The sequence below is a fragment of the Vibrio casei genome, assembly GCF_002218025.2.
Taxonomy (GTDB): Bacteria; Pseudomonadota; Gammaproteobacteria; order Enterobacterales; family Vibrionaceae; genus Vibrio; species Vibrio casei.
The window spans coordinates 1,095,756-1,326,441 of record NZ_AP018680.1 but is presented as its reverse complement, the minus strand read 5'-3'; the positions used below and the strand labels follow the sequence as shown (position 1 = coordinate 1,326,441).

General features: G+C 39.8%; 209 protein-coding genes, 4 tRNA genes and 6 pseudogenes (2 of these 219 only partly in view). 94 read left to right on the top strand and 125 right to left on the bottom strand.

Annotation, left to right across the window (positions count from 1 at the left end; translation table 11 throughout):
* The 6 genes and pseudogenes from VCASEI_RS06380 to VCASEI_RS06355 form a co-directional block, all read right to left on the bottom strand.
* Positions 1–289, bottom strand: partial view of a response regulator transcription factor gene (locus VCASEI_RS06380; RefSeq protein ID WP_086958294.1) — the beginning only. 353 nt of this gene lie to the left of the window's left edge; 289 of the gene's 642 nt are visible here — the first part of the coding sequence; the start codon lies at positions 287–289; the stop codon falls past the left edge of the window.
* Positions 290–342: 53 nt separating this feature from the next.
* A complete protein-coding gene (locus tag VCASEI_RS06375) occupies positions 343–1,728 on the bottom strand; it encodes a cache domain-containing protein (RefSeq protein WP_086958292.1) in 1,386 nt (461 codons plus the stop codon).
* A 163-nt stretch (positions 1,729–1,891) separates the two neighbouring features.
* Positions 1,892–3,184, bottom strand: coding sequence for a TRAP transporter large permease (locus VCASEI_RS06370; RefSeq protein ID WP_086958290.1), 1,293 nt, complete (start codon positions 3,182–3,184; stop codon positions 1,892–1,894).
* Positions 3,181–3,744: a TRAP transporter small permease subunit gene (locus VCASEI_RS06365; protein ID WP_086958288.1), complete on the bottom strand. Its 564-nt coding sequence runs from the start codon at positions 3,742–3,744 to the stop codon at positions 3,181–3,183. Before VCASEI_RS06365 ends, VCASEI_RS06370 begins: the two co-directional genes overlap by 4 nt.
* A 144-nt stretch (positions 3,745–3,888) precedes the next feature.
* A pseudogene (locus VCASEI_RS06360) lies at positions 3,889–4,902 on the bottom strand (TRAP transporter substrate-binding protein); the annotation flags it as partial.
* Between the two features lie 462 nt (positions 4,903–5,364).
* A complete protein-coding gene (locus VCASEI_RS06355) occupies positions 5,365–5,769 on the bottom strand; it encodes a MarR family transcriptional regulator (protein ID WP_086958284.1) in 405 nt (134 codons plus the stop codon).
* Between the two features lie 310 nt (positions 5,770–6,079).
* Between VCASEI_RS06355 and VCASEI_RS06350 the strand changes: the two genes are divergently transcribed.
* The gene (locus VCASEI_RS06350) at positions 6,080–6,763 is read left to right on the top strand and encodes a DUF2982 domain-containing protein (protein ID WP_086958282.1); all 684 of its coding nucleotides are present in this window, start codon (positions 6,080–6,082) and stop codon (positions 6,761–6,763) included.
* 4 nt (positions 6,764–6,767) lie between these two features.
* On the opposite strand, the gene VCASEI_RS06345 is transcribed toward VCASEI_RS06350, so the two are convergent.
* From VCASEI_RS06345 to gyrA, 7 genes are all read right to left on the bottom strand, one after another.
* The gene (locus tag VCASEI_RS06345; protein WP_086958280.1) at positions 6,768–7,421 is read right to left on the bottom strand and encodes an MBL fold metallo-hydrolase; all 654 of its coding nucleotides are present in this window, start codon (positions 7,419–7,421) and stop codon (positions 6,768–6,770) included.
* Positions 7,422–7,543: 122 nt separating this feature from the next.
* On the bottom strand, positions 7,544–8,695 hold the full coding sequence (locus VCASEI_RS06340) for a DUF1513 domain-containing protein (protein WP_089110933.1): 1,152 nt from the start codon (positions 8,693–8,695) through the stop codon (positions 7,544–7,546).
* Positions 8,685–9,746, bottom strand: a complete 1,062-nt coding sequence (locus tag VCASEI_RS06335) for an imelysin family protein (protein ID WP_226983377.1) — start codon at positions 9,744–9,746, stop codon at positions 8,685–8,687. Before VCASEI_RS06335 ends, VCASEI_RS06340 begins: the two co-directional genes overlap by 11 nt.
* Positions 9,747–9,767: 21 nt before the next feature.
* Positions 9,768–11,168, bottom strand: coding sequence for a di-heme oxidoreductase family protein (locus tag VCASEI_RS06330; protein ID WP_089110932.1), 1,401 nt, complete (start codon positions 11,166–11,168; stop codon positions 9,768–9,770).
* A 51-nt stretch (positions 11,169–11,219) separates the two neighbouring features.
* Positions 11,220–12,491 (bottom strand): imelysin family protein, encoded by a 1,272-nt coding sequence (locus tag VCASEI_RS06325; protein WP_226983378.1) that lies wholly within the window; start codon positions 12,489–12,491, stop codon positions 11,220–11,222.
* Between the two features lie 233 nt (positions 12,492–12,724).
* Positions 12,725–13,327: a GTP cyclohydrolase II gene (locus VCASEI_RS06320; RefSeq protein WP_086958274.1), complete on the bottom strand. Its 603-nt coding sequence runs from the start codon at positions 13,325–13,327 to the stop codon at positions 12,725–12,727.
* 316 nt (positions 13,328–13,643) lie between these two features.
* Positions 13,644–16,286: a DNA topoisomerase (ATP-hydrolyzing) subunit A gene (gene gyrA, locus VCASEI_RS06315; protein ID WP_086958272.1), complete on the bottom strand. Its 2,643-nt coding sequence runs from the start codon at positions 16,284–16,286 to the stop codon at positions 13,644–13,646.
* Between the two features lie 307 nt (positions 16,287–16,593).
* Here gyrA and ubiG point away from each other — a divergent pair, with 307 nt between their 5' ends.
* The 4 genes from ubiG (at position 16,594) to yfaE (ending at position 21,644) form a co-directional block, all read left to right on the top strand.
* Positions 16,594–17,307 (top strand): bifunctional 2-polyprenyl-6-hydroxyphenol methylase/3-demethylubiquinol 3-O-methyltransferase UbiG, encoded by a 714-nt coding sequence (gene ubiG, locus VCASEI_RS06310; protein ID WP_086958270.1) that lies wholly within the window; start codon positions 16,594–16,596, stop codon positions 17,305–17,307.
* A gap of 467 nt (positions 17,308–17,774) precedes the next feature.
* On the top strand, positions 17,775–20,066 hold the full coding sequence (gene nrdA, locus VCASEI_RS06305) for a class 1a ribonucleoside-diphosphate reductase subunit alpha (RefSeq protein WP_086958269.1): 2,292 nt from the start codon (positions 17,775–17,777) through the stop codon (positions 20,064–20,066).
* Positions 20,067–20,213: 147 nt separating this feature from the next.
* A complete protein-coding gene (gene nrdB / locus VCASEI_RS06300) occupies positions 20,214–21,347 on the top strand; it encodes a class Ia ribonucleoside-diphosphate reductase subunit beta (RefSeq protein WP_086958267.1) in 1,134 nt (377 codons plus the stop codon).
* A gap of 15 nt (positions 21,348–21,362) precedes the next feature.
* Positions 21,363–21,644: a class I ribonucleotide reductase maintenance protein YfaE gene (yfaE, locus tag VCASEI_RS06295; protein ID WP_086958265.1), complete on the top strand. Its 282-nt coding sequence runs from the start codon at positions 21,363–21,365 to the stop codon at positions 21,642–21,644.
* Positions 21,645–21,759: 115 nt separating this feature from the next.
* Here the strand turns inward: yfaE and VCASEI_RS06290 are convergent, their stop codons facing one another.
* The 3 genes from VCASEI_RS06290 to VCASEI_RS06280 form a co-directional block, all read right to left on the bottom strand.
* Complete coding sequence (locus VCASEI_RS06290; RefSeq protein WP_086958263.1) at positions 21,760–22,515, bottom strand: DUF481 domain-containing protein; 756 nt, start codon at positions 22,513–22,515, stop codon at positions 21,760–21,762.
* A gap of 158 nt (positions 22,516–22,673) precedes the next feature.
* Positions 22,674–22,955 (bottom strand): hypothetical protein, encoded by a 282-nt coding sequence (locus VCASEI_RS06285; RefSeq protein WP_086958261.1) that lies wholly within the window; start codon positions 22,953–22,955, stop codon positions 22,674–22,676.
* On the bottom strand, positions 22,942–24,159 hold the full coding sequence (locus tag VCASEI_RS06280; RefSeq protein ID WP_089110931.1) for a CinA family nicotinamide mononucleotide deamidase-related protein: 1,218 nt from the start codon (positions 24,157–24,159) through the stop codon (positions 22,942–22,944). The genes VCASEI_RS06285 and VCASEI_RS06280 overlap by 14 nt, the downstream gene beginning before the upstream one ends.
* A gap of 170 nt (positions 24,160–24,329) precedes the next feature.
* Here VCASEI_RS06280 and VCASEI_RS06275 point away from each other — a divergent pair, with 170 nt between their 5' ends.
* Both VCASEI_RS06275 and VCASEI_RS06270 read left to right on the top strand, forming a co-directional pair.
* Entirely contained in the window at positions 24,330–25,235 is a 906-nt protein-coding gene (locus VCASEI_RS06275; protein ID WP_238321394.1) for a DUF3943 domain-containing protein, read from the top strand.
* 218 nt (positions 25,236–25,453) lie between these two features.
* Positions 25,454–25,975, top strand: coding sequence for an ACT domain-containing protein (locus VCASEI_RS06270; protein ID WP_086958258.1), 522 nt, complete (start codon positions 25,454–25,456; stop codon positions 25,973–25,975).
* Position 25,976: 1 nt separating this feature from the next.
* Here VCASEI_RS06270 and VCASEI_RS06265 read toward each other — a convergent pair whose 3' ends face one another.
* The 12 genes from VCASEI_RS06265 to uvrY form a co-directional block, all read right to left on the bottom strand.
* Positions 25,977–26,312 (bottom strand): hypothetical protein, encoded by a 336-nt coding sequence (locus VCASEI_RS06265; RefSeq protein ID WP_086958255.1) that lies wholly within the window; start codon positions 26,310–26,312, stop codon positions 25,977–25,979.
* Positions 26,313–26,424: 112 nt separating this feature from the next.
* The gene (gene nspC / locus VCASEI_RS06260; RefSeq protein ID WP_086958254.1) at positions 26,425–27,555 is read right to left on the bottom strand and encodes a carboxynorspermidine decarboxylase; all 1,131 of its coding nucleotides are present in this window, start codon (positions 27,553–27,555) and stop codon (positions 26,425–26,427) included.
* An 87-nt stretch (positions 27,556–27,642) separates the two neighbouring features.
* On the bottom strand, positions 27,643–28,887 hold the full coding sequence (locus VCASEI_RS06255; protein WP_086958251.1) for a carboxynorspermidine synthase: 1,245 nt from the start codon (positions 28,885–28,887) through the stop codon (positions 27,643–27,645).
* Between the two features lie 159 nt (positions 28,888–29,046).
* Positions 29,047–31,977, bottom strand: coding sequence for a pyridoxal phosphate-dependent class III aminotransferase (locus tag VCASEI_RS06250; protein WP_089110930.1), 2,931 nt, complete (start codon positions 31,975–31,977; stop codon positions 29,047–29,049).
* Between the two features lie 651 nt (positions 31,978–32,628).
* Entirely contained in the window at positions 32,629–34,443 is a 1,815-nt protein-coding gene (locus VCASEI_RS06245; RefSeq protein WP_089110929.1) for an AMP-dependent synthetase/ligase, read from the bottom strand.
* A gap of 287 nt (positions 34,444–34,730) precedes the next feature.
* Positions 34,731–34,806, bottom strand: a tRNA-Gly gene (locus tag VCASEI_RS06240).
* A 30-nt stretch (positions 34,807–34,836) separates the two neighbouring features.
* Positions 34,837–34,923, bottom strand: a tRNA-Leu gene (locus VCASEI_RS06235).
* 93 nt (positions 34,924–35,016) lie between these two features.
* Positions 35,017–35,092 (bottom strand) — tRNA-Gly (locus VCASEI_RS06230).
* A 21-nt stretch (positions 35,093–35,113) separates the two neighbouring features.
* Positions 35,114–35,187 (bottom strand) — tRNA-Cys (locus tag VCASEI_RS06225).
* Positions 35,188–35,639: 452 nt separating this feature from the next.
* Positions 35,640–36,197 (bottom strand): CDP-diacylglycerol--glycerol-3-phosphate 3-phosphatidyltransferase, encoded by a 558-nt coding sequence (gene pgsA, locus VCASEI_RS06215; protein ID WP_086958243.1) that lies wholly within the window; start codon positions 36,195–36,197, stop codon positions 35,640–35,642.
* Positions 36,198–36,242: 45 nt separating this feature from the next.
* Complete coding sequence (gene uvrC, locus VCASEI_RS06210) at positions 36,243–38,090, bottom strand: excinuclease ABC subunit UvrC (protein ID WP_089110947.1); 1,848 nt, start codon at positions 38,088–38,090, stop codon at positions 36,243–36,245.
* Positions 38,091–38,104: 14 nt separating this feature from the next.
* On the bottom strand, positions 38,105–38,749 hold the full coding sequence (uvrY, locus tag VCASEI_RS06205; protein ID WP_089110928.1) for a UvrY/SirA/GacA family response regulator transcription factor: 645 nt from the start codon (positions 38,747–38,749) through the stop codon (positions 38,105–38,107).
* 397 nt (positions 38,750–39,146) lie between these two features.
* On the opposite strand from uvrY, the gene VCASEI_RS06200 reads away from it, so the two are divergent.
* The 3 genes from VCASEI_RS06200 to VCASEI_RS06190 all read left to right on the top strand — a co-directional run bounded on the left by VCASEI_RS06200 (position 39,147) and on the right by VCASEI_RS06190 (position 42,662).
* Positions 39,147–41,537 carry a DNA polymerase II gene (locus VCASEI_RS06200; RefSeq protein ID WP_089110927.1) on the top strand — a complete coding sequence of 797 codons (2,391 nt, stop codon included), beginning with the start codon at positions 39,147–39,149 and terminating at the stop codon, positions 41,535–41,537.
* A gap of 140 nt (positions 41,538–41,677) precedes the next feature.
* Complete coding sequence (gene efpL, locus VCASEI_RS06195) at positions 41,678–42,247, top strand: elongation factor P-like protein EfpL (RefSeq protein WP_086958238.1); 570 nt, start codon at positions 41,678–41,680, stop codon at positions 42,245–42,247.
* Between the two features lie 94 nt (positions 42,248–42,341).
* Positions 42,342–42,662, top strand: coding sequence for an HI1450 family dsDNA-mimic protein (locus VCASEI_RS06190; protein WP_086958236.1), 321 nt, complete (start codon positions 42,342–42,344; stop codon positions 42,660–42,662).
* An 89-nt stretch (positions 42,663–42,751) separates the two neighbouring features.
* On the opposite strand, the gene rluB is transcribed toward VCASEI_RS06190, so the two are convergent.
* The 3 genes from rluB to rnm all read right to left on the bottom strand — a co-directional run bounded on the left by rluB (position 42,752) and on the right by rnm (position 45,583).
* Positions 42,752–43,762 carry a 23S rRNA pseudouridine(2605) synthase RluB gene (gene rluB, locus VCASEI_RS06185; protein ID WP_086958234.1) on the bottom strand — a complete coding sequence of 337 codons (1,011 nt, stop codon included), beginning with the start codon at positions 43,760–43,762 and terminating at the stop codon, positions 42,752–42,754.
* 214 nt (positions 43,763–43,976) lie between these two features.
* Complete coding sequence (locus VCASEI_RS06180; RefSeq protein ID WP_086958232.1) at positions 43,977–44,597, bottom strand: L-threonylcarbamoyladenylate synthase; 621 nt, start codon at positions 44,595–44,597, stop codon at positions 43,977–43,979.
* Positions 44,598–44,698: 101 nt separating this feature from the next.
* A complete protein-coding gene (gene rnm / locus VCASEI_RS06175; protein WP_086958230.1) occupies positions 44,699–45,583 on the bottom strand; it encodes an RNase RNM in 885 nt (294 codons plus the stop codon).
* A gap of 183 nt (positions 45,584–45,766) precedes the next feature.
* Between rnm and VCASEI_RS19420 the strand changes: the two genes are divergently transcribed.
* The 11 genes from VCASEI_RS19420 (at position 45,767) to gspS2 (ending at position 55,080) form a co-directional block, all read left to right on the top strand.
* The gene (locus VCASEI_RS19420; protein ID WP_162621031.1) at positions 45,767–45,934 is read left to right on the top strand and encodes a hypothetical protein; all 168 of its coding nucleotides are present in this window, start codon (positions 45,767–45,769) and stop codon (positions 45,932–45,934) included.
* A 282-nt stretch (positions 45,935–46,216) separates the two neighbouring features.
* Positions 46,217–47,854 (top strand): anthranilate synthase component 1, encoded by a 1,638-nt coding sequence (locus VCASEI_RS06170; RefSeq protein ID WP_086958228.1) that lies wholly within the window; start codon positions 46,217–46,219, stop codon positions 47,852–47,854.
* A 10-nt stretch (positions 47,855–47,864) separates the two neighbouring features.
* A complete protein-coding gene (locus VCASEI_RS06165; protein WP_086958226.1) occupies positions 47,865–48,446 on the top strand; it encodes an aminodeoxychorismate/anthranilate synthase component II in 582 nt (193 codons plus the stop codon).
* Positions 48,447–48,493: 47 nt separating this feature from the next.
* Positions 48,494–49,492: an anthranilate phosphoribosyltransferase gene (gene trpD, locus VCASEI_RS06160; RefSeq protein WP_086958224.1), complete on the top strand. Its 999-nt coding sequence runs from the start codon at positions 48,494–48,496 to the stop codon at positions 49,490–49,492.
* Between the two features lie 48 nt (positions 49,493–49,540).
* Positions 49,541–50,944: a bifunctional indole-3-glycerol-phosphate synthase TrpC/phosphoribosylanthranilate isomerase TrpF gene (gene trpCF, locus VCASEI_RS06155; protein WP_086958221.1), complete on the top strand. Its 1,404-nt coding sequence runs from the start codon at positions 49,541–49,543 to the stop codon at positions 50,942–50,944.
* A 70-nt stretch (positions 50,945–51,014) separates the two neighbouring features.
* A complete protein-coding gene (gene trpB / locus VCASEI_RS06150; protein ID WP_086958219.1) occupies positions 51,015–52,205 on the top strand; it encodes a tryptophan synthase subunit beta in 1,191 nt (396 codons plus the stop codon).
* Entirely contained in the window at positions 52,205–53,038 is an 834-nt protein-coding gene (gene trpA / locus VCASEI_RS06145; protein ID WP_089110926.1) for a tryptophan synthase subunit alpha, read from the top strand. The genes trpB and trpA overlap by 1 nt, the downstream gene beginning before the upstream one ends.
* A gap of 173 nt (positions 53,039–53,211) precedes the next feature.
* Entirely contained in the window at positions 53,212–53,751 is a 540-nt protein-coding gene (locus tag VCASEI_RS06140) for a septation protein A (RefSeq protein ID WP_086958215.1), read from the top strand.
* A gap of 101 nt (positions 53,752–53,852) precedes the next feature.
* Positions 53,853–54,251, top strand: a complete 399-nt coding sequence (yciA, locus tag VCASEI_RS06135; protein ID WP_086958213.1) for an acyl-CoA thioester hydrolase YciA — start codon at positions 53,853–53,855, stop codon at positions 54,249–54,251.
* Between the two features lie 138 nt (positions 54,252–54,389).
* Positions 54,390–54,689 carry a YciI family protein gene (locus tag VCASEI_RS06130; protein ID WP_086958211.1) on the top strand — a complete coding sequence of 100 codons (300 nt, stop codon included), beginning with the start codon at positions 54,390–54,392 and terminating at the stop codon, positions 54,687–54,689.
* A 7-nt stretch (positions 54,690–54,696) separates the two neighbouring features.
* Positions 54,697–55,080, top strand: coding sequence for a type II secretion system pilot lipoprotein GspS-beta (gene gspS2, locus VCASEI_RS06125; protein WP_162621030.1), 384 nt, complete (start codon positions 54,697–54,699; stop codon positions 55,078–55,080).
* A gap of 163 nt (positions 55,081–55,243) precedes the next feature.
* Here the strand turns inward: gspS2 and VCASEI_RS06120 are convergent, their stop codons facing one another.
* The 4 genes from VCASEI_RS06120 to VCASEI_RS06105 form a co-directional block, all read right to left on the bottom strand.
* Complete coding sequence (locus VCASEI_RS06120) at positions 55,244–55,453, bottom strand: hypothetical protein (RefSeq protein ID WP_086958207.1); 210 nt, start codon at positions 55,451–55,453, stop codon at positions 55,244–55,246.
* 225 nt (positions 55,454–55,678) lie between these two features.
* A complete protein-coding gene (locus VCASEI_RS06115) occupies positions 55,679–56,617 on the bottom strand; it encodes a class I SAM-dependent methyltransferase (RefSeq protein ID WP_086958205.1) in 939 nt (312 codons plus the stop codon).
* A gap of 25 nt (positions 56,618–56,642) precedes the next feature.
* Positions 56,643–57,350: a TIGR01621 family pseudouridine synthase gene (locus tag VCASEI_RS06110; RefSeq protein WP_086958203.1), complete on the bottom strand. Its 708-nt coding sequence runs from the start codon at positions 57,348–57,350 to the stop codon at positions 56,643–56,645.
* Between the two features lie 164 nt (positions 57,351–57,514).
* Positions 57,515–58,855, bottom strand: a complete 1,341-nt coding sequence (locus VCASEI_RS06105) for a sodium-dependent transporter (RefSeq protein ID WP_086958201.1) — start codon at positions 58,853–58,855, stop codon at positions 57,515–57,517.
* A 421-nt stretch (positions 58,856–59,276) separates the two neighbouring features.
* Between VCASEI_RS06105 and cls the strand changes: the two genes are divergently transcribed.
* A complete protein-coding gene (cls, locus tag VCASEI_RS06100) occupies positions 59,277–60,731 on the top strand; it encodes a cardiolipin synthase (protein WP_089110925.1) in 1,455 nt (484 codons plus the stop codon).
* A 57-nt stretch (positions 60,732–60,788) separates the two neighbouring features.
* Positions 60,789–61,979 (top strand): cystathionine beta-lyase, encoded by a 1,191-nt coding sequence (locus tag VCASEI_RS06095; protein WP_086958197.1) that lies wholly within the window; start codon positions 60,789–60,791, stop codon positions 61,977–61,979.
* Between the two features lie 149 nt (positions 61,980–62,128).
* Here the strand turns inward: VCASEI_RS06095 and VCASEI_RS06090 are convergent, their stop codons facing one another.
* The 7 genes from VCASEI_RS06090 to pspA form a co-directional block, all read right to left on the bottom strand.
* Positions 62,129–62,935, bottom strand: coding sequence for a siderophore-interacting protein (locus VCASEI_RS06090; protein ID WP_086958195.1), 807 nt, complete (start codon positions 62,933–62,935; stop codon positions 62,129–62,131).
* A complete protein-coding gene (locus VCASEI_RS06085; RefSeq protein ID WP_089110924.1) occupies positions 62,932–63,672 on the bottom strand; it encodes a recombinase family protein in 741 nt (246 codons plus the stop codon). The genes VCASEI_RS06090 and VCASEI_RS06085 overlap by 4 nt, the downstream gene beginning before the upstream one ends.
* Positions 63,673–63,882: 210 nt before the next feature.
* A complete protein-coding gene (locus tag VCASEI_RS06080; RefSeq protein ID WP_086958192.1) occupies positions 63,883–65,931 on the bottom strand; it encodes a BCCT family transporter in 2,049 nt (682 codons plus the stop codon).
* A 280-nt stretch (positions 65,932–66,211) separates the two neighbouring features.
* On the bottom strand, positions 66,212–66,805 hold the full coding sequence (locus VCASEI_RS06075) for a DNA-3-methyladenine glycosylase I (RefSeq protein WP_086958189.1): 594 nt from the start codon (positions 66,803–66,805) through the stop codon (positions 66,212–66,214).
* Positions 66,806–66,909: 104 nt separating this feature from the next.
* Positions 66,910–67,299 carry an envelope stress response membrane protein PspC gene (pspC, locus tag VCASEI_RS06070; protein ID WP_086958515.1) on the bottom strand — a complete coding sequence of 130 codons (390 nt, stop codon included), beginning with the start codon at positions 67,297–67,299 and terminating at the stop codon, positions 66,910–66,912.
* A gap of 4 nt (positions 67,300–67,303) precedes the next feature.
* Positions 67,304–67,534 carry an envelope stress response membrane protein PspB gene (gene pspB, locus VCASEI_RS06065; RefSeq protein WP_086958188.1) on the bottom strand — a complete coding sequence of 77 codons (231 nt, stop codon included), beginning with the start codon at positions 67,532–67,534 and terminating at the stop codon, positions 67,304–67,306.
* A gap of 95 nt (positions 67,535–67,629) precedes the next feature.
* Positions 67,630–68,295, bottom strand: coding sequence for a phage shock protein PspA (gene pspA / locus VCASEI_RS06060; RefSeq protein WP_086958187.1), 666 nt, complete (start codon positions 68,293–68,295; stop codon positions 67,630–67,632).
* Between the two features lie 186 nt (positions 68,296–68,481).
* Here pspA and pspF point away from each other — a divergent pair, with 186 nt between their 5' ends.
* From pspF to VCASEI_RS06030, 6 genes are all read left to right on the top strand, one after another.
* Positions 68,482–69,486: a phage shock protein operon transcriptional activator gene (gene pspF / locus VCASEI_RS06055; protein ID WP_089110923.1), complete on the top strand. Its 1,005-nt coding sequence runs from the start codon at positions 68,482–68,484 to the stop codon at positions 69,484–69,486.
* A 71-nt stretch (positions 69,487–69,557) separates the two neighbouring features.
* Complete coding sequence (locus VCASEI_RS06050) at positions 69,558–71,180, top strand: ABC transporter substrate-binding protein (RefSeq protein WP_170924538.1); 1,623 nt, start codon at positions 69,558–69,560, stop codon at positions 71,178–71,180.
* Positions 71,180–72,142, top strand: coding sequence for an ABC transporter permease (locus tag VCASEI_RS06045; RefSeq protein WP_086958182.1), 963 nt, complete (start codon positions 71,180–71,182; stop codon positions 72,140–72,142). Before VCASEI_RS06050 ends, VCASEI_RS06045 begins: the two co-directional genes overlap by 1 nt.
* Positions 72,129–73,016 carry an ABC transporter permease subunit gene (locus VCASEI_RS06040; protein ID WP_086958180.1) on the top strand — a complete coding sequence of 296 codons (888 nt, stop codon included), beginning with the start codon at positions 72,129–72,131 and terminating at the stop codon, positions 73,014–73,016. Before VCASEI_RS06045 ends, VCASEI_RS06040 begins: the two co-directional genes overlap by 14 nt.
* Positions 73,016–74,047 carry a peptide ABC transporter ATP-binding protein gene (locus VCASEI_RS06035; protein ID WP_086958178.1) on the top strand — a complete coding sequence of 344 codons (1,032 nt, stop codon included), beginning with the start codon at positions 73,016–73,018 and terminating at the stop codon, positions 74,045–74,047. Before VCASEI_RS06040 ends, VCASEI_RS06035 begins: the two co-directional genes overlap by 1 nt.
* A complete protein-coding gene (locus VCASEI_RS06030) occupies positions 74,044–74,832 on the top strand; it encodes a peptide ABC transporter ATP-binding protein (RefSeq protein WP_089110922.1) in 789 nt (262 codons plus the stop codon). The genes VCASEI_RS06035 and VCASEI_RS06030 overlap by 4 nt, the downstream gene beginning before the upstream one ends.
* Before the next feature lie 86 nt (positions 74,833–74,918).
* Here VCASEI_RS06030 and VCASEI_RS06025 read toward each other — a convergent pair whose 3' ends face one another.
* The 4 genes from VCASEI_RS06025 to VCASEI_RS06010 all read right to left on the bottom strand — a co-directional run bounded on the left by VCASEI_RS06025 (position 74,919) and on the right by VCASEI_RS06010 (position 78,444).
* On the bottom strand, positions 74,919–75,392 hold the full coding sequence (locus VCASEI_RS06025; RefSeq protein WP_089110921.1) for a response regulator: 474 nt from the start codon (positions 75,390–75,392) through the stop codon (positions 74,919–74,921).
* Positions 75,393–75,413: 21 nt separating this feature from the next.
* Positions 75,414–76,829, bottom strand: coding sequence for an SLC13 family permease (locus VCASEI_RS06020; RefSeq protein WP_089110920.1), 1,416 nt, complete (start codon positions 76,827–76,829; stop codon positions 75,414–75,416).
* Positions 76,830–77,060: 231 nt separating this feature from the next.
* A complete protein-coding gene (locus VCASEI_RS06015; RefSeq protein WP_086958170.1) occupies positions 77,061–77,450 on the bottom strand; it encodes a DUF2750 domain-containing protein in 390 nt (129 codons plus the stop codon).
* An 88-nt stretch (positions 77,451–77,538) separates the two neighbouring features.
* The gene (locus tag VCASEI_RS06010) at positions 77,539–78,444 is read right to left on the bottom strand and encodes a manganese-dependent inorganic pyrophosphatase (protein WP_086958168.1); all 906 of its coding nucleotides are present in this window, start codon (positions 78,442–78,444) and stop codon (positions 77,539–77,541) included.
* A 333-nt stretch (positions 78,445–78,777) separates the two neighbouring features.
* On the opposite strand from VCASEI_RS06010, the gene VCASEI_RS06005 reads away from it, so the two are divergent.
* Together VCASEI_RS06005 and VCASEI_RS06000 are read left to right on the top strand one after the other, a co-directional pair.
* On the top strand, positions 78,778–79,017 hold the full coding sequence (locus VCASEI_RS06005; RefSeq protein ID WP_086958166.1) for a TIGR02647 family protein: 240 nt from the start codon (positions 78,778–78,780) through the stop codon (positions 79,015–79,017).
* 242 nt (positions 79,018–79,259) lie between these two features.
* Positions 79,260–79,919, top strand: coding sequence for an NAD(P)H-dependent oxidoreductase (locus VCASEI_RS06000; RefSeq protein WP_086958164.1), 660 nt, complete (start codon positions 79,260–79,262; stop codon positions 79,917–79,919).
* A gap of 109 nt (positions 79,920–80,028) precedes the next feature.
* On the opposite strand, the gene VCASEI_RS05995 is transcribed toward VCASEI_RS06000, so the two are convergent.
* From VCASEI_RS05995 to cmoM, 5 genes are all read right to left on the bottom strand, one after another.
* Positions 80,029–80,247, bottom strand: a complete 219-nt coding sequence (locus VCASEI_RS05995; protein WP_086958162.1) for a DUF6500 family protein — start codon at positions 80,245–80,247, stop codon at positions 80,029–80,031.
* A 175-nt stretch (positions 80,248–80,422) separates the two neighbouring features.
* The gene (mukB, locus tag VCASEI_RS05990; RefSeq protein WP_086958513.1) at positions 80,423–84,883 is read right to left on the bottom strand and encodes a chromosome partition protein MukB; all 4,461 of its coding nucleotides are present in this window, start codon (positions 84,881–84,883) and stop codon (positions 80,423–80,425) included.
* Positions 84,884–84,897: 14 nt separating this feature from the next.
* Positions 84,898–85,626, bottom strand: a complete 729-nt coding sequence (mukE, locus tag VCASEI_RS05985) for a chromosome partition protein MukE (protein WP_226983389.1) — start codon at positions 85,624–85,626, stop codon at positions 84,898–84,900.
* 76 nt (positions 85,627–85,702) lie between these two features.
* On the bottom strand, positions 85,703–87,070 hold the full coding sequence (gene mukF / locus VCASEI_RS05980; RefSeq protein WP_086958159.1) for a chromosome partition protein MukF: 1,368 nt from the start codon (positions 87,068–87,070) through the stop codon (positions 85,703–85,705).
* Between the two features lie 57 nt (positions 87,071–87,127).
* Entirely contained in the window at positions 87,128–87,919 is a 792-nt protein-coding gene (gene cmoM, locus VCASEI_RS05975; RefSeq protein ID WP_086958157.1) for a tRNA uridine 5-oxyacetic acid(34) methyltransferase CmoM, read from the bottom strand.
* Positions 87,920–88,031: 112 nt separating this feature from the next.
* Between cmoM and elyC the strand changes: the two genes are divergently transcribed.
* The 7 genes from elyC to VCASEI_RS05940 all read left to right on the top strand — a co-directional run bounded on the left by elyC (position 88,032) and on the right by VCASEI_RS05940 (position 94,720).
* Positions 88,032–88,832 (top strand): envelope biogenesis factor ElyC, encoded by an 801-nt coding sequence (gene elyC / locus VCASEI_RS05970; RefSeq protein ID WP_086958154.1) that lies wholly within the window; start codon positions 88,032–88,034, stop codon positions 88,830–88,832.
* Positions 88,833–89,060: 228 nt separating this feature from the next.
* Positions 89,061–90,065, top strand: coding sequence for an HTH-type transcriptional repressor PurR (gene purR, locus VCASEI_RS05965; protein ID WP_086958152.1), 1,005 nt, complete (start codon positions 89,061–89,063; stop codon positions 90,063–90,065).
* 199 nt (positions 90,066–90,264) lie between these two features.
* On the top strand, positions 90,265–91,422 hold the full coding sequence (locus VCASEI_RS05960; protein WP_086958150.1) for an ABC transporter substrate-binding protein: 1,158 nt from the start codon (positions 90,265–90,267) through the stop codon (positions 91,420–91,422).
* A 35-nt stretch (positions 91,423–91,457) separates the two neighbouring features.
* Positions 91,458–93,116, top strand: a complete 1,659-nt coding sequence (locus VCASEI_RS05955; protein WP_089110919.1) for an ABC transporter permease — start codon at positions 91,458–91,460, stop codon at positions 93,114–93,116.
* Positions 93,116–93,775: an ATP-binding cassette domain-containing protein gene (locus tag VCASEI_RS05950; protein ID WP_086958146.1), complete on the top strand. Its 660-nt coding sequence runs from the start codon at positions 93,116–93,118 to the stop codon at positions 93,773–93,775. The genes VCASEI_RS05955 and VCASEI_RS05950 overlap by 1 nt, the downstream gene beginning before the upstream one ends.
* Positions 93,765–94,406 (top strand): CDP-alcohol phosphatidyltransferase family protein, encoded by a 642-nt coding sequence (locus VCASEI_RS05945; protein WP_086958144.1) that lies wholly within the window; start codon positions 93,765–93,767, stop codon positions 94,404–94,406. Before VCASEI_RS05950 ends, VCASEI_RS05945 begins: the two co-directional genes overlap by 11 nt.
* Complete coding sequence (locus VCASEI_RS05940) at positions 94,403–94,720, top strand: putative signal transducing protein (RefSeq protein WP_086958142.1); 318 nt, start codon at positions 94,403–94,405, stop codon at positions 94,718–94,720. The genes VCASEI_RS05945 and VCASEI_RS05940 overlap by 4 nt, the downstream gene beginning before the upstream one ends.
* Before the next feature lie 30 nt (positions 94,721–94,750).
* Here VCASEI_RS05940 and VCASEI_RS05935 read toward each other — a convergent pair whose 3' ends face one another.
* On the bottom strand, positions 94,751–95,548 hold the full coding sequence (locus VCASEI_RS05935; protein WP_086958140.1) for an alpha/beta fold hydrolase: 798 nt from the start codon (positions 95,546–95,548) through the stop codon (positions 94,751–94,753).
* Positions 95,549–95,762: 214 nt separating this feature from the next.
* On the opposite strand from VCASEI_RS05935, the gene VCASEI_RS05930 reads away from it, so the two are divergent.
* Positions 95,763–96,179 (top strand): VOC family protein, encoded by a 417-nt coding sequence (locus tag VCASEI_RS05930; protein ID WP_086958138.1) that lies wholly within the window; start codon positions 95,763–95,765, stop codon positions 96,177–96,179.
* A gap of 61 nt (positions 96,180–96,240) precedes the next feature.
* Here VCASEI_RS05930 and pyrF read toward each other — a convergent pair whose 3' ends face one another.
* From pyrF to aroA, 7 genes are all read right to left on the bottom strand, one after another.
* Positions 96,241–96,936 (bottom strand): orotidine-5'-phosphate decarboxylase, encoded by a 696-nt coding sequence (gene pyrF, locus VCASEI_RS05925; RefSeq protein ID WP_086958136.1) that lies wholly within the window; start codon positions 96,934–96,936, stop codon positions 96,241–96,243.
* A 112-nt stretch (positions 96,937–97,048) separates the two neighbouring features.
* Entirely contained in the window at positions 97,049–98,218 is a 1,170-nt protein-coding gene (gene lapB / locus VCASEI_RS05920) for a lipopolysaccharide assembly protein LapB (protein WP_086958134.1), read from the bottom strand.
* Between the two features lie 12 nt (positions 98,219–98,230).
* Positions 98,231–98,524, bottom strand: coding sequence for a LapA family protein (locus VCASEI_RS05915; protein ID WP_086958510.1), 294 nt, complete (start codon positions 98,522–98,524; stop codon positions 98,231–98,233).
* A gap of 183 nt (positions 98,525–98,707) precedes the next feature.
* On the bottom strand, positions 98,708–98,992 hold the full coding sequence (gene ihfB, locus VCASEI_RS05910; protein WP_086958132.1) for an integration host factor subunit beta: 285 nt from the start codon (positions 98,990–98,992) through the stop codon (positions 98,708–98,710).
* A gap of 71 nt (positions 98,993–99,063) precedes the next feature.
* Positions 99,064–100,734 carry a 30S ribosomal protein S1 gene (rpsA, locus tag VCASEI_RS05905; protein ID WP_086958130.1) on the bottom strand — a complete coding sequence of 557 codons (1,671 nt, stop codon included), beginning with the start codon at positions 100,732–100,734 and terminating at the stop codon, positions 99,064–99,066.
* A 165-nt stretch (positions 100,735–100,899) separates the two neighbouring features.
* Positions 100,900–101,580, bottom strand: a complete 681-nt coding sequence (cmk, locus tag VCASEI_RS05900; RefSeq protein ID WP_086958128.1) for a (d)CMP kinase — start codon at positions 101,578–101,580, stop codon at positions 100,900–100,902.
* Between the two features lie 242 nt (positions 101,581–101,822).
* Positions 101,823–103,106 (bottom strand): 3-phosphoshikimate 1-carboxyvinyltransferase, encoded by a 1,284-nt coding sequence (aroA, locus tag VCASEI_RS05895; RefSeq protein ID WP_086958127.1) that lies wholly within the window; start codon positions 103,104–103,106, stop codon positions 101,823–101,825.
* Positions 103,107–103,271: 165 nt separating this feature from the next.
* Between aroA and aat the strand changes: the two genes are divergently transcribed.
* The 3 genes from aat (at position 103,272) to infA (ending at position 105,005) form a co-directional block, all read left to right on the top strand.
* Complete coding sequence (gene aat / locus VCASEI_RS05890; RefSeq protein ID WP_086958125.1) at positions 103,272–103,973, top strand: leucyl/phenylalanyl-tRNA--protein transferase; 702 nt, start codon at positions 103,272–103,274, stop codon at positions 103,971–103,973.
* A 4-nt stretch (positions 103,974–103,977) separates the two neighbouring features.
* Entirely contained in the window at positions 103,978–104,670 is a 693-nt protein-coding gene (locus tag VCASEI_RS05885; RefSeq protein WP_086958123.1) for an arginyltransferase, read from the top strand.
* Positions 104,671–104,786: 116 nt separating this feature from the next.
* Positions 104,787–105,005, top strand: a complete 219-nt coding sequence (infA, locus tag VCASEI_RS05880; protein ID WP_001040192.1) for a translation initiation factor IF-1 — start codon at positions 104,787–104,789, stop codon at positions 105,003–105,005.
* Between the two features lie 181 nt (positions 105,006–105,186).
* On the opposite strand, the gene clpA is transcribed toward infA, so the two are convergent.
* Positions 105,187–107,448, bottom strand: a complete 2,262-nt coding sequence (gene clpA / locus VCASEI_RS05875; protein ID WP_089110918.1) for an ATP-dependent Clp protease ATP-binding subunit ClpA — start codon at positions 107,446–107,448, stop codon at positions 105,187–105,189.
* Positions 107,449–107,542: 94 nt separating this feature from the next.
* Complete coding sequence (gene clpS / locus VCASEI_RS05870) at positions 107,543–107,863, bottom strand: ATP-dependent Clp protease adapter ClpS (protein ID WP_089110917.1); 321 nt, start codon at positions 107,861–107,863, stop codon at positions 107,543–107,545.
* A 350-nt stretch (positions 107,864–108,213) separates the two neighbouring features.
* On the opposite strand from clpS, the gene cspD reads away from it, so the two are divergent.
* Positions 108,214–108,435: a cold shock domain-containing protein CspD gene (gene cspD / locus VCASEI_RS05865; protein WP_017024039.1), complete on the top strand. Its 222-nt coding sequence runs from the start codon at positions 108,214–108,216 to the stop codon at positions 108,433–108,435.
* A 195-nt stretch (positions 108,436–108,630) separates the two neighbouring features.
* Here the strand turns inward: cspD and VCASEI_RS05860 are convergent, their stop codons facing one another.
* Entirely contained in the window at positions 108,631–110,880 is a 2,250-nt protein-coding gene (locus VCASEI_RS05860; RefSeq protein WP_089110916.1) for an NADP-dependent isocitrate dehydrogenase, read from the bottom strand.
* A gap of 293 nt (positions 110,881–111,173) precedes the next feature.
* Here VCASEI_RS05860 and VCASEI_RS05855 point away from each other — a divergent pair, with 293 nt between their 5' ends.
* From VCASEI_RS05855 to xthA, 6 genes are all read left to right on the top strand, one after another.
* On the top strand, positions 111,174–111,893 hold the full coding sequence (locus VCASEI_RS05855; RefSeq protein ID WP_089110915.1) for an rRNA large subunit pseudouridine synthase E: 720 nt from the start codon (positions 111,174–111,176) through the stop codon (positions 111,891–111,893).
* 121 nt (positions 111,894–112,014) lie between these two features.
* Entirely contained in the window at positions 112,015–113,172 is a 1,158-nt protein-coding gene (mnmA, locus tag VCASEI_RS05850) for a tRNA 2-thiouridine(34) synthase MnmA (protein ID WP_089110914.1), read from the top strand.
* 97 nt (positions 113,173–113,269) lie between these two features.
* The gene (gene hflD, locus VCASEI_RS05845; RefSeq protein WP_086958113.1) at positions 113,270–113,887 is read left to right on the top strand and encodes a high frequency lysogenization protein HflD; all 618 of its coding nucleotides are present in this window, start codon (positions 113,270–113,272) and stop codon (positions 113,885–113,887) included.
* Positions 113,888–113,959: 72 nt separating this feature from the next.
* Positions 113,960–115,333: an adenylosuccinate lyase gene (gene purB / locus VCASEI_RS05840; protein WP_089110913.1), complete on the top strand. Its 1,374-nt coding sequence runs from the start codon at positions 113,960–113,962 to the stop codon at positions 115,331–115,333.
* 212 nt (positions 115,334–115,545) lie between these two features.
* Positions 115,546–116,706, top strand: coding sequence for a ribosomal protein uL16 3-hydroxylase (locus VCASEI_RS05835; RefSeq protein WP_086958109.1), 1,161 nt, complete (start codon positions 115,546–115,548; stop codon positions 116,704–116,706).
* 95 nt (positions 116,707–116,801) lie between these two features.
* Positions 116,802–117,608 (top strand): exodeoxyribonuclease III, encoded by an 807-nt coding sequence (xthA, locus tag VCASEI_RS05830; RefSeq protein ID WP_086958107.1) that lies wholly within the window; start codon positions 116,802–116,804, stop codon positions 117,606–117,608.
* 97 nt (positions 117,609–117,705) lie between these two features.
* On the opposite strand, the gene VCASEI_RS05825 is transcribed toward xthA, so the two are convergent.
* From VCASEI_RS05825 to VCASEI_RS05810, 4 genes are all read right to left on the bottom strand, one after another.
* On the bottom strand, positions 117,706–118,383 hold the full coding sequence (locus tag VCASEI_RS05825) for an ABC transporter permease (protein ID WP_086958105.1): 678 nt from the start codon (positions 118,381–118,383) through the stop codon (positions 117,706–117,708).
* Positions 118,384–118,385: 2 nt separating this feature from the next.
* Positions 118,386–119,129: an ABC transporter permease gene (locus tag VCASEI_RS05820; protein ID WP_086958104.1), complete on the bottom strand. Its 744-nt coding sequence runs from the start codon at positions 119,127–119,129 to the stop codon at positions 118,386–118,388.
* Positions 119,130–119,196: 67 nt separating this feature from the next.
* Positions 119,197–119,967, bottom strand: a complete 771-nt coding sequence (locus VCASEI_RS05815; RefSeq protein ID WP_086958102.1) for an ABC transporter substrate-binding protein — start codon at positions 119,965–119,967, stop codon at positions 119,197–119,199.
* A 145-nt stretch (positions 119,968–120,112) separates the two neighbouring features.
* Positions 120,113–120,883, bottom strand: a complete 771-nt coding sequence (locus tag VCASEI_RS05810; RefSeq protein WP_086958100.1) for an ABC transporter ATP-binding protein — start codon at positions 120,881–120,883, stop codon at positions 120,113–120,115.
* A 641-nt stretch (positions 120,884–121,524) separates the two neighbouring features.
* On the opposite strand from VCASEI_RS05810, the gene pflB reads away from it, so the two are divergent.
* The 9 genes from pflB (at position 121,525) to rplY (ending at position 132,732) form a co-directional block, all read left to right on the top strand.
* Entirely contained in the window at positions 121,525–123,801 is a 2,277-nt protein-coding gene (pflB, locus tag VCASEI_RS05805; RefSeq protein ID WP_086958098.1) for a formate C-acetyltransferase, read from the top strand.
* A gap of 197 nt (positions 123,802–123,998) precedes the next feature.
* Positions 123,999–125,789: a DEAD/DEAH box helicase gene (locus VCASEI_RS05800; RefSeq protein ID WP_089110912.1), complete on the top strand. Its 1,791-nt coding sequence runs from the start codon at positions 123,999–124,001 to the stop codon at positions 125,787–125,789.
* 280 nt (positions 125,790–126,069) lie between these two features.
* On the top strand, positions 126,070–127,083 hold the full coding sequence (locus tag VCASEI_RS05795; RefSeq protein WP_086959747.1) for a TRAP transporter substrate-binding protein: 1,014 nt from the start codon (positions 126,070–126,072) through the stop codon (positions 127,081–127,083).
* 77 nt (positions 127,084–127,160) lie between these two features.
* A complete protein-coding gene (locus tag VCASEI_RS05790) occupies positions 127,161–127,712 on the top strand; it encodes a TRAP transporter small permease subunit (RefSeq protein WP_086959748.1) in 552 nt (183 codons plus the stop codon).
* The gene (locus tag VCASEI_RS05785; protein ID WP_089110911.1) at positions 127,705–129,027 is read left to right on the top strand and encodes a TRAP transporter large permease; all 1,323 of its coding nucleotides are present in this window, start codon (positions 127,705–127,707) and stop codon (positions 129,025–129,027) included. The genes VCASEI_RS05790 and VCASEI_RS05785 overlap by 8 nt, the downstream gene beginning before the upstream one ends.
* 95 nt (positions 129,028–129,122) lie before the next feature.
* Entirely contained in the window at positions 129,123–129,614 is a 492-nt protein-coding gene (locus tag VCASEI_RS05780) for a gluconokinase (RefSeq protein WP_086959780.1), read from the top strand.
* A gap of 16 nt (positions 129,615–129,630) precedes the next feature.
* Positions 129,631–131,145 carry an NADP-dependent phosphogluconate dehydrogenase gene (gene gndA / locus VCASEI_RS05775; protein ID WP_086959750.1) on the top strand — a complete coding sequence of 505 codons (1,515 nt, stop codon included), beginning with the start codon at positions 129,631–129,633 and terminating at the stop codon, positions 131,143–131,145.
* A gap of 143 nt (positions 131,146–131,288) precedes the next feature.
* A complete protein-coding gene (gntR, locus tag VCASEI_RS05770; RefSeq protein WP_086959751.1) occupies positions 131,289–132,290 on the top strand; it encodes a gluconate operon transcriptional repressor GntR in 1,002 nt (333 codons plus the stop codon).
* Between the two features lie 163 nt (positions 132,291–132,453).
* Entirely contained in the window at positions 132,454–132,732 is a 279-nt protein-coding gene (gene rplY / locus VCASEI_RS05765; RefSeq protein ID WP_086959752.1) for a 50S ribosomal protein L25, read from the top strand.
* A gap of 357 nt (positions 132,733–133,089) precedes the next feature.
* Here rplY and VCASEI_RS05760 read toward each other — a convergent pair whose 3' ends face one another.
* From VCASEI_RS05760 to VCASEI_RS05710, 10 genes and pseudogenes are all read right to left on the bottom strand, one after another.
* A complete protein-coding gene (locus VCASEI_RS05760; RefSeq protein ID WP_162621028.1) occupies positions 133,090–133,536 on the bottom strand; it encodes a PTS sugar transporter subunit IIA in 447 nt (148 codons plus the stop codon).
* Positions 133,533–134,549: pseudogene (locus VCASEI_RS05755) on the bottom strand (PTS ascorbate transporter subunit IIC); the annotation flags it as partial. The gene VCASEI_RS05760 and the pseudogene VCASEI_RS05755, both read right to left, overlap by 4 nt.
* Positions 134,545–136,088, bottom strand: a protein-coding gene (locus VCASEI_RS19540; RefSeq protein ID WP_110957763.1) for an IS3 family transposase whose coding sequence is annotated in 2 segments (ribosomal slippage) — positions 134,545–135,623 and positions 135,623–136,088 — 1,545 coding nt in all. Because the reading frame shifts where the segments join, the coding sequence is not laid out codon by codon here. The pseudogene VCASEI_RS05755 and the gene VCASEI_RS19540, both read right to left, overlap by 5 nt.
* A 58-nt stretch (positions 136,089–136,146) precedes the next feature.
* Positions 136,147–136,437, bottom strand: a pseudogene (locus VCASEI_RS05740) (PTS transporter subunit IIC); the annotation flags it as partial.
* Positions 136,438–136,448: 11 nt separating this feature from the next.
* On the bottom strand, positions 136,449–136,718 hold the full coding sequence (locus VCASEI_RS05735; protein ID WP_086959755.1) for a PTS sugar transporter subunit IIB: 270 nt from the start codon (positions 136,716–136,718) through the stop codon (positions 136,449–136,451).
* Positions 136,719–136,956: 238 nt separating this feature from the next.
* Entirely contained in the window at positions 136,957–137,442 is a 486-nt protein-coding gene (locus tag VCASEI_RS05730) for a hypothetical protein (protein ID WP_086959756.1), read from the bottom strand.
* 321 nt (positions 137,443–137,763) lie between these two features.
* Positions 137,764–138,459 (bottom strand): arsenical resistance protein ArsH, encoded by a 696-nt coding sequence (arsH, locus tag VCASEI_RS05725; RefSeq protein WP_086959757.1) that lies wholly within the window; start codon positions 138,457–138,459, stop codon positions 137,764–137,766.
* Positions 138,460–138,476: 17 nt separating this feature from the next.
* Positions 138,477–138,905, bottom strand: coding sequence for a glutaredoxin-dependent arsenate reductase (gene arsC, locus VCASEI_RS05720; RefSeq protein ID WP_086959758.1), 429 nt, complete (start codon positions 138,903–138,905; stop codon positions 138,477–138,479).
* A gap of 58 nt (positions 138,906–138,963) precedes the next feature.
* Positions 138,964–140,013 carry an ACR3 family arsenite efflux transporter gene (arsB, locus tag VCASEI_RS05715; RefSeq protein WP_089110992.1) on the bottom strand — a complete coding sequence of 350 codons (1,050 nt, stop codon included), beginning with the start codon at positions 140,011–140,013 and terminating at the stop codon, positions 138,964–138,966.
* A 163-nt stretch (positions 140,014–140,176) separates the two neighbouring features.
* Complete coding sequence (locus tag VCASEI_RS05710) at positions 140,177–140,518, bottom strand: ArsR/SmtB family transcription factor (RefSeq protein ID WP_086959760.1); 342 nt, start codon at positions 140,516–140,518, stop codon at positions 140,177–140,179.
* Positions 140,519–140,739: 221 nt separating this feature from the next.
* Between VCASEI_RS05710 and VCASEI_RS05705 the strand changes: the two genes are divergently transcribed.
* The gene (locus VCASEI_RS05705) at positions 140,740–140,949 is read left to right on the top strand and encodes a hypothetical protein (protein WP_086959761.1); all 210 of its coding nucleotides are present in this window, start codon (positions 140,740–140,742) and stop codon (positions 140,947–140,949) included.
* A gap of 145 nt (positions 140,950–141,094) precedes the next feature.
* Here VCASEI_RS05705 and VCASEI_RS05700 read toward each other — a convergent pair whose 3' ends face one another.
* Complete coding sequence (locus tag VCASEI_RS05700; RefSeq protein ID WP_089110991.1) at positions 141,095–141,352, bottom strand: DUF1289 domain-containing protein; 258 nt, start codon at positions 141,350–141,352, stop codon at positions 141,095–141,097.
* A 210-nt stretch (positions 141,353–141,562) separates the two neighbouring features.
* Here VCASEI_RS05700 and VCASEI_RS05695 point away from each other — a divergent pair, with 210 nt between their 5' ends.
* The 6 genes from VCASEI_RS05695 to VCASEI_RS05670 all read left to right on the top strand — a co-directional run bounded on the left by VCASEI_RS05695 (position 141,563) and on the right by VCASEI_RS05670 (position 148,952).
* Complete coding sequence (locus tag VCASEI_RS05695; RefSeq protein WP_170924558.1) at positions 141,563–142,012, top strand: META domain-containing protein; 450 nt, start codon at positions 141,563–141,565, stop codon at positions 142,010–142,012.
* A gap of 444 nt (positions 142,013–142,456) precedes the next feature.
* Positions 142,457–143,197 (top strand): pyruvate formate lyase 1-activating protein, encoded by a 741-nt coding sequence (pflA, locus tag VCASEI_RS05690; protein WP_086959764.1) that lies wholly within the window; start codon positions 142,457–142,459, stop codon positions 143,195–143,197.
* Positions 143,198–143,262: 65 nt separating this feature from the next.
* Positions 143,263–143,763 carry a YfbU family protein gene (locus VCASEI_RS05685; RefSeq protein WP_086959765.1) on the top strand — a complete coding sequence of 167 codons (501 nt, stop codon included), beginning with the start codon at positions 143,263–143,265 and terminating at the stop codon, positions 143,761–143,763.
* Positions 143,764–144,001: 238 nt separating this feature from the next.
* Positions 144,002–145,936 (top strand): PrkA family serine protein kinase, encoded by a 1,935-nt coding sequence (locus VCASEI_RS05680; protein ID WP_086959766.1) that lies wholly within the window; start codon positions 144,002–144,004, stop codon positions 145,934–145,936.
* A gap of 133 nt (positions 145,937–146,069) precedes the next feature.
* On the top strand, positions 146,070–147,341 hold the full coding sequence (locus VCASEI_RS05675) for a YeaH/YhbH family protein (RefSeq protein WP_086959767.1): 1,272 nt from the start codon (positions 146,070–146,072) through the stop codon (positions 147,339–147,341).
* A gap of 48 nt (positions 147,342–147,389) precedes the next feature.
* Positions 147,390–148,952, top strand: a complete 1,563-nt coding sequence (locus VCASEI_RS05670) for a SpoVR family protein (protein ID WP_086959768.1) — start codon at positions 147,390–147,392, stop codon at positions 148,950–148,952.
* 39 nt (positions 148,953–148,991) lie between these two features.
* Here VCASEI_RS05670 and VCASEI_RS05665 read toward each other — a convergent pair whose 3' ends face one another.
* From VCASEI_RS05665 to VCASEI_RS05635, 7 genes are all read right to left on the bottom strand, one after another.
* Entirely contained in the window at positions 148,992–149,462 is a 471-nt protein-coding gene (locus VCASEI_RS05665) for a GNAT family N-acetyltransferase (protein ID WP_226983388.1), read from the bottom strand.
* A gap of 124 nt (positions 149,463–149,586) precedes the next feature.
* The gene (locus VCASEI_RS05660; RefSeq protein WP_086959769.1) at positions 149,587–149,802 is read right to left on the bottom strand and encodes a TIGR02450 family Trp-rich protein; all 216 of its coding nucleotides are present in this window, start codon (positions 149,800–149,802) and stop codon (positions 149,587–149,589) included.
* 65 nt (positions 149,803–149,867) lie between these two features.
* Entirely contained in the window at positions 149,868–150,179 is a 312-nt protein-coding gene (locus tag VCASEI_RS05655; RefSeq protein ID WP_086959770.1) for a DUF4144 family protein, read from the bottom strand.
* A gap of 129 nt (positions 150,180–150,308) precedes the next feature.
* The gene (locus VCASEI_RS05650; protein WP_086959771.1) at positions 150,309–150,881 is read right to left on the bottom strand and encodes an NAD(P)H-dependent oxidoreductase; all 573 of its coding nucleotides are present in this window, start codon (positions 150,879–150,881) and stop codon (positions 150,309–150,311) included.
* Between the two features lie 61 nt (positions 150,882–150,942).
* Entirely contained in the window at positions 150,943–151,296 is a 354-nt protein-coding gene (locus tag VCASEI_RS05645) for a MerR family transcriptional regulator (RefSeq protein WP_086959772.1), read from the bottom strand.
* 126 nt (positions 151,297–151,422) lie between these two features.
* Positions 151,423–151,734, bottom strand: a complete 312-nt coding sequence (locus VCASEI_RS05640) for a cupin domain-containing protein (protein ID WP_089110990.1) — start codon at positions 151,732–151,734, stop codon at positions 151,423–151,425.
* Positions 151,735–151,835: 101 nt separating this feature from the next.
* Positions 151,836–152,744 (bottom strand): LysR family transcriptional regulator, encoded by a 909-nt coding sequence (locus tag VCASEI_RS05635; protein WP_086959774.1) that lies wholly within the window; start codon positions 152,742–152,744, stop codon positions 151,836–151,838.
* Positions 152,745–152,845: 101 nt separating this feature from the next.
* On the opposite strand from VCASEI_RS05635, the gene VCASEI_RS05630 reads away from it, so the two are divergent.
* Entirely contained in the window at positions 152,846–153,730 is an 885-nt protein-coding gene (locus VCASEI_RS05630; RefSeq protein ID WP_162621027.1) for an NmrA family NAD(P)-binding protein, read from the top strand.
* A gap of 647 nt (positions 153,731–154,377) precedes the next feature.
* On the opposite strand, the gene VCASEI_RS05625 is transcribed toward VCASEI_RS05630, so the two are convergent.
* The 4 genes from VCASEI_RS05625 to VCASEI_RS05610 all read right to left on the bottom strand — a co-directional run bounded on the left by VCASEI_RS05625 (position 154,378) and on the right by VCASEI_RS05610 (position 157,712).
* A protein-coding gene (locus VCASEI_RS05625; RefSeq protein WP_110957763.1) for an IS3 family transposase occupies positions 154,378–155,921 on the bottom strand; the annotation gives its coding sequence in 2 pieces (ribosomal slippage) (positions 154,378–155,456 and positions 155,456–155,921; 1,545 coding nt in all).
* A 47-nt stretch (positions 155,922–155,968) separates the two neighbouring features.
* Positions 155,969–156,289 carry a GFA family protein gene (locus VCASEI_RS05620; protein WP_110957784.1) on the bottom strand — a complete coding sequence of 107 codons (321 nt, stop codon included), beginning with the start codon at positions 156,287–156,289 and terminating at the stop codon, positions 155,969–155,971.
* 161 nt (positions 156,290–156,450) lie between these two features.
* Positions 156,451–156,966, bottom strand: coding sequence for a ClbS/DfsB family four-helix bundle protein (locus VCASEI_RS05615; protein WP_170924560.1), 516 nt, complete (start codon positions 156,964–156,966; stop codon positions 156,451–156,453).
* 107 nt (positions 156,967–157,073) lie between these two features.
* Positions 157,074–157,712: a LysE family translocator gene (locus VCASEI_RS05610; protein WP_086959778.1), complete on the bottom strand. Its 639-nt coding sequence runs from the start codon at positions 157,710–157,712 to the stop codon at positions 157,074–157,076.
* Between the two features lie 111 nt (positions 157,713–157,823).
* Here VCASEI_RS05610 and VCASEI_RS05605 point away from each other — a divergent pair.
* Positions 157,824–158,974, top strand: a protein-coding gene (locus VCASEI_RS05605) for an IS3 family transposase (protein WP_110957783.1) whose coding sequence is annotated in 2 segments (ribosomal slippage) — positions 157,824–158,067 and positions 158,067–158,974 — 1,152 coding nt in all. Because the reading frame shifts where the segments join, the coding sequence is not laid out codon by codon here.
* 129 nt (positions 158,975–159,103) lie between these two features.
* A pseudogene (locus VCASEI_RS05600) lies at positions 159,104–160,253 on the top strand (IS110 family RNA-guided transposase).
* Positions 160,254–160,616: 363 nt separating this feature from the next.
* Here VCASEI_RS05600 and VCASEI_RS05595 read toward each other — a convergent pair.
* Positions 160,617–162,230, bottom strand: coding sequence for a tetratricopeptide repeat protein (locus VCASEI_RS05595; RefSeq protein ID WP_197709577.1), 1,614 nt, complete (start codon positions 162,228–162,230; stop codon positions 160,617–160,619).
* Between the two features lie 360 nt (positions 162,231–162,590).
* Between VCASEI_RS05595 and VCASEI_RS05585 the strand changes: the two genes are divergently transcribed.
* From VCASEI_RS05585 to VCASEI_RS05575, 3 genes and pseudogenes are all read left to right on the top strand, one after another.
* Positions 162,591–164,134, top strand: a protein-coding gene (locus tag VCASEI_RS05585) for an IS3 family transposase (protein ID WP_110957763.1) whose coding sequence is annotated in 2 segments (ribosomal slippage) — positions 162,591–163,056 and positions 163,056–164,134 — 1,545 coding nt in all. Because the reading frame shifts where the segments join, the coding sequence is not laid out codon by codon here.
* Between the two features lie 36 nt (positions 164,135–164,170).
* Positions 164,171–164,986, top strand: a pseudogene (locus VCASEI_RS05580) (site-specific integrase); the annotation flags it as partial.
* Positions 164,983–166,035, top strand: a complete 1,053-nt coding sequence (locus VCASEI_RS05575) for an IS91 family transposase (protein ID WP_110957782.1) — start codon at positions 164,983–164,985, stop codon at positions 166,033–166,035. The pseudogene VCASEI_RS05580 and the gene VCASEI_RS05575, both read left to right, overlap by 4 nt.
* A 251-nt stretch (positions 166,036–166,286) precedes the next feature.
* On the opposite strand, the gene VCASEI_RS05570 is transcribed toward VCASEI_RS05575, so the two are convergent.
* The gene (locus tag VCASEI_RS05570; RefSeq protein WP_086959265.1) at positions 166,287–166,643 is read right to left on the bottom strand and encodes a hypothetical protein; all 357 of its coding nucleotides are present in this window, start codon (positions 166,641–166,643) and stop codon (positions 166,287–166,289) included.
* A 236-nt stretch (positions 166,644–166,879) separates the two neighbouring features.
* Here VCASEI_RS05570 and VCASEI_RS05565 point away from each other — a divergent pair, with 236 nt between their 5' ends.
* The gene (locus tag VCASEI_RS05565) at positions 166,880–167,845 is read left to right on the top strand and encodes an integron integrase (RefSeq protein ID WP_089110891.1); all 966 of its coding nucleotides are present in this window, start codon (positions 166,880–166,882) and stop codon (positions 167,843–167,845) included.
* Positions 167,846–167,961: 116 nt separating this feature from the next.
* On the opposite strand, the gene kdsB is transcribed toward VCASEI_RS05565, so the two are convergent.
* The 5 genes from kdsB to VCASEI_RS05540 are packed head-to-tail and all read right to left on the bottom strand — an operon-like array spanning position 167,962 to position 173,949.
* Positions 167,962–168,711, bottom strand: coding sequence for a 3-deoxy-manno-octulosonate cytidylyltransferase (kdsB, locus tag VCASEI_RS05560; protein ID WP_086959259.1), 750 nt, complete (start codon positions 168,709–168,711; stop codon positions 167,962–167,964).
* A complete protein-coding gene (locus tag VCASEI_RS05555) occupies positions 168,711–168,890 on the bottom strand; it encodes a Trm112 family protein (protein ID WP_086959257.1) in 180 nt (59 codons plus the stop codon). The genes kdsB and VCASEI_RS05555 overlap by 1 nt, the downstream gene beginning before the upstream one ends.
* Positions 168,871–169,878 (bottom strand): tetraacyldisaccharide 4'-kinase, encoded by a 1,008-nt coding sequence (lpxK, locus tag VCASEI_RS05550; protein ID WP_089110890.1) that lies wholly within the window; start codon positions 169,876–169,878, stop codon positions 168,871–168,873. Before lpxK ends, VCASEI_RS05555 begins: the two co-directional genes overlap by 20 nt.
* A gap of 36 nt (positions 169,879–169,914) precedes the next feature.
* A complete protein-coding gene (msbA, locus tag VCASEI_RS05545; protein ID WP_089110889.1) occupies positions 169,915–171,681 on the bottom strand; it encodes a lipid A ABC transporter ATP-binding protein/permease MsbA in 1,767 nt (588 codons plus the stop codon).
* Between the two features lie 30 nt (positions 171,682–171,711).
* A complete protein-coding gene (locus VCASEI_RS05540) occupies positions 171,712–173,949 on the bottom strand; it encodes a DNA internalization-related competence protein ComEC/Rec2 (protein WP_162621026.1) in 2,238 nt (745 codons plus the stop codon).
* Positions 173,950–174,030: 81 nt separating this feature from the next.
* Here VCASEI_RS05540 and VCASEI_RS05535 point away from each other — a divergent pair, with 81 nt between their 5' ends.
* Complete coding sequence (locus tag VCASEI_RS05535; protein WP_089110887.1) at positions 174,031–174,540, top strand: DUF2062 domain-containing protein; 510 nt, start codon at positions 174,031–174,033, stop codon at positions 174,538–174,540.
* 229 nt (positions 174,541–174,769) lie between these two features.
* Here VCASEI_RS05535 and lolE read toward each other — a convergent pair whose 3' ends face one another.
* From lolE to lolC, 3 genes are all read right to left on the bottom strand, one after another.
* Positions 174,770–176,017 (bottom strand): lipoprotein-releasing ABC transporter permease subunit LolE, encoded by a 1,248-nt coding sequence (gene lolE, locus VCASEI_RS05530; protein ID WP_089110886.1) that lies wholly within the window; start codon positions 176,015–176,017, stop codon positions 174,770–174,772.
* A 2-nt stretch (positions 176,018–176,019) separates the two neighbouring features.
* Positions 176,020–176,733, bottom strand: coding sequence for a lipoprotein-releasing ABC transporter ATP-binding protein LolD (gene lolD / locus VCASEI_RS05525; RefSeq protein WP_089110885.1), 714 nt, complete (start codon positions 176,731–176,733; stop codon positions 176,020–176,022).
* Between the two features lie 93 nt (positions 176,734–176,826).
* A complete protein-coding gene (gene lolC, locus VCASEI_RS05520; RefSeq protein ID WP_089110884.1) occupies positions 176,827–178,050 on the bottom strand; it encodes a lipoprotein-releasing ABC transporter permease subunit LolC in 1,224 nt (407 codons plus the stop codon).
* A 228-nt stretch (positions 178,051–178,278) separates the two neighbouring features.
* Here lolC and mfd point away from each other — a divergent pair, with 228 nt between their 5' ends.
* The 3 genes from mfd (at position 178,279) to VCASEI_RS05505 (ending at position 183,270) form a co-directional block, all read left to right on the top strand.
* Entirely contained in the window at positions 178,279–181,773 is a 3,495-nt protein-coding gene (gene mfd / locus VCASEI_RS05515) for a transcription-repair coupling factor (RefSeq protein ID WP_089110883.1), read from the top strand.
* Between the two features lie 132 nt (positions 181,774–181,905).
* Complete coding sequence (locus tag VCASEI_RS05510) at positions 181,906–182,652, top strand: peptidoglycan binding protein CsiV (protein ID WP_086959240.1); 747 nt, start codon at positions 181,906–181,908, stop codon at positions 182,650–182,652.
* A 72-nt stretch (positions 182,653–182,724) separates the two neighbouring features.
* Positions 182,725–183,270: a GNAT family N-acetyltransferase gene (locus VCASEI_RS05505; protein ID WP_086959271.1), complete on the top strand. Its 546-nt coding sequence runs from the start codon at positions 182,725–182,727 to the stop codon at positions 183,268–183,270.
* Positions 183,271–183,372: 102 nt separating this feature from the next.
* On the opposite strand, the gene VCASEI_RS05500 is transcribed toward VCASEI_RS05505, so the two are convergent.
* The 8 genes from VCASEI_RS05500 to VCASEI_RS05465 all read right to left on the bottom strand — a co-directional run bounded on the left by VCASEI_RS05500 (position 183,373) and on the right by VCASEI_RS05465 (position 190,791).
* A complete protein-coding gene (locus VCASEI_RS05500; RefSeq protein WP_086959238.1) occupies positions 183,373–184,662 on the bottom strand; it encodes an NAD(P)/FAD-dependent oxidoreductase in 1,290 nt (429 codons plus the stop codon).
* A gap of 325 nt (positions 184,663–184,987) precedes the next feature.
* A complete protein-coding gene (gene ycfP / locus VCASEI_RS05495) occupies positions 184,988–185,527 on the bottom strand; it encodes an alpha/beta hydrolase YcfP (protein ID WP_086959236.1) in 540 nt (179 codons plus the stop codon).
* A gap of 135 nt (positions 185,528–185,662) precedes the next feature.
* The gene (locus VCASEI_RS05490) at positions 185,663–186,562 is read right to left on the bottom strand and encodes a phosphotransferase (protein ID WP_089110882.1); all 900 of its coding nucleotides are present in this window, start codon (positions 186,560–186,562) and stop codon (positions 185,663–185,665) included.
* 6 nt (positions 186,563–186,568) lie between these two features.
* The gene (gene lpoB, locus VCASEI_RS05485; RefSeq protein WP_086959232.1) at positions 186,569–187,153 is read right to left on the bottom strand and encodes a penicillin-binding protein activator LpoB; all 585 of its coding nucleotides are present in this window, start codon (positions 187,151–187,153) and stop codon (positions 186,569–186,571) included.
* Positions 187,154–187,165: 12 nt separating this feature from the next.
* Positions 187,166–187,555: a YcfL family protein gene (locus VCASEI_RS05480; RefSeq protein ID WP_089110881.1), complete on the bottom strand. Its 390-nt coding sequence runs from the start codon at positions 187,553–187,555 to the stop codon at positions 187,166–187,168.
* Positions 187,552–188,949, bottom strand: a complete 1,398-nt coding sequence (locus VCASEI_RS05475; protein ID WP_089110893.1) for a COG3014 family protein — start codon at positions 188,947–188,949, stop codon at positions 187,552–187,554. Before VCASEI_RS05475 ends, VCASEI_RS05480 begins: the two co-directional genes overlap by 4 nt.
* Before the next feature lie 95 nt (positions 188,950–189,044).
* Entirely contained in the window at positions 189,045–189,395 is a 351-nt protein-coding gene (gene hinT / locus VCASEI_RS05470) for a purine nucleoside phosphoramidase (RefSeq protein WP_086959228.1), read from the bottom strand.
* A 245-nt stretch (positions 189,396–189,640) separates the two neighbouring features.
* Positions 189,641–190,791 (bottom strand): IS3 family transposase gene (locus VCASEI_RS05465; protein ID WP_110957751.1). Its coding sequence is split into 2 segments (ribosomal slippage): positions 189,641–190,548 and positions 190,548–190,791, totalling 1,152 coding nucleotides; the frame shifts between segments, so codons are not numbered across the junction.
* 245 nt (positions 190,792–191,036) lie between these two features.
* On the opposite strand from VCASEI_RS05465, the gene VCASEI_RS05460 reads away from it, so the two are divergent.
* Entirely contained in the window at positions 191,037–192,197 is a 1,161-nt protein-coding gene (locus tag VCASEI_RS05460) for a DUF1887 family protein (protein ID WP_089110895.1), read from the top strand.
* A 217-nt stretch (positions 192,198–192,414) separates the two neighbouring features.
* Here the strand turns inward: VCASEI_RS05460 and udp are convergent, their stop codons facing one another.
* From udp to VCASEI_RS05445, 3 genes are all read right to left on the bottom strand, one after another.
* Complete coding sequence (udp, locus tag VCASEI_RS05455) at positions 192,415–193,185, bottom strand: uridine phosphorylase (protein ID WP_086959224.1); 771 nt, start codon at positions 193,183–193,185, stop codon at positions 192,415–192,417.
* A 374-nt stretch (positions 193,186–193,559) separates the two neighbouring features.
* Positions 193,560–193,976 carry a CBS domain-containing protein gene (locus VCASEI_RS05450; RefSeq protein WP_086959222.1) on the bottom strand — a complete coding sequence of 139 codons (417 nt, stop codon included), beginning with the start codon at positions 193,974–193,976 and terminating at the stop codon, positions 193,560–193,562.
* A gap of 202 nt (positions 193,977–194,178) precedes the next feature.
* On the bottom strand, positions 194,179–195,726 hold the full coding sequence (locus VCASEI_RS05445) for a bifunctional GNAT family N-acetyltransferase/carbon-nitrogen hydrolase family protein (RefSeq protein ID WP_089110896.1): 1,548 nt from the start codon (positions 195,724–195,726) through the stop codon (positions 194,179–194,181).
* Positions 195,727–195,932: 206 nt separating this feature from the next.
* Between VCASEI_RS05445 and VCASEI_RS05440 the strand changes: the two genes are divergently transcribed.
* The 7 genes from VCASEI_RS05440 to yddG all read left to right on the top strand — a co-directional run bounded on the left by VCASEI_RS05440 (position 195,933) and on the right by yddG (position 202,668).
* Positions 195,933–197,117, top strand: coding sequence for a sugar efflux transporter (locus tag VCASEI_RS05440; protein WP_086959218.1), 1,185 nt, complete (start codon positions 195,933–195,935; stop codon positions 197,115–197,117).
* 212 nt (positions 197,118–197,329) lie between these two features.
* Positions 197,330–198,172, top strand: a complete 843-nt coding sequence (locus tag VCASEI_RS05435; protein WP_086959216.1) for a patatin-like phospholipase family protein — start codon at positions 197,330–197,332, stop codon at positions 198,170–198,172.
* Between the two features lie 79 nt (positions 198,173–198,251).
* Positions 198,252–199,187, top strand: coding sequence for an EamA family transporter (locus VCASEI_RS05430; protein WP_162621025.1), 936 nt, complete (start codon positions 198,252–198,254; stop codon positions 199,185–199,187).
* A gap of 120 nt (positions 199,188–199,307) precedes the next feature.
* Entirely contained in the window at positions 199,308–199,739 is a 432-nt protein-coding gene (locus VCASEI_RS05425; RefSeq protein WP_086959213.1) for an acyl-CoA thioesterase, read from the top strand.
* Positions 199,740–199,925: 186 nt separating this feature from the next.
* Positions 199,926–200,876: an SPFH domain-containing protein gene (locus VCASEI_RS05420; protein ID WP_089110897.1), complete on the top strand. Its 951-nt coding sequence runs from the start codon at positions 199,926–199,928 to the stop codon at positions 200,874–200,876.
* A 4-nt stretch (positions 200,877–200,880) separates the two neighbouring features.
* Positions 200,881–201,339, top strand: a complete 459-nt coding sequence (locus VCASEI_RS05415) for an NfeD family protein (protein ID WP_086959209.1) — start codon at positions 200,881–200,883, stop codon at positions 201,337–201,339.
* Positions 201,340–201,747: 408 nt separating this feature from the next.
* On the top strand, positions 201,748–202,668 hold the full coding sequence (gene yddG / locus VCASEI_RS05410; RefSeq protein ID WP_089110898.1) for an aromatic amino acid DMT transporter YddG: 921 nt from the start codon (positions 201,748–201,750) through the stop codon (positions 202,666–202,668).
* Positions 202,669–202,699: 31 nt separating this feature from the next.
* On the opposite strand, the gene VCASEI_RS05405 is transcribed toward yddG, so the two are convergent.
* Entirely contained in the window at positions 202,700–203,587 is an 888-nt protein-coding gene (locus VCASEI_RS05405) for a LysR family transcriptional regulator (protein ID WP_089110899.1), read from the bottom strand.
* A 166-nt stretch (positions 203,588–203,753) separates the two neighbouring features.
* On the opposite strand from VCASEI_RS05405, the gene VCASEI_RS05400 reads away from it, so the two are divergent.
* Positions 203,754–204,338 (top strand): NAD(P)H-dependent oxidoreductase, encoded by a 585-nt coding sequence (locus VCASEI_RS05400; RefSeq protein WP_086959204.1) that lies wholly within the window; start codon positions 203,754–203,756, stop codon positions 204,336–204,338.
* A 211-nt stretch (positions 204,339–204,549) separates the two neighbouring features.
* Here VCASEI_RS05400 and VCASEI_RS19635 read toward each other — a convergent pair.
* Positions 204,550–204,716: pseudogene (locus VCASEI_RS19635) on the bottom strand (coniferyl-aldehyde dehydrogenase); the annotation flags it as partial.
* An 896-nt stretch (positions 204,717–205,612) separates the two neighbouring features.
* On the opposite strand from VCASEI_RS19635, the gene VCASEI_RS05385 reads away from it, so the two are divergent.
* The 6 genes from VCASEI_RS05385 to VCASEI_RS05365 all read left to right on the top strand — a co-directional run bounded on the left by VCASEI_RS05385 (position 205,613) and on the right by VCASEI_RS05365 (position 208,589).
* Positions 205,613–205,819, top strand: a complete 207-nt coding sequence (locus VCASEI_RS05385) for a hypothetical protein (RefSeq protein ID WP_089110900.1) — start codon at positions 205,613–205,615, stop codon at positions 205,817–205,819.
* A complete protein-coding gene (locus VCASEI_RS05380; RefSeq protein WP_089110901.1) occupies positions 205,803–206,111 on the top strand; it encodes a hypothetical protein in 309 nt (102 codons plus the stop codon). Before VCASEI_RS05385 ends, VCASEI_RS05380 begins: the two co-directional genes overlap by 17 nt.
* Positions 206,108–206,554, top strand: coding sequence for a hypothetical protein (locus VCASEI_RS05375; protein ID WP_089110902.1), 447 nt, complete (start codon positions 206,108–206,110; stop codon positions 206,552–206,554). Before VCASEI_RS05380 ends, VCASEI_RS05375 begins: the two co-directional genes overlap by 4 nt.
* Complete coding sequence (locus VCASEI_RS19415; protein WP_162621024.1) at positions 206,551–206,691, top strand: hypothetical protein; 141 nt, start codon at positions 206,551–206,553, stop codon at positions 206,689–206,691. The genes VCASEI_RS05375 and VCASEI_RS19415 overlap by 4 nt, the downstream gene beginning before the upstream one ends.
* Positions 206,664–207,914, top strand: a complete 1,251-nt coding sequence (locus VCASEI_RS05370) for a primase-helicase family protein (protein ID WP_089110903.1) — start codon at positions 206,664–206,666, stop codon at positions 207,912–207,914. The genes VCASEI_RS19415 and VCASEI_RS05370 overlap by 28 nt, the downstream gene beginning before the upstream one ends.
* A gap of 219 nt (positions 207,915–208,133) precedes the next feature.
* Positions 208,134–208,589 carry a hypothetical protein gene (locus VCASEI_RS05365; protein WP_089110904.1) on the top strand — a complete coding sequence of 152 codons (456 nt, stop codon included), beginning with the start codon at positions 208,134–208,136 and terminating at the stop codon, positions 208,587–208,589.
* Positions 208,590–208,606: 17 nt separating this feature from the next.
* Here VCASEI_RS05365 and VCASEI_RS05360 read toward each other — a convergent pair whose 3' ends face one another.
* Together VCASEI_RS05360 and VCASEI_RS05355 are read right to left on the bottom strand one after the other, a co-directional pair.
* Positions 208,607–208,846, bottom strand: a complete 240-nt coding sequence (locus tag VCASEI_RS05360) for a hypothetical protein (RefSeq protein ID WP_089110905.1) — start codon at positions 208,844–208,846, stop codon at positions 208,607–208,609.
* 7 nt (positions 208,847–208,853) lie between these two features.
* Positions 208,854–209,528, bottom strand: a complete 675-nt coding sequence (locus VCASEI_RS05355) for a hypothetical protein (RefSeq protein ID WP_089110906.1) — start codon at positions 209,526–209,528, stop codon at positions 208,854–208,856.
* 365 nt (positions 209,529–209,893) lie between these two features.
* Here VCASEI_RS05355 and VCASEI_RS05350 point away from each other — a divergent pair, with 365 nt between their 5' ends.
* The gene (locus VCASEI_RS05350; RefSeq protein ID WP_089110907.1) at positions 209,894–210,451 is read left to right on the top strand and encodes a recombinase family protein; all 558 of its coding nucleotides are present in this window, start codon (positions 209,894–209,896) and stop codon (positions 210,449–210,451) included.
* Between the two features lie 73 nt (positions 210,452–210,524).
* Here VCASEI_RS05350 and VCASEI_RS05345 read toward each other — a convergent pair whose 3' ends face one another.
* A complete protein-coding gene (locus tag VCASEI_RS05345; protein WP_089110908.1) occupies positions 210,525–211,205 on the bottom strand; it encodes a hypothetical protein in 681 nt (226 codons plus the stop codon).
* 66 nt (positions 211,206–211,271) lie between these two features.
* Positions 211,272–212,339, bottom strand: a complete 1,068-nt coding sequence (locus VCASEI_RS05340; protein WP_089110909.1) for a hypothetical protein — start codon at positions 212,337–212,339, stop codon at positions 211,272–211,274.
* Positions 212,340–213,009: 670 nt separating this feature from the next.
* Here VCASEI_RS05340 and VCASEI_RS05330 point away from each other — a divergent pair.
* Positions 213,010–214,553, top strand: a protein-coding gene (locus tag VCASEI_RS05330; protein WP_110957763.1) for an IS3 family transposase whose coding sequence is annotated in 2 segments (ribosomal slippage) — positions 213,010–213,475 and positions 213,475–214,553 — 1,545 coding nt in all. Because the reading frame shifts where the segments join, the coding sequence is not laid out codon by codon here.
* Here the strand turns inward: VCASEI_RS05330 and VCASEI_RS05325 are convergent.
* The 9 genes from VCASEI_RS05325 to VCASEI_RS05285 all read right to left on the bottom strand — a co-directional run bounded on the left by VCASEI_RS05325 (position 214,512) and on the right by VCASEI_RS05285 (position 229,825).
* The gene (locus tag VCASEI_RS05325; RefSeq protein ID WP_089110802.1) at positions 214,512–216,149 is read right to left on the bottom strand and encodes a site-specific integrase; all 1,638 of its coding nucleotides are present in this window, start codon (positions 216,147–216,149) and stop codon (positions 214,512–214,514) included. The genes VCASEI_RS05330 and VCASEI_RS05325 overlap by 42 nt on opposite strands.
* A gap of 412 nt (positions 216,150–216,561) precedes the next feature.
* Positions 216,562–217,020, bottom strand: coding sequence for a GNAT family N-acetyltransferase (locus VCASEI_RS05320; protein WP_089110803.1), 459 nt, complete (start codon positions 217,018–217,020; stop codon positions 216,562–216,564).
* Positions 217,017–217,379 (bottom strand): GNAT family N-acetyltransferase, encoded by a 363-nt coding sequence (locus VCASEI_RS05315; protein ID WP_238321392.1) that lies wholly within the window; start codon positions 217,377–217,379, stop codon positions 217,017–217,019. The genes VCASEI_RS05320 and VCASEI_RS05315 overlap by 4 nt, the downstream gene beginning before the upstream one ends.
* 372 nt (positions 217,380–217,751) lie before the next feature.
* Positions 217,752–221,027 carry a type I restriction endonuclease subunit R gene (locus VCASEI_RS05310; protein ID WP_089110804.1) on the bottom strand — a complete coding sequence of 1,092 codons (3,276 nt, stop codon included), beginning with the start codon at positions 221,025–221,027 and terminating at the stop codon, positions 217,752–217,754.
* A 200-nt stretch (positions 221,028–221,227) separates the two neighbouring features.
* Positions 221,228–222,643 carry a tetratricopeptide repeat protein gene (locus tag VCASEI_RS05305; protein ID WP_089110805.1) on the bottom strand — a complete coding sequence of 472 codons (1,416 nt, stop codon included), beginning with the start codon at positions 222,641–222,643 and terminating at the stop codon, positions 221,228–221,230.
* Positions 222,633–225,374: an NERD domain-containing protein/DEAD/DEAH box helicase gene (locus VCASEI_RS05300; protein ID WP_089110806.1), complete on the bottom strand. Its 2,742-nt coding sequence runs from the start codon at positions 225,372–225,374 to the stop codon at positions 222,633–222,635. The genes VCASEI_RS05305 and VCASEI_RS05300 overlap by 11 nt, the downstream gene beginning before the upstream one ends.
* A 249-nt stretch (positions 225,375–225,623) precedes the next feature.
* A complete protein-coding gene (locus tag VCASEI_RS05295; RefSeq protein ID WP_089110807.1) occupies positions 225,624–226,895 on the bottom strand; it encodes a synaptonemal complex protein 1 in 1,272 nt (423 codons plus the stop codon).
* Positions 226,888–228,132 carry a restriction endonuclease subunit S gene (locus VCASEI_RS05290; RefSeq protein ID WP_089110808.1) on the bottom strand — a complete coding sequence of 415 codons (1,245 nt, stop codon included), beginning with the start codon at positions 228,130–228,132 and terminating at the stop codon, positions 226,888–226,890. Before VCASEI_RS05290 ends, VCASEI_RS05295 begins: the two co-directional genes overlap by 8 nt.
* Complete coding sequence (locus VCASEI_RS05285) at positions 228,122–229,825, bottom strand: type I restriction-modification system subunit M (RefSeq protein WP_089110809.1); 1,704 nt, start codon at positions 229,823–229,825, stop codon at positions 228,122–228,124. The genes VCASEI_RS05290 and VCASEI_RS05285 overlap by 11 nt, the downstream gene beginning before the upstream one ends.
* A gap of 109 nt (positions 229,826–229,934) precedes the next feature.
* Here VCASEI_RS05285 and VCASEI_RS05280 point away from each other — a divergent pair, with 109 nt between their 5' ends.
* Positions 229,935–230,531: a tyrosine-type recombinase/integrase gene (locus VCASEI_RS05280; RefSeq protein ID WP_089110810.1), complete on the top strand. Its 597-nt coding sequence runs from the start codon at positions 229,935–229,937 to the stop codon at positions 230,529–230,531.
* Between the two features lie 79 nt (positions 230,532–230,610).
* Here VCASEI_RS05280 and drt2 read toward each other — a convergent pair whose 3' ends face one another.
* Positions 230,611–230,686: the final stretch of an antiviral reverse transcriptase Drt2 gene (drt2, locus tag VCASEI_RS05275; RefSeq protein WP_089110811.1), read on the bottom strand. Its footprint extends 1,235 nt past the window's final position; only the last 76 of its 1,311 coding nucleotides appear in the window; its start codon lies beyond the right edge, outside the window; its stop codon occupies positions 230,611–230,613.

Genomic DNA, 230,686 nt, shown 5'->3' with positions numbered 1-230,686 from the left:
TCACTTTCATAATGTACTCTCGGTTATCGTGCATAGTCAAAATAAGTACTTTCACATTCGGGAACTGTGCTTTTATTTCAGCCGTTGCTTCTAGTCCTGAGCAATGAGGCATACTAATATCCATTAAAACCACATCCGGCCTACTTATTCGCACAGATTCTATCGCTTCAATACCATTACTTGCGGTATCCACAACATCAATATCACTTTCTAATTCTAATCTAGCAACAAAACCATCTAATACTACCTGATGGTCATCCACCACTAAAATTTTTATTTTATTGTCCATCGACGATCAAGCCTCCACTGCTGTTCATTTATATACCATTCAATAGCAATGATTTACCCATGCTGTAAAATTTTTGCGGATTGAATTTTCAACTCCAATAGAACGGTAATTTCAGTCCCTATACCGCGTTCACTATTCATATCAAAATCACCACCAATAAACTCAACACGCTCACGCATATTACGTAACCCGATGCCTTTCTTTTTAATTAAATCACTGGATTGAAAACCGACACCATCATCACGCACAATTAATTGAATCGTATCTTTTAATCGCTGCAAACGAATATCTACATTTGAGGCATAAGCGTGCTTTTCGATATTCGTCAAAGATTCTTGCACCACTCGATAAAGCGTGGTGCTAATTTCATTATCAATACTGACTTTGCCTAATTGAATATCTCTATAAATAGGAAGTTGAGCATGCTCAGAAAAGTCATCTAATAATGAATTAAGGGCGGCCTCTAAACCTAAATCATCAAGCACGCTCGGGCGTAAATTATGTGAAATTCTACGAACTTCCAATATCGCCGTTTGAAGAGAAGCCTCCGCTTTATGGATTAACGTTAACGTTTTGCTATCAACGCCCATTTTTTGTTGCACGGTATGAGACAGAATATCCAAATGACATTTACTCGAAACCAACAGTTGATTAATGCCATCATGCAACTCACGGGCAAGATGCTTTTTCTCATCTTCTTGAAACAAAACGGTTCGATTTACTAACTCTCTTAAACTTTTATCGGCCAATTTATGTTCATGAAAGTTAATTGCTAAGGTAAGAACGATAATAACGGCAACCGTTACTCCGAGTAACGCACCGACTGAAAAAAACGTTGTTTCTATATTTTTATTAATTGTAGTGGTGAGTTGTTGAACTTGTTTTTCAATATCATCAATATAGAGACCTGTGCCTAACATCCATTCCCATTTTTCCAACCAAGCAGCATAACTCAACTTTTCTTCCATCTTTCCTGTACTGGGCTGTTGCCATAAGTATTGATGAAAGCCCCCACCGGTTTGAGCTTCAAACAATAAGGCTTGGATTAAAAAGTTACCATTATTATCTTGTAAGTTAATCAGGTTGGTACCAATCAATTCCGGTTGAGTCGGATGGACTAAGTTGACCCCATTTTTATCGTAAACAAAGAAATAACCATCTTGACCATAACGTAAATTGGTGAGAATTTGTTTCACTTGTCGCTTAGCCGATTGATCGTCAGTACTAGACCTTGCATAAACGTGATTGATAGCAGCCATAGCTAACTGAAGATTATCTTGTAATGCGCGCTCGCGTGACTCCAGCAATTTAGCACGGAAAGTTTCAATTTCCTTCTGACCCAATGACTTGGTTTGATGAACAAAAATCCAGCTAATACTGGCAGTAACGCATAGCAAGGGGATAAGCGTAAGAAGAAATAACTTTGCTTTTAATGGCATTCCATTTGCCTAATTTCATTCCAAATATATGGTTGATAATAGCAACTTCCAAATTGAATCGAGAATAAACAAAAAGAAACCCCGCGATTGCTCACAAAACAATTCACAGGGTTGGGCGTTAGCATCCATTTTTAAATGGTAATACACATTTAAAACCGGAAGTTTAAAACGCAGACATACCATAAAACTCAGGTACTAATAACAAGGAAATTAATACGGCTATTTGAATCAGAATAAATGGGAACACTCCCTTATAAATATCCCGAGTAGTAATACCATTAGGCGCAACTCCTTTCAGGTAAAATAAGCTAAAACCAAATGGGGGCGTCAAGAATGACGTTTGCAGATTCATTGCAATTAAAATACCAAACCACATCATATTAATACCCATCAATTCCGCAACAGGGACTAGAATTGGCACGATAATAAAACAGATTTCAATAAAATCGATGAAAAAGCCCAATACTAAGATAACCAGCATAGTAACAATCAGGAAGCCCCATTTATCGCCCGGTAAAGAGGTCATCCATTCTTCAACTAAGTAATCCCCTCCCGTATAAACAAATGCCATCGAAAAGGCCGTTGCACCAAGTAAAATAGCAAAAACCATTGCGGTGACCTTTACTGTTTCCTGAGCACTTTCATACAACATCTCCCAGCTAAATTGTCGATATAACAGAGCCAACACAATTGAACCTGCGCCACCAAGTGCTGCCGATTCAGTCGGCGTTGCAATACCGGCAAAAATAGAACCTAAAACGACGATAATCAATAATAAAGGCGGAATCACCGCAAACAATGCTTTGCGAACTTCTTCCTTACGTGAAATGTTATCTTCACGTGTCATGCATTGTGCTTCTTCAGGGTTTATTCTGGCGTAAATCAAAATATAAATCACATAGGCTACAACTAAAACTAACCCAGGCCAGATCGCCGCGTGAAATAAATCTCCAACCGGAACACCCAACACATCTCCCAGTAGGATCAAAACAATTGAAGGTGGGATAATTTGGCCTAAAGTACCAGATGCGCAAATGGTTCCACAAGCCAGTCCTTTATTGTAGTTATACTTCATCATCACGGGCAAAGAAATAAGCCCCATGGCGACAACAGATGCTCCTACAACGCCAGTTGAAGCCGCAAGTAACACCCCAACTAAAACCGTAGAAATGGCAATACCACCTCGAATACCTCCAAATAAGCGTGCCATTGATTCTAATAACTGTTCCGCCAATTTGGTTTTTTGTAATACTAAGCCCATGAATACAAATAACGGTACCGCCATTAATACCGTATTTTGCATAATTGATTGGATGCGATAAGGCATGAAGGCAAACATCTCAGGTCCTTCAGCCCATAGGCCAAAAATAAGAGCAATACCACCAAAAGTAAATGCAACTGGAAAGCCAATGAGTAATGCAAATAAAGCAACAATGAACATCACTATTCCAATCATGATAACTCTCCTTGCCCATTGTTCGCTTTATTTTCTTGGCCCAACTCGGGGTGCAAAGGATTCATCAAACGATTAATCGAATTGAGAAGTAGGCTAATACCACTGATCGCCATGAAGAAAAAAGAAATAGATATCAAGGATTTAATTACCCAACGATGAGGAAGCCCTCCTGGGTCACCTGACATTTCACCAAGTTCATAGGATTCTTGAGCAAAAAAAATCCCATACCATGCTACTAATAAACAAAATGGCATTAAGAAAAACAAGACACCTAAAATATTAATGATGGCACGACTACGAACCGATAAACTTTCATAAATAACATCTACTCGAACATGACCACTGGTTCGTATAGCGTACGGTACACCTAGTAAAAAAACGATAGAAAATAGATGCCATTCCATTTCTTGCATACCAATAGATACATCATTAAAGGCATAACGCATAACAACGTCATAAACAACATTGATCATTAATAAGATAAACAACACGCTGGCTACCCAACCAAGCAAGTCACCAAAACGATTAAATCCCTTTTCTATTTTTATCAATAGGCTCATTTCTCTCTACTCCTTGAGACGATCCTTTTATGTCCAACACTCGTTAAGCTTTACATTTATCACCATTTCGATCATAAAAAACCGTAAAGCCAACGTTTTCAATGGTACAAAGGCTTTACGGTTTATCGTTATCATCGCGAGAAATTACTTAGCTTCGTTATCCAAATAAGCTTTCGTTGAAATATCGGTCCAAGCACGAACCTGTTTTAAATAAGCGGCTTGCGACGCTTGAATTTCTTTTGCCAAAGGATCTTGTGCGGCGTGTTCTTTCAATAGCTTGTCATTTGCAGCGCGTAGTGCATCCATGACTTCTGGTGGGAAATTTTTTACTTTAACATTTGGGTATTCCGTTTTAATCGATACCCAGTTTTTGCCACTTTCATGCACAGCTTGCACATACATATCATAAGCCGCCGTTTTCATGGAAATTCGTAGAATCTCTTGTAAATCAGCAGGTAGTTTTTCCCATACTTTTTTATTCACCAGAAATTGCAGTTCCGACCCAGGCTCATGCCAACCGGTATAATAGTAAGGAGCAATCTTATGAAAGCCCATACGTAGATCTAATGATGGGCCGACCCACTCTAATGCATCAATAGTTCGGCGCTCTAATGCGGTATATAATTCACCAGGGGCTATATTGGTGGGTTTCGCGCCAACTTCTGCCATGACTTCACCTGCAAATCCCGGAATACGCATTTTCAAACCTTTAAGATCATCAATGGTATTAATTTCTTTTTGAAACCAGCCTCCCATTTGAAACTCAGTATTACCACCAGGAAATGACATTAAGTTATGTGGGCTATAAACTTTCTCCATTAATTCCATCCCACCGCCGTAATAAAACCAAGCATATTGTTCAGCAGGCAACATACCAAAAGGCATCGAAGTGAAATATAAAGTGTTGGGTACTTTGCCTTTCCAGTAATAAGAGCCTGAATGTCCCATATCATATTGACCAGATTTCACCATATCAAACACACCGAGTGGCGCTTTGTGTTTGTTAGCGGAATCAATTCGAATTTGCAAACGACCATTGGACATTTCATTCGCCATCTTCGCCATGTTCTTTGTCGCATCACCAAAAATTGGAAAATTAGGCCCCCAAGTTTCAGCAAGCTTTAGGCGATAGACTTTTTCAGCAGCAAAAGCTTGAGTGGAAAACATTACTCCTGTTGCTACAACAACAAGCAAGGTTTTTTTCAACGCACTCTTCGTTATCCTTTCAATTACACTCATTGTAACGTCCTTTGTTATTATAAAAATGCAATCAAAGGTTAAGAGAGTTTCTTTGTTTTCAAATCAGGACAATTACGTAACAAAAATAAAGAAAAATGGATGTCCTATAGTGAAAAAGAGCCAATTAACTACGTATTTATACTTAATGTTAAAATAATAATATTTATTATCAATTATTTATTTACAACTTTAATTTTACCAGTACGTATTTTTATCTAAGTATCATCCTAAGCATTAATGATCTCTAATTTAACAAATTGCGACCTTAGTCAGCTTATCTTTGTCAACTTTATTCTCTTTTATAAAAGAAAACCCCTCACTTTGATGAAAGTGAGGGGTTTTCTTTAATAGCGTCGGACTAAAGTTTCAATCCACCAGCGATTAAACTAGTTTATAGATGACTTTATTTCCTGCCGTTTCTTTAACAACAAGATTTTCTTCAACGAGTTTTTTCAAGCCGCCTGTCGCCCAAGCGGCTGCTTTTGAATCTTCTTGTCCCGCTTCAAGGCCTATATTTTTAGGGCTAATACCATCAGAATTTACAGCGACGATATCTAATACTTGTTGCTGCTTCGGTGTTAGTTTTACATCTTTTGAGGCTTCTACTGCAGCTTCAACAGCAGCGGTGGCAACTTTTTCAACTTTAGCCGCAACTGTTTTCGTTTTTGTTACGACTTTTTCGGCTTTAGGCTTAACCGTTTTTACTGTTTTTTCAGTGGTTGCTTTAGTCGCTTTTATTGTTTTTTTAAGTTTAAGTTGTATGTTGCGCTTATGAGCAAGTCTCATAGAAGTTCTCCACAAATCACTATATTTAGTGTGGTAAAAAAATGTTGAACGGAGTTATAACAAAAATAAAATCAAATTCACAGCACTTGATTAAAAAACAAACTAATTTGTCAATATTTTATTTAAATGAGCTTAAAAACATCGATCATCTGCAACTTGGACTCCTATATCTCAATCATTGTTACTGACATACACAAATTGTTCTTTTTTATGTCATATTTACTTCCATACTAAACTTAAATACATTTAGATAGCTGCACTATAACTGTAGCACAGCATATTCATACCACACTTTAATCTTAGAGGTAGAATGCAGACCACACACCTTTTTCAACCACAGCCTCATATTCCTTTATGGTTAAAATATACGGTTTGGGCCGCTATATTAATCATTAGCTTTATAATTGAAAATTTAACCAACCTTAAAGTTGCTTCACTATTTTTTGTTTCCATATTGCTAATATTATTTGCTCTCGGGCAATACGTGTATGGGCAAAATTTAGGTTTCACCTTCACCGAAACACACTTTCAACAGCACTTATTCAAAGGGGGTTGGGTTTTACATTGGACGAATATGAAAAGAATAGATGAATGTAAATATGATTTTCAGGGTTGGTGTACTCCTATCCCATGGATTGGTATTGAAATTAAAGATTACCAAAGCTGTATTGAACGTATGAGCCCGAAGATCATTACCCAAATTCTTCTTCACCAACGCAGTTTATTGCTTCTGGGTCTGAAACAGCATGGCAGGCAACGTGAATTTGAAGATCATGTCATGAAAGATCCCCCTTACCTTTTACCCAGCGGAAAACGCTTATTAGGTTTACAAGCAATGTTAGCCCATAGAATGGCAATACAAAAAGAGCTGTGGGGATTTGATTTATTTATAGCGGAAGGTGATTTAATTAAACCGAAAGAAGAATTTATTGGAATGGCTCGCCGCTATCTTGCCGCCAGCCATTCCAATCAAAAAATAACTACGAAAGGTTAAGCCCCTAGTACAAAGGCATTTCGTCAGCAACGAATGGGTTGGTTTTACGTTCCTGTCCAAACGTTGATTCTGGCCCATGCCCTGGAATAAAACGTACATCATTCCCTAAAGGCCACAACTTATTTTTTATGCTGTTAATCAGGGTTTGATAATCCCCTTTAGGGAAATCAGTACGACCAATAGCACCATTAAATAGCACATCCCCAACGAATGCGATTTGAGCAGATTCGCTGTATAAAATAACATGCCCAGGAGTATGACCTGGAGTGTGGATAACTTGAAGGACTTCTTTACCAAATACGATGCTATCACCCTCTTGTAGCCACTGTGTTGGCTCAAATGGATCGATTGGGGGGAATCCAAACATCTGGCTTTGATTCATTAAACCTTGCAACCAAAATGCATCATCAATATGTGGGCCAATAACGGGTACATTCATTGCAGTTTTTAATTCAGGCGTTCCTCCAACATGATCAAGATGACCATGAGTTAAAACAATTTTTTCCAATTCAACACCCAGTGTATTGATAATAGCGATTAAATGATTCACTTCACCTCCGGGATCGACAATCACCCCCTTCATGGTTTGATCGCACCAGACAATAGAGCAATTTTGTTGAAAAGGAGTAACAGGAATAGATTGATATTGAAGGCTCATAGACTAACTCATCGAAATTAATGACCAAACATGTTCGACATTATGTCTATCGAACCATTTTATAGCCAAACTATGCCAGTTAAGGCATGAATTAACAAGTTAGCAGCATCGCTCAAGTTAAGCTAAAGAGGGATCGCATTCCAGTGATTATCCCAACGTACGGTCGAATTATGTCTTTGAATAGCATCGAAAGGTGATCGGTTAACCACTTCGCCAGAACCTGAACTAACAAAAAAATGACCTTGATGAGCGACCACGCCAGAGGCATCAGGTAATGGATTCAGCTCTAATAATTTATTCTTCGAAATAGACCAAATACCATAACAATTTCCCGGAGGAGAGGTAGTAAGTACATAATCATCGACCACTGCAATACTCGCAATATAATGCTTAAACATTGCCCACTCTTCTGGTTCAGCATTTAACGGCATTAATTCCTCGTCACCTCTTTGCATGGCAATTAAAGAAGGGTAATCATCAGGTTCACCTCGATATTGCTGTCCACATAAAATTAAATCATGTTGATCGTAACCTAAATGCCGAATACTTAGCCTTTTATCTTCCAATCCAACTTGGCTTGTTATATTACCGCTTATATCAAGACGAGTTAGCGATGGCCGCATGGTGTCGAGGTTTAACGGCTCACGACCATTGGTATGAACACCGCCAACACCAACAGCATAACTACCATTATTTAAACGAATAATTTCATGAGGACCAATTCCTATTCCGTGCCATTCATCGATTTTTTTATAGTTGTCAGACACATCATAGACACCAATCAACCCTTGGCTGGTTTCTTTCACCCCTTGTGTTGCCAATAAATACCGACCATCAAGGCTAAACACGCCATGACCATAAAAATGTCGATTAGGTTCAGCTTGTATTAATTGCTTTATATCCCCAGTTTTATAATCAAATACCTGAAAATAACTACCGGGACGACGAGCAAACGCCACAGCATCTGAAAACCCCATACGGCTCAATTGGCTAATTGCAACACCATGCGCTCTTTCAGGCAGTGGGATCCTAAAAAGTGGATGGCCTTGCCAGTCAGCGACTACGCTATGAAATTGCTTATTGAAACCGACAGAGTTCCCAATTAAAGTGCCACGATTATATTGGTTGTTCTTCTGATACAACCAACTCAGTCCTCCTAATACAGCGGCTCCGCTGCCAATCGCTGCCAGCGACAGTAATTTTCGTCGTTTAGCATCAAATAATGGGTCTTGTTTTTTTACGCTGACCTTATAAGGCACAAGTTTAATCCCCATCCGTTGAGTTAAAGCCAACAACGATACCAAGCTCTACTGCGACTTCATCATGTATTAAATACTTAAGACGCTCGAGTTTGTTGTATTGAACCAGTGCTTGTTTATAACCTTCTTTGGTTTGCAGCATCTCAAACAAGCTCGTTTCTCTTGGCCAAGTGCTAATCGTAAGATCAAATTGAGCCAGCAACCGGTTCGCAAGATCCATATTTTCATGTTGCCTTAATTGGGCATCTAAGCCATTTCCTTTGGCAAGATAGAGCTTACGAAGCGCCTCTACATTCACTTTCATTAACATGAGAGACTGCTTAGAACGCCAAGCTTCTGAAAAATAAGGTCGTGGATGAGCAATTTTTGCTAATGGTCGGCTCATCTTTTGTAATAAAAAATCCAACTGGTTCATTAACAAACCAAAATATTCCGCTTGCCATTGCTGATCATCGTAGGATGCCCAAGGGTTGACTTGCCATTGCTGATCAATAATTGCCGCATTGTGCTCTACGTTCTCACTAACCGCTAAAACTAACGGACAAGAAGATTTATCACCTTTAGAAAACTCAGATTGAGCGTCAAATAATAACCACTCCAAACCACCTACCCCCTGAACCGTCACACTCTGTTCTGCGATAGATTTTGAATTCCACAACGCTTTATCTTGTAAAATCTGTTCCATCTTTCTGCCGGTAATGTTTTTCTTATCTGGCCAAAATTGTATATTCCAACCTAATGAGACTGCTTCTTTAGGACCTTTTGCTTGCCCCTGCAATGGCATCCAGGCCTTTATAGAGTCAAGCCACGCTGATTGTACTTGATCAAGTGACATCGTGGATTTAGCTTGGCAATATTGAGAAATCATTATATGTAGATTTTTCGCTGACGATAAAAACTGAAGCGAAAACTGCTTTTCTAGTTGGTATACTTGTTGTTGTCCATTTGAAGCAACAATACCTTTATAGGTCGAGTCCGTTGAAGAGGCGTAGTAAACAGCGCCGCTCAACACTCCAACAGAGATAACCGCTGCTATTATTTTAAACATAGGGGTTATTTTGAACATAAGAACTCCAGGAAATGATTTTCATAACGAATTTAAAAAAGAAATTAATGCCATGCGATCTGGTTTACTTAAATTCAAAACTTTATTTTTAGACATTTCAGCTTCACCACCATGCCATAAAACCGCTTCCATTAAATTTCTGGCGCGACCATCATGCAAAAAGTAAGTGTGTCCATTCACTTCTTCGGTATATCCGATACCCCATAACGGCGGTGTGCGCCATTCATTTCCGTTAGCCAAAAACTCTGGGCGACCATCAGCTAAGCCTTCACCCATATCATGTAGAAGCATGTCAGAATAAGGATGAATCGTTTGCTCTGATAACGCTGGTAATTCATCTCGCTTCGTTGTTTTAAGCTCCGGGACATGGCATGAGGCGCACCCAATCTCATCAAATAAAATTTGTCCACGTTGCACTTCGGGGTTGCCAGTATTTCTTCGAATAGGTACGGCTAAGTGTTGTGAGTAGAATTCAACAAAGTTTAATATTTTATTACTCACTTCAACGCCGTCATCATCTTGGCTGTTTCCATTAGGCCGTTCTGAACATATGGTTTGTCTTGGTGAGCAATTTTCGATCGGAAATAGAGTGCTAGTGATACCCAAATCACCATTAAAAGCCGCAGCATCTTGCTGAATAAGTGTCGGTTGTCCCGCTTTCCATCCGAAGCGTCCAATGGTGGTTGAGTGAGTCTGAACATTCCAAACTTCATTCAGCCTGCCCGTGATACCTTGGTTTTCTTGTTTCTGCTGCCTCGCTAATTTTTTTAGGGTTTCAACCGAAACGGATTCCAATAATCCCAACCCTATCATTGGTGGAGCAATACGCGCAGACAACATAGTATCTGGATGTAGTTCACCGTAAGCTAAGTCATGCAATATCAACTTAGGCTTTCTTAATTCAACTTTTTCACCATCGCTAAAATTCACATAAAATTTAGTGTACTCAACGGTTATTTTTCCTTCAGGCTTCGCATTAGGAATCGCGAAATCTTCCAGTTGATCACCATAAGTTGGCTCAGGAATAACACCCGTCACTATTAATTGTTTTTTTTGCGCTTGGGTTAGCGCAGGAATACTCATCCTGACAAGCATTGAAACGGCTTGGTTTTCCCCCTCTTCTGGTGGGTGACCTCGCCCATCTTTAATGTGACAGTTTTGACAACCGTTGGTATTAAATAGTGGGCCTAATCCATCTCGTGCATCGGTTGTTGATGGTGCTTGAACCCATGGGTTACGAAAAAAACTGTTACCCACACTGAAATCCAAACGTTTTGTTATTGGTAAATTATTTGATGGCATAGAATAGGCGTTACCACCTTGCTTATTCGTACTGGTATCACCACCAGACTTTATACCATAAGCCATTGAAGTTGTAGGAAGAGTGAAACAAAAAAGGGCAATAAGAAAAGAAAGTTTCATGGTACATCCTGTAAGGGCTCATAATACGAGCCCTTTTCCATTTTCTAAAGATTAAAATTCATGATCGGCATTGTCTGGGCTTAAGCTCGTTATACCAATGACGCTTGCTGCTTTTTCAATAGCTTCCGTTTGCTTGACTAAAGACTGAATAGCCGCGTTTACTAAGTCATTACCCGCTTTATTATTTGCTGCAATAAGTTGATCAAAATGTTGATTATTTTTTTCAGCTGAATCAACTAAGGTGTAAACTTGTTTACGTGTTTTATCAAACTGAACGGCAATTTGTTTTGCCTCTTCGGCATTTTTATCTGCTACTAAATCTTTAATACTTGCGCCTTTTACAACGGAACCATCAACTCGGGTGTAACTGCCATTAAAAACATTATAAATGCCTTGTTCATTATAAAAATGAGAGTTATGGGTGTTGTCCGAGAAGCAATCATGCTCATCTTCGGTTGAATTAGCTTCCAATGCTACTTTCATGCGCTCACCAGCAAGCTCACCTAAAGAAAGCGATCCCATACCAAACATCATCTTACGAATGCCATCTTGAGCAGGTTGTTTTAATAGTTCGGTACGGTAATTGTCTTTAATCTCAGATGACCACTGCCCCTTCATCCATTCTAAATCTTGTACCAATAAGGCTGCTGCGGCTTCAAGGTATTGTGCCCGGCGATCACAGTGACCATTTGTACACTCCTTGCCTATTACATAATCCGTATATGGACGTTCTCCTGCTCCAGCTTGTGTCCCATGTAAGTCTTGCCCCCATAATAAAAATTCGATGGCATGATATCCAGTCGCAACATTCGCTTCTGAACCAGCAAGTTCATTTAAATTAGCAAGTAATTCAGGAGTGATCTTAGATGCATCAATTTTATTAGCACCAACTTGAATGGACGAGTTAGCAATAATATTGGCTTGTGCACCTTCATTTCCCAACTCAAAATGGTAACCTTTGGCAACATAATCAATTAACCCCTCATCAAGTGGCCACGCATTTAATTGTCCTTCCCAATCATCAACGATTGCGTTACCAAAACGGAAAGTTTCAGATTGTTGATAGGGTACACGCGATGCTAACCAAGCTTCACGAGCTTGATCTAAAGTTTGTTTTGACGGGGTTTTCACAAGCGCATTGACAGATAACTGTAGTTTTTTCGCAGTAATATAAGCATCATCGAAAACGGCGTAAGCAATATCCGTATAATTTTCAACAACATTTTTTTGATCTACTGCTGCTATAGCTGAATGGCTGCTCATTAATAAAGCAGATGTAATAATATAAGATGCTCTAATTTTTAACATGTTTTCTTTAAACATAAGTCTTCCCTGAAACAAATACGGATGATAGTGAAAATTATTATCATTTGATGTAGTTTTTGAATCATACTTAGTTACAGAAAATTTACAACTGTGACATATAAAAACATTGACTAATACTTTAATAGATTAAATAGTAGCTCCATAAATAACAAGACATAAAAAAACCTCAATATAATAATTGAGGTTTAATATCATATAATTAGATGACTATTTCTCGTTTGAGAATTCGTTTATTTTTCGAATTTAAGCCTGTGTTTACCATGTGACGCTTTTGCTTTTAAATAGCTTTCATTGCCAAGCTTAATATGAACATGAGTTGGAATCACTTCCTCTAATTCAATACCGAACTCTTGCAGCTCTTTCATTTTTTTAGGATTGTTAGTAATAAGCTTTATTTTCATTACGTCTAACGCTTTTAGCATCTCAGCGGCTTCTGAAAAATCACGTAAATCATCACCAAAACCCAGATGGTTATTGGCTTCATAGGTATTCATACCTTCACTTTGAAGGCGATATGCATCAATTTTATTATACAGACCAATGCCACGTCCTTCCTGTCGTAAATACAACAAAATACCGCCATGTTGGCCCATCTTTATAATAGTTTCATCCAATTGCTCACCACAATCACAACGAGATGAATGAAAGACATCACCGGTTAAGCATTCAGAGTGCATACGAACTAGTGGAGCATGATCTGATTTATCGGCAGATTGAAAAATGATTGCAACGTGCTCTTTATCCGTCTTGAGGCCATGAAAAGATAAAATTTCCGCATCAATATCACTTTTAGAGCCGACCTTAAAATCCACTCTGGCACGAACTTCAGCCATATTATTCTCACTTCTTATTATTTTATTCGTCATCGCGATTGATATGACTCCCCTCCTCACTAATGACACCTAAAAAGTGTGGGATAAGTCACGTTAAAAATCAATTTTGTTATAATATAACATTAAATAGAGTAATCAAGAAAAACTGCGACGAGAAATATAGTACAACAGATTATCAACCTATATTACCACTTTCATTCGGTATATAAGAAAAGATATTCTGATTTTAAACGATTAATGATCGTTGAATACAAAAAAACCGGAAGCCTAAAGCTTCCGGTTCAGTATCATAAATCACTAGCCTTAAGGCTTATGCTTAGTCTTCATCGTTCGAGTCAGTTTCATCGTTTTCAGGCGATACATCGTTTTCAGACTCAGTCGCATCCATATTTTCGGTGTTTAATTCACCATCAATAAGGATCTCATCATCTTCAACTTCTTCAATCCGTTGTAAACCAACTACTTTCTCACCTTCTGAAGTACGAATCAGCGTGACACCTTGAGTGTTACGGCCAACTTGGCTAACTTCAGAAACACGAGTACGAACCAAAGTGCCAGCATTCGTGATCATCATGAACTCATCCGCGCCCAGCGCCTGAACGGCACCAACCACTTGTCCATTACGCTCAGAAACCTTAATCGATACCACACCTTTTGTGCCACGACCTTTAGTTGGGTATTCAGTAATAACTGTACGCTTACCATAACCATTTTCAGTTACCGTTAGAACGTCACCGCCATCATTAACTGGCACAATAAGTGAAACCACTTGATCGCCTTCGGCTAAACGAATACCGCGAACACCAGAAGCAGTACGTCCCATCGCACGGACATGCTCTTCACTAAAGCGAACCACTTTACCCTCTTTCGAGAACAGCATGATTTCATCAGAGCCCGACGTAATATCAACCCCAATAAGTGAATCATCGTCACGTAAGTTAACAGCAATCAAACCATTAGCACGGACATTAGCAAAGCTAGAAAGTGAGGTTTTCTTAACGGTACCATCACCGGTTGCCATAAAGATAAACTTATCATCAGAGAATTCATCAACACGCAAAATAGCGGTAATACGTTCATTTTCTTCTAATGGAAGAATATTCACAATTGGTTTACCACGTGCATTACGGCTAGCAAACGGCAATTGATACGTTTTCAAGCGATACGTTTTACCACGAGTAGAGAAGCACAAAATATTATCGTGAGTATTTGCAACTAATAAACGTTCGATGAAATCTTCATCTTTCATCTTAGTCGCACTCTTACCTTTACCACCTCGACGTTGTGCTTCGTAATCGCTTAGAATTTGGTATTTAACGTAACCTTCATGAGAAAGCGTAACGACTACATCTTCTTGTGCAATCAATTCTTCCATATCGATATCATGCACAGCGGCAGTGATTTCGGTACGACGAGCGTCCCCAAAACCTTCTCGAACGGCTTCTAATTCTTCACGAATCACTTCCATCAAGCGTTCTGTACTTGAAAGGATATGAATCAATTCTGCAATTTCATCAAGTAATGCTTTATATTCGTCTAGAATCTTCTCGTGTTCTAAACCAGTTAAACGATGTAGACGTAATTCAAGAATCGCTTGTGCTTGTTGCTCAGTCAGGAAATACAAGCCATCGCGGATGCCGTACTCATCTTCTAACCAATCAGGGCGAGCAGCATCCGTTCCAGCACGCTCAAGCATTCCAGCTACATCACCAAGCGCCCAACCACGAGAAACTAAACCAAGTTTTGCTTCTGCAGGTGTTGGAGCGGCTTTAATCAATTCAATGATGTCGTCAATGTTAGAAAGCGCTAGCGCTAATGCTTCAAGAATATGAGCACGATCACGAGCTTTACGTAATTCAAAGATAGTACGACGAGTCACAACTTCACGGCGGTGGTCCACAAAGCACTTCAACATTTCTTTCAAGTTGAACAGCTTCGGCTGGCCATTATCTAGCGCAACCATGTTAATGCCGAAAGTCGTTTGAAGTTGTGTTTGAGCGTAAAGGTTGTTCAGAACCACTTCACCAACCGCATCACGCTTACATTCAATAACAATACGCATACCGTCTTTATCAGACTCATCACGTAGAGCACTAATGCCTTCCACTTTTTTATCTTTCACTAACTCTGCAATTTTTTCAATCACACGAGCTTTGTTTACTTGATATGGAATCTCGGTCACAACGATAGTTTCGCGACCATTTGCTTCAACATCAATGTGAGCTTTAGAACGCATATAAACTTTACCGCGCCCTGTTTTATAAGCATCGATGATACCTTTACGACCACTGATAAGTGCTGCTGTCGGAAAGTCAGGTCCAGGGATGTATTCCATTAATTCATCAATGGTCACATCTTCATTATTGATATAAGCCAAGCAACCATCGAGTACTTCACCCAAGTTATGCGGTGGAATGTTTGTTGCCATACCAACGGCGATGCCCGAAGCACCGTTAACCAAAAGGTTAGGAATTTTAGTTGGAAGCACCGCAGGGATCTGTTCAGTGCCATCGTAGTTATCGACGTAATCTACGGTTTCTTTTTCAAGGTCGGCAAGAAGTTCGTGTGCAATTTTAGACATGCGAACTTCGGTGTAACGCATTGCTGCGGCAGAATCACCATCAATCGAACCGAAGTTACCTTGTCCATCAACAAGCATATAACGAAGTGAGAATGGCTGAGCCATACGTACAATAGTGTCATAAACCGCACTATCACCATGTGGGTGATATTTACCGATTACGTCACCAACCACACGGGCTGATTTTTTATAGGCCTTATTCCAATCGTTACCAAGAACGTTCATCGCAAATAAAACACGGCGGTGAACCGGCTTCAAACCATCACGAACATCTGGAAGTGCACGACCCACGATGACAGACATCGCATAATCAAGATATGAACTTTTCAGCTCATCTTCAATGTTTACTGGCGTAATTTGTTTAGCTAAATCGCTCATAGAGCCATTATCCCTCTATTCTTTTTGATCGCGTGATTTCAGTAAAAGCTGTAAAATAGCTTTAAAATAGCGATACGCACAAGGTGTAAAAATATAACACAAAAATCTACAACTCGGCATCTATTTCATGGGGGTTTTAATCACTTGATGCCAAGTTCACGCTTTAACTGTAGAAAAATTGAACTAGATTCAGTTTTATGCATTTTTTCAATCACTTTTCATCAAGAGTTGAAGAAAGTCGTCATTTTCTTGAGCCATTGTTTCCTGTTATAATATCAGTTGGTTAATTACTCAAAGAATGATCAAAATGACGACTAAACAAAATGTTGATCCTGCTGAAATCAAAAAATTTGAAGATATGGCTTCTCGTTGGTGGGATTTGAATGGTGAATTCAAACCATTACATCAAATTAACCCTCTGCGTCTTAACTTCGTTTTAGACAAAGCTAACGGCCTCTTTGGTAAAACAATCCTCGATGTTGGTTGTGGTGGTGGCATTCTGGCAGAAAGTATGGCAAAAGAAGGCGCTACAGTCACAGGTCTTGATATGGGTAAAGAGCCCTTAGAAGTGGCAAGGCTGCATGCTTTGGAAGCCGGTGTCTCTCTTTCTTATATACAAAGTACTATCGAAGATCATGCCCAACAGAACCCACAAACTTACGATGTCGTCACCTGCATGGAAATGCTTGAGCACGTTCCAGATCCTTTGTCTGTTATTCAAGCCTGCGCAAAATTAGTAAAACCTGGCGGACATGTATTTTTTTCCACGCTAAATCGAAATATAAAATCTTATCTATTTGCTATTGTTGGCGCTGAACAAATAATGAAAATCGTTCCTAAAGGAACGCATGAACACGCTAAGTTCATCAAACCATCAGAACTATTAAAAATGGTTGATCATACTCCACTTCAAGAACAAGCAATGACTGGTTTGAAATATAATCCTCTTACTGACGGTTATTCTTTAGGCCAAAATGTTGATGTTAACTATATTGTTCATACTCAACTTACCAATAAGTAATCATGGACTACTTTTAAAGCAATAAATAAACTTAATAGCGTAGGAATTTTCTCCTGCGCTTTTTACATCTTTGCAACCAAAAAATGTGCTTGATCGCTCATTATTAAATCATTCATTTTTGTGATCATTTCACAGTAAAGATCAAGATAAATATTTTTTTGATCGAATAGAAAAACAACACTTTCAAATTAAGAAAAAGCTTGCTTCAAGTAATACCTATTTGTAAAGGTTAGTGGCTACTTACAGAAAATTTTCTATCCCAATGTTATCCACAAGAGATAACATTTTCGTAACTTGAAAACTGCACCTTTTCGCACTATCTTGTAACTCATCTGTTGGGATAACCCAATATGTAGTGTTTCTACCTCTCTGCCAGGGTAGAGCGAGATCACCAATTAAGCTTGCCAATAACCACAACTATTCAGTTTTGCAGCTTGTTATAATTTTAGTTAGGGAACTCAAGTCGAATGAACGAACAATTGACAGTCACTAAGCGTGGCGGGTGCAAAGAAACGATTGATCTTGAAAAGATCCACAGAGTGATCACCTGGGCTGCGGAAGGCCTAGAAAATGTTTCCGTTTCTCAAGTCGAATTAAAAGCTCACATTCAATTTTATGATGGGATAACGACATCGGATATCCATGAAACCATCATAAAATCTGCAGCAGACCTTATTTCAGAGCAAACCCCTGATTATCAATATTTAGCTGCTCGATTAGCAGTATTCCATCTTCGTAAAAAAGCTTATGGTCAATTTGAACCACCAAAGTTGTTTGATCATGTATCAAAATTGGTCGATATGGGAAAATATGATAAGCATCTATTAGAAGATTACACGACTGAAGAATTCCAAATCATTGATAATATGATTGATCATAATCGTGATATGAACTTCTCGTATGCCGCTGTCAAACAATTGGAAGGTAAGTACTTCGTCCAGAATCGTGTTACCAAAGAAATTTACGAAAGTGCACAATTTTTATACATTTTGGTTGCCGCTTGCCTATTTGCTAAATACCCACAAGAAACGCGTTTAGATTATATTAAGCGTTTCTATGATGCGGTCTCTACTTTTAAGATCTCACTGCCAACACCAATCATGGCTGGTGTACGTACCCCTACCCGTCAATTCAGCTCATGTGTATTGATTGAATGTGGTGATAGCCTTGATTCTATCAATGCAACAGCAAGTGCGATTGTGCGTTATGTCTCTCAACGCGCAGGGATCGGTATCAACGCAGGTCGCATTCGTGCACTAGGCTCGGAAATTCGTAATGGTGAAGCATTCCACACGGGCTGTATCCCATTTTATAAATATTTCCAGACCGCGGTGAAGTGTTGTTCTCAAGGTGGTGTGCGTGGTGGTGCTGCGACAATGTTCTACCCACTTTGGCATGGTGAAGTTCAATCTCTACTTGTATTGAAGAATAACCGTGGTGTCGAAGAGAACCGAGTTCGCCATATGGATTATGGTGTTCAGTTAAACAAACTAATGTACTCGCGCTTAATTAAAGGCAGCCATATAAGCTTATTTTCACCTTCTGATGTTCCTGGCCTTTATGATGCTTTCTTTGAAGATCAAGATAAATTTGAAGAATTGTATGTGAAATATGAAGCCGATAACTCAATCAAACGTGAAACGGTGAAAGCGGTCGACTTATTCTCACTGCTTATGCAAGAACGTGCTTCAACTGGCCGCATCTACATTCAGAACGTCGATCATTGTAATACGCACAGCCCATTTGATCCTAGTGTGGCACCAGTTCGTCAATCTAATTTATGTTTAGAAATTGCGCTTCCAACAAAACCATTAAGTAATGTTGATGACGACGAAGGTGAAATTGCTCTGTGTACCCTTTCAGCCTTTAACCTTGGTGAAATTAAATCTTTAAACGATTTTAAAGAACTTTCCGATTTAGTCGTTCGCGCTTTAGATGCTTTATTAGATTATCAAGATTACCCTCTACCAGCGGCTCGCAAAGCAACAATGAACCGTCGTACTCTTGGTGTTGGTGTGATCAACTACGCTTATTACCTTGCGAAAAATGGCGTAAAATATTCTGATGGTAGCGCTAATGGCCTTACTCATCGCACCTTTGAAGCTATTCAATATTACTTACTAAAAGCATCAGTAGAATTAGCGAAAGAGAAAGGAGCTTGTCCTTCTTTCAACGAGACAACTTACGCTAAAGGTATTTTGCCAATTGATTCTTATAAGAAAGATTTAGATTCGATCTGTCATGAGCCTCTTCATCTTGATTGGGAAACATTACGTAGCGAAATCACCACTCATGGTCTACGCAACTCGACGTTAACGGCGCTAATGCCATCTGAAACGTCTTCACAGATTTCAAATGCAACAAACGGCATAGAGCCACCGCGTGGCTTTGTATCCGTAAAAGCCTCAAAAGATGGGATTTTGAAACAAGTGGTACCTGAATACCAAGCGCTGAAAAACCAGTACGAATTACTGTGGAAAATCCCATCAAATACAGGTTACTTGCAACTTGTGGGTATCATGCAAAAGTTCGTTGACCAGTCTATTTCGGCTAACACTAACTACGACCCTAGTGTGCAACCTAATGGTAAAGTACCAATGAAATTGTTGTTGCAAGACCTACTGACTGCTTACAAATATGGTTTGAAAACTTTGTACTACCATAACACTCGTGACGGTGCTAGCGATGACCAGAACGACTCAGGTGTGGTTATTGAACAAGAAGATGACGACTGTGCAGGCGGTGCTTGTAAGATCTAATCATTTTTCATGACATTAAGTAGCCTGCTTTCATTGCAGGCTACTTTCATTAAAAATTACCATCAATGGTAAAAATACATGTCGCTTACCATAACCAAATAAGTGACGCATGAGTGGTGAGGATCGCCGTTCATTTAAGAGGTTAACATGGCTTACAGTATCTTTAATCAGAATAAAAACGATCAACTAAAAGAACCTATGTTTTTAGGTCAGTCCGTCAATGTTGCTCGTTACGACCAACAAAAATTCGAGATCTTCGAAAAATTAATCGAAAAGCAACTTTCATTTTTTTGGCGTCCAGAAGAAGTGGACGTATCAAGTGACCGAATTGATTACAACAAGCTACCTGAGCATGAAAAGCATATTTTCATCAGTAATTTAAAATATCAGACATTACTTGATTCGATTCAAGGTCGTAGCCCGAACGTAGCCCTTCTTCCGTTAGTTTCTTTACCTGAATTGGAAACGTGGATTGAAACATGGTCTTTCTCTGAAACTATCCATTCTCGTTCTTATACTCATATCATTCGTAATATTGTCAATAATCCAAGTGTTGTATTTGACGATATTGTTGAAAATGAGCACATTGTTAAGCGTGCAAAAGATATTGCACATTATTATGATGAGCTGATCCGTCTAACAAACGATTACCACCGCTACGGTGAAGGCTCACATATACTCAATGGTGAAACGGTTACTGTTAATCTACATGAACTAAAAAAACAGTTGTACTTATGCTTGATGTCAGTCAATGCGTTAGAAGCCATTCGTTTTTACGTCAGCTTTGCTTGTTCATTTGCTTTTGCAGAGCGTGAATTAATGGAAGGTAACGCAAAAATTATTAAACTAATCGCTCGTGATGAAGCTCTCCATCTTACTGGTACGCAGCACATGCTTAACATTTTGCGTAATGGGCAAGATGATTTTGCTTTTGTTCAAATCGCTGAGGAATGCAAACAAGAATGCTTCGATCTCTTTAAACAAGCAGCTGAACAAGAAAAAGAATGGGCAGAATACCTATTTAAAGACGGCTCAATGATTGGCTTAAACAAAGATATTCTTTGTCAGTATGTTGAGTACATCACCAATATTCGTATGCAAGCGGTTGGACTTGGCATGGCATACCCTGCTGCAACCAGCAATCCAATTCCTTGGATTAATGCATGGCTATCTTCAGATAACGTTCAAGTTGCCCCACAAGAAGCTGAAATCAGTTCATACTTAGTTGGTCAAATTGACAACGAGATTGACTCTGATGACTTTGGTGATTTTGAGCTTTAACGGGCTTTATAAAATATGAAAAAAGTGCAAATCAATCACATAACACAACTCACTACTAGCGCTTCTAACACTTTGTTAGAAGCAATGGAGCAAGCAGGTCTAGAGCCCGAATTTCAATGTCGAGATGGTCATTGTGGTGCCTGTAAATGCGAATTGTTATCCGGCGAAGTGGAATATGTAGGTTTTGCACTTGCATCTATGCACCCGAAAGAAATTTTACCTTGTATATGCAAAGCTAAATCGGATGTGATATTAAATAATGTGCGCTATCAACAACCCGTCAAAAAACACGCGTAGATAATCTTTAGATATCACATTAAGAAAAAGCGCCAAATCCTACAAGATTTGGCGCTTTTTACATAGTGAATAACTTTGGCAGCTATCGCGTATTAAGACTTTATTATTCCTACCATTAAAAATCGTAGCTAATGCTCACAGTGGTATAGACTTCATCATTACTTTTATTTGAAGCTACATCCGTATTATAGATATATTGAGCATCCAAAACTAAAGCTACATCCCCTACTAATTTATTACTTAAATTCGCACCAAAAGTATACGTTGTATTTGATTCACCGTAATCGACATCCGCATCTCCGCCCACTGAGAGGCTATCTGTCAATTGTGTTTTACCATTAATGAAAGCATTAGCAATCACATCTTCGCTAACTTTATTTGGTGCATCAACATCATTCGGCTGTCTTTTATTGTAACGATAACCTGGACCGCCACCAATATTCAGTTGCGTTGTCTTCGTTTTAATCAGTGCTTTTTCTATACCAGCTGTCACTGAATACACTTCTCGATAAGTTTCAAACTGATCATGAACATATTCATTATCAATAAATGCATTGTAGCTTTCAGCTATTTGATAAGACAACTTATACCCTAATGAGTACTTATTTGTTCCATCATCTTCAGAGTCAGACGATTTCGTATAATAAGTACTGGCTTTAAAATCATTCGTCCACTTAGCTTTTTCATATTTTAGCCATGCTCCAGAATTCAATGATGTTGAACTAGTCGATGCATTAGAATAAATAAAACCAAGTTTCGCCCCACCACTAAATTCACCGCTATCATTAGGTGTGATAGTATCATCAGCAGCGTAAACAGAAGAAGTAACAAGCAAAATGGGTAACGCTGGAATCAATGTTGATAATTTCATAACAATCTCACTTTAAATTATCAACGAACATTATGAAAAACTCCCACCCCATTTGTCATGTCAATGTCATGAAAGACACCAAAATAGAACAAGTGAGCAAATACTCAACATGAAAAGCTTAGTATTTATAAGGTGTTATACATCATAATATATACGCACTATAAAGGTATGACACCATCTAGCTCCACAACGCTCATCGAATCCGAACGTTCAATGATCTTTAAAAGAACCGATTGAATCACTTCGTCTTCTCTAATCTCATTTTCACACTTGAATCTTTGTACTTGAAGCTCTTCATTTTCATCTTGTAAATAACTAATAGTGACTTCTGTCGCCATATTTTTATCGCGCCCAAAATAGGTGATCGTCACCAAAGGATAACCTTTGAAGCCATTTTTTACTTTTTTTGCAATGCGCTTTTTAGCTTTATCTACATTCATCAGTTTTCTCAATAGTGGATAATGTTTCAAAATGTCCAAATTCGATACTAGGCGATTCGCCATTCATATGTCGCCTTAGCATATCCAATAAAACGGTGGCAATTAATACTTGCTGAGCTTTAATCGGATAGTCACGCTTAAACATAATATTTTGTGCGTAGTTTCCAAGTTGACTGCTTAATGCTAAACCAATACTGCCATCTTCTAGTTTAAAGTTCGCTAAACAGGCATGAGACTGAGTCTCTAAGCGGTACTCGTTATTCAATAAAATAGCATCGCTTAACTCAGCCAACGGTTCAGCTTGATTATCCACAACACTCTGTACAAATGACTGCTGAGACCTTTCGGATTGATACATCTGTCGAGCGACTTCACCACCGGTTACTTGCTCAAGTATCGATAGCTGCCATTGTTTATTCGTTAACCCTTCACCAATAACATCGATCAATGGTTGATTAATACCTAAAACATAATTTTTTAATCGTTCTGTGATGGCTGTTAAAACCATCTCAATATTTGAATCCGAGTGTGGGCTAAATACTTTCACTTCTATAAATGGCATGTATGAACGGTAACCTAAGCTGAATGCTTCAGGAATATCAAGAGAAGACAAAGCATCTGCAATACCAGACTCCCCGAGCCCAAAAGTATAAATTTTATTGCACACTAAGCGTTTCACGTTTGGAAAACATAATTTTAATTTCGGTAGAATTTCATCTCTTACCATCTTTTTAAATTCAAATGGTACGCCTGGGGTAAACATAACCATGGCGCCATTTAATTCAATGCTAAAACCACAAGCCGTGCCTACAGGATTATCAATAACGCTTGCACCTTCAGGTAGCATTGCTTGCTTAATATTGCTGTCAGCCATTGGTCTGTTAATTCGAGAAAAGTATTCCGTAATGGTATCTAACCAATGTTGACTCAACTTCAACTCAACTCCAGCTGCTTGAGCTGCTGCTAACGCACTTAAATCATCACTCGTAGGGCCTAGACCACCATTAACAATAACCACATCATTACGTTCACTTAATGAAATGATTTCATCTCTCAATTCGTCTAATTGATCACCAATGGTGCTTCGATAATTTAATGCAAAACCGTGCTCAAAAAACACTTCAGACAGCCAAGAAGCATTGGTATCCACAATGTCACCGTGTAATACCTCCTCGCCTGTACTCAACATTGATATCTTGACCATAAATTAACCTCCCTACGTATCGTATTGATAAACTAAATACCTTACCCTTATTAATATAAGAATGTCATAGAACATCGATTTTTTTTTAAGTACTAGTTTATAATAAGTAATTCATTTAAAAACGAATAAAAACGCCTAACTATCTACCTCGAAAGATAAGGAAACCTTGTGTGAATAAATCTGCCTTATTAACATTAATGGCGAGTATTCCTACCGTTGCATTAGCAACACCTTCTTCCTACGATTCTGTCTTTCAATATGATCAACTAACTTATCAAGTGAGTTGCGCAACTAATATTGCAAACGAAACTTACTGTCAGCCACCAAAACCAAATAAAGAATTCTCACTTAATCTTAATGCAAACCCGCTATTCGATAACAACAGCATACCACGCTATTTACAGACTTCCGATGAAAGAGATTGGGAATACCTATTAGATCAAACCTACACTATTTTAGGTTTGAGCGTTGCAACGGTTGGTTTAATGACATTACTACCAGAAAGCGTGACGAAATGGGACAGTGAGCAACGTTCCTTAAGTGGCTTAGGCAATAAGTGGAAAGAAAACGTATCCGAAGGCCCCGTTTGGGATGAAGATGCTCATTACTTAAATTACGTTATGCATCCCTATTTTGGCGGGGTTTATTATACCGTAGCCCGTCATTCTGGTTTTAATGAATTCGATTCTTTTCTTTACTCATTCACTATGTCGACTTTTTTCTGGGAGTATGGCGTCGAAGCCTTTGCAGAAGTGCCGTCTTGGCAGGATTTATTCATCACTCCTTTTTTCGGGGCAATGGTTGGGGAAGGCATGTATAAAATGGAACATTACTTAATCACGGAAATGGACAGTGAAATTTTTGGTTCCACTACATTAGGCGTGATTAGCTTATTCTTTCTAAATCCTGTTGGTCATATTCACCATTGGGTTACCGACTCATGGGGAGCAGATGCAGAGGCTAGTTTCAATACAACACCTTGGTTTGGCAATAAAAACGCAGCCAATTTTGCATTAAGCTCCGGTGCACCATTAGACTCTCAATTTGTGTCACTCAATTTGTCTTTACACTTTTAATTATTTCAATAAAAGTCGTTTTAATACTATTGCTACAAACTAAATATATGAAAAAAATTGAGGCTATCATGATGCTTTTTTGAAGTTGCTATATACACTAATAAAGAAACACACTAAATAAAAAATCCAGAAAGATATAAAATCACCTTAGAAGATTCTACGGAATGTTTAGATAACTGAATAATGTGGGCTGTCTTCTTATTTTCGAGGATATACTTATGACTGACACGACTGTTTTTATTGTCAACTTTTCAGGTGAGGCACAACCTTCTGTTTTGAAACAATTGGCACTGGCCAGTCATCAAAGCGGAGCTCGTTGGTTAGTCAGTAAAATAAACTATCTTGATAAGCAAGTTGCCGGCCTTATCAAAATTGAATGCCCTTCAAACCAAGTCGACAGCATTCAGAGAGCATTCTCATCAGAACCTAACCTAAATGCGCACTTTGCTATTGCTACATCAATACAGCATCCTGAAGACGATATCTATGATTTACGCTTTGATTCTAACGAGCATTCAGGCATCCTGAGTGAAATTACTCACACTCTTGAAAAAGAGCGAGCTCAAATATTAAGCATACATAGTCATCGAGTCTTTTTAGCAGGGAAGTCTGGCATTCAAGAAGGAATGTTCACCTCTCGCCTCAGTATTCAGCTCCCATCGGATACCAATATTCAAGATATTATTTCAGAATTACAAGCTATCAGTGTTGGCACTAGAGTGATCAACGAAACCGATTAAATTAATTCCCTAAAGCTGAGAGATCAAAAATAACATCGCCACTTTCTGACAACTTTAAAGTAACCTTATTCTTTTCAGTGCCAGCAATATCAGTATTTGTACAACCACTAAAAACGAACCAATCATATTGATAGACTAGTGAATAGCGATTATCAGTAAGATAGTTCACTTCTAAGATCTCAATCCCCTTTTCATTTAACGCTCGATGATCAATGTGATCCATATTAGGAATTAAGCTATATTCAAATTCAGATTGATGTTCAATTAAAAATTTTTTCAATGTTTTCGCTTGATTTTCACCATGTCCGTCTTGCCTATTTTCTTTGAGATACCGCATTCCATATTCCTTTGTTTATATTATTTGTGGTTCACAAGCTTAATAGACACAAAAAAGCGGCTAAAACTTTCATTCTAACCGCTTATTATTCAATTATTTTACTACTGATTGACTAATGTACCGACCATTGTGACAAAGATCGCTTGAAATCATCATAGCCAAATTCGTTCAGCTTTTGAATATCGTCATTAGAGCGTTTGTAATACACGCTTGGCATTTTTAACCCATTAAACCAATTTAACTTCACCATGGTATAACCTGCACTATCAATAATATGCAAACGTTGTCCAATTTCTAAAGGCTTATCAAATTTCGCCACGCAAAATTGATCCCCGGCAAGGCAAGAACACGAACCGATCACATACTCAAACTCACCATTTTCTGTGGCTTCACCAATGGTGGCAGGTTCATTGTATATCAAAGTATCAAGGCGATGCGCTTCAGTGGCAGAGTCCACAATCGCTGTTTTCATGCCGTTTTCAACCACATCAACCACCGTCACCACTAGATCAGCGGTTTTGGTAATGATGGCTTCGCCCGGCTCTAAATAGAGTTGAACACCATGTTTCTCACTAAACTGCTTTAAGGCTTGTGCGAGTTTTTCAACCTCATAACCCGGCCAAGTAAAAAACACCCCACCGCCTAAACTTACCCAATCTAGCTTATCGAGATAAGTGCCGAAACGTTGTGAAATACTGTCTAGTAAAGAGATAAAGTCGTCGGCAGATTTATTCTCACAGTTCATGTGAAACATCACACCATCAAGAGAATCAAATAGTTCCGCATTTAATTGATCTTCTTGAACCCCTAAACGTGAGAATTGACGAGCGGGATCCGCTAAGTCTTGCCCTGCACGGCTCACACCGGGATTTAAACGCACGCCAATTGATGCCTTACCTTCCACTAAATGACGATGGGCATCAAGTTGACTTAATGAATTGAAAATCATCTTATCACACATACCGACGACTGATTTTACATCGTCTTCGCTGTAACCCACACTATAAGCGTGTGTTTCTTTACCAAAGGTTTCGTAACCAAGCTTAACTTCATAAGGGCCGCTACTCGTTGTGCCATCTAAATAAGGCTTAATAACGTCAAATACGCCCCAAGTCGAGAAACATTTAAGGGCGAGTACCAGCTTTACACCGCTTAATTCTTTGAGTTTTTTAGCAATTTCAAGATTATGGATCAGCTTATCTTCATCAATCATGAAATAAGGGGTTGGGAGATTGTTTTGCATAGAAAGTTCTCAATCAATAAGGAGTGATAAACAAACAGCCATGAGATAGTCACATGGCTGTTTTTTCAATAGATAATTCGGTAACGTTTATTTTAAGATATTAATCTTAGGCTGACCCGGCTCTAGTTCTTGAACATGCCAATCAAGACCTATTTTTGGCATCGTCTCTAAGAACATATCAGGATCAAGTTGTTCCATGTTAAACACGCCCGCTTGATTCCAACTACCATTAAAGTATTGTAATGCTGCAGTAATAGCAGGAACTCCCGTGGTATAAGCAATCGCTTGGTGCTCAACATCTTGGTAAGCCACTTCGTGATCCGCATTATTATAAATAAATACACTACGAGCTTTGCCATCTTTTGTGCCTTGCACCCAAGTACCAATACAGGTTTTCCCCGTATAGCCCGGAGCTAAAGAGGTTGGATCAGGCAATAACGCTTTTAATACTTTTAATGGTTCAACCACAGTACCATCTTGCAAGGTAACAGGATCTGGGCTTAGCAAGCCTATATCTTTCATGCAGTTGAAGTAGTTTAAATAAGTATCCCCAAAACCCATCCAGAATTCGATGCGCTTAGCTGGAATGAACTCCTGCATTGAACGAACTTCATCATGCGCCATTGAGTACACTTTAAACTCACCACAATTCGGAAAATCAAATTCAAGCATACGAGTGTGACAAGCCACTTGTTTCCACTCACCATTTTCCCAATAAAAAGAATCCCCTTGGATTTCTAACATATTAGTTTCTGGGTCAAAGTTGGTCGCAAACTTCTTACCGTGATCGCCAGCATTCACATCCATTACATCAATGGTGTCAATTTCATCAAATAAGTGTTTCACCGCGTAAGCGGCAAAGACACTCACCACACCAGGATCAAAACCTGCGCCTAAAATGCCGGTAATACCCGCTTGTGCAAATTTTTCACGAAATGCCCATTGTGGATCGTATGCTTCTGGCACTTGTTGGCCTTCACTGCATAAATCGACCGCAACGGATGTATCAAGGTAAGACACTTTTGTTTGGTAACACGCCTCCATAATGGTGACGTTAACCCAAGGAGGACCAGCATTAATAACCAAGTCAGGTTTTACTTCATTAATTAATGCGACTAAAGAGGCAACATCGTCAGCATCTACAAATCGAGCTTCTAATTTTTTAGAGGAATCTTTTAAGTTGTTCTTTCCCTTAATTGACTCAATAATTTTCTCGCACTTGCCTATCGTACGAGAGGCTAAAGTAATATCACCAAGAACATCATTATTTTGAGCCGCTTTATGAGCAACAACCCAACCAACACCACCAGCACCAATTTGTAAAATAGACATTTTTTATGCACCTTCCTTCTTAATGTTTAGACTTCACTATTGCAAACCTAAATAGTGAAAATATGTATTTTATTGGATATCAATCCTGAATAATCCAAAGTTAATATTTAAATAAAAATTTACGCCCTACCATCATTCAATAGTAAGGCGTAATAATAACTAACGTAATGAACCTTCGCTGGTTAACACTTGCGCTAATTCATTTATCTCATTGAGCAGTTTTTCAAAATCAGACAATTTGAGACATGGATTCAAAATCGTAAACTTCAATGCTGCTTTACCATCCACCGTAGTTTCACCTAATACGGCAATACCACGAATTAACGCTTCAATGCGGATCTTACGGTTAAGAGCATCTTGCGCTTCTACAGTCAAATTTGCATTACTGTAACGCATCAATACGGTAGATAATGCTGGTGGCGCCAGTAGTTCAAATGCGGCATTGTTTGCCACTAATTGAGCGACCTGTTGAGTCTGTTCAATTAAATGATCGTACATGTCACCAAGCGCTTGTGTACCCACACTTTGCATGGTCATAAATACTTTGAGTGCATCAAAACGACGTGTGGTTGCCATTGATTTGTCGACTAAGTTTGGCAGTTCATCGGTTTCACGGTTTAGGTAATCCGCGTGATGCAATAAGTATTTAAAGTTCGCTTTGTCTTTTAGCAATACTGCGCCACAGCTAATTGGTTGATAAAACAGCTTATGGAAATCAACACTGATTGATTGAGCACGCTCAATACCCGCTAAGCGGTTTTTATGACTACTTAGAATTAACGCGCCACCGTAAGCACCATCAACGTGGAACCAAATATCATGAGCCAATGCTAAATCAGCTAAAGTATTTAAATCATCAATCGCACCATGATCGGTCGTACCGGCAGTACCTACCATTGCAAATGGAATTAAACCTTCTGCTTTTAATTGGTTTAAGACTTCCGCCATCGCATCTGTGTTAATCGTGCCATCATTATGAGTATCAACACAGACAACAGCAGCTTCACCTAGCCCCATTAAAGACGCGGTTTTTTGGACGGTAAAGTGTGATTTTTTAGAACATACAATGCGCAATTTGTCGGCGTACTCAGGCAAGCCTAACTTTTGAATTGAATGTTGGCTTAATTTATCGGCAATCCAGTCACGAGCAAGTAACAACCCCATTTGGTTACTTTGCGTTCCAACACTGGTGAACACGCCATCGGCTTTATCGCCTAATTCATATTTCGCACATAACCAATCCGATACTCTCTGCTCAACATAAGTCGCCGCAGAGGCTTGATCCCATGAATCCATTGATTGATTCAAAGAAGCAATCATCGCTTCTGCCGCAATCGCAGGGACTAATGGCGGCGTGTGCAAATGCGCAATGCAATTTGGGTGCTGAACAAAAATAGAGTTCTTCGCCACCAAGTTGGTGGTGCTGTTGATCACCTGCTGTAAATCACTGTTGCTTGAATCTAAATTCACTGCTTCAATTTGCGCTTTGAGCAATTGTGGATCTATACCTGAATAAGGCTTATCCACGGCTTCAAATACCGCTTTCATAGCTTGAGTGGTTTGATTCATAGCTTGCTCAAAGCTATCCGCACCTTTAGCACCTGTTTGAATAAAGTACTGTTGCCAATCTTGATGCTCACATTTTTCGTCTAACTGTTGAGGACTTTCAGGATCAATACCACCACCGGCCGCAATAATCGCCGCTTTCAATGTTTTTAATGCAAAATCAATTTGTTCAAAACTAATGATGATCGGTGGCAAGAAACGTAATACCGAACCATCACGCCCACCCTTTTCAATCATCAAACCACGTTCGAGTGATGCACGTTGAATTTTTAACGTTAATTCAGAAGCAGGAATACGTTCGCCAAATTTGTTTAGCTCACCGTTTGGGGTAACCACTTCAGCCCCTAACATTAATCCTTTACCACGAACTTCCGCGATACAGCCAACTTCACGTTGGATTTTTTCTAACCCTTCACGTAGGTATTGACCTGCGGCTTTAGCGTGTTCGACTAAATTATCACGTTGGATGATTTCAAGCGCCTTCGCACCAGATACCATCGCCAATTGGTTCCCACGGAAAGTACCGGTATGCTCACCAGGCTTCCAAGTATCAATGTCTTTATTAAACACAAGAATCGACATGGGTAATCCCCCGCCAATCGCCTTGGACAAACACAGAATATCAGGTGAAATACCCGATTCTTCAAAAGCAAAATTATGTCCAGTTTTACCGACACCGCATTGAATTTCATCAAAAATCAGTAAAATGCCATGCTCTTGAGTAATACGGCGCAACTCACGTAGCCAGAAAGCTGGTGCAGGAATAACACCACCCTCGCCTTGAACCGGTTCAACAATGATAGCCGCTGGCTTTTGAATGCCACTTTCATCATCATTTAGCATACGTTCAATGTAACGAATACTTTGCTTCGCGCCTGCATCTCCACCAATACCAAATGGGCAGCGTAGGCTATATGGAAAAGGCATAAAATGAACATCGGACATTAAACCAGTACGACGCGCTTTCGTGCCAAGGTTCCCCATCATGCCCATCGTGCCGTTAGTCATGCCATGATAAGCACCACGAAATGCCACCATGGTATTGCGACCTGTAGTTTGCTTTGCCAGTTTTATTGCCGCTTCTACTGCATCTGCGCCAGAAGGACCGCAGAATTGAATCACTGAATTTTTAGCGAAATCCTGAGGTAAAAAAGCTTTAACTTGCTTTATGAAGCGGTCTTTTGCTGGCGTAGTAATATCCAATGTTTGATACGGCAAACCCGAATCAAGCTGCTCTTTCAAGGCTTGATTAATTTCAGGATGGTTATAGCCAAGAACCAAAGTCCCGGCGCCCGCTAAACAATCTAAAAATAACTGGCCACGGGTATCTTCAACTAAAGCGCCATAAGCACGTTTAATTGCAATCGGTAAGCGACGTGGATAAGAACGAACCGCAGATTCATGCTGTTCTTGATCAAGTAAAACTTGGTCAAGTTCAAGCCCGTACACACCATCAACATAAGGGATATTGGTGGTGAATGGTGTGTGAGCATTGTTAAGCTCAAAATCAAAAGCAGTGGTCATTAAGGAAACCCTTCAAAACGGTATAGACAACAAATATGGGCTGAACGCCAGCCAACCTACTCCGATAAACTCTTTCACAAGATATAAATTGGAGAAACTAAACACAGCCTTTGTTACTTAAGCTATAAACTTAAGCATAATTAAAGGCATGAAATGCAAGAGCAATTCAGTAAGTTAAAGGTTGGAATTCAAGGTTCGGTTATATTTGAAGTACGACGATTTAACGGAGCACCACTATAACAAGTAAGGCTCGTAATATTGGTCCACTCCATCGCACGTAAAAAAGTCACGATTGAGCGGTTAAGATGTGTAAAGCTGATTTTTAAAATCTGGGTTAATGTATTCAATGTTGGGCTTCCTATAACAATGCGTAAATTGTGTCGCATCGGTTCCCGTCTACTGATAACGCGATGTTAGCAGTACCTACTCATACGTAATGGCACAATCAGCCTGAATGTCCTTACGCGTATCCCCCTAAGGTAAAACTTTGAGCCTTGAGATTGGAGCGGAAAATACCACGAAAATTATTTAAAACGCAATAAATTTTAAAGGGGTAAATAAAATTAATTATTTACCCCTTTACGATATATTTGTAATCAACTGTTTATATTAGACTTATTTTGATAAATAGCGTCTAATATTTCTACCGAATCAAGCCATTTTTTTTGTGTACATCGCTTGTATTTCTTTTGCATAAGTTTCGTAGATTTTTTTCCGACGTAATTTAAGCGTTGGTGTAATTAGCCCTTCTTCTATTGAAAATGCGGTAGGCAACAACGTAAATTTTTTAATTTTTTCAAATCCAGCTAATTCTTGTTGTAAATCTTTTAATCGCTGCTCAAAATGCTCAACAACATGACTATGACGAAGTAATTCTAGGGGTGATTCATATCGAATACCTTTTTCTTTTGCCCAAGAATCTAGTGCTTCAAAAGCCGGTACAATCAATGCTGTTACATAGTTTCTCGCATCGGCGACAATAGCAACTTGCTCGATAAAGGGGCAACAAGCTACTTTGCCTTCCACACGTTGTGGAGCAATATATTTACCGTTCGAAGTTTTCATCAATTCTTTAATACGATCGGTAATATATAAATTGCCATTATCGTCAAACTCGCCCGCATCGCCTGTTTTTAGCCACCCTTTACTAAAACTTGCGGCAGTGTCTGCTGGTCGATTGTAATAACCTCGCATAACGGTATCCCCACGGATAAGAATTTCATTATCAAGTCCCAGTTTTACCTCCATACCAGACAGAGGCTGACCATTCGATCCAGTCACCCGGTTAGTTATGGTATTACACGTTACCGTAGCGGTAGTTTCTGTCATGCCATATCCACATAACACGGGTATATCTATTGCATGAAAAAAACTAGCCACATTGGCTTCTAATGCTGCTCCGCCACATGGCATAAATTTTAATTGGCCACCTAGTGCATTCTGCAATTTTCTAAAAACAAGTTTATCCGCTACTCGATATTGCAATACCAACCATAAAGAGTTTTTTCTTCGGTCTTGAGATACTTCAAATTTCTGAGTACCCACATTGATTGCCCAAGAGAAAATAGTTTGTTTGAGCTTACTTCCTTTTGATGCTTGCTCTTGAATAGCACTGTAAACCTTTTCTAAAAACCGAGGGACAACACACAACGTACTTGGCTTGCATGCACTGATCGCTTGCTTAATTCGATTAGTATCTTGTAAATACACATTCTTTCCGCCGCGACTTAACACATAAAATGTCCAACTACGTTCAAACACATGACTCAAAGGTAAAAATGCTAAGGATATATCTTGGTCAGTAAAATCTAAGATTTTATCATGCTGGGAAATCGTTGAAGCGAAATTACGATAATCTAGCATGACACCTTTAGGATCTCCTGTCGTACCAGAGGTATAAATAAGCGTCACTAAATCATCTAAATTTGTATTCAATAAACGTTGTTCAAATTCCGCCATCACCGATGTATCAATAGCTAAGCCATCACCTAGAAGCGTATCTAAGTGAAAATGCTGTTCTTCCACTTTTAACTCAACAGCTCTATCAAAGACAACAATAGTTTTAATCTCAGGTACAAGATTTTGTAAATCACATGCCATTTTATATTGCTGTGCATCATCCACAAATAAAATCTTCACACTGGAATTTTCAAGAATAAATTTTGCCTGTTCTAAAGTCGTAGTTGGGTAAAGGGGAACAACAATTAAACGTGCTTTTAACGCAGCAAGATCAGCACAAGTCCACTGCGGGCAGTTTTGAGATAAAATTGCGCACTTACCTTGCACCTCAAGGCCGATTTGAATAAGAAACCTTGATAATTTATTGGTTTTTTCTTCGAGTTGCTTCCATGAAACCGTATTCCATGGTGATTGCATGTCAAAGCCTTCTAAAGCAACCATTTCTGGCTTCTTCTCGCTTTGCTGTTGTAATAATCTAATGATATGGAAAGAATCAAGGGAAGACATTATGTTTTATCCATTTGAGCGTACAGATGTTACGTTTTGAGCGGATATTACCCTAAACGTAAAGAATAACGAAACACTTGTAAGCTAAATGAACGAGTAAATTGCAACTATTTGTGTTAAATCAATAAATTAAAATTTAGGTTTCCTAAATAGCACAAAGTATACAACGCTATTACCTTTATACATTTAGACCTTACGTCACTTTTCATAAAGGTAATAAGTTGAGACTGACTTCTTCAAACCATAAAAAGTAAAAAGCCCTAACATTTCTGTTAGGGCTTTCAATTTGGAGCGACACACGAGGCTCGAACTCGTGACCTCAACCTTGGCAAGGTTGCGCTCTACCAGCTGAGCTAGTGTCGCGTTGCTGCACTAAATACAGACTTTAATAGATGGTGCCCCGGGCCGGACTTGAACCGGCACAGCGCGAACGCCGAGGGATTTTAAATCCCTTGTGTCTACCAATTCCACCACCAGGGCACGCAATTCTTTATTGCGATGCACCTAACCGAAAAGTTAGAACACCATCTAATACTGAATTATTCTTTTTCGAAAATTCAATATTACAAATTTTGGAGCGACACACGAGGCTCGAACTCGTGACCTCAACCTTGGCAAGGTTGCGCTCTACCAGCTGAGCTAGTGTCGCAAGTGTATTTACAAGATAATTTGGAGGCGCCTCCCGGAGTCGAACCGAGGTCCACGGATTTGCAATCCGCTGCATAGCCACTCTGCCAAGGCGCCTTACCTTGAAGAAAAAATTAATACTGCCGTAGATATTGCATTAAGTTCCTCTTGAGTACGGGATGGCATTTTACGGATTCAGCATGGTACGTCAACATTATTTTTTAATTTTTAATTTGTTTGGATGCTTTATAGACAAAAATCGTTATATTGGTCAATTTTCTAACAAAAATAACCAATTGAAAGGTGGAAAGCGCCCAATAACGATGCGTTCTAATCCATTAGAAAATGAATTTAGGCAAACTAAATCACTCTTTAAAACGCCGATGTAAACAAGATAAACGATAAAAACACACTGTTGATATAAAAATCACTCAGCCCTAGACATTTACAACACTGATCAAGTAATTAATACGATTGGTATTAGTCATTCATAAACCCAAAAAACTCAACCTTATTAAAACAAAAAAGCCTTACAAAAATGCAAGGCTCTCATCACTCAAACTAGATAATTATTCATCTTGTCCAGCCAGCAAATCACCCTTTGCCGCTTTTAAATACTGATACATTGACCAGTAAGTCAGAGCTGTCGCTATATATAAAGCGGCGTATCCCATCCATACCATCCAATCATCGTAACGCCAGATCAATACCCATAGTGCAAACATTTGCGAAAGTGTTTTCCATTTTCCAATCCAAGAAACAGCGACACTTGCACGTTTCCCAATTTCAGCCATCCACTCACGTAATGCGGAAATAATAATCTCTCGTGCAATCATAGTTGCTGCCGGAATCGTTATCCAAAGTGAATGATAATGCTCTGTGATCAAAATTAAAGCGACAGCCACCATTACTTTATCTGCAACTGGATCCAAAAAAGCACCAAACCGAGTTGTCTGACCAAGCTTACGAGCGAGGACACCATCAAGCCAATCGGTGAAACCTGCTACCCAAAAAACCATTGCGGCAGCAAAAGGAGCCCAAGCATAAGGCAAATAGAAAATAACAACGAAAACGGGGATTAGCGCGAGTCGAAGTAAAGTTAACATATTAGGTATTGTAAATCGCATAATTACGTCTCTTGGAGAGTGCGGCTTAATGTTGCGTTAAAACGGCTAGGGTTTCAATGCTTCATGAATGATTTCTGCCAAAGATTTACTGATACTAGGTACTTTGGCTATTTCTTCTACAGTTGCTCGTTTCAGTTCTTGAATCCCGCCCATATATTTCAATAATGCTTGACGACGCTTTGGCCCAACACCTTCAATCCCTTCCAAAGAGCTCGTACGACGTGTTTTACCCCGTTTTGCTCGATGTCCCGCAATGGCGTGGTTATGACTCTCATCACGTATATGTTGAATCAAATGTAATGCAGGAGCATCACTAGGAAGATTAAATTCCTCACCCGTCACTTTAATCAGTGTTTCCAAACCTGGCTTACGTATGACGCCTTTCGCGATACCAATTAACTCGGGTTGCTTGGGCCACGCTTGCCAATATTTTTGAATTATCTCATAAGCCCTGTTGAGCTGTCCTTTACCTCCGTCAATAAATATGACATCAGGGATTTTTTCAGCACACTGCTCATCAGTATATTGTTGTTTAGAATAACGTCTATCAAGTACTTGCCCCATGGCCGCATAATCATCACCTCCAGTAATCCCCTCAATATTGTAGCGGCGATATTCTTGTTTTATTGGTCCTTCACGGTTAAAAACAACGCAAGATGCTATAGTACTTTCTCCCATCGTATGACTAATATCAAAGCATTCCATTCGTTCAATACGAGGCATACCAAGTTCAAGCTCCAACTCTTTAACTCTTTGGTTTACTGTCATTTTATGACTAATTTTCGCCGTAAGAGCACTACGAGCATTGGTATTCGCAAGTTTTAAATATCGTCCACGCATACCTCTTGGACTAACATGAAAAATCACTTTTCTACCCGCCATTTGGACTAAAGCTTCTTGCAAGGGGGTTTCGTCTTCAAATAAATCAGCATTATAAGTAATTCGAGACGGTATACTGGATGCTTCATTATGGCTTAAATAATACTGGTTTAAGAAGCTCGAGAATACTTCATGATCATCGGTATTATTGGGTATTTTAGGAAAATGACTACGACTGCCTAACACCTTCCCTTGACGTATCATCAATAAGTGAATGCACGCCAATCCATTTTCTTTTGCAAAACCAATAACATCCATATCTTCTGCACTGTCATCGGATACCGATTGTTGCTCTTGAACGCGGCGAATAGCTTGTATTTGGTCACGATACTTTGCCGCCTTTTCAAACTGAAGCGCTTTACTGGCCGTTTCCATTTTAACAATTAATGCATTAAGTACTTGAACATCTTTACCTTGCAGAAAGAGCCGCACATAATTTATGTTTTCTTCATATTCTTCATCACTCACTAATCCTTTTACACAAGGCCCTGAGCAACGTTCGATTTGATACATAAGACAAGGTCGAGTTCGGTTAGAGTATACACTGTCTTCACATTGTCTTACTGGAATGATTTTCTGTAATAAATGAAGTGTTTCTCGTACCGCGCCTGCTTCTGGGTATGGGCCAAAATACTCTCCTTTACGTTTCTTAGCACCACGGTGATAGGCCAAACGCGGATGTTTATGTTTAGTGATAAGTATGTAAGGGTAAGATTTATCATCACGCAGTAAAACATTGTATTTAGGGAGGTACTGCTTAATGTAATTATGTTCAAGGATTAATGCTTCTGTCTCTGTATGAGTAACCGTAACATCAATTTTAGAAATATGACTAACGAGCGCTTTCGTTTTTTCGTTATCTACATTTTTACGAAAATAGCTAGAAAGGCGTTTATTCAGGTTTTTAGCTTTACCAACATAAATAATATCAGCCTCGGCGTTATACATACGATAAACACCGGGCTGTTCTGACACTGTTGATAAAAATGCAGCAGAATCAAAGGCTGTCGTTATAGAACGAGAAGACACTATAATGTCTCTGTACTGATCATACCGTAGCGAATCGCAAGATGCGTAAGTTCAACATCACCATTTATATCCAATTTACTGAATAAACGGTAACGATAACTGTTCACTGTTTTAGGGCTTAAATTTAGCTGTTCGGAAATATCCGTTACTTTTTGCCCCTTAGTAATCATCAACATAATTTGTAATTCACGTTCAGATAACTCCTTAAATGGGTTATCTGATGTTGCAGAAAACTGGCTTAATGCCATTTGTTGTGCAATCTCTGGTGAGATATATCGCTGACCACTGTGGACCATACGGATAGCATTAACCATTTCATCAGGCGCAGCACCTTTAGTTAAATAACCAGAAGCTCCTGCTTGCATCACTTTAGTTGGGAAAGGATTTTCAGTATGAATAGTTAATACTATGATTTTGATGTCTGGATTGAATCTTAATATTTTTTTGGTTGCTTCCAAGCCACCAATTCCAGGCATATTCATATCCATTAAAATAACATCCGCGTGATTACCACGGCACCATTTTACAGAATTTTCACCACTGTCAGCTTCCCCTACTACTTTCATTCCACGGACGTCTTCAATAATACGTCGAATCCCTGTGCGAACCAGTTCGTGATCATCTACAAGGAAAACATTTATCACACTTGTATCTCCACACTTGAATTATCGCTAAATCAACATAACTTGCTGATCGCTTTATTCTATCTTAATAAAACGATAAAAATGACTGTTAATAGTAATAATTGTGAAACTCTCACTATTGTTACCCACCTTGTATACCGAATCTACCTAATAACTAGGTTCATCATTTACATCTAAAAAAACCAATTCTTTGTTAATAATTAATGCCTTAACAGCATTATTGATGGTTTCGATAATAATGCAAGACTTGAATTGCTCTAACTGATCACTTTTTTGTATTTAATTTCCTTCCTTGCACAAATTCAGTGTAAATCATTCGTTCATTGACTTCTTTGTTTATTTGAAAGCTATTTTGTTATCATAAACCCAGATCTGATTAAGTGGACGACTGAATTTCATGAACCTCCAAACTGGTTTCGTACTAACTCGACAAGCTCGTGATTTGTCTCCTTATTCACCCCAACAAACAACTCAAATAGAAATATGGGTAAAAACAGACACAGGTCCCGTACAACTACTTGTTGATGGTGAGCGTCCTGTTTTCTTTATTTCTCATGATGATCACCAACATGCAATAGACATATTAAAACGGAATCAGCTGTCTGTTGAGCTAAAGCCTGTTGATTTAGCCAACTTTGAACAGCAACCCATGATCGCTTGTTACGCGAGTGGGATAAAAGTCTTACAGCAAGCAAAAATAGCCTTTAATCAAAGTGCGATCACAACCTATGAAGACGATATTCGCCTTGCCGACCGATACTTAATGGAAAGGTTTATCCGTGGTGGTGTTCAATTCTATGGAAACACCACCTCTTATCCTCAATATCAAAAAATTACTCATGTGAAGTGCAAAACGGCTGACTACAAACCCACTCTACATATTGTTTCTCTGGATATTGAATGTTCAGAGAAAGGGGTTCTTTATTCTGTGGGTTTAGATTCTGAACTTGATCGGCGGGTGATTATGATCGGCCCAAATCCAAATGCCAATATCACTCCCTCGCTACACATTCAGTGGGTAGACAATGAACTCGCATTACTTAAAGCGCTGATGCATTGGTTTCAGCAGTTTGATCCAGACATCATTATTGGTTGGAATGTGATCGATTTTGACTTTCGGTTGCTGGCTAAGCGCGCAGAATGGCATAAATTACCCTTTAAAATTGGCCGCGGTGGTCAAAATTTATTTTTTAGGCAGTCAAACACGACGCAACAAGGCTTTGTTTCTATTCCCGGACGCGTGGTATTAGATGGTATTGATACTTTAAAAACCGCCACTTATCACTTTCCTTCATGGGCATTAGAATCGGTATCACAAGAGTTACTCGGTGAAGGTAAAATCATACATGATCCCTTTAACCGCATGGATGAAATCAATCGTCAATTTCGCGAAGACAAACTTGCCCTCGCCACGTATAACTTACAAGACTGCCGTTTGGTCACACAAATTTTCAAGAAAACACACTTATTGGAATTTGCGATTGAACGTTCACGCTTAACTGGTGTTGAATTAGATAGAGTTGGCGGCTCGGTTGCCGCTTTTACTAACCTTTATCTCCCCCAACTTCATCGAGCAGGTTATGTTGCCCCCAATCTCCATTCAGAAAATTGGTTCGCCAGCCCCGGTGGCTATGTGATGGATTCTAATCCTGGTCTTTATCACTCGGTATTAGTACTGGATTTTAAATCTCTGTACCCTTCCATTATCCGCACTTTTCTTATTGATCCTATGGGATTAGTGGAAGGATTAAAGCTAGACGTAGGGGCAGCAGAAAACCAATCGGTTGAAGGGTTTCGTGGAGGGCAATTTCATCGCTCTAAGCACTTTTTACCTAAAATGATTGAAGAGTTATGGGCCGCTCGTGATAGTGCAAAAAAGAATAACGAAGCGGCGTTTTCTCAAGCAATTAAAATCATCATGAATTCATTTTATGGGGTACTTGGCTCTTCCGGGTGCCGTTTCTTTGATACCCGTTTAGCCTCTTCTATCACTATGCGTGGGCATGAAATTATGAAGCAGACCCGAATACTGATAGAAGATAAAGGTTACCAAGTGATTTATGGCGATACCGATTCATTGTTTGTATCCTTGATCACGCCTCATTCACCGAATGAAGCCGATAAGATTGGCCAACAACTGATCAAGGAAATGAATCTTTGGTGGCAAGAACACATTAAAGACACCTACGGTTTAACTTCAACCTTAGAGCTTGAATACGAAACCCATTATCAACGCTTTTTGATGCCCACCATTCGCGGCTCTGAAACAGGATCCAAAAAGCGCTATTGCGGGTTAATCAATACCAATGGAATTGAAAAAATGGTGTTTAAAGGGCTAGAAAGTGCTCGTACAGACTGGACACCACTCTCTCATCATTTTCAACATGATTTGTATGCCATGATTTTTCACGATAAAGATCCTCAGTCTTATATACAACAATATGTTGAAGACACGTTATCAGGTAAATATGACCATGATTTGGTGTATCAAAAACGACTCCGTCGCAAATTAAATGAATACCAGAAGAACATTCCTCCTCAAGTAAGAGCGGCGAAATTAGCAGATGAGAAAAATGCACGTTTAGGCCGTCCATTGCAATATCAGAACAAAGGCCGAATTGAATACCTATTTACTCTCAATGGGCCAGAACCTAAAGATTACTTAGAAAGCCAAATAGACTACCAACATTACATCGATAAACAAATTAAGCCCGTAGCCGATGCTATTTTGCCGTTTATTGGACTCGATTTTGAATCGATCATCGCACCGCAAATCGGTTTGTTTTAAGCGATCATTTATTTCATCGTTTTCTTTGAGTATTGGACTAATTATTTTGGTATTCAGGAAAGATCGTGATATTTTCTCGCTGATAACAGTAAACAAAAAATAGAGCCTCTGTGCTCCTTGATTAATATTCAGGAAAGATCATGCCAAAAGCTAGTGATATTAAAAAAAATGCCGTTGTTGAACTCAATGGCCGTGTTTTCTCCGTACGTGAAATAAGTAAATTAACACCAAGTGGTCGCGCTGGTGCAAGCCTTTATCGTATGCGTATGTATGATGTTGCAACAGGAGCCAAATCGGATGAAAGCTTCAAAGCCGATGAAATTCTTACACTTGCTGATTTTAGTCGCCACAGCGTAATGTTCTCTTACATTGATGGTAATGAATATGTGTTCATGGATAATGAAGATTACACACCTTATCATTTCAATAAAGAAACCATTGCAGATGAAATTTTATTCTTCAATGAAGACACTCAAGGTTTAAGCGTTGTGATTGTGAATGGTGCGCCAGTTGCTATTGAACTACCATCAAGCGTTGAACTAAACATTGTAGAAACATCACCGTCAATTAAAGGTGCTTCTGCAAGCGCTCGTACCAAACCGGCAACATTGTCGACTGGCCTTGTTGTACAAGTTCCTGAATATATTGCTGGTGGTGAAAAAATTAAAGTTAACGTTGTAGAGCGTAAGTTCATGAGCCGTGCTGACTAAACGTCTATTGGCTGAACGAAACAATTCAAAACTAAACTAATGAAGTAAACTCTAAATAAACAAAAATACATCCGATAAAGTACATAAGGTAATAATGACTGATTTAATTTCTTACGATGACGTAATCGAAGTGGGCTATGACATTTTTTTGGAAATGGCTCCTGATAATCTAGAAGCGGTTGACGTGATTTTATTCACGGCTCAATTTGAAGACCGAGGAGCGGCAGAAGTCGTTGAAACAGGTGATGATTGGGTAGAACACGTTGGATTTGATGTCGATAAAGACGTTTATGCAGAAGTGAAAATTGGCCTAGTCAATGAAGCCGATGATACTTTAGATGATGTGTTTGCTCGTATGTTGATTAGCCGAGACCCTGATAACAAGTTTTGTCACATTTTGTGGAAGCGTGATTAATCTTTATCAAATCATCGCTTAAAAAAATGCCTCATCTATGATGAGGCATTTTTATTAAAAACTCTTTTTTTTCAAATAAGCGATCATAATTACTGACGTGTTCTTGTTTTACCAGCGGTTGAAGAAGGTTTACGACGATTCGCCGGTTTTCCTTGGCGTCCACCAACCGATTCACCATTATTCACTTTATTTGTCGTTGTGCCTTTCGTCGCCACATTACCACGAGTTGCACTGCGCCCACGGCCTTTAGGCGTAGAACTGCGTTCTTCATGACGTTTTACTGCACGACGGATTTTTTGACCACGCGAACGATCACGCTTGCGAGAATGCATATCGGGATCAATCAAGGTTTCGCTTTCTGGCTTTAACTCAACCATTTCACGTAGGTAATTTACTTCTTTTAATTCAAGCTCAACCCAGCCACCTCGTGGTAAGCCTTTTTCAAGGAAGATGTCACCATAACGAACACGTTTTAAACGGCTAACCGTCACACCTTGTGATTCCCATAAACGACGAACTTCACGGTTACGTCCTTCGGTGATCATCACATAGAAAGTATGATTCATACCTTCGCCGCCCGCATAAACGACATCTTCAAAACGCGCCATGCCATCTTCTAGCTCAACGCCTTTTGTGACATTACGAACCATATCTTCGGTTACTTCACCAAAAACACGCACCAAGTACTCACGTTCAACTTGACGGCTTGGGTGCATTAAACGGTTCGCTAATTCACCATCAGTCGTAAATAGTAGTAAGCCACCAGTGTTGGCGTCTAAACGGCCAACAGACACCCAACGTGAACCTTTAATTTTTGGTAAGCGATCAAAAACGGTGCGGCGTCCCTCAGGGTCATGACGTGTACATAACTCCCCTTCAGGTTTATTATATGCCAACACACGGCAAATCACTTCCTCAGAATCTTTTACTGATACTTTGTGACCGTCAATTCGAACGATGGCATTATCATCTTCTAATCGATCGCCAAGCTTGGCCACTTGTCCATTAACGCTCACGCGGCCAGTTTGAATCATCGTCTCTAATTCACGACGAGAACCATTGCCCGCACGGGCTAAAATCTTCTGTAACTTTTCGCTCATTTATTTACCTATTATTCGTCGACTTCACAGCCGTCTTCATTGTTAAATACTCATATAAAACAATAAATTAAAATTATTTACGTTTCTTCATCTTAAATACAATCAAGAAAGTCAACAAAGTATACACTAGTTCCCTAAATAGCTGAATGATTAAAACAACAAAGCCCCACAACCAAATGCAGGGCTTCTCTCGTTTTTGAATCATCACGAACACTTACTCAAATGGTGTCGGATCGCCTACACCGCGACGAACTACCACCATTTCATCCTCACTAAAATCAATCACCGTAGTAGGTTGCTCCCCTAAAAATCCACCATTCATGATTAAATCAACCGAGTGCTCAAGCTTATCTCGTATGTCTTCAGGATCGGATTCAGCGTAATCATTTCCAGGTAAAATTAATGTCGTCGACATTAAGGGTTCACCTAAGGCTTCTAACAAATCAAGCGCAATTTTGTTATCAGGAACACGAATACCAATGGTTTTTCTCTTAGCATTCATCAAACGTCTCGGGACTTCTTTTGTACCTTTGAAAATAAAAGTATAAGCACCCGGCGTATTATTTTTAAGTAAACGGAAAGCGGTATTATCAATACGTGCATACAAAGAAAGTTCCGATAAATCGCGGCACAATAATGTAAAATTATGCTTATCATCAATTTTACGAATACGACAAATACGTTCTAATGCATTTTTATTTTCAAGCTGGCAACCTAATGCATACCCTGAATCTGTTGGGTAAACAATCACCCCACCATTACGAATAATGGCAACAGCTTGATTAATCAAACGAGCTTGAGGATTTTCTGGATGTAAATAAAAGAACTGGCTCATTTATACTCCTAATTGAGAGAATAACCAAAACAGCGAAAATATGAGTCGGCTGTTTTAACATTGATTAGCTTTAACATTGATTAGCTTTAACATTAACTAGCTTATTGCGTATCGACATGAGAGACGTTACCGCCATTGATTTGCAAATGCGCGATCTGTTGCCAGTCTTTCCATACTGGTTCAACACCAGCAGGTAACCATAAATTACGACCCAGCTCCATCCACGGAGATGGGTAATGAAAATCTGAACCTTGGGAGGCTAATAATTTGTACTCTATCGCGTAGTCGGCCAAGTTTCTTCGTTCTTGAGGGGCTTGCTGAGGCTGTGCCACTTCCATTGCATCCCCACCTGCCTCAACGAATGCAGCAATTAAACGCTTCAACCACTTAGCTGTCAATTGATAACGACCTGGGTGTGCCAAAACTGCCATACCTCCAGCAGCATGTATGGCACTAATTGCCTCTTCCATCGAGCACCATGCTGGTGGAACATATCCCGGATTATTACGAGTAAGGAATTTCTTAAAAACCAACTGAAAGGTTTTAGCATACCCATTATCGACAAGCCATTTGGCAAAATGTGCACGCGTAATCGATGCCTCACCGGCAATCGCTTTCACTTCGTCTAATACACCAGGCCTTGTATGTTTCTCTAGTCGTTCAGCCATTAATTCAGAACGAACGATACGACGTTGCTTTTGATCTGCGATTAAAGAAGCCAATTGCGTATTTTCAATATCAATATTTAAGCCAACAATATGAATATCTTTATTCTGCCATACCGTTGAAACCTCAATACCACTAATAAGATGCAAAGGTAGATTATTGGTCTGGATGTATTGTAATGCTCTAGGAATCGCATCAACACAATCATGATCCGTGATTGCCAAAACATCGAGATTAAATTCCACGGCTCGCTGTAATAATTGTTCCGCAGTAAAACGCCCATCAGAACAAGTGGTATGGCTGTGTAAATCTATTCTCATAAATATTCATTACCTAACGAAAACCTTACGCATTTGAAATCGTCACTTTAGGCGACAACTTCAATTACTTTCGGTATAAAAAACAATTAAAAAATCAAACAAAAAACTTGACTTTACACTCCCGTACTAGTTAACTAGTTCAAAGAAAATTTGAAGCCAACATAAATGTGTAAGGAGTATTAAATGTCAGAATCCCTGTCCATGTTACAAGATAATAACATTATTCCTAATGACACTGTACCGCATTCTACTTCTTCAATTGGAGGAGTGTATGGTGTTATAGCGATTATCACGACTTCAAAACTCAATTGTTGGCGTACTTGTCTATATACCTTAAATCCAATGGGCTAAACATTATCGCTGACCTATCCATCAGTAAAATTAAAAATACTAGCCCGCCTTAAATGCGGGCTTTTTAATGCAACATTGTTAGTCATAAATAGCTATTGAACATTATTCAAACAATTAAAATGCTTTTACCTTTGTGCATACGCTAAGACATCTAAAAAATGCATTGGGCATCATTAAAGTTTATGTAATTATCAAAAAATTAATGTGATGATGAAAAATTAACGATATCAAGCGGCCTGTAAAAGAAAATGGGATTAGAATCAAAAACTTAAAGGGAGTCTTATGAATAAGGCAGCAAAGATTCATCAAGATAATATTAGCCACAAGCACCCAATTGAGCTATTTCAAATAGCAACACCTTACTTGGAAGATCCAACCCAAGTATTCAATTCACTGTGCGTCAATGAGAACTCACTTGAAACACAAAATAGTCTGTTATTAGAAAGTGCAGAAATCACTTCTAAAGAAAACCTCAAAAGCCTGTTACTCATTGATGCGGCTGTACGTATTGAATGCCGCGGACATCAAGTCACAATGACAGCGAAAACACTGAACGGACAAAACTTACTGCAAGCGGTAAAATCTAATGTCACCAACGATGTTTTAGTTAACGTAACGGATCGCACGTTAACCCTACAGTTTGAGCCTCTAAGTGATGAAATCGATGAAGATTCACGTTTACGCCAATCTTCAAGCTTTGATGCATTACGTGTAGTTCAACATAGCTTCGATTTAGAGCAATTGAAAGACGTCTCAGGTATCAATGAAAAGTTCGCGATTTTTATTGGTGGCTTATTTGCTTACGACCTAGTCGCTAACTTTGAAAATCTTGGTCCAGCAAACAGTATTGATCATTGCCCTGACTATGTGTTTTATGTTGCAGAAACCCTAATGGTATTTGATCACCAAACCAAACAATGCCATGTACAGGCAAGCGCATTCAATAGCACAAATACGATTAATGCCAAACTGCAGCAACGTTTATCTTCTATTGCCGAACATTGCACCGATGTTGCACCATTACCACAAGCAACTGAAGTCGACGACATGCGCGTCCAGACCAACATCAATGATAACGATTTTTGCCAAATTGTTCGTGATTTAAAAGAATTTGTAGTGAAAGGCGATGTTTTCCAAGTTGTGCCATCTCGTCGCTTTACATTGCCATGCCCCTCACCTTTAGCGGCTTACAAAGCCTTAAAACAAAGTAATCCTAGCCCATACATGTTTTATATGAAAGATGAGCTATTTACACTATTTGGCGCCTCACCTGAAAGTGCATTGAAATATGATGCCGACAACGAGCAAATTGAAATCTACCCCATCGCAGGCACACGTCGTCGCGGTAAAAATACAGATGGTTCAATCAACTTTGATTTAGATAGTCGTATTGAGTTGGAACTTCGCAACGATAAGAAAGAAAATGCCGAGCATATGATGTTAGTTGATTTAGCGCGTAACGATGTTGCCCGTATTGCCACAGCAGGATCTCGTCATGTTGCCGATTTATTAAAAGTTGACCGTTATAGTCATGTTATGCATTTAGTGTCTCGTGTTGTCGGTGAATTACGCCATGACTTGGATGCTCTACACGCATACCAAGCATGCATGAATATGGGAACGTTAACGGGCGCACCTAAAATTCGCGCAATGCAACTGATCCGCGATGTTGAACAACAACGCCGCGGCACTTATGGCGGCGCTGTTGGTTATTTAACAGGTGAAGGCGACCTCGATACCTGTATCGTAATTCGTTCTGCTTATGTAGAAAATGGCATAGCGCATGTTCAAGCGGGTGCTGGCGTTGTATTTGATTCAGACCCTCAATCCGAAGCAGATGAGACTCGTGGCAAGGCCCAAGCATGTATTAGTGCTATTCAATTGGCTCATCAAATTCGTTCTGCTCACAACCAAGGCTAAGGTGAACATCATGGCTAATATTATATTCGTCGATAACTTTGACTCTTTCACCTACAACCTTGTTGATCAATTTCGCAGCTTAGGCCATAACGTCACCATTTATCGTAACCATATTGCAGCAGAAACAATTGAAAAAGCTGTTCGTCAACTCGAAAACCCGATCGTTGTACTGTCACCGGGTCCTGGAGAACCATCTAAAGCTGGTTGTATGCCCGAGCTCATTCAACGCTTGAAAGGCCACATTCCCATGATTGGTATTTGCTTAGGCCACCAAGCCATTGTTGAAGCGTACGGGGGTAAAGTAGCTGGAGCCGGGGAAATCATACATGGGAAAGTATCCATGATGGTGCATGGTAACCACCCAACTTACCAACATTTACCTTCACCATTTGCTATCGCTCGTTACCACTCTTTAGTCGCTACAAGAGTGAGCGATACATTAACGATCACGGCTGAAGTCGATGGATTGGTCATGTCGGTTGTTGAAGAAAATCACAAAGTATGCGGATTCCAATTTCATCCTGAATCCATCATGACCACATACGGAGCGACTTTACTTGAAAACACCATTAATTGGGCGTTAGAGAAATAAACAGAATAAGTGCAAAAGCCAAAAAATTAGAATTTAAGGATAATAGTATGCAACACATCATGGATAAGCTGTACGAACAGCAAGACTTAACCAAACCAGAAAGCCACCAGTTATTTGATAGCATTATCAAAGGTGACATGAACCCTATTTTACTCGGCGCCGCACTAACGGCATTAAAAATTAAAGGTGAAACGCCAGATGAAATCGCAGGTGCAGCTGAAGCACTTCTTGCCAATGCTTCACCGTTTCCAAGCATTGATTACGACTTTGCCGATATCGTCGGTACCGGTGGCGATGGTTCAAATACCATTAATATCTCGACCACCGCAGCATTTGTAGCCGCAGCTTGCGGTGTGAAAATAGCCAAACACGGCAACCGTGGTGTTTCCAGCAAATCAGGATCATCGGACTTACTAGATTCTTTTGGTATTAACTTATCCATGAGCCCTGAAGACACCAAAAAAGCCGTCGATGACATTGGCGTCGCTTTTCTATTTGCCCCGCAGTATCACGGGGGAGTTCGCCATGCTATGCCCGTGCGACAAGCCATGAAAACTCGTACTATTTTTAATTTACTAGGCCCTCTCATTAATCCAGCGAGGCCAACCATCGAATTAATGGGAGTCTATGATGAATCATTGGTTCACCCTATTGCCCAAACAATGGCCAAAATGGGCTTAAAGCGGGCGGCGGTTGTTCATGGTAGTGGTTTAGATGAAGTAGCCATCCATGGTTCAACATTGGTCAATGAGATTATCAATGGTGAAATTAAAGAATACATATTAACGCCTGAAGATTTTGGGGTAAAAACCCACCCACTCGATGCAATTAAAGGTGGCGATCCAGAAGAAAACCGTGCCATTATCACTAAAATACTTAATGGTGAAGGAACGGAAGCTCAAGTTTCCGCAGTGGCGGTTAATGTTGCATTACTGCTCCGTTTATTTGGTCAAGACGATTTAAAAGCCAATACCCAACAAGCCATTGAAGCCATGAATTCAGGCAAAGCCTACCAGCTTGTGACTCAGTTAGCAGCTCGTGGCTAACCCTTGTGCTTACTCAGCTTTAGCTATAAAGAATTTTAGGAGAGAAACGTGGAAACTGTACTAGCGAAAATTGTTGCCGATAAGCGCATTTGGGTTGCAGCGCGAAAAATGCAACAACCGCTTGAAAGCTTTAAAAATGAATTAACGCCAAGCGATCGCAATTTCTACCAAGCATTAAATACGGGAAAAACTGAGTTTATTTTAGAGTGTAAGAAAGCGTCGCCTTCTAAAGGACTAATCCGTGATGATTTTGATTTGGACTACATTGCGTCAGTTTATGCCAAGCATGCGAGTGCCATTTCAGTATTAACCGACGAAAAATATTTCCAAGGGAATTATAACTTTCTACCTCAGGTCCGTAATCATGTTACGCAACCGGTGCTCTGCAAAGACTTCATGATAGATGAATATCAAATTTATCTCGCTCGCCATTACCAAGCGGATGCTATTTTATTAATGTTATCGATTCTAAATGATGAAGAGTATCGCCACCTTGCTGAAGTAGCAACGAGCCTTAACCTTGGTTATTTAACCGAAGTCAGTAACGAAGAAGAGTTAGAACGCGCTATCGCTTTAAAAGCGCCGATTGTTGGAATCAACAATCGCAATTTACGCGACTTATCAATCACTTTAGAGCGTACGAAAGAACTAGCACCTCGCCTACCAAAGGGAACCATTGTTATTTCGGAATCAGGTATCCACAATCATCAGCAAGTCAAAGAGTTATCAAAATTTGCCAATGGATTTTTAATTGGCAGTTCATTAATGTCTGAAGATAACCTTGAAATTGCTGTTCGCCGAGTATTACTTGGTGAAAATAAAGTATGTGGCCTTACCCATCCTGATGATGCCAACCTTGTTTACCAAGCGGGTAGTGTTTATGGTGGTCTTATTTTCGCGAAAGGTTCAAAACGCCGTATTGATATTGAAAGTGCACGTTTAATCATGAGTGGTGCTCCTCTTCATTATGTTGGTGTTTTCCAAAACCAACCTATGGATGAGGTGGCTCAAACAGCCAATCAACTAGGATTAGCCGCCGTACAATTGCATGGAGCCGAGAGCCAAGCTGATGTCACTAAACTTCGCACCTTACTACCCAAAAGTGTCAAAATTTGGAAAGCGTATGGCGTAAACGACACACTTCCCTCGTTACTTGAAAAGCATGTCGATAAACATTTATTGGATGCGCAAGTTGGAAGTCAATCAGGAGGAACTGGAATGAGTTTTGATTGGGCACTATTAGGAGAATATTCAAACAACGGGACTGGCAACACTTCAACCAGCCACCGTAAAAACATTATGATTGCTGGCGGCTTATCACCAAATAATGTTGAAGAAGCGGGTCAACTTGGCTGTATTGGTTTGGATTTCAACTCTGGCGTTGAAATTGAACCGGGCAAAAAAGACCCACAAAAACTACAAGCAGCATTTACTGCATTAAGAAATTATTAAGTCACCGATTCACTTATTGATAAAAAGTTGTTAATAACTCGCTCGTTGACAGTTAAAAGGATTATATTTTATGGCTAAGTTAGATGCCTATTTTGGTGAGTATGGTGGTCAGTATGTACCACAAATTTTAGTTCCAGCGCTAGATCAGTTAGAACAAGCCTTCATTGATGCGCAAGAAGATCCTGAGTTCCAAGCAGAATTCATGGGTTTACTGCAAGAATATGCCGGTCGTCCAACCGCTTTAACCCTTTGTCGTAATATGACAAAAGGTACAAAAACGAAACTGTATCTAAAACGTGAAGATCTACTTCACGGTGGCGCACACAAAACCAACCAAGTGCTTGGGCAAGCATTACTTGCTAAACGTATGGGTAAGAAAGAGATCATTGCTGAAACAGGCGCTGGCCAACATGGTGTTGCAACCGCACTTGCTTGTGCTCTACTTGATTTAAAGTGCCGTGTTTACATGGGGGCAAAAGATGTTGAACGTCAAAGCCCGAACGTCTTCCGTATGAAACTAATGGGCGCAGAAGTCATCCCTGTACATTCTGGCTCTGCCACCTTAAAAGATGCTTGTAATGAAGCGTTGCGTGACTGGTCTGCCACTTACGAAGACGCACACTACCTTCTTGGTACTGCTGCAGGCCCTCACCCATTCCCAACAATTGTACGTGAATTCCAACGTATTATTGGGGAAGAGACGAAAAATCAAATTCTGGCTCGTGAAGGTCGTCTCCCTGATTCTATTATTGCTTGTGTCGGCGGTGGTTCAAATGCTATCGGTATTTTTGCAGACTTCATTCCCGATGAAGAGGTCGCATTGATTGGCGTAGAGCCAGCAGGGCTAGGTATTGATACCGACCAACATGGCGCACCACTCAAACACGGTAAAACAGGTATTTTCTTCGGAATGAAATCGCCCTTAATGCAAGATAAGCATGGACAAGTTGAGGAGTCTTATTCGGTATCTGCCGGCTTAGATTTCCCATCAGTTGGGCCGCAACATGCTCACCTAAACGCCACAGGCCGTGCGCAATATGTTTCTATTACGGACGATGAAGCTTTAGATGCCTTCCAGAACCTAGCCTCACATGAAGGTATTATTCCAGCTTTAGAATCATCACATGCCTTAGCTTACGCTCTTAAAATGGCCTATGACGATCCAGAAAAAGAGCAATTACTGGTGGTTAACCTATCAGGGCGTGGCGATAAAGACATCTTTACCGTCCATAAGTTACTTGAAGAAAGAGGAGCGTTGTAATGCCGGATAATCAATTAAAAGATGGCGCTAATCGCTACGAAACTCTGTTTACTGACCTAAACGCAAAAAGTGAAGGCGCCTTCGTTCCTTTTGTCACGATTGGCGATCCTAACCCGACTCTATCTTTAGATATTATGCGCACCTTAGTGAAAGCAGGAGCAGATGCATTAGAGTTAGGACTTCCCTTTTCCGACCCACTGGCCGATGGCCCTACAATTCAAGGCGCCAACATCCGTGCACTAGATTCAGGTACGACACCAGATATATGCTTTGATTTGATCAGCCAAATTCGAGCTGAATACCCACAGTTGCCAATCGGCTTATTGGTGTACGCTAACTTAGTATTTGCTCGTGGCATTGATGATTTTTACGCTCGTTGCCAAAAATCAGGGGTCGATTCGGTACTTATCGCGGATGTCCCTACAGGAGAAAGTACACCTTTTAACCAATCCGCAAAAGCACATGGGGTTCATCCTATTTTTATCGCACCGCCAACTGCCAATAATGAGACTCTCAGTAATGTTGCTCGATTAGGTGGTGGATACACTTACTTACTCTCTCGTTCTGGCGTAACGGGTGCAGAAACCAAAGCAAACATGCCTGTTCATGCTTTACTTGATCGCCTAAATCAATACAATGCTCCACCGGCATTATTAGGTTTTGGAATCTCAGAACCAAGCCAAGTAGCGGAAGCTATTCACGCTGGTGCCGCAGGTGCTATTTCTGGCTCAGCCGTGGTCAAGATTATTGAAAACCATCAATCTCAACCAGAAGTTATGCTAGAAAAATTGCATGACTTTGTACATGCGATGAAAGAAGCAACACAAAAGTAGGCATTTCATGCTGAATTACATATTAAGGGACGATTATCGTCCCTTTTTTGTAGCAAAGTATCTCTAAACGGTTTTCATTCTGGTTTAAATGGTTAGACTTAACTTTTTATTGATATCCCAATACCATTTTTTTTTGTGAAGATATCCATCATTAACAACGGTAAAACTACAACATGAAGCAAATTATTGATTTTATCCCACTGGTCATTTTCTTTTTCCTTTATAAAAGCTATGACATCTATGTCGCAACCGGTGCGTTAATTGTAGCAACCGCCATCCAAGTCACTGTAACTTATTTCCTTTATAAAAAAGTTGAGAAAATGCAAATTATCACCTTTGCGATGGTCGCAATTTTTGGTGGCATGACTCTTTTCTTTCATGATGATAATTTCATAAAATGGAAAGTCACTATCATTTATGCACTTTTCTCTATTGGGCTATTAGTGTCTGATTTCATGGGAAAACCTGTCATCAAAGGGATGTTAAGTAAAGAACTCACCCTTCCTGAATTTGTTTGGAAACGTATCAATATTGCATGGGTTATTTTCTTTGCTCTTTGTGCAGCTATCAATATCTATGTGGCTTACAATCTACCGTTAGATGTGTGGGTTAACTTTAAAGTATTTGGTTTATTAATTGCCACTTTTGCATTCACTCTTTTAAGCGGTGTTTATATCTACAAATACATGCCAAAAGAAAACAAAGAAAAATAAATTGAACATTATCTCGCCATTCAACTGGTGAGACATTCTATTATGAGTCCATTACTGTCATAATTTATTTCAGTAATGGATTTTTTTATTTAGGATAGCTTATGAGCTCACACATTGAAGCCCCTCGTGGGTCAATGATTCTCCGCACTCTCGCCATGCCGGCAGACACCAATGCTAATGGTGATATCTTTGGTGGATGGATCATGTCCCAACTCGATTTAGCGGGAGCGATTCTCGCCAAAGAGATTTCCAATAGCCGTGTCGTCACGGTATCGGTTTCAAGTATTACTTTTAAGCAACCAGTCAAAGTCGGTGATGTTGTTTGTTGTTATGGCGAATGCATCAAAATTGGCCGTACATCAATGTCTATTTCTTTAGAAGTTTGGGTTAAATCAGTTAGTATGGATGGCGTGGGCGAGAAGAATAAAGTATGTGAGGCCACGTTTAACTATGTTGCTATCGACAGTGAAGGCCTACCTAGACCTGTAAAATCAAACTAACCGTTTACAGAATGTAGTGTGCTCTATAACGCATAATATGGTTACCTTTAAAGCATTTATAGCGAAAAGGTAGCCATCGTTTTTTCAGCAGCGTATATTACTTTTTATCAGAGATTCATACATAAAGGATTATTTACCATGTGGTACGTTATTTTTTCTCAAGATGTAGAAAACTCACTTGAAAAGCGCATGAGCGTTCGTGAAAAACACTTAGCACGTTTACATGCACTACAAGATGAAGGGCGTTTAATGGTTGCAGGACCAATGCCAGCAATTGATTCAGAAAACCCGGGTGAGGCTGGATTCACAGGTTCAACAGTAATTGCACAATTTAACTCTTTAGAAGAAGCTAAAGCTTGGGCAGACCAAGATCCTTATATTGCAGCGGGTGTATACGAGAATGTTATTGTTAAACCCTTTAAGAAAGTTCTTCCATAGGACATTTATGAAATTTAAAACTCCCATTTTGGCATTCATTACCTCAACAATCTTACTCGGGTGTGCAAGCCATGATGAAGTGGCTATGATGGCCGACCATCGTGCGAGCGTTATCGAATCTGGATTACCCTACAAACTTGGTCCTCTTAATGTCATGAGCGCTAAATCCGATGGCCACATGGTTAACCTTCTCATGATTTATAATAGTTCCGGCACTATTTCGCCTGAAAAGTTAGTCAATGCCAGTACAACTGTTTACTGTAAAGATAATGAAGTAAGAGCAATTCTAAACAAAGGCGTGACTTATCATCTAATGGTGCGCAGTGAGCGAGGAAAGATGCTCGTTGAAGAATTCATTAATGAAGAGACTTGCTCAAAATTTGACGATTAAACAGAACTTCATATTCACTCTGTTATCATCAAAAATCACAAAATAAAAAACGGCCTGTTAAGTATGAAATAACAGGCCGTTTTTTTATTTATCTTATTTAAAATTTAGTCTTAAAATATCAACCGAACTCACTGACCGATCAGGATATTAGTATCATTGATATTTATATATCATGCGTAAAATCTACCAACATCGGTACTACATACGTCCAAAATGCATAACCGCCGGCCACAATCAATACAATCCAAAACACAAAACCAAACAGTTTTGATATGACTTGACGGTTAAATGGATCTGGCTCTCCACACCCTGGACACGATACCGCCCTTTTAGATATTTGCTTTTCACATGTTGGACACGATACTAATGGCATAGTTTATCTTCCTTTAATTTGAATAGCCTGTAACGTATATAAATATATAACATACAAAAACTTCCAATGAAAATTAAAATATTAATGACTATCAGTAAATTACAGCGACATTTCTAATTATCGAGTTAATAGTTTTAACCCAATCACGCATTCAAAAATTACGGTCAGTATATTTTTGTCGATACCGATCCCGAACTACAAACCAACTCCGGATTATTTTTTGTATCAACGTAATTCAAATACTAATGCCTTTAAACTCGCTTGCTCATCAATATCAGCAAACTCTTCGGGGTTATCCAAGCGTTCGATAAATATAAGTTCTGGCGCCTCTTCATTCATAGAAATGGTTAAAAAATCTGGACTAACCGCTGGTGAATTCACACACGCCAAGACTTCACCACCTTCACTTAATAAACTAGGCAAACGACGCAGAATTTTTTTATAGTCCTTCGTTAAGGCAAAACTTCCCTTTTGGAAAGAAGGTGGATCAATCACAATCAAGTCATAAGGACCAAACTTAGTAATTTTCCCCCAAGAACGGAAAATATCATGCCCCATAAACGTCACGGTTGATAAATCATGATCATTTAGCCTATGATTATCACGGCCACGACTGAGTGCCCCTCTTGCCATATCAACGTTAACAACGCTTTTGGCACCACCAGCAATCGCAGCAACAGAAAACCCACAAGTATAAGAGAACAAATTCAATATATTCTTATTTTTGGCACGTTTTTTTATCCACTGGCGTCCATGACGCATATCGAGAAAAATACCCATATTCTGGTTCTTACCTAAAACAAGTTGGTATTTTAAGTCGTCTTCAACACCAATCACTTCCTCTGCAATATCACCAGTAATAATATCGAATGGAGCGCCATACTCATAACGATGCTGAAGCCCTATACCTTTACCAGAAGCTTGAGACCAGACCTCTTCATATGAAAAGTCCACCAATTGTTGTTTAAGCGTATCTAAAAAAGCATCATCAACAGGCTTAAATAACGTCACAATCAAATTTTCAGCAACCCAATCAACGGTAATCTGCTCTAAACCAGGCCATTTTTGTCCACGGCCATGAAATAAACGACGCATTTCACTTTGATATTCAGGTAATGTTTTTCGAAGGTGTTGGAACAATAATGGTAGTTCACTGATTAACATAATGAGATCACTTTTATAATAAATGTTATTTGATGGTTGGCCACGTTAAACTAAAAGGAGAGGACCAATAATCAATGGCCTTTTTGACACTTTTACTTCTCCATTTTTCACCCATACTAGAAAACGTATTTGGATCGCAAATAAATTCAAAATCATTATTCGCATATTGAAAAGACAAAGCAAAAGCATGTAGATAACCGCGGTCAGCAAGGCTACTCGGAGTGTAAATATCATCGCCAACAATCGATGAGCCAATCGAATTTAAAGCCACTCTTATTTGGTGAGTCTTTCCCGTATGAGGCTTGCATAAAAAAACTCGTTGGCCTTCTTCGCCCGCCATCGAAAAAAATTGGGTTTTGGCTGGGTTATTAAGTGATTTAAGTAGCTTCCAACTAGAACGACGTGAACGTTCCATATCACCACAAACTAAGCCTTGCTTCTTCTTCGGCTTTTTTACACCAATGGCTAAATAAAATTTACTTACCAGTCGTTGTGAAAATAATTGCGATAATTCGCTTGCCGCTTGTTGATGTTTAGCAAGCAGTAAAAGGCCCGATGTCATTTTATCCAAACGATGTACTAAATAGAGTTTTTGTGCGCTCAATAATGAATCACTAAGTACTTTGGTTAACTCTATCAATAATGATGTTTCTCCATCATCTTTATGCACACTGACATTAGGATGTTTGTTGATCACAACAAAATTAGCATCTTGATAAATAATATCGAACATTAAGGTCCACTGTATTGTCTCTCCAAAGCGTCACTTTAATTGGAGAATATAAAACTAAAAAATTAGCTGTACAGTATACCGTGTATTGCGTCGCCTTGCTTCAAGCAAACGTAAAAAAGCCCCGTATAAACGAGGCTCTATGTATACCCATCAAGGATTATAAGTTAAATCGTCGCCCAAAATACCAAGCCCATAAGAATTGGGCATACATAGCGCAGATAATTTGGCCATACTTTCCAAAAAAAGCTATTGTCGATGTCAGGGTTACCTTGACGAATTTCCTCTAACAACTTAGCTCTATTCCAAACCCAGCCAGCACAAATTGCCCACACTAATCCTAAAACAGGTTGTAGATATACCGTTGAAACCGTGATGAAAAAACCAAACAGAGTAGCAAAGTTATAAACAATCAAGGTAACCAACGCTAGAGCAAGCCCACCAATCCACCATACGGCTAAAGAACGTTTATTACCAAGCTCTTCAATAGCACAAGATACTGGTACCTCTAGCATAGAAATAGAAGACGTGAGCGCGGCTATCAACATCAATGCAAAAAATAAAATGCTAACGGCGATACCAGTAGTTCCCATACTATCGAACATCGCAGGAAGTACGGTAAAAACTAACGTATCGGAGTTCAGTAGCTGACCCGCTTCATCGTAAATTTGCACACCGTGTTTTTGCGCCACAAACATGGCGGGTAAAATTAATAAGCCCGCCCCAAATGCTATCCCAGTATCAATCGCGGCCACTTGAGCAGCCGTTTTCGGTATGTTGACATCTTTTGGTAAATACGAACCGTAAACCATCATAACGGTGACACCCAATGACAATGAAAAGAATGCTTGCCCCATCGCCCCTATAACCAAATCTGGACTGAAATGCGAAAAATCAGGGACAAGATACATTTTGAGCCCTTCAATAGCACCATCTTGCATCATGATATAAAAAATCATAATGACAAACAAACCAACGAGAAGTGGCATTAAACGTGAAGACCAACGCTCTATACCATCAGTCACTCCTTTCATAACAACTTTCATCGTTAATGCAATAAATACGAAGGCTAAAAACAGATTACGCTCAGTACTAAAGCTTTCTAACCAATGTGCTGTAGAATGCAAGCCTATCAAATCTAAAATAGGGCTGACTAAATAACCAACGAGCCATCCGGCAATGATCGAATAAAAACTTAAAATCATTAGAGCCGTGAGTAAACCTAAAAGCCCAAAAGCGACTGGGATTTTGCTCGATTTTGGCCAAATACTGGCTATCGAACGTAGTGGATTAGCTTGTCCATAACGACCTATGGTCAATTCGGCTATCAACATAGGCAGTGCAAGAACAACCACCATTGCTAAATAAACAAATAAAAAAACCGCACCACCATTACTGGCCGCTTGTGTTGGGAAACCCCAAACATTTCCTAAACCAACAGCAGAACCTGCTGCTGCCATGATGAAACCCAATTTAGAGCTGAATTGAGCTCTTGAAGCTGAAGCCATAATATTTTCCGAACCTAGTATTGCAGAGACCTACCTGCATTTATGTACACCCAAAACACCACTGTAAACTTTTAATTACATAGTGACTCCTGGGTATTTTTAATTTAGGGTTGCAAGTAAAGCAGCTTATGTGGTGGATTTAAAGCTAAACCGACATAAAAGTTAGACTTAGCCAGTTTCATGGTTATAAATCAAACAAAAAATCACTGAGAAAGAATATTGGTTCATAATTGCGTGACATTTTTAGCATCACCCTAATCATCAATTCATTCCGTCATTCTACTCTATCAATAGCAGATGACAGAGGTTCATCAGCTTTCGTGTATGCACCTCTCTTAATACTTACACATTTATTATTCAAAACTGCGCACGTTCAGTGTTAGTATCAAAGCTTATCGGGTTGATGATTTCAAAGGAATAAATGGAAAAGCTCTATCAAATTCTCGCTTTAGCTGGCGTCATTGGTTACTGGTTGTTGGTTGCCTCTGTCACTATTCGTGTTGTGATTAAACGACGTGCAGTGAGTGTTTCTCTTGCTTGGCTAATGATCATCTATATCATTCCATTTGTTGGAGTATTGTTATATTTCTTATTTGGTGAGCTTAATCTTGGACGCAAACGTGCTGAACGCTCACAAAAAATGTTTAAGCCTTATGGTGAATGGTTTACTCAATTGCATGAATGCCAAGCTCATCAACCAACATTACTGAATATTCAACTCTCACAAATTCATGATTTGTGCAGTAATCGTACCGCTATTCCTGCCTTATGCGGTAATACCCTTTCTTTACAAGATACCCCTGAAAAAATTCTGCGTTCCATCATCGACGACATCGAAAGTGCAAAAGATAATATCCGTATTGAATTTTATATTTGGCAAAATGGCGGTTTGGTTGATGCCGTAAACAGTGCCTTAATACAAGCTGCAAAACGTGGTGTGAACATTCAAATATTGATCGATTCAGCCGGAAGTCCTAAATTTTTCCGGAGTCATTGGTATGGATTAATGAAAGAGTCTGGCATTAAGATAATACAAGCACTCGAAGTGAATGCGTTTCGTATGTTTTTCCGCCGATTAGATTTACGCTTGCATCGAAAAATCATCACGATAGATGACGAAGTCGCCTACACCGGATCAATGAATATGGTTGACCCTCTGTATTTCAAGCAAGATTCTGGCGTAGGTCAATGGATCGATATTATGGTGCGTGTCACCGGCCCAACAGTTAATATATTAGCTGCCATCCATGCTTGGGATTGGGAGGTGGAAACCGGTGAACGTAACTTACCAAGTTTTCCTCTTTGTAGTATTGAACCCAATGGTGCATTACATCCGATTCAAGTGGTTCCATCTGGGCCGGGAATGCCGGAGAACCTTATTCAACAAGTCCTCACATTAGCCATTAATCAAGCAAAAGAATCCGTACGAATCACAACGCCCTATTTTGTCCCGAGCGATAATTTGCTTCAAGTATTAAAAATGACCGCTCAACGTGGTGTTCTTGTTGAATTAATCATCCCTAGAAAAAATGACTCCTTATTGGTGAATTGGGCGTCTAAATCATTTTTTAGCGAGCTCCTTGATGCTGGTGTCAGAATCTACCAATTTGATGGCGGACTTCTTCATACCAAATCTGTCGTTATCGATCAGCAATATTGTTTAATTGGTAGCGTAAACCTAGATATGCGAAGCTTATGGCTTAATTTTGAATTAACCCTAGCCGTCGATGATAAGGAGTTCACCAAAGAGCTTTATTGGGTTCAAGACCGATATTTATCTCAATCTATTTCAATATCACCAAGCGAATGGGAGCAACGAAATTTTACTCATCGTATGTTAGAACGTGGATTTTATTTATTTAATCCGTTGCTCTAAATCTCAACTTTAGCTTCATTATCGAGTGATGGAGTACGACAGAAATAAGGATGTAGAATGTCAAAAAAATTTGAAACCACATTGATCACCGCCGGACGTAATAAAAAATGGACTCATGGCGTTGTGAACCCACCCGTACAACGTGCTTCTACTATTGTATTTGATACCGTTGCTGAAAAAAATGCTGCCACGATGAAGCGCCAGGGGCACACTTTATTTTACGGTCGCCGTGGTACTGAAACCCATTTTGCCTTCCAAGAAGCAATGGTCGAAATTGAAGGGGGTGCAGGTTGCGCCCTTTATCCTTGTGGCGCTGCAGCGATTACAAATTCAATCTTGTCTTTCGTTGAGCATGGCGATCACGTTTTAATGGTTGATAGCTGCTATGAGCCAACCCGTGATTTCTGCAATATCATTCTCAAAAAAATGGGGATTGAAACCACGTATTACGAACCAAGTATCGGTGAAGGGATTCGCGATCTCATTCGTCCAAATACTAAGATTCTATTTACTGAATCTCCGGGTTCTTACACCATGGAAGTGCAAGATGTACCAACATTATCTCGCATTGCACATGAACACGATATCATTGTGATGCTCGACAATACTTGGGCCGCTGGCGTGAACTTTTCACCCTTTGAGCACGGTGTCGATATTTCAATTCAAGCAGCCACTAAATACATCGTTGGTCACTCAGATGTCATGCTAGGCACTGCAGTTGCCAATGAAAAATACTGGCCTCAATTACGTGAGCAAAGTTACTTACTTGGTCAATGCGTCTCTCCGGATGATGCTTATACTGGTTTACGCGGTCTACGCACACTCAGCGTTCGCCTAAAGCAACATGAACAAAACAGCTTAGCAATTGCAAAATGGCTTGAAACTCGTCCTGAAGTAGACCATGTCCGCCACCCAGCATTACCATCGTGCCCAGGGCATGAGTTTTTTTTACGTGATTTCACCGGCTCAAATGGCTTATTTTCCTTCGTAATGAAAACCAGTAATAAGCACGCTACAACAGCATTACTTGATACCGTTCATCATTTCAGTATGGGGTATTCTTGGGGTGGGTATGAAAGTCTAATTCTTGCTAATGAGCCACGCAGTTTCGATACGATGCGTACTGTTTCTAACCCTAATTTTGAAGGGACACTAGTTCGACTCCATATTGGTTTAGAAAATGTCGATGATTTAATCGCTGATTTAGAGCGTGGCTTTGAAGCGTATAATGCCACATTGAATGGATAACGAAAAAACGCTTTATCTTATAATAAATCAGCGAGTGTTAAACTCGCTGTTTTATTATTGTTTAGCTTTGCTCAACAATTGTAAAAAGTTATTCATCAAAAAACCAAATCGAAGCGAACAACACTAATATTGTCGGTATAAAATGCCTTTTAAAAGGCTTCACTATCTGCGTCTTCTCGCTTAATGATTTTATGCCCATCTTCTGTCACACCTTGTTTCCAGTAACTACTGAAGTAACTTTTACTTCGTTGTATGGCATCGTTATCATTAAAGTAAGTACGAATCGCTTTCATCGCAGTAAACTCACACGCACACCAAATAGCTACATCTTGGCGATCAATAACCAAATTAGTAACCGCTTCAGCCAGTTGCATTGGCACATTACCAAACACAGTATGCAATGTCATACCATCGGGTAAAGTCCAATTTGGCAAATCTTTTTGTGACGTTATTTGCACAAACACGTCGCCAACGGCCTCTTTATCTAACATTGCAATTTTAGCGCTCACTGCGGGAATAGCAGTCATGTCAGCAATTAAGATGCACCGGTTCGCATTAAAATCAATATTTTGACTATTACCGGGGCCACCAATGTATATAAGATCTCCTACTGATGCTTGCGTAGCCCAAGAAATGGCATATCCACCACTTTCCCTATCAATATTAGAGCAAAGCTCAGCATTCACTTCATGTTTAACAAAATCGACACTAATTTCACCTTTATCAATATTTAATTCACTAATCGTATAAGTCCTCATAACAGGACGTTCGCCTTCTGCCATGTTACTTATATCAGTGTGTCCATCTGGGTGAAACATTAATTTAATGTAGCCGCCAAGATCGGTAGTCTGTAATTCTTTAAGGTCGTCACCTTGTAAAACAATACGCTGCATATTCGGAGTAAGTGATAACGTTGCGATCACAGCAGCACTTTTCAGTTTACGATTCGGCTTCATTTACATTCCTTATATTTTTTACTTGCTTCTAGAGCAGAAATTTTTCGCGTAACTTGTTCAAGTTCAGTCTGTCGAATGTGATGAGTATGGCGGTCATGTCTTCTATCTCTTTTACGATGGGAGATCTCCATGCTGCTTATTTCTGCTTTACGCTGTAACTTCGATTTCACACGTTTCACTGTCGAAATACTGGATCCCGTTTCATCGGCTATTGCTTGCAAAGTGCGATCAGTTAAAAGTAATTTGGCAATACTTTTATGAAGCTCATGGTTTGCACGCCTTCCACGGAATTTATCGTCCCACTCCCCTTTATTGTCTTTCAATTTACGACGACCAAGTTCTGCCGCCATTAAACGCTGAAAAGTTTCAATTTCTTCATAACCTTTAATTAAACGTAAAAGCGCATCCGTTTGATCATCATTTGGTTTAAAACAAAGATTTTGATGGTGAGTTTTAACGGTAATACCTTTAGATAATAAGTCGGTAATCACATCATAAGCGAGCTTGAAGCCCAGCCCAAAATCAGTCATCCACCAAATAAGCAATGTATCTCCAGTATTGATCTGTGAGATAGCCAATTGAAACTGAGGCCTTTCGTCCAAAGGCACATGGCCTCTTACTCCCTTTTCAATAAATAATAATTTTTGAGTTATATTTTTCATCGCCTCAATACGATGATCTATATCTTCTATTTTAGGTGAAACCCGTAGATACCCGATAACTTTAGGATGTGGCATGAAAACTCCTTCCCCTTCAACACTAGCTCATTTGGTGTTTAGCTCAAATAATGATGAGCCAGAGTGGCTCACAAGTCAACATCAAACACCAAATGAGCCATTATGATTTCTTTAAATCTAAAAAAACCCCACTATCTCTAGTGAGGCTTATTCTCGTAAATACTTAAAAACAACAAGCGAGTTTTCATCGCGAGTTGATAGATATCGTTTTTATGTATCCGATTTTTCAGGCAGCGCATCATCGTCGTGTTCTTCCATATTCCAAGGAAGAATACCCGGAGAAATATGCACAAAATGCAAATAACGTTCGAACTGATTCAAAATGTCATTGATAATGTCTTGAGGCTCATAGTTGTAAACATCATAAGCTTGACCACCACGACGTAAAAAAACCTCAGCACGATAATAATATTCGTCTTGCAGTTCATCACCATCTTCATTAGCCGCAAACTCTGGTATTTCATAAGCACGCAAACGAATTTCGTAGATGAACTCAACTTGCCCTTCTTTATAAACTTCAAAATGAGCGCGGCATTGTTCTTCATCAAAAGTCACCTCAGCTTCCCAATCTTGAGCTTCCAATTCTTCTTCCACTTTACGCATACTATTTAATGCCGTAATACGAATAAAGTTATCAACAGAATCACGTGATGGGAAATCGACTAAATTGGCTAAACGCTTCTTCCACAAGCCTTTCCCTGTAGGACTAGTCGATTGCTGCATTTGTCTATATTGCTGTTGGCTATCTTCATGATGCCCTTCAATACGCAATGCTTTGATCATACCTACCATCGCAATAAGCATGATAATCGCAAATGGTAAAGCACTGACAACACTCGCGGTCTGTAAAGCACCTAAACCACCAGCTAATAACAGCACTGAAGCGACAACCCCTTCTGTTGCTACCCAGAAAGTACGTTGCCAAATTGGCGTTTCTTGTACCCCACCAGAGGCTAAAGAGTCGATAACCAATGAGCCTGAATCGGATGACGTCACAAAGAAAGTAATAATTAAAATAACCGTAATAAACGAAATAATCGATGTCATAGGCAGACGTTCAAACAATTTGAACAAAGCAATAGCATTATTATTTTGAACTTCTTGAATGATATGGTGATAACCATCGGTCATGATCATATGTAACGCCGTATCACCAAACACTGAAAACCAAAGGAAAGTGAAGATCGTTGGTACGACCATAACACCCACTACGAACTGGCGAATAGTTCTCCCACGGCTAATTTTTGCAATAAACAAACCAACAAACGGTGCCCATGCAATAGTCCAACCAAAGATGAACAGTGTCCAGTTACCAATCCAATCGCTTGATACGTATGCTTGTAGATTAAAGGTACGCTCAACAATGTTACTTAAATAGCTACCTGTATTTTGCATAAAGGTGTTTAAGATAAACAGAGTTGGACCGGCGATAAACACAAATATCATCAATAAAAGAGCAAGTGCGATATTCAGTAGAGATAAGTTTTTCACCCCTTTATCCATACCTGCTAATACTGAAACCAACGCACATAAAGTGATCAAGGTAATCGCAATAATTTGTACGGTGCTATTAATTGGAATTTCAGGCCATAAATAATTTAAGCCAGTGTTGATTTGTGTTACCGATAAACCTAGCGTGGTGGCAATACCAAACAAAGTCCCGAGAATCGCAAAAGTATCAACAGTATGACCAATTGGACCATGAATTTTATCGCCAATTAGAGGATAAAGTGTCGAGCGCATAGAAAGTGGTAAACCATGGCGAAAAGCGAAGTAAGCAAGTGACAGCCCCACTAAACCATAAATCGCCCAAATGTGAAAACCCCAGTGAAAAAACGCAATTTGCATCGCTTGACGAGCAGCATCGATAGTTTCTGGTGTTGCGGTTGGCGGTGATGCGTAATGCAATACTGGCTCGGCCACACCGAAGAAAAGCAATGCGATACCATAACCTGCAGAAAATAACATCGCGAACCACTCTACGAAGCTATATTCTGGCTCAGAGTGATCGGGACCGAGTTTTATCTCGCCCCATTTACTGATCGCGACCGTTACGATAAAGACCAAAAAAATGGCAACCGCAAGCATATAAAACCAACCAAAATTAGTAGTAACATCGGCAAGCAAGTCAGAAAAGAAAATGCCGGCTCGCTCAGGGTTAGATATAGTTCCAATCACTACTAAAGCAATAACAATAACGGCGGGAATAAAAACGGGAATTAAAACCGTTGAAGCCGGTTTATCCGATTTAACATCCATGTATTTCTCCTATTTTATAAAAACATTTATCATTTATGAAACACATACTTGAACTTCCGCTCTACAGAAGATCAACGATAGAATATAGAACCAAGAACATGTTCAGAGTACAAACATACGCCCCAATTATCCATCTTATTTACAAGGTTTTTACCAATACCGAAAACCGACTGGTCAGCTTTCAATCAAACATGCTAAGCTGATGCAACCAATCATAAGCAAGAGGAATAACGTCTATACAAACAATGTCTTGAATAAATAGATTGGTAATATTCTAAACTTACATTTGTACCGTCGATACCTGACATTTTTGGTAGCACGGACAATCAATAACATGATCATTCACCATACCGGTCGCCTGCATAAAAGCATAACAAATCGTCTCCCCCATGAATTTAAAACCATTTTTTTTTAAAAATTTACTCATGGCTTTCGACTGTTCTGTAACCGCCGGAACTTGAGACATATCAGTCCATGCATTTTGAATCGGCTTTCCATCAACAAATTGCCATAATGCTGCGCTTAGTGAACCGTATTCTTTTTGCAAAACTTGTGCCGCTCTCGCATTTGAAAACACCGAGGCAATTTTTCCTTTGTGCTTAACTACATCATACGTCTCAATAATATTAGCAACATGACTTTCATCGTATCGAGCAAGCACCTCAATATCAAAATGTTCAAACGCAGCGGTGTAACCAGCCCGTTTATTTAGAATCGTTCGCCAACTTAATCCTGCTTGCGCACCTTCAAGACAAATGAACTCAAACAGTACCCTATCATCAAAAACAGGCATGCCCCACTCAAGATCGTGATATTCACGTTCGTTGTCATGCTTCATAGCCCAGCCACAGGTCGTATCGGTTTGCGTATTCATTAAATTAATGATCCTTATCGCCATCTAAATATAAAAATGCCCCTGACAGCATAGCTGAACCAGGGGCAGATATAATACCAAATGAATCAATATTTCATTTAGAATTACAATTGATTAAACGCTTTATTCACTTTATAAGCATCGGACGTGACATACGCTTCCATGTTACGAATTTTTGACTCTAGTGATTCATACTCTTTATTAAGCTCTTTTAATAATTCAGAGGGAATCTGCCCTTTCTGCCAAGGTTTACTTTTAATCGTGTGGTCAAAATCAAGTTCATCTTCTGCGTCCAACGACTCCGGGCGTTTGTCCAGCATTAGCCATAAACCAACGTAAGCAAACAAAACCAAAATACCACCACCGAGCAAGAAAGCAGAAACGACAATAATACGTACCCACCAAACTTCCATACCAAAATAACGGCCAAGGCCGGCGCAAACACCTGCTATCTTGCCATTTTTTGGTTCTCGATAAAGTGCACTTTTATCCATGCCTTTAGCCATGATTACGTCTCCAGTTTGGAGCCTCTACATCTAAGATTTTTTCTAATGTTTTGACTCGTTGCTGAACACTCTCAGCGCGTTCTGCCAATGTTTTTAGTTGTTCAAGCTCTTCTCTTGATAATCCACTCGATACTTTACGCTTACTACGGTAATGCAAAAGAAGCCATAACGGCGCGACAAAAATTAAAAATACAACTAACGGAGTCACGAATAAAGCACTCATGAACCACTCCTCTCTCTTATTGGGACGCTAATGCCACCCTTTTATTTTTTACCATTAAATATTGTCTTTTATAAAAAGAACCACGTAATGATGCATTATTTATCTTGTAAGCTTTTTTTCAGCTTTTCTAATTCTTTTTCAATTTCATCATCGGCTTGTAAATCGGCAAACTCTTGATTCAAATCTTTACCTTTTGCACCTAAATCGTAGCTATCGGCTTCCGCTTCTAGCTCATCAATCTTACGCTCGTATTGCTCAAATTTAGATAATGCTTCTTCTGTTTTGCCTGTATGAAGTTGTTTTTTAATATCTCGACGATGACCTGCTGCTTGTTTACGCATCACAATCGATTTTTGCTTAGCACGTGTTTCAATGATTTTAATTTCAAGCTTACCAATTTCACCCGCTAACTTTTCAACAGATTCCGTCAGTAGTGTTTTTTCGTTGCGAAGATCTTTTAAATTATCTTCCATCTTTTGTTTTTCAATTAAAGCGGCGCGAGCTAAATCTTCACGCTCCTTTTGAATCGCCAATGCTGCTTTGGATTTCCACTCTTCAACTTGTTCTTCAACAAATTGAATACGGCGTGTGAGCTCTTTATCATCAGCCAATGCTTTAGCTGAATGCGTACGAACTTCAACTAGCGTATCTTCCATTTCTTGGATGATCAGGCGAATCATTTTTTCTGGATCTTCAGCTTTATCAAGTAATGAGCTGATATTTGAATTAACGATATCAGTAAAACGTGAAAAAATCCCCATGGTCGACTCCTTTTCAATTAACAATTAGGTTAGTGGATATAATTAACAACTATCACTACAGGAATCATGCCAACTTTTAATCATTTGAAAATAAAAGAAAAAATATTAAACCAACAATCTCCACTTGCAATAAGTGAGCACTTTGACTAATCATTGGTAAATCTAACCAATTTTAGGATCGATAACATGAAAGCTCAGAATATCATTGGTCAATCCGCGACTTTTCTTACTGCGCTCGATAAAACGTCCCAACTTGCCGGAATTGAACGTCCAGTATTAATTGTTGGTGAACGAGGTACCGGCAAAGAGCTTATTGCCCAACGCTTACACTACTTGTCCAAACGTTGGCAATCTCCATTAGTCAGCTTAAATTGTTCGACATTAAGTGAAGGTTTAATTGATTCTGAATTGTTCGGTCATGAATCTGGATCGTTTACTGGCTCAAAAGGACAGCATAAAGGCAGATTTGAACGGGCGGAAAATGGTTCGTTATTCTTAGATGAACTGGCCACGGCTCCTTTATCGGTACAAGAAAAGCTTTTAAGAGTTATTGAGTACGGAGAATATGAACGCGTTGGTGGGCAAAAAACATTGCATGCTAATGTACGTTTGATTTGTGCCACCAACGCCAATCTTCCTGAACTGACCGAACAAGGTACTTTTCGGGCCGATTTACTTGATCGTTTAGCATTTGATGTGATTCAACTCCCCCCTCTAAGAGAGCGAATTGAAGACATATTATTACTCGCCGAACACTATGCGATTCAAATGTGCCAAGAGCTTGGATTTCCATTATTTTCGGGATTCAGCACACAGGCAAGAAAATCATTGCTGAATTACCCGTGGCCTGGCAATGTCCGTGAATTAAAAAATGTCGTTGAACGTGCCGTTTATCAGCATGGTGAACAAACAACACCTATTATTCATATTGTCTTCAATCCATTTAAAAAAGGTGACGCCGTCACCAATCCAAAAAAAGAAATTGAATTCAAAGATACCCAAATCAAAGTATCACTTCCTATAAACTACAAACAATGGCAAACCGAACAAGACACGTATTTACTGACTAAAAGTTTGAAACAGGCCAAATACAACCAACGAAATGCGGCTAAGCTTCTCGGTTTAAGCTACCATCAATTTAGAGGCATGTTGCGTAAATACAATATGATTGGCAACGAAAGCCAAAGTTAGTACTAATAGATCAAGGCAAACATTATCTGCTTGCCTAGCATTGTTATTTCCATCCACTGAGTATGTTTAAGATGCCTACTTTTCTTCGCTACGTTTTCATTCTTACTTTTGCCATTTTCGGGTTAACGGCATGTGATAACATGCCAAAAGATAATCAAGTTCGCCAACATGGTTTTATCTATTGTGCAGACACTTACCCTAATTTTTTTAACCCTCAATTATCGGATGGTAATAAAAGTATTAAAGCGATTGCACCTCAACTGTTTAATTCTTTACTCGCACTGGATCCCCAAACGTTACAACCTATTCCCCAACTCGCCACTCAATGGGTCAGCAACCCTAACAACACAATTTATACCTTTACACTAAAAGATAACGTGATGTTTCAATCAACCGCTTGGTTTCTACCGACCCGACCTTTCAATGCCGATGATGTTGTCTTTAGCTTCAAGCGTATTATTGACTCAAATAACCCTTTTCATTATGTCAATGGTGCACATTATCCTTGGTTTCAAAGTATTGGTTTTTCTAAACTCGTTAAAGATGTCGTTGCAGTAGACGATAGACATGTCACTTTTACTCTTAACTATCCTGATAATACTTTTCTTTCCAATATTGCAACTATTTTTGCCTCGATTCACTCAGCAGAATATGCCGAGTATTTAATTTCTATTGGAAAAAAGTCCAATATGGATCAATTCCCTATCGGAACTGGCCCATTTAAAATGCTGGACACTGAGAATAATGATTTAATACGCTTGGTTCGCCATGCCAAATATTGGAATGGTGAGGCAAAAATGGAACAAGTAGTATTTGATTTTGCTAATCGTGGTACAGGAACCCTAGCTAAATTACTAAGAAATGAATGTGATGTCATGACCGACCCCATTACGAGCCAATTAACCGTTCTTGATAAAGCCGAAAATATTCGTACCAATACCAATCAAGCAATGAATGTTGCTTTTATCGCCATCAATACTCAACATTTTGCTTTAAATAACATAAAGGTAAGGAAAGCACTCAGCTTCGCGGTCAATCGAAAAAACATTTTAGAATCGGTTTATTATGGAAAAGGCCAGGTTGCAACTTCATTATTACCCTCCGAATCGTGGGCTTATCAAGACAATAGCAAACAAATTCGTTATGATCGTGCTTACGCAAAGGCTTTATTAAAACAAGCGGGTTATGAAACAGGATTACATCTAACTTTGTGGGTTCCTCTCACTGCGCAATCTTTTAATCCCAACCCACATAAAACCGCAGAACTCATTCAATCAGACTTTGCTGATATTGGCATAACACTCAATATTATGACGGAAGAAAATGTGAAACGCCGAGTATTAACAACACAACCAAATACCGATTTAGTATTGACAGGTTGGTCAGCTAATACCGGTGAACCAGACAGTTTACTGCGCCCACTGCTTTCATGTGAGGCTCAACAAGCAGGATTAAATATTTCAATGTGGTGTAACCCTGATTTCGATTTTTTATTAATGCTGGCACGTGAAAGTGATCAAAAACGACATCGTATGAATTTATATCACCAAGCTCAAACCATGTTAACGCAAGCTTTACCCATTATTCCTATTGCACATGGTGTACAATATCAAGTTCACCACAGTTCGCTCAGTGGATTTGCCTTAAACCCTTTTAATTCGGGTAGTTTCGAACATGTTGTAAGGGAAAAATAATGCTGGTTTATACTCTGCGTCGAATAAATTTATTCATAATCACTTTGTTAATACTCACATTGATTGGCTATAGCATCCTGCGCTTAGACCCTCTTTCTCCATGGGCTATTCAAGATTTTTTTCAAGGTTGGACGACCTATTTAGGCCAATTATCCCAAATGAATTTAGGGGTAAATTTGTATGGTATTCCAGTCATCGATGAAATCAAAATGGTTTTTCCTGCCACTTTAGAGTTATGCTTTTTTGCCATGATTTTTTCATTGATGGTAGGCATCCCTATTGGGACATTAGCAGGTATGCGCCAAGGTAAAGTGCTCGATACAATTATTTCTTTTAGCTCAATGGTCGGTTATTCAATCCCTATTTTTTGGATTGCATTAATGATGATCATGTTTTTTTCCTTAAATTTAGGTTACACGCCCGTTTCAGGACGCCATGATTTATTATTTGATGTGCCTTATATAACCGGCTTTGCTGTAATCGATGCTTTTTTGACAAATGATCCATTACGGATGCAGTTAATACAAAATGTTTTAATGCACTTAGTATTACCTTGTTTAGTGTTAGCGTTAGCACCAACCACCGAAGTAATTCGGCTCATGCGCTCATCTGTCGCGGAAGTCAGGAAGCAAAACTACATTCGGGCAGCACGAATTCGAGGGCTATCAACTTACGAAATTGTTTTCCAACACGTACTTCGCAATGCTATCCCCCCAATAATACCAAAAGTAGGTGTGCAACTTTCTAGCATGCTGACTTATGCCATCATCACTGAATCTATTTTTAATTGGCCAGGTATTGGTCGTTGGTTACTGGAAGCATTAGCCGACAAAGATTACGTCTCCATTCAAGCCGGAGTTATGGCCGTAGCAACCTTTGTCCTCCTAGCCAACATCTTATCTGATCTCATTGGTGCGATGGTTAACCCTTTAGTAAGGAAGCAGTGGTATGCTGTCAAATAATATTTATCAAGAAGACCGCATTCCGGGTCAATTCGAACGTTTCTGGCGCAGTTACCGTTCAAACAGCCTTGCTATGTTTGGATTATGGTGCTTTGTACTTTTAAGCTTAATCACCATCACAGCCCCTTTCTTAGTTGCTCATGATCCATTAATGCAAACTAAAAATTTGTTACAACCACCATCTTGGAGCCATCAAGGCAGCGTTCAGTATTTTTTAGGGACTGACGATATTGGACGCGATATTTTGTCTCGCCTTCTGATGGGAGCTCAACTGACTTTTGGATCCGGCATGGTTATAATGTTAATCGCCACATTGATCGGTTGTACTATCGGTATCTTTGCTGGTATGACAAAAGGCCTGCTATCAAGTACCCTCAATCACTTACTTGATACTGTCATGTCAATTCCATCATTATTACTGGCCATTATCTTTGTCGCATTTTTTGGTTCTGGTGAATTCACCATTCTTTTAGCTATTTGCTTAGCCCTTATTCCTCGTTTTATTCGCTCCGTTTACTTAGCTGTCAATGCTGAAGTTGAAAAAGATTACAACATCGCTGCTCGCTTAGACGGTGCAAATAACTTCCACCTTTTATGGAGCTCTATTTTACCAAATATTGCGACCGTCATTGCAGCAGAAATGACCATGGCAGCATCCATTGCAATTTTAGACATTAGCGCATTGGGCTTTTTAGGGCTTGGCGCACAAGCGCCATCTCCTGAATGGGGAACCATGTTAGGCGATTCCGTTGACTTGATTTATCTTGCTCCGTGGACGGTAACATTACCCGGTTTATTCATTATGTTTTCGGTGATCATCATCAACTTAGTTGGTGAAGGCGTTCGCCAAGCGTTAAACGCAGGAATTGAATAATGCCTTTACTTGATATTAGAAACCTCACTATTGAAATTGAAACTCCGCACGGAACAGTGAAAGCGGTTGACCGAATGAGCATCACACTGAATGAAGGTGAAATTCGTGGTTTAGTGGGTGAGTCTGGCTCAGGGAAAAGCCTTGTAGCCAAAGCCATTGTTGGGCTAACCAAAGATACATGGAAAGTCTCTGCTGACCGGATGCGTTTAGGTAATATCGATTTACTTCAATTAACCGTCAAAGAAAGACGACGAGTCATTGCTCGTGATATTGCGGTTATTTTCCAAGAACCCTCTAGCTGCTTAGACCCTTCAGAAGAGATTGGTCATCAATTACGAGAGTCTATCCCTTCGTCATCCTTTGAAGGGAAATGGTGGCAACGTTGGCATTGGCGTCATAAATTAGCCAAGGCACTCTTACATAAAGTAGGCATTAAGGATCACCGCCAAGTCATGGGCAGTTATCCTTACGAGCTCACCGATGGACAATGTCAAAAAATCATGATTGCAATGGCCATTGCTTCCAAGCCTAAGGTCCTCATCGCCGATGAACCAACCAATGATTTAGACCCTATTACACAATCTCAAATTTTGCGTTTATTGAGCCGAATGAATCAAGTCAACAACACTACAATTATGCTAATCGGGCACGATTTAACCACGATTACTCAATGGGCAACACGAATTACCGTCATGTATTGCGGTCAATCCGTTGAATCGGCTAGTACCAAACATATTTTAAATGAGCCTAAACACCCTTATACGGTCGCACTATTGCATGCTATGCCCGACTTTAACGAATGGATTCCACATAAAAGCCGACTGCCTTCACTGCCAGGCTCAATTCCACCTCTTCAGCATTTACCTATTGGTTGTCGCTTAGGGCCACGCTGTCCATATGCACAAACAAAATGTGTGCATGTTCCTGAGCGTAAACGAATTAAAACTCATAAATTTAGCTGCCATTTTCCGCTTAATATGGAAAAGCGAACAACACTAGAGAAAAAAGTGAAAGTGGAGAAACCGATATGAGTGCATTATTAGAAGTAATTGGATTATCCAAAAATTTTGTAACTCGTTCTGGCTTATTAAAAAAGCGTGTCCATGAAGCCGTAAAACCAATTTCATTTACACTCGATGCAGGACAAACTCTGGGCATCATCGGACAAAATGGCTCAGGGAAATCAACATTAGCTAAAATGCTTACGGGTGTAGTTGAGCCAAGCCAAGGCAAAATATTTGTCAATGGCGAACAATTAATGAACAAGGATTATTCAACTCGTTGTAAGCTGATTCGAATGATTTTCCAAGACCCTAATACTTCGTTAAATCCACGTATTCAGATTGGCCGTATTTTAGAAGAACCACTAAAACGTAATACACAAATGTCACCAGAAGCGCGTATCTGGCGTGTCAAAGAAACGCTCATTCGTGTCGGCCTGTTACCTGAACATGCTTATTTCTACCCTCAAATGCTAGCAACTGGTCAAAAACAACGTGTTTGTTTAGCCCGAGCGTTAGTATTACAACCTTCTGTTATTGTGGCAGATGAAGCACTAAATGGTTTAGATATGGCAATGCGTTCGCAAATCATTAACTTATTTTTAGAGCTTCAAGAGGAAATGGGAGTTTCTTTTGTGTATGTATCTCAGCATATTGGTGTCATAAAACACATTACCGATAAAGTGATTGTTATGCACGATGGTGAAGTGGTTGAATCAGGCGAAACTCAGCAAGTCATTGCTCACCCTCAGCACTCCATCAGCCAACGTCTAATTGAAAATCACTTCAACAAAACACCTAGCCACATTAAATAACTGGCAGTTGGTTGGATAACGATAAACCATATTTTAATCATTGTTGATATCTGTTTTACTTCGATACCTAGGAGTAAAGCAGATAATTAATACAAATACTTCAATACCATATCAGAATCTAACTTATCGCGTAATGGCATGTAATCTAGCCCTTTTTCAAACACGTATTCCGTCACTAATATTCTGACTTCATTTACCAATGCTTCCTCATCCCAAGGTTTAACAAAGAAACGATCAACATGAGCCTTATTAATTGCATCCAACAATACCTTCATAGTTGGGTTATTCGTCAACATAAGGGTTTTAGTGTGACGAAAACGCCTATCTGAGCTTAGCCAAACCAGTAAATCAATCCCATGTTTACCCGGCATATTTTGATCAGAAATGACCACACTGACAAACTCCCCTTTTCGATCAAGCTTTTCTAACCAAGCTTGTGCTTCATCAGCATTAAAACATTGCTTCACTTTAATCCAATCAGAGAAGATTGAAAGATCATGCAGCAATTTGAACACAACCTCAGGTTTGTCATCGACACAGACAATGTTTAATCCATCCATAATATTATTCCCTATTCATCCTTACCAAGTATTAAGCATATTTAATAGTGCCACAAGCACAAAACTGAGAGCCACACCAGCAATACCAACAATCACACCAACTTTAGCCATATGGCGTGTTTCTATATGCCCAGTCGCATGAGCTAACGCATTCGGGGGGGTACTAATCGGTAATGCCATGCCAAGTGAAGCGGCAAAGGTGACGACTAGAATCAGAGTAGTCTGCCCACCCAGCGGAGCAAGGTTAGTCATCGACACACCCAAAGCCGCCATAATAGGCATTAATAAATTTGCAGTTGCTGTGTTTGACATAAAATTTGCCATTAACAAACTCAGCACTGCCGCGCCAATCAATACAATATAAGGTGAAAAATCACCAAATGGAATGCTGTAAACTATCAAAGCAGCAAGACCACTTTTATCTAACGCCAATCCTAAAGCAATACCACCAGAGACCAACCACAACACATCCCATGATATTTTTTTTAAATCATCTTTAGTAATAATACCCGTCATCAGAAACACCGTTACAGGGATCAAAGCAATGGTATAAGAATTCATACCGTGAGTGTTGCCCATTAACCACAATAAAATTGTTACACCAAACGTAATATAAACAATGATGGCTTTTGAAGTTTTTAAAAATTCTCCTTGAATATCGAGTGTGATCTTTTTTTGATTTGCAGGAAAGAGGTACCCAATTAACAGCCACGACAATGCCATTAAGACAATGACAAATGGAACTCCAAAGGCCATCCACTCACCAAAAGAAATACTCGACGTGCCTTGTAAATATTTTAGCGCTATCGCATTAGGAGGAGTTCCTATCGGCGTACCAATTCCACCAATATTAGCAGCTAATGGGATACACAAAGCAAAAGCAGTACGGCTTGGATCGTTTGGTTTAAGTAGCACCATCACAGGCGCTAAAATCGAAAGCATCATGGCTGTCGTTGCAGTATTAGACATAAACATTGAAAACATTGCGGTAATCAGCATCAAACCTAACATCATATTTTTAGGTTTATCACCAAAAGGCTTTAAAAATACCCTAGCAAGGTTTACATCTAAACGGTATTTGGTCGCCGCCATAGCTAAGAAAAAACCACCCAAAAACAACATAATAATAGGGTTAGCAAATGTTGCCATGATGTCCGTATGGTTTAAGACTTCACCATACAAAGCGGTTGATTCTTGAGATCGAAATACAATAAAAGACTTATCTGATATCAACAACAACTCAAAACTGATAATGGCGACAGAAGTCGCATAAATTGGGATAGGCTCTAAGATCCAACTCAGCGCAGCAAACAAAAAAATGGCGGCGACACGTTGCTGAATAATCGTCATGCCATCAAATGGGAAGACAGATAAAGGCATCAAAAGCACAATAAGTGGAACAATAATAGGAAAGAAGTATCGGGAATATTGGGGCATATAAATGAGCTCTTATTAAAGTACACGCTCATTATTCTCGTATCACCTTTGCATCATATAGAGGTAGATCAATAAAACTTATCCTATTTCTTCAATGTTTTTAAGTTTGTGAATAAACGCATATTCTCTACTAAGATATGACGGTTGTTTCCTTCCCCAAGATATTTATCTCCCCCAAAAACTGACAAGGCCCTCATAGTAAAATGAGAGCCTAAAAAGCAAAAAATTCAATTAACGTTTTTGAGCTTGTTTTTTTAATTCAAAATCAAACTCATCAGGAAATACAATTACACCTTCTTGATCAGCATTTGGAAATACGACAACAGAAAGGTCATCTTCTTCTAGTCCATGACTCCAACGACTATGCCACTTATTTAACGAAATAGCTTCAGGTTTACATTCTTCCCATTCACCATTTGCCCATGCCTGAGCAAACTCTTTATTAGGCCATACTGGAACACAATCTTCGTCCTCCGTATTAAGCATCACGCATCCATCAGCATCAGTTAAGATCCAAATTTCACGATTCTCAACAACTTCTTTGACACAATATTGGAAACGCTTTTCTGCATCATACTGGTTAATGGTTTCAATTGTTGCTGTATCTAATGCTTGAGACATAAGCCACCTCAGCTTTTTAAGTAGATTGAAGTAATAAAAAAGGCGAGTCACTTCTCGCCTTTCTGATCATTTTATAATAATGGCAGGATTAAGCCAGCTCGCCTTGCAACCACGGCCAACCTTGCTTTTTGCGGCTTAACGTATTTTGCATGATTAATGATCCATCTTGAAGGTGTTTTTCAAGCTTGCTTGACCACTCACCTTTAAACAACAATTCTGTCGTACTGGTTGTGATATCTGTCAACATCAAGGCAGCAAAAGCTAAGCCATCTTCTTGACAACGACGCTCAAGGTCCGTGTTCAAATCATCAATCATGCCATCCACCTGCTCCATTGTTGCAAGCTCAACTTGACCAACAACAACATCACGACCATTGAATGGATAAGCTTTTAAATCTTTCTCAACCAGTTGGGCTGCGGTAAGACCTACAATATCGGTTTTCGCAATCAATAAGTTTTTAATGAATTCGTCTAGGTTTTCAATACCTGCGATTTCGGCTAACTCTTTTACTGCAGCTTCATCTTTTGGCGTACAAGTTGGAGAAGCAAAGCCAACGGTGTCAGACAAAATCGCTGACATCATAAGAATCGCATATGGCTTCTCGATTTTTGTTTCTTCCATTTTAAATAGATTAAACAAAATCGTACAAGTACAACCAACAGGCCAGATCCAAGCTTCCAGTGGATTCACTGTCATCACATCACCTAGACGGTGGTGATCGACGATACCCACAATTTCTGCATCAGCGATATCATCTGGTGCTTGAGAAACATCAGTGTAATCCACTAACCAGATTTTTTGTCCTGCAACACCGGTACACATCTCTGGCTGCTCGACACCGGCTTGCTCAAGAATGTATTGGGTTTCACGGTTTAATTCGCCTTGACGAACTGGCTTCGCTTCAAGACCACGTGCTTTTAAAAGCTCAGTGGCAACCAATGCACTACAAATGCTATCACTATCTGGGTTTTTGTGACCGACTACTTGGATCATGTACTTTCCTATCTACGACATTTAATCATCGCTCATCACCGCTTTATCACGAGGAAAACAACAATATTACAACTAAGGATAATTTTGCTCGCTACTTTACCTTATTTAAAAAATTTGTCATGGGTCACTGCAAATTATTTGCTTTCATCTTGATGATATCAGTTTAAATCACGCTTAGAGCTGACGTAAACGTCGGCAAAAAACCTAATCGATTTCATTATATGAACCTAGATCAAGTTACCGCGAATTATCTTTGCATTTAAAACGATTCTTCTTGCTAAAAGTAAGCACACAGCACTAATGTATCAATAAGATCAAATGTAAGGATTAATTATGAAATATACAGCTGAACATGTTGCAGAGCTTAACTTATTACTACAATTTGACCCCACTAGCATGCAGACTGGTATCAAAGTTCACAATGATGCGGCACCTGAACTACAGCAGGCAGCAAAAAGCCTTTTTGATAAAAATCTATGTACCCTTCCTGATGGTGGATACTTAACGGATGAAGGCATTACTGTTTCTGAGTATGCCATAAAACTACTTCATGTTTTATCCTCTAAAAAATAAGATTTCTTTCACTTCGTTTTAATAAAAGCCCTCACTAATAAGAGGGTTTTTATATGAACAGTATAAATTAACCCCAGTCTACATAACCCCATTATCAATTTTAAAAAGAAAGTAATTCAAAAATAAGGCGCTTTATCCAAGATAATCTTTTATTTAAAATGCGTTTATCTGTTCGGTGTCTCATCACCTCATTGGAATTGAACACTTAACTCAAACCTGTAGATTATTTTGGAAAATCAGCAATGTCTCATCAAATTATTGACGATTTAAATACCCGTTACACCGTTAAAAAATACGATTCAAAAAAACGGATTTCCGCACAAGATATGGAAGTGATCTTAGAAGCACTTCGCCTATCAGCGTCTTCAATAAACTCTCAACCTTGGAAGTTTATTGTGATTGAGAGCGATGAAGCCAAAGAACGCTTCCACCGCACTTTTGCTAACAAATACCAGTTCAACCAACCACACGCCACACAAGCCTCTCACATTATTCTGTTTGCCAATCATCCTAAATTTACCAAAGATGATTATCGTAGAGTCGTAGATGCCGAAGTGGCATCTGGTCATTTGCCAGCAGAAAACTATGACAACATGTTAAACGGTGCATTTGGTTTCGCAGAAACTAATACTGATGAAACAGGCTTTAATGGAAATTGGACCAAAGCACAAACTTATATTGCATTAGGAAACACTCTTCATACCCTTGCTCGTATGGGAATTGGATCGACATCAATGGAAGGGGTCGACTCTGAAATGATTACGGAAATCTTTGGTCATGAACTTAATGGCTACGTCTGTGACTTCGCCCTTGCCATCGGTTATTCACTTGAAAATGAAGACTATAATTTTGGGAAACCAAAAGCTCGTTTAGCAAAGGAAGATGTGATTGTCGTGCTATAAATAAAACCATTAACCATTAATTATAGAGCCATGTATACCTATATGAATTGAATATATCTTCACGTGACTTAGGTATACATGGCTTTTTTATGTCTCTTTAGCTTGCAAATCACTGACCCGCTTTCACCATTTCAATGATCTTTTTTGCCTTTTCAAAATGATCGAGCTTATGTTGCTGAATCCACCACGTTGCCACTTCCATTAATAGATCGGGATTATCATTCTTATTAGCAAAAAAAGCATAAAAAGAAACGCCTACATTTTCACCCTTTTGTTCTATTTTTTTCGTACAAATTTTAATGACTTTATCGCGAAGTGAAGATCTCATATTGCTCCTTTATCATCTTCATATTAAACGTCAAACAAAATTACACCATGAACTATTTTACCTTACTAAGGTATTTAGTACTCTGTCAAAAGAGATTATAACGTTCAAAAAATCACATACAAAAACGCCTCAAAGATCTGAGGCGTTATACGTTTAAATCATTTCTTATGATGTATTATTCAACGATTTCTAATCTTTCACTTTCATCCGTTTCTGCTTTTGGTGTATTCCCAAAGCCACGTAAGCCAACTACGTGTACGTGTTCGTGATCTTTAAACACTTTACGTACCAGTTTGTAGGTAGTGCCTTTTTCAGGGCTGATGTTTTCCGGTGCAGCAATTAATAATTGCATGTCTAGGCGGTCACATAGCTCGAATAAGGTGTTGATGGATTTGGTATCCAAACGTGCGGCTTCATCTAAGAAAAGTAGACGACACGGCACAATATCTTTACTGCGCAGACGGCGTGATTCTTCTTCCCAACTTTGGATAACCATCAACAAAATTGACTGACCAGTACCAATCGCTTCACCGGTTGATAGCGCGCCAGATTCAGCTTGTAGCCAACCTTCTGAACCACGGTTCACTTCAATGCTCAACTCTAAGTAGTTACGGTAATCTAGTAACTCTTCACCAAGAATTTGCGGTGAACGCTGACCCATATCGATATGTGGGTTCACACGTTGGAACAGTTTCGCCATCGCTTCTGAGAAGGTTAAGCGCGGGTTATCGAACAAGTCTTGATGTTGCTCTTGCTGCTCAGCCAAGCCAGCTAATAGCGTTTCATGGCTTTCACGGATACCAACATTTAAGCGCACGCCACGTACCTGACCAAAGGCAATATTCGACAAGCCTTGGTTTAGCATACGAATGCGGTTTTGCTCACGTTGAATCGTCTTCTTGATGATATTCGCCACTGAACCAGAGCTAATTGCCAGACGGTTTTCACGTTGCGTTAGCTCTTCGGTTAGACGAGCCAGCTCTACTTCCATTTCTTCAATAGCTTCAACTGGGTCACTGGTGTGAATAATATCCTGACGAATACGCTCACGTAGATGCTGGTAAACCGCGATGTAGAACAATACTTTTCCTTCAGGGCGAGCATTATCTTCTGAGCCGCGTAGTGCATCACGTAGGGTTTCATTGTTGGCAACCGCTAAGCGCAAGGCACCGAGAGATTTATCCGACATTGAACGCAGTTCGTTATCCGAAAGGTAGGCTAATTCACGACGATGCAAGCGACGCTCAACATCATTTAAACGTGCTAAACGTAGCACCGAGCACCAACCTGCTTTGGCGTTCACCACAAACTTGCGTAAGTCTTTGTACTCTTTTTCGATTTTCTTAACGCGCTTGGTTAGCGTCTTCATTTCCATATCAGTCGCAGTAAGAGTACGTTCAAATTCGCTCTTACGTTGACGAGATAAATGTAGACGCTCATACAATTCGTTTTTACGTGTTTCTGCACGCTCTACTGCGCCGATATCTGGCGTTACACCATAGTCTTGCAGCTCTTGTTTAAACTCTTGTACGGTTTCCAATTTAGCTTGATGCGACGATTTCAAAGAAGCCAATAATTGGTTGTATTGGTTCATTTGGCCTTGCGCTTGTTTCAAGCCTTCACGGCTACGTACTTTAGCCTGTTCTGCTTGCTCAAGTTTACGTTTTAACTGCTCGCTTAATTCGCTACTTTGATCCAGTAGAGAAACCGAATCTGAGTAAGCAAAGTAATGACGACGCTCATGCAAATCAGCCAAAGCAAACAGTTGAGTTTTCAACGTTTGTAGGTTTTGATCGGCTTGCTGATATTGTGCTTGCAGCGCATCAAATTGCTCAGGATCCGCTTCTAGGGCAGACAGCATGTTCGACAACTTCTCTGCCGCTTTACCATGCTGTTGAGCGAATGATTTATATTGAGATAGTTGCTCAAGCTTGTCGTTAACTTCTTCTAAACGCTCGGCTAGGCTTTCATCTTCAATGAGATGCACCACGTTAGCCAGTTTATCTAACTGAGCTAGCGCCTGCTTGGCCGTTTGCATTTGGCTGCGTTGCTGCTGGTCTTTTTCATCCAGTGACGCCAATTGACGAACCACTTGATTTAAACCATCACGCACTTCCGCCAGTTGCTGTTCTGGGTCGTCGTTAAACGCAATATGAATGTGTTTAGATACGAACTCGTTATAGCTTTGGTATAGACGTTGTAGCTTCTGTGAATCAAACGCCGCTTTGGCATACTCTTCCGCCACTTGTTCACGCTCAGCACGTAACAACTCTAAACGTTGCTCACGGGCGGCACGGCCAAATAGTGGAATCGAAGGCAAACGAGAATAACGTAGCTGACGGTCGTTTAGTTGAACGCATACCGCGCCATCTAGTTCGTCGGCGTTGAAAGTACTGTCGTCAAACGCATCCACATCGCCTTCAATGATGTAAAGATCTTCTGGGCAATCATCTAAATCCACCAGCTTTTCTTTAATGCCATCAAGGTCAGATACGACAATTGCATGACGAGATGGACCGTACATCGCACTGAAAAATGGTGCATCTTCAATGGTGATGTCATCGTAAATTTCGGATAACAACACGCCGCCTAGACTATCCGCTAAGCCTTTTAAACGAGGGTCATTTGAGCCTGATGGTGACGCTAGACGCTCAATATCGCTATCTAATTCATCACGACGAGCGGACAAACGCTCTTTCGCCATGGATTGTTGTTTATCTTGCTCAAGCACTTGCTGCATTTGTGCCATCACCGCGTGGCCATCGGTTAGCTCAGCTTCGGTTTGTGATTGCAGTTTTTCTAGTGCTTCACTGGCTGCAATCCAGGCTGGTGCTTGCTTTTGCAGAACTTGAATTTTCGCTTCAGCATCTTGCTGAGCATGGCGTAAATCACCACGTAAATCGCGCAGTTCTTCTTGCTCACCGGCGAGTACATCAAGTTGCTCTAGGTGACGCTCACGTTCTTGCTCTAATACCATTTCATCATCAAGACGAACTTGGTGTTGAGATTGGTATTGTTCAACTAGCTCAGACGCTTGACGCTGCTCATTTAGGCTACGCTCTAGGTCACGCTGCTGGGCGCGCCATTGTGATTCATTTTGTAGCCATTGCTGAGCTTGTTGAGATTTTTGTACCGCCACTTTTGCATGTGACAGAGCTTCAGTACGAGCCACATCACCAACAATACTGTTCACTAATGCTAACGCTTGCTCAAACTGCTCTGCTGCGGCAGATGACATGTCTAGCTTGTGTTTTAGCGACAATAGCGCAGAAGTATTGTCTGACTCTTGTTGCTTCAATTCAGTCAATTGAGCCTGAGCATTCTCCGCGGTTAGGTTGTCGTTATCTGTCAGCTGTTGTGCTTTTTCTAACGCTTGAACGGCTTGTTGATATTGCAACGCGCGAGTTTGTTGTACATCTAATGCTTGTTGGTAATCGGCGAGTTGCGATTTCAAGCTATCCACTTCTTGTTCAGAAACTTCAGCTTGTTCTTCGGCAATGGCAACTTGCTCTGCCGCTTCTTCCACTACCATGATTTGTTCTTCTAAGCGCTCACTTAGCTCTTCCAAATCTTCTTGGTAGCGTTCAATTTTTTCTTGCTGACGAATCGCCGTTTGCACCAATTGCAAATGATCGGCAGCGGCTTGATGGTCTTGCTCTAAGCCAGACTCTTGATCAATTAATTGCTCAAGTTCCGCTTGAACTTGCGTCATCAATTGCATTTGAGAAGTTAGCGTACTGCTCGATTGATTCAATTCACTGCGCAGTGCTAACGCTTGATCTAGCTTAATACGACGGTCATTGGCATGGCGCATGTAGTCTGCTGCCACGTAGTTAGTCGATTCAGTAATTAAATGCTTAAACAAGTCACGGTCGGCTTGCGTAGTTTTAATGGCTTCTAGCGTCATGCGGTTTTCACGCAACGCCGATTCCATATCTTGGAAGGCTTTCTTCACTCCACCATTTTGTGGCAATAAGTAGTCACGTAATGAACGAGTGATCGCACTTGAGATACCACCATACAAAGATGCTTCGATTAAGCGATAGAACTTAGAACGGTCACCGGTGTTGCGTAGTTTCTTAGGCAGTACGCCCATTTCAAACATCACGCTGTGGTAATCGGCCACTGATGAAAAGGCTTTAATTTGTACGCCTTCATATTCCGCTACTTTGTCTTTTAGCTCGTTGTATGTACGAACGCGAGCTTGGCCGTTTTCTAGGCTTTCAATTAAGACATCGGTCGGTTTGACATTGCTTGGTAGACCTTGAATAAGAATCGGTTTGATATCCACTTTCTTATCACGACCTGCCACTTGTTGCAGTTTTACCGTAAACAACAAGCGTTGATGACGTGAATTGACAACATCAAGCACCGAGTAACAAGTACCCGGCTGTAGTTTACCGAATAGGCCTTTATCACGAGAGGCTTGTGAACTCCCCGCCTCGGTAGTGTTACGGAAATGCAGTAAGCTTTGGTCTGGAATCAATGCCGTGATGAAAGCCGCCATGGTAGTCGACTTACCCGCACCGTTACCGCCAGAAAGTGTGGTCACTAACCCATCAATATCAAAAGTACGAGCAAAGAAGCCGTTCCAGTTGATCATGGTTAGCGATTGATATTTACCTCTTTCGATCATGTTATTTTGCGTGATCATAGGTCACCTGCTTTCTGTTCTTGTTCTTCTTGTTCAGCCAAATCTTCTGATTGTTCGTCTGAAGCATCTTGCTTATCTTGAGTATCATTCGCTTTATTTGGGTCAACGGCTTCAGGATCAAGCACCGCTTCACCATCACGAATCAAGCGTAGTTGCGCTTCGCGAACATCGTCACCGACACGTACATCAGCACCAAAACGGAAGACGGCTCCACTGATTCTAAACTTCTCATCATCACCGACTGGCAATACCATACCGATACGACGTAGCCGACGCAGCGAAGTACGCACTTTTTCAAACAGCTTTTCTTTATCCAAATCCGAACCGGTTGCGCGGTTAGTCACCAAACGCATCAGTTTCTTTTCATCAGCAAGGTTGATTAGCTCTTCGTATAGTTCTTGATTAGTGAAGATTCCTTCATGGGCGAGACGCTCTGGGCTTAAATACAAAAAGCACAAGATTTTACCCACCAGCATATCAAGTTCCGATAACACGCTGCGGCCAATGAATGAGGTTGAACGTGGACGTAGGTAGAAGAAGCCTTCTGGCGCACGAACCAATTCTGCATTATAACGCTGATAGAAAGCGCCAAGATCACCGTCAAAATCACTTAAAAAAGCGTAGTTATCCATATCATCACTTGAGATATGGCGGCCCGCACGCAATTGGCTGTCAAGCGCGGGGAATAATGGGTTAGATAGAGCTTTCACCAATTGTTCTGGCATGTAAGCATCTTGAGAGTTGTCGGTCTCTTGTGAATAGCTGGTATTTTGAGACAGATCGGCGCTGTGCGCCTCGTAATTAGTATTGATCGATGACATTCGCTTGTACCTTTGCTCCAAAATCGTTGATCGCTTTCCAGTCGGGTTGTATGGCTTGATAATCCGATTCGGAATACCCCATTCTTACCGCTTGGTCGATCACCATTCTGGCTAAGTCAAAATGTTGCGCATGAGAATGCTGCGCAAGGTAATCTTGTAACACCGCGCCCAAATCAATCGGTCGCCCTGTTTCTTTATGCTGTTGTAGCATTTCAGCAACACGTTCGCTTAATGCATCATCAACAACGGTTAATTCTTCATATTCTACATCTGTGGGTACTTGTCCGGTAACTTCATCGTCACGCAGCAACATCGCTTCATCACGCATATCACGCAAACGCTCTGCATCTGAATAAATAAGGTACCAAGGCGCATCAAAGTAATCGGTTACCGATTGTCGTAACCGTTGGCTGAAGGCACGATTTTGGTCCATATCAATGGCAGTACGAATAAATTTATGAACATGGCGGTCATAGCCAATCCACAAATCGATGGCTTGCTGACCCCAGCTAATAATACGGTCGAGCTTAGTTTGCAGTGTGAATAAAATCGCATCTATAAAATCAAGCCCTTCTTGCCCATAAACCATTTGTTGTATATCAAGCAACTGAGTTTGCAGCTCATCACCAGCAGCTTGCAAAGTATCTTGTAACTCATTCAAAGTACTTGAAGTTTCCGTTAATAAGCTTTCACAGCTACTGATGGCTTCACGCCAATCTTGATTTAGTAACTGAGCAATCTGTTCTTTAATTTCAATTTGCTGATCGTCCATCACCCTTTGGTTCAGATCGATTCGGTCAAAAATTTCGCTTACTGAATATTTCAATACACCATAAACATGTTTCTGCCATTGTGATGTATCGGTGGCTTGCTGGGCGGCTTCAACGGCTTTAGACATTTCATCTGCCACCATCGAAAGCTGAATAGATAATTTCAACTTTGAGAATTCACGGTGACGTACATAATAATCAGTGATCGCAATGCCAAGAGGCGACATGCGATAAATGCTTGCACCTTCATTTAACTCACTAACAAAACGACTGATAAGCCGCTGAGAAACGAGTTCATTAATCGCGTTATTAGCACGAAATACGGAGGCTTCACCGGTATCTTCAAATAATCGAGTAACGATCTTAAAGGCGTCTTGTAATTCGCCTTCACCAAGCTCTTCATCAAATTTTTCATTGCTTAATACCGCAACGGCAATCAAAAAGGCTAAACGCTCACTTGAGAGGTTCAAGGTGAAATTATTTTGTTTAACCCAGCTAACCACTTCATCAATTGGCTGTTCACCAATCGGTTCTTCAACTATTGGTTCTTCAACTAAGGATTGAGTTATTTCACTCATTATTCGTCCTGTTACTTTTATAATGACTTTATGCTCTGACGTTATTTAGGCATAAGTTTAAATATTCGTATGCGGCTTCTGTGCCCAGACATGTATGTAACGACCTAACGAAAGATAAGGTTCGGTACGACATAATTGTTGTTCTAGCGCCATCACGTCGTCGGCATCATAATCGCCCATGTATTGCTGATTTCCAATGTAGTCGTTGAAACATCGAATACCAGATTTCCCACAGATTTGAAAGCCTTCCCTTTCTATCCATTGATAAACATCATCAGGAAGTAAACCTTGTTGAGGTTGTAATTTAAACCGTTTTCTGTGTGGCATTCCTTGTAAAACATGTGGGATATTACCACAAGTCACATTCTTCAAAACTAGGCCATGGTGATTATAAAACATCACGGAAGCAATACCGCCTGGCTTGAGTTTATTTAACACACATTTTAAAACCGCTTGTGGATCGTCTAACCATTCCATGACGGCATGAAATAAGGCTAAATCAACCGGTTCATTAAACTTTTGGTCTAAATGTTGTATCGATGAATGGATAAAACAAAACTGGTCACTTAACCCTTGTTGCTCAACACCTTGCTTAGCAAGTTCCAACATTTCACGAGACAGATCGCAGAATACAATTTGATGGCCACATTGTGCTAACTTCTGAGACATTTGACCTAAACCACCACCTGCATCTAATATCGTCAAAGCGGAAGATTGAGTATCAAACATTAAGAGTGCTTGCTTTAAATCTTGCCAAACAATGGTCTGACGAATATCACCTTTATCAGAACCATAAATGTTTTTGGCGAATTTATGCGCAATATCATCGAAATTTCGGTCTTGTTTCATCGCTTTTCGTTTAAGATAACTAAATTTTGCGTGTATTCTGTCACAGCAAATACAGGAATAAAGCAATTACTACGTTTTATTTACTAAATGATGAATTTTCGGACTATATAGAATGTTTGAGCTAAAAAAAATATTGTCATCTTTATTAATGCCCTTACCGGCCTTATTGATCATTGGATTCATTGGCCTTTTTCTTATCATGTTTACCTATAAGCGTGGTACAGGTTGTGTGTTTATGTTTATTTCATTAATGGGTATTTTCCTTTTTTCGTTTCAACCTGTTACTACCCCATTATTAAAAGCGACAGAGCGGACCTACAAAGCATTTCTTCCCGTGGACGGTACCATTGATTATGTAATGGTACTTGGCAGCGGCCATACCGTGGATGACGATATGCCCCCAACCTCAGAGCTTTCACGAACAGGGTTAATGCGGCTCACTGAAGGTATCCGTATTTTACGTATGTACCCTGGTGCCAAATTGATTTTATCAGGCTACGCAGCAGGATCCTCTGTCAGTAATGCTCGCATGATGGCAACGGTTGCGGTATCACTCGGCGTAACAAAATCCGATATTGTCTTATTAGAGAGCGCAAAAGATACATGGGAAGAAGCAAGACAAGCAGTTGGATTTGTTGGTTCAAAGAGGCTCGTTCTAGTGACTTCAGCAAGCCATATGCAACGAGCAATGACAGAATTTAAAAGTGCCGGTTTGGATCCCATTCCCGCACCAACCAATTACCTCGCCTTTGATAACATTAATGAAGCATGGGATCGTTTCACTCCTCAAGCTAAATATCTAGAACAAAGCGAACGATTCTGGCATGAACAACTTGGTCGCTGGTGGCTTTCTATTCGCAATACTTTAGTGACTGAACCGGTAACCACAGAGCCGACCACTACATTAGAATAATAGTTTCAGTATCTCCTTTCTTAAAACCTAGAAAGCAATCGTTGGCGTCGACGATTGCTTTCATCGATAAAAGTACGCCATTTGATTGTCAGCACTGTCTTTTAAGACTAAAATCAGTGGTTAAATAATATGAAATTATCCTAAGTCGCTCATAAAAGGCGACTTTTATCTTTTTAGTCGCTTGTTCTATTACAAGATTCAGTAACATCCGCACAAGGGAAACTCACTATGGCTACAATTAAAGATGTCGCACGCATTGCTGGAGTCTCAACCACAACCGTGTCTCATGTCATCAATAAGACTCGTTTTGTTGCAGAAACAACGCAAGAAAAAGTCATGGCGGCCGTTAAACAACTTAATTACGCCCCAAGTGCGGTGGCTCGTAGCTTAAAATGTAATACCACCAGCACGATTGGGATGTTAGTTACGCAATCAACCAATCCATTCTTTGCAGAAGTGGTCGATGGCGTAGAAAGCTATTGCTATCGTCAAGGCTATACTCTCATTTTGTGTAATACCGGTGGTTTAGTCGACAAACAACGCGATTATATCCGTATGCTTGCAGGAAAACGTGTCGATGGATTATTGGTAATGTGTTCCGATCTTGATGAAGAACTACGCGAAATGCTAGATGGTCATCCAGACATCCCCAAGGTGGTTATGGATTGGGGGCCTGAGACATCGAAAGCCGATAAAATTGTTGATAACTCCGAAGCCGGTGGTTACCTAGCAACCCGCTATTTGCTCGACCATGGTCATACCGATATTGCGTGCTTAAGTGGTCATTTTGAGAAAATGGCATGTAAAGAACGTATCGCCGGTTGTAAACGTGCTTTAGCTGAAGAAGATTTATCGTTACCTGAAGAATGGTTATTAGAAGGTAATTTTGAATGTGATACAGCGGTCATCGCAGCGGATAAAATTCTGGCTATGGAAAAAAGACCAACGGCAGTTTTCTGTTTCAATGATATTATGGCGCTCGGCCTAATGAGTCGATTACAAGAAAAAGGAATCAATATTCCAGAAGACATTTCCGTCATTGGTTATGACAACATTGATCTATCGGCTTACTTTTCACCACCATTAACCACGATTCACCAACCTAAGCGTCGTTTAGGTAAGAATGCTGTCGAAATTCTTCTAGAACGAATCAAAGATAAAGACCATGCGAAGCAAGTATTTGAAATGTTTCCTGAAATTCTTGAACGTTCAACGGTAAAAACATTAAAATAACAGACAACAATAATAAGCATGACTAAACTATAAAACCAGCGCCTGTCGCTGGTTTTTATTTACTAAAATACCCATTGAGCCGGATAGCTCTTACCCTCATAGATGGCATTTTTAAGGCGCTAATTTATTAGAAATAATGAAATTTTTTTCCTTTTAGTTCTGTCTTCTATTACAACATGTACCATTACATAGGATTTGTATGAAACATTTTTTGCTTAGCTGTGCGTTAACACTCTCCACAACTTTACCTTTTATGTCTCACGCCGACACGTTATCGGATTGGCAATCTATTGAAGTAAAAGCGAAAGGACAAGATGTGTATTTAAATGCCTGGGGAGGAAGCCAAGAAATTAATGATTATCTTCGCTGGGCAAGCTCGCAAGTTAAGCAACGCTATGGGATTACACTTCATCATGTAAAAGTCAGTGACATTGCGGAAACCACAACCCGCCTTTTAGCCGAAAAAGCGGCGAATAAAAATAGTAATGGCAGTGTCGATGTCGTCTGGATCAATGGTGAAAATTTCAAATCCATGAAGCATAACCAATTACTCTTCGGGCCTTTTGTCGACGCTCTTCCGAACTGGGAGAAAGTTGATCAATCACTCCCTGTCACGACAGATTTTGCAGAGCCGACCAACGGCTTAGAAGCGCCTTGGGGTGTGGGCCAATTGGTGTATATCTATGACACAAAAAAGCTGCCATCGCCTCCTATGTCCGCCCTTGCTTTACTTACTTATGCCAAAGCGCATCCTGGACGAATTACCTATCCAAAACCACCTCAATTTCATGGCACCAGTTTTTTAAAAGCATTATTAATCGAGTTAACCAATCATGATCCCGCGCTTGCCAAACCCGTTGATCCTAAAACATTCACCAGCACGACTCAGCCACTTTGGGATTACTTAGATGCTTTGCAGCCTTTAACATGGCAAAAAGGTAAACATTTTCCGACTAGCCAACCAGAGCTTGTTCAACTTTTAGATGATAATCAAATCGATATTGCTCTAACATTTAACCCTAATGAAGTGTTTTCTGCGCAAGCCAGCGGTAAATTAGCAAAAACGACGACGACATACGCTTGGAAAAGTGGCGCTTTATCCAATATTCACTTCTTAGCTATTCCATGGAATGCTAATGCAAAAGAAGGGGCAATGGTGGCAATTAATTTCTTACTTAGTCCAGAAGCTCAATCTAAAAAAGGGGATATTAACATTTGGGGCGATCCCTCTATTTTACAAACCGCTTACTTAACTGGCAGCGCTAAAAATACCAAGCTTTTTCCTTCAGTTGCCGAACCCCATCCTAGTTGGCAAACTGCACTTGAACAAGCTTGGCTTAAGCGTTATAGCCGATAGATGTTAATCAGTCATCATCGATGGATAAAAGCTTGATGCTTCGGCTGAGTTATTTAATCGTGTTACTCATTGGAGTATTCCCTCTTATACCCGGTTTTTTTGGTATGATCGCCCCTGCGCTCGGTTATATACCGCCTCTTGGGCTTTTCAATATCAGCCTTGATGCCTTTTATTCTGTTTTTAGCTGGCCGGGCGTTCTGCACTCCATCAAGCAAACTCTATTTATTGCGATTTCGAGTTCTTTACTCGCTTCGATAATGACATTTTCTATTATTCAAGCTTATTGGGGGACTCGACACTGGGTGAGGGTTGAGAAATCTTTATCTCCACTCCTCGCTTTACCCCATGTTGCTTTCGCGGTTGGGTTCCTATTTTTATTTTCCGATACAGGTTGGATTGCACGCCTTATTCATTTGGTTTTTAGTCACACGCTTTTTGATGGTTTTTTTTCATTACAAGATACCGTTGGAATTGGTTTAACCTTTGCATTAGCAATTAAGGAAACACCTTTTTTACTGTTAATGAGCATGCCGATTTTACATAACCTTAAAGTCTCTGAAACGTTACAGGTAAGTCAAAGTTTAGGTTATTCTTTACATCAATCTTGGTGGAAAATTTTATTTCCCCAATGGTGGAAACACATGCGCTTTCCTTTATTTGCTATTATCGCTTACTCAGGCTCAGTGGTAGATGTCAGCTTAATATTAGGCCCTACTCACCCACCAACTTTCTCTGTATTAGTTTGGCAATGGTTTAACGAACCAGACTTAAGCCAGCTTCCTCGCGCTGCTGCAGGTGCTTTTGTTCTCTTCTTTTTATGTTCATTACTGATTGCATTAATATGGATGCTGGAACGAACTTTCTTAGGTTTTTACCGTTCTTGGATGCTCTCTGGTCGACATAGCCATATTGTAATTAAGCCGTATTTCTTTCTCTTACTCGCAGCCATAAGTTTAGCTACGCTACCTATTATTATTATTTGGACGTTTGCTCAACGGTGGCAATTTCCAAATATGCTACCGACTAACTGGAGCTTACGGTTTTGGCAAAGTGAGTGGTTTTATATTCAAGAAACGATTATAACCAGTATTAGTATTGCCCTTTTCAGTAGTTTTATTGCTCTGGTACTTGCCATAATCGCTCATGAATATCGTCACAAATTTAGCATTGCTTTACCTATGTACATCATTGCTTTACCAATCCTTATTCCACAACTTTCATTATTGTTTGGCATGCAAATAACCAGCTTATGGGTAGGACAAGATCATTACTTAACATGGGTGGTTTGGTCACATGTCTTTTTTGCCTTCCCTTATATATACCTCAGCCTAGATGGTCCCTGGAAAAGTTACCCTATTCGCTTATCACAAACCGCTACCAGTTTAGGTCTATCACCGATAATGACTTGGTTTAAAATTAAAGTGCGCACCTTATCCGGTGCTATATTATTTGCTTGGGCAATGGGGATAAGTGTGAGCTTAGCACTATACCTACCAACTATTATGTTAGGCGCTGGTCGCATCACTACGCTCACTACAGAAGCCGTTGCATTATCAAGCGGTCATGATCGACGTGTGGTTGCATTATATGCATTGTGGCAAGCCATTTTACCATTTGTGTTCTTCAGTGTTGCGTTGTTCACAAACCGATTGTTACAACGAAGAACAAACCTTACACCCTTGGGGATTAAGTAATGAGCTTACAACTACAATCATTGTCAATTCATCATAAGCATCAAGGGCCACTTATCGAAGGCGTCAATATGCTAATAAAGCCAGGCGAGATTCTGACATTGATGGGGCCAAGTGGTTGTGGTAAATCAACCTTATTAAGCACAATTGCAGGCCACTTATCTGATGATTTTTTACTAGAAGGTAAGATTGTACTCAATCAACAATCAATTGAAACAACGCTCCCTCATCAACGTCAGATCGGCATTTTATTTCAAGATGACCTTCTTTTTCCACATTTGAATGTGTGGGAAAATATCGCTATAGGATTGCCGAATGAAATAAAAGGTAAAGAACGAAAGCAACATGTAATCAAGTGTCTGAAGCAGGTGAACCTTGATAAGCTAGCTTGCTCTATGCCACACCAAATATCAGGGGGTCAACGCGCACGTGTAAGCTTATTACGAATGCTGCAAGCAAAACCTAAAGCCGTATTATTGGACGAACCATTTAACAAATTAGATATGAATTTAAGAGTGGCTTTTCGCCGTTGGGTATTCACACAACTAAAACAAGCACAAGTTCCCACCTTAATGGTGACACATGATGAAATGGATGCCCCAGAAGATGGTACTCTTATTCATTGGGATAACCTAAAAGAGGAAAGTCTTAATGCTCGATAGATACATGATCCCCATTATTAAAACACCGTTAAATTTTACGGCAAAAATCTGTATTAACAATGACATTTCAGCGGATAAAGTCACATGGTGCAGCTTTTTACTCGGACTATGTGCTTTACCAAGTTTATGGTTAGAGCAATATACCTTGGCTCTGACTTTCATTATATTAAACCGAATTGGCGACGGATTAGATGGGGCTATTGCACGCCTTACCTCTCCTTCTGATGCTGGTGGATTTTTAGATATCACTCTGGATTTTTTATTTTATGCTCTGATCCCATTTGGTTTTATTTTAGCCAACCCAGATCAAAATGCCGTGTGGGGTGCTCTTTTAATCATTTCTTTTGTCGGAACAGGTAGCAGCTTTCTCGCTTTTGCTTCTATTGCTGCAAAACAAAAAATTGAAAACCCCGTTTATAGAAATAAATCCTTGTACTATATGTCCGGCGTTGCAGAGGGCACAGAGACTATCGCTATCTTTATTGCTTTTTGTATATGGCCACAACACTTCCCTATCTTGGCCGCTATTTTTGCTTTAATTTGTTTTTTCACAGCTGGAAACCGCATATGGGCTGGTTATCAAACCATACAACAATCGGAAGTGAACTCTTTTAAGGATACCGAAGAATGAAAATATTTAGTGCTCATGATCCAATAGAAGCCCATATTGTTCGTGGCTTACTTGAAAGCCAAAATATTCATGCAGAAGTTCACTCTGATAATATCTTCAGTCTAAAAGGTGAGATCCCAATGACAAACGATACTGATCCTTATGTCTGGCTTGTCAACGATCGATTTGAAAAACAAGCTAAAGACATTATCACTGAGTATGAAAATAGAAAAGATGATGAACTACCTAACTGGATATGTAATCAATGTAATGAATCCGTCGAAGCCACATTTGCGGTATGTTGGAACTGTGGAAATAGTGACCATAAGCAATAAATGACGAGATCCACAGTAAATCAATTAAGGTTATTTACTGTGTTTCTGAATAAACTTAATTGAATAATTATTAAATTCTTGAGGACGCTCTACATTACAAACATGACCGCAATTCGGGATCTCTAATAACCAACTACTTCTATGTTTAGAAACCATTTCTTTTACAGGATGAATAAACATGTAGTCCAACTCGCCCATTAAATAAAGTGTAGGAATAGCAATTTCACGTTCTCTGAAGTATTTCATCATTGGATTCACATCAGCCGCTAATTTAAACCAACGCTTAAATTCTTTCTGACACAATTTTTTAGCTTCATGAATGAATAAATGCCGAGATTCTTTCTGACTACGTTGAGGCATAACAACGTACGCAAATAATTTATATAACCACATATATGGAATTATGTGCTTACACATGTCCCCCGCTTTCACTAATACCTGAGATCGAATATCTAAGCGCGTAATGGCGCCACCTAGCACCATACTGTCCACTCTATTGCTCGCCATTTCAGCTAAATTTCTCACAAGAATGGTGCCTAAAGACATGCCAACAAAATGCGCAGATTGTATCTTCAAATGATCCAAAACACGTAGAATATCCATCGTAACTTCTTCAAATGAATAATGCTTAGAGATAATGTTTTTCAGTAATTGATTTGAACGACCATGTCCCCTCAAATCAATTAACAATAAATTGAAATGTTGTCGATAATCTTTAATTTGCTTGAACCATAATGAAGAACTTCCACCTGCGCCATGAACAAACACTACCCATTCATTACTGGTTGGATGGTGGTAGGTTTTATGGAATAGAATATCTGAATTCATACGGCTCTCTAATTTAACATGAGGAGTGATTGTAACACAGGCCTGTACCACCAAACTCTTCAACTCATATTTTCATACAAATATTCATGCCCCCTTTACATTTTTCATTACATCATTGCTAGTATCTATAGAAGAAAGGCTTTACCTCATCTTAACTTTAGGTTTTAGTGTGTATCTATTACAAACCCAAACAATAAGCACACAAGGAAATAGTATGTATTTAGAACATGTCAACTTGGTCGTGAGTGATGTTGAAGAAATGCTAGCATTCTATAAAGCAGCTTTTCCACATTGGGCTATTCGTAGCGAAGGGGAAGGTGAATGGTATGGAAAACCAAGGCGCTGGTTACATTTTGGAGATACCAAATACTATATAGCAATCAGTGATAATGGCGTAGGAGAAAATCGGAACTTAGAGGGGCACCAAACAGGTTTAGCGCATTTTGCTTATGTAACTGACAACATTGATACTATTATAGTAAGGCTACAAAATGCTGGCTATCAAATAGCGAAGCCCGGCGCAGATAACCCATTCCGCCGCAATGTATATTTCATTGATCCGGCAGGTTTTGAAATAGAGTTCGTTCAATATTTAAGTGATATTCCAACCGAACGCAATAACGACTTGTAAGACTAACAAGTTAAAAATAAAAAGCTCAGTAAAACCGAGCTTTTTATCATTCAATTAACGGTCAATTTAGAGTTGCATTAATATCTAATAGCACTTGATTAGGATTCTGAGCTTGAGTAATTGGACGCCCGATAACTAAGTAATCAGATCCCGCTGTCATTGCTTCTGCTGGCGTCATAATACGTCGCTGATCTCCAGCATCGCTACCCGCAGGGCGTATCCCTGGTGTCACCAATTTAAACTCTTTGCCTAAATCCACTTTTAGCATTGAAGATTCATGAGCTGAACATACAACTCCATCTAAGCCACTATTTTTGGTTAATTGAGCTAAACGCTTTACTTGATCTTGTGGCGTAATATCTAAACCAATACCCGCTAAATCCATTTGTTCCATACTCGTTAATACCGTCACACCGATTAATAATGGACGGTTCTTACCATAAGGTTCTAAGATATCGCGTGATGCTGTCATCATACGCTCCCCACCGCTAGCATGAACATTAACCATCCACACACCTAACTCTGCGGCTGCACGAACGGCTTTAGAGCATGTATTAGGAATATCATGGAATTTTAGATCTAAGAAAACAGAGAAATTTTTAGCATGAAGTTGTCGAACAAAATCAGGCCCAAGAAGCGTAAACATTTCTTTGCCGACTTTCAGACGGCACAATGCTGGATCAATATTATCCACAAAGGCTAGTGCATCATTCTGGTTATCATAATCAAGGGCAACAATTACTTTCGGGTCTAACATTGATTTTCCTCTATCTCGTTTACGCAATTAATATTATCTAATGTCTTATTTTGATAGTAATACAGGCCAATTTTAGAATCGTGGAGATTTCTATTTACAGCTTTTATAATCATTATTCACCATCCAAACCACGTATAGGTTTAATGGTTCCCCATCCTTTACATGATGGACAGTGCCAATAAATCGAATGAGTAGCAAAACCACATTGTCGACATTGGTAATGCGGCTTGGCCTTCATTTGAACACCAACCATTTCCTGTAACGTTGTTAAACTGTCTTTCGCCCTACCTTCTTCTGCTTCTGCAATATGGTAATCGATTAAACGATAAAAGCCTTTCATGGTAGGATTTTTAATGAGTTGTTGAGTTAATAACGTTTGTGCTGCAGCGATGCCTTCATGCTGAGCAACCATTTGTGCAAGCATTAATTCAGCCGATACACCTGCTTTCTTCGCAATACATTTCTTTAAAAATTCCAACATACCGCCTTCTTGCCCAATCTGGTAATAACAATCGGCTAGGGTTGGTAATACTTCTGGGATGTAATCAATATCCTGCTCAAGTACTTTTTCCAACATTGTTATTGTCTGAGTATAATTATCCGATTCAAGATAAATATTCCCAAGAGCAATAGTGGCACGTACACACTTAGGATCTTCAGTCAGCGCTCGTTTAAAGTAAAGTACACCTTTTGATGTATTAGTTAGGCTCAGTTCATGCATTGCTAATTCACACCAATAGTGAGCAATATCTTTACGCATCTTCTTTTTACCCATCGCTACTAAAGCGTCACCACATTTAATGGCTTTACTCCATTCACGTGTTTGCTGGTAAATAGTAACTAACTGAAGGAGTGCTTGTTCTTTATGTTCGGGCTCATCGGCCAATTGTTCAAAAATTTTTTCTGCACGGTCAAAAAAACCAGATACCATGTAATCTTTAGCAAGTTGTTGTAATGCGATATTTTTTTGATCAATAGTTAAACCTTCACGAGTGATTAGGTTTTGGTGAATTCTGATTGCTCTATCCACTTCGCCGCGAGAACGAAATAAATTCCCCAAAGCAAGATGAGTATCAATGGTTTCATCATCTACTTGCAATAATTCAATAAAGTGATCAACCGCCTTATCAGATTGCTCAGACAATAGGAGGTTAAGACCTCTAACGTATTGTCGTGAGATCTGATGTGATTGTTCTTGCTTATCATGACGAGCACTGCGGTTACCCATATACCAACCGTATGCAGCGGCGATAGGTAACAGTAGAAAAAGTAGCTCTAGCATTAACGAATAAACCTAGCCTTTAATTTCAGGTAATTTCTCTGATGAGTGGGAGGAAACTTCCGCTTTAGTTTTATTTAGCTGTTTACGTAAGCGACGTATCGTAAGTGTTGACTTTAAATAGAGGCTGCCAAAAATGAGCCATGCAATCGCGAACGCTGTGATAAAAACAAAACCGAGCAATAAAGACAAAGGTAAATCATTTTGCGCAATAAGATAATTAAAAGTCACCGTTTCTTGGTTTTGTGCGCCAAGCGCTAATGCAACAAGAAAAAGTGCGATAACTAATATAGTTTTTATAATTTTCATAATTACCACCATCAAGCAACGAAACATTACCTTAGATTATGCAGTAAATTTACCAGACACTCCATTGCCAATCGATTGAAACTAGGAAATATTCTACATTAAGCCTCTTTTTCAAATAACCATATCGATAAAAAAGCGGCAACCTCTAAAGATTGCCGCTTTTAAAAATTCTAACTATCTGTATTACAGACTGTTGTTTACACGCTCGCGCAACTCTTTCCCTGGTTTAAAATGAGGAACGTATTTACCGTCCAACTCAACTTTCTCACCAGATTTAGGATTACGTCCAACACGTGGCTCTCGATAATGTAGAGAAAAACTTCCGAAACCACGGATTTCAATACGATCACCATCTTCTAGCTTAGTAGCCATATGCTCAAGGATATCCTTAACGGCATCTTCTACTTCTTTAGTCGAAAGGTGTGTCTGCTGAGCACATAGTCGTTCTATTAACTCTGACTTAGTCATAGGTGATTCCCTCACTTTACTCTAACTTATCGAAGAAGGGAGCCATAATCTGGCTCCCCTATAGGCAATGATTACTCGCCTTTAGCAGCCTTGAATGCATCAGCCATAGCGTTACCAAATGAAGCTTCATCTGCTTTATTTAGTGTAGCCATTGCTTCTTGCTCTTCAGCTTCGTCTTTCGCTTTGATAGATAGGTTGATTACGCGGTTTTTACGGTCAACACCAGTAAATTTCGCTTCAACACTATCACCAACACTGAACACTAAAGATGCGTCTTCGATACGGTCACGTGCAGCTTCTGATGCACGGATGTAACCTTCAACACCTTCGATTAGTTCAATTGTAGCACCTTTCGCGTCAACTGCAGTGACAGTACCGTTTACAAGCGTACCTTTTTTGTTATCTGCAACGTATGCATTGAACGGGTCGTTTTCCATTTGCTTAACGCCAAGAGAAATACGCTCACGATCAGCATCAACTGCTAGAACAACTGCAGAAATTTCATCGCCTTTTTTGTAATCACGAACGGCTTCTTCACCTTGAGCATTCCAAGAAATGTCAGATAAGTGAACAAGACCGTCGATTCCACCGTCAAGACCAATGAAGATACCAAAGTCAGTGATAGACTTAATCTTACCAGTTACTTTGTCGCCTTTAGCTTGCGCTTCAGCGAAAGTCTGCCAAGGATTAGCTTTACATTGTTTTAGGCCTAGAGAGATACGACGACGTTCTTCGTCGATATCAAGAACCATAACTTCAACTTCGTCGCCAACATTAACCACTTTAGATGGGTGAATGTTTTTGTTAGTCCAATCCATTTCTGAAACATGTACTAGACCTTCAACGCCTTCTTCGATTTCTACGAAGCAGCCGTAATCAGTTAGGTTAGTTACACGACCAGTTAGTTTGTGACCTTCTGGGTAACGCTTAGCAATTGCTACCCATGGATCTTCGCCAAGTTGCTTAAGGCCTAGAGAAACACGAGTGCGCTCACGGTCAAACTTAAGAACTTTAACTAGGATTTCATCACCTACGTTTACGATCTCAGATGGGTGTTTAACACGCTTCCAAGCCATATCTGTAATGTGAAGTAGGCCGTCAACACCGCCAAGATCAACGAATGCACCGTAGTCAGTAAGGTTCTTAACGATACCTTTAACTTCTGTACCTTCTTGTAGAGTTTCAAGAAGTTCGTCACGCTCAACACTGTTTTCAGATTCGATAACAGCACGACGAGAAACAACAACGTTGTTACGTTTCTGATCAAGCTTGATTACTTTGAACTCTAGCTCTTTGTTTTCTAGGTGAGCAGTATCGCGAATAGGGCGAACGTCTACTAGAGAACCTGGAAGGAAAGCACGGATACCGTTTAATTCAACAGTGAAACCGCCTTTAACTTTACCGTTGATGATACCAACAACAGTTTCAGCTTCTTCGCAAGCTTTCTCAAGAACAATCCACGCTTCGTGACGCTTAGCTTTCTCACGAGAAAGTTGAGTTTCACCGAAACCATCTTCAACCGCGTCAAGTGCTACATCTACTTCAGCACCAACTTCAACTTCAAGTTCGCCAGCAGCGTTCTTGAATTGTTCAGCTGGAATAGCAGATTCAGATTTAAGGCCTGCGTCTACAAGAACGAAACCGTTCTCAATAGCAACAACAGTACCTTTTACAATAGTACCTGGGCGGAATTCTAGTTCGTTTAGCGACTCTTCAAAGAGTTGAGCAAAAGATTCAGTCATTATAATATGATCTTCATTTAATTAAACGTCCATGGGTATCCTACCGCATGGGGTTGATAAATTAGTCAGTCATCATCCTTGCGACCGACAGTCCTTGTCGTTAAGTATTTAGTTTAAGTAAAATAAATTAAGGCATTACCCTAATAAAAAAACCTTAACTAAAAGCTACTTAGCGAGTTTAGATTCTATAAATTTAAGCGATTGAGCCACCACGTCTTCAATAGAAAGTAATGTAGAATCAATCACTAATGCATCATCTGCAGGACGTAACGGCGCTACCGCTCGATTGCGATCACGATCATCACGTTCCTTAATGTCGCATAAAAGTTGATCGAATCTACCATTTAAGCCTTTATTTTGCAACTGATTCAAACGACGCTGTGCTCTTTCTTCTGCACTCGCATCTAAAAATATTTTGGCTTCTGCGCTAGGAAAAACAACGGTTCCCATATCTCGGCCATCAGCCACTAGACCAGGTTCAGCACTAAATGAACGCTGACGGCGTAGGAGCGCTTCTCGTACTCGAGGTAATGAGGCAACTTTAGAGGCAGCAGTACCTGTTTCTTCTTTACGTAATTCTCTAGATACGTCTTCACCCTCTAATATAACTTTAACTAAATCGCCCTCGGCAATAAATTGCACATCAAGATGCGTTGCCAAAGGAACTAATGCATCTTCCGATTCCGTATCGACACCATGGTGAATTGCAGCTAAAGCAAGTACACGGTATATAGCGCCAGAATCTAATAAATGGAACCCTAGTTTCTCAGCTAACATCATGCACAATGTGCCTTTCCCTGCCCCACTAGGTCCATCAACGGTGATAACCGGATTTCGAGATGACATAAATTTTCTCCGAATTTAATTTGGATAGGACGTAATTCAGGGGACAAATTATACAGAAAGGTAAGCCATCATGCATGGTATATTGCCAATAAAAGAAATTAATTTCCAAAGCTTGACGCTCATCTGCCAATCGATAAACATGAGGATAGGTCTGTATAGACTGAACTCATAAATTACATAGAAAAAAGCCTTACATTGCAGTAAGGCTTTGTTATTTATAAATTTAAATTATGTCAAATATATTACAACTCACTTAGTGCACAGAACTTCGTAAAATAATTTGGAAACGTTTTAGAAGTACAATTTGGATCGTTAATTGTAACAGGTATGTCACTTAAAGCCACGAGCGAAAAACACATTGCCATCCGATGATCATCATAAGTATCAATCGCAGCATGAGTTAATTGAGCTGGCGGTGTGATAGTAATATAATCATGCCCTTCTTCAACTTCAGCGCCTACTTTTCGTAGCTCCGTGGCCATTGCGGCTAGACGATCCGTTTCTTTTACACGCCAATTATAAACATTTCGGATTGATGTTGTCCCTTTTGCAAACAAAGCCGTTGTCGCAATCGTCATGGCAGCATCTGGAATATGATTAAAATCCATATCTATTGCCGTTAATTCACCACGACGACAGAGAATATAGTCATCTGCCCATTCAATCTCAGCGCCCATTTTCTCTAATGCGTCTGCAAATTGAATATCCCCTTGAATACTATTTTTCCCTATACCTGTCACTCTAATCTCACCACCTTTAATTGCAGCAGCCGCTAAAAAATAAGATGCAGATGAAGCATCACCTTCAACTAAGTAATGACCAGGACTTTGGTAACTTTGATTCGAGCGAATCACAAACCTTTGATAATTATCATTTTCCACTACAACGCCAAATTTGGACATAATATCAAGCGTGATATCAATGTAGGGTTTAGAAACAAGTTCCCCATCAATATTGATGGTAACGTCACCTTCAGCCAAAGGTGCCGACATTAAAAATGCACTTAAAAATTGGCTAGAAATAGACCCATCAATAGAAACCGAACCCGACTTCAATCCAGTTCCTTTAATTTTCAATGGTGGATAATTGTCGGCTTCAAGGTACTCAACACTAGCACCAGATTGACGTAATGCATCAACTAAATGACCAATAGGGCGCTCTTTCATTCTAGGTTCACCTGTCAAAATGAACTCCCCCTCTCCCAAACACAATGCGGCAGCTAGAGGCCTCATTGCAGTGCCAGCATTACCCAAAAAAAGCTCAACAGAGGACTTAGAATTTAAAGGACCGGCTCTCCCTTCAACATCGCACACCGTTTTATCTTCTGATAATTGATATTTTACACCTAAGGTTTTTAAGGCATTGAGCATATGGCGAATATCATCACTATCAAGTAAATTCGTTAATCGAGTGGTTCCCGTAGATAAAGCGGCGAGTAGCAAAGCTCGGTTTGACAAGCTTTTTGAACCAGGTAAGTTAATCTCACCTGAAATTTTTTGAATTGGCTGAAGAGTAAGGCTTTCCATTAGTGACGACATTCCTTGCATAAATCGCTTAAAGTTCATGAGTAACACTCAAGTATTCTCTCGAGATTAACTAAAAACAAGATTCAGTGCTAGCTCAAATATTGCTATTATCTTGCTGTATAGCTGATTTGTTATTCCTTACTCATATAATGGGATGTGGTATCTATGACCTTCTATTTACCTTGCTTAGATGATTTACATGGGCAGTTCCCTCCCGTGACACAAGCGCTAGATGAACCAAACGGGTTATTAGCTTTTGGTGGTAATTTGCAACCCAAAACAGTACTTAAGGCATATCAACATGGTATTTTCCCTTGGTATTCAGATGACGATCCTATTTTATGGTGGAGCCCAAACCAAAGAGCCGTTATTCAACCCTCGGCTTTCAAACCCTCTAAAAGCTTGCGTAAATATATGAGGAAATCAAACCTAACCGTTACACTTAATCAAGCAACGCCAAGCATCATTAAGCTCTGTGCTAGCACCAGAAGTATTGACGAAACATGGATAACTCAAGAAATGCAAGAAGCTTATATTGAATTGGCAGATTTAGGCCACTGCCATTCCATTGAGGTCTGGGACGGAAAGACAATTGTTGGCGGCCTTTATGGGCTAAGCATTGGACAAGTTTTTTGTGGTGAATCAATGTTTTCTCTTACAAGTAACGCATCTAAGATCGCATTTTGGCATTTGTGCCACTACTTTAATAAAGTTGGGGGCAAACTTATAGACTGTCAAATGATGAATAACCACCTACTTAGCTTAGGTGTCACCCAAATATCTCGAGAGAGATTTATTTCTCAATTAAAACATAATGAACATCAAAAAATAAAACTTCATTCTCAAATATTATCACTCGAAGACTAGTAGTATGGAATCTAATCAAATCAAAATAGGACTTACTAATAATAACCCATGCAGCTATTTAGAGGACCAACAAGAGCGTGTCGCGGTTATTATTGAACCTGAACATCACACTTCAGAACACTATGAAATATTCTTAGCAAATGGATTTAGACGTAGTGGAGACATCATTTACAAACCTCATTGTGACCATTGCCAAGCTTGTCAACCGATCAGGATATCTATTCCTGATATTCAATTTTCAAAAAGCCAGAAAAGGCTGCTAAATAAAAGCTTGTCATTGCAGTGGGAATTAAAAAATGCGCTAGATGATAATTGGTTTGAACTGTATGAAAGATACATATCAGTACGCCACTCATCAGGCAGTATGTTTCCTGCCAATCAAGATACTTTTTATCAATTTGTGAATGCAAGTTGGCTAAAACCGTATTTTTTGCATCTTTATGATAATCATGAGCTCGTAGCGATTGCTGTCACCGATAATCTCGAACATTGCCTTAGCGCATTTTACACCTTCTTTGAACCAAACCACACCCTATCACTTGGTACATTATGTGTTTTACTTCAAATGAAGGCATGCCAAAGCATGGGGAAACAGTGGCTTTATCTCGGTTACCAAATTGATGATTGCCCTGCTATGAATTACAAAGTTCGATTTCAACGTCATCAAAAGCTAGTAAATAAGCGTTGGCAAGGGTAGAATACGCAACAACTTTAAACTCGAGCATCACTTTACTATGTTTGAGTATCATGACCCCTATTTTGACTACGCAATCCAGTAGTTAAAAATAAGCCAAATTTCGGTAAGAGGATTAAATGGCAAAAGAAGACGTAATCGAGATGCAAGGCACTGTCCTTGACACATTACCAAACACTATGTTCCGTGTTGAACTAGAAAATGGTCACGTAGTAACGGCGCACATTTCTGGTAAAATGCGTAAAAACTACATCCGTATCCTAACGGGTGATAAAGTGACTGTAGAAATGACTCCATACGATTTATCTAAAGGCCGTATCGTTTTCCGTGCTCGTTAATTTTTAATTTATGATTTGCAGAAATATTCATTTTGCATTTGTATAAATAGACATAAAAACCGAAGTGAATAGCTTCGGTTTTTTTATTATCTCAATTTAATGCTTATAAAAAAGCTCCTAAATACTTAAGAGCCTTTCATAACGATAAGCAAATAAACCTTAAAAAACTAAACTATCCAAATTAATGAACCGCTTCTTCTTGATTTAAATAGGTAAATTTAAGCTCATCTTCATGAAGCGTAATTTTTACCGTTCCACCATCGACTAATGAACCAAATAGTAATTCATTTGCTAGTGGTTTTTTCAACTTATCTTGAATAACCCGTCCCATTGGCCTTGCGCCCATCGTTCTATCATAACCACGTCTAGCCAACCAATGACGAGCATCTTCAGATACTTCCATTGATACCCCTCGCACATCGAGCTGAGCTTGAAGTTCAACGATAAACTTATCGACAACCTGATGGATCATTTCTTCACTTAAGCTATTAAACCAGATGATATTATCAAGACGGTTTCTAAACTCAGGAGTGAATATTTTCTTAATTTCCGCCATAGCATCATGGCTGTTATCTTGCTGAATGAGTCCGATAGACTGTTTTTCTGTTTCTTGAACACCAGCGTTAGTTGTCATAACGAGAATCACATTACGAAAATCAGCTTTTCGTCCGTTATTATCCGTTAATGTCCCGTTATCCATTACTTGAAGTAACAAATTGAAAATATCCGAATGTGCTTTTTCTATTTCATCCAAAAGAACCACTGAATGCGGGTGCTTAATCACAGCATCTGTTAGTAGCCCGCCTTGATCGTAACCAACATACCCCGGAGGAGCACCGATCAAACGGCTTACTGAATGGCGCTCACCATATTCAGACATGTCAAAGCGCAATAATTCGACACCCAGTAATTTAGAAAGCTGTACAGTCACTTCAGTTTTACCAACGCCAGTAGGCCCTGCAAACAAAAAAGAGCCGACGGGTTGATGCTCATGACCAAGCCCTGCTCGTGTGAGTTTAATGGCCTCACACAGCACATCGATCGCAGGATCCTGCCCAAAGACTAGCATTTTTAATCGCTCATCAAGCTTAGCAAGTGTTTCTTTATCTGATGAAGAGACCGATTTTTCAGGGATACGCGCCATTTTAGCAACAATTGCTTCAATATCAGCCACATTCACTGTTTTTTTACGTTTACCGACAGGAGCTAATCGACAACGAGCCCCCGCTTCATCCATAACATCAATTGCTTTATCTGGTAAATGCCTTTCATTGATGTATTTAGCGGATAATTCAACTGCTGCACGAAGTGCTTTATTTGTGAAGCGAACTTCGTGATGCTCTTCATATTTACTTTTCAATCCAATCAAAATCTTAGTGGTATCTTCAATAGAAGGCTCTAAAATATCAATTTTTTGAAAACGTCTAGCGAGCGCTCTTTCTTTCTCAAAAATACTGTTGTATTCCTGATAAGTTGTTGAACCAATGCAACGTAACTTACCATTGCTTAATAATGGTTTAATAAGATTCGCGGCATCAACTTGACCGCCTGATGCTGCACCGGCGCCAATTATTGTATGAATTTCGTCAATGAATAAAATGGTATCTTTTTCTTTTTCAAGTTGCTTTAAAATGGTCTTAAAGCGTTTTTCGAAGTCACCACGATACTTAGTGCCCGCAAGTAATGACCCAATATCAAGAGAATAAATGACTGAATCCTTGATCACATCAGGGACATCACCTTCAACTATTCGCCATGCAAGGCCTTCAGCAATAGCCGTTTTCCCTACGCCAGCTTCACCAACCAACAATGGGTTATTCTTTCTGCGACGACAAAGTACTTGAATCGTTCTTTCTAATTCTATATCGCGGCCAATTAATGGATCGATTTGACCTCTTTTGGCTACTTCATTCAAATTTGTTGCAAAGCTATCTAATCTTTCTTCTGAACTCGAATCAGGTGTTTGTTCTTCATTAAAAGCACTTGGCGCACTCTCACTCTCATCAGATAACTTGCGAATACCGTGGGAAATGAAATTAACAATATCTAATCGGCTAATATCATTTTTCTTTAATAGATAAGCAGCATGTGATTCTTGCTCACTAAAAATGGCGACTAAAACATTCGCGCCAGCAACTTCACTGCGACCCGAAGACTGCACGTGAAATACTGCTCGTTGTAATACACGTTGAAAACTTAATGTTGGTTGAGTTTCGCGCTCATCATCGGCGGTAGGAATGAGTGGTGTTGTTTGGTCAATAAAAATGTCCAATTCCTGACGTAAAGTTTCTATATCAGCTTGGCAAGCAGATAAAGCTTCATTGGCCGAATTATTATCAAGCAATGCAAGTAAAAGATGTTCAACCGTCATGAATTCGTGATGCTTTTCTCTGGCACGTATAAACGCACTATTCAAGCTCATTTCTAGTTCTTTATTTAGCATAGCTACCTCCCCAAAGAACAGTAACATCTGTTCATACAAAGCTTCTTTTACAATAAGTACAAGTTTTAACTATAAAGAGAAAGCTTGTTCACGCTTACACCTGTTCCATCGTACACAATAAAGGATGTTCATTTTCTTTTGCATACAGAGTCACTTGCATGACTTTCGTTTCTGCTACTTCTGCAGTATATGTCCCACAGATAGCCTTTCCTTCATAATGTACTTTTAACATAATTTGAGTCGCACTCTCCAAATCCATAGAAAAAAAACGATTCAATATATCAATGACAAAATCCATCGGTGTGTAATCATCGTTATTCAACACAACATGATACATAGCCGGAGGTCTAACTTTTGTTTTCTCATCGTCCAGAAAATCAATATCTGGCGAAGTCCACTGGTATTGCTTACTCATTTTAAAATCTACTTTATTACAACACGGATAGAAAACATTCAGACTTACTCTGCTCTCTTTTAGAGACTAATGCACCTATTGTATCCCTGCAAATAAAAGATCACTATTACGCTAAAGTTGCACATTAAACGATTAAATTTCCATCGCCCCCTCATTTCCTAAGCATAAAAATGCTATGAGTTATCGACAAGGTTGTTAAATAAAAGTCAAGTCCACTTCAATAAATTGATACTTAACTGCTGAATTATCACTCAAAACTATTGACTGTTAGCCATGATTGTCTAAATTGTGTTCTGAGTGGTTAAAAAATTAACCGTTGTCGTCGTTAAAAAGCATGAGGGATGTAAAGCATGGCTACAGGTACAGTTAAGTGGTTTAACAATGCCAAAGGATTTGGTTTCATTTGTCCAGAAGGTGAAGAGGGAGATATATTTGCTCACTACTCAACCATAAAAATGGATGGGTACCGGACATTAAAAGCTGGGCAACAAGTATCATACGAAGTAGAAAAAGGTCCTAAAGGCTCTCATGCTAGTTTGGTAATGCCAGTCGAAACAGATCAAAGTAAATAAGAAGGTAATACTCTTTTCTAAGCTCTTTTCATTATCTACAAACCACCTTATACACCTTATACACCTTATAAGGTGGTTACTGTATGCCTAAGTTATTCTAAATGATAAGTTTTAATTAAATAACAAGCCCGTAAAAGCATACGAAAACGCCCCCTTTATGGAGGCGTTTATATACTTAAAACAAGTTATTAAAACTTATTTTAAACTATCAACAATTGAATTAAACACATCACTAGAACGCATTAAACGAGTCACTTTCGCATCATCAAATAAGTAGTAACCACCCAAGTCACCAGGGGCACCTTGTGCGTTATTTAGCTCTGATACAATTTGCTGTTCTTTTTCTACTAATTCAGCAGAAATTGGGGAAAATTGTGTTGCAAGATCCGCGTCATCAGCTTGTTCTGCAAGCGCTTTAGCCCAGTATAAAGCCAGGTAAAAATGACTACCGCGGTTATCAAGTTCACCCACTTTACGAGAAGGTGATTTATTCTCATCAAGGAATTGGCCCGTCGCTTTATCAAGCGTTTGAGCCAATACTTTTGCTTTAGGGTTATCGGTTACTGTCCCCAAATGCTCAAGAGAAGCCGCTAAGGCTAAAAATTCACCTAAAGAATCCCAACGTAAGTGGTTTTCTTTTTCAACTTGTTGAACGTGTTTTGGCGCTGAACCGCCCGCACCCGTTTCAAACAAACCACCACCATTCATTAATGGAACAATAGAAAGCATTTTCGCAGAAGTGCCCAGTTCAAGAATAGGGAATAGATCTGTCAAGTAGTCACGAAGAACGTTACCGGTTACCGAAATAGTATCCAAACCTTCTTTAATGCGCTCTAGTGAATAATTGGTCGCTGCAACCGGATCTAAGATTTTAATTTCTAATCCATTGGTATCATGCTCAGGAAGATACGCATTCACTTTCTGAATAAGCTGTGCATCATGGGCACGTTTTTCATCTAGCCAAAAGATTGCAGGGACGCCAGTCGCACGTGCGCGAGTCACAGCAAGTTTAACCCAATCTTGAATGGGTGCATCTTTCACTTGGCACATACGGAAAATATCGCCTTCTTGAACATCTTGCTCAAGTAAGACTTTATTGTTTGCACCAATAACACGAACAACACCGGCTTTTTTCGCCACGAACGTTTTATCATGTGAACCGTACTCTTCTGCTTTTTGAGCCATTAAACCAACGTTGGGTACACTTCCCATTGTCGTTGGATCAAATGCGCCATGTAACTTACAGAAATCAATAACAGATTGATAAACGCCTGCATAAGAACGATCTGGAATCATTGCTTTCGTATCTTGCAATTGGCCATCGTTATTCCACATTTTTCCTGAAGAACGAAGCATTGCAGGCATTGAAGCATCAACAATCACATCACTAGGAACGTGAAGGTTAGTAATACCTCGGTCAGAATCAACCATTGCCAGTGCAGGACGAGTAGCATAAACCGCTTGAATCGCTTGCTCAATTTCTTGCTTTTGATCAACAGGTAAAGACTCTATTTTGCTGTAAACATCACCAAGGCCATTATTAACATCTACGCCTAACTCTTCGAATACGTTGCCATATTTTGCAAACACATCTTTGTAGTAAACTTTAACTGCATGACCGAAGATAATTGGGTCAGATACTTTCATCATTGTCGCTTTTAAATGCAACGAAAGTAAAATACCTTGATCTTTTGCTGCTTGAATTTCTTTTTCAAAAAACTCAACCAACGCGGCTTTATTAAGAACAGCCGCATCAATGATTTCTTTATCTTGAATAGCAAAATCGGCTTTCAGTACCTCAATAGAACCCGCTGCATCTGCATGTTCGATGCGAACAGAGGTCGCCCCATCGATCGTGACAGATTTCTCGCTACCATAGAAGTCTTGCTCTGTCATACTGGCAACATGAGATGTTGAATTGGTATCCCACGCCCCCATTGAATGTGGATTTTTCTTCGCGTAGTTTTTCACTGAAAGTGGCGCACGGCGATCAGAATTACCTTCACGCAATACTGGGTTTACTGCACTGCCCTTAATTTTATCGTACGTTTCTTTTATCGAACGTTCTTCATCCGTTTTTGGTTCATCTGGATAATTTGGAAGTGCGTATCCTTTCGCTTGTAGTTCTTTAATAGCGGCACGCAGTTGGGGAACCGATGCTGAAATATTAGGCAATTTAATAATGTTCGCTTCAGGCGTATTGGCAAGTTGACCAAGCTCAGTTAATGCATCACCAATACGTTGCTCTTCAGTTAAGTAATCAGGAAAGTTGGCAATAATCCGACCCGCTAATGAGATGTCGCGAGTATCAACATTAATACCAGAAGAAGCGGTATAAGCACGAATAATTGGCAATAATGAATATGTAGCCAGTGCTGGAGCTTCATCCGTAATGGTGTAAATAATAGTTGGCAGCTTGTTTTTCGTTTGATCTGTGGTAGGCATTGAATTTCCCTATATATATCGAACAGTCTTAATAGATGAGATTGACTGTATGGCTCAAGAGATAAGTCATTGGATAGACTTAACCCTATGTTTAAGATAACAGACTCCTTCTGTTAATCGATATTGCAGCAACCTGATGAGAAAGCCTCTTGGGTAAGAATTTCTCGATTGAATTAAACAAATTCGAGTAATTAGTCTATTATCTTGTGTTTAGCGCGCTCCATACTAGAACATTTCTGGCTTTATTAAAACTTAGCCATTTAGTTTGTTTATATTTTTGCAAGGTAGTTAACATGTCCACCCCTTCTCACTCTCGTTCTGCCCCCAAGCAACGCAGTAAGTTTAAAACAGATCAGACCACTGAAAAGGAAAAGAAAACTTTACATACTTCGCCTAAAAAATGCCAATCATCACTTCATTCCCCTCACTCACGCAAGCCTAAATCCATTCCGACCATCACAGCTAAAAATAGAGTTGTCTTATTATTTAATAAGCCATATAACACACTAAGCCAGTTTACCGATGGTGAAGGACGAAAAACTTTAGCCGATTTTATTGATGTCAAAAATGTCTACGCGGCTGGTCGTTTAGATAGAGACAGCGAAGGATTAATGGTGCTCACGAATGACGGTATACTACAAGCAAAAATTACCCAGCCAAAATCAAAATCCCCCAAAACATATTGGGTTCAAGTTGAAGGTGCACCTACTAAAAACGATTTAGATAAATTGCGCCAAGGCGTCGAACTTAAAGATGGCATGACCTTGCCCGCAAAAGTGGAAATCATGAGTGAACCAACATTATGGGAACGTAACCCTCCCGTACGGTTTAGAGCGGCGATTCCAACAACCTGGCTTGCTATTACCATCATTGAAGGACGCAATCGCCAAGTACGCAGAATGACGGCACATATTGGATTTCCTACGCTACGTTTGATTCGCTATTCGATTGGAGATTGGTCATTAAACGATCTGAAGCCAGGCCACTATCAAGTAATAAAGACAGAAATTTGAAACTCCCTCATAACTTAACTCATAGGGGATAAATAGGTGCTTTGATCTGACCTTCAGATCTGTCACCAACATTAACTTTCTGTTAGAATTCGCCCCAGATTAATTTTGTGGTACACATTGCATGTCAGATAACAGCCAAAAGCTAGAAAACGCTAATAAAAAAGTCATTGTCGGAATGTCCGGCGGCGTAGATTCGTCCGTATCCGCTTACCTACTTCAACAGCAAGGCTACCAAGTTGAAGGCCTTTTCATGAAGAATTGGGAAGAAGATGATAATGAAGAATACTGTACAGCGGCAGAAGATTTAGCTGACGCTCAGGCTGTGTGTGATAAGTTAGGCATCCATTTGCATACCATCAACTTTGCTGCTGAATATTGGGACAACGTATTCGAATACTTCCTAGCAGAATACAAAGCTGGTCGTACACCCAACCCCGACATTTTATGTAATAAAGAAATCAAATTTAAAGCATTTCTCGAATTTGCGGATGAAATTCTAGATGCCGATTATATTGCAATGGGCCATTATGTTCGTCGCACATTTCCAACAGCTGAACAACAAGCGGCTGGCGAAAAACCTCAAATGCTTCGCGGGTTAGATAACAATAAAGACCAGAGTTATTTTCTTTATACTCTAAGCCATGAACAAGTCGCTCGTAGCTTATTTCCTGTCGGCGATTTAGAAAAGCCAGAAGTACGCCGTATTGCAGAAGAGCAAGATCTCATCACTGCGAAGAAGAAAGACTCAACCGGTATTTGCTTTATTGGTGAACGGAAGTTTACAGATTTCTTATCTCGTTACTTGCCTGCACAACCGGGCAAGATTGAAACACCTGAAGGTCACGTAATTGGTGAGCACCAAGGTTTGATGTACCACACACTCGGTCAGCGTAAAGGTTTACATATTGGCGGACAAAAAGGTGGCGGTGGTAATGAAGAACCATGGTATGTTGCTGAAAAAGACTTAAAGCGTAATGTGTTAATTGCGGTGCAAGGTGCTGAACACCCATTATTAAAATCAAATGGGTTAATCGCGTCTCAACTTCACTTAGTGGATCGACAAGCAATCACAGAATCGATACGCTGTACGGTAAAAACACGTTATCGTCAGCAAGATATCCCATGTACTATTGAACCCATTATTGGTAGCGATACTAACAACCCGAGTATAAAAGTGACCTTTGATGATCCTCAAGTTGCAGTAACACCAGGGCAATCGGCGGTCTTTTACGCAAACGATGTGTGCTTAGGTGGCGGGATCATCGAAGCAAGAATTTAATTATATCAGGGCTGTTTATAGCCCTTTTATTTATATTTAAAAATCAATCAACACAATTGCTTTATATAATATGCGATTGTTTTTAGGAGAAGTAAACGTGGCAAACACACTTTATGACCGTACTATCGCTTTTGCTGGAATTTGCCAAGCAGTCGCCCTTGTTCAACAAGTGGCTCGTAACGGACAGTGTGATTCAGATGCTTTTGAAACTGCTCTAAAAACAATCACTAACATGAATCCAAGAAACACGCTTGATGTATTTGGCGATGAATCTAATCTTAAACTAGGCTTAGAAACACTAGTGAAAGGGATTGATAGTACGCCGAGTGGCAGTGAAACCACGCGCTATATCATCAGCATTATGGCACTAGAGCGTAAATTGAATTCACGACCAGACTCAATGGCACAACTTGGTGATCGTCTCACTAATATTCAACGCCAAACTGAACATTACGATTTATTTGATGACCAAATGATCGGAAATTTAGCCAGTGTATACCTTGATGTTATTAGCCCTGTCGGTCCACGCATTCAAGTTTCTGGTACCCCAGAAGTTTTACAGCAAACCATCAACCAACATAAAGTACGCGCACTATTACTCGCGGGCGTACGTTGCGCCGTTTTATGGCGTCAAGTTGGTGGTAAACGTCGTCATCTTATCCTTAATCGTAAGAAAATGGTTGAACAAGCCAAGATCTTACTTGCTCGTGCGTGAAGTATAAATGATGATGCAAAGCCCCCCTTTTAAACTCAATCTAATTTAACTCATTTAATTCAGGAGACACACATGGAACTGTCGGCATTGACTGCTGTTTCACCAGTAGACGGTCGTTACGGAAGTAAAACGATTGCGTTACGCGAGATCTTTAGTGAGTACGGACTCCTTAAGTACCGTACCATCGTTGAAATCCGTTGGTTACAGAAGCTTGCAGCGACAGATGCCATAGCAGAAGTGCCCGCTTTTAGCGCTGCAGCGAATACATTCCTTGATGATCTTGCAGCCAACTTCAGTGAAGAAGATGCAAATCGTATCAAAACGATTGAAAGTACCACCAACCATGATGTAAAAGCGGTTGAGTACTTCCTGAAAGAAAAAGTTGAAACTATGCCTGAGTTGCATGCAGTTAGTGAATTCATTCACTTCGCTTGTACCTCTGAAGACATCAACAATACTTCTCATGCTTTAATGCTAAAAGAAGCACGCGACGAAGTGGTTTTACCTGCCATTCGCCAAATTATTGATGCCATTAAAGGCCTTGCGGTTGAATACCGTGACATCCCATTATTGTCTCGCACACATGGTCAGCCAGCTTCACCTTCTACAATGGGTAAAGAAATGGCGAACGTAGCGTACCGTATGGAACGCCAATATAAGCAAATATCTAACGTTGAAATTTTAGCGAAAATCAACGGCGCGGTAGGCAACTACAATGCTCACATCTCGGCTTATCCAGAATTAGATTGGCATAAATTCAGCGAAGAGTTCATCACAAAATCTCTAGGTGTTGATTGGAACCCATACACCACTCAAATCGAACCGCATGATTACATTGCAGAATTATTCGATGCGATTGCACGCTTCAACACCATTTTGATCGACTTTGATCGTGATATTTGGGGTTACATCGCACTGGGCCACTTTAAGCAAAAAACCATTGCGGGTGAAATTGGCTCTTCAACCATGCCGCATAAAGTGAACCCAATCGACTTCGAAAACTCAGAAGGTAACTTAGGCTTAGCCAATGCTATCTTCGGGCATCTTGCTCAGAAACTGCCTATTTCTCGCTGGCAGCGTGATCTAACTGACTCAACGGTTCTTCGTAACCTAGGTGTGGGTTGTGGTTATGCATTAATCGCTTATTCTTCCGTTATGCGTGGCATTAGCAAGCTTGAAGTTAACCAAGCAGCACTAGAAGCTGAACTAGACAAAAACTGGGAAGTATTGGCAGAGCCAGTACAAACGGTTATGCGTCGTTACGGTATCGAAAAACCATACGAGAAACTAAAAGAGTTAACTCGTGGTAAGCGTGTAGATGGCGAAGGCATGCGTGCATTTATTGATGGTCTTGAAATCCCTGCGGATGAAAAAGAGCGTCTAAAACAAATGACACCAGCTAACTATATCGGTGATGCGGTTAAATTGACAGATTTGTTAAAATAATCAATCGCGTTGGATGACGAAATTATGGCATTTCGCCCTTTCGTTATTCAAACGAATTTATAGTAAAGGTTAGCTTCGGCTAGCCTTTTTTATTGCTATTTTTAACGATGTATAAAGTTATTAAAAAATTTTGAAGCACATATTTTTCCTGTTCTATACCTTTCTGTTACACTCCAGATCTGTTCCAATTCATTTCCAACTATAGGCTCATCATGTATCAACTTTCTTTTTCATTTTCTGAATTTATGGCCGAGTATTGGCAAAAAAAACCCACCATAATTAAAGGTGGTTTATTTTTTGACACACCACAGCAAGGCTTTGTTGATCCCCTTTCTCCTAATGAGCTTGCCGGACTTGCAATGGAAGAAGAAATTGATTCTCGTTTTGTCTCCAACCTAAATGATGACTGGCAAGCAGAGCACGGCCCTTTCGCTGAAGAAAAATTTGCAGATCTGAGTGAAACCAATTGGTCTTTAATCGTTCAAGCTGCCAATCATTGGCACCCACAAGCCGCGGACTTGGTGGCACCATTTAAAGCGATGCCCGGTTGGTTATTTGATGATCTAATGGTTAGCTTTGCGGTTCCAAATGGTGGCGTTGGTCCGCATATTGATCAATACGATGTTTTCATATGCCAAGGTATGGGTAAGCGTCATTGGCGTGTTGGTGCAAAAGATGAAGGACAATATGAAGAAGTATGTCGTAACTCGGCACTTCGCCAAATAGATAGTTTTGACGCCATTATTGATGACACTCTAGAACCCGGTGATATTTTGTATATTCCACCAGGCTTCCCGCACGATGGCTATGCACTTGAAGCGTCTTTAAGCTATTCCGTCGGCTTTCGTTCACCAAAAGAGCAAGAACTACTCAGCAACTTTGCCGATTACGTATTAGCCCATGATATTGGGGATGTTCACTTACATAACCCAGATCAAAAGGCACAATCGGCTAATGGTATGATTCAACGCCATGATGCTAACCTTATGAGTGATATGTTAAAACGTGCCACTCAAGAACCAATGTTAATCGACAACTTCCTTGGTTGCATGCTCAGCCAATCTCGTCATCAACTCAATATGGTTGCACCTGAAGAAGAGTGGACAATGGATGATATCATGCAACATATCCAAACCGGTGAAGGCCTGTATAAAGTATCTGGCTTACGAGCTTTATACTTGGAAGATAATAAAAATACGTTATTTATCAACGGTGAAGTATTTATATTGAAAACAGGTTTAGAACCACTGGCGTCAATTTTATGCGATGAAGAATGGATTGAATCACAAACCCTAGCTTCATTAACAAGCATTCCTGCCGCTATTCAGTTACTCACTGAATTATTAAATAAAGGATATTGGTTTATCGAGTAGACATAAGCATGGTAAATATCGCACTGTCATGTTTATATTGTGATATTTCTAAATTTTATTTTTTAACACATTGAATTGGTTAAGGATTCCATATTATGAAAGTAATATCATTCAACATAAATGGCCTAAGAGCTCGCCTGCATCAGCTACAAGCTATTATCGATAAACACCAACCGGATGTGATTGGCTTACAGGAAATTAAAGTACATGATGAAGCTTTTCCACTTGCGGATGTTGAAGCCATGGGCTATCACGTTTATTTTCATGGCCAGAAAGCGCATTACGGCGTAGCGATGTTATGCAAGCAAGAACCTATTTCGGTGCAAAAAGGCTTTTCAACCGATACCGAAGAACATCAAAAACGTATGATCATGGCGACTTTTGAAGATGAAAGTGGCCAGAAGACGACTGTGATGAATGGTTATTTCCCTCAAGGAGATAACATTCACCACGAAACAAAATTCCCTTATAAACGCCAGTTTTATAAAGACTTAATGACCCACCTCAATACTCACCACACAAGTGATGAGCAACTTATTATTATGGGTGACATCAACATTAGCCCAATTGATTTGGATATCGGCATTGGTGAACCAAACGCTAAACGTTGGTTAAAAACTGGTAAATGTTCATTTCAGCCAGAAGAACGTGAATGGTTAAAAACACTGCTAGATTGGGGGTTTGAAGACACATTCCGTAACCTACATCCAGCAATTGATAACCAATTTTCATGGTTTGACTACCGCTCTCGTGGTTTTGATGATAACCGTGGTCTTCGGATTGATGTCGTACTAGCCACACCAAACCTTGCCGCTAAATGCGTTGATGCTGGCATTGACTACGAATTACGTGGCATTGAAAAGCCTTCTGATCATGCGCCCATTTGGTCTGCTTTCAAATAAATCAGAATGTGAATAGAGCGATAAATAAAAACTGCCAATCAATAATTGATTGGCAGTTTTATCTCTCAAGCAATAAAACTAACTGATTAGCCTGAAGCTAACTAATTGGTCTTGCATAAGCTAGCATCCGTTTTTCTAAAACTTTGAATAAGTAAATCATCGACATACTCAAAATCATATAAAAGATACCTGCCGTTAAAAAGGCTTCAAAAGGTGCGTAAGTTCTTGAATTAACTAATCTTGCGACCCCTGTAATATCCATCACCGTTACAATTCCTGCCACCGCAGAACCATGCAGCATAAAAATCACTTCATTACTGTACGCTGGTAATGCTCGTCTAAAAGCACTCGGTAAAATAATACGACGATACATTTTTCCGACCGACATGCCATACGCTTTTGACGCTTCAATTTCACCTTTGTCTAAACCTTTAATGGCACCCGCAAAAATTTCTGCCGTATAAGCGCCCGTGTTAAGCACAAAAGCAAATAAAGCACAAAACCATGCATGTTCCCATAACGTCCCTCTTACTTCCATAAATTGGCTTGAACCATAATAAATAAGATACAGTTGAACCAAGAGTGGCGTACCGCGGAAAAAATAACTGTAACACCACACAGGAAAGTTAATAAAGGCATTTGAACTCGTACGAGCGATACCCGCCGGTACCGCAATAATCAACCCTATAATTAATGCCAAGCCTACTAGCCAAAAGGTTGTCCATAAACCTTCAACATATAAAGGCAAGCTATCAAGCATTACTGAAAAATCCATGCTTACCTCGTATGTAACGTAAACTTGCGTTCTAACAGCTTAAGTAATGCAATAGAAACACTCGTGAAAAATAAGAAAATGACTGATACCGTCATATAAAATGTAAAAGGCATTTTGGTCGATCCCGCTGCGAGCGCGCCTACTCGGACCATGTCATCTAAGCCAATAATGGATACCAAGGCCGTTGTTTTCAATAAAACCAACCAGTTATTGCCAAACCCCGGAATAGCATGACGAATCATCTGAGGCAATAAAATACGGCGAAATGACATCATGCTACTCATACCATATGCTTTTGCGGCTTCTAATTCTCCCTTATCTACCGCCATAATCGCGCCACGGAACGTTTCCGTCATATATGCACCAAAGATAAAACCAATGGTTAATATGCCTGCCGCAAAAGGGCTAACATCAATATAGTTCGGAAGATAAGCCGTCCATTTATGAGCAGCGTTATAACTGGTCATCCAATCATTAATTTGTTCATTTAAAGAATAAAGCGAATTATTAAGAAGGACTTGACCACCGAAAAAAATAAGCATCATCAAAACGAGATCAGGTATACCACGAATAATCGTCGTATAGGTCGTCGCAATCAGCCTTGCCCAGCGATAAGGGGATAACTTTGCTAAAGAACCCAACATCCCAAGAAACACAGCTACAATAAGTGACAATAACGCCACTTCAATCGTTACCCATGCCCCTTTTAAAATGGTCACTTCATAACCTTGTAAAAAATCTAACATCATAAAGGTCTATAAGAATGAGAGGCCGTGTTATGGCAACGGCCTCTAATGGATCAAAATTTAAGGCTTATTCACCGTAAACATCATATGTGAAATATTTCGCCGCAATTTGTTGGTAGATACCTTTAGCGCGTAGCGAATCAATCGCTTTGTCTATTTTAGTGGCAAGATCTTGATCTTGTTTACGAACGGCAATACCAAAGCCATCACCAAACCATTTTTCATCAGTTAGTGATGGACCCGTAAATTCATACCCTTCTTTCTTGTCTAACATACCACTTTGAAGTGCAGAAGCATCACCAAATACGGCATCAATTCGGCCGCTTTCTAAATCTAAGTATGCTTCATCAAATGTGCCATAACGAGAAACATCAACGATATCTTTGTAGTTATCTTCAATATATTGATCATGCGTGGTAGAACGTTGAACACCAATTTTCACGCCTTTAAGGCCCTCTTTAGTAAATTCAATATTCGCGCCTTTTTTAGCAATAAACTTATTTGGAATAAGGGCGTATTTGTGGCTGAAAGCAACTTTCTTTTTGCGCTCTTCCGTAATAGACATACCCGCAATAATTGCATCGTATTTACGAGCTAATAGGGCAGGAATAATACCATCCCAATCTTGTGCAATAATCTTACATTTTGCTTCCATTTCTTTACAAAGTGCATTCGCTAAATCGACATCAAAGCCAACTAACTCACCACTTGAATTGGTGTAGTTAAATGGAGGGTATGCCCCTTCTGTAGCAAAGCGTACCGTATCCCAATCCTTGGATTGCGCCGCACCAGACAATGTTGCTGCTGCGATCGTTGCCGCTAAAAACCACTTTTTCATATCCATACTCCTGTGATTATGACTAATTGTTGTGTTGTTTCTTATTGTTATTGTCTTTAGTTCAAAGAACATAAGACTCTATTATTAATACTTATCATTAAAGCACTAAATTTTAATTCTAAAAATAATCCGTTAAGTAACACGGTTAATAAACCGAAGAAATAAACTGTTTAAAACGTTCTGACTCTGGGTGAGTAAAGATTTTTTCGGGATTCCCCTCCTCCTCAACCACACCTTGATGCAAAAACATAACCTGGCTAGAGACATCACGTGCAAAGGCCATTTCATGTGTGACGACTAGCATGGTTCTACCTTCCTCTGCTAAATCACGCATAACACCTAATACTTCACCAACCAGTTCAGGATCAAGAGCCGAAGTGGGTTCATCAAACAACATCACTTCCGGATCAACCGCTAATGCCCTAGCAATAGCGGCACGTTGTTGTTGCCCACCAGATAAGTGGCTTGGGTAATAATCTTTACGATCATATAAGCCCACTTTTTTAAGCAACAATTCTGCATTTTCAATCGCCTGAGCTTTTGGTTGACCTAATACATGAACTGGAGCTTCGATCACATTTTCCAGTACGGTCAGGTGTGACCATAAATTAAAGCCCTGAAAAACCATCGCAAGACGTGAGCGAATACGTTGCACTTGCTTATCATTAGCAGGTAACGTTTCCCCTTTACGGTTAGTTTTCATATCTATAAGTTCACCATTTACCCAAACATCCCCCGATGTTGGGGTCTCAAGTAAATTGATACAGCGTAGAAAAGTACTCTTACCCGAACCGGAAGAGCCTATAATTGAAATGACATCACCTTTGTTTGCAGACAGTGAAATGCCTTTTAAAACCTCATTTTGTCCAAATGTCTTGTGCAGGTTTTTAATATCCAGCGCGGGTACATCCGTCATGCGCCATTTCTCCCTTAATCATTTTCGCATTCCATTTGGTCGAAAGATTTAACCAATTCTTAACAAACTAGCACTAGTCTATTCTAGCTGCAATCAATCATCTCGTAATTAATGCCTGAAAGTAGTGCGTCATTCTGAATGAATATTCATTTTACAGGCATTTATTCTTAGAACAATAGTAATGATAATAAGGTCATAAATTAGCTCCAGAATAAAACTTAAAAAAAGTTATGGTTTTTATGAGTTTTTTTGAATTAATGGCTAAATACTCTTAGTTAAGTGATCCAGATCAACACTTAATCACCGGTCTATTGTTAAATTTTACCTATAGTTAGGAAACGTCTTACGCTATTTCATTCTAGATTCAACTTGCGAAAAAGATGGAAAACGCTACTCTTATTTTTGTCATGCACAATGAATATCAGCGAAAACTAGTATTCCTAACCATTTGTTTATTAAAATTTTAATAGCAGAAAATTCACCGAATTTGATGTTGTCATTTACAAGTAACAATACCAATGGAAAGTATGATTTATTGGTATTGTTATTAATCTGAGTGTACTGGTGCCTCCGGGCGGTAATAACCCTTGAAGGTTAACTATTACAGTACGTATTTTTTCTACTACAAAGGTAGGTATGTCATGGCAGAGCAATTTGCTAAAGCTTGGGAAGGGTTTGCTAACGGTGATTGGCAAAACGAAGTTAATGTTCGTGATTTCATTCAAAAGAACTACACACCGTATGAAGGTGATGAATCTTTCCTAGTTTCTGAGGGTACTGAAGCAACGAACAAGCTTTGGGCTCAAGTAATGGAAGGTATCAAGCAAGAAAACAAAACCCTTGCTCCTGTTGACTTTGATACGTCTATTATTTCTACCATCACTGCTCACGATGCAGGTTACATCAACAAAGATCTTGAAACGATTGTTGGTCTTCAAACGGATGCCCCACTTAAGCGTGCCATCATCCCTAACGGTGGTATCCGTATGGTTGAAGGTTCATGCAAAGTATACGGTCGTGAATTGGATCCAATGATTTCTAAAATCTACACCGAATACCGTAAAACTCATAACCAAGGTGTGTTCGACATCTATACGCCTGACATCATGAAATGTCGTAAATCTGGCGTATTGACTGGTCTTCCTGATGCTTACGGCCGTGGTCGTATCATTGGTGACTACCGTCGTGTTGCGCTTTACGGTATTGACTACTTGATGAAAGACAAATTCGCTCAATTTACGTCTCTACAAGAGCGTTTTGAAAATGGCGAAGACCTAACTGCAACAATGCAACTTCGTGAAGAAATTGCAGAGCAACACCGTGCTCTAGGCCAAATTAAAGAAATGGCAGCTAAATACGGTTGTGACATTTCTCGCCCTGCTGAAACTGCTCAAGAAGCGATTCAATGGACTTACTTCGGCTACCTAGCAGCCGTTAAATCTCAAAACGGCGCGGCAATGTCTCTTGGCCGTACGTCTTCTTTCCTTGATATCTTCATCGAGCGCGATATTGCAGCTGGTAAGATCACGGAAGTAGAAGCTCAAGAAATGATTGACCACTTCGTAATGAAGCTACGTATGGTTCGTTTCCTACGTACGCCTGAATACGATGAGTTGTTCTCTGGCGACCCTATCTGGGCAACAGAATCAATGGGTGGTATGGGTCTTGACGGGCGCACATTAGTTACTCGCAGTAACTTCCGTTTCCTAAACAGCCTATACACTATGGGTCCAAGCCCAGAGCCGAACATCACTGTTCTATGGTCTGAGCAACTTCCTGCTGGCTTTAAGCACTTCTGTGCAAAAGTATCGATCGATACTTCATCTATCCAGTATGAAAATGATGACCTAATGCGCCCTGATCTACAATCAGATGACTACGCAATCGCGTGTTGCGTATCACCAATGGTAGTTGGTAAGCAAATGCAGTTCTTCGGTGCTCGTGCTAACCTTGCTAAAACTATGCTTTACACCATCAATGGTGGCGTGGATGAGAAACTTAAAGTGCAAATCGGTCCTAAAATGGACAAAATCACTGGTGAGTATCTTGATTACGACGAGTTATGGGCGAAGATGGACCACTTCATGGATTGGTTAGCAAAACAATATGTGACAGCATTGAATTCTATCCACTACATGCACGACAAATACAGCTACGAAGCGTCTTTAATGGCTCTTCATGACCGTGACGTTCGTCGTACTATGGCTTGTGGTATTGCGGGTCTGTCAGTGGCAGCGGATTCACTGTCTGCCATTAAATACGCAAAAGTGAAACCAATTCGTGATGAAGATGGCCTAGCACTCGATTTCGAAATCGAAGGCGATTATCCTAAATTTGGTAACAACGACTCTCGCGTAGATGATATCGCTTGTGAACTCGTTTCTGTTTTCATGGGTAAAATCCGTAAACTGAAAACATACCGTGATGCAATCCCAACGCAATCTATCCTTACTATCACATCTAACGTGGTATACGGTAAGAAAACTGGGAACACACCAGATGGTCGTCGCGCTGGTACGCCATTCGCTCCAGGTGCTAACCCAATGCACGGTCGCGATGAGAAAGGTGCTGTAGCGTCTCTAACTTCAGTTGCAAAACTGCCGTTTGCTGATGCTCAAGATGGTATTTCTTACACCTTCTCTATCGTCCCTAACGCACTAGGTAAAACAGATGAAGCGAAAAAAGCAAACCTTGCCGGCCTAATGGATGGTTACTTCCACCATGAAGCTTCTGTTGAAGGTGGTCAACATCTTAACGTAAATGTTCTTAACCGCGAAACGCTACAAGACGCCGTTAAACACCCAGAGAAATATCCTCAGCTAACTATCCGTGTTTCTGGATACGCAGTACGATTCAACTCTCTAACAACAGAACAACAACAAGACGTTATCGCACGTACTTTCACTGAATCTCTATAATATAGAGCCTTTCAGCCATCAAAGCCCTACTCATTTGAGTGGGGCTTTTTTATTGACAAACAATCTCACGACGGCCTGATATAACTGCTAATGAAAACACACTGTAATAAAATCGCAAAGTATCGTAAATCTAGCAATATCACCCTAATCCCAGTACTCTAGCGTCATTATTAAACTTATCGATACTTGTTATAGCCATGTTCACACTTCGCCCATACCAAGCTGATTCTGTTAAAGCCGTCATTCATTATTTTCGCAACAACAGTGAGCCCGCCGTTATCGTTTTACCTACTGGCGCAGGAAAAAGCTTAGTCATCGCAGAACTGGCTCGCCTAGCTAAAGGTCGAGTATTAATGCTAACGCATGTAAAAGAGCTGGTTGAACAAAATCATGCGAAATATGAAAGTTACTCAACGGAAGATAGATCACTAAAAGGCTCTATTTTTTCGGCAGGTTTAGGCCGAAAAGAAACCGAAGAACAAGTCGTCTTTGCTTCGGTACAATCTGTCGTGCGTAACCTAGAAGCCTTTGCCAATCAATTTTCCTTATTAGTGATCGATGAATGCCATCGCGTACCTGACAATCCGAAAAGTAGTTATCGTAAAGTGATTTCACATCTACAAAGTGTTAATCCAGGCATTAAAATTTTAGGGTTAACCGCCACCCCTTATCGGCTAGGTATGGGATGGATTTATCAATACCAAGTACGAGGAAAAAAAGGGCAAGTACGCTCACAAGACCCACGCTTTTTCCGCGACTGTATTTTTGAATTACCTATTCAATACCTATTAGACGAAGGTTTCCTTACCCCTGCTAAAATGGTCGACGCGCCTGTGCTTAGTTATGACTTCTCACACTTAAAACCAGCCTTAGCAGGACGTTACAAAGAAGCAGAATTAGACTTGGTGATTGAAAAATCCAAACGTGCTACCCCACAAATCATTCACCAAATAGTCGAACTCGCAAAAGATAAACAAGGCATTATGATTTTCGCAGCCACGGTTCGCCATGCTCAAGAAATTCTTACATTATTGCCAGAACAAGAATCCGCACTAGTGATTGGCGATACCCATCACATCGAACGAGACCGCATCATCAATGCTTTTAAAAATAAACAAATAAAATATCTGGTCAATGTCTCGGTATTAACCACTGGCTTTGATGCGCCTCATGTTGATCTTATTGCCATATTACGCCCAACGGAATCGGTGAGTTTATATCAGCAAATCATTGGTCGAGGACTTCGTTTAGCCGCCAATAAAAAAGAATGTTTGGTGCTCGATTACGCTGGTAACAACTACGATCTTTACCAACCTGAAGTGGGTGAAATCAAGCCCGATCCAAACAGTGACAGTGTGACTATTCCTTGCCCCGCTTGCGGTTTTAACAATACCTTTTGGGGGAAATTGGATAATAAAGGTATTTTGATAGAACATTATGGTCGTCGTTGCCAAGGTTACTTCGAAGTGACTGATGACAATGATAAACCCACTGGTGAGCGGGAACATTGTGGCTATCGTTTCAAAGCCAAATATTGCTCAGAATGCGGAGCAGATAATGACATAGCGGCTCGAATCTGCCATCAGTGTGATGCCACGTTAGTTGACCCAGATAAAAAGCTGCGTGATGCCTTAAATCTAAAAGATGCCTTAGTATTTGAATGTAAAGACATGCAGCTTACTATTCATAAAACTCAAGATGGCAAGTCACAGCTGAAAATCACCTATTCAGGTGAAACCAATGACGATAGCCCACAGGCGTTAGTAAATGAGTTTTGGTCATTAACCACCAAAAAACAAAAACAAAATTTTTCCGAGCAATTTGTTCGCCCTCACCTTGCCGATAGGCATCGTCCATTTGAAGAAAGCTCTCCCACTAAAGTGGTTAACCACCAACACCGATTCCGTCTTCCTTTGTTCATTATTGCAAGAAAATCTGGACGCTTTTGGAAAGTAAGAGATAAAATTTTTTCTGATGAATTAAACTAATTATCCGAATTTTCTCCTAATATTGTGCGCATATTGAGTTTTAAGCAGTTAATAAGTCGAGCTATTTTAATCCGCTAGATACCGTCAATCATTATCATTCCTAAAAACAAATTCTGTGATCCACTTAATAGCGCGCAAAAATAGTTACCGGTAACATTTACGTTACAAAGTTACCGGTAACATTATTATAAATAACGGAACGAGTACCCATCAAGGTAAATAGGTTAACTGCCTAGTTATTGACTGCGAAGGGTAAACCTGAAACTAAAAGGACAAGAACATGAAATTGACTCTTACCATGACGGCTGCTGCTTTAGCAGGAATATTCTCAACTTCAGTGCTGGCTGCTGATTTTAACCTTAAAATTCAATCGTCTGATCCATCGGGCGATAAAAACTACCAAGTGCAACAAAAATGGGCCAAAAGTGTTGAAACCATGACGGATGGCAGAATTAAGATTTCGTTATTGCCTGTCGGCAGTGTGGTAAAAAATACCGAAACACTCGATGCTATTCGCCAAGGTATTCTAGATGGTCAAATAACGGCAACCGAATACTTTTCAGGTAAAGATCCTGCTTTTGGCCTTATTGGTAACATGGTTGGCGCTTGGTCAAATACTGGTCAACTTCTGCAATACATTAACTATGGCGGTGGTTATGAATTAATGACCGAACTTTACAAGCCATACGGAGTGAAGTTTATTGGTGGTTCAACCACCGGCGTTGAGTCTTTAGTGTCTAAAGTACCACTAGATGGTGTTGCCGATCTTAAAGGGCTAAAAATCCGCGCACCGGAAGGCTTAGTGCAACAAGTTTTTGCCGCTGCAGGCGCAACTCCGGTTAACTTACCGGGCTCTGAAGTATTTACTGGGTTAAGTAAAGGCGTTATTGATGCGGCCGACTACACCGTATTTTCAACCAATCAAAAAGCAGGCATGAACGACATTGCGACTCATCCAGTTCAACCTGGCTTCCATTCTCTACCTTTAATTGACATTTCGATTAGCCAGAAGAAATGGGACAAAATGTCTCCAGACCTACAAGAAATTCTCACCGTTTCTGTTCGTGATTTCGCCGTTGATATGACAACCGAACTTCGTATTGCTGACCAAGCCGCCGTCGCTAAAGCAGAAAAAGATCCCAATATCACAATTCATAACTGGTCGGATGAAGAGCGTAAAAAATTCCGCGCCATCGCCAAAACACAATGGCAAGTATTTTCAGAACGCTCACCTAATGCGAAAAAGGTTTACGATTCTGTCACTAAATACTTAGAAGAAAACGGATTACTTTAATCTCTACCCATTGACACCATTTAAGGGCTGTTGACTCAGCCCTTTCTCATCGATTTTTGTTTCAGATAGGTTGTTTTATGAAAGATGTCCCTACGCCCCCAGAAGCTGAAGACGTTCCTAAAAATAAACTGGATGCCTGCATTATTAAAGTCAGCCACGTTTTAAGTTTACTGTTTATCTTTACGGTCTTTATCTCTTTTTATGAAGTGTTAATGCGTTATGTCTTTGACGCTCCAACGACTTGGGTTCATGAAACGGCTTCATTTATTGGTGGAAGCCTATTTGTCATTGGTGGCATTTATGCTTTTGCAACCGACAAACATGTTCGCGTTGTACTGATCTATGATGCGGTCTCCAACAAAACGCGTCGTTTATTAAACATAGTTCACCATATTGTTGGGCTAACCTTCTCATTGATGATGGCGTGGGCGGCTTACACCATGGTTCAAACCTCTTGGTTTACGCCATGGGGAGAGTTCCGTTTAGAAACTTCCGGGTCTTATTTTAATCCACCGTACCCTGCCCTGTTAAAAGCATTAATTTTTGTTATTTTCTGCATTTTATCGGTGCAATTCGTTTTGCACCTCTTTCAAGAGATCAAGGCATTAAGGAGTCGCCACGATGTTTGATTTATCTGCTATATGCATTGGATATGCCAGCCTACTCATGTTGGTAATGATGATCGGCTTGTTGCTCACCGGCATGCAATTAGCGTTCGTAACCGGCTTTGTGGCCTTATTTTTTACCTTCGGATGGTTTGGCGTCGATGCGCTACCTCTTGTCACTAGCCGTATGTATAGCTTTGTTGATGGTTATATTTTCCTCGCCGTTCCTATGTTTGTATTAATGGCGGCATTGTTAGACCGTTCAGGTATTGCTCGCGATTTATTCGATGCCATGAAATCGGTCGGCAGAAAAGTGCGTGGAGGCGTCGCGGTACAGACATTACTTGTGGCTGTTCTACTGGCTTCTATGTCTGGTGTGATCGGTGGCGAAACTGTGTTGCTCGGCATTCTTGCCTTACCTCAAATGCTGCGTTTAGGCTACGACCGTAAACTGGCTATAGGCACAACCTGTGCTGGCGGCGCATTAGGCACCATGTTACCACCTAGTATTGTTCTAATTATTTATGGGTTAACCGCCAGTGTTTCTATTGGCGATCTTTTTAAAGCTTCATTTGTTCCGGCTTTAATGTTGGCGTTATTTTACGTTGCTTATGTATTAATTCGTTGCTTCCTGAATCCATCATTAGCACCATTGCCAACCGAAGAAGAGCTCAGAGAAGATGCACTTACTAAACCGAATTACTTTAAAGCCCTGTTCTTTCCATTGCTTTCCGTTGCAATCGTATTGGGCAGTATTTACAGCGGTGTTGCGTCGGTAACCGAAGCCTCTGCGCTGGGTGTCGTCGGCATCATGATCAGTGCCATCATTCGTAAAGAAATGACTTGGATAATGTTAAAAGAAAGTGCCATTGCCACCATGAGAACTTGTGGGATGATCATTTGGATTGGTATTGGCGCCACCGCCTTAGTAGGTGTGTATAACCTCATGGGTGGCATTGACTTTGTCGAAGAGACTATTTTAGCGCTAAGTGGTGGTCATGCGATGGGTACATTACTCATCATGATGGTAATTTTATTGGTTTTAGGCATGTTCCTAGATTGGGTCGGTGTTGCATTGCTGACCATGCCAATCTTCGTACCGATCATCGTTAATCTTGGCTTTGACCCAATATGGTTTGGTGTGGTGTTCTGTTTAAACATGCAAGTGTCCTTCTTATCACCACCTTTTGGTCCTGCGGCCTTTTATCTCAAATCCGTCGCACCAAAAGACATCAGCCTAGGTGAAATATTTACGGCCTTACTGCCATTTATAGGCCTGCAAATACTCGCTCTTGGCTTAGTAATTATCTTTCCTCAATTGGCGCTTTGGTGGCAATAACGCATTATTTAAAACCGCTCTATTTAAATAGAGCGGTAGTAGGCAACACTATGAACAATCAAACCGTTATAGAAAAAGAAACAAAGCAATCGACAATGAAACATAAAAAAATATTAGTCATGGGCGTGTCTGGTTGTGGAAAAAGCCACATAGGTCAACTTCTTGCTCAAGATTTACACTTTCAATTTTTTGATGGTGATGACTTTCACCCAGACAGTAATGTAGAAAAAATGCGTCAAGGCATTCCTCTTACCGACGAAGACCGAATCGATTGGCTGCATACGTTAAATCAACTTTTTATTTCCAATGATACTGCAGTAATCGCTTGCTCAGCATTAAAACCCCAGTACCGCGATATCTTAAGGCTCAATAATTCAGAACTAGTGATTATTTACCTTCAAGGTGATTTCGACACCATTTGGCAGCGGCATCAAAAAAGAGATAACCACTGGTTCAATGGCGAAAACATGTTAAAAAGCCAATTTGAAGCGCTCATGGAACCCAATGCTAACGAAGCTATTTTTATTGATATTAAGCCATCGATTGACAGTGTAATACAAAACATCCACACACAGTTAAAGGCATAACGACCGAGGTACGATCATGACAACCCTTTCTTCTATCAACAACAGTCATATTGCAATGATTGGTCTAGGTGTAATGGGCAAAAGCTTAGCACTCAATTTACTCGACAATGGTTTTAATGTGGCAGGTTTTGACATCAACCAACACCATTTAGATCAAACCACTCAAGAAGCCACAGCACTGAATAATAGCGAGCAAAATCATAGTGTTTTTATCTCATGTAAATCATTAACTGAATTACTCAATCAACTATCTACTCCAAGAGTGATTGCGCTATCTATTCCGGCTGGAAACATTGTCGAAACCGTTATCGACGATTTACTGAAAGCTGGCCTACAACCACAAGATATTGTCATTGATACTGGCAATAGCTTATGGACAGACACCATCGCTCGCGATAAAAAATACCAAGGTAAACTTAACTTTTTCAGCACTGCGGTTTCTGGTGGTGAACAAGGTGCACGTTTTGGTCCTGCTTTAATGGCAAGTGGCGATCCTCAAGCCTGGCTGCACATTAAACCAATGTGGAATGCTATTTCAGCCAAAGTAGACAAAAATGGCATGCCGGTTCCCCCTAAACATCCGGGTGAACCTTGCGCTACCTATACAGGTCCAAGTGGTTCGGGTCACTATGTCAAAATGGTTCATAACGGCATTGAATATGCCGACATGCAACTCATTTGCGAAGTATATCAATATCTTAATCAAGCGCTTGGTTTACCAGCAAATGAGATTGGTGAAATCTTCAATCAATGGAATCAAGGTGTATTAAATAGTTATCTAATGGAAATTAGCGCTGATATTTTGAAACAAAAAGACTTCCATACCGACAAACCATTGGTTGACATGATCCTAGATAAAGCTGGACAAAAAGGCACAGGAACATGGACGGCCATTAACAGTTTTGAAGTTGGTAGCCCAACCCCAACCATCGCTCAGTCAGTCTATGCTCGCTCACTAAGCAGTTTAAAAACTCGTCGTGAATTAGGCGCGAAGCTTCTAACAGCCAAAACTGAAAAAGCCTTAACCGACGATCTAAGCACCATCGTCAACGAACTTCATGACGCACTCTATTGCGCCAAATTATGTGTTTATGCTCAAGGTTTCGATTTAATGAAAACCACGTCATCTCAACAAGGTTGGCCGTTAAATTTTGCCGATATTGCCAAAGGGTGGCGCTCTGGCTGTATTATTCGTGCCATCTTCTTACAAAGCATTACCAAAGCTTTTGAAAGCAATCACGATTTAGACAACTTAATGTTTGATCAAAGCTTTGCCAAAGAACTGGAACAACGCCAACTGAATTGGCGTCGAAGTGTCGCCAATGCCAGCCTTCAAGGTATTCCTATTCCAGGAATGAGCTCCGCTTTAAGTTATTTCGATGCGATGCGCTGTGCAACCTTACCCGCGAATTTATTGCAAGCACAACGCGATTACTTCGGTTCGCATACCTATTCACGAGTCGATCAACCCGAAGCCAATAAATATCATGTCGAGTGGAGTCAATCGCCTAGAGTCGAGCAATCGTTATAGTAAGTGATGCCCACAATTACCACTATAACGGTTAACAATCAGGAAAAAGCGTATGTTTGTGCGCTTTTTCCTACCTTAAGCTAGCGAATTGATTTATAACGTAATACGAAAAATAATCCCCTTTCTTTAAATAGGCGATGACGATGGCAAGTAAAAACAAACGACCAACATTACAAGATGTCGCCAACCTTGTTGGGGTTACCAAAATGACCGTCAGCCGATGTCTACGAACCCCAGATAACGTGTCAGATTCCTTGCGCCAAAAAATCACACAGGCTGTGGAAGAGTTAGGTTACATTCCCAACCGAGCTCCGGACATTTTATCCAACGCCAAAAGCCACGCCATTGGAGTACTAGTCCCATCACTGACCAACCAAGTCTTTGCCGAAATTATTCGGGGTATTGAAACCATCACTGAACCGGCTGGTTATCAATTGATGCTGGCCCACTACAGCTACAGTGCTACTCTTGAAGAAAAAAACATCGAAATGCTGCTCTCATATAATGTCGATGCCATCATATTGTCTGAAAATCACCACACCGAGCGCACGAAGAAAATGTTAAAAACAGCGGGTATTCCGGTCATCGAGATTATGGATACCGTTTCCCCCGCGATCGAACAATCCATTGGGTTCGATAACCATGCGGCCTCCAAGGCCATGACCCAAGCCATGATTGATAAAGGTCATGACCAAATCGTGTATTTTGCTGCACGATTGGATGTGCGAACTAAGCTAAAGTTAGCCGGTTACGAAGAAGCCATGCGCTCAAATGGATTAACGCCGATAAGCCTACAAACCACCAATGCCTCTTCGTTCACATTAGGTGCCGATTTACTTCATAAAATGCGCAAAGATCACCCCACTGCCAATGGTATTTTTTGCACCAATGATGACTTAGCGGTAGGAGCAATTTATGAATGTCAACGACTTGGTATACGCGTACCAGAAGACATAGGAATTGCTGGCTTTCATGGGCATGACCTCTCGAATGTTATGGTTCCTAGGTTAGCAACTGTTGTGACACCCAGAGAAAAAATTGGCGTTATATCAGCCGAACAAATTTTACAACGCTTAAATGGAGAAGCCATCCATCAAACCACCATCGATCTCGGTTTTCAAATCGACTTACGAGACAGTATTTGATTGAGCTAATTCCGTGGTTTTATATTGCTCATAATCCGTTTGAATGTTAGTATCCGCGCTCGTTTCATGCCTTAATATTTTATTTGGCATTGAAGCAACGCTTAATCACTAGGTCGCTACGTGATTAAACATCTTTTAATTTACTAATTTGAGAGTAAATACTATGAAATTTGAAGCAGTAGTACGTACTGAACTAGGTAAGGGTGCGAGCCGCCGCCTACGTCTAACTGGCCAATTCCCTGCAATCATCTACGGTGGTGAAGCAGAGCCAGTATCTATCGCATTGGTTCACTCTGACGTGATCAACCAAATGGATAAGCCTGAATTTTACGAAGCAATCACTCTAGTAGTTGATGGCAAAGAAGTAAAAGTTAAGCCACAAGACGTTCAACGTCACGCGTTTAAGCCAAAAGTTGAGCACATGGACTTCATCCGCATCTAAGACTACCCGTCTTTAGATTCGATTGAATCCACCTTTTGCATAAAAGGTAAAATGAGAACCGAATTTACCACTCGAGACTCATGCTAGAAATAGCAAGAAACATAGAAAGCCCGATGCTACCAACATCGGGCTTTCGCCTTTCTGAAACTCATAAATCAATTATATAACAATAAATTACCGTTAATTTTTCTTTAAGGATGTAGCTTGGGGATCATTAAGGTGCAGTTATACAGTATATTAACTTAATGTGTATGTAGTGATTTATATTACCTGATCACAGATACGATATATCTCGTCCTAAAATACTGAAAAGCCCTCTTAAAATGAGGGCTTTATTACATAATAATACTGGAAATATTAATATTTTTTCAAGACCTCAATAATTTCATCTTTTGTTTGAGCTGAAATAATTGAGTCAATGTCATTACTATTTTGAAATAACTCTGATAACGCCATTATCGTCTGAATATGGCTATCTGAATCCATGGCTGCTAGCGTTATTGAAAAATAGACATCTCCATTGTCTTCCGACCCTAGATCAACCCCCTTTTTAAATACCGTTACTTGGAGAGATGCTTCATTTACGCCATCTTCTGGCCTAGCATGTGGCATCGCTATTTTGGGAGCCAGAACATAATAAGCGCCAATCTCCTTATGCTTTTGTTTGATAGCTTCTAAGTATGTTACGTCAATACTTCCCTGTTCCAAAAGCTTCGAACAAGTGATATCTAGGGCTGCGTTCACACTCAGGTGTTTTTCATTTGAGATAACGATATTATCGCCGATTAGACTTAATAAACTCATGAAACAATCCATCCAAGAATTAAACCAACAACACCAAAGTCAAAGTCTGCAAAAGTCGTTGCTTCTAGACCAATATTCCCTAACACCGGTAGAAGGAACATTGGTAGGAACGAGATGCATAAGCCTTGTGTAAATGAACCTAGAATCGCGCCTCGTAAGCCACCCGTTGCATTACCATATACACCAGCAGCACCACCAACAAAAAAGTGAGGAACAACGCCAGCTACAATGATGGTCCAATCAAACATGCCTTGGATACCCATAGCGACAAGGCCGGCTGCAAATGATGATAAGAAACCAATTAATACAGCGTTAGGTGCCATTGGGAATACCATTGGACAATCTAGAGCAGGTTTTGCTCCTGGAACTAACTTGTCAGAAATCCCTTTAAATGCAGGAACAATTTCGGCAATCAGCATCTTCACGCCTTGCAGAACTATGTATACGCCACCTGCAAAAGTAAGTGATTGAATAAAAGTAAATACTACCCAGTTTTGACCACCAGAGACTGTTTCAACAAAATCCCCACCGGCAAAAATAGATGCAAACAAAAAGAAAATGGCCATGGTTACTGCGACTGCCACTGGAGTATCACGTAAGAACATCAAGCTTTTTGGCACGTTCATATCTTCAGTCGTTCTAGAAGTATCACCAAACTTGCTACCAATGAAACCAGATATTAAGTATGAGAAGGTAGAGAAGTGCCCCATTGCTAGTTGGTCAGTCCCCATCACTTTCTCTGTGTATTTTTGAGCAAGTGCGGGCATAATAACCATCAAGGAGCCAACAAGAATTGAACCTATTGCTACCAATAACGTTCCTGTGATACCTGCTGTAGATAAAATTACAGCAACTAACATAGACATAAACATTGTATGATGCCCCGTTAGAAATATATATTTCAACGGAGTAAATCTAGCTAGAAGAATATTAACAATGAAAGAGAAAAACATTATTAATGCCATCTCGTAACCGGTGTTTGTCAAACTAGTTGTCGCGATCACTACGTTATGCACTCTCAGCCTTGACACTATTTTGTTCAGGGTTTAAGTACACTTCTTTTGGTAAATCCCAATTACGGATATTACCGCTCCAGCGCTCAGGGTGAGCATCTTTAGCACCTTGATAAACTTCTTTTCTATTAGCCAATATGTCACCCGCTAATCCTGAATGCCTTTGATGTGGGCTGACGTATTTGATGCCACTATGTTTGTGGTTAAAATTATACCAGTGGCTAAATTTCAACACCCAACTACGCGCCTCATCAATTGTTGAAAACCCTTTATACGGATAGTCAGGGCGATATTTACACGTTTTAAATATCGACTCAGCATAAGCATTATCATTGCTCACCCTAGGACGATTAAAAGACGACACGACACCTAAACTATAAAGTGTTTCAAGCATTGATGAGCCTTTCATTGGGCTTCCATTATCCGAATGCAGTACCAGAGGATTATCTTTAACTCCTTCTTTTAAATGAGCTTTCTTAATTAATATTGATGCATTTTCTGCTGATTCGTCATCATGAATTTCCCATCCAACAATCTTTCGACTAAATATATCGAGTATCAAATATAAATAAAAATGCAGCCCTTTAGCGGGGCCTGGTAACCAAGTAATATCCCAACACCACACTTGGTTTGGCCCTGTAGCACAGTGTGTCGTCGGTACTTTTCTCTCTTTTATCTGACTACGTCCGCGAGCGTTTTGCTGTTTTTCTTCATGAAGAACACGATAATATGTTGATTCAGAAGCAAGATAAATACCCTCATCTGCTAATGTAGGGACGATTTGGCTTGGTGGTAAGCTCTTAAAATCATCGCTATTAACGATGGCTAATATGTTATCTCTCTCTGCTTTTGATAGCTTATTTTTTGGCTCAGGGCGCTGAGATATTGGTCTACCATCTGTTTTTATGTTCCCGTCAACAGTCCAACGTTGATACGTCCGGACACTGATCCCAAGTTCACGGCAAGCTTTAAACTTTGGCGCACCAGAACTCACAGCTTCATTAACTAGTTTAACTGCTTGAATGCGAGCTGAGTCGAGGATCATTCGTCCTCGGCTTCCCCCCAGATCGCATTTGCTTTTTTTCTTAACACCAATAGTGCTGCGGTTTCAGCGAGTGCCTTATCTTTTCGACGTAGCTCCTTTTCTAATTGATTGATCTGTTTTTTATCTTTCTTTGTTTCGGTGGAGAAGGCTTTTTCTTGCTCTTTAACGTTAGCGTTTGCATCTATACACGCATTTCGCCAAGCCGATACTTGTTCCACATAAAGACCTTTGCCTCGGCAATATTCCGCTAACTCAGCTTGATTTAAAGAGGCTGTTTCCAACACGACTGAGAATTTATTTGCTGATGACCACTGCTCAGCATTCTTTCCATCACCTGGCACTAAATGCCCCTTATCAATTGCTTGTTTTCGCCAATTATACAAGGTTGATTCACCAATCCCCATCTCGATTGATAATTGGGCTATTGCTATATTATTTGGAGGCATCATCTTCTGAAGAGCCGACTCTTTGCTTTGCGCTGAATAATGTTTCATTGTTACTCCACGCCCTCTGTTTAATGGTTGAATATTAAGCGCGACAACTAGTCTGACAGAGAGGGTAACCAAAGGCCTCTTGTGCTATTGCAACGATAGCTTCATTATTTGGAATAACGCCACTTACACCAAAAGCTTCCGTAAACACAATTGAAAAATTATTTAAAGCCCCGACTAGCGCTCCAGCACCAAAACCTAAGATCAAGAACCCCATTACGGTTTTTATAGTGCCTTTCAGGATAGTAGAAACATCAGCTTTCTGAGCAACCAAACCAATGAAAGCGATTAAACCGACCATAATTGCTGGCTCTTTTAATAAGCCAAGCATAAATTCAAAAAAGTTTTCCATTACATTTTACCTTACATGAATTTTTTTAGTTGTTCTTCAATTGATGCTTTATCAAAGATATTAGAAAGGCTTACAATGTTTTCTTTTCCAGCTTCTTTTAATTGATTTGCAATATCTGTCGCGGCTACCCAAATATCAGCTTTGCTTGATGTAGCGGATGATAAATCTTCGTGTTCCACTTCTGCTACCAAACCAATTTTATTAACAACCTCTTTTACTGCCATCTCCATCATTAATGAAGTACCAAGGCCATTTCCACATACAACCATAATCTTTTTCATAATTTATATCTCTGTAAGGTTTATTATTTTGATGAAATAATATTATATAAATCGAGCCAGATTAATGTAGATCATGGTCACAAAGTCAAAATGACCTTGTGACCTAAGTCACTAAATAGACAGCAAAATTATTAACGATATGTAGCGGCACTACCTTAGCGTGACATTGATCAAAATTATAATTCGAAGGAAATACATAAAAAGAAAAGCAACTTGTTTACTAAATTGAATTGTACTTTTACTGACCATAGTCGGTAATCATTTTCTTAAGAAGGGAATTTACATCTTTGGTCTTTTTATTTCTTTTTGTTAAAGCACTTAGAGAAGTAGGGAGCTCTAACTCTTCATTAGTATCACTATCTTCTTCTACTCGCTCCCTTAGCTTTTGAACCGCAGCCAGTATCAGTCTGACTTCTGCGCCATTTTCATCTTCTAAAACGACAATACTTCCTGAATCAACTTGCTTAACCGTCAATAAGCCATGCTTGAGTGACTCAAATTGCTTACCGACCATAGATGATTGCGCAGGTACAGAACGATCGGTGACCTGACCGTTGCGTAGCTTTGCAGCTGTTGTACATCTAATATTGCCTGTATTTTCAAAGGAAATAATTACAGTATGAGTATTGTAATATTCTATAACAGCAACTGAGCCATGCCTTTTGGTTTCAAAAATAGAACCAATCTGCATATCTTTAGGTGCTTCCATTTTTTTTGCTAACATTTAGTGATACCGAAGATACAATGTGAATTTTTCATTTATATAATTATAAACAAGAGTTGTATCACAATGCATTATAAATTAGTCAGGCTAGTCCCCTTAGCTTTAATATCAAAATAAGTATTTAGACTTATTTCTATATAATGTTCTAACTTTTAGTGACAATAAAATATGACAACTCTAAATGGAAATGAACATATAGAGTTGATCTAAAAAGGAGTATTAACGATCTGTTAGTTTATTGAGAGCGCTCATAGGGCAATTCATCATAAAAACAAACAACCCTAATAACATCGGGCTTTCGCCATTTTCATACCCGTAGGTTTAAATACTTTTTTGATTGACACGATCCGATAGCTCAGCCGCACTCTCTTTACGTTCACTATATCTATCTGTCAATTGCTTAACGTTACCTCTTAATAACAAGGTGAATTTCATTAACTCTTCCATCACATCGACAATTCGATCGTAATACGCAGAAGGTTTCATTCGACCATCGTCATCAAACTCCAACCATGCTTTTGCAACAGAAGATTGGTTAGGAATAGTAAACATACGCATCCACCGACCTAAGATCCGCATTTGATTCAGTGAATTAAATGACTGAGATCCGCCACTCACTTGCATAATGGCGAGTGTTTTACCCTGTGATGGACGAACAGCACCTTCACTTAAGGGTATCCAATCTATTTGGGCCTTCATGATACTGGTCATCGCACCATGTCGCTCTGGAGAGCACCAAACCATTCCTTCACACCAGCGCACCATTTCTCGTAGCTCTTGAACTTTAGGATGGCTATCAGGAGCATCATCGGGTAATGGCAGGCCAGAAGGATTAAAAATGCGAACCTCTGCACCCATATACTGCAATAAGCGAGCAGCCTCTTCCGTTGCAAATCGACTATAAGATCGTTCACGAACGGATCCATATAAAAGCAATATTTTTGGTGGATAAGCAACCGCTTCCCCACCAAACGTATTCGTTATTTGAAGCAACAATACTTCATTTAACGCTGGCATAGTTTCCTTTATCACTTTCACTTCTCTACCCGTTGACCTTGTTCATTAATGATCACTTCTCCATCTTCTTTGCTAAAAGCGCCTTGTTGATCCGCAGGTAAAATATCAAGCACAACTTCTGATGGACGACAAAGCCTAGTTCCAATAGATGTCACAACAATTGGGCGGTTAATTAAGATAGGATCTTGTAACATGAACTCAATCAACTCAGCATCGTCAAATTTATTTTCTGCTAGTCCTAACTTTTCAAATGGTTCTACATTTTTGCGTAATAATGAACGAACCGATATCCCCATGTTTTTAATTAATTGAATCAACGTCTCACGTGTTGGAGGCGTCTCTAAGTAATAAATAACATCGGGTTCTATACCGCTGTTTTGAATAAGCGCAAGCGTATTGCGTGATGTGCCACATTCTGGGTTATGATAAATCGTTACTTTTTCCATGATCATTTCTTCCTTTTAAATAGTCAGTAATATACTGGGTTAAATTAAAGTGGTATTTCTAGTCTTTTACTCGATAATTAGGTTTCATTTTCAATACCATATTGACGAGAAATATTAGTACTGGAACTTCAATTAATGGACCAATGACTCCCGCAAATGCTTGATCTGAATTAATGCCAAATACAGCAATAGAAACCGCAATCGCCAATTCAAAATTATTCCCTGTCGCTGTATAGGCAATAGATGCATTTTTATCAAACTCTATCCCCATTTTTTTACCAATGAAGAAACTGGTAAAGAACATCGCCACAAAGTAAATGCATAATGGAATCGCAATTAAGACCACATCCATTGGTAACTCAAATATCATCTCCCCTTTTAAACTGAACATAAACACAATCGTTAGCAGTAAGGCGATAAGTGTCATTGGAGAAATTCTAGGGATAAAAACTTGGGTGTACCAATCGACACCTTTCGCAGCAATCAACCATTTACGGCTTAAATAACCGGCTAAAAAAGGAATGCCTAAATAAATTGCGACACTTTGGGCTACTTCACCAATAGAAATATCAACAACCATACCTTCATAACCAAATACGGGAGGAAGAACGGTAATGAATAGCCACGCCATGAAACTATAAGTCACCACCTGAAAAGCACTATTGATCGCAACTAGTGCCGCACCGTATTCTCGATTACCTCCACCAATATCATTCCAAACTAATACCATCGCAATACAACGGGCCAGACCTATCATGATAATGCCAACCATGTAACCAGGATGTGAGCCTAAAAAGATCATCGCCAATACAAACATAAGAATAGGCCCAACGATCCAATTCATTATCAATGACAACGTTATAGCTTTTTTATCTTTGGTCACTTTCCCTAGTAAGCTGTAGTCAACCTTAGCAAGGGGTGGATACATCATAAGTATTAATCCCAGTGCGAGTGGGATGTTCGTGGAACCAACACTCATTGCTTTATTCCAAGTCGATACTTGTGGAAATATCACTCCAATTAACACCCCTAAAAGCATGGCAAGAAAAATCCATACCGTTAAATAACGATCTAAAAATCCTAATTTAGGTTTGCATATCTGTTCCATGGTTTTTCCTTATTATTTCTATACCCTTCGTAATTGGGTATATACGACGAAATTATTCAACCTAATAATTAATCGTTAACCGACAATCGCCAATCGTCGAATTACGATTAACTGATTCATAAAAAAAGGCATAACGCCTTAATACGAATAATGAGTGACATCACTAGTCGCTAAAATTACTCAGTAAATGATGAAATTCATTCACTGTAGAGCGATTGATTCGATAACACATTTTTGGTGGCATCGGCTCTGCTTTGATTAATTCGGCCGTTTTCAAAATTCGCAAATGCTCAGATACTGTGGATTGAGCCAGCCCTAGCTGCGACACTAAATCACTATTCAAGCAGCCACCTAATCGATCAAGCTTTAACAAAATATTAAGGATCCTAACCCGAGCAGGGTGAGATAGTGCCTTAGCAAGCTTAGAAAACTTTAACTCTTTATCAAGTTCATCAGCACAAGTTTGAAAAGCTTGTTGATTGGTTATGTCACATATTTTAGTCATAAAGGTCAACCTAAAATCGTTAATCGTTAATCGTTAATCGTCGAATTGCGATTAACGATACTATTCATTCCTCTAACTAGCAATAAAAATGAAGTAAAAAATGCAATAAAAAATTCAGATGCTAAGCAAGCAGATTTTAATAAAGCTTCTATACTGCTTTAAGGTAAACAAATTAGCGTGTAAATAATTCTATCCCCATTCCGTCAAAGAAGGAGTTTCTTATGGCATCTATAGATAGTAAGTACGTTAACTTTAGTGAAGATCATGAGCTTAATAGCTGTTTAAGACATGCTGGCTTACGCCAAACCGCAGACAACCGAAAAAAACTGCAAAGTTTAGGGTCTGAAACCAAGCAGAGGCTAGATAAAAAACGCCTTAGTCATGATGATTTATATGGTGCAATTGATATGTGTAAGAGTGACTTTGAATAGTCATCATAATTCTCTTCTATTATTGCTTGATGAGCCTCTCACTCACCTTCAATGATAAAATAACTTTGTTACTTCGAAGATGGAACAACAAGCGGCGTAGAGTGCAAATAACGCTCTACGCCATTTCCTTTTATACATCATATGGTTAAAACAAATCGCCTTGAGATGGCAGTGAATCTTCTTCTATTTTCTGAACAGGAATGTGACCTCTCAAAGCAAGACGTTTGCGATAATAACGTTGCTTACAGAGTTTTATGATGTGGCGTTGCTGTGTTGGCGTAAAGGTCAACCAATTAAATCGCTCTTCACGCTTACGCATACAGCCTTGGCAATAACCTTTATTATCAACCGTGCACACACCAATGCAAGGGCTAGGTACGGTGAAGAATTCCAGTTGTTCCATCTCTCCTCCCTATGCGTATTTAAAGCGTCGATTACAACAATACATAACCATCACAAACAATACATAACCATCACAATAACCGTTCCACTCTTATTTAGTGATTAAATATAAACACTTACCGTTACTGATACTAATGTCTAAAACTGTTTTTCCTGCTATGCTCTGCGATGAAAAATATCATATACCTATTTAAAGCATAGACTACCCCATATGGAGAATACTATGAAAAAGCTTGTCATTAGCCTTAGCCTACCTCTTTTATTAGCGGCTTGCTCTACCAATAACACCGCTGATTTCGTTAAGCCAGTCGATTTACAACATCACCATTGGGTACTGAGTAAAATTGATGGTAATGAAGTCACAAAAGGACAAATGGGCACCATTCCCGATCTAGAAATCAGTGAAGCAATGCAATCAAACGGCAATGCTGGTTGCAATGGCTTTCACGGAAAAGCAGAAATCAATAAAGACACGGGGCAATTCCGTATTCATCAAATGGGCATGACCATGAAAATGTGTTCAGGCGATGCAATGAAAACAGAACGCATTGTTGCTAGCACTCTATCCGCTTGGAGCACTATTCAACTCACCAAAGACACGTTAGAGCTATCCAATACAGAACACACACTAACCTACACGTTACGTGACTGGGTAAACTAAGTCGTCAATCTCTACACTCAATTGACGTAAACACCATGAGTGTAGAATGTTCTCACACTACGTAAATGATTTGAGTATTTACGTAGCGTTATCTTCATTAATATTACACTTCGGTAATATTAAACTACGATACCCCCTCTTTCGTAATAACGATTTTATATTCTTATCCTTTCTCTTTTGTCTCTGATCAACATAATCAAGATAAAGGAAGACTATCATTGAGTTGGTATTTGAAACGCCTGCTTATAACACTTCTACTTATAAGCTCCGTTTGACCATATAAATTCGCTAAACTAAGCTCGTTTTATCTAAAAAAAGCGAATTATATAGCGCGTTTTCTTTGAAAATTAACAAGATGAATCGAATCAACGCTCCATACTTCTACTAGGTTAACCCTAGTTTTTGTAATAATATAAAGATATTCAATTCCAAAGGACTTTCCTTATGTCAGTAACCGGTCGTATTCACTCTTATGAATCTTGCGGCACCGTCGATGGCCCCGGCATCCGCTTTATTGTGTTCATGCAAGGTTGTTTGATGCGCTGTATGTATTGCCATAACCGCGATACATGGGATACACATGGTGGAAAAGAAGTTTCAGTAGAGGACATCATTAAAGAAGCCAAATCCTACCGTCATTTTATGAATGCGTCTGGTGGGGGCATTACCTGTTCTGGCGGTGAAGCCATGCTGCAACCTGAATTTGTGCGTGACTTATTCCACGCCGCTCACGTAGAGGGCATCCACACTTGTTTAGACACTAATGGCTACATTCGTAAACATACCGACGTAATTGATGAAGTCTTAGCGGACACCGATCTTGTCATGCTTGATATCAAGCACATGAAAGATGAAATTCACCATGATTTTGTTGGCGTTTCAAATAGACGGACGTTAGATTTCGCCCGTTATTTACATAAAATAGGCCAAAAAACATGGCTACGTTATGTGATAGTCCCAGGTTATACCGATGATTTAGAAGCGGCAGAAATGCTCGGTGAATTCATTAAAGATATGGATAATATCGAAAAAATCGAATTACTGCCTTACCACAAACTTGGCGCGCATAAGTGGGAAGCACTCGGCCACGATTATCCATTAGAAGGTGTTGAACCACCATCAAAAGAAACAATGGAAAAAGTGGTCGCCGTTTTAAGCAAATACAACGATAACGTTATGTATTAATAGCGCATATAAAAAAGCCTGGGTACAACGTTATTCAAAGATTTATTTTTATATTGAGGTTCACCATGGAAATGACAAACGCACAACGTTTGATCCTGTCAAACCAATACAACTTAATGGCCCAACTAGAGCCGGAAAACGCTGATAAATATAAACGTCTTCAAATCATTGTTGAGCGTGGATACGGCCTTCAAATGCGTGAATTAGATAAAAACTTTGGTCGTATGGAAGAAAAAGAATGCCGTGAAATTATCGATTACATGGAAATGTACCATGCGATGCAAGAATCCAATAACATGTTATCGGGTTCAGATAAGGTCAATGTCGATCAGCGACGCCTACAATTTCTAGGCTTTGATATCGCCACAGAGCACCAAGCTGTAAACTATGTGCGTTTTCTTATCGATTCAGAAGGTATGTATCCTCAATTTCATAAAGAGGATCATCACTTCAACGCTCAAATGCCGATGCAAGATAAATACCGTCGGATGTTAAGCACATGGCGTAACTGCCCACGCCAATACCATTTATCATCCACAGAATTGATGCAAATATTAAACGCATAGTCCTCCCTTTTCTAAATGGCGTCCACTGTGGTGCCATTTTAATTTATTACTGGTTTCTATCTAGTATTACCCCTTTTATCTTCTTCATATAACAAATTTTTCTTCGTGATGAACCGCAAATGCTGACATAAATAAGTGCATAATTGTTAAGCAGAATAAAAAAACAAGTCTAGTCTTATTGATATGGGTGTACGGAATTTGTCATTCACACCATTCGACATATTCAAGGGGATTCGCTATGAGTATTTTCGACCACTATCAATCACGTTATGAAGCTTCGAAAGAAGAAGAACTGTCTCTTCAAGATTTCCTTGCCTTATGCCAACAAGACAAAAGCGCCTATGCTAATGCTGCTGAGCGTCTCTTGTTAGCCATTGGTGAGCCAGAAATCATTGATACCTCAAAAGAACCTCGGCTTAGCCGGATTTTTTCCAACCGTGTCATTTCACGTTATAAAACGTTTGAACATTTCTACGGAATGGAAGAAGCGATTGAGCAAATTGTGTCTTACTTAAAACATGCAGCGCAAGGTTTAGAAGAGCGCAAACAGATACTCTACTTACTTGGCCCTGTTGGTGGTGGTAAATCCTCGCTCGCTGAAAAAATAAAAGCTTTAATGCAGCAAATGCCCATTTATGTACTTTCTGCTAACGGGGTACGAAGCCCTGTAAATGACCATCCATTTAGCCTATTTAACGTCGATGAAGATGGCGAACTGTTAAAGAGTGAATATGGCATAGATCCACGTTATCTACGCTCTATCATGTCACCTTGGGCTGCGAAACGTCTACACGAATTTGGCGGTGACATTACCAAATTTAAAGTAGTTAAAGTTCGCCCTTCTATCTTAGATCAAGTTGCCATCGCCAAAACAGAACCAGGCGATGAAAACAACCAAGATATTTCATCTTTAGTAGGGAAAGTTGATATTCGGAAACTTGAACATTTTTCACAAGATGATCCAGATGCCTACAGCTATTCTGGTGCACTATGTAAAGCGAACCAAGGCGTCATGGAATTTGTCGAGATGTTCAAAGCGCCGATTAAAGTCTTACACCCATTATTAACTGCAACTCAAGAAGGTAATTACAACGGCACAGAAGGGCTTTCGGCCTTACCCTTTGAAGGTATGATTTTGGCACACTCCAACGAATCCGAATGGCAAACCTTCCGTCATAATAAAAATAATGAAGCTTTCTTAGACCGTGTCTATATCGTGAAAGTCCCTTACTGCTTACGCGCATCAGAAGAAATTAAAATCTACCAAAAACTACTGTCGAACAGTGAATTAACTCAAGCGCCATGCTCACCTAGCACGTTAGATATATTGGCTCAATTTAGTATTTTATCTCGCCTAAAAGAGCCAGAAAATTCATCATTGTTTTCTAAAATGCGCGTTTATGATGGCGAAACCTTAAAAGACACCGATCCAAAAGCTAAAAGCTATCAAGAATACCGTGACTATGCTGGTGTAGACGAAGGCATGTCCGGGCTTTCCACTCGTTTTGCTTTTAAGATTCTGTCTCGCGTCTTTAACTTTGACCAAACAGAAGTCGCGGCTAACCCTGTTCATCTCTTTTATGTGATTGAACAACAAGTCGAACGAGAACAATTCCCACAAGAAACCGCCGATAAATATCTTGAATATTTAAAAGGCTACTTAGTGCCTAAATATGTCGAATTTATCGGTAAAGAAATTCAAACGGCTTACCTTGAATCGTATTCCGAGTATGGTCAAAACATTTTTGATCGCTACGTAACTTACGCTGATTTTTGGATCCAAGATCAAGAATATCGAGACCCAGAAACCGGTCAACTATTTGACCGATCAGCTTTAAATGACGAGTTGGAGAAAATTGAGAAAACTGCTGGTATCAGTAATCCAAAAGATTTCCGAAACGAAATCGTTAACTTTGTATTACGCGCAAGAGCGAACAACAAAGGCCATAATCCAGTCTGGACCAGCTATGAAAAACTTCGCACCGTTATAGAGAAAAAAATGTTCTCGAATACCGAAGAGCTTTTACCTGTAATTTCATTTAATGCAAAAACCTCTACCGATGATCAGAAAAAACACGACAACTTTGTTGCTCGTATGATGGAGAAAGGCTACACCAAAAAACAAGTTCGCTTGTTGGCAGAATGGTACTTACGCGTACGTAAATCATCATAACTTGCCACTCGCGACGCTGTACATCAAGGCTAACGTTCATGCTTTTAGTTGCGGTTATTGTAGTTGCGGTTATTGATACTTAGCAGCTAAAAGCAAGAAGAACGATTACGCCAATGAGTCTTTTGGGGGAGCTATGGCACAATTTATTGATAGACGTTTAAACGGGAAAAAGAAAAGTACCGTCAACAGACAACGTTTTATACGCCGCAATAAAGAACAGATCAAAAAATCTGTCGCTGAAGCGGTAAAAAAACGTTCTATTACCAATACCGAAAGTGGTGAGGATGTATCTATTCCAAACCAAGATATTGGTGAGCCCGCTTTTCATCAAGGCAAAGGCGGCACAAAAGAACGCGTTCATCCAGGTAACGACCAATTCATTACTGGCGACCAAATTGATCGCCCACCAGCAGGCGGTGGTAGTGGTGGATCGGGGCAAGGCGATGCCAGCAATGATGGTGAAGGCCAAGACGATTTCATTTTTCAAATATCAAAAGATGAATATCTTGATATATTATTTGAAGATTTGGAGCTACCTAACTTACAAAAAAATCAGGTCAATAAGATAACCGAATGGAAGTCGCACCGCTCTGGCTATAAAACCGCTGGGATCCCTTCAAATATTGCGATTGTCCGCTCTCTACAACAATCACTCGCACGCAGAACCGCCATGACGGCTTCCAAACGACGCCAGTTAAAAGAATTAGAGAGCCTTTTCGATGAAGTCCACATAACAGAACCCGCCCAACCACTCGAAGAAAAGCGTATTAAAAACGAAATTGAAGAATTAAGACAAAAAATTGCCAGCGTGCCTTTTATTGATACCTTTGATCTTCGTTTTAAAAACTACGAACGGCGCCCTATTCCTTCTAGCCAAGCCGTTATGTTTTGCTTAATGGATGTTTCAGGCTCAATGGACCAAGCGACAAAAGAAATCGCAAAACGCTTTTACGTATTGCTGTACTTATTTCTCACCCGAACTTACGACAACGTCGAAGTGGTCTTTATACGTCACCACACCCAAGCAAAAGAAGTTGATGAGCATGAGTTTTTTTACTCCCAAGAAACCGGCGGTACTATCGTTTCTAGCGCCCTAAAAATGATGAGCGAAATAATCAAAGATCGCTTTCCCACCAACGAATGGAATATTTACGCTGCACAAGCATCGGATGGTGATAACTGGGCAGATGACTCTCCAAAATGCCATGAAATATTGGTTAAGCAACTGCTCCCTTATTGTCGTTACTATTCGTATATCGAAATCACCAAGCGCGCCCACCAAACCTTGTGGACTGAATATGAAAAACTCGGCAAAGAATTTGATAATTTTGCTATGAAGAACATTCAAAGTGTTGATGACATATTTCCTATTTTCCGAGAGCTCTTTCAAAAGCAAACGCAATAAATCGAATAGGCAATGAACCAGAAACGTTATAAGCAAAGGGGCAGTATTATGGTTACAAAAACGAGAGCACATCCATTCCATAACCATTCACATCCTGGCTTCCCTTTACCAGCAGGCCCAGATTGGACATTCGATTCATTAGAGCTATACCACACCGAAATAAAACGAGTGGCGCAGCATTATCGTTTGGATACCTACCCTAACCAAATCGAAGTCATCACTGCAGAGCAAATGATGGATGCCTATTCCAGTGTCGGAATGCCAATTAATTATCACCATTGGTCATATGGTAAAAGGTTCATTCAAACAGAGCAAAACTACAAACACGGACACATGGGGCTTGCCTATGAAATCGTCATTAATTCTGACCCATGTATTTCATATTTAATGGAAGAAAACACCATCACCATGCAAGCCCTTGTCATGGCACATGCTTGTTATGGTCATAATTCCTTTTTTAAAGGTAATTACTTATTTCAATCTTGGACGGATGCCAGCTCAATTATCGATTATTTATTATTCGCAAGAACGTACATTACTGAGTGTGAAGAAAAATATGGCATTGACCACGTAGAACAAACGCTCGACTCTTGTCATGCATTAATGAACTATGGGGTCGATCGCTACAAACGCCCTGAAAAAATATCTATATTAGAGGAAAAAGCACGCCAAGAATCTCGTGAAGCTTACTTGCAATCACAAGTGAATGAACTGTGGCGAACCGTTCCTAAATCAAAAGTGGATGAGCATAAAGATGCGCCGCGCTTCCCAAGCGAACCTCAAGAAAACTTGCTGTATTTCATCGAGAAACATGCTCCATTGTTAGAACCTTGGCAGCGTGAAATTGTGCGCATAGTGCGTAAAGTCAGCCAATATTTCTACCCACAAAAACAAACCCAAGTAATGAATGAAGGCTGGGCGACTTTCTGGCATTACACCATATTGAACCACTTATACGATGAAGGCATTGTGGAAGATAAATTCATCTTAGAATTTCTTCATAGCCACACCAACGTAATTGCCCAGCCCAATTACAATAGCCCTTATTATAATGGTATTAACCCTTACGCACTGGGTTTTGCTATGTTTCAGGATATTCGACGAATTTGTGAAAACCCAACCGCGGAAGATAAAGAATGGTTTCCTGAAATGGCCGGAGAGGATTGGTTAGACACCCTGCATTTTGCGATGCACAATTTTAAAGATGAAAGCTTTATTAGCCAATATCTATCGCCAAAGGTCATTCGAGATTTTAAGCTCTTTGCCGTATTAGACGACGACAGAAAAAATCATATCAAAATCAGTGCTATTCACGATGAAAATGGCTATCAAGCTATTCGAGAAAAGCTCGCGTCACAATACAACCTCAGTAATCTAGAGCCCAATCTCCAAGTATGGAATGTCAATGTACGTGGCGATCGTTCTTTAACCTTACAACACATTCCACAAGATAGAATCCCACTGAATGGTAACTATCCAGAAGTGCTGAAACACTTACATCGACTTTGGGGGTTTGATGTCATTCTTGAAGAATTGAAGGAGTCTGGGCATAGAGAGATCTTAGCAACCTGCCCGCCAAAGACGGCGCAAGGCCATAATGGTATTACTTAATCGAGTGGATACGGTGTGTTGAATATGGCTACAAAGAACCTAGCTTAGATTGCGAGCGATCATTAAGACTTCATCGGCTGAATAAAGATTCGATATCACCGTTTCGACTTCAGCCCCAATAGTACTTTTGTAAAGCTCTTGGGCATAATTATCTGTTCGGGTCGTCACTAAAATAGTTTTTAATACTGCGTTTTTTAAAGCAAGCTGGCGTTTTACTAGTGGTAAAGATTCCATAATAAGCGCCCTACCTATACCTTTTTTTTGACTCTCTGGAGAGACAGCGAGTTGCTCAAGCTCTAAAACGACTTCTGGACGAAATCCACTTTTTTGAGACCATATAATATATCCGACTATGTCGCTTTCCGTTTCGGCAACGAACACCATATAACGAGGAAATGCCTTAAAACTACACTCTAACCATTCTAGTGAGTCACTTTGCCGTACAAATGCCGATGCATGAATTATCGCGGCCTTAGGGAGGTCATCTTGAGCTATCAAACGAATATTCAAATCATCACTCCACGCTAAAATAATAAATTTAAGCCACACATTTCTTATGAAGATACCCATCGATATCTAAACTAAATCACCAACTAAAGGATTAAATCATTGAGTTGTTTCTCGATCATTGGCGTTATTTCCAACCTTGAATCCACTTTTCCGAGCTTTTCAATTCTTTCCAATCGATTGAATATTCTGTTTTTGACAGAACAGCTTCCAATTTACACAAAATCACCGTCCCATCTTCTTCAAATTCGACGTCTGACACCAAGAAATGCTTTTCCCTATTCATTGGCTTTACGGATGTCCACTTACTCTTGTGTAATTTTTTAGGATTAACTTGGTTCATACCCACCCCGTAATACCCTGTCTATTTAGATTCTGGCTATACGACACTCAATAATAATGTCGGGATTATTCCAAAGACTTAACAGCCTCAAAGACTGAATCAAACTGAATTTTTGTTAAACAGACCTCGGCGCGACAAAACTCATGCGATTGAATCAATTTAGAGGCATCTTCCACAGAAATCTGAATTTGATCATGCTGTAATCTAATCACAGAATTTTTAGTCATCATAGAATAAACAAATCCTTTAGAATCAATCACACGGTCTTCTTGATCCCAAATTAAACCTTCACACTCACCATTCAACTCTTTTTCTGAATTTAAATAGATAAGTTCATCATCACCTTCTAACTTCAGCATACAAGGCCAGTTAATCATCGTATTTCTCCGCTATACATTTCCCACAATCGCAAGGCAACAGTATTTTACTGTATTTATTATCCCGACATTAACAATAAAGCCCAAACTTGAACGAAACGCCAAGCGTTGGGCATACCCTCAAATTATTTACTGGCAACTAGAACCAAGATCCGCGACGGTTGAAAGCCAACAGTCTCTCTGATTTTCGTCGGATAAAATAACCGAACCCAACAAACTCACTTCGGCTTTCTTCACGCCACAAAATTCAAGCGTGTATCGACTTAATTGCTCCAAAACTGGTTTAGATTGCTCTTCCGATAATTCAACTGGCGAGTCCATAGTTAGAATGATTCTTGATGTTTTACCCGTTAATAGTTGAATAGGATGAATGCTTTCTCCTTCAAATTTAAACATCGTTCCAGGAAGGAAAGTTCTATCCAGTAGCCCTTTTAACTTTGCAGGTAAGCCGCCCCACCAAATAGGGCAAACAATCACAATGTGATCCGCCCAAATAAGAACCTGACTAAAATCGGATAAACATGGTTCCAATGCTTGAATATCATCGTAACCAGATTCTAAATTAGGATCAAAGATCATATCAGATAAATTAAAGCGGCGAATACTCCCGACCTTTTTTGCTTCCATTTCATACGCTGAACTTAGGTGGCTAGAAAAGCTGTTTCTCTTTGGGTTGCCATTTAACAGTAAAATATTTTTCATTATTTTCCTCACGATACTGGATAAACAATGAATAGCTTAACGTCTCCCCTTAGGTGGAGAGTCAAGGTGTTTTAGGGCAAGAATCGATGGATTTCATGCAAGTATCAATTTTAGCAATTTTTTCAGAGATCTCGTTTAAGTCTGCGACCAGTCTACATTTTATACCGATTAAAAAAATGTTAATTTCCGGCCAATTTACCGCTCCATTTTGATACTTTATCAAACCTTTAAGTTCGGCAAGTGTCACACCAAGTGTTTTAGCTTCTGAAATCAATTTCAATACTTCAACATGCTCTTCTGTATAAATTCGATACGTTCCTTGTCTCTTTGGCTTAATAATGAGACCTTTTTCCTCATATAACCTTATTGCTTTAATTGATAACTTGGTTCTCTTTGATACTTCACCGATGAACACAGTACTCTCCATAGTCAATGTGTTGCAGTCCTATATAGGATATTTATGATAAGTCCGACTCTACATTCAACAATTCATTTGATAAACAAACCTAAAAATATACGGAAGAGAATTGGCAAAACCTACTTACACACTACCTTCTTTCTCAATCACTAATATTCGAGCCTCTCCATTCGGATGTGCCACATGTTCAGTCCCCACAGACGCATAAAAGATATCCCCCACATTTAAAATGGTGGCTTTTTCTTGTTCTTCCTCCATAAATCGCATTTCAACAACGCCATCAAGTACGACGAAAACTTCTTCACCATCATTAACATGCCATTTATATGGTTTATCGGTCCAATGCAAACGAGTAGTAATACCATTCATATTCGCTATGTTCTTAGCACCCCACGCTGTCTTTGCTTTAAATTCCTTACTTCTTATCACTTCCACAATGCACACCTTATTCCAAGGTACAAAACATAATGACGTCTACGAAGAGACTAACCTATATCTTATTTCTCATCACTTTAAAATCGAGATAGCAACAATTACTATAAATTAGAGCTTATTTCCATAATCAACTTACGTAACCACATATGGGAAGGATCATTGTGCTGCCTCTCATGCCAAATCATAGATGGTGTAAAATTCGCTATTTCTAGTGGAAGTTCAAGTATTTGTATAGGGACTGACAAGCTCATTTTCACTGCTAATTTACGTGGTATGGATAAAATCAAATCACTTTCAGACACAATCATAGGAGCAAGCAAAAAGTGAGGAATCTGCATAGCAACTCTACGAGTGAGGCCATATTTAGCTAAAGCATCATCTACTGGGTTATTCCCTTTACCAGTAATAATCACGGAAAGATGCGATAACGAAACAAATTTTTTGAGCGTTAATTTTTCAGATATAACTGGATGATTATGACGAACTACACACACAAAATCTTCATCATAAAGTGATCTTTGATAAAACCGTGCCGGCAGCTTCTGAAAAACACCAATCGCTAAGTCAGCGCTTCCTTCCGCAATCAAGTCGACATTATCTCCTGAAGATGTAGGAATCACTAAATCGACCCCAGGAGCTAACGTTGCAAGCTTAGAGATTAACTCTGGCATGAGCATTAATGCCAAATGATCACCGGTTGCAATAGTAAATTGCCCAGAAGCTGAGCTTGGATTAAATACAGATGGGGCAACAATTGCTCTGGCATCATCAAGTAACTTGGTTACCGGCCCAGACAAAGCAATAGCTCGTGGTGTGAGCTCCCAACCTTTTGTTGTTCGTACTAATAACGGATCATTTAATAACCGACGAAGACGCGCTAGGCCACGGCTAGCGGCAGGTTGACTCAGCCCCAAGCTTTGGCCTGCATGTGTCACACTGCCTTCTTTCAATAAGGCATCAAACAATTTCAAAAGATTAAGATCAACACTATCAACATCCATTTTTGACATAACCAATATAACCTTCATGCATTTTTTATATGTAAAAAGAGTGTATATGATTATTCACAACGAAACTATAAGGTTTCTGAACTTAACAAAAAGGAATGATGATGGACAATAAGAAATTGTATGTAGTTACAGGTGTGAGTGGACGCACAGGCGCTTCTGCTGCCAATACATTATTGAATGCAGGTGAGCGAGTACGAGTCGTAGTTCGCGATGAAGAAAAAGGAAATGCTTGGTCTGACCGTGGAGCCGAAATTTCTATTGCAGATTTCAACGACACTGAAGCAATATTTAATGCACTCTCTGATGCTGACGGAGCTTATATCGTTAGCCCCCCTCAATATTCGCTTGATAACCTTTTTGAGCAAGCTGACACTATCGCTCTATCTATTGCCAATGCGGCAAAAAAGGCCCAAATACCCAAGTTGGTTGTTTTATCTTCAATCGGTGCTGAACAACTAAGTGGTACTGGTTGGATTGGAATGAATCATAGCTTGGAACAACATTTGATCCAAACAGGGTTACCTGTCACTTTCTTACGTGCAGCTTATTTTATGGAAAACTGGGCACCACTAGCTAAACTAGCAACAACTCAAGGTGAATTACCAAGCTTTCTTAACCCACTAAATAAAAAATTTCCCATGATCGCGACAGAAGATATTGGTCGTTTAGCAGCCGAAGCTTTATGTGAAACTTGGGATGGAATAAGAATCATCGAATTAGAAGGACCGGCTCCCTACTCCCCCAATGACGTAGGCGAATATTTAACACATTCGTATGGAAAAGCGATACAACCAATATTAATTCCAGAATCCCATTGGTTTAAATCGATGTCAGGCTTAGGTTTTTCATCACCAGCCATTACAGGTTTTATTCAAATGACCCAAGGGCTCAATTCTGAACATGTCGCTTTTAACAAAAACTCAAATATTGAGCGCCGCCAAGGAAGCATAACACTTGATACTGTTATCAAATCAATGAATCTATAATCGACTTCATCTGTATATTGTACAAAATGCCAAGTTAAACAATAAGTCATTTAGTCGTAAGCATGATTTAAAGTTACACCCAAAGTAATTGGAGTTGCAGTGAGGTGACAAACGAATGAATCCCTATTAGCTTAGTTAGCCTATGTAATTGAGGATGATAAACAAAACTGCAGCTTCAAATACAAAAGGAAAAATAATCACAATCATACGAGTCGAATATTGAACAAAAGTTACCATTGACTCTATATAAAGTATTGAGCCTGACACCTGAATTAAGCGGACTTACTTCCATTACACAGTATAGAATGTATGAATTGTTAAAAAATTTATTCAAGTTTCCATGGAAGATTAAGACGATTTTCTCCAGCCCAGCACAACTTGATTTAACACAAGTTTCTTGTAGAACTTAACGGCCAGTTCAATATCATGAACAGATAACGTTACTTGATTATCTATTGCATCTCGCTCCGTGCATACAACTTGTTATACGCTTTACTATCCGTTCACTTTGGCAATTTATCAAAGTTAGGTACGCAACTTACATTTTCACACCAACGAGCTCTATGAGCGACAAAGATGTTCGCTGTTGGAAAAATAGGTACAGCGCTATCCCGGTGTTTGTCAAACTAGTTGTCGCGATCACTACGTTATGCACTCTCAGCCTTGACACTATTTTGTTCAGGGTTTAAGTACACTTCTTTTGGTAAATCCCAATTACGGATATTACCGCTCCAGCGCTCAGGGTGAGCATCTTTAGCACCTTGATAAACTTCTTTTCTATTAGCCAATATGTCACCCGCTAATCCTGAATGCCTTTGATGTGGGCTGACGTATTTGATGCCACTATGTTTGTGGTTAAAATTATACCAGTGGCTAAATTTCAACACCCAACTACGCGCCTCATCAATTGTTGAAAACCCTTTATACGGATAGTCAGGGCGATATTTACACGTTTTAAATATCGACTCAGCATAAGCATTATCATTGCTCACCCTAGGACGATTAAAAGACGACACGACACCTAAACTATAAAGTGTTTCAAGCATTGATGAGCCTTTCATTGGGCTTCCATTATCCGAATGCAGTACCAGAGGATTATCTTTAACTCCTTCTTTTAAATGAGCTTTCTTAATTAATATTGATGCATTTTCTGCTGATTCGTCATCATGAATTTCCCATCCAACAATCTTTCGACTAAATATATCGAGTATCAAATATAAATAAAAATGCAGCCCTTTAGCGGGGCCTGGTAACCAAGTAATATCCCAACACCACACTTGGTTTGGCCCTGTAGCACAGTGTGTCGTCGGTACTTTTCTCTCTTTTATCTGACTACGTCCGCGAGCGTTTTGCTGTTTTTCTTCATGAAGAACACGATAATATGTTGATTCAGAAGCAAGATAAATACCCTCATCTGCTAATGTAGGGACGATTTGGCTTGGTGGTAAGCTCTTAAAATCATCGCTATTAACGATGGCTAATATGTTATCTCTCTCTGCTTTTGATAGCTTATTTTTTGGCTCAGGGCGCTGAGATATTGGTCTACCATCTGTTTTTATGTTCCCGTCAACAGTCCAACGTTGATACGTCCGGACACTGATCCCAAGTTCACGGCAAGCTTTAAACTTTGGCGCACCAGAACTCACAGCTTCATTAACTAGTTTAACTGCTTGAATGCGAGCTGAGTCGAGGATCATTCGTCCTCGGCTTCCCCCCAGATCGCATTTGCTTTTTTTCTTAACACCAATAGTGCTGCGGTTTCAGCGAGTGCCTTATCTTTTCGACGTAGCTCCTTTTCTAATTGATTGATCTGTTTTTTATCTTTCTTTGTTTCGGTGGAGAAGGCTTTTTCTTGCTCTTTAACGTTAGCGTTTGCATCTATACACGCATTTCGCCAAGCCGATACTTGTTCCACATAAAGACCTTTGCCTCGACAATATTCCGCTAACTCAGCTTGATTTAAAGAGGCTGTTTCCAACACGACTGAGAATTTATTTGCTGATGACCACTGCTCAGCATTCTTTCCATCACCTGGCACTAAATGCCCCTTATCAATTGCTTGTTTTCGCCAATTATACAAGGTTGATTCACCAATCCCCATCTCGATTGATAATTGGGCTATTGCTATATTATTTGGAGGCATCATCTTCTGAAGAGCCGACTCTTTGCTTTGCGCTGAATAATGTTTCATTGTTACTCCACGCCCTCTGTTTAATGGTTGAATATTAAGCGCGACAACTAGTCTGACAGAGAGGGATCCAAACATCCCGCAGGTACAAGCACACAATTTATACTGTCAGCTAATGTGGGAAGAGCTGATCCACAATTTTGACAAAAACTTTTTGTATGTAATGAATTAGGGTGCTGATAGGTTATTACACTTGTTTCGCCCTGCAACCAAGTTAACAAACCACCTTTTGCAAACAAATTAGCCGCATATGATGAACCCGAGTCTTTTTGACAGCGAGTGCAATGGCATAAGAAGAATGATTGAAAGTTTCCTGAAAGCTCGAATTTTACGTTACCGCAAAGACATGAGCCAAAATGTTGATTACTCACAAAAACTCCTTTTCAATCACACATAGATTTAATAACGCTCAAGAAGGTACTAATCTCCAGCTTTATGAGTTAACACTTAAACTGACAAAACCTAAGAATGCCAAACATTGTAAATCATTTTGATGCTTTGCTATGTTGATGGATTTTCTATGTTAATTTTCTTAATTGATCCCATGAACCTTCTTAAAACGCCTTACTTTTTTTCTGATATTTTTCATTGGTGACGATGTATTAAATTGGATCATTCGCCCCAACGTCCATTGTTCATACCATGGAGTTTCATATAAATCATAATTATCCAGCGTATTAATTAGATCTAAAATTTCTTTAGTTGTTGCTTTAAGTTCAAACTGTAAATCAACAAAATTCCAATCTCTATAAGAAAATTGAAAGCTTTGAGCTAACTCCCCTAATTGATTCCATTTATAACCTGTTTCAGGGAAATCTACAGGCTTCCCTCTCAATTTTAGCTGATACCATTTAAGAACAAGCTTACCCCAACCAATTAGATATGAAAGAGTATCGCAAACACTGACTTTCGTGTTTTTAACGTTACCTTCAATTTCCAAATCCCGCGATAACTCAGATGGAATAGATTGATAATCGACGAATAGTTTGGATGAAGTAGAGCTAATTGCATCAATTAACTCATCTTTATTTTTTGGGATTGAAGACACTTTAAATTCCATTCACATCCCCCCCAAGCAGGGGCAAGTACATGCAGGCTAAAATACGGAACGAAGTGACGGGAGCCTGCATGTAATTGCCCCGTTGACTTAGTTTATTAACTGCTTTTCGCCAAGGCCAATTTAGCGCCAAACCCAATAAATACAACACCCGTAACTGAGTTTAACCAAGCTTTAAATTTAGGATGGTTCGTTGCATTTTTTATCTTGGTTAGAGTGAAGACCATAGCCGTAAACCAAACGACATTAACTATCGAATGAGCAGTAACAAGAGAGTATGCTCTGAAAGCACTACCATCTACTGGCATAAATTGCGGAAAAGCCGCGAGATAGAAGATTGATACTTTAGGGTTAAGAATATTAGTTAAAAAGCCTTCAAAGAAAGCCTCTTTTATAGATACTGGCTTTTGTAGCAATACTGCTTCTGAGTTATTTGTAGTTGCACTTTGACTTACAGCGTTTCTGAGCGATTTTAATCCCAGCCACATTAAATAAGCAGCGCCTAGCATTTTAAAAACAAAAAAAGCGCTTGCAGATTGCACCAAGAGAATGGATATACCAAATATAGACAACGTACCATGGACATAGAAAGCAGCCACAAACCCCGCAACATTCGCTAAACCAGCGCGATGTCCAGACAACGGAACTGTTTTAGCGATGAGAAAACCATTCGGGCCAGGAGAAATCACGAGCAGTGTCGCCACAGCAATAAACGTAAGAATGTTGTTTAAATCCATTTAAAATCTCCGAAAAAAGTGTGAATACTAAACGGGCAGTTAGACATAATGATCCGCTCCAGCTGTTTTGGACACTGAGTTAAGTGAGTACAATCACTAACGAGGTGAACAATGACAACTAAGAAAACTAGAATTAAACATTCCCCTGAATTTAAAGCAGAAGCCCTAAAACTAGCAGAGAGAGTGGGAGTAGCTGCGGCTGCAAGGCAGCTTTCTTTACATGAATCTCAAATCTACGGGTGGCGGAAGAACTCGAAGAAAGACACCAATACTAGTCAGCGAGAACAAGAGCTAGCCGCAGAGGTTGCCAAGCTCAAAAGGCAGTTGGCTGAGCAAGCAGAAGAGCTAGAAATTGTAAAAAAGGCCGCCACCTACTTCGCGAAAAATCTAAAGTAAATTGCTACGAATTTATGCTCGAACACCTGATGTACTTCAATATTGTACGTATGGCTAAGGTATTCGGGGTATCCCGAAGTGGGTTTTATTACTGGGTTAAACATCGCCATAAGGCTAGCCAACGCGAGGCAGTTCGCCAAGAGCTTGATACAAAGGTCAAAGAAGCTTTTGATAACAGCAAAGGCCGAGATGGCTCAAGGCGAATCCAAAAAGAACTGTCTGAGAGCGGTGATAACCACAATGTGAAAACCATTGCGGCCAGTATGAAGCGTCAAGATTTAACGCCGAAAGCGGCACGTAAATTTAAGTGCACGACAGACAGCAAGCATCAAATGCCAGTTGCTCCAAACTTGCTGGCTCAGAACTTTAACGCAGCGGCTCCGAATGAAAAATGGGCGGGAGACATCACCTATGTTGCGACAAGCGAAGGCTGGTTGTACTTGGCAGTAATTATTGACCTTTACTCAAGACAAGTAATCGGATGGTCTATGGATACCAGAATGACGGCTACGCTGGTCTGTGATGCTCTATCAATGGCTTTGTTCCGTCGCGAATTTCCTGAGCAGGTTATCGTTCATAGTGATCGAGGTAGTCAGTACTGCTCAAAAGATTATCGAGACCTCATAACTGTTTATAATCTAAAGCAAAGTATGAGTAGGAAAGGAAACTGCTGGGACAATGCTTGTGTTGAGAGCTTCTTCCATTCGATGAAAGTTGAAGCGATCCAATATGAGCCGATTATGACGAGAGACCAGATGCGTCAAACGATCTTCGAGTACATAGAGGTTGATTATAATCGGACAAGAAGGCACAGTGCTCTTGGGTATCTAAGCCCTGTTAACTTTGAACAGCAAAATGTCGCTTAATGAAGTGTCCAGTCTGGCTGGAGCAGATCATAATGACTCCCACGAAGGTGCTAGCCTCCAGTTTCGTGGGTTAGCGAAGCCAGAGCCATAATTAGTTTGCTAAAGAACTAAATTAGGAGGCTAGCATGAATAACGATACTACTCTTTATTGGGTTAGATACCCATAAATCCTTCACTCAAGTCGCACTTTTAAAAGATAATCGGGGTGAAACGCCGATTTCTTATGGCCGTATTGATACTTCAAAATCCGCGCTGATTAAACTGGCTCAAAAAATTCAATCTCAATTCCCTAAAGCCACTATTCACTTCATTTATGAAGCAGAGCCATGTGGATATTGGATTTATCGCCTTTTAACCAGCCTTGGTTACCACTGCTATATTGTGGCTCCTTCGCTTATTCCTAAAAAGCCTGGCGATAGAGTGAAAACCGATAAACGGGATGCGGCAAAGTTGGCAAGATTATTTAGAGCCGATGAGCTCAGCACAATTTATGTGCCTGAAGCCGAAGATGAAGCTATTCGCGATTTATCGCGAGCTCGTGAAACCGCAATGAAAGATTTAAAAGATGCCAAGCTTCAACTTAAAGGCTTCTTTCTTCGCAACAACATCAATACTGTCGTGAAAGATAATTGGTCTAAAAAGCATTTACGTTGGCTCACCGAACTTGTCCTTCCCCATCATAGCCAACAAATTGTGCTGCAAGAGATGATTCAAATCATCTCTGAACGAATGCAGCGCCTACAACGACTGGATAATGAGCTTATCCACCAAGTTAAAAATTGGCGTTATTATCCTGTAGTCAAAGCAATTCAAGCCATGCGAGGCATTCGCTTACTGGTGGCCTTAGGAACGATTGCCGAACTTGGGGATTTGCGACGATTTGACCATCCAAGAAAACTGATGTCGTACCTTGGATTAGTCCCTTCTGAAAACTCAAGTGGACAAAAGCGGCGTCAAGGCAGTATCACTAAGTGTGGTAACTCGCGCGCAAGGCGTTTATTGATTGAGGGGGCGCACCTCTTATAAACATAAAGCCAACATCTCATCGGAATTACAAATTCGGCAAGAAGGTCTTTCGAAAGAAATTATCGACATTGCTTGGCAAGCACAACTAAGGTTGTGCCGACGTTATCAACGGCTGATGTTTTTAGGCAAGCATCGCAGTGTGGTTGTCACGGCAATTGCAAGAGAAATGGTGGCCTTCATTTGGGCAATCACACGAGAAGTTGGGATCCAACCGATCGATCCTCGTCAACGTATTGCAAGGTTACCCGCATGAATTATGAATTAGTGTTAACGCAACGCATCAAGCATCGGGTGTGGCATAAACTCCGACGGCGTTAGGATGGCAATAGCCTAAAGGCCATTGAACCACGAGCATAGACTGCGGACAGGTGCCACGACGGAATAAGTACGGTAAGCTCTGCTCACTTTAGGGTGAGTAATCTACGAATACCAGCATGATAACCGACGAAAGTGCTTGCTTGATCAATGCGTTAACACTATCTCTTTTTAAAGACAAAATGCCCAAAATAAATGGGTAGAATTTTTGCGCTCTACTTGACAGTGGGAGTCATACCAACGCCGCGCTCTGCGGCAATTTTGGAGCGCAGCGGAAAAATTGTCCGACAGCAGCGCCTTGTTAGGCATTTTTTCTTGATAGAAACAATGAGAAATCATCATTAACCTTTGACGCTATCAAAGTTAATTTATTTCCGCTATCAGAAACAAAACCTATGCATGTATTGCTGGAGTTTCCAGCCAAACCAAGCAGGGTATTTGGGCTATCTCCAATCAATTTTTTTGAATATTGGCCCGAGAATGAAGAGCCAGATACGCTGCCAATCAACTTAACAGAATACTTACTTCCTCCAAGCGCTGAAGCAGGCTCTTCCCAAGACGCCTCTAACTTATGGTTACTTACTGCAATTTTTGTCTGAGTTACGCCCTTAACAAACCATTCGCCCTCAAGCTCTTTAGGATTACCCAGATAATATTGCTCAGTATAAGAACGAATTAGTTTCTGGCGGCTGAGTGATTTTTCACTCAATTTTTCCCACTTTTCTCTCTGCTCTTCTTTCTTTTCATTAATGGCAGTGATTAATCTATATACATTTTTATGCGTATCATCTGACTCTAATGCCTTTTTGGCAATTTCTTCTGCCTCTTCGGTAAACCCTGCATCTAATAGCAAATACCCTTGATTAGCCATTGCTAGAGTATTTTCATAACTGGCAGCTTTCTTATAGTTATCAATAGCTTTAATTTTCAAGCCAGCTTCTTGAGCACGAACACCCAGATTGTTTAATGCTGTAGAATTTTCACCATCAATTCTAATTAATCTTAGGTAGTTACTTATTGATATGTCATCGATATCTTCATTGCTTGCTGCATAAGCAGAATTAAATAACTCGTCTCGATTATTGGGATCAAATTCCAAAGATTTATCTTTGCAATAGATAGAAATAGTTTTGTTACCTAGAGACTCTTCAATTTTAGAAAGAGCTTCATAAATATTTGCTTTTTGATTTTCCTCTTCAACCTTTAACAAACGACTTATTAATAGCCCTCGTGCTTGAACTGGATTATTATCTCTATTCATTGCAAGTGCTAAATTTACTTTAGCTTTTGTAATCAAAGGCTCTGATTTCAATTCGTCTACTGCTTTTTCCCAAACCTGGACTTCCTTATTGTATTGCATACTTTCACTTAAACAGAATGAAAGCCATCTTAAGCTATTTAATTTTGATTCCTCGGTCTTTGCTGTACGCGCCAACTCTTCTAGCTCGACAATTGCCTCGTTGTCCTTTCCTTTCTCAAACTTAAAGTAAAGATAAATCGCCTTATTCTCCTCCAACTTAACTTCATCTTTTTCTTCCAATGCATACTTTTTAAAAACCGTTTCGGCAGCGTCTAAATCCCCATTTTCAAATGCAGTGTGCATCTCTGAAAACCAGCCTTTCTCCTTGGCCTTGTCTTCTTTTTCTGTCTCTTCATCTTGGTCTGTCGGCTTTTCATCAGCATTTGATAACTTAACCACTTTATCGTCGTTTCCATTTATTGGTGCGACAGCGTTCATCCCAATCTCAGAATCGCCATTCCTGAAAGAAAAAGAAGTTAGCCTAGAAATAAAATTAGAGATAGCATCTCTGCAAATTATTAGTTGTACTAAAACCAAAAGGCTGACCATATTTTCAGATAAAAACCCAGTTATTATCTGCGTTATTTCTAGTGCGGTATTTGGTGTATTAGACATGAATTATATTTATCACCTTGTAAGCCTAACGCCAGCAATAAACGGCGCTAGGTTTGGCGGCGATTTTGCGGCTTTTTGTTTTTGCAAAATAGACGACAAACCGTAATGCGTCCGATTTAATTGCCTTGTTGAACGAAGCCGCTGCGCGGCAGAACAGCTAAAACACCATACTTATTCCTGAATGTATTACCACATCGTAATACCTAGCAGGAGTAAAATCATGAACATCAAACAACAAGCTCACTTTGATTCTCTTTATCAACAACATCTTAGCAATTTAACACTGCAAGGGAAGCCCTCTCTGTCAGACTAGTTGTCGCGCTTAATATTCAACCATTAAACAGAGGGCGTGGAGTAACAATGAAACATTATTCAGCGCAAAGCAAAGAGTCGGCTCTTCAGAAGATGATGCCTCCAAATAATATAGCAATAGCCCAATTATCAATCGAGATGGGGATTGGTGAATCAACCTTGTATAATTGGCGAAAACAAGCAATTGATAAGGGGCATTTAGTGCCAGGTGATGGAAAGAATGCTGAGCAGTGGTCATCAGCAAATAAATTCTCAGTCGTGTTGGAAACAGCCTCTTTAAATCAAGCTGAGTTAGCGGAATATTGCCGAGGCAAAGGTCTTTATGTGGAACAAGTATCGGCTTGGCGAAATGCGTGTATAGATGCAAACGCTAACGTTAAAGAGCAAGAAAAAGCCTTCTCCACCGAAACAAAGAAAGATAAAAAACAGATCAATCAATTAGAAAAGGAGCTACGTCGAAAAGATAAGGCACTCGCTGAAACCGCAGCACTATTGGTGTTAAGAAAAAAAGCAAATGCGATCTGGGGGGAAGCCGAGGACGAATGATCCTCGACTCAGCTCGCATTCAAGCAGTTAAACTAGTTAATGAAGCTGTGAGTTCTGGTGCGCCAAAGTTTAAAGCTTGCCGTGAACTTGGGATCAGTGTCCGGACGTATCAACGTTGGACTGTTGACGGGAACATAAAAACAGATGGTAGACCAATATCTCAGCGCCCTGAGCCAAAAAATAAGCTATCAAAAGCAGAGAGAGATAACATATTAGCCATCGTTAATAGCGATGATTTTAAGAGCTTACCACCAAGCCAAATCGTCCCTACATTAGCAGATGAGGGTATTTATCTTGCTTCTGAATCAACATATTATCGTGTTCTTCATGAAGAAAAACAGCAAAACGCTCGCGGACGTAGTCAGATAAAAGAGAGAAAAGTACCGACGACACACTGTGCTACAGGGCCAAACCAAGTGTGGTGTTGGGATATTACTTGGTTACCAGGCCCCGCTAAAGGGCTGCATTTTTATTTATATTTGATACTCGATATATTTAGTCGAAAGATTGTTGGATGGGAAATTCATGATGACGAATCAGCAGAAAATGCATCAATATTAATTAAGAAAGCTCATTTAAAAGAAGGAGTTAAAGATAATCCTCTGGTACTGCATTCGGATAATGGAAGCCCAATGAAAGGCTCATCAATGCTTGAAACACTTTATAGTTTAGGTGTCGTGTCGTCTTTTAATCGTCCTAGGGTGAGCAATGATAATGCTTATGCTGAGTCGATATTTAAAACGTGTAAATATCGCCCTGACTATCCGTATAAAGGGTTTTCAACAATTGATGAGGCGCGTAGTTGGGTGTTGAAATTTAGCCACTGGTATAATTTTAACCACAAACATAGTGGCATCAAATACGTCAGCCCACATCAAAGGCATTCAGGATTAGCGGGTGACATATTGGCTAATAGAAAAGAAGTTTATCAAGGTGCTAAAGATGCTCACCCTGAGCGCTGGAGCGGTAATATCCGTAATTGGGATTTACCAAAAGAAGTGTACTTAAACCCTGAACAAAATAGTGTCAAGGCTGAGAGTGCATAACGTAGTGATCGCGACAACTAGTTTGACAAACACCGGAAGCGACCTGCCACCATTGATGCGTATTCTCGTGCGCTACGTCGTATATCCGCCTATTTTGATTGCCCGCCCGATACCTTAACCACGCAAGATCTAAAACAGTACTTCGAAGCATTAATCAAATCCCACTCATGGAGCACTGTTAAACTGGATCGAAATGGTTTGCAGTTTTTCTATCGTTATACGATAGAAAAACAATGGGAATGGTTAAACATTGTTAAGCCACCACAAGTAAAACGGTTACCCGATATGCTTACACCTTCTCAAATCAACCTATTATTGAACAACACGCATCAATATCGCTATCAAGTCTTCTTTTTCACTCTATACAGTATGGGTTTACGGTTAGGTGAAGGCCTTGGCTTAACGGTGCATGATATTGATAGCGCTGGAATGCAAGTACATATTCGGGATGGTAAAGGCGGTAAAGACCGCCTGATCCCCCTATCAACACCGCTACTTAATGCATTACGAAACTATTGGAAAACACACCGTCATCCCACTTTGCTCTTTCCCGGTTTGGGAAATGGTCGCAATAGTCCAATGGATCGCGGTGGAATACAAAAAGCCCTCAAACAAGTATTAAGAGATTGCCGAATACATAAGCATATTAGCCCTCACTCATTACGCCATTGCTTTGCTACTCATCTACTTGAGCAAGGACTTGATCTTCGTTCACTTCAACATTTACTCGGGCATGCCAGTTTAAATACAACGGCAAGATACACTCAACTTACCCCACTAAAGCAGAAAGATACCATTGTGGCCCTCAATCTTTTGTCTTCTAAGCTAGAGATTGATTGGAGGTCAAAGTGAGCATACTTATTGATATTTTAAAACAACATCATGATGACTTTTTAGCGGCCTATCAGAATCAATTATCGCATGAATCCAAACGTGCGATATACGCTATGCTTCGTTGCCGAACGGTTCAACAAGGGTGTTCACAGTGGTTTTGCCAACGCTGCCAGCATGACGACCGTGTACCGATGTCCTGTGGACATCGGCATTGCCCTCAATGTCAACACACCACCACATCCGATTGGTTAGCGCGACAAAGAAGTAAGTTACTGCCTGTGCATTATTTTATGGCAACCTTTACCTTGCCTTACCAATTACGCGTCATTGCTCAATACCACAGTGATATTTTATATCCAATGATGTTTAAAATAGCAGCATCTGTTTTAAAAGACTTTGCCAAGCGACAACACAAAAGAGACATCGGTTTTACTGCGGTATTGCATACTCACAATCGCCAGCGCGATCTTCATCCTCATTTACATATCATCGTGCCTTCGGGCACTTATGATCAGAAAAAACATCAATGGCACAAGGGTAATTGTCGCTATCTTTTTAATGAATTTGCGCTTGCTAAAGTATGGCGAGCTCGGTTAATCGAGGCGATTGCTCAACACCCAAATCTAAGATTACCAACCAAGATACCACCACACTGGGTGGTTGATTGTCGGCATATTGGATATGGATTACCCGCCTTAAAATACCTTTCACGTTATTTGTATCGTGGTGTTTTAGCCGATAAAGACATCATAAGAATTACCGATTCAAACGTGACATTTAGATATCAAAATGGGCAAGATCAACGTTGGAAGCAAAGAACCTTACCCGTGCTCAAGTTTTTATGGTTGATATTGCAGCATGTCCTTCCAAAAGGGTTACAACGCGTGAGGGATTATGGTTTTTTACGAGGTAATGCCAGAACATTACGGCGGAAAATCCAGCTGTTATTCATTCCTAATTTAGCCCCATCGTTAGCTGAATCCAATGTTGTACGGAGCAAAGCCTTTCGGCTTTGCCCTTGCTGTCAGCATGAAATGTCATGCGTTGGGATCAGTCGAACGAGGTAGCCGAAAGGCTAAAATATAAGGATAATGGCGACCACTAAACAAAGGAGAGATAATCAAAGAAAGACAATAAATAAGGAATTAACCGATTGATAATATTACACTTTAATTTTATCAGGGTTAAGCATGTCTGAAGGAAAACAGAATCTATTGCCTACCGAAAAATAATATAGACCAATTTACAATAATAAGCAGCTTCGGGCTTGTTCAACACCCAGATAAGGTGTCGGCTGCGCGACACCTATCCTTATTTGTTATGTGTTTTCACTTTGCCACTTTTCATAAGATTCTGTAGTCATGTTCTTTAAGTTTGGCATTTCCCCAACTTTAACATGTTGAAAATGAGATAGACAATGATCCCAACCGCTTTCTTTAATATCAGGCTCATGCCAGCACTCATAATTTAATTTTGAGTAACTTAGAGAGTTATCAGAATTAACAAAACGTAAAAGTTTTTCGCCAATAATCTCCGCCCATTTAATCGCATCAGCTATAGAGCTTGCGGTTATAAATATGCCTGTCGAGGATTCATAATCTTCGATAACACCTTTATTCCATAGATCCCATGACTCTGGTTCGTGATACATAATTCCGATAAGATAATCATTCATATTTATTTACACTGACACATAACGCTTATTAGACGGCAAAGTGCCGTCTTTCCTGACAGCCGTTTGCCTGTTTAGTTTTCCTACTATACATCAAGTAGATCCCAAGCTTATGTATAATAATGACTATTTGTTTCATTATTTAGATATAAATCAGAAAATAAGGCACTTTGCCAGTTAGTCATTGCTGAAAGTCAATATCATAATTACTGTATATAAAAACAGCATAGAGGCGCCTGATGAAATCTCCTTTTTTAACCTATATTCGCGAGTTTATGGCTAGCCGCCACTACGCTCAAAAAATGATAAAATCTTATTTATATTGGATTGTAAAATATATTTACTTTCACCATAAAGCGCACCCTAGTACCTTATCAAATAAAGAGGTTGAAGCATTCCTAACTCACCTTGTGGTCAATGAGAACGTAGCGATAAAAACCCAAGCGGTTGCACTCAATGCGATTAGCTTTTTATACAAAGAAATTATTGGTACTCCTCTTTCTCTAAATATGAATTTTAAGCGTTCGAATAAAGATAAAGCCTTGCCTGTCGTTTTAACAAGATATGAAATAAAACAATTTATGCAATGTGTGCACCCCAGCTATGAATTACCCATTAAGTTACTGTATGGATCAGGACTAAGATTAATGGAGTGTATTCGCTTACGAAATCATGATATCGATTTAGATTATGGCGCGGTTCGAGTTTGGCAAGGTAAAGGCAATAAAAACCGGATTGTGACATTAGCAAAAGAACTTCACCCATTAATACAAGCTCAACAAGATATAAGTCATAAATTCTATTCACTTGATATACAACATCATGACTATAGCGGCGTGTATTTACCTAATGCACTGGCAAAGAAATATCCATTAGCTCCAACCGAATTTAATTGGCACTATTTATTTCCGTCTCATACCACCTCTACAATAAAAAATGATGGCACGTTCTCACGCCACCACATTAATGAAAGCTCTTTGCAGCGAGCGGTTAAATTAACGGCACGCGAGGCTGGTATTAAGAAGAAAGTGACTTGCCATACTTTACGCCACTGTTTTGCAACTCACTTACTCGAATCCGGTGCAGATATCAGAACTGTTCAGGAGCAATTAGGGCATTCAGATGTTAAGACCACGCAAATATATACTCATGTGATTGAACGTGGTGCGAGTGGTGTAATGAGCCCGTTGTCTTTACTCAGTTAAACACTTTTATTCAAAAACAATCACAGATATAACCGATATAAACAACAAAGCCTCTAATAAGCTAATGCTAAATAAGAGGCTTTTTTGTTTTTTCGATTGTGCCTAGGCCAATAAAATTAAGGGGCTAAAATTCGTCTTACTGTTTCTAAATCTTCAGGGGTATCCACCCCAGCGGCAGGGGCTTCGTTAGCGAGCGCAACATGAATTTTTTCACCGTACCAAAGCACGCGTAATTGCTCTAATGATTCTATTTGTTCTAATGCACTTGGTTGCCAACCAATGTAAGTATTAATGAAACCAGCACGATATGCATAAATACCGATATGGCGCATCAATGGTTGACGAATGGTTTTATTGTCACTAGCCCAAGCGTCGCGATCCCAAGGAATTGAAGCGCGGCTGAAATAAAGTGCGTAGCCATCTTTATCCGTTACGACTTTTACGGAGTTTGGATTAAACACTTCTTGTGGTTCATCGATGCTTACGCCTAAGGTTGCCATTGGAGCAGTGCTATTGGCTAGGTTTTCAGCTACTTGTTTAATGATACTAGGTGGAATTAATGGTTCATCGCCTTGCACATTTACGATGATATGATCATCAGCAATGCTCATTTTTTTAATCACTTCCGCTAAGCGTTCGGTACCAGATTGATGATCGGGGGATGTCATGCACACTTCCCCGCCAAACGATTCTACCGCTGTTTGAATACGAACATCATCAGTGGCAACAATCACTCTATCTGCACCCGCTTGTTTTGCTTGCTCGTATACCCATTGAACCATGGGTTTACCCGCGATATCGGCCAGAGGCTTCCCTGGCAAGCGTGAAGATTGGTAGCGAGATGGAATAACAACCGTAAAAGACATTAGCGCCCCTCGTCCATCGCCATTTTACGCGCTTCCACTTCCAGCATTACGGGAATACCTTCTTTAATGGGGTAAGCTAAACGATCTAATTTACAGATAAGCTCTTGTTTATCGTTATCTAGCGTTACTTTCCCTTTACAGATTGGGCAAGCAACGATTTCAAGTAGACGGTGATCCATATTGGGCTTTAACCTCTATAATTTTTTGAATAATATTTTGTGTGTCGCTTTCATTAATATTGGCAGAAACGGGTAAGTACCACCAATTATCTTGAGCATATTGATAGCATTTTACGGCGTCTTTTTCTGTCATGATCAAATGTTGGCCTTGCTTCGCTAACGCCGATAATTCCGATGGTTCAAAGGTTTGGTGATCAGCAAAGGCTTGTGTTTTCACCACATCAGCCTCTAAATCATTTAACGTGTTAAAAAAACGAGGAGGGTGACCAATTCCAGCAAAAGCGACTAATTGTTTTAATGCTTGAACAGGCATTCTTTCCCCTGTCTTTAAATTAACAGCATCACTTGGTGCTAGCATCATGGCGATTTCACCTTGTTGAGCAGTGCCACCATTGGTAATCAAGAAATCCACGTCAGACAAGCGTTCTAAGCCTTCGCGTAAAGGCCCAAAAGGAATGTAATATTGATTACCAAAACGGCGTTGACCATCAATGACCACCAATTCAATATCACGCTCTAACGCATAATGTTGTAAGCCATCATCCGTCACAACAATATCGACATCTTGTTCAAGTAAAGCTTTAACTGCTTGACTACGAACAGGATCAACAGCAACCGGTGCACCCGTTCGTCGCTTGATCAATAATGGTTCATCTCCCGATTGCGCCGATGGTGTGTCACTTTGAACCAATAAAGGGTAATGTTCAGTTTTTCCACCATAACCGCGAGACACCACTCCAGGTTTAAAGCCAAGAGATTGCAGCATTTCTACCAACCATATCACCACAGGTGTTTTACCATTACCACCAGCCGTAATATTGCCCACGACAATAACTGGAACCGGCGCTCGGTATGTCGATTGTTGACCAGATTGATAGCGTTGACGACGATGACGACTTACGATTTTAAAAATCAAACTTAGCGGCCACAGTAATGGCGCGAGTAACCAACCAAGTGGGTGGCGATGAAACCATATTTTTTCAATCATCGCCAACATCCATGAACTTGAACGCTTACTAACACTTTATTCACCAAATTGAATACGGTGCAATTGAGCATAAGCACCGTCTTTTGTGATTAATTCAGCATGGTTACCACGTTCAATTATTTCGCCTTCATCGACGACTAAAATCTGGTCCGCTTCTTCAATTGTCGATAAACGGTGAGCAATCACAATCACGGTTTTATTCTTTTGCAATTCATCCAATGCCGCTTGAATTGAACGCTCAGATTCCGTGTCTAATGCTGAGGTCGCTTCATCTAGAATCAGTACAGGTGCATCACGCAATAATGCACGAGCGATGGCAAGACGTTGACGTTGCCCCCCAGATAAACTCACACCGTTTTCACCAATCATGGTATCGAAGCCATCGTCCATACCTTCGATAAATTCAGTAGCATGGGCCAGATCCGCTGCACGCTTTATTTCTTCGATGCTGTAACGATCTTGCGCTGCATAGGCAATATTATTGGCAATAGTATCGTTGAATAAATGAACGTTTTGAGACACTAAAGCAAAGTGAGAACGTAAATTAGATAAGGTGTATTCACGCAATTCATGCCCATCAAGATAAATCTCCCCTTCATCCACATCATAAAAACGCGTGAACAAATTGGCGATAGTACTTTTACCTGAACCTGAACGCCCGACTAGGGCAACGGTTTTACCTGCCGGCACATCAAACGAAACATCCCTTAGTGCAGGCGTATCTTTGGTTGGGTAAGTAAACGTGACATTTTTAACCGATAAATTACCCGTTACTTTTTCAACTTCTTTACTGCCTGTATCCACTTCAGGTTTCATTTCAACTAATTCAAATAAAGTTTGGCAAGCAGCCATCCCTTTTTGGAAATCGGACGTGACATTAGTTAAGGCTTTTAATGGACGCATCAAGGCAAACATCGCCGAAAAGATCACAGAAAATGTACCTGGTGTTAACTGCTCTTTTATTGAATCAATGCTGGCAAGATACAGCACAACAACCAAAGCAATCGAGGCAATAACTTGAATAATGGGGTTAGCAGCAGCTTGAGCTGAAACCAATTTCATGGATTGCTGACGCATTTTATTACTGACGCTATCGAAACGTTCTTTTTCAACGCTTTGACCACCGTAACTTAACACCACCTTATGCCCTTTCAGCATTTGCTCGGCAGAAGACGTCACATTGCCCATGGTGTCTTGCATGTTCTTACTGATCTTACGAAAACGTTTTGAAACGATACCAATGGCCCATGCAACAATCGGAGCAATGACGATCAAGACCAAAGAAAGCTGCCAGCTATTCCAAAACATTAAGAATAACAAACCAATAATACTCGCGCCTTCACGTACAATACTGACAAGCGCCTTACTGGTTGCCGCAGCAACTTGTTCTGAGTCATAGGTAATACGGGAAAGTAATGAACCGGTCGATTCTTTATCAAAATAGCTGACGGGCATTTGCATAAAGTGATTAAAGAGCTTACGGCGCATTTCCATTACCACATTGCCCGACACCCAGCTCAAGCAGTAGGTCGAAATAAATCCACTCAGACCACGAACGATCATCATACCCATGACAATAATCGGTAATATTTTTAGAAAATTAGATTCCGTACTGCCAAACCCTTCATCCAGTAAAGGCTTCAACAATGACACCATATAGGTATCACTGGCGGCATTAATAATAAGAGCAATTGAAGCAACGATTAGACCCGCTTTATAAACGCTGATCATCGGCCACAATTTCTTAAAGGTTTGGAAAGTTGTTTCGTCTTTTTCGACTTTGGTGTCTTTTTTATGAGTCATAAAGGCTTAATTTTAATTAGACAATTGCCCTCATTCTAACCCTTTACGAACAATCTGCCTATACCAAGGCTCATATTGGTTTCCTCTCTTTTTCTCAATCAACCATTGTTTTTCATAAACCGAAATGGATATTGCGCCTGCATTTCCCGTATCCAACCATCTTATCCCTTGCTGTTGATATCGTTCTACCACATCCTTTGCGGGTAAATTCCATTGGTTATTTTTCGCCACCGACGCAAGCGCTAGCTCAGGTTCTACGGCTTCAATAAAAGAAAATAGCGACGATGTACGGCTACCATGATGTGGCACTGACATCACTTGAGCTTGTAGGTCAGGGTATTGACGGGCAATTAAGATCTCAGAAATCGCATCGATATCGCCCGTCAGCAATAAAGAAAAATCACCATCGGTAATCTGAATAACACAAGAATGAGGATTGTACGCTCGATCAACCCTTTTTGGGGGCCACAGCGCTTCAAACTGCAATTCACCCCAACGCCAAGATTCCCCCTGAACACAAGGCTGATAACCAGCTATATTCTCACTGCTTCTTTTCCACTTGGGGTTTAATTGATCTTCTACTACGGTACGCCCACCTGCATGATCAGAATCGGTATGACTAATCACGAAGCCATCAAGCTGATGAATGCCCTTTCTCTGTAAGGTCGGAATAATAACGGATTGCGCCATGCTCCCACCCGGCCAATTAACACCAGTATCATATAAAACCCACTTCCCATGCTGACTAATTAATATGGCCAAGCCTTGTGCTACATCCAACATATCAATTCGCCACTTTGGTTCAGGTTTAATAGGAAAAATCAATACACACAAAAAACCCAACCAAAGTGCCATAACCGAAAAGTGCCAACGAAAGCGTAATAACACAAGCGAGATACTGAATAAGAAAACCCCATAGCCACACCATATAGGCATGTTTACCCACACGCCAGAGCTCCGTTCTAGTACCCATAAGACAGGCCTTAAAGAAACATCAACCCACTGCCAAATAAAAGCAGAATCCACATCATTCCATAGCCCTGTGATCGCGGTAATGAATAACGATATGAATAATAGTGGTACCGTCACAACACTTACCCATGGAATCACAACAATATTAACGAAAGGAGAAATCCAACTGATTCCCCCAAAAATGATAATACTTAACGGTGATAAACCAATAAAAATACCCATTTGTACAATAAGAATACTGCGTATTTTTTGCACCCAAAAATGAGAAGAAGGCCAAATAAACCAAAGCGATAAGTAAATAATAAGAATGGCATAAAACGACAACCAGAAGCTGACTTGTAAAATAGAAAATGGATCCAAAGCGAGTATAAAGCATAGGCTATATAATAAAACCTGCCAGCTTGCCCAATAAAGTCGCATCGCCTTCATAAAAAGAAAAGCCCCTCCCATGATCAACGCACGTTCCGTGGGCAACGAAAACCCTGCTAAATAAGCATAGAATAAGGCCAATAAACCAGAAAGAATCAGAGGAAAATAAGCATAACTGCGGTAATTAAATAACGAACATTGTGATAATACGATTCGAGCTGCAATACCCACCCACCAGCCAATCAACATAGCCAACCCAATATGCAGCCCCGAAATGGCCATAAGATGCGATAGCCCAGTGTCTTTGAGTTGCTGCCACTGCTCCGATTCAATATAACTACGATCACCAAAGCCTAGCGCCAATAGATAAGCAAAGGCAGGAAGATCATGGCTTTGAGAAGCCACTTTCCCATGCAACCATAAACGCCAAGAAGAACTCGGTGAAATTTTGTGGTTATCTGGGTGGCTAGATTCAATAACTGCTTTACCGCTCCAACTATTAGCGACATAATATTGTTCACTGTCAAAACCTGCATCGTTCAAACGCCCAATAATCGGTTTTATTGAAACATGCAGTTGCCAATACTCACCCAGTTGAGGTGTGTAAATTTGATCTGAAAATGAAGATTCAAATACCTGAATAGTTGGCCTTAGCCCAAAAGGCACCTTACTTTCATCTATTTGGTCGACTAAAAACGTAAATTGACCACCGTGATCCGTTGGCTGGTAAAGATTAACCACTTTCCCCTGCAAGGTTATTTTCTCACCATGTTGGAAAAGTAAAGAGGTTCGATCTTTAAATAAATTGGCGTGCAATATCACCACGGCACAACCGATTATTGCCCCCATCGCCCATTGTGCGGAATTAGTGAGGTAAAGAACTAGAAATAGTACTACAATCGGCAGCAGCCATATTGATGTTGGCATGCTTGACCATAGCACACCACTTGCGACACTAAGCATAAATCCGATCATATTTAAATTGCGATTAATACGAGCCACCCACTTATGCCAAAAAAATTACTACAACGTTTCATGCCTAACCATGAAACGATAAAAAACCAAAAAGCATTAAAAATATTTGGAAACGTTTTATACAATCCAAATTTATGGTCTTTGAATCGCCATTCTGCGGCAGGTGCTTTTGCGGTGGGTTTATTTATTGCATTCATTCCACTCCCTAGCCAAATGCTTATGGCTTCTGGTGCTGCGATTATGTGCGGTGTTAACTTACCGTTATCGGTTGCTTTAGTGTGGGTAACTAATCCCATCACCATGCCTTTTTTATTCTATTTTGCGTATCGTGTTGGCTCTTGGATCTTGCACAACCCAACCCAAAATTTCCATTTTGAATTGACGTGGAATTTCTTCGTAGAACAAATCAATACTATCGCCCCACCTCTGTTATTAGGTTGTTTCGTATGTGGCGCGGTATTAGCAACTATTGGTTATTTTGGTATTCAAGGACTATGGCGCTATTCCGTTGTTCGCAGTTGGAAAAAACGACGCTCAAGATAATAGTGTTCAAATTCGTTAAATGCCGTTCACTCAGCGCAAGTTAACTCAATAACACACCAAAATTCAGTTTTTAAATGCTCCCTTCCTAAAGGGAAATAAAAAAGTGCTACCAAGTTAAAGTTCGTAATGAACCATCTTGATAGCACTCTTTTTTTTGAGACAACTTTTATTCATACCATACAATAGAAACTGTCTATATGAATCTTAGTATGCTCAACCCAATGTATCGTTATTTTGCACTCAATACCGTCGCTGGATTTAAATGACTCGCGCGTGATGCAGGGTACCAAGTAGCGAGTAGACTTAACGTAATCGCCGTCCCTGAAACTAAAAAGACATCAGGCCAAGCAACTTGCGAAGGTAGAAAGTCAATAAAATAAATATCACCGGACAAGAACTGATGACCAACCAAGGCTTCTATCCCTTTGATGATTGGCGTTAAATTAAACGCAACGGTAACACCAATAACACTACCAATCACACTGCCCAACACACCAGAAAGCACGCCATACCAAACAAAAATACGTTTAATCAGACCATCGCTGGCCCCCATAGTTCTTAAAATAGCAATGTCGGCGGCGCGATCTTTCACGGCCATCATCAAGGTCGACACAATATTAAAGCTCGCCACGCCAATCACTAGCACCATCACTAAATACATAATAGTGCGAACCATTTGAATGTCATGATGCAAAAAGCCGTATTTTTCCTTCCAACTTTTTAAATAAGCATAAACGGGTACATTCACACCCACTTCTCGCACAATTCTATCGGCTTCAAACACCGATGAAACCTTTAACGATATCCCCGTGACGCCATTACCCATATTGAGATATTGCTGCCCATCTTCAAGTGGAATCAACACTAAACCATGATCAATTTGCCCACCAAGACTCAATAACCCCGTCACTTTCAAACGAACCCGTTTCGGTGAACTTAACTGCAATTCATTAGCATTACTACCTGCCGGTGGGATTAACACGGTCACTGAATCGCCAACCTTAACATTCAGCTTATCGGCCACACCTTTTCCTAAAATAATTTGATTTTCGCCCGCACGAAAATTTTGCCAGGCATCTTTATCAACATAATTAGACAAGCTAGAGACCGCGCGCTCAAAATCCGCATCCACCGAACGCACTTCAACTGCTTTCAGTTTGCTTCCACGTTCTAACAAGGCCGTAAAACGAACATACGGTGCAGCAGCTTTTACTTCTTTATTCTTATTAGCGATACGAACAATTTGATGCCAGTCGTCAATCGGGGCTCGTACTCCTTCAATTTCCGCTTGAGGAATAACCGACAGCACTCGATTTTCTAATTCACGCTCAAAGCCATTCATTGCAGAAAGACCAATAATGATCACAGCAACACCCACTGCAATACCAATGGTGGATGAGAAAGAAATAAAAGAAACCAACTTATTCCGCTCTTTTGCTCGGCTAAACTTAGAGCCGATAAACATGGATAAAAACATCGTTATTCACTCACCAACTCAGAATAAGCATCAGGTTGCAGTTGCCAGTTCAAAATGCCATCTTGCATCGCAAATTGCTTATCCATTTTTGATGCTAAATTCGCATCATGCGTCACCACCAAGAATGCCGTACCAAAATCTTGATTTAATTGGCGCATTAAGTCGTAAATTTCCAACGCCGTTTTTTGATCTAAATTCCCCGTAGGTTCATCGGCTAATACTAAATCGGGTTGATTCACCAATGCGCGCGCAATGGCAACGCGCTGCCTCTCACCACCCGACAATTCTGAAGGTCTATGTTCTAAACGATGAGCCAACCCTACTTTTTCCAACACCGCTTTGGCTTTTTCTTTTGCCTCATTCGCTTTCATTTTGCCAATCAATAAAGGCATTGCAACATTTTCTAAGGCAGTAAAATCGGCGAGAAGATGGTGAAATTGATACACAAAACCAATGTGTTGATTACGAAGCTTGGCTTGTTTATTTGCGGATAAACTCAGCAATGATTGCTCAAATAACTGCACGTCACCATGGGTGGCATTATCCAGTGCCCCTAAGATATGCAACAAGGTACTTTTTCCAGACCCTGACGATCCAACAATAGCTAGAAAATCGCCTTTATGAACTTCAAGGCTAACCCCTTTAAGAACCTCGGTTTCTAAGTGGCCTTCACGGTACGTTTTACTAATTTGCTGACAGCTTAATAAAGGTTTCATATTGAGTAGCCTTGTAGCACCGATGTTTGACGCACGGTGACATTGAAAAAATTAACATCGCAAACATCGAAATCAAAAAGACAAAAGGGAGCATTACTCATAACGCAACGCCTCTGCCGGTTTCACTGATGCCGCGCGATAAGAAGGAAATAACGTTGCCAAAAGACTGAGCGCGATGGCAAGAAGGATAACCACCAAAATTTGTACGGGTGAAATCACAACTGGCAACTCAGTGCCGGATGCAAATAATGAAAAACCTAACGTATTCATAACGGCATTAAGATTGGCGGCAAGTAATGTTCCCAATATCCCGCCGACAATCGAACCAATCACGCCACTACTTGCCCCTTGAACCATAAAAATGGCAAGAATTTGATGATTCGTCATCCCTTGAGTCTTTAAAATCGCCACTTCTGATTGTTTTTCCATCACCACCATAATCAAGGCTGAAATAATATTAAATGCAGCAACGGCAATAATCAGCCCTAACATTAAGCCCATCATATTTTTTTCCATTCGTACGGCTTGAAAAAGCTCACCACGTTGATCGCGCCAATCTGACCAATTCCAGTTATTGGGTAAAATATTATCTGACTTCACTTTCTGCGATAAATCGGCCACGACGAACGGATCATCAAAAAATAAACGCCAACCAGACATTGTGTTTTTAGAATAACGCAGTAAGCGCCCCCCATCTTCAATATTGGTCACCATCAACATCGCATCAACATCCGAACCAGTATTGAATATGCCTGAAACAGTAAAGTTACGTTGGCTTGGTATCCGCCCTAATGGGGTAAACTGGCTGGCATTCGTCACCATTAAACGCACTTTATCACCAAGATTCACGTTCAAAATTCGAGCCAATGAATGGCCTAAAAATACATGGTAATCCCCCGCACTTAAATTCGACATATTGCCCATCATCATTCTCTGGGCAAGCGGGTCGTCTTCACGGGGCTCAATACCGATCATTAATCCTGCACTGAGTTTGGAAGCACTTTGAATGATCGCTTCACTACGAACAATCGGGGAAATACGTTCCACATGGGGAATCTGTTTAAGGAAGGTCGGGGGAGTCGGTTCAAACGGAGTACGATCATCACCTTGACTGACAACCGCTTGTGGTAATACCCCAAGAATTTTTTGCTTTAATTGGCCTTCAAACCCATTCATTACTGATAAAACCGTTACCAAAGATAAAACACCAATCGAAATGCCTGCTGTCGACATATACGACACAAATCGGCTGAATTTATCCCCTGAACGACCTTTTAAATATCGCAAACCAATAAAGGCCGATACTGGATGAAACATGCACGTATCCTAGATAAAGTAATGAAGAAAAATAATGAAAACAGAGAATAACGATTGTCTGAACGATTTACCAATAACAAAGTAAGAATTGACGAACTTCTGGCATCAATTTTAGTGTTCCCCTTGATTAGTTGTGCCACATAGCGATAATCAGAAGAAATAATCGTCTCTAGAGCGTGTTTGTTCAAATTCGATTGCATTCTCAATTTATAAAAGCCCAATCAAATTATGTCTGAAACATCATCAAATAAGACCACTTTATTGACACTGCCTTTACCGGAAAAAGAAGGCGACAAGAAGCACATTGGCCAACTTATGGGTGGCGCACTCGCCTTAACCATTGCCGAGCTTTCTCAAAAGCATGCTGGCGTAACATTGCTTGCTGTACCTGACCACCAAATGGCAATAAAGCTTCATCATGAAGTTTCACAATTCACGACTCATTCAGTGTCACTCTTTCCGGATTGGGAAACGTTGCCTTACGATAACTTTTCGCCTCATCAAGACATTATTTCAGACCGTATTGCCCAGCTTTACCAACTTCCGACTCAGCAATCGGGCCTTATCATCATTCCAATCAGCACATTATTACAGCGCCAGTCTCCAAAAGAGTATTTGCTGAAAACGACATTGATGGTGAAAAATGGCGACTTATATTCGCTAGACAAACTACGCATGCAGCTTGAAAAATCTGGCTACCGCCATGCCGACCAAGTGTTTGGCCCTGGTGAATATGCCAGCCGCGGCTCGATCATTGATTTATTCCCTATGGGGTGTGATAACCCTTATCGAATTGATTTTTTTGATGATGAAATCGACAGCATTCGTACGTTCGACGCTGAAACCCAACGCACTATTGAAGACATCAACGAAATTCGGTTATTACCAGCGCACGAGTTCCCAACGACGGAATCAGCAATAGAAGATTTTAGAATTCGGTGGCGTCAACGCTTTGAAGCCAGACGAGAACCTGAATCGGTGTACATGCAAGTTTCGAAAGGTATTTGGCCTGCCGGTATTGAATATTGGCAGCCGTTATTTTTTGAGCACACCGACACCTTATTCGACTACTTACCCGATAACACACTGTTACTGACCTTAGGCGATCTTGAAGCCACTATTGATCACTTCTTAGCGGATGTAGATTACCGCTATGATCAACGTAGAGTAGACCCATTACGCCCATTACTGGAGCCGAACGAACTCTGGCTAAAAAAAGATGAGCTTTTTGGTTACTTTAAAAGTATGCCTCAAGGGTTACTTTCTATTGATCCTATTCAAGAAAAAGCTGGGCGCGTTAATGCCCCTTTCAGCCCATTACCAAACCTGCATGCTCAGCATCAATTAAAAGAACCCCTTTCCGAGCTTCGTCAATATCTTGAACAATACGCTGTCGAGAACCCAATCGGAAAGATCGTTTTTTCTGTTGAATCGGAAGGGCGTCGTGAGGCTCTCAACGAACTACTTAGCCATATCAAAATTCGGCCAAAAGAATTTGATAGCCTAGGGCAAGCTTTACAATCAAAGGATAAATATACCTTGGTTCTGGGTTCCACCGAACATGGATTTATTCATCATGGCCCAGACTTTGTCTTCATTTGTGAAAGTGATGTGCTTGGCGACCGAGTTATCCAGCGTCGTAGAAAAGATAAAAAAGCCGTCAATAGTGATACCATCATTAGGCATCTTGCTGAGCTAAAACCAGGGCAGCCTGTCGTTCACCTTGATCACGGTATTGGTCGCTATATTGGACTGCAAACCCTAGAAGCCGGTGGGCTCACCACGGAATACGTCACGCTCGAATATCTCAATAATGCCAAACTTTATGTGCCAGTATCGTCATTAAATCTCATCAGCCGTTATTCTGGTGGCGCTGAAGATACCGCACCATTACATAAATTAGGCAGCGATGCGTGGAACCGAGCACGTCAAAAAGCCGCAGAAAAAGTTCGTGATGTCGCCGCTGAATTACTCGATGTTTACGCTAAGCGCGAAGTCAAAAAAGGCTTTAAGTTTATTCATGACCGTGAGCAATACGTTAACTTTAAATCCACCTTCCCCTTTGAAGAAACCGACGATCAATCTACGGCGATTAATGCTGTACTTTCTGACATGTGCCAAGCCAAAGCAATGGACCGATTAGTATGTGGCGATGTTGGTTTTGGTAAAACAGAAGTCGCCATGCGAGCAACCTTCCTTGCCGTCGATAACAGTAAGCAAGTGGCCGTTTTAGTACCAACCACCTTACTTGCTCAGCAACACTTTGAAAATTTCCGTGATCGATTTGCTAACTTACCAATACGAGTTGAAGTGCTTTCTCGTTTTAAATCAGCTAAGGAACAAAAACAAATCTTAATAGACCTTGCTGAGGGCAAAGTCGATATCATTATCGGAACACATAAACTGTTACAAGATGATATTAAATTTCGCGATTTAGGGCTATTAGTGGTCGATGAAGAGCATCGGTTTGGTGTCCGTCAAAAAGAAAAAATGAAAGCCATGCGTGCCGATGTCGATATTCTGACCTTAACCGCAACACCAATCCCACGAACGCTAAATATGGCGATGAGTGGCATGCGTGATTTATCGATCATCGCCACACCACCAGCCAGACGTTTAGCAATTAAGACGTTTGTTCGCCAAAGTGAAGACAGCGTGATCCAAGAAGCCGTGTTACGTGAAGTTATGCGTGGTGGCCAAGTTTACTTTTTGCATAACCAAGTTGAAACTATTGATAAAGTCGCCGACGATCTCGCTAAACTCATTCCAGAAGCACGGGTTACCACTGCACATGGTCAAATGCGTGAACGCGAACTAGAAAGCATCATGAATGATTTCTATCACCAACGCTTCAATTTACTGGTTTGTACTACCATTATTGAGACGGGCATTGATGTCCCGACGGCAAATACTATCATCATGGACAGAGCAGATAAACTAGGCTTAGCGCAGCTTCACCAATTACGTGGCCGAGTAGGTCGTTCTCATCACCAAGCCTATGCATATTTATTAACACCACATCCTAAAGCCTTAAGTAAGGATGCCGTAAAACGCCTTGATGCCATTGCATCACTTGAAGATTTAGGGGCCGGTTTCACCCTTGCAACACACGACTTAGAAATTCGTGGCGCGGGTGAATTACTCGGTGATGAGCAAAGTGGCCAAATTCAATCTGTTGGTTTTTCTTTGTACATGGAAATGCTTGAACAAGCCGTGAACGCACTTAAAGAAGGCAAAGAATTATCATTAGATGAGCTTTTACGAGAACAAACTGAAGTCGAATTACGCCTACCGGCATTACTACCAGATGACTACATTCCTGATATTAATACACGTTTATCCATGTACAAACGTATTGCCAGTGTCAGCAATGAAGATGAACTCACTGAAATGAAAGTAGAATTGATTGACCGATTTGGTACACTGCCAGACGCTGCAAAAAACTTATTAGTGATAAGCCAAATGAAACTCCAAGCGGCGAGAATAAAAGCGAAAAAAATCGAAGCACATGATAAAGGCGGTTACATTGAATTCTTACCAACGGCAGACATTAATCCTGCATTTTTGGTTAAACTACTTCAATCAGCACCGAAAAAATTTGCGATGGAAGGACCCACTAAGTTCAAGTTTATTGTACCATTAGCAGATAGACGTGAACGCGTTAGCTTCATCAATGACTTATTAACTCAATTTCAGCAAAACCGGCTACCAAAAGCAGGATAACGATTTAATTAATCAGAGCTACTTGATTCATTTTAACAATTTGAATAAGTCGCTCATTAATTTTATACCAATACATTTACTAACTAAGGTGCATATCGTGAATCGATATACACCTTTGATTATGGAGCACCAATGAAAAAACTGATTATCTTCCTATTAGTTTTTGTTTCATTACCAACACTTGCACGATCTTTTGACATCGAGGTCATCATTTTTAAGCGCAATGTTGCCCCCACTCAAGTCAATGAAGCTTGGCCTCAAGATCTTGATCCAATTAATTTTGAGCGTTCTTTTTCATATCGAGATAAGGACATGATGTCTTCAAATGGCGCGTTCTTATTGCCAAGTGGGTATTACCGTCTAAACCGTCAATTTGAAGCACTGGAGCGTCATGCTGGCTTTAAACCATTAGTTCATGTTGCTTGGCGTCAAACCGATCGTGGCCCTAGCCGTGCACCGATTCTTCACATTCAAGCTGGCCAAGATTTCTCAGGCAACTATGCACCTGATGGTCGATCTTTAAGCGCGATTACTGAAGATGGCACACCCACTTCTATCGAAAAAAGGCCATTAAATGAACTTGATGGTACGATTCAAGTATATGTTCAGCATTACTTATATCTACAGACTAATTTAGATTTACGCGTACCAGGAAAAAATGAAGTGGTTTTGCAAAATTCTGTTCTAGATGCAACAGATGAAAATGACGATGGCATGGTACAAGTCGGAAACCTTGAACCGATTAAACCCAAAGTCGAAGTTCAAGATTTCTTAAATAGCTACCGAATGCAGCAAAAACGCCAAATTCGCAGTGGAGAGACACATTATTTAGATAATCCACTAATGGGTGTCATTATCCAAATACGTAAAGCTCAATAAAATTTAAGTGAAAAAATATAAAAAGAGGCCATTTAGGCCTCTTTCGTATTTAACATGGACGATAAGCCTATTATGACTCCAGATCTACAGCTTATTACTTCTCGCCTAACACTCAGGCTTATTCACGCAGATGAAGCTAAACAACTGTCAACAATGATTCGTCGATCTCCTTCTTTATATCCTTGGCTAGATTGGTGCCACCAAGATTTCACCACTTCTGAAGCGGATGATTTTTTATTACACACTCGCTTAAATTGGGTGAAAAATATGGCGTATGGATTTGGCGTATTTACTCGAAATACCAATGAGCTCATCGGTATGGCAGCGTTAACCGATCGAGCTTTCAGTTTTAATATGGGCACCATTGGTTATTGGATACAAGATAGCCACCAACACCGAGGCTATGCTCAAGAAGCCACTCAAGCTGTAATCCAATTTTGCTTTCACGACTTAAAACTCACTCGTATTGAATTTATTTGCGATCCGGGCAACCTTGCCAGTCACCAAGTGGCTTTAGCTTGTGGTGCAACCAATGAAGGGCTAGCACGTAACCGTTATATTTTTAATTCCCAACCTAAAGATGGGTTGGTATTTTCCGTTATTCCATCAAATGGATAACATAAAAAGAAAAAGGGCTTATCACAATGTGAAGTGATAGCCCCTTTTCTATTTCTAGCATTTATAATTTCTAGCGTTTATAAATAACAAATTCAATTTGAATCAATGAAGTTTCAAGTTCGGACGCAGCACGCGGTTAATACGCCCAACTAACATCATTAGTCCCGTTTTAAAGCAGCCATGTAAAGCCACTAAATGCATGCGGTAAAGCGAAATATAGACAATACGAGCGATACGTCCTTCGATCATCATAGAACCTTTACTCAAGTTCCCCATTAAGCTCCCCACTGTAGAGAAACGACTTAATGATACTAATGAACCATGATCTTTATATACATAAGGCTTCAAAGCATGGTCATTGATCATCGCAATAATATTGCTATAAGCTCGGCTTGCCATCTGGTGCGCAGATTGCGCCCTAGGTGGAACAAATGAACCATCCGCTTGTTGGCAAGACGCTAAATCGCCAATAACAAAAACATTATCATCTCGCGTCGTTTGCAAAGTTGGTTTAACCACCAATTGATTGATACGATTAGTTTCTAACCCTGCGATGTCTTTCATAAAATCGGGCGCTTTAATCCCAGCAGCCCAAACCATTAACTGCGCAGGAATACGCTCACCATCTTTCGTTACAAGACCATCAGAATCTGCTTGAGTCACCATCGTCGCAGTACGAACATTTACCCCTAACTTTGTCAGTTCGTGATGTGCAGCCGCAGAAATACGAGGTGGTAATGCAGGAAGGATTCGCTCTCCCGCTTCAACAAGATTCACATTCAGCTTGCTAGAATCTAAATCTTCAAAGCCGTAAGTATGTAGCTCTTTAATCGCGTTATGTAATTCAGCAGATAATTCCACTCCCGTAGCACCACCGCCGACGATGGCAATATCCACTTTACCTTCACCATGTATCGCATGCAGTTTAAGAAACAAATTATTCATTTCTTTACGGAAACGGTGCGCTTGTTCTGGGCTATCAAGGAAAATACAATGTTCTTTAACACCTGGAGTATTAAAGTCGTTTGACTTAGAGCCAATCGCAAGCACTAAAATATCGAATTCAATTTCACGTGCGGGAATCAATAATTCATTATTTTCATCACTAATCGCACTTAAAGAGATGGTTTTACGTTCACGATCAATCCCATCAAGGCTACCCATTTGAAAATCAAAATAATGATTTTTAGCGTGAGCACGGTAACTTAACGCGTCAACGCCCTCATCAAGAGAACCGGTCGCCACTTCATGTAATAAAGGTTTCCATAGGTGGCTATTATTGCGATCCACCAAAGTAATGCTTGCACGGCGTTTACGCCCTAATGTACGGCCTAATTTTGTGGCAAGCTCTAAACCTCCAGCACCGCCACCAACAACAACTATTCGCGTCATCTGACACTCCTAAATTTATAAAGATAAAATGTCTTCGGCTCGGTTATTTACCAAACCAATAAATTCTTTCAATGCTAAATCGATACTTTAAGAAGAGGTCATCTTTGAGAGATGAAAAAAGTGGTTTCGTATCGGGAAATCAAAATATGCGAATTGAGTCTCAGTCATATTCTATTTTTTGGTGAATCCTCAAAAAACTTGATCTGGCTCATTATATCCACACCTATATTAGGATCAATAAAAACCGACAATAAATCTATAGACATAAAAAAAAGAACCTAACAGGCTCTTTTTTTAAATAATACCATCAGAAAATGAGGTCAAATTAAGTTTGTTTGAAAGCTTTCATTTTTTGTAGGTGCTGAGATATTTTCTTAAATTTATGGCTTTCTTTTTCATCCCAAATCACTTGATAATGCGGCGATAACAGATCATAAGCGTCTTGATTACTTCGAATTTCATCATGACGAGATAAAAATACGATACAATTTTCTTTATTTTTATCTCGGTAATCAGTAATGCATTTCGTCGAGATATCGGTGTATTCTTCAGGACGATTAATTCGCCCCTGCATATTCTCTTCAGGGTGAAGATTGGGATTAAATATTGCCTGTTTTATGCCACATAAAAAACCAATACGTTCAGACCAATAGCCTCCTAACCCAACACCACAGATTAACGGCATGGGGTCATCACTTTGTTCAATCACTTTGGACACTTCTTTCAGCAAATGCTGCATATCATGTTTAGGGTGTAAAGTACTGTAATTTATAAAACGCACATCATCATCAATAAATTGTAACTGCAACACTTTTTCATGGTTACCAGGGCTTGTACTATCAAAGCCATGTAAGTAAATGATCATTGAACCATCCTCAGTTCTCAGTTGATAATTTAATCTATCATTTTTATTGTGGTTTTAAAGCATTGTTTCAAAGTTTCTTAAACAAGAAAGGCGGAACAGTGATCTACATTATAGCTTGGGTATATTTATTCTTATCTAAAAACCATCTGCTTTCAGTTGATTATCAAGTATCTCTATTGCTTTTCTATCGGATGCACGTTCATGAAGACACAACGACACTTGATGCCACAATAATGCCATAAAACGTAAAAATGGCACCCAACGTTGAACAAGTTCCGTCCAAGATTTAAGGTTAATATTGCAATTCTTTGAATACGATTTCAGACTTTCATCGATATCAAACTGACCCGCAAGAATGCTAGTGGTAATATCAATAATAGGGTTTGATAATGCAGCGTACTCCCAATCGATAATCACTAGAGCGGCATTCGGTTTTTGAATAATATTATAATCACCCAAATCAAAATGGCACAAACACGCCCCTTCTAACACCATTGTTTGCTGTAGTAGGCTTTCACTTTCAACATATAAACGTTCGAATCGTTGGGTCTGAATAGGCGTTCGCGCTTGCTCTGGTAAGGATGCCCAATAAGCCATAATGCAAGCCCTATAATCAAATTCTTTAATTTTAGAATGAGGTTCAATGATCCACGGATATTGATGTAAGTCTGAAAGGCTTTTCATAACTAAATCGAGATTATCACCTTTAGTAACATCACAAAGGGTGACTCCATCAATCCATTCAACCAACAAACCTTCAGGAAAAAGCGCTTCCACTTTTGGGGTAAAATCGGCTTGTTGTAACGCGGTGAGAATTTGATATTCATGCGGTCGACTGATCGACAACGTTTCTGTAGAAAAAGAACGTGGTCGCCATACATAATGACGACCACATTGTGTTGTGACTTTCCAACATTGATTAGTTAACCCTCCAGTAAGTGGGCTGGCTCCAATCAATGTCTTAGACCACTTTTGCTTCAATATTGCTAAACTTGGTTCTTGTTTAACATACATATCTACGCAATCTATGGTCATAGTAGTTTACATGCCAAAAAAGCTTTTCGACTCTTGTTTGCGAATTTCGGTTTCATCGGCCCATTCGATTAGACCCGTTTTCAAATCCATCAAACGCATCGTCATTTTGTAATATACGTCAGTATCGCTACCTGCTGATTTTACAATGCTCGATAAGTTACCGTATAGCATGTATTGAGCACCAAGCATTTGACCAAATTTTACTGCGCTACTTTGATCAACAAGCTCGTCATTATTTTGGAAATTTAAGTTTTTACGAACCGTTTCGACTTTGTCCATATCAACGAAACGGAATTTCCCTGAGTTCAATAACTTAGTACTAACCGAATCCGTAATCGATTCCGTATCAATGTGCTCACTTGTTTTGTTTTTAATCGAATCAACAAACACGATTGGGCGACCATTAATTGCAGCAACTGAGCCAGAGGCTAGCATGCTATCGACCATTTCATTGGCAATTTTTTGCAAATCAGTTGACCCGAAATCGACCGTTGTCGTTTCTGCAGAATTCGCATCACCATACTGAACTTTATTCGCACAGCCACCTAATACAACCGCTAAACCCAATAATACAATGGCACTTTTTTTCATCACAAATTTCCTTTATTTATCTTGTGGTCGAATCTGAATACGAAACTCTTTTGCATTCGGATTAACGGACACTTCACTTAAACTTATTGATTCATAACCACGAAGGGTAAATTGACGCCACGCACCTTGCTTAGCATTCACTTCCAGCCCTTGTTCATCGTACCAATAAAAACGATATTGAAGATTTTGGTTATCTTCATATTTGCTGGTAATTTTCACTAAGCCACGGGTATTCCCGTTCATGTCTTTGGCGTCGATATTATCAATCGTCAATCGATCATCCAAAACATTATCGCCATAAAGCACTTGCTGACTTGCGCTATCTATTCGTAAACCCGCAGTATTATTTGAACAACCAACTAATGCCACCATTCCTAAAAAGACAACTAACCACTTTTTCATTGAATCGCTCCTAATTGTTTATGCCACAATGTCGTTGCATTACCTTGACGAGATACCCATACGAATGTACGTTTATTCGCGCTAATATTAATTGGATATTGCTTACCCTCTGCAACAATAAAATGCTCCCCTTCCGATAAGTTTACACTACTGCTATAGACTTGCGCAGGTAAAGTCAGCCAACTTCGAGTGTCTGGTTGCTCGGTTGCAATATTCCATAAACTCACGATTAAGTTAGCCACACCAGAATCATCTTGTTTAGCAGCCTGCCGGCTTAACTGATCTTTAACATATAAACGAAGCCCCTGCTTCAATACCATCGTAGCAATACGCTCACTCAAATCATTTTGTGCCATTAAATTTGTATCAGCTAATAAACTTGGGTATAAACTTTGATCGTCTAATATTAAAGGGGAAAAATTTTCCACTCTAACATTCTTATAAACAGGCAAGGCAACGCTATAGAATCGAACTTGCCCAGAGCTATCCCATAACGGCAACGACAATCGCCAACTATTCTTTGCCGAGACAACACCACGTTCATCAATAACAATCAATTGTCCCTGACCTTTTGGTATCACCTTTGGTTCACCATATTGTTTCACTAACGAGCGTAGGTCTTGATTCATCCCTAAACGCTTCGCTATACGAATAGTCGCATCGATAATTTCGCTATTCTCGGGGTTAACCGCAAGTGCACGTTTATAATCTATATAAGCGTCATTTAACTGATTATCCGCTTCATATAACGTGGCAGACAAAAATAAAAGATAACCATTTTGAACCGCTTGTAAGGTTTTTCCTGCATCAGGGTATTGCGACAAAATACTGCCCAAGTTAGGTTGCACACCATTTTTCTTCATTTTATCTTGCGCTTCTTGCAATTCCTGTTGGCGGCGCTTTTTCGCTTTTTCTTGTACCTGATTTGCTCGACGCATTTCAACAAGTGCACCTTCTAAATTATTTTTCTGTAGATAATTTAGTCCCAAATACAAATGCAAATAACCGAGTTCATAATCGGCAGGCTCATAAGTCGTTAAGTTATCATTAGTCGCAAGCGATCCCGCTTGGTTCGCACTTTCAGAAATAGAAACAGTCGATCGTTGAGCCAATTCTGTCGCGGCTTTATCACTTAATTGAAGAGCAGTAAAACTTTGTGGGTAGTTCTCCGCTAAGAAAGACACTCGCCCCTTTTCCATGTTACTTAGAATGGGTCCACCAACGTTAGAATCTTCTAGTTCAGATTCCGCACTTTTATAATTACCAGCCTTAACCTCAGAATAAACATCACTATTTTGGGATGCATAGTGACTAAATAGATTCCCTGCCGATAAGTTCGCACAAGCAGACAGAAGCAGGCTTGATGACAAAATCACCAAAGCTCTTACTTTCATCCACCAGTGATTCAAAGGTAAGTCAGACTTAATGCCAAGAATTATTTTTGATTCAATCATTGTCGGTGATTTATATACTTTATGCATAAAGAAGATTAGTTAACAAGCATCGGGCCTAAAGGCTGACCGCCAACTAAATGCATGTGAATATGGTAAACCTCTTGTCCACCATGAGAGTTGCAGTTAACAATTAAACGATAACCATTTTCAGCTATCCCTTCTTGCTTAGCGAGTTTTTTAGCCACCGTGAATAAACGGCCCATCATCCGTTCATCTTCTTCTTCAACATCATTGGTCGTAGGTATTAATTTGTTTGGGATAATCAAGATATGGCTTGGTGCTCGCGGATTAATATCGCGAAATGCAGTGACTAACTCATCTTGATACAACAAATCTGAAGGAATTTCTTTACGAATAATTTTACTAAACAAAGTTTCTTCAGCCATTTTAGCCTCCAAGCGCTACTGCCGTGAAATAGAGTGATAGTATGCGCTATGGCTTCATATATAACAATATTTTATCGGAACACTCGCCATTTTACCCACAAAAAATCACTGTAAAAAACAACCATAATGTGGAACCTGTCACGAATTTCATGGTCTATTTTTTATGATGTGAAAAAATGATAATCCAAATTAAGAGCTCAGATAAAATATAATGCTGATCTGCTCCAGCCAGACTGGACACTTCATTAAGCGACATTTTGATTTTCAAAGTTAACTGGGCTTAGATACCCAAGAGCACTGTGCCTTCTTGTCCGATTATAATCAACCTCTATGTATTCAAAGATCGTTTGGCGCATCTCGTCTCGCGTCATGATCGGCTCATACTGGATCGCTTCAACTTTCAATGAATGGAAGAAGCTCTCAACACAAGCATTATCCCAGCAGTTTCCTTTCCTACTCATACTTTGCTTTAGATTATAAGCAGTTATGATGTCTCGATAATCTTTTGAGCAGTACTGACTACCTCGGTCACTATGAACGATAACCTGCTCAGGGAACCCTCGACGGAACAAGGCCATTGATAACGCATCGCAAACCAGAGTTGCCGTCATTCTGGTATCCATAGACCAACCGACTACTTGCCTGGAATAAAGGTCAATGATTACCGCCAAATACAGCCAGCCTTCGCTTGTCGCAACATAGGTGATGTCTCCCGCCCACTTTTGATTCGGAGCCTCTGCCTTAAAATCCTGAGCCAGCAGGTTCGGAGCAACTGGCATTTTATGTTTGCTGTCCGTCGTACACTTAAACTTACGTGCCGCTTTCGGCGTTAAATCCTGCCGCTTCATACTGGCGGCAATGGTTTTAACATTACGGCTATCACCGTTCTCAGCCAGCTCTTTCTGGATGCGCCTTGAGCCATCACGACCTTTGCTATTATCAAAAGCCTCTTTGACCTTCGTATCAAGCTCTTGGCGAGTTACCTCGCGCTGGATGGCCTTGTGGCGATGCTTAATCCAGTAATAAAACCCACTTCGTGAAACACCGAACACCTTAGCCATGCGGGCAACTCTGAAGCAAAGCAGGTGTTCGAGCATAAATTCGTAGCAATCTACTTTAGGTTTTTCGCGAAGTAGGTGGCGGCCTTTTTTACTATATCTAGCTCTTCAGCTTGCTCAGCCAATTGTCGTTTGAGTTTGGCAACTTCAGCGGCTAGATCTTTTTCCCGCTGACTGGTGCTGGTGTCGCTCTTAGCTGACTTACGCCAACCATAGATCTGGGATTCGTGTAACGACAGTTGTCTCGCTGCCGCAGCTACTCCCACTTTCTCTGCTAGCTTCAGGGCTTCTGCTTTAAATTCAGGGGAATGGATAATACGTTTTTTCTTGCTTGTCATGGTTCACCTCGTTAGTGATTGTACTCACTTAACTCGGTGTCCAAAACTGCTGGTGCGGATCATGCTGTTAAATCGTCGCTCAAACTTGTTATTCATTAAACTCAACCTCATATTATTCTTTATAAGTAACTTAACCATTTATCTTTTCTGTGTAGCTCATTTTTACCTTTCACGTTGAATACATAACAAAGATTGATGTCCATATGAATTTATTTGTTAGCTTGTAAGCTAACCAAGGAAGTAAGATGTCGGTACATGTTGGTATCATTGATCAAGATCCTGTTCGATTAATTACCCCTCTTCTTGATAATCGTTCTGAATGTGTGCATATGGCATTTATCGGAGAGGAGCGTCAAAAGGAAATATATTTAAGACTCCAATCCGTTTTAGAATTTCGCGGTATCAGCTCTGAGTTTTTCGAAATCCCAACAGCCGTGAATACATCAGCAATTAAACAAAAAGTAAAAGAGCTGGCGGAAACACTGAAGCAACGTGGTGATGATGTGTATTTTAATGCCAGTTGTGGCTTAAGGCACCGTCTCCTCTCGGTTTATGAAGTTATTCGTAGTTACAATTGGCCAATTTTTGTTGTCGAACCTTTCAGTGATAACCAATGTTGGTTATACCCAGATGATAAGCCAGAACAACAGGTTCAAGACCATATTAAGATCAGCGACTATTTAACCATTTTTGGTGCTCGCAGCGAATTTCCAACCAATGAAATCCCTGCGCCACTGGATGCTAAGCTGCATCAATTAGGTAAACGTTGGGCCAGTAATGCTTTAGAGCTTGGTCCTGGTCTTGCGACACTCAATTATCTTGCAACGACTTGTCGCAAAGAACAAAAATTGGACGTCGAGTTAACAGAAAAACAACAAGGCTATCGAGAACTCGATATGCTGGTTTCTGATCTTGTCGATATCGAACTCGCCACCTATCAAAATGGTATTCTGACTTTTTATAATGAAGATGCTCGCCGATTTTCAAATGGTGAATGGCTAGAAAACTTGGTTCACAATACCGTTCGGGAAATACAAGACGAGCTGCCAACCATACAAGATCATTCACTTAATGTTCAGGTTTATCGCGAAAATAATGGCCGAGAAGTCAGAAATGAGCTAGATGTTGCAACCGTTGTGAACAATAAACTTCATATCATTGAATGTAAAACCAAAGGCATGCGTGATGATGGGGATGATACTCTTTATAAACTAGAATCACTGCGTGACCTACTTGGCGGATTGCAAGCAAGAGCAATGCTTGTGAGCTTCCGTCCAATGCGCCACAACGACATTTCTCGTGCACAAGATCTTGGGTTGGCATTAATCGGCCCCGATGAATTAAAAGATTTAAAAACCTATTTAACCAAATGGTTTAACGAAGCCGGTGGTCAAGCAGAGATCTAACGACAATGTTCAATCACCAACGTCTGCGTTAACTGTCACGTAAAAAATGCCCAAAAATTTTGGGGCATTTTTTATTTATTTTAATACAAATATACCCAATAATTGGAGTTGCAGTGAGGAGACAAGCGAGTGAATCACTATGAGCATAGCTAGCCTATGTTATTGGGTGAATGAACGCCGTCAACAAAATTGCAACTTCAAGTACGAAGGATATAAATTAGAGCATTTTTCTTGCTGCTGCGACAACCACTTCAATGGAGCGTGTTTCTGCCGCTTTTAATTTTTCGTGATCTGGAATTTCATCTTTACTACGGTTAACAATCACACCTGCGACACAACCCGCTTTTAGGCCAGAGCTTGCACACATGGTAAGTAAGGTCGCTGATTCCATTTCAAAATTCAGCACTCCCATTTCTTGCCATTCTTTCATAGATCCTTTAAAGCGAGAGACAACACGACCAGAAAAAGTATCGTAGCGCTCTTGCCCTGGATAGAAAGTATCGCTTGATGCCGTAATACCCGTATGAACCGTACAGCCTTTTTCAATTGCCGCTTCTTTCATCGCTGTTGCCACATCAAAGTCGGCAACGGCTGGAAACTCCATTGGAGCAAAATGCAAACTTGCACCGTCAAGGCGTACCGAGCCAGTAGTTACAATCATATCGCCAATACTTAAATGCGGTTGTATTGCGCCAGTTGTACCAACACGCAAGAAGGTACGAACACCAAGTTGGGCTAGTTCTTCAACGGCAATAGATGTTGATGGCCCACCAATACCAGTTGAACAAATCACAACGGATTGACCGTCTAATTTGGCACGAAAAACAGTATATTCACGATGGCTTGCTAAAAACTCAGGCTCATCCATCTGATTGGCAATTTTTTCTACACGAGCTGGATCGCCAGGAATAATAGCAAGCGTTGCGCCATTTAAATCTTGTTTATTTACACCTAAATGGAAAACGTTATCTGATGATGTTGGTGCCACAATGTGCTCCTTAGTTTTTAGTTAGCTTGATTTTTGATAGGTCGTTGCTAAGCAACATAATTCTATAAAATAATGATTATTTAATGTCTGTACTCTAAACAAGAAACCCTCACTACAAAGTGAAACAGATCACGGTTTGTTTAGCAAGAAAGGTTAAGATTTCACAAGTAATCGTTTGGCATCACAATTATAGTTTGAACCCGCGGCCATTATAGTGGCTCAATGCCAACGAACACTTAGAAATGAATGTATTAAAACCAGAAAAGGTCGTACCAAAATACGACCTTATTGCTGACTAATTAAAAAGATAGCTCGTTTAGAAATAGTCTTTTATTGACCATACATACCTCATCGCTACCAAACCTTAAATTAGGTTAAAGTGGATGTTTAAAACAGCTTTCAAGGTTATCACTCACCGCTTTTAGCACTTCTCTTCGTGAAATAATACCGACTAGTTTTTTATTTTCGACCACAGGGTAGACTTTAGGCTTACCTTCCTTCATCAATTCGGCCAGTTCAAGTACCGACATTTCAGGGCTAATCGTAAAGGCATCTTTTCGCATGCAGTCTTCAACCGTATGTGTGTCTTGGCAGTGATAACTCACCTGCACTAAGCGATTTAATAAATCTTGCTCAGATAAAAAACCAACCACTTCTTGTCTATCATTAATAACCGGCCCACCGATATTGATTGCGTTTAACACTTTATCGAGAGCAGTTGAAAGCGACATATCAACGGTAAAGGTAACCGCACGAGGACGCATATAATCTCTAACTTTTAACGATGCCATAAAGTACTCCTATGGATGTTGCCTTCTAACGGGCTTATTGTTTGTGATCCTAACTAGGTAGGCAAACTCAATTTATATATTAAGTGTCGCCTAATTTCTTGATTTTACTAAATGGGTTTGAACAATTTTATTGATAGAGAATGCCAATGAGTGATCAATAGCTCTATTCTCACTGGCGTTTTTCATCTAATACGACTTTTTATTAATTACTTTTTGCCGATTGGCTCGTTGACGAAAATTGATAAATTTCTGGACGGCGATGTTTCAAATTCGTCACCGAACCTTCACTATGTAGCATCTTCAATTTAGACAAATCGACATCAGCATAAATCATCATTTCCGTATTTGGATCAGCCTCTGCAATAATCGCATCATGTGGAAAATACACATCTGAAGGTGAAAATACCGCTGATTGAGCATATTGAATATCCACATTATCAACACGAGGCAAGTTACCAACACTACCGCTTATCGCTACGTAACACTCATTTTCAATGGCTCGTGCTTGGGCGCAAATTCGAACCCGCAAGTAACCATTTTTGGTGTCTGTCCAAAAGGGTACAAACAGAATCTGCACACCTTGCTCAGCAAGCATTCTACCCAACTCTGGAAACTCAACATCGTAACAAATCAAAATGCCGACTTTACCCGCATCGGTATCAATGACTTTAACTTTTTCACCACCTTCAATGATCCAATCCCATTGTTCATGAGGGGTAATATGAATTTTGTATTGTTCTTCAATACTTCCGTCACGGTGTAACATGTAGGCAACGTTGTACATATGCCCATCTCGTTGAACTGGCAAACTACCCGCAATAATGTTGATGTTATAAGTCACAGCAAGATGTGAAAAGCGTTGAATAATTTCATCACTGTATTCACTTAAATAGCGCATAGCTTCTACTGAACGTAAATCTGGTGCTAATCCCATCAAAGGTGCGCTGAAAAATTCAGGTAATAAAGCAAAATCAGATTGATAATTAGCAAGTGACGTAATAAAGAACTCGGCTTGACTAACCAAGTCATCTATCGACATCACATGGCGCATCTGCCATTGAACAACACCAATTCGCACAATCGTTTTTTCTGTTTGGTGTACAGATAGCACTTCTTCTTCATAAAAAATGTTATCCCATTCTAATAATGTGCCATAGCCTTGTGATTTTTCATCTTCCGGTAAATAACCACGCATAAGACGCTTTACATCAAAATCATTCGATAACTGGAAAGACAAAATAGGATCGTGTAATTCTTGGCGTTTTACTTTTTCGATGTATTCGCTAACTTTAAGCTCATGGGAATATTGGCGGAAGCCTGGAATTCGCCCCCCAGTTAAAATTGCCTTTAAATTATCACCACGGCACAAATCTTTACGGGCTTCATACAAACGACGGCCAAGGCGCAAACCACGGTAATCAGGATGGACAAACACATCTAGCCCATAAATCGCATCACCGTTTGGATTATGTTGAGCTACATCGTTTTCATCAACAATTTCAGTGTACGTATGAGGAAGAGAAAAACGTGAATAATCCACTTTAATCGTTAAAGCAGCGCCAATAATTTTACCACTGTCTTCTATGCAAATTTGCCCATCAGGAAACTGAGTGATCAATTCCATAATAGTCGATTCCGGCCACGCGCCCCCAACATCAGGAAACACTAAATCCATTAAAGCAGCCAATTCTTCATAATCTTCAGGTGTGACCGTTCTTAAATTTAACAGCGGGGTATTGTTGTCTTCCATAAATTTGATTCCTTAGTTCACATTATTCCATTATGCGGATCCATCAAAAAATAGCCAGTCACACACTGTCATTTCTATAAAAATGAAAACTATACCATTTAAATAAACATGCGTTTTTCTTTATTAATTTTCAAAAAGATAGGTATTTAAACTGCATCAGTTTTGCTAAGATTGTGCTTGCCTTTTCACTGACAAAAACGCCCTTAATGAAGAAACTTTTCTATTCCTTATTCCCCAATAATCAGCCAGATCAAACGTCTGTCTCTTTGTTATTTACCTGTTTCTTTGTTGGAATTGCGGGGGCTTTTACCGTACCCACAATGAGCTTATTCATTTCGGAAGAAGTAGGGGCTCGGCCATTTTTAATTGGTGTGTTTTTTATGGTCATGACCGTATCTGGTGTCTTAATTAGCCAAATTATTGGCTGGTGGTCAGATCAAGGCATAGACCGTAAAAGATTAATATTAATATGCAATATCATGGGTGTTATTGGTTTTGTTATTTTTGCTTTTAATCGAAACTATTGGGTTTTACTACTAACGTCTGCCATTTTTATCAGTACCACGTCGGCTGCGATACCTCAAGTTTTTGCCCTCGCCCGTGAAATATTAGACAGGCACACTCGCCCTTCGGAAACCTTTAGTGCGCTTTTACGTTCGCAAATTTCACTCGGTTGGGTCATTGGTCCTCCCATTGCTTTTTTCATCGCAACAGGATTAGGCTTTACCTACCTATTCTTACTCGCCGCTTTTATGTTTATGGTGCTGTGTTTCGTTACCTATTTTACGCTACCGAAAATTGATCCCACACCTAAAAACACCCATAACGAAATCGATGATTCTATCTGGCGTGATAAAAATATTATTTTACTCGCGATTTCATTCGTATTTATGTACTGCGCTAATAACATGTATCTCATTAGCATCCCTCTCTACATCGCAAAAGATATTGGGTTGGATTCATCCGTTGCAGGATTAATGATGGGAACCGCCGCTTTCATTGAAATTCCGATCATGCTGCTGTCTGGTCGTTATGCATTACGTTTTGGTAAGAAGAAAATGATGTCGGTTTCAATTGTCGCTGGCACATTGTTTTATATTGGCATCATCATGAATACCAGTTTGGTTGGGTTCATTGGATTACAAGCACTCAATGGCATTTTTGTTGGCGTCACTTCCGCGTTAGGGATTTCACTTTTCCAAGATTTAAAGCCTAAAAAAATGGGGCAAGTCACCACGCTATATTCCAATTCAATTAAAACAGGTGGTGTTCTTGGGGGAGTACTCGCAGGAAGCATTGCGGACTACTACAGTTTTCATACCGTATTTTTTGCTTGTACGATCATGAGTATTATATCTTTCATCACGATATTAAAAGTACGTGATGTATAATCTAGTTTATTGATTATCTAACCGCTCAAATCCCCTTCTCTTTTATTCGAACCAGTATGTTTCAGCTTTCTGAATCATTCAAACTCTGTATAATTTCCAAAGTATCTATAGATTGATTTGAAAGGTATTTTACACCGTAAATCTTTCTTGAACGGCTTCTTGCCAGAACCCTCTGAATTCTGCATCTTGAAGTCACTTAATTAGGAGTGAACATGGAAAAGGCATCGGTACAACATGCTCTGGTCGTTGAAGGCGGCGCAATGAGAGGCATATTCTCAGCCGGAGTCTTAGATCACTTTATCGACCGTCAATTTTTACCGTTTGATTTTTGTATTGGCGTATCTGCCGGTTCTACCAGCTTGGCATCGTGGCTGGCAAACCAAAAAAAACGAACTTATAACGTGATCACTGACTACTCTTGTCGGCCTGAATTCATCAGCGTGAAACGTTTTTTACGCGGTGGTCATTGGCTTGATTTAGATTGGCTTTGGGATATTACGATTGATGAAATCCCTATTGATACCGACAAACTTCACCAACAATTAGTCCCGCTTTATGTCGTCACTACCGATATTAATACTGGTTTGGCTCACTACATTCGATCCACACCCGACAATATTATCGAACTACTTAAAGCTTCTTGCTCAGTACCTTTAGCTTACCGGCATTATCCGATCATTAATAATATGAAAATGACCGATGGCGGTGTTGCCGATTCCATCCCGGTAGAAAAGGCTTATCAATTAGGGGCAAAAGAAATTACCGTCATTTTGTCTCGCCCTTTAGGCTATGAAAAAAAACCATCTCGTATTCCATGGTTAACAAAAAGGTTTCTGGCTCAATATCCTCATTTAGCCAATGCAGCACTATTGCGATCAGAAAACTACAATCGAAGTATTGCTTTCATTAAAACCCCGCCAAGTGACTGCAAAATTAACGTCATCGCCCCACCAGCCAATTTTCCTGTGGGACGGCTAACAACCGATAAGCTCAAGTTAGATATTGGGTATCAAATGGGTCTTGACGCAGCAAAGCGTATTATTGTTGAGCCGTAATCCTATTTGTAATAAAAAGGATCACTGACAACCGGAATATATGTATTAATCATTTCACAACCCAATGACAAGGAAGATCATGAACGCACGTGGATTAGCGCTAATATTATTAGTCGTTTTTGTTTGGGGAATTAATTTTGTCATCATTACCATTGGGATCAAAGATGTCCCCCCATTCTTACTTGCAGGCTTACGTTTTAGCTTAGTCGCCTTTCCACTTATGCTCTTTTTACCAAAACCAACCATTCCATTTCGTTGGCTATTTTCCTATGGCATCACCATGAGCTTTGGTCAATTCTCCTTTTTATTTTACGCTCTTTACGTTGGTATGCCTTCTGGGCAAGCTTCTTTACTTCTTCAAATGCAGGTGTTTGTCACGGCTATTCTTGGCGTATTAATTTACCAAGATACGCTAAATCGATGGCAACTATTTGGTGGTATTATGGCTCTAACTGGAATTGGGCTATTGCTTTATGGCGTGATTGAAACCGATATATCCATATTAGGTTATCTGCTTACCTTTTGTGCCGCTTGCTCTTGGGGCGTTGGTAATATCTGTAATCGCCATATTTCTATTCAATATAAAGGCACCAATATGCTTCAATTGGTCGTATGGGGCGCATTAATTCCTATTATTCCTTTCTTCACATTCAGCCTTTTATTTGAAGACCATCAGCACATTATTCACGCCATAACAGAGCCTTCTCTCACTTCTATTTTAGCCCTACTTTACCTATCCATTGTTGCATCACTTTTTGGATACAGTGTTTGGGGCATGTCGATAGCCAAATACGGCACTGCCAATGTGGTGCCTTTTGCTTTATTGGTGCCGGTCATCGGGTTACTTTCCGGTTGGGTTATTTTAGATGAAATCCTCAACTCAATTCAGTTTGTGGGCTGCGCAGTGATTATTATTGGGCTATGTGTTTATTCTTTAAACCAAAAACTGATCCAATGGTTACAAGCCTCTCGAGCCGAACCAAATACCATCATAGAAAAACCGGATGAATCCTAGAGAATCCAAAATGAACCATAGAGAAAGGCCTAGCTCACGCTTTTTCCTCGAAGTCATTGTGAAAGGACGAATTAACTCATAATCTAAACATCTGTTTAACTTATGAATGGAAAAAGGATCATGACAACGTTACTTGATGGTTTTCCGGTTGTTACTGAAATTCCAGTGGCTTGGGGGGATATGGATGCCCTACAACACGTTAACAACGTAATGTACTTTCGGTATTTTGAAACCGCGCGTATTGATTATTTTAAACGTATCAATTTAATGGAAAACATTGCTATAACCCAAATTGGCCCAGTCGTCAGTGAAACGAGTTGCCGCTACAAAATGCCAGTAACCTTCCCCGATACCTTACTGGTTGGTTCAAAAATTACCGACTTACAAAACGATCGATTTACCATGAAATACCAAATCGTTAGTAAAAAACACAATAAAATAACCACGCTAGGAAGCGCGACTGTGGTGATGTTTGATTTTAAATCAAACGAAAAAGCCAGCTTAACACCTGAAGTTTTAGCCATTATTCAGCAATTAGAAAATTTAAAATAACACCTTACTCCTTCTTTTATTTAGCAAGGTCTATCTTTAAGGCCTTGTTTTTATTGTCTCAATGACGAAAATTTTACATGCACCGTGTGACAAGTTTCCACTTTACGCCTAAATTAAATAATCATAACAAGCTAATTCCACAAATTACCGTAGAATGAAATTAATCTCATTATAAAGGACAACGCTATGAATTATCCTCTCGATCTTATTTTCGGCAATCTCGTGCCTATTGTTATTTTCATCTTTGTGGTGGTGGTATTAAAAAGCAGTATTAAATTTGTACCACAAAATCAAGCATGGGTAGTAGAACGATTCGGTAAGTTTCATTCAACCAAAATTGCGGGCATTAATTTCATTATTCCTTTCATTGATCGTATTTCTGCAGTTCGCAGTTTAAAAGAACAAGCTCAAGATGTCCCATCACAGTCAGCCATCACCAAAGACAATATTTCACTCGTGGTGGATGGCGTACTTTATTTCCGTGTGCTTGATCCATATAAAGCCACCTATGGCGTCGACGATTATGTATTTGCGGTAACACAGCTTGCTCAAACCACCATGCGTTCAGAACTTGGTAAAATGGAGTTGGATAAAACTTTTGAAGAGCGTGACTTGCTTAATACTAATATCGTATCAGCCATCAACGTTGCCGCAGAACCTTGGGGTATCCAAGTTCTTCGTTATGAAATTAAAGATATAGTGCCACCACAATCAATCATGGAATCAATGGAAGCTCAGATGAAAGCAGAACGTGTTAAGCGTGCGCAAATCTTAGAATCTGAGGGGGATCGTCAAGCGGCTATTAATGTCGCAGAAGGAAAAAAACAAGCGCAAGTTCTTGCGGCTGAAGCCGATAAAACAGAACAAATTTTACGTGCAGAAGGTGAAGCAAAAGCGATTATTGCCGTCGCAAATGCACAAGCAGAAGCGCTTAAAACGGTTGGTGATGCCGCCAATACAGAAGAAGGTCAAAAAGCCATTCAGTTGGATCTTGCTACCAAGGCCATTGAAGCAAAACGTGCGATCGCGAAAGAATCGTCTGTTGTGTTACTGCCAGAAAATGGCACCGATACTAGCTCATTGGTCGCACAAGGTATGTCGATCATCAATTCATTGAACAAGCAACCTAAGGCATAAGCGTATGGATTGGATGCTTAACTATTTACCACAAATACTGATGTCGGTTGGCGTCATAGCCTTAATAATTGAAGTGGTTGTCTTAGGTTTTGCTACCTTTATATTCTTCTTCATAGGGCTGGCTTTATTCATTACTGGGTTGTCCATGTATTTCGGTTGGCTTGATGCCAGCATTAATATGGCCATCTGGTCGAGTATTATTTTAACTATCGTATTTGCATTAGTCTTATGGCGACCGTTTAAAAAACTACAAAATAAACAAGCCACGCAAGACACAGCGTCTGATTTTGCTCAAGAAACCTTTGAGTTAACTGGAGATGTTAATCGCACCTCAAACGACGTATTGCATGCTTATTCCGGTATTAGCTGGAAAGTAAGAAGTGAACAACCGTTACAAGCAGGGCAAGTAGTTAAAGTCGTTAAGACGGAAGTCGGTATTTTATGGGTTAAAGCCATCAATTAACGTGATGGTAATACCGCGTCATGAAAATACGCAATGCCCAACGAGCATTAAAAAAGGCGATATACCGAAGCTGGTTATCGCCTTTTTCATCTCTAATTCTACCCCAGTAATTGGAGTTGCCGTGAAGCGACAAGTGAATGAAACCCCAATGATCATAGAATCATATGCCATGCTGCACCTTGTAATAGACAGCACCAAACAATGCGGAAAATATTAAAATAGTAATGAATAATTTAAGCCAAATAAATCTCATAACACTTCCTTTTTAATCCTAAAAATATATACAAAAAATAATCCTAATCACCACACACCATACAATCAACTTCATATCAATTAATTACCCATTGTTCATACCAAAAATTACTGATACTTTGGATTGTCATCACTGAATTTGATATTAGAGACAGAATGCCTTTTTTTAAACAAAATAAATACACACTTTTTGGTATTATCGCAATATTGCTGTGGAGTAGTGTTGTTGCACTTATTCGCGATATTTCTGAGCTTTTTAGCCCCATTGGCGGTGCCGCCATGATATATACCATTAGTGCCATTTTTTTAATCTTGGTCATGGGCATACCCAAAATTAAAGATTTTCCCGCCCGCTACCTAATTATAGGAACAATATTATTCGTCGCATACGAAATTTGTTTTGCTCTTTCATTAGGTATGGCTAATAACCGCTACCAAGCCATGGAAATGGCCATCATCAATTACTTATGGCCAGCACTCACCATATTATTCACCGCAATCTTAGGTAAGCGCAAAGTAAACCCATTAATTTATCCTAGCGTGCTTATTACTTTTATTGGTGTAGCTTGGTGTATATCTGGTGAGAATGGCATTTCTATCCGTATATTAATGGACAATATAACGAAAAACCCCATCGCCTATTTGATGGCATTTTCAGGAGCCTTTATTTGGGCTGCCTATTGTTTTATCACCAAGCAGTTAAGTAATGGTAAAAATGGCATGACGTTATTTTTTACAGCGACCGCAATCACGTTATGGATCAAGTTTTTCTTCAGCCATGAAATCAATCCAACCTTTACGTTAAGCTCAACAATAACATTATTGCTGGCGGGTATAATTATGGGCGCTGGTTATGCATTATGGAACCAAGCCATTATTGGTGGAAACATCATGTTATTGGGAACGTTGTCGTATTTCACCCCTGTCTTTTCAACATTATTCTCTTCAATTTACTTGTCCATTGCCCTAACTGGGACTTTCTGGCAAGGCGTAGCACTGGTAACATTAGGTTCGTTGATTTGTTACTTTGTTACTCGTGAAAAAACTCAACCAATAAATATTAAAGTGGGTAGTTAAGTGACGATTTAACTCCCATCTTTAAGCTTTTTTACAGCTTCACTTCTGTCTTTAAAAATTCAATAAATGAACTCACGCGTTTCGATAACTCTCGGTTTCGATAATAAACAATATTAACCGGCTTCTCTACTTTAAGAGTACTCGACACTAATAACTGAATTAATCGCCCTGCCGCCACATCTTTATGTGTCATGAAATCCGATAAACAAATAATACCTGTGCCACACAAAGCAAGTTGTCTTAATGTTTCTCCACTATCGGCTTTTATCGTGGGCTGAATATGCAATAAATTATTAAAGCTATCGTAAATAGGCCAATCATTTAACTTTTCTAACGAGCTGAATCCTAATAATTTATGATTCATTAATTCTTCTACGTCTTTAGGTGTACCATTTTTTTTCAAATAATCAGGGCTAGCTAAAATCCGAACTTGCGTTAAACCTAATGGTGTTGCACTTAATGTTGAATCTTTTAACTCACCAATACGGATAGCAATATCTGTTCTTTTTTCTAATAAGTCGATTAAGTTTTCATTGTTCACCAACTCAATTTCAACTTGCGGATAAGTGTGATTATATTTATCAATGAGCGGAACAAGAACGTGCAACATAAAGGGAGTTGCAGCATCGATCCTAAGCTTTCCTGAAGGTATGTTTTTACGTTGCATTAACATATCTTCAGCCGCCTCAAGATCATTTAAAATACTCCGCACGCGCGATAAATACTTTTCCCCTTCTTCCGTTAATTCTAAGCGTCGTGTGTTACGCCTAAACAATGCAGTATTAAGCTTGTTTTCTAATCGAGACAATGCTCTGCTTGCCGCTGAAACAGTGATATCTAAGTGCTCAGAAGCCTCACTGATTGTGCCTTTATCTACAATACTAATGAAAGTATAGAGTTCGTTAATCGTAACTTTCATTATTGATCCTTACGCAAAAGCATTTTGATATATGGTGACTTTTAGTCAACGTTAGCTTTCCTTATACTCCTGCCAAAATAAATTGCACCCAAAATTTTAAAAACGAATAAAGAATGTGAAATCTTCAATATGGATTTCAAACTTTTATATGACAAGGCAATAGACAATGAAAAAAATATTAATTTTAAATGGTGGTAAAAACTTTGGTCACTCTAAAGGAGAGCTAAATGACACCATGACCACGGTCGCCAAACAGCATTTGCTTGACCTAAATCATGAAGTGAAAGTCACCTCGATAGATGCCGGTTATGACATTGGAGATGAAATAAATAAATGGATGTGGGCCGATATTATCATTCAACAAACCCCCGCTTGGTGGATGGGAGTACCATGGATAGTTAAAAAATATATCGATGAGGTTTTTACTATTGGCCACGGTCGACTATATCAAAGTGACGGCCGCTCTCGCCAAAATTCAGACCATAAATATGGTTCAGGTGGCCTATTACAAGAGAAACAATATATGCTTTCTGTTACCTGGAATGCTCCTACCGAAGCCTTTACGGATCCAAATCAATTCTTTGAAGGTGCAGGCGTGGACGGTGTTTATTTAGCGATGCATAAAGCACATCAGTTTTTGGGCATGAAACCACTCACCACCTTCATGAGCAATGATGTAATTAAAAATCCGACAATTGATCATGACATTAAACGATATAAAGAACATTTAGACACCTTCTTCACGATGTAACCACGCCTAAATAACATCAAAAACGTATATTCTGAGCCGTAATCTATTACGGCTCAGAATATCGTTGCGCAAGACCCACACTCGAAATACATTCCGAATCAAGTTAACGCTTTTATTTCTTTTAGGGTGTCTAAAGTAATTCATAGCCCATAAGTTTGTTTAATCACATCTGCAATTTTCTGCAATCATAATCGTTGGTGCGTTGGTATTATCCCCAATCATTGATCGTCACCCCACCACTATGTGTTTTTTGTAAAACGTGTTCTCTATCTTACTCATTTGAGCTAAATAAATAGCAAGTCAAGGACGAGGCCTATTGGAAATATAATCACAAACTTCATCTATCGAATGATACGGATGCACAGGGAGTAACGGGCCAACTCAATATAAAAAACAATATCTATAAATTTATTATCTTTAAAACTCCTTTTTCAACAATAAGTGGTCCTTAGTTCAATATTTTATGGTCTTCTTTCAATCATTTAAAACGGGGTTTATACAGATTGGCTTTTCAGTAATTAAGATGTGTTTCTTATTCAAATATTTCAATGAAAACTCTTATTTGGCCTAAAAACGTGCTCTGAAATCAATGTTATAGATTTTTGCTCGATGAATGTTTCCTCACTTTTCGTATTAACGATATTAAAATCAGGTCTATAACGGCATTGGCGAGCATCAAAATCGTAAAAAAGCCATTAGTTTATGAGGTACTGGGGAATATTCAAGGTAGAAGCACATGTCTAAGTCTAGTATCGACATGGTACGAACGGCAGCATTGTTCTTCAAACTCATAAATTTTGAGATGTTATGAACGTGGGAGGATTTTTTAGTTTGATCAAACATGCCGAAGTCCATTTTGTTGTAAACTTACAACTAAAAGTAGACTATGCAGACTTATCCTGCAAATATGCAAACTTCTTTGCAATTTATGCAGACTTATTTTTCAAACATCAGAAAGGTGGAAGCCCCAGCCCCCACAACAGAGACTCTAAAATTATCTCTATAGTCAAACACTTAACCTTTCGCGATTTTATTCGGTTTAGCAATTTAGTCCAACCATTTATAACATACTCTACCTTACCGAACAAGAATCACATACTACACTATGAATTGGCTGTCAATAGGTTGCTTGCATAAAATCCGTTTTAATGTTATAATAACCATATGGACTTGAGAAATTAATCGAGTCTCTTACCTATTTTTCTCCTAAAACTCTAAGCCTTGCCCGAGCATATTTGGGTAGGGATTTTTGCGTTCAAAATTTAAGGAAACTTATGCAAATTACTGATAAAGCCTGTGCTATTTATTGCCAGCAATTGCCATCCGCTCACAACAACTTAGTTATCATCCAAGCCCTTCTAAACGGCCTATCAGCCGAAGAAATCCTAAAGGCTAACTTAACCCCCAACCTATCACCACGCACTGTATTGGTGTACTGCGACCGCTTAAAAGGAGTGATTGCCAATGCTACTAAACATTGATTTCAGTGACATTCATAGGGCACGTTATCAACACCGAGCCGACCCCTTCAAGCTTAAAAAACTTGAAAAAGTAGCTGCACTTTTATTCGCCGATAACGAAGAAATTCTTGCTCTAATCCACCAGCAAACAAAGCCCTTTAAGTTTCAATCTATAGCCCAACACAAAAAAGATAATCAACTCGTTCAACTGGTTTTAACCAAAGCTGGATATCAAAAATACCTGACCACTGGAGGAATGTACTGGTGGAAAAAGAACTTAACCCAAACTCAAATTGAGGAGCTTTTAAAATGAAAATCGAACAACTCTTACAACAATGCCCACACCAATTTAACGAAGAAGAACTACAGGCACTTGAAGCCAACGCCCGAGCACTAAACAAGTCAACTATTAAAGTTTTTTATGGAAACTACCCAGCTATGTTTGCTGATTTACAGGCAAAGTTAAAAGCAAAATACACTCACAGCGAATACGACTTTAATATAAAAAGAAATGGCTGCATTGAGCTTATTTATGGCATTCCAGCAGCAAAAATCAAATCAAACCTTGCCGAATCTTTAGAGAAAGCGCGAGCAGATTATCAAGCAGACCTTGAAGCTAAACAGCAACAATGGATTGATGAACAACTTGCGGAATTCATCGAACTGGAACGTCAGGAAGCAGAGCAAGCACAAGTAGCTAAAGAAGCCGAGTACAAAAAACAACTATTCAACGCTCTAAAGGAATCTCAAAAATGAACTACAAAATGACCAAAGAAATTATGGATATTGTTATGCCATTAAGCCGTGAACTGGATATGAATCCGATTAAAGTTTTAGAAATGTTAGTTAAACAAGGGAGTCAGGTATGCGCTCAACAACACCACAAGAAGTAAAACAGTTTATTGAGAAGTTAAAGTCTAACGGGATCGGGATTTGGAATGATGACAAGGGAAAAACGTTATATGTCCCAGCTGATAATCCTAATCTCGAACCAACTAAAACGCACCTAGGTACACTTGTACCAGCATTTAATAAAGCATGCCCTGACTTGGATTGGGACGATTGGCACGCCTATGTGCAAGCCTCTCTCCCTGCTTTGATTGGTAACAGCTACCATCCAGCTAAACCAGCCTTAGCTTTATCTAATGAACTTTTAAATTTGCATACAGTTAATAAATATACAGCACCGCAATTCAAAGTTGGGGAAGTCACAAACATTCAACCCTTTCTCAGTTACATGGCACGCATGTTTCCAATAGGGGAAGAACGAAAAGTTATCTTGCAATGGTTGGCACATATGTTTCAACGACCAGCAGAACGCCCGAGCTGGCATATCATGGTTACGTCAGACCACGGAACGGGCAAAGGCTATTTATACAAAGAAATCCTCATGCCTTTAATCGGTAGTAATCAAGTTTCATTGTGTGAATCAACTTATTCTAATTTCTTGGATAAGAACAGCATCCACTTGTTTAATACTCAACTTTGCATCTTAGACGATTGCGAATCCACCACTTCAAGAAATGTTTACGGCCGAATGAAATCGAAGCTAAGTGAGGAGTATGCCAGTGTAGAACCGAAGTATGAAAACCGAACGACTGTTCCTGTGTTTACCCGTATCTGGTTAAACAGTAATAAGGCACGTCCTTTTCCAATCGAATCTCAAGATAGACGCTGGTTTGCTCCCAGTTATATAGAGCTACCCGAAGACCAAGCTTCAACAGCCGAATATCTTGAAGGTATGGATGCTTATCTTGCCGATGATGGTTTGACTCAAATATACAGCTACCTAATGACACTCAGCTTAGATGGATTCAACCCCAAAGCCACTTATCAGACTGACACTTTAAAAAGCATTATTAGCTTGTCCTCCAGTTTTGAGGAAGAGGAAGTCAAAGAATGGTGTGAGGAAAACAAGGTTTTTAAACTTGAGTCTCTCCAATCAAGATTCAGTGATAAACCAGATTTAGCTAAAACACTAGCTTTAAACTACTGCCAGACTAAAAGCATAGATATAGATGGAAGTGGAAGATCCAACTGGTGGATTCCTAAAGGTTGGAAACCAAAACAAGCAAAAGAATATTATGCAGAACAACAACCGCAACGACTTTTGTAGAACGTGTAGAACCACTGTAGAACCTTTTGTAGAACCTAAGTGTTAACTCAACCCCTTATCCAATAAGCGCTCCCAGCGTTTTGTAGAACTTGTAGAGCCACCAACCGAAACTCTCACTAATAGCTAATAGCGAAAAATCATCCTAATGATGGATGAGGCTTGTCCTCGTCTGTCATTCTGGGATTACGAGCTTATGCATAACACAAGGAAACTTTTAAAATGAAATACGATTCAACCGAAGAACAACTTTTCCACCAGCGCAATCCATCCCTAATCCTTTGCGCGGACGACTTTTACCCATACACATTCCACGACAATGACGGAACCCCTTTTCGCGCAAAACCTGACTTTTATTGCACTGAATGGAATTGCTGGATTGAGTTTAAATGCCACCAGCTTAACAACAAAAAGACTAAGCTAATTGCAGACACTGCTCACCAGAAACAAATCGACTTTAAAGGCCGTGATTGTATTAAGTATCAACTTGATCACGGCTGGAATCACTCACTCTATAAACAAGCTAAAGTGCAATCATCCCTGCGAGCATTCGACAAACGCATGATAGTAGTATTCAAATCCAGCACTAAACTTTCGAAGCAATCTCAAAACAAGATGTCAAACGAGGGTATGGAGTGGTTTTTCGAAGATGATTTCCATCCTCGCTTGTCTATTTAGTAATGCTGGTTCTTGATTTACTTTGGTATTCTGAATGGTGCGCCATCTTTACAGGAAAATGTATAATATTTAGTAGACTCATTAAAAGCTGAAAACCCTTTTTGCTTGCAATAAACAGCATCTAAATTTTGCACTATATCCATACGGGACTCAACGACTTCTTCTTTGGGATTCGGCATCGATTCAGCATATTCTGTATTAGAACACGCTGCTAAAAAAACTGGTAGACTCATAGCTAATAAGTACGTTTTTTTCATAGCAATCTCACTTAAATAAAATTTTCTCAGTTGTGTATTTTTCTAAATTAAGGTCATTAGCATAATTAGGGATGATATATATATCTCCATTGCATGAAACTTTGGCACTGCTCATGTTGTATGCATACTTGAACCATTTTATTTCCTGAACTTTTAGAGGTTGCCCTTTGCAGCTAAAAGCTTGGAATTTATGTAAAAAATCTATCGTTTGCTCATGCATCTCGATAATATCTCTTTTACCATCGCCTACGTCAGCAATCAAGTTTACATTTTGATGACTTTTGGTGCTAAAGTCGAATCCGCCACCGGAAGCTGATATTTCTTTGATATCCATTGTATTGTCAGAAAAGTATTCTTTATATAAGAGAATAATTTCTTCAAGCTCAAACCCCGAATAAGTCATAAAATAGTCGTTAGGTACAAATTTATACAATAAATTCGCATCCACACTCTGACCAATGGTTATCCTAGTTTTAATTGATGATGAACCACATTGATAAGATAAATTAGTTCGTTTTTCGGTTTTATTGTATTGGAAATTTTTGAGCTGATCAGGACATAGATTTCTCTGAATGACACTGTAAGCATCAAGTTTTCCATCAATATCTTTGTCAATATCAATATTCGAACTGCAACCGATTAGTAAAACACTTAGCAGTATTAATGTGGTTTTTATTTTCATTTAAATTTATTTCAAACCAATTTTTATATTCATTTCCTATGGTGCTGGCAATGTTACTATAACCGTTCTAGTTGCACACGGTATTTATCAAGGTTTAACTCTAGGATTTTGCTAAACAACTTGCACACGCTACACTGCATTAACACAACTTTTTTTAAAACACCATTTTATTTACCCTCAGCCCTTTAAAACCGTACACTAAGTGTCGCAATAACCTCTTTTTTAATGTGTCTTTATTCCCCGAAATACTGTCTTTTTTGACTATAGTGTTACCGTTCACCCAACAACTGTCCGATATAGATTACTTTACAATCTTAATCTGACACAGTATGATATAGGTATCAAATCGGACAGGAGGTTTAACTATGACAACTTACATCTATGCTCGCACCAGCACCAAACACCAGAACGTAAAACAGCAATCAGCTGAACTTCTCAAGCATTACAAGGCTGATGTCGTATTGGAAGAACAGGAATCAGGCAAAGATTTAGTCAACCGCCCAGTCTTTAGTCAGCTGGTGGATTCTCTTAAATCTGGTGATACGGTAATAGTGTATGATATGAGTCGAGTAGGACGTAATACAGCGGATGCAGTAGGTTTCCTAGACAAGTGTAAAGATCTTGGTGTTAGTCTAAAGGTACACGATTTAGGTTGTGGGGACGTAACTAACGGAATAGGTAAAATGATTGCCTCTATTTTTGCCAGTGTTGCTGAAATGCAACGAGAACAAATTCTGGAGAAGCAAGCAATAGGCATCGAACGTGCCCAAGCCGAAGGCAAGTACAAAGGCAAACAGGTTTCCCCCGTTACACTAAAAGCCGTTGAGGAAGTGAAGTCTCTTATAGAAACCAATAAACTTCCCGTCAGTAAAGCCTGTAAACTTGCCGGAATCAGCCGAGATACTTACTACCGCTTAAAATGATATATTTTAAAGAAAGGTGGATATTTTCCCCCTCGCCACTACTTAGACGTTAAGCAAGTCGATCTATATTAACCTAATTTTTATTATAAAAATCTAATTCTTGAAGCTCCGCAATAAAACGATCTTTAATTTTTCCTTTTAATACTAGATTAACTTTTTTATGTTTTAAAATGATCGGAATGTCTCTACCATTGGCTATATAAGCTCCTGCAACTGCACCTATAGGCCCCGCAATAGCAAAACCTACAGCTCCTGCCAGCCCCATTTTTTTTATTGATTTAGTTGTTTGATCTTCTGGCAATTTATATTGAATATCCCATTCATCAAGTTTAGACACAAAGGGTTCAACATATTTTTCTTTGTTTACTGTGATAAAAAATAGAAACTTATCCGTTTCACCTGTTAAATATTTTATTTCTAATGTAATCAAGTTTTCTTTTAATCCAATTCTAATTGCAGATTGAGATGTATCAGCTTCCTTAATTTCATTATTAATAACTAACTCTGATAGATTCATTTTATGCATATATTTATGTTGCTTATTAACCTTTCTCACATACATAAAATCAGGTTCACCAGCATAAGCCTTTTTATATCTATTTTTATTAAGCCATTGTTCATAATCTTCCACTTTTCTGGTAATAGGATCCGTCTCAACTATTTTGGTTTCAATTACATGTCCACAATAACTACAAAACTTGGCATATTGATTAGATTCTTCCTGTTTACATTCTGGGCAAATTATCACTTTCATTAAAAATCCTTTTAAAAATCAAAACACCTTAAAGGTAAGCTCTTTGAATATTAAGCTAAATAATAATTACTTTATATAATCAGAAGCAATCACAACTCTTTTGCCTGTATCTGGCGCTTGGAAACTTATAAATTTAGGTTTATATTTAAGATTCACTTCATCTTCAAACCTCCATCTTCCCCATTCTTGTATATCAGGAAACCATGTAGCCCAAACCATTTTATCATTTTCAATACTACATACATATTTCCAATTAGTGTTGTCAAATTGCCTAGTATATTCTACATAAATTAAACCCTTATGTGTACGATAGTGATTTATAATTGATGTGCTTTTATTGAACATAACTCCAATGTATTCTTTGCATAATCTAACTTTATCTTCAATGGGTAATTTATTTTCCTCAGAGTTATTACTAAATGCAATTAAGAAAATTAAAAATATTAGTGAAGATATACATAGTCGATGGTTCTTTTTATCTGGTTTTGTAGCTTTATTGTTGGTGTCTTTTCCTTCTGATTCTTCTATTTTATTTTTATCTCCATCAACAATGCTTTTTTTTATTCGATTTTTATTAAACCATGGATCATACACTTCTATCGTTAGATTGTTAGAATCCACCTGAACTGAACTACTTGAAACTTCACATCCACAGTGGCTACAGAAATTAGAGTTTGAAATTATTTCTTTTTTGCATTGGAAACAATATTCTTTTTTGTTTTTATCTTCATATGAATCTTTTTCTTTCATAAATATTTCATTTGAAACTTTACAAGCTAAATACCTTTCAAGATCTTCCTTTGTTGTTCCTTCCACTAAGTGAAATTGGAAATCTTTTTCAATACAGTCCTTCAAAAATATTTTATTTCTGAATGCAGCGTATAAAATATTAGGTAATAAAAACGAAACTAAAGGTATAGCAATTAACTGAGGTGCTATAAACTCCAAAATTAAGTATAGAAAAATATATATTGGTAACAAAGCCAAACCAATTCCAAATGAATCTTTCATGTCAGGAAGGAAAGATAACAATATGATTTTCCACTCATACCCTAGTTTTACCTTTGTTAACTTTTGATTGTGTATGTTAATATTTACATATTTATCATTATTCAAATTATTATTGTCTGCCATAATATCCCTTTATTAATAATATGCTTTTTTTTCAAGAATATTTAAGATCCATTTTCTAGAGAAATAGCATTTATTCAACACAATTCATAAGCATCATTCTAAGTGATGTCGTTTGACAATTCCATAACAAAAGGTATCTTGGGGTTTTTATTTATCTATTCAAAGAAGGAACTCAAATGGGTAGCATCACGTTGTGGCAAATATTGCTTGTAATCCTAACATGGTTTCCAGCCGTTCACGTTCTAATCTCGAAACGCTCTCACGGTGGTGCAAAGTTTGCTTGGTTTCTGATAACCGCATTTACATCTTGGATCGGGTATGTGGTCTTCCTGATTGTAACTCAGAAGAACAAAGACAAGTTAGCCGAGTAATATATTTTAAAATAAGGGGGATATTTCCCCCAGCCATTACTTAGATGTTGAGCAATGCTCTACCTCTTCCAGTAAATTTTTAAAATTAATCTGCTCTATCCTCTCTTTCAATACCGCAGGTTTAATATCCCCACCATAAATATCGAAAGTAATCGACCCATGCTCATGCCCCACTAACGCACACAGCACCGCATCATAGTCACCTTTTTGTTTAAATTCATTGATAAACGTATGCCCTCTCTGTCAGACTAGTTGTCGCGCTTAATATTCAACCATTAAACAGAGGGCGTGGAGTAACAATGAAACATTATTCAGCGCAAAGCAAAGAGTCGGCTCTTCAGAAGATGATGCCTCCAAATAATATAGCAATAGCCCAATTATCAATCGAGATGGGGATTGGTGAATCAACCTTGTATAATTGGCGAAAACAAGCAATTGATAAGGGGCATTTAGTGCCAGGTGATGGAAAGAATGCTGAGCAGTGGTCATCAGCAAATAAATTCTCAGTCGTGTTGGAAACAGCCTCTTTAAATCAAGCTGAGTTAGCGGAATATTGCCGAGGCAAAGGTCTTTATGTGGAACAAGTATCGGCTTGGCGAAATGCGTGTATAGATGCAAACGCTAACGTTAAAGAGCAAGAAAAAGCCTTCTCCACCGAAACAAAGAAAGATAAAAAACAGATCAATCAATTAGAAAAGGAGCTACGTCGAAAAGATAAGGCACTCGCTGAAACCGCAGCACTATTGGTGTTAAGAAAAAAAGCAAATGCGATCTGGGGGGAAGCCGAGGACGAATGATCCTCGACTCAGCTCGCATTCAAGCAGTTAAACTAGTTAATGAAGCTGTGAGTTCTGGTGCGCCAAAGTTTAAAGCTTGCCGTGAACTTGGGATCAGTGTCCGGACGTATCAACGTTGGACTGTTGACGGGAACATAAAAACAGATGGTAGACCAATATCTCAGCGCCCTGAGCCAAAAAATAAGCTATCAAAAGCAGAGAGAGATAACATATTAGCCATCGTTAATAGCGATGATTTTAAGAGCTTACCACCAAGCCAAATCGTCCCTACATTAGCAGATGAGGGTATTTATCTTGCTTCTGAATCAACATATTATCGTGTTCTTCATGAAGAAAAACAGCAAAACGCTCGCGGACGTAGTCAGATAAAAGAGAGAAAAGTACCGACGACACACTGTGCTACAGGGCCAAACCAAGTGTGGTGTTGGGATATTACTTGGTTACCAGGCCCCGCTAAAGGGCTGCATTTTTATTTATATTTGATACTCGATATATTTAGTCGAAAGATTGTTGGATGGGAAATTCATGATGACGAATCAGCAGAAAATGCATCAATATTAATTAAGAAAGCTCATTTAAAAGAAGGAGTTAAAGATAATCCTCTGGTACTGCATTCGGATAATGGAAGCCCAATGAAAGGCTCATCAATGCTTGAAACACTTTATAGTTTAGGTGTCGTGTCGTCTTTTAATCGTCCTAGGGTGAGCAATGATAATGCTTATGCTGAGTCGATATTTAAAACGTGTAAATATCGCCCTGACTATCCGTATAAAGGGTTTTCAACAATTGATGAGGCGCGTAGTTGGGTGTTGAAATTTAGCCACTGGTATAATTTTAACCACAAACATAGTGGCATCAAATACGTCAGCCCACATCAAAGGCATTCAGGATTAGCGGGTGACATATTGGCTAATAGAAAAGAAGTTTATCAAGGTGCTAAAGATGCTCACCCTGAGCGCTGGAGCGGTAATATCCGTAATTGGGATTTACCAAAAGAAGTGTACTTAAACCCTGAACAAAATAGTGTCAAGGCTGAGAGTGCATAACGTAGTGATCGCGACAACTAGTTTGACAAACACCGTATGACGGAAACTGTAAAAAGTTTTACTTTGCCCATTGAAATCATAAGTCTTTTTAAACCAGCCAGTAACAGCTCTCAGGTACTTATCATTTTTACTATAATTAAGTTCCTTAAATAACCTTTCTCCTGCCTTTACTTGGTGTATAAAGTCCACCAGCCCCAACCTAATCAATTCAGAGTGTAAAGGTACTATTCGCCAAGCATTTCTATTTTTTAAACTTTGATCTTCTCGATTCGCTTGTAACTTAAAACACCAAATCCCTTCAATTTCTTCTACATCTTCTTTATAAAGTTGTGCTATTTCACTGGGGCGCATACCAGTATGTAAAGCGATTAACGGCATCCAGTATTTATAATTTAATGGCAATCGTGTCTTGGAACTTTTACCCAAGTCTCCACCTTTAAACACCTTATCCCCGAAGATTAATTTCAAGTCAGCCTCATCGAAAGGTAACTTTTTATCGCTATCTTTCTTCCGCTTATCTGTTCTATGCCCTAAACCTTCCCACGGATTGTAAGAGATCAGATTATGTTGCTTAGCCCACTTATATATTGTACTGGCATTTTCAACGTACCTATTTGCCGTAGTTTCATTGATTAATGGTAACTCTAACTTTCTGTTTTTTCTCACAACTTTGTCAGCAGTCAGACCATTGAAATGTTTTTTATTTCTCTCTTGCCTTACATCCTTGGGATACAACCTTGCCATCTCCAGCCCTTTGTTTGCATCATCACGGTTTACTTCCAGCATGTTTTGTTTCTGAATAAGTTCGTGCAATGTCCTAACTTGAGCGACTTTAGTATTAACAGTTTTTTCTGACGTGCCCTTGGTTAAACTTTCCTTTCTGTAACTTTCCAGCACAGTATTTATATTAACCGCTTTTGGTTTAGGTGCTTGCTGAACTCTGTCTATTGATTCTCCAGCTCTTAGCTTTTCAGCCCTACCTTCTTCCGATAAATAACTTTCAAAATCCGCAAGAATCTTTCCGACTTTATCCGACCTACCATCCGCAATACATTTCCGCACATTAAGGGCACAGTTAAATAATCGAGTGAGTTGTGTTTTGAGCTGAATTCTTTGTGCCAAAGGAAGCTCTTTCGCTAATGGTGTGATTTTCATAAAGGTATTCGCTTGTTCCGCTGGCGTACCCTTATCAGGATTGTATATCGCATTTAACCTTGCAGTGTCGAAATCTACTCCCGTGAGAATAAATTCTTCAAAACTATCCTTGTCTTCTATATTGTATCTATCAACAAGATCTTGAGTAGCTTTGAGAAAAACTGAAGGAGCTTTATTAACATCCAAATAATTAACTATACTTGTCATTACTAATGTTTTCTTAGCAACCACATAAGACAGCACTATCTCATCATCTTTCGTCATCCTTTCCCTAACCTCCAGTTCCAGCTTTAACGCTTTTAATCTCGCATCATTGCGGTTATATGTTTTCAGGGATTTTTTTATAACACACTTATTTTCAAAAAGGGATCTGAATTGTGGCGGGATTTGAAATCGAAAGTAAAAAATACCAGAAGATTTATCACGAAATATATAATTCATTTTGATTAGTCCAATAGGTTAGACCAAATCGTAGAAATAACGCTCAAATGAAGGTAAGTATCTGATTTAAAACAGGAATTACAGGTAGTGATGTTTGCAATATAAATTTGCATAACACTTAAAACAATTCAATAAGTTACATGCCACCTTGCAATGTAAGATTGCATAAAATTGTAGCATAAGTCTGCATAAAGTTAATATTAGAAATAATCCTGTAAGAAAATTACTTTCAGTGTAAGTTCATTGAATTTTAATCGATTTATCACTTGATTTATTTACAACCCATTTCAGGGTAATAATTTTCCGTTAACTTAGCTTTGGACAGGAACGATTTAGTGGATAGAATTAAATCGTTCGTACCAGATTAGAAAAAGTATATTGAAACCTCAGACACCTTTTATATAAATCAAGGCTAAAAATATGTTGGCAATGAACCTTCAAAATCTACTTGGCCATTTGAGTAGATCATGCAGTCAGAGCCCTGAATACTGACAAAACCGAGCCTACTGTAGAACTTTCGGTCAATGTCGCTATGCAGATATAAAGCCTTGCAGTTGAGGCTATCAAATAACTCTGATTTTACTAGATTAATCAGCCGAGATGCATAGCCTTTGTGCCGTAGCTCTCGAAAGGTCGCTACGGAACCAATACCAAAGCAATCCTCTTTAAGATTAAACATACTGTTATATACAATAAGCGACGATACGATTTCATCTTTTTCGACCAACACATACCAAGTGCCAGCTGAGTATTTTTTACTTTTACGACAACCAACTAAATACTCTTCCAACGAAAGACCAGAACTCCAAGCATCAAAGCCCATTGAATAAATTAAATCTAACTCATGCTCTTTTGCTTTCCTTGCCTTCATTCTTGAACTACTTTTTGCGTGTAATGATCAAAAGCGGTTACTTTTAGGTACCCCTCAGATTCATATAGATTCTGGGCGGTTGCATTATCAATTGCTGTTGCCAATTTCACAGTAACGGCATTTGTCTCAATAGCATAATTTTTGACCTTACGTAACAAACCTCTAGCTACACCTTGATTTCGGCCTGACTCATCGACAAACAAGTCATTCAGATACCACATTCGCTTCATTGCAACAGAAGAAAATGACGGGTAAAGCTGAACGAATCCAATTGGTATATCTGCATCACTTAATGCTAAAAAGATGATTGAATCTGATTTTTTTAAACGTTGATATATGAAGTTTTTTGCATGCTCCATATCTAATTCTTGGCCATAAAATTGACGATATAAATTGACGATATAAATTGAACAAGTGACTTACCTTATCAAGTTCAGTTACGCTCGCTTTAATTATTTTCAAATTAACATTCCTTGTCTGGTGTGAAGTTAAAAGTTTAACTCTTATTATCCAGTGTTCATGTATCTTTACTTCAACATTCGGGTACGTTTTTAAACAGAGCCTTCTTGGACAAAAATCATTTAGGGCCGATGCTCGAAATAGCCCTCTATTCATTACTTAATATATTCTGACCGAACCGATTCCCCCACTAAAGTGGAAGTAAAATGATAAATAAATATGCAAAAGGCAAAGTTTTCACCCCTTGCCTTTATATTTTTTGCTACAAAAATTCAAGCCGCATACCAACCATCAGCCAACACTTCTGCTTGCTCTAAAATAAGCTTAATCGCTTCATCTGTATCATCTGGCGGGTATTTCCATTTACGTAATAATCGGCGAACTAGGTTACGCATACGAGCACGAACGCTTTCACGTTTCTGCCAATCTACCGTCGCTGATTTACGTAACTGTTGAGTCAATTCAATGGCGAGTTGACGCAAATTTTCATTCCCTAGCTCACGAACGGATGACTCGTTTTCTACCAAGGCGCGATAAAAAGCGATTTCATCAACCGACAAATTCAGCTTATTCAACATATCCGCATCTTCTTGCATATCTTTCGCCCACTGGATCAGCTCTTCGATCACTTGAGCGGTTTCAATGCTACGGTTATGATATTTACGTAAGGATTCCATAATGCGCTCAGAGTACTTTTTCTCCTGAACCACATCATTTTTCATCCGCGCTTTCACTTCATCACGTAGCAGTTTTTCGAGCAATTCTACCGCAAGATTTTTCTCTTTCATGTTCTTAACATCTTCTAAGAACTCTTCTGAAAGCAAGCCAATATTCGGCTTATCTAACCCAACCATGGTAAAAATATCATCGACACCATCAGCCACTACTGCGTTATCTAAAATCTGTTTTAAAGCAGAATTACGCTCTTCGTCAGTACGCTTTTTATCGACCGTAGAATGCTTCATAAAGGCCGCTTTAATGGCAGAATAAAAGGCAATCTCATTCTTGTAGCCTTGGGTTTCATCCATGGTATTACATAAAGAATACGCCTTACTTAAAGCGGCCATCACATCTAAGAAACGGCGCTTACCATCACGGTCTTCACTTTTAGAGGCTTGTGACATCGAGGTAGATAAACCTGATATATGGTTCACCGCACCCGGCAATAAACGCAGAGCTTGAGTTTCAAAATCAGGGCGATAGTCAAATACCTTGCCATCAACAGGAGTTGCGAACATGCCACGAACGATGTCGATTTTTTCCATCAACACCGCAAAGGCTTCCGCCGTATCGACTGTAGGCTGCCCTTTACCTTGGCTATTGGTGTAGGTTTTCAGGGCATTTTTCAGCTCATTGGCGATACCAATATAATCCACAACTAAACCGCCGGGCTTGTCTTTAAACACCCGATTCACACGCGCAATGGCCTGCATTAGGTTATGCCCTTTCATGGGTTTATCGATGTACATGGTATGACAACACGGCGCATCAAAACCGGTCAGCCACATGTCACGCACTATCACCAATTTGAGTTCATCATCAGTATCTTTGTAACGTTTTTCAAAGAGCTTCTTGGTCTTTTTATCATGAATATGAGGTTGCATTTTTTCTTTATCAGAAGCACTGCCCGTCATCACGATTTTAATCGCACCTTTATCGGTATCATCGTGATGCCATTCCGGTTTGATCGCTACAATCGCATTGTATAAATCAACACAAATCTCACGGCTCATTGCCACTACCATGGCTTTACCCGGGAAGGTTTCGGTACGTGTTGTGAAGTGTTCAACCAAGTCTTTAGCAATCTGTTGAAGTCGTGGCTCAGCACCCACCAATTTCTCTAACGCTGCCCATTGTGATTTTATTTTCTCACGGCTTTCGGTTTCTTCGTCTTCACCAATTTCTTCTTCAACTTCATCGTTCAAGATTTCGATTTTGTCTTGATTGATATCGAGTTTCGCAAGGCGAGATTCATAATAAATCGGCACTGTTGCACCATCATCCACCGCATCTTGAATATCATAAACCGAGACATATTCACCAAAGACACCACGAGTATCTTTATCGTCCATGGCAATTGGCGTACCGGTAAAGCCAATAAAAGACGCATTAGGCAAGGCATCGCGCATGTATTTAGAATAACCGAACACATATTTATGCGACTTCACTTCTCCCTTTTCATCTTTGACTTCAACCAGTTTGGATTTATTTCCGTATTGGCTGCGGTGCGCTTCATCAGACACCACCACAATATTGGCGCGAGTCGATAAAACTGGATGCGCCGTTTCATCAGCAATCAAGGCAAATTTTTGAATCGTGGTGAAGATAATGCCACCGGATTGGCGGTTAAGTAATAACTCACGCAGGGCATCACGATCATCGGCTTGTTGCGGGATTTGTTTCAGTGTTTCTTGCGCCATGCCGAAGGTGTTATACAGCTGACCATCAAGATCATTACGGTCGGTCACCACCACTATGGTTGGGTTATTCATGCTTGGCTGTTGTAAAAGTTTGCTGGCATAACACACCATGGAAATACTTTTGCCACTGCCTTGGGTATGCCAAACCACCCCGGCTTTACCACTGCCGGGTTTGATTTTATCTAAGCCTTTGGTTGTGCTCACTTGATATGGGATCACGTTATCCGCCACCATGCGATCATCTAACAAGGCTTCATCTGCTTGCTTGGCTTTAACCGTGGCTTCAACTGCCGCTCGTACTGCATGGAATTGGTGATAACCGGCTATTTTCTTAATGATTTTGTCATTATCGTTTTCAAACAACACAAAGTATCGAATGTAATCGAGCAATAAATCCGGCTTAAAGAAACCGCGAACCATAGTTTCTAGTTGGAATTCTAATAACGGTTTATCATCTTCATTAGTGACCGTTTTCCATGGCATGAAACGTTCTTTATTGGCCGTTAATGAACCAACACGCGCCGTCCAACCATCACTGACAATTAATGCTTCATTGAAAACAAATAAGTCTGAGATTTCATCTTTGTAGGTTTGCAGTTGGTTATAGGCATTCCAAATATCCGCATGTTCATCGGCTGGGTTTTTAAGCTCAATGACAGCAATCGGCAAACCATTGATAAACACCACCACATCAGGGCGTCGATTGCCTTTGATGCCAGCAATCGTGAATTGATTCACCACCAAAAATTCATTGTTATCGGGATTAGTAAAATCCATTAACTGAACATGTGTATGTTTGGTTTTGGTTTCACCCGCTTCATAGACCGTATATTCCACCGGTACGCCTTCGATAAGATATTTATGAAAGCTGCGGTTACTTTTAATCAATACAGGCGTATCATGCGTTGAAACCGTATTCGCCACCTCAACAAGGCATTCTTCCGGTAAATTAGGATTTAAGATGGCAAGTTGTTTTTGCAGACGTTGCTTTAACACCACTTGATGATAGTCGTCACGCTCAGGCGAGATACCATCTGGGGCAATATCATAACCATTCAGATAGGTATAATTTTGTTCTTTAAACCAATCGAGGCAAAGCTGTTCTAGTTGGTCTTCCGTGATCTTCATAATTAAAATCAACCTTTATCTTGTAGGGTAACGCTTGGTTTTGTCTGTTTGGGCATATGTTCCCAAATGGAACATATGCTATCTCAACCAACTTTTCGGATTTAAAAACATTACTTAAATCTTTAATAACGACAGTTATTGCTCATTTTGCAACAACTGAATCTAACTCGATTTCGCCGGAAAGCAATTTATTATTAATTTTAGGCTTCATGCTTTAATTTTATTGCCTTCCAACTGTATTTGGATTTAGTTTTGTCCCATGACATTACTCTTGTTACTGTCACAAGAGTATCGTTCTGCATATCTGCGACCAGATTTCTCGGTATGTAGGTATCCTCTACAAACCCAAAGCCTTTAGGGGTGATATTTACTCTCCCTTTGACTTCAGAAATATCTGAAGATGTCTTAGGTCCACAACTAAGTGACGACACTACATCCTTTTGACCATTCTCTTCACGAAGAGTCAATTCTACATAATCACCAACTTTCGGATTCTCTTTGCTTTTATGAAGCCCGAGACGAACAGAAGTCGAGTATGTTCTAGTAACATAAGCATGGAAGCCTTTTCCAGAACGGTGGATGTTTTCAATGATAGCGATAACTTTCTTCGTCGGTCCGTAAATGTAATCTTGAGCATCTCTAGATATAGAATTTAAAAAAGGATTAAGTTGCTTCTCATCAACACTAGAGTCATACCAAGGTTGCAAAGATAGTTGTTCTAGCTCAGGTTTTATCTTCCTGCCATGGGCTTGGTATGCCGAAAGAGCAGTTTTCAGGCACATGGAGGCTTCAACATGCCGTTGATTACCGAGCAACAAAGGAATAATCCCCTGAAAAAGCTTCAGGCTAAAAGTAACGTCATGCGCAGACACGATGCCTTTAGCAAAAAATTTCATTGCCAAGTCACGATTTTGTTTTTGATAAGTCGCGGCCAGAGCCCCCCAAGCCCATGCTTCCTTTTGCTTCTTTCGCAGAATTGGCAAAATAAGTGAACGCGCTTGCTCATACTGACCTGCAACTATGAGACATTTTGCCTGATCATAATCCAACCAAATCATATGTTTGACATCAGATGCTTGTTGGCGCGTTAGGTGGATGAATTCCATCACTTGATTCAAATCTAACTGCCAAGGTTCCCGAGCTCTAAGCCATGCACTAGCAACTTGCCGTGCCGTTGAAAGCATTAAGCTTGGTGCTTCACCCTTTTCAGCTTGAAATGGTTTTTTAGCGTCATCATCGAACAAGGCAGCTTTCTGGCGAAGAACAAGATGAATCAGTGTCGGAAACCACTCAAGGTTCTTTTTAAACTGAACCAGCAACATTTTGTGTTCTAAGCCACCTGCTGGGATCTCAAAATTAACTATTGTTTGCAGTAGGCTTTCTATTTTATCAAACTCAAAATCGCTAGGACGATAGTTGTTTGAAGACGCTCCACGCTTGGCGATCTTCTCTTGCTGTTGCTTGATAAATTCATAGCAGACCCAAAACAAGGCTCCTTTCAAATATGAATCTTGTGGGGATTGTTCTAATGCGGAAAAACCGTAACTCCAAGCCTCTTGGAGTTGGCCTGATTTACGTAGGTTACCGACGATCCGGAAAGGTTGTTCAGTTGACATAATTTAAACCCTCCCTAAATTGGTTTAGAACTATTTCACTGTCCACATGTTCAACTTTGATCGACGATACCAGTCCTTTACCGCTAACATTTAAGTCCAGTTTAATGTGTCCATTAACACCAACGAAAGTCAAAAAAGCTTTGTACTGTGTTTTTTCCTCAACCAAAACAGTGCTCCACCCTTTGCTACTCAGATATTGGATTAATTCGTTTGCAGCAGATTCAATGGATTCGTTTTGATAGTTTGGCTGTGTAGATAACATTGACACTACAGTTTGATAATCAATAGACTCCGGCTTTAACCTCACCGATTGAATGGTGGTTTCATCTTTTTTGTTGTAGCTGAATTGAACGGTAGCGGATGAACCGTCATTTTTCTCAAGCTCATAAACTTGTTGATAGGGGCGACCTTGAATTACATCGCTAATACGCCATTCACTACCTTTAAGTAGTCGACTAATAGTCAGGTAGATCTTTGGGAACAAAGTATTAGAAACATCAAAGCCTACAGGCAATTTATCGCTAGCTGATTGCTCAGGGTCAAAATAGAAGCGAGGCTTGACTACAATTGGACTAATTTTTTTCGGAGTTAGCTGCCAACTTGCATTCGAAATTGGGTTTAAAGTCGGGTAATGCAGTAACCCTATGTTTGCTGTTGAGCAGCAAGTAACTGTATACAGCCAACGAAAATAACTATCTGATGAATGGTTAGCATTATCATGACAACATGAGGCATCAGCGTATACCTGTTCCCACCCTATATAGCCTTGAGCGCGATGCACAGTGAGGGCATATGCAAACCGTAGTCTAGCAGCATTGAAGTAGGGGCTGTTCATGATCGAGTATGCTAGCAGCTTTTGGTACTCCTCCTGTTTCAAGCGATATTCTTGATCTGTGGAGTGATTTTTAGCTTCATCTAGTATTCGTTTCTGATTTTTAAGCTTTGCAGTAGCTTCTTCGCGAGCAAAAATATTAAGGGCGACAAGCTGGTCAGGTGTCAGGTCTGGAGTTTCAGCAGAAAGGTATTCAGGAATGTAACGAACCCTGACATTTCCAGCTCCTTCAAAATGAATAGTTGCTGTTGCAAAATGTAATACAGTCCCTGCTTTTCTTCCTTTTAGTAGGATGGTTTTCGTTTCTATTTCCGGATCAACATTGACAACCTGCCCAAAAGTACCAGAGTTTATCCATGTGGTATCAGTAAAATCATCATTGATACCAGCAGCCCTATTGTGGACATCAACAACATCCCCAACAACTAGAATTGACATATCTTCAGTCATCAAGAACTTTCTGCGAATACCTCTGTTTACCTTAAAGGCATCAACGTTTTTGGCACATAAGAATACAGTCCGTTTTGGCCACGCCACGAGAGCACGACCAATTTCATCAGTATGCTTACCTACAACCACCTCTGCAACATTTTGCCCACTAACATCCGGCAAGCGACTAAATGTGTTATTTGACAGTGCAGAAATGAGTGGTAGTTGGAATCGTGAAAGCTCATCAGAGCTTACTTGTTCATTCAACTCACAAGTTGAAAACATGATGTTCTTGTCTTTAAAAACTTCGCCAATGAGCAAGCTTCGTTGAATACTTCCTCGTGTTAATTGGAATGGGTCACCAACCAATAGCATCTTCGGCAAGGCTGCGTTGTTTTCAATCAATGCTGTCAACATATCTTGTAGTAGGTAACCCGTACCGTACCGTGTTGTTTCTGTTTCAAACTTATCATCACCCAACAAGTGTGCATCTAGAAATATGAGTACTTCCCGAGTTGCATCCGGTATTGTCAAAGAAACATCGTAGCAAGCTTTATCTTTCTCAAGCCTACTTGGTCGGCTTGCGTATAACCAAGAATAAATAGATTGCACATCAGAAAAACCTAGTGCTTTGTATTTATTCGCGATACGAGCATTAGGGCTAAGGAATAGTGGGCTTTTTCCTTGTTCAGAAAGTAAATCTTTAATTATCTTGAGTACTGTCTTCTTACCACTATTTTTCGCTCCAATAATTGACAATACCGTATTTTGAGTGCTAGTAAGCCAAGAGGTAGCGCTATCGATAGCTCGTTGCTGGGTTGGAGTTAATCGTACACGCTTCTCAGTATCTGTTGCACTCTGGGGGATAGCATTAATGATAGGTGTGTTACCATCAGGATTAAACGATGGTATATCTAAACTCGTTATAATTTTCTCTATTTCAGAGCCAGATAAGTCAATTGCGGTGCTAGTGATAGCATCAATGGTTCTTACTACATGGCTCATATCCGAGACATGAAACCAGCGGCTTATACCTGTTGGAATCTGCTTATCATCAAAACGAATATCCTGATGGAACAGGCACAGACCAGCGATATGCCCAAGCTGCGGCTCTGATTGAAATACCACGCTCTCTTGCAGGTAGTTCAGTAGAGTAAACTTGTTGTTGCGAATTTGCTGATAGGGGTTAGTGCTGCCACCACCTTTCACTATCACACCGTTCGCATACCAACTGCCATTTTCACTGAATGAAACATCACCACCGTAATCTTTAAAATCGATAACGACAACAGCATGGGATTTTATGATAAGGGCATCCACCGGACGCCCAGCTACATACACATTACCAATTAGATGCAACGGTTCTTCTCTATCTTCCCATACTGCCTGCAAGAGATCATAGAGCTTATTGAACACTTTGTTCTCATGTGTGAATTCAAAGGGAGTAGCTCTGTAAGCATGAAAACTCATAGTGCAACCTCTAACTTTTCAGTAGTGGGATACTCACTTTTTTTCCCTTGAATACAATTCACCACGTATACTTGTACTTTTAACCAACCAAAATTGTTATTTTCTAATATTGCTCGTATATTCATTGTTATTTTTCCTAAGCAAACTCGACAATGATTCTATGTTTTAATTTTTTCTAGTTAATTTCCGTGTTCCCCTAACTCAATTTCGCCGGAAAGCAATTTAGAATAGGTGGTTTCAAACATCGTGTTATTTCCCTTTCACATTATCGATAACGGCCTGAAAAAGCTTTCCAGTCATACTGGCTGGTATGTGGATTTCACCATCCACAGACGATCGCTCTCCAACTCCATCGAAGAATTTCTCTATAAGGGACTTTTTGATATTTATCTGTTCTTCTTCTGGCAGAGAACTAATATAAGGATCTAAAGCTTTTACTTGCAATGCAAAACGCTGTGTTCGGCGAGCTTCATCACGGTGCTTTGTAGATTGTTGACCTGCATAGCCAGCTCCAAACAAAAGAACGCCCGTTATTGTAAATGTAAGTAAGTATCTAGACCAATCTAAGGATGCGCTTCTTGTTCTGATGCTATCAGATACAATTTCAGTAGATTGCTCTAGCGAACTATCGACTGTATGTAATTTTCCTAGGGAATACAGTCCAAATGCTAACAATAGCCAGATGACGGTCACTACTATGAAACCTAACGATATTTTTCTCCATAGATTCGCTTGATTTGACTCCCCTGTAGCCGTTTGAGCATACCCGCCAGAAATACTATCTCCAGAAGCCAATTCATATAACTCCTGTATCCGATTGTGCTTTTGCTCAGATTGCTCGGATAAATGTGACAAAAACATGCTCGTATCTGATTCTAACCTCTCAAGTTTTGATTCTGTTTTATCAATTAGCTCTTTATTTGATTCACTGACATTCTTTTCTAAATTATTCTTCCAGTCTTGATAGCTCTCTGAACGTTTATCCTGTGCTTCAGAAAATTGTTGTTGCCACTGTGATATCTGTTGATCAACTTCTTTCCTTCTATTTTCAATAACTGTCTCTAGCTCACTCTTTTCGTTTTGTAGACTTTCAAACTTATCCTTTAAATCGTGAAACTTACTAGCTAAATCATCATAGATTTCTCGCAATTGATCTTGTTCAACTTTAGGGCCTCCTTCCATCGGAGAGACTAACCAGTATTTACTGGCAAGAGCGTTAGTTAAATGGTTATTGGCATTGCGAATATGAGCCGCATTTCCATTGTTGTGAAAGCTACTTACTTGGTTCCAAACGTTTGCATTTCTGAGCGCTGAGTTAAAAGTGTCTAGTTCATTGGTTGCAACGAGTTCAGGGTCTACCTGTTTAAGATTATGTTGCACTCTCCTAATAACATTTTCGAAACGCCGTACTTCAGAGACATCATCAGTGATACCATCTATGTCAAGCTGAACCCAAGTTAGTAATTGATCGAGTGTATCGTGTAACGGATGACTATTTAATTTTTCAGCCCAATTAGACATTTGTAACCTCTACAGGATCAGTTAAATGAAGCTCACCTGACAGTAACTTAGGAAGCAAGGTATCGCGAAGAGTTGAAAGCTGTTCACTTTGGCGGACATTAGATGTAATTGCATCATAGAGTGGCTTCACCAATTTTTGATAAGCATTGAGCACATCCTCACTTGGAACCACAACAGAAATTGGCTTGAAATTCTTCTTACTAATCTCGGCAAATGTACTGCCACTGGCTCGTTGTTTGATTTCATCCATGCGGTGAACACACCATTGGAGCACAAACTCAGGCGGGAGAGCCTTTTCACATTTCATTGCGATATAACCTTGGTTTACAGCAAGTGGAACCTTAGCAAGGGCAAGATAACCTACTGGAGCACGCGAGGATAACAGGACAGTATCAACAGGTAATAAACCAGAGCTAACTTTCTTCAAGCCAGCTTCCGTTAGCTTGCTGGCAGTGTCTAACAGAACCTTATCTTGAACACCCGATAGATCTTTAGGGGAGGTCCAATGAATGTGCCCACCAACCCAGAAATTATCGTTCTTCTTAGATGGTGTACCTCCACCAACAACTGCGACCTCATCTCCAATTTCTGATAGCTTCCATCCTTCAGGCAACCCCGTATCGCTAACCAGCTTTTCTGGAAAAAGCGAGGCAGTGGCTTCATCCATTCCTTCGGGTTGTTCGCCACGCATTTTAGCTTTGACGGGTTCAAAATCAACAAACCATGATTTGAAAATAGCTTGTGCCATTTGTTCTAGGGTTTGGTTGTTTTGGGTGTTTAAATCAAGTTTATTTTGTAAATTCCATAATATTTGCGCTTGTTTCTCCTGTTCAACTATAGGCGGTAGTTGTACTTCATAAGCATCAAGGATTTTCTTAGTCAAAAATTTTGTTGCCGTTCCTACCGACATTTGTTGAAGTTCAGCCGTAACATGCTTAATTCTGAAATAAAGCCACCTCACACTAACTATAGATTTATCGATTGGTGTAATCACATAGGTTCGCTGATATGCGTTAAATTTTCCGTTATAGTATTTAACAGAAAACACACCATTTGCATTATTACCTGCAAGCAAAACAGCTTCGGTATCAAACGCATATTCATTGATAGCTAAGGTCACTGGAGAGCAGGTAAAAAACGGATAGTCGCCTTGTTCATCAGCAGCATTTGAATCTAATTTACCTGTTTTAAATAGTACGATTTCCTGCAACTTAACAGTACACCAGTTAGATTTCATACCCAATCCCCACTAGGTTCTTCTTGATCTCAGCTTCTAGCGTTGCTGATTCGGCAAACTGCTCGCTTAATTTCGACGTTAAGGTTGCCATTTTTTCACCAAATGGAATTCCGTCATCGACTTCATCCGCCGCGCCTACATAACGCCCCGGTGTGAGTACAAAGTCGTGCTTGGTGATTTCTTCTAACTTGGCCGATTTACAGAAACCGGCTTGGTCTTCATAGGTCACGCCATTGACCGCTTCACCGGTTTTCCAAGCGTGGAATAAATCCGCTACTTTTTGAATGTCGTCCATGGTGAAATCACGTAATACGCGGTCTTTCATATAACCAAGATTACGCGCATCAATAAATAGCACTTCGCCTTTACGGTCGCGTAGTTTACGGCCTGCTTTGTCATTACGAGCGGTTTTATTTTTGGTTAAGAACCAGATACAAGCTGGGATTTGGGTGTTGGTGAACAGTTGCCCCGGAAGCGCTACCATGCATTCAATCAAATCTTCTTCTATTAGTTTTTGACGAATAGCACCTTCGTTATTGGTGGTTGAACTCATTGAACCATTGGCGAGTAATAGAGCTTGAGAGCCATCTGGTGCAAGGTGGTGAAGCATGTGTTGCATCCAAGCAAAGTTGGCATTGCCTGCCGGAGGCATTCCGTATTTAAATCGCGGATCGTTTTCATCAACGCCAGTATTCCACTCTTTCATATTAAACGGTGGGTTTGCCATGATGAAATCAGCACGTAGCTCTGGATGCTGAACATTGGTGTAAGTGCTGGCTGGCTCTTTGCCGAAGTCATAATCCAAACCACGGATCGCCATGTTCATTGCCGCTAACTGCCATGTGGTGTGGTTGTATTCTTGACCGTAAATCGATATGCGTGATTTTTGCGTTAACGGGTCGACTTGCTTTTCATGGGCATGACGCTCGATGAATTTTTCCGATTGCACAAAGAAACCGCCAGAACCCATTGCCGGGTCATACACACGCCCTTCAAACGGCTCAATCATTTCAACAATTAAGGTTACGATAGACGCTGGCGTATAGAACTGACCGCCTTTTTTGCCTTCTGCTAACGCAAATTGACCCAGCATGTATTCATACACATGGCCTAAGATGTCTTTACTGTTAAGAGAGGCATGATCAAAAGGAATCGTCGCGATCAGGTTGATCAACTCATTGAGTTTGGCTTGGTCGATACGTAGCGCAGAATAGGATTTGTTCAGTACACCTTTAAGCTTTGGATTATCACGCTCAATGCCTTCTAAAGCGTTATCAATTAAGTGACCGACTGAGGTGATCTTTTTGATTTTATCGCCAACTTGAAGATCAGCACCACCAATCACTAATGGGCCGTTATCTTGTAAAAACTGCCAACGCGATTCTTGTGGCAACCAGAACACATTTTTCTCGGTGTAGTAATCACGTTGTTCCAGTTCGATTTGAATTTCTTCGGCAAGCTCTTCTGCTGAGTAATCGCTTGGGTCTAAGTAGTATTCATTTTCAGGGTTAGACAGATCAGCTTTGATTTCTTCTTGGCGTAAGGTGAACGCATCCGATACATATTTGACGAAGATAAGCCCAAGCACGGCGTGTTTATATTGCGCGGCATCTAAGGTTGAACGCAGTTTATCAGCGGCATTCCATAGCTTAGCTTCAAGCTCTTTCAAAAACTGTTGTTCTGTTTGTTTCATAATGAGTTTTCTTGTTTAGAAATATTCCTTCAATCATATCATTAGATGTCACATTGTCTTTGATTTATGCCTTACTTAAAGAACATTTTTATGAGGTAAGGTGCTCATTATGGAAGCTTGGAATAAAGGAAAACGTGTAGGTCAGAAGAAAGCATTTAAATTGGAGGATATTTGGCGTATACGTATTCGACTTGAATTAGAAGAGAGATTGTTTGAGTTGGCGCTGTTCAATTTAGCTATCGATTGTAAATTGAGGTCGTGTGATTTACGTAACTTGAAAGTTCAAGATGTTAGTCGTAGTGGCTGCGTGATGTCGAGAACCATTGTTAAACAACAGAAAACCCAGCAAGAAGTACACTTCGAAATCACACCCAAAACACAACAAACCTTGTCACAGTGGATAATTCAAAACGGATTAGCACCAACAGACTATCTATTCCCTAGTCCTAGACGTGAGGGAAAGCCAATTTCATACCATTACTACACTTCCTTAGTGAATCGCTGGGTTACTGATATTGGACTGGATAAAACTCAATACGGCACTCATTCACTGCGCCGGACAAAAGCTTCTTTGATCTATGCTAAGACTAAGAACCTTAGGGCTATTCAGTTACTTCTGGGTCATGCTAAGCTCGAAAGTACTATTGAATACCTTGGTGTTGAAATTGAAGATGCACTGAGGATTTCGGAGAGTTGTGAGACTTGATTAAGTAACGCTCAATTTTACTAGCTGTAATATCACGACATAAAACTTAATTAGGGCTGTTACCTCTATCTGAAATGATCTATTTAGATACCTCATCTTGAAAACGTTGCCAAAGAGGTTTTAATTGTTTTCTTATGCTCTTTGAGTTCATGATT

Coding starts and splice junctions, on each gene's coding strand:
- ycfP (WP_086959236.1), bottom strand. CDS start 185,527: ATGATCATTTACTTACATGGCTTTGATAGTACAAGCCCTGGTAACCAT.
- VCASEI_RS06140 (WP_086958215.1), top strand. CDS start 53,212: ATGAAGCAAATTATTGATTTTATCCCACTGGTCATTTTCTTTTTCCTT.
- lpxK (WP_089110890.1), bottom strand. CDS start 169,878: ATGATTGAAAAAATATGGTTTCATCGCCACCCACTTGGTTGGTTACTC.
- VCASEI_RS06190 (WP_086958236.1), top strand. CDS start 42,342: ATGACTGATTTAATTTCTTACGATGACGTAATCGAAGTGGGCTATGAC.
- VCASEI_RS05795 (WP_086959747.1), top strand. CDS start 126,070: ATGAAATTGACTCTTACCATGACGGCTGCTGCTTTAGCAGGAATATTC.
- VCASEI_RS06285 (WP_086958261.1), bottom strand. CDS start 22,955: ATGAATGTAGATAAAGCTAAAAAGCGCATTGCAAAAAAAGTAAAAAAT.
- VCASEI_RS05825 (WP_086958105.1), bottom strand. CDS start 118,383: ATGGATTTTTCAGTAATGCTTGATAGCTTGCCTTTATATGTTGAAGGT.
- VCASEI_RS05505 (WP_086959271.1), top strand. CDS start 182,725: ATGACTCCAGATCTACAGCTTATTACTTCTCGCCTAACACTCAGGCTT.
- VCASEI_RS06005 (WP_086958166.1), top strand. CDS start 78,778: ATGAAATATACAGCTGAACATGTTGCAGAGCTTAACTTATTACTACAA.
- VCASEI_RS05650 (WP_086959771.1), bottom strand. CDS start 150,881: ATGAAAAATATTTTACTGTTAAATGGCAACCCAAAGAGAAACAGCTTT.
- purB (WP_089110913.1), top strand. CDS start 113,960: ATGGAACTGTCGGCATTGACTGCTGTTTCACCAGTAGACGGTCGTTAC.
- pspA (WP_086958187.1), bottom strand. CDS start 68,295: ATGGGGATTTTTTCACGTTTTACTGATATCGTTAATTCAAATATCAGC.
- aroA (WP_086958127.1), bottom strand. CDS start 103,106: ATGGAAAGCCTTACTCTTCAGCCAATTCAAAAAATTTCAGGTGAGATT.
- arsC (WP_086959758.1), bottom strand. CDS start 138,905: ATGGAAAAAGTAACGATTTATCATAACCCAGAATGTGGCACATCACGC.
- VCASEI_RS06280 (WP_089110931.1), bottom strand. CDS start 24,159: ATGGTCAAGATATCAATGTTGAGTACAGGCGAGGAGGTATTACACGGT.
- VCASEI_RS05490 (WP_089110882.1), bottom strand. CDS start 186,562: ATGACCATAGATTGCGTAGATATGTATGTTAAACAAGAACCAAGTTTA.
- VCASEI_RS05630 (WP_162621027.1), top strand. CDS start 152,846: ATGGACAATAAGAAATTGTATGTAGTTACAGGTGTGAGTGGACGCACA.
- VCASEI_RS05460 (WP_089110895.1), top strand. CDS start 191,037: ATGTCGGTACATGTTGGTATCATTGATCAAGATCCTGTTCGATTAATT.
- VCASEI_RS05705 (WP_086959761.1), top strand. CDS start 140,740: ATGGCATCTATAGATAGTAAGTACGTTAACTTTAGTGAAGATCATGAG.
- VCASEI_RS06350 (WP_086958282.1), top strand. CDS start 6,080: ATGCAGACCACACACCTTTTTCAACCACAGCCTCATATTCCTTTATGG.
- VCASEI_RS05435 (WP_086959216.1), top strand. CDS start 197,330: ATGGAAAAGGCATCGGTACAACATGCTCTGGTCGTTGAAGGCGGCGCA.
- VCASEI_RS05365 (WP_089110904.1), top strand. CDS start 208,134: ATGAAATACGATTCAACCGAAGAACAACTTTTCCACCAGCGCAATCCA.
- VCASEI_RS06340 (WP_089110933.1), bottom strand. CDS start 8,695: ATGGGGATTAAACTTGTGCCTTATAAGGTCAGCGTAAAAAAACAAGAC.
- VCASEI_RS06355 (WP_086958284.1), bottom strand. CDS start 5,769: ATGAGACTTGCTCATAAGCGCAACATACAACTTAAACTTAAAAAAACA.
- VCASEI_RS05375 (WP_089110902.1), top strand. CDS start 206,108: ATGAAAATCGAACAACTCTTACAACAATGCCCACACCAATTTAACGAA.
- pyrF (WP_086958136.1), bottom strand. CDS start 96,936: ATGTTAGACCCGAAAGTAATTGTTGCCCTTGATTATGATAACCAGAAT.
- VCASEI_RS05565 (WP_089110891.1), top strand. CDS start 166,880: ATGAAATCTCCTTTTTTAACCTATATTCGCGAGTTTATGGCTAGCCGC.
- VCASEI_RS05685 (WP_086959765.1), top strand. CDS start 143,263: ATGGAAATGACAAACGCACAACGTTTGATCCTGTCAAACCAATACAAC.
- VCASEI_RS06335 (WP_226983377.1), bottom strand. CDS start 9,746: ATGTTCAAAATAACCCCTATGTTTAAAATAATAGCAGCGGTTATCTCT.
- VCASEI_RS05385 (WP_089110900.1), top strand. CDS start 205,613: ATGCAAATTACTGATAAAGCCTGTGCTATTTATTGCCAGCAATTGCCA.
- VCASEI_RS06325 (WP_226983378.1), bottom strand. CDS start 12,491: ATGTTTAAAGAAAACATGTTAAAAATTAGAGCATCTTATATTATTACA.
- lpoB (WP_086959232.1), bottom strand. CDS start 187,153: ATGAAAAAAAGTGCCATTGTATTATTGGGTTTAGCGGTTGTATTAGGT.
- kdsB (WP_086959259.1), bottom strand. CDS start 168,711: ATGTCTTTTACGGTTGTTATTCCATCTCGCTACCAATCTTCACGCTTG.
- VCASEI_RS05635 (WP_086959774.1), bottom strand. CDS start 152,744: ATGTCAAAAATGGATGTTGATAGTGTTGATCTTAATCTTTTGAAATTG.
- pgsA (WP_086958243.1), bottom strand. CDS start 36,197: ATGCGATTTACAATACCTAATATGTTAACTTTACTTCGACTCGCGCTA.
- VCASEI_RS05680 (WP_086959766.1), top strand. CDS start 144,002: ATGAGTATTTTCGACCACTATCAATCACGTTATGAAGCTTCGAAAGAA.
- VCASEI_RS06255 (WP_086958251.1), bottom strand. CDS start 28,887: ATGTCTATTTTACAAATTGGTGCTGGTGGTGTTGGTTGGGTTGTTGCT.
- VCASEI_RS06045 (WP_086958182.1), top strand. CDS start 71,180: ATGCTGGTTTATACTCTGCGTCGAATAAATTTATTCATAATCACTTTG.
- VCASEI_RS05610 (WP_086959778.1), bottom strand. CDS start 157,712: ATGGATTTAAACAACATTCTTACGTTTATTGCTGTGGCGACACTGCTC.
- pspF (WP_089110923.1), top strand. CDS start 68,482: ATGAAAGCTCAGAATATCATTGGTCAATCCGCGACTTTTCTTACTGCG.
- VCASEI_RS05380 (WP_089110901.1), top strand. CDS start 205,803: ATGCTACTAAACATTGATTTCAGTGACATTCATAGGGCACGTTATCAA.
- VCASEI_RS06000 (WP_086958164.1), top strand. CDS start 79,260: ATGTCTCATCAAATTATTGACGATTTAAATACCCGTTACACCGTTAAA.
- nrdB (WP_086958267.1), top strand. CDS start 20,214: ATGGCTTACAGTATCTTTAATCAGAATAAAAACGATCAACTAAAAGAA.
- VCASEI_RS06270 (WP_086958258.1), top strand. CDS start 25,454: ATGACTGACACGACTGTTTTTATTGTCAACTTTTCAGGTGAGGCACAA.
- VCASEI_RS05950 (WP_086958146.1), top strand. CDS start 93,116: ATGAGCTTACAACTACAATCATTGTCAATTCATCATAAGCATCAAGGG.
- gyrA (WP_086958272.1), bottom strand. CDS start 16,286: ATGAGCGATTTAGCTAAACAAATTACGCCAGTAAACATTGAAGATGAG.
- VCASEI_RS05655 (WP_086959770.1), bottom strand. CDS start 150,179: ATGATTAACTGGCCTTGTATGCTGAAGTTAGAAGGTGATGATGAACTT.
- rluB (WP_086958234.1), bottom strand. CDS start 43,762: ATGAGCGAAAAGTTACAGAAGATTTTAGCCCGTGCGGGCAATGGTTCT.
- VCASEI_RS05340 (WP_089110909.1), bottom strand. CDS start 212,339: ATGGCAGACAATAATAATTTGAATAATGATAAATATGTAAATATTAAC.
- nspC (WP_086958254.1), bottom strand. CDS start 27,555: ATGCAAAACAATCTCCCAACCCCTTATTTCATGATTGATGAAGATAAG.
- VCASEI_RS05290 (WP_089110808.1), bottom strand. CDS start 228,132: ATGAAATCTAACTGGTGTACTGTTAAGTTGCAGGAAATCGTACTATTT.
- VCASEI_RS06365 (WP_086958288.1), bottom strand. CDS start 3,744: ATGAGCCTATTGATAAAAATAGAAAAGGGATTTAATCGTTTTGGTGAC.
- VCASEI_RS05820 (WP_086958104.1), bottom strand. CDS start 119,129: ATGTTAGATTTTTTACAAGGTTATGAAGTGACCATTTTAAAAGGGGCA.
- VCASEI_RS05345 (WP_089110908.1), bottom strand. CDS start 211,205: ATGAAAGTGATAATTTGCCCAGAATGTAAACAGGAAGAATCTAATCAA.
- VCASEI_RS06035 (WP_086958178.1), top strand. CDS start 73,016: ATGCCTTTACTTGATATTAGAAACCTCACTATTGAAATTGAAACTCCG.
- VCASEI_RS06345 (WP_086958280.1), bottom strand. CDS start 7,421: ATGAGCCTTCAATATCAATCTATTCCTGTTACTCCTTTTCAACAAAAT.
- VCASEI_RS05955 (WP_089110919.1), top strand. CDS start 91,458: ATGCTTCGGCTGAGTTATTTAATCGTGTTACTCATTGGAGTATTCCCT.
- mnmA (WP_089110914.1), top strand. CDS start 112,015: ATGTCAGATAACAGCCAAAAGCTAGAAAACGCTAATAAAAAAGTCATT.
- efpL (WP_086958238.1), top strand. CDS start 41,678: ATGCCAAAAGCTAGTGATATTAAAAAAAATGCCGTTGTTGAACTCAAT.
- VCASEI_RS05710 (WP_086959760.1), bottom strand. CDS start 140,518: ATGACTAAAATATGTGACATAACCAATCAACAAGCTTTTCAAACTTGT.
- msbA (WP_089110889.1), bottom strand. CDS start 171,681: ATGACTCATAAAAAAGACACCAAAGTCGAAAAAGACGAAACAACTTTC.
- ihfB (WP_086958132.1), bottom strand. CDS start 98,992: ATGACTAAGTCAGAGTTAATAGAACGACTATGTGCTCAGCAGACACAC.
- VCASEI_RS05315 (WP_238321392.1), bottom strand. CDS start 217,379: ATGGAGCATGCAAAAAACTTCATATATCAACGTTTAAAAAAATCAGAT.
- VCASEI_RS05915 (WP_086958510.1), bottom strand. CDS start 98,524: ATGAAAATTATAAAAACTATATTAGTTATCGCACTTTTTCTTGTTGCA.
- ubiG (WP_086958270.1), top strand. CDS start 16,594: ATGACGACTAAACAAAATGTTGATCCTGCTGAAATCAAAAAATTTGAA.
- cmk (WP_086958128.1), bottom strand. CDS start 101,580: ATGTCATCTCGAAATCCGGTTATCACCGTTGATGGACCTAGTGGGGCA.
- mukE (WP_226983389.1), bottom strand. CDS start 85,626: ATGCCAGAACAATTGGTGAAAGCTCTATCTAACCCATTATTCCCCGCG.
- gndA (WP_086959750.1), top strand. CDS start 129,631: ATGACAACCCTTTCTTCTATCAACAACAGTCATATTGCAATGATTGGT.
- lolD (WP_089110885.1), bottom strand. CDS start 176,733: ATGAAACCTTTATTAAGCTGTCAGCAAATTAGTAAAACGTACCGTGAA.
- VCASEI_RS06080 (WP_086958192.1), bottom strand. CDS start 65,931: ATGGATGTTAAATCGGATAAACCGGCTTCAACGGTTTTAATTCCCGTT.
- yfaE (WP_086958265.1), top strand. CDS start 21,363: ATGAAAAAAGTGCAAATCAATCACATAACACAACTCACTACTAGCGCT.
- VCASEI_RS06265 (WP_086958255.1), bottom strand. CDS start 26,312: ATGCGGTATCTCAAAGAAAATAGGCAAGACGGACATGGTGAAAATCAA.
- rnm (WP_086958230.1), bottom strand. CDS start 45,583: ATGAGAATAGATTTACACAGCCATACCACTTGTTCTGATGGGCGTTTT.
- trpA (WP_089110926.1), top strand. CDS start 52,205: ATGCCGGATAATCAATTAAAAGATGGCGCTAATCGCTACGAAACTCTG.
- VCASEI_RS05670 (WP_086959768.1), top strand. CDS start 147,390: ATGGTTACAAAAACGAGAGCACATCCATTCCATAACCATTCACATCCT.
- VCASEI_RS05415 (WP_086959209.1), top strand. CDS start 200,881: ATGGATTGGATGCTTAACTATTTACCACAAATACTGATGTCGGTTGGC.
- VCASEI_RS05400 (WP_086959204.1), top strand. CDS start 203,754: ATGAAAAAAATATTAATTTTAAATGGTGGTAAAAACTTTGGTCACTCT.
- VCASEI_RS06095 (WP_086958197.1), top strand. CDS start 60,789: ATGTCAAAAAAATTTGAAACCACATTGATCACCGCCGGACGTAATAAA.
- VCASEI_RS05995 (WP_086958162.1), bottom strand. CDS start 80,247: ATGAGATCTTCACTTCGCGATAAAGTCATTAAAATTTGTACGAAAAAA.
- gntR (WP_086959751.1), top strand. CDS start 131,289: ATGGCAAGTAAAAACAAACGACCAACATTACAAGATGTCGCCAACCTT.
- VCASEI_RS05425 (WP_086959213.1), top strand. CDS start 199,308: ATGACAACGTTACTTGATGGTTTTCCGGTTGTTACTGAAATTCCAGTG.
- VCASEI_RS06170 (WP_086958228.1), top strand. CDS start 46,217: ATGAATAAGGCAGCAAAGATTCATCAAGATAATATTAGCCACAAGCAC.
- trpD (WP_086958224.1), top strand. CDS start 48,494: ATGCAACACATCATGGATAAGCTGTACGAACAGCAAGACTTAACCAAA.
- clpS (WP_089110917.1), bottom strand. CDS start 107,863: ATGAGTAAGCAATACCAGTGGACTTCGCCAGATATTGATTTTCTGGAC.
- yciA (WP_086958213.1), top strand. CDS start 53,853: ATGAGCTCACACATTGAAGCCCCTCGTGGGTCAATGATTCTCCGCACT.
- VCASEI_RS06030 (WP_089110922.1), top strand. CDS start 74,044: ATGAGTGCATTATTAGAAGTAATTGGATTATCCAAAAATTTTGTAACT.
- cspD (WP_017024039.1), top strand. CDS start 108,214: ATGGCTACAGGTACAGTTAAGTGGTTTAACAATGCCAAAGGATTTGGT.
- VCASEI_RS06025 (WP_089110921.1), bottom strand. CDS start 75,392: ATGGATGGATTAAACATTGTCTGTGTCGATGACAAACCTGAGGTTGTG.
- VCASEI_RS05700 (WP_089110991.1), bottom strand. CDS start 141,352: ATGGAACAACTGGAATTCTTCACCGTACCTAGCCCTTGCATTGGTGTG.
- aat (WP_086958125.1), top strand. CDS start 103,272: ATGACCTTCTATTTACCTTGCTTAGATGATTTACATGGGCAGTTCCCT.
- VCASEI_RS05860 (WP_089110916.1), bottom strand. CDS start 110,880: ATGCCTACCACAGATCAAACGAAAAACAAGCTGCCAACTATTATTTAC.
- VCASEI_RS05810 (WP_086958100.1), bottom strand. CDS start 120,883: ATGACGGATGTACCCGCGCTGGATATTAAAAACCTGCACAAGACATTT.
- nrdA (WP_086958269.1), top strand. CDS start 17,775: ATGAACGAACAATTGACAGTCACTAAGCGTGGCGGGTGCAAAGAAACG.
- VCASEI_RS05835 (WP_086958109.1), top strand. CDS start 115,546: ATGTATCAACTTTCTTTTTCATTTTCTGAATTTATGGCCGAGTATTGG.
- VCASEI_RS05500 (WP_086959238.1), bottom strand. CDS start 184,662: ATGACGCGAATAGTTGTTGTTGGTGGCGGTGCTGGAGGTTTAGAGCTT.
- VCASEI_RS05940 (WP_086958142.1), top strand. CDS start 94,403: ATGAAAATATTTAGTGCTCATGATCCAATAGAAGCCCATATTGTTCGT.
- elyC (WP_086958154.1), top strand. CDS start 88,032: ATGTTTGAGCTAAAAAAAATATTGTCATCTTTATTAATGCCCTTACCG.
- VCASEI_RS06375 (WP_086958292.1), bottom strand. CDS start 1,728: ATGCCATTAAAAGCAAAGTTATTTCTTCTTACGCTTATCCCCTTGCTA.
- VCASEI_RS05325 (WP_089110802.1), bottom strand. CDS start 216,149: ATGAATTATATATTTCGTGATAAATCTTCTGGTATTTTTTACTTTCGA.
- VCASEI_RS19420 (WP_162621031.1), top strand. CDS start 45,767: ATGTCAGAATCCCTGTCCATGTTACAAGATAATAACATTATTCCTAAT.
- VCASEI_RS06180 (WP_086958232.1), bottom strand. CDS start 44,597: ATGAGCCAGTTCTTTTATTTACATCCAGAAAATCCTCAAGCTCGTTTG.
- VCASEI_RS05280 (WP_089110810.1), top strand. CDS start 229,935: ATGGAAGCTTGGAATAAAGGAAAACGTGTAGGTCAGAAGAAAGCATTT.
- VCASEI_RS06020 (WP_089110920.1), bottom strand. CDS start 76,829: ATGCCCCAATATTCCCGATACTTCTTTCCTATTATTGTTCCACTTATT.
- VCASEI_RS05555 (WP_086959257.1), bottom strand. CDS start 168,890: ATGGATCACCGTCTACTTGAAATCGTTGCTTGCCCAATCTGTAAAGGG.
- VCASEI_RS05960 (WP_086958150.1), top strand. CDS start 90,265: ATGAAACATTTTTTGCTTAGCTGTGCGTTAACACTCTCCACAACTTTA.
- VCASEI_RS05300 (WP_089110806.1), bottom strand. CDS start 225,374: ATGAGTTTTCATGCTTACAGAGCTACTCCCTTTGAATTCACACATGAG.
- VCASEI_RS06245 (WP_089110929.1), bottom strand. CDS start 34,443: ATGTCTTCCCTTGATTCTTTCCATATCATTAGATTATTACAACAGCAA.
- VCASEI_RS05855 (WP_089110915.1), top strand. CDS start 111,174: ATGTCCACCCCTTCTCACTCTCGTTCTGCCCCCAAGCAACGCAGTAAG.
- VCASEI_RS05430 (WP_162621025.1), top strand. CDS start 198,252: ATGAACGCACGTGGATTAGCGCTAATATTATTAGTCGTTTTTGTTTGG.
- VCASEI_RS05695 (WP_170924558.1), top strand. CDS start 141,563: ATGGAGAATACTATGAAAAAGCTTGTCATTAGCCTTAGCCTACCTCTT.
- lolC (WP_089110884.1), bottom strand. CDS start 178,050: ATGTTTCATCCAGTATCGGCCTTTATTGGTTTGCGATATTTAAAAGGT.
- mukF (WP_086958159.1), bottom strand. CDS start 87,070: ATGAGTGAAATAACTCAATCCTTAGTTGAAGAACCAATAGTTGAAGAA.
- VCASEI_RS05480 (WP_089110881.1), bottom strand. CDS start 187,555: ATGAAAAAGTGGTTAGTTGTCTTTTTAGGAATGGTGGCATTAGTTGGT.
- VCASEI_RS05295 (WP_089110807.1), bottom strand. CDS start 226,895: ATGTCTAATTGGGCTGAAAAATTAAATAGTCATCCGTTACACGATACA.
- VCASEI_RS05800 (WP_089110912.1), top strand. CDS start 123,999: ATGTTCACACTTCGCCCATACCAAGCTGATTCTGTTAAAGCCGTCATT.
- cls (WP_089110925.1), top strand. CDS start 59,277: ATGGAAAAGCTCTATCAAATTCTCGCTTTAGCTGGCGTCATTGGTTAC.
- clpA (WP_089110918.1), bottom strand. CDS start 107,448: ATGCTAAATAAAGAACTAGAAATGAGCTTGAATAGTGCGTTTATACGT.
- VCASEI_RS06115 (WP_086958205.1), bottom strand. CDS start 56,617: ATGTTAATCAGTGAACTACCATTATTGTTCCAACACCTTCGAAAAACA.
- VCASEI_RS05445 (WP_089110896.1), bottom strand. CDS start 195,726: ATGGAAGACAACAATACCCCGCTGTTAAATTTAAGAACGGTCACACCT.
- VCASEI_RS05595 (WP_197709577.1), bottom strand. CDS start 162,230: ATGTCTAATACACCAAATACCGCACTAGAAATAACGCAGATAATAACT.
- VCASEI_RS06090 (WP_086958195.1), bottom strand. CDS start 62,935: ATGAAGCCGAATCGTAAACTGAAAAGTGCTGCTGTGATCGCAACGTTA.
- VCASEI_RS05780 (WP_086959780.1), top strand. CDS start 129,123: ATGAAACATAAAAAAATATTAGTCATGGGCGTGTCTGGTTGTGGAAAA.
- hinT (WP_086959228.1), bottom strand. CDS start 189,395: ATGGCTGAAGAAACTTTGTTTAGTAAAATTATTCGTAAAGAAATTCCT.
- VCASEI_RS05510 (WP_086959240.1), top strand. CDS start 181,906: ATGAAAAAACTGATTATCTTCCTATTAGTTTTTGTTTCATTACCAACA.
- pspB (WP_086958188.1), bottom strand. CDS start 67,534: ATGAGTGCTTTATTCGTGACTCCGTTAGTTGTATTTTTAATTTTTGTC.
- VCASEI_RS05440 (WP_086959218.1), top strand. CDS start 195,933: ATGAAGAAACTTTTCTATTCCTTATTCCCCAATAATCAGCCAGATCAA.
- infA (WP_001040192.1), top strand. CDS start 104,787: ATGGCAAAAGAAGACGTAATCGAGATGCAAGGCACTGTCCTTGACACA.
- VCASEI_RS05885 (WP_086958123.1), top strand. CDS start 103,978: ATGGAATCTAATCAAATCAAAATAGGACTTACTAATAATAACCCATGC.
- VCASEI_RS05355 (WP_089110906.1), bottom strand. CDS start 209,528: ATGAAAATAAAAACCACATTAATACTGCTAAGTGTTTTACTAATCGGT.
- rpsA (WP_086958130.1), bottom strand. CDS start 100,734: ATGACTGAATCTTTTGCTCAACTCTTTGAAGAGTCGCTAAACGAACTA.
- VCASEI_RS06290 (WP_086958263.1), bottom strand. CDS start 22,515: ATGAAATTATCAACATTGATTCCAGCGTTACCCATTTTGCTTGTTACT.
- VCASEI_RS05285 (WP_089110809.1), bottom strand. CDS start 229,825: ATGAAACAAACAGAACAACAGTTTTTGAAAGAGCTTGAAGCTAAGCTA.
- VCASEI_RS06105 (WP_086958201.1), bottom strand. CDS start 58,855: ATGGCTTCAGCTTCAAGAGCTCAATTCAGCTCTAAATTGGGTTTCATC.
- trpB (WP_086958219.1), top strand. CDS start 51,015: ATGGCTAAGTTAGATGCCTATTTTGGTGAGTATGGTGGTCAGTATGTA.
- VCASEI_RS06370 (WP_086958290.1), bottom strand. CDS start 3,184: ATGATTGGAATAGTGATGTTCATTGTTGCTTTATTTGCATTACTCATT.
- VCASEI_RS05370 (WP_089110903.1), top strand. CDS start 206,664: ATGCGCTCAACAACACCACAAGAAGTAAAACAGTTTATTGAGAAGTTA.
- cmoM (WP_086958157.1), bottom strand. CDS start 87,919: ATGAAACAAGACCGAAATTTCGATGATATTGCGCATAAATTCGCCAAA.
- VCASEI_RS06330 (WP_089110932.1), bottom strand. CDS start 11,168: ATGAAACTTTCTTTTCTTATTGCCCTTTTTTGTTTCACTCTTCCTACA.
- pflA (WP_086959764.1), top strand. CDS start 142,457: ATGTCAGTAACCGGTCGTATTCACTCTTATGAATCTTGCGGCACCGTC.
- VCASEI_RS05935 (WP_086958140.1), bottom strand. CDS start 95,548: ATGAATTCAGATATTCTATTCCATAAAACCTACCACCATCCAACCAGT.
- VCASEI_RS06250 (WP_089110930.1), bottom strand. CDS start 31,977: ATGACCACTGCTTTTGATTTTGAGCTTAACAATGCTCACACACCATTC.
- VCASEI_RS05540 (WP_162621026.1), bottom strand. CDS start 173,949: ATGCCAACATCAATATGGCTGCTGCCGATTGTAGTACTATTTCTAGTT.
- VCASEI_RS06110 (WP_086958203.1), bottom strand. CDS start 57,350: ATGTTCGATATTATTTATCAAGATGCTAATTTTGTTGTGATCAACAAA.
- VCASEI_RS06120 (WP_086958207.1), bottom strand. CDS start 55,453: ATGCCATTAGTATCGTGTCCAACATGTGAAAAGCAAATATCTAAAAGG.
- yddG (WP_089110898.1), top strand. CDS start 201,748: ATGCCTTTTTTTAAACAAAATAAATACACACTTTTTGGTATTATCGCA.
- VCASEI_RS05660 (WP_086959769.1), bottom strand. CDS start 149,802: ATGAACCAAGTTAATCCTAAAAAATTACACAAGAGTAAGTGGACATCC.
- xthA (WP_086958107.1), top strand. CDS start 116,802: ATGAAAGTAATATCATTCAACATAAATGGCCTAAGAGCTCGCCTGCAT.
- mfd (WP_089110883.1), top strand. CDS start 178,279: ATGTCTGAAACATCATCAAATAAGACCACTTTATTGACACTGCCTTTA.
- rplY (WP_086959752.1), top strand. CDS start 132,454: ATGAAATTTGAAGCAGTAGTACGTACTGAACTAGGTAAGGGTGCGAGC.
- VCASEI_RS05675 (WP_086959767.1), top strand. CDS start 146,070: ATGGCACAATTTATTGATAGACGTTTAAACGGGAAAAAGAAAAGTACC.
- VCASEI_RS19415 (WP_162621024.1), top strand. CDS start 206,551: ATGAACTACAAAATGACCAAAGAAATTATGGATATTGTTATGCCATTA.
- VCASEI_RS06015 (WP_086958170.1), bottom strand. CDS start 77,450: ATGTCTCAAGCATTAGATACAGCAACAATTGAAACCATTAACCAGTAT.
- VCASEI_RS05475 (WP_089110893.1), bottom strand. CDS start 188,949: ATGAAAGTAAGAGCTTTGGTGATTTTGTCATCAAGCCTGCTTCTGTCT.
- VCASEI_RS06320 (WP_086958274.1), bottom strand. CDS start 13,327: ATGGCTGAAGTTCGTGCCAGAGTGGATTTTAAGGTCGGCTCTAAAAGT.
- VCASEI_RS05735 (WP_086959755.1), bottom strand. CDS start 136,718: ATGAAAAAGATTATGGTTGTATGTGGAAATGGCCTTGGTACTTCATTA.
- VCASEI_RS05310 (WP_089110804.1), bottom strand. CDS start 221,027: ATGAAGATCACGGAAGACCAACTAGAACAGCTTTGCCTCGATTGGTTT.
- VCASEI_RS05930 (WP_086958138.1), top strand. CDS start 95,763: ATGTATTTAGAACATGTCAACTTGGTCGTGAGTGATGTTGAAGAAATG.
- VCASEI_RS05760 (WP_162621028.1), bottom strand. CDS start 133,536: ATGAGTTTATTAAGTCTAATCGGCGATAATATCGTTATCTCAAATGAA.
- VCASEI_RS06085 (WP_089110924.1), bottom strand. CDS start 63,672: ATGCCACATCCTAAAGTTATCGGGTATCTACGGGTTTCACCTAAAATA.
- VCASEI_RS05570 (WP_086959265.1), bottom strand. CDS start 166,643: ATGAATGATTATCTTATCGGAATTATGTATCACGAACCAGAGTCATGG.
- VCASEI_RS05360 (WP_089110905.1), bottom strand. CDS start 208,846: ATGAAAAAAACGTACTTATTAGCTATGAGTCTACCAGTTTTTTTAGCA.
- VCASEI_RS05305 (WP_089110805.1), bottom strand. CDS start 222,643: ATGTCAACTGAACAACCTTTCCGGATCGTCGGTAACCTACGTAAATCA.
- pflB (WP_086958098.1), top strand. CDS start 121,525: ATGGCAGAGCAATTTGCTAAAGCTTGGGAAGGGTTTGCTAACGGTGAT.
- VCASEI_RS05945 (WP_086958144.1), top strand. CDS start 93,765: ATGCTCGATAGATACATGATCCCCATTATTAAAACACCGTTAAATTTT.
- arsH (WP_086959757.1), bottom strand. CDS start 138,459: ATGCCAGCGTTAAATGAAGTATTGTTGCTTCAAATAACGAATACGTTT.
- gspS2 (WP_162621030.1), top strand. CDS start 54,697: ATGAAATTTAAAACTCCCATTTTGGCATTCATTACCTCAACAATCTTA.
- pspC (WP_086958515.1), bottom strand. CDS start 67,299: ATGGATAAAAGTGCACTTTATCGAGAACCAAAAAATGGCAAGATAGCA.
- VCASEI_RS05320 (WP_089110803.1), bottom strand. CDS start 217,020: ATGAAGGCAAGGAAAGCAAAAGAGCATGAGTTAGATTTAATTTATTCA.
- VCASEI_RS06165 (WP_086958226.1), top strand. CDS start 47,865: ATGGCTAATATTATATTCGTCGATAACTTTGACTCTTTCACCTACAAC.
- VCASEI_RS06010 (WP_086958168.1), bottom strand. CDS start 78,444: ATGATCCAAGTAGTCGGTCACAAAAACCCAGATAGTGATAGCATTTGT.
- arsB (WP_089110992.1), bottom strand. CDS start 140,013: ATGGAACAGATATGCAAACCTAAATTAGGATTTTTAGATCGTTATTTA.
- VCASEI_RS06130 (WP_086958211.1), top strand. CDS start 54,390: ATGTGGTACGTTATTTTTTCTCAAGATGTAGAAAACTCACTTGAAAAG.
- VCASEI_RS05420 (WP_089110897.1), top strand. CDS start 199,926: ATGAATTATCCTCTCGATCTTATTTTCGGCAATCTCGTGCCTATTGTT.
- VCASEI_RS05405 (WP_089110899.1), bottom strand. CDS start 203,587: ATGAAAGTTACGATTAACGAACTCTATACTTTCATTAGTATTGTAGAT.
- VCASEI_RS06200 (WP_089110927.1), top strand. CDS start 39,147: ATGAACCTCCAAACTGGTTTCGTACTAACTCGACAAGCTCGTGATTTG.
- VCASEI_RS05785 (WP_089110911.1), top strand. CDS start 127,705: ATGTTTGATTTATCTGCTATATGCATTGGATATGCCAGCCTACTCATG.
- VCASEI_RS06040 (WP_086958180.1), top strand. CDS start 72,129: ATGCTGTCAAATAATATTTATCAAGAAGACCGCATTCCGGGTCAATTC.
- VCASEI_RS05790 (WP_086959748.1), top strand. CDS start 127,161: ATGAAAGATGTCCCTACGCCCCCAGAAGCTGAAGACGTTCCTAAAAAT.
- lolE (WP_089110886.1), bottom strand. CDS start 176,017: ATGTTTTTATCCATGTTTATCGGCTCTAAGTTTAGCCGAGCAAAAGAG.
- VCASEI_RS05815 (WP_086958102.1), bottom strand. CDS start 119,967: ATGAAAAAGTGGTTTTTAGCGGCAACGATCGCAGCAGCAACATTGTCT.
- lapB (WP_086958134.1), bottom strand. CDS start 98,218: ATGCTAGAGCTACTTTTTCTACTGTTACCTATCGCCGCTGCATACGGT.
- VCASEI_RS05350 (WP_089110907.1), top strand. CDS start 209,894: ATGACAACTTACATCTATGCTCGCACCAGCACCAAACACCAGAACGTA.
- purR (WP_086958152.1), top strand. CDS start 89,061: ATGGCTACAATTAAAGATGTCGCACGCATTGCTGGAGTCTCAACCACA.
- VCASEI_RS05450 (WP_086959222.1), bottom strand. CDS start 193,976: ATGGCATCGTTAAAAGTTAGAGATTATATGCGTCCTCGTGCGGTTACC.
- VCASEI_RS05535 (WP_089110887.1), top strand. CDS start 174,031: ATGCCAAAAAAATTACTACAACGTTTCATGCCTAACCATGAAACGATA.
- VCASEI_RS06075 (WP_086958189.1), bottom strand. CDS start 66,805: ATGAATACGCAAACCGATACGACCTGTGGCTGGGCTATGAAGCATGAC.
- mukB (WP_086958513.1), bottom strand. CDS start 84,883: ATGATCGAAAGAGGTAAATATCAATCGCTAACCATGATCAACTGGAAC.
- VCASEI_RS05730 (WP_086959756.1), bottom strand. CDS start 137,442: ATGTTAGCAAAAAAAATGGAAGCACCTAAAGATATGCAGATTGGTTCT.
- VCASEI_RS06050 (WP_170924538.1), top strand. CDS start 69,558: ATGCCTACTTTTCTTCGCTACGTTTTCATTCTTACTTTTGCCATTTTC.